Source organism: Pseudomonas sp. P116, assembly GCF_020149425.1.
Lineage (GTDB): Bacteria > Pseudomonadota > Gammaproteobacteria > Pseudomonadales > Pseudomonadaceae > Aquipseudomonas > Aquipseudomonas anatoliensis.
On the sequence record NZ_JACVHB010000002.1, the window covers coordinates 115,344 to 346,029 of the forward strand.

A 230,686-nucleotide genomic window follows, 5' to 3' on the forward strand; every position below is an offset into this window, starting at 1 on the left:
ACCGACGCGCTGATGAACACTGGCGAAGCGCTGGACTGGGCGATTTGCGGTGTCGGCCTGCGCGCCGAAGACCGCCGTGCCCGCGATGATCTCAAAGAGCAGGATTACTTGTTCACCCTCTTCGAACTCGGTGACAGTGATGACACCGAAGTACGCGTCATCGGCGCGATTCGCGACATGCTGCTGGCCGAAGACGGCGCGCAGGCGTTGATCGACAAACTCGCCGATCCGCAGATCCGCATCGTCTCGCTGACCATCACCGAGGGCGGCTATTGCATCGATGACAGCAACGGTGAATTCATGGCGCATCTGCCGCAGATCCAGCACGACCTGGCACACCCGGGCGCACCGATAACCGTGTTCGGCTTCCTCTGTGCGGCCCTGGAGAAACGCCGTGGCGCAGGCACGCCGGCGTTCACGATCATGTCCTGCGATAACCTGCCGCACAACGGCGCGGTGACCCGCAAGGCACTGCTGGCCTTCGCCACCCTGCGCAACACGGGGCTGCGCGACTGGATCGAGCAGAACGTCAGTTTCCCCAACGCGATGGTCGACCGCATCACACCAATGACCAGCACCGCGCACCGTCTGCAACTGGCCGACAAACACGCGGTGGACGACGCCTGGCCGGTGGTCTGCGAACCGTTTGTGCAGTGGGTGCTGGAAGACAAATTCGTCAACGGTCGTCCCGCGTGGGAGAAGGTTGGTGTGCAGTTCACCGACGACGTGTCGCCGTACGAAGAGATGAAGATCAAATTGCTCAACGGCAGCCATCTGGCGCTGACTTATCTGGGTTTTTTGAAGGGCTATCGCTTCGTCCACGAAACCATGAACGACCCGCTGTTCGTGCGTTACATGCGCGCCTATATGGACCTGGATGTGACGCCGCAACTGGCACCGGTACCGGGTATCAACCTGGACGAATACAAAGACACGCTGGTGGCGCGGTTCTCTAACCAAGCGATTGCCGATCAGCTTGAGCGTGTGTGTTCGGATGGTTCGTCGAAGTTTCCCAAATTCACCATTCCGACGATCAACCGGTTGATTGCCGATGGGCGCGAGACCCGTCGCGCGGCGTTGGTGGTGGCGGCTTGGGCGTTGTATTTGAAAGGCGTGGATGAGAATGGCGACACCTATTCCATTCCTGATCCGCGGGCTGTTTTTTGTCAGGCGCTGGTGGCGGATGATGCGTTGATGACGGAGCGTTTGTTGGCGGTCGAGGAGATTTTCGGCACGGCGATACCGCGCTCGGCGGAGTTTGTCGCAGCGTTTGAATGGTGTTGCGATAGTTTGCGGGAGGTGGGTGTTACGCGGACTTTGGAGCGTGTGCTGGCCTGAGTTATGCGGTGAAGCTACCGACGTCATCGCTGGCAAGCCAGCTCCCACATTTTCTCGATGGCACTCAATACTTGTGAACGACTGAGAACCCTGTGGGAGCTGGCTTGCCAGCGATTGGCCACACCCGGATTGACCTGACTCCTTGAGGATATTCTTGTGACAACCCGACAACTCTTCCTCGGCATAGACTGCGGCACCCAAGGCACCAAAGCGATCATCCTCGATGCCGCCAGCGGTCAGGTGCTCGGCCAGGGCGCCGCAGCGCACACGATGATCAGCGGCGCCAATGGCCGTCGCGAGCAAGACACTCAGCAATGGCTTGAAGCTTTCGCCCTCGCCACCCGCCAGGCGCTGCTGGCGGCGGATGTCGATGGCCAATCAATCCTCGGCATCGGCGTTTCCGGGCAGCAGCACGGTCTGGTGCTACTCGATGATGAAGGCGAAGTACTGCGCCCGGCCAAACTCTGGTGCGACACCGAAACCAGCGCTGAAAACGACCGACTGCTCACCCACCTCGGCGGCGAAAACGGCTCTCTGGAACGCCTCGGCGTGGTCATCGCGCCGGGTTACACCGTGTCAAAACTGCTCTGGACCAAAGAACAACATCCAGACGTATTCGCGCGTATCTCCCGCATTCTGCTGCCCCACGATTACCTCAACTTCTGGCTAACCGGCCGAGCCTGCAGCGAGTACGGCGACGCTTCCGGCACCGGTTATTTCAACGTCCGCAGCCGCCAGTGGGATTTGCAGCTGTTGCGCGACATCGACCCCAGCGGACGCCTGCAAGCGGCGTTGCCGGAGCTGATCGATGCGCACGAAGCCGTAGGCACGATCCTGCCCGCGATTGCCGAACACCTCGGCATCAACCGCAACGCATTGGTGTCCAGCGGTGGCGGTGACAACATGATGGGCGCCATCGGCACCGGCAACATCCAGCCCGGCGCGATCACCATGAGCCTCGGGTCGTCCGGCACTGTGTACGCCTACGCCGATGCACCAACGGTCAGTGCGGATGCTTCGGTCGCGACTTTTTGCTCCTCCAGCGGCGGATGGCTGCCGCTGATCTGCACCATGAACCTGACCAACGCCACCGGCGCGATTCGCGAACTGTTCGAACTCGATCTCGATCAGTTCAACACCCTCGTCGCCCAAGCCCCTATCGGTGCTGAAGGCGTGTGTATGCTGCCATTCCTCAACGGCGAGCGCGTCCCCGCCCTGCCTCACGCCACCGGCAGCCTGCACGGCTTGACGCTGGACAACCTGACGCAGGCCAATCTTTGCCGCGCCGCCATCGAAGGCACGACCTTCGGCTTGCGTTATGGACTGGATTTACTCCGGCACAATGGTTTACAAAGCCGCAGTATTTGCCTGATCGGCGGCGGTTCGAAGAGCGCCGTGTGGCGCCAAATCGTCGCCGACATCATGGACACCCCCGTCATCTGCACCGAACAAAGCGAAGCGGCCGCCCTTGGCGCGGCGATTCAGGCCGCGTGGTGCAAGTCATGGTCCAATGGCCACGAAGACTCCCTGGCCGATCTGTGCCAGCGCTGCGTGAAGCTTGACCTGAGCAGTGAAACCCTGCCGAACGCCGCCAATGTCGCGGCATTCCAGCGGGCTTATGAACGCTATCAACAGCATGTCGCAACCCTATAAAGAGCAAACAATTATGTATTTGGTGTGTGGCGAAGCGCTGTTTGATTTCTTCAGCGAAGACGATGCCAGTGGTCTGGCCTCGAAAGTGAATTTCAAGGCGATTGCTGGCGGCTCGCCGTTCAACGTCGCGGTGGGTTTGCGCCGTCTGGGTGTGGACTCGGCCTTGTTCGGTGGGCTGTCCACCGACTACCTCGGCCGCCGCTTGCAACAGGTGCTGCAGGACGAAGGTGTGCGCCCGGATTATCTGGTGGACTTCGCTGCACCGACCACGCTGGCGATGGTCGCCGTCGGTGCCAATGGCTCGCCGCATTACAGCTTTCGCGGTGAAGGCTGCGCTGATCGGCAACTGAGCCTGGCGCATCTGCCTACGCTAGGCCCTGAGGTGCGCGGCTTGCACGTCGGCTCGTTTTCGCTGGTGGTGCAGCCGATTGCCGACACACTGCTGGCGCTGGTGCAGCGTGAAAGCGGCAAACGCCTGATCAGCCTCGACCCCAACGTGCGCCTCAATCCCGAGCCGAATATCGACCTGTGGCGCGAACGAATCGCCACGCTGGTGCAACTGGCCGATCTGATCAAAGTCAGCGATGAAGACTTGAGCCTGCTGTATCCCGAGCAGGATCCGCAGCGGGTCATCGAAGGCTGGCTGGAGCATCGCTGCCACATGGTATTCCTCACCCGCGGCGGCGAAGGCGCAAGCGTGTTCAGTCGCGCCCACGGCTCCTGGTCAGTGCCAGCCTGTTCCGTAAAGATCGCCGATACCGTTGGCGCCGGAGACACCCTCCAGGCTGCATTGATTACCTGGCTGACCGAGCAGGGTCTGGACTCGGTCGAAGGCGTGCAGCAATTGGCCCGCGAGCAGATCGACGCGATGCTTAATTTCGCCGTGCAAGCGGCAGCGCTGACCTGCAGCAAGACCGGTCCGGATCTGCCCTATCGTCATCAATTGACCTGAACGCGTAAACTGTCGCCCTTTTACGCGCATCACAGGATGACGGCTTTTGAATTCTCGGCAGACGATTGGACTATTGATACTCGCGGCACTGTTGACGGGCTGCGGCACCTCGCCGCCCCGCTCGCCTGAAAACATCTGCGAGATCTTCCGGGAAAAAAGCGATTGGTACGACGCCGCGCAAGTCACGCAAAAGCGCTGGGGCGTACCGATCCAAGTGCCGTTCGCAATCATGTATCAGGAGTCCGGCTACCGCTACGACGCCAAGACTCCACGCAAATACCTGCTCTGGGTCATTCCGTGGGGCCGCGTCTCGACCGCATCGGGTTATGCGCAGGCCAAGGATGAAGTCTGGTCCGACTACCAGAAAAGCACCGGCAGAAACTGGGCCGACCGCGAAGATTTCGACGACGCCATCGACTTTGTCGGCTGGTACATGGACAAGACCACCTCGATCAACGGCGTCTACAAATACGACGCCTATGGCCAGTACCTCAACTATCACGAAGGCTGGGGCGGTTATCGCAACAAGACTTATGCCGCCAAGGCTTGGCTGATGCCAACTGCGCGCAAGGTGCAGAATCGTTCCGACATGTATGCCCAGCAATATGCTGGCTGCAAGGAAGACTTGAATCGCGGGTTCTGGAGCCGGTTCTGGCATTGGCTATAAACCCGCTCCCCCTGTAGGAGCTGCCGCAGGCTGCGATCTTTTGATCTTGTTTTTGAAAATCAAAAGATCGCAGCCTGCGGCAGCTCCTACAGGGGATTTGGGTGCGGCGCAGGTCCAGTGTGGGAGCTAGCCGGCTAGCAATGGCAACCGTTCAAGCGTTACAAATCCAGGGTTTACAACACCGAAAAGTTGTAACTCACAATCAACCGCGTCTCATCCACATCCCGCGCAAACTGCTCGTAATTCGTGCGGTAAGTCGCATTCCGCAAGCGCAAACTCACATCCTTGAACGTCCCCGTCTGAATCACGTACTTCAACTCGCTGTCACGCTCCCACTCTTTGCCTTCCTGATCACTGCCCACAACCTTGATGTGATCACCGTTCACATAACGCGTCAGGAAACTCAGACCGTTGATGCCGATCGCCTTGAAGTCATAGTCATAACGCAGTTGCCAGGAGCGTTCCTGCGCGGCGGCGAAGTCGTTGACCTGCACATAGTTGACCAGATACGGGTTGCTGCCATCGAGGTACGGCATTGAGTTGTCACCGTTCATGCGCTGCCAGCCACCACTGAAAGTGTGGCCGCTGATGGCATAAGACAGTATGCCGCTCAGTGCACGGTTATCGATTGAGCCGGCCTTCGCATCGCCGCTGTCGGCACTTTTCAGCAAGCGCAGATCAGCTTTCAATACACCGTTGCCCAGCGGCTGATTACCCAACAGCCCCACGAAGTGCTGACGATAGATGTCTTCAAGTTCGGCGTAGTGATACTGCGCAGTCAGACGATCGTTGATCTTGTAGTCGAAGCCGTACATGTCGAAATGGTCGGCGGTGGTGTTACACGCGTAGCGCTTGTTCTTGCAGTGCACGCGGATGTCTTGCGAATCGGTGGAATCACGCGCGGTGTACTTGTCCAGACGCGCCGCCATGAAGGTCAGATCCTTCACTTCTTTTGAAGTCAGCATTGCGCCATTGAACATCGTCGGCAGCAGACGACCATCGTTGTACTTGAGCAGCGGCAGATCCGGCAGCAGCGCGCCGTATTTCAGCACCGTGTCCGAAACCTTCACTTTCGCGGTCAGGCCGATTTTCGCGTATTGATCTTTCGAACCGCGCGGGTCCTGCCCGCTGGACGGCAGCAAACCGCTGTTACTGCTGTCGGCGCTGGAATCGAGTTTGAAGCCAAGCATGCCCAGCGCATCGATACCGAAGCCAACCGTGCCCTCGGTGTAACCCGACTGCAGATTGAGAATGAAACCCTGCGCCGACTCTTCACGCTTGGACGCGCCCTGATCATTGGACGTGTGCCCATCACGGAAATCGCGGTTGAAGTACACCGTGCGCGACTCGATTTTCGCCGTTGTGTCTTCAAGAAATCCGCTGGCCTGTACTTGCGCGGTGAAACCGGCGCACAGCACAAAGGCTCCGAAGCCAAACGACTGCTGGCGCGGGGTGATGAGGGGAAATGGGGGACGCATGAAAAACTCCAACAATGAAGCGTTTGCGCAAAGGCGCAATAAGCCAGAAAAATAGCTCCCGTCCCGGATCAATGAAGCGCCGAGAGGAAGTGGACACGCAGGGGTGAGTCGCAATGATGGCAGATGGCTTTGACGTGCTACAGGCGACTTTAGTCTGAAACTGACTGGCTATTCTTCGGCGCTTTGCCGTTCGAACCCTCCAGATTGGTAAGCCATGCTTTTGGGGAAATGCCCGATTTTATTGGGCCGAACGTTCGTCCTAAGGGTTTTCCCTATAACCCGCACAGGCTGGGCGTACGGCATTTGCGCCTTGAACCAGACGGTCTAATCCTGCAACATCCACCTCCTGCTTATTCAACGGACGGAATTCAAGGCATGCTGGACGCCAACGCAACCCACATCACCCTCACCCTCGAAGGCGTTTCCGCTGACCTGCAAGTCCTGAGCTTCACCGGTCGCGAAGCCCTCAACGAACCGTTCCGTTTTGACCTCGAACTGGTCAGCGCTCGCCCCGACCTCAAACTCGAAGAGCTGCTGCACAAGCGCGGCGTGCTGACGTTTGGTGCCACCGGCGAAGGCACGATCCACGGTTTGGTGTACCGCATCGAGCAAGGCGATTCCGGCAAAACCCTGACGCGTTACAGCATCAGCCTGGTGCCGCAACTCGCCTATCTGCGGCACAACCACGATCAGCAAATTTTCCAGCAACTGACCGTGCCGAAGATCATCGCTCAGGTGCTGGAAGATCGCGGCATTCTTGCCGACGCCTACAGTTTCCAGCTCAGTGCCGAGTACCCGGAACGCGACTACTGCGTGCAGTACGACGAGTCCGACCTGCATTTCATCCAGCGTTTGTGCGAAGAGGAAGGCATTCACTTCCACTTCCAGCACAGCAGCAGTGGGCACAAACTGGTGTTCGGCGACGACCAGACCGTTTTCCGCAAACTCAAGGCCGTGAGCTACCAGCAAGACTCCGGCATGAGCGCCGACAAACCGGTGATCAAGCGCTTCAACCTGCGCCTGGAAACCCGCACCACCCGCGTCAGCCGCCGCGACTACGACTTCGAAAAACCGAAGATCCTGCCCGAAGGCGCGGTCAAGTCCGAGTTCGCTCCGGACCTTGAGGACTACGACTACCCCGGCCGCTTCACCACCCGCGAGCGCGGCAAGTTCCTCTCGACCCGAGCGCTGGAACGCCATCGCAGCGACTACAAACTCGCCGAAGGCAAAGGTGACGAACCAACCCTCACCAGCGGCCATTTCCTCACGCTCGCCGAACACCCGCGCGCCGAATGGAACGACCTGTGGCTGCTGCTGGAAGTCCTCCACGAAGGCAAACAACCGCAAGTGCTCGGCGAAAACGTCACCAGCGACGTCACCGACAACAAATCCGATTTCCACCAGGGCTACCGCAACAGCTTCATCGCCACCCCGTGGGACGCGCACTACCGCCCTGCCCTCGAACACCCGAAACCCAAAGTCCTCGGCAGCCAGACTGCCGTCGTCACCGGCCCGGGCGGCGAAGAAATCCACTGCGACCAATACGGCCGCATCAAAGTCCAGTTCCACTGGGACCGCGACGGCCAGTCCAACGACAAAACCACCTGCTGGATGCGCGTCGCCAGCGGCTGGGCCGGCGCAGCCTACGGCGGCATCGCCATCCCGCGCATCGGCATGGAAGTCCTCGTCACCTTCCTCGAAGGCGACCCCGACCAGCCCCTCGTCACCGGCTGCCTGTACCACAAGGAAAACGTCGTCCCCTACGACCTGCCCGCAAACAAAACCCGCAGCACCTTCAAAACCCTGAGCTCACCGGGTGGCAAGGGCTACAACGAATTTCGGATCGAAGACAAGAAAGGCGTCGAGCAAATCTACATCCACGCCCAGCGCGATTGGGACGAAAACATCGAGCACGACCAGAAAATTCGTGTGGGCAACGAACGGCACGACACCGTTGAAGCCAATACGCTGAGCGAGTTCAAGGTTGAAGAACACCGGATTACGCATCTGGATCGCAAAAGCGAAATGCGTGCGGATGATCATTTGACCGTGGGCGTGACGCAGCATGTGAAAGTCGGCACTGCTCAATTCGTCGAAGCCGGCACCGAAATCCACTACCACGCCGGCGACAAGGTTGTGGTTGAGGGGGGCATGGAACTCACGGCCAAGGCTGGCGGGAGTTTTGTGAAGGTTGATGCGGGTGGTGTGACGATTAGTGGCGCTGAGGTGAAGGTGAATACCGGGGGTGCGCCTGGTGTGGGGACCGGGATCGGGATTTTGATTCCGTTGATTCCGGGGTTGGCGGATAAGGATAAATTCGGGAAGTTACTCGAAAGTGCGCCACGTAGTCATAAGGCAAGGTTCCAACTCCTCGATGAAAAAACGGGCGAACCGGCCAAAGGAAGCCCGTATACCTTAACGCTTGCAGATGGAACGAAAGTCGCAGGCTTCACAGATCACGAGGGAAAAACTTTTTTAGCTCGTAGTGCAGAACCAGCAGAAGTCGAACTTTTTCTGCCTGAGCGTAAACCAGAGCCTAAACAACCTCTAATTAGAGCGGGTGAAAGTGCTCCTACCGAAATGACGCTTGACTACAAAGCTGCCACGGAGGGTAATTAAATGCCGGTCATCCAACCACCCGAAGCACCAAAAGGGTGCGCCACTACCAGCGTGAAAGGCGAAGTGACGATTGGCACGGTCGCTCCTCACAATCAAGGTTATTTGATGGAGAAAGCGAGATACGCTGCTCGTTTTCCTAGGTTAACAGTCAAGCCACTTAAGGGGGGCGGAGTCACTGATGTCGAGCTAAAACAGCTTGTCATGAGCGGACTAATCAAAGCTGATGAGTATCGTCACGACTTTCGCTGGGACTATAAGGCAGAAGTTAGTTTCGACATGTCTCCCAAACGACCAAGCCCTCCTATTCCGTTTCTGAGTACATCTTTGTTCAGAGACCAAAAGCCTGATCCTGATCGGCGCCACACTATGACTTTTTTCCCAAGTGGAAGAACGTCAGGACTACTTCGACGCCCCGACGTGATCATTGTGCAAAACCCTAAAAAACGCTGGCCAGGAACAGAAGGCCGCGACCATGATGGTGCGAAGCACGAGGACAACCTTGAACGAGTTGTAGAGGTAAAATTCCCAAATGACTTCTTATCTCAGGATCAGCGCCAAGATTACGAGCGAATAGCGGGAAAAAAAAGCCGATTTGCAGTACTTGAAGTGAGTGACTGCCGGGACGATGAGGATCGTAAACGAGATAAGGAATACAATAGGGAACATAGGCCAACTCGAGCGACTGACCCTGCAAAATGGCTACCTTTGTTACCACCAAAGAATCCTGGAAGACCACCCCGGCCGGCCCCTGTCCCCGTCCCTGCCTATGGGCCAGAACCTGCTGCCCGCGCAGCGCACATTGAAAGCTGGACTCAACAAGTACAAAGCGCTGTGGACAGTTTGTTAGAGCAAGGTGCGCAAGGTATTCGTCAACTGTCGGAGGAGATGCAAAAGCATTTGCACGAAGCCGTCACATGGCTTGACTCTAAAGGTGAGTGGGTCAGGAACGAGGCCCAGAAAACCTGGCAGTGGTTAAGTGAAAAAGGTGGGAAAGTTTTAAGCTGGACAGATGATCAGTTGAGAGCAATCTGGATGGAAGTACAACGCTACACTGATCTCACCCTTGAGATGCTAAAGGAAATCAACTGGGCTCAAGTGCTTGTTGATTTAGGCATCGCTGTCGCAACGGTTGTCGTTGTGGTTGCGATCGGTGCGGGCCTGGTCAGTTTGGGAATTCCTGCAGCGTTGGTTTCAGGCTTCTTGCTATTAATCCGCTTGGCTATCGCGGCTTGGGGAGCATTGGCTGGAGTTTTGAGTGCTGGCGCGGCAGCAGCCGGCACAGCAGTAGCCGGAGCAACTGCAAGCGTAACTGGAGCCGTAGCTGGCACGGCTGCGGCCCTCACAGGATTAGTCGTCGTTCCGGCTACGGCAGCAGCACATTGAGAATTAGAGCATGAATGAATTAGAGAAACTATCAGCAAATGCGCCAGATTTGACGTTCGAACTGGAGGACGGAACTTCTGTAGTGAGACTCGGAGTAATTGCTACCGTTTACTTTAAAGAAGGTTACACAGCCACAAAGAAGTCAAAAATCATTGAGTGTTTTGAAAAATACCATGATGAGTTCGGAGCACATCTTAAAGGGTTGCTTCAGGACAGCTACAAAAAATTGACTTCGGCCTCAATGGAAAAAGCCATTACCAAAATACGCTCATCATCCGGCAATGATCGGTGCGAGTTACACCTGACCAGCGCGTCGAGCACAAAGGAAGCTGCCAGTTATGGAATATCCACACTTAACTCTCGGGAAATCCACGAAAATAGCGAGCGGTCATATATAAAAATAGTTTTCCCCTGGGATGTTATTTCCACAGACGAGGGACGTGCGACTTATAGAGCATGGGTAAAATACCTGTGCAACCAAGTCGAAGCAGAGCATGGTTATGGTGGGTTATCGACGGTACTACCATTCGATTATGATAGCTATATGCCCATGGAGTACGAGCTCGCTCAAAAATATAGCGGTCTAGATGTTGACTCAATGCCTCATAGTTTGTCATCAGAACTCGTCAACAATATAAAAGGCGTCAATTGGCAAACTATCATTGGAAACTCTTTTGTTGAGAGCATTGGCGGAGAAACCGTTCTGCGACAGAGGCTAAGCGGGCGCGGCGACATCAACTTTTTCAATTATGACTATGGCATCATTATTCAAGCGGGGGAATATCCCCAATTGGGCACTACAGGTGAAAATGAACTCGGTGCTTATGTTGCGGTAAACCGAATCGTAAAATCAGTGCGAATTCCAGAACCGGATCAAATCCATCATTACTCTCCTTATGGAAACTGCTTCGACGAGGAAAGTACAAAGCGATGGTATGCACGGTTTGACCGGGACGAAAGTAGCGCTACCCCTACCCGTATTGAGTCGAATCAACCATGCACGAAAGATGGCTACTGGTTCACTCCTGCCAAAGCAAATTCGAGAAGATACTTCAAACAAGGCGAATTAATGCCTAGTTTTAATGACTCAGACTGGGGCGATACGCTTTGGTATTGGTCAGGCGAAGAATAAGCAGCCCTGTCATTCGCTCAGCTCTGACTTTCAGACGCTGAGCGAAGCTCATTTGAAGTTAAGAATGGGCTATTGCTCTGCACCAGTAAAAGTAATAAACACGGAATTCAAGGCATGCTGGACGCCAACGCAACCCACATCACCCTCACCCTCGAAGGCGTTTCCGCTGACCTGCAAGTGCTGAGCTTCACCGGTCGCGAAGCCCTCAACGAACCGTTCCGTTTTGACCTCGAACTGGTCAGCGCTCGCCCCGACCTCAAGCTCGAAGAGCTGCTGCACAAGCGCGGCGTGCTGACGTTTGGTGCCACTGGCGAAGGCACGATCCACGGTTTGGTGTACCGCATCGAGCAAGGCGATTCCGGCAAGACCCTGACGCGCTACAGCATCAGCTTGGTGCCGCAACTCGCTTATCTGCGGCACAACCACTATCAGCAAATTTTCCAGCAACTGACCGTGCCGAAGATCATCGCTCAGGTGCTGGAAGATCGCGGCATTCTTGCTGATGCCTACAGTTTCCAGCTCAGTGCCGAGTACCCGGAACGCGATTACTGCGTGCAGTACGACGAATCCGACCTGCATTTCATCCAGCGTTTGTGCGAAGAGGAAGGCATTCACTTCCACTTCCAGCACAGCAGCAGTGGCCACAAACTGGTGTTCGGCGACGACCAGACTGTTTTCCGCAAACTCAAAGCCGTGAGCTACCAGCAAGACTCCGGCATGAGCGCCGACAAACCAGTCATCAAGCGTTTCAACCTGCGCCTGGAAACCCGCACCACCCGCGTCAGCCGCCGCGACTACGACTTCGAAAAACCGAAGATCCTGCCCGAAGGCGCGGTCAAGTCCGAGTTCGCTCCGGACCTTGAGGACTACGACTACCCCGGCCGCTTCACCACCCGCGAGCGCGGCAAGTTCCTCACCACTCGCGCACTTGAACGCCATCGCAGCGACTACAAACTCGCCGAAGGTAAAGGTGACGAACCGACCCTCACCAGCGGCCATTTCCTCACCCTCGCCGAACACCCGCACGCCGAGTGGAACGACCTATGGTTGCTGCTGGAAGTCTTCCACGAAGGCAAACAACCGCAAGTGCTCGGCGAAAACGTCACCAGCGACGTCACCGACAACAAAAGCGATTTCCACCAGGGCTACCGCAACAGCTTCATCGCGACCCCGTGGGACGCGCACTACCGCCCTGCCCTCGAACACCCGAAACCGAAAGTCCTCGGCAGCCAGACCGCCGTCGTCACGGGCCCGGCCGGCGAAGAAATCCACTGCGATCAATATGGCCGCATCAAAGTCCAGTTCCACTGGGACCGCGACGGCCAGTCCAACGACAAAACCACCTGCTGGATGCGCGTCGCCAGCGGCTGGGCCGGCGCAGCCTACGGCGGCATCGCCATCCCGCGCATCGGCATGGAAGTCCTCGTCACCTTCCTCGAAGGCGACCCCGACCAGCCACTCGTCACCGGCTGCCTGTACCACAAGGAAAACGTCGTCCCCTACGACCTGCCGGCAAACAAAACCCGCAGCACCTTCAAAACCCTCAGTTCACCGGGTGGCAAGGGCTACAACGAGTTTCGGATCGAAGACAAGAAAGGCGTCGAGCAAATCTACATCCACGCCCAACGCGATTGGGACGAGAACATCGAGCACGATCAGAAAATTCGTGTGGGCAACGAACGACATGACACCGTTGAAGCCAATACGCTGAGCGAGTTCAAGGTTGAAGAACACCGGATCACGCATCTTGATCGTAAAAGCGAAATGCGCGCGGATGATCATTTGACTGTCGGTGTGACTCAGCATGTGAAGGTGGGTACGGCGCAGTTTGTTGAGGCGGGGACGGAGATTCACTATCACGCTGGTGACAAGGTTGTGGTTGAGGGCGGTATGGAGCTGACCGCCAAGGCTGGCGGGAGTTTTGTGAAGGTTGATGCGGGTGGCGTGACGATTAGTGGCGCTGAGGTGAAGGTTAATACCGGGGGTGCGCCTGGCGTGGGGACCGGGATCGGGATTTTGATTCCGTTGATTCCGGGGTTGGCCGCAGCGGACATTGCCGGAAGGCTGATGGAAAAAGCCAAGGCCAATCCGACATGGCTTGAGTTGAATTTGCACTACGACAATCTGGAACCGGTGCCGGGCGCGTCTTATCGCGTGGATTTTGCCGATGGCTCGACCCGCGAAGGCGTGCTGGACGATGACGGCTTCGCCCGTTTGGAAGACGTGCCGAAAGGTCCGGCCAAAGTCTATTACGGCGAGGATCCGCGGCCTTTTGATCGCGAACCAGTGAAAATCGTCCAAAGTAGCGATGCAAAGGTCAATGAGGACATCCGAAAACTTGGACTCGATCCAGACAACGTTGATTTACAAGCACTAGTGGAGAAAGCCGCAGGGAGGCTGACATGAGTGAAGAAGCGCAAACTGAAGACCGTACAGCAGCTTATAAAGAGGCAGCAGTCGAACTTGCGAAGGGTATTGCCTTAGGAGCCGTACCCTTTCTAGGTCAAGCGATCGACGCGTACGACACAGTAGAGTCCTCTATCGTCCTCTACAATGCGGAAACTGCAGACGGTAAAGATGAAGCAAAATTTGATTTACTCCTTGCAGTTATCGGCTGGATTCCTGGACCAGGTGATGGTCTGAAAAAAAGCATGCGCATAGTCAATAAAGATCCTCAGCGTTATGCCCCGGTTCTATTTGATTTGTTGCGTTTTGTATTGCAAGAGTGTGGTATCAAGACAAGTCCGGAGGAGTTGCTAAAAGAAGTATTCAACGCGTCGAAGCTCCGAGGTGAACTTGACGACATCATTAGCGCGGTAAAAGGTTCTTCAGCTTTCCAAAGCCTGCCCAACTGGGCTCAATCCGCAGTTGTCACCGTACTCGCGACCGCTCGCGACAACATGCCAGAAATGATCGGCATTGTGGAAAGGCGCTTAACAAAATGGAAAGGGATGCAACGTAATAGTTCCGCATTATCTTCAGGATCTACCCACCCCAAGAGGGTAGAAAAACCTGCTGGCAAGGACGCGACCGTAGCAAAAAATGGCAAAGACGGTCCAAGTTCCGCTCACTCCAACCAGCCTGCTAACACGAAGCTAGCCGTTGCCACCGCAGACATCCTCAACGAGGGCTTAGGTGTGTGCGGAGAGCATATCGCAGACTATATATGCGCAGAGAAATTTGGCTGGGGAAAAAAGTGGGACGGTCATGATAAAGGTTCAGAAGGCAAATGGCTGGACGGGAAACCGAACGGCGATACGCTTGGAAAGTTGTCAAAAGGTGGCAACCCCAAGGCTAGACATGTTCTATACAAACTTACAGATGGGGCAAATGGAACCGGAATCGACTCCATCTGGCGAGCGAACCCAAGTACAAACAATAATAAAAAATTCGCTATAGTTGAAGCGAAAGCTAGCAAGCGGGAAGACGCGCCTAAGTTTCTGCAAAAAATTGAAGGTTCAAAACCAAAGATTGCTTCCAAGCTAGGACTTTCCGGGGTTCTGGATCCTTCTGAACTTCTCGAACCGATTACGGATGACGCAGATCAGAATAAACCCGCCAAACAAAAGGCAGGTGGAAAAGCTGGCGGAAAATACGGTGGTAAATCAGGCGGAAAAACCTCAAGTGACAATGCAAAAGCTACTAACGACAAGAACATTCCGAGTGGCAAAAACAATAAAAAAACAGATGAAAAGTCAAAGAAACACATAGTTCAGATGAGTCGCGTTTGGATAACATCAAAGCTACCATTGGCGATAAAAAATATTGAACTACGAGAAAGCATCATGAAGTCCTATACTCGCCACTTATTTTTCACTCCTCTTTATCATAAGAGCCTCAGCCCCAAAGCGCATGCTGACGCTCAGCTGGCAAGTTCACATGAAGAAACTCACCGCGATCACGACGGGTTTCATTATGGCGAGGAGGAAGTAAGAGAGGCCGTTAATAAACGATTAGCCTCATTACGAAAAAAATATGGGAATTTGGACGTATTAAAAGAAGAGGCTAGAATACCAGCATGAACAGACGCCAAAAATTCATTTTCGACTCTTACTATCAAAAATCCATAAAACTTTATGACGAAACAGAATCCCGCTGGGAAAATGAAACCATGCAGGCAGATAACCCTGCACAGGAAAAGGCTCTTCGCACAGGCTACTTTAAAGATTCTGCATTCAATGCACTACTGATAAGCTATACCGCAGGGGAACCAATAGAAACGCTACTCCCAAGGCTAGAAAAGCTTATAACTTGCTATGAAATCTATCAGAATGCTCTAGCTTTGGAAGACGGCGAACCTGACATTTCACCATTAGCAATAGATGATTGGCCTGAGCAATATGAAGAGTGTGTCCAAGTTATCAGCCTATGCATATTACTGCATCAAAAAGATTTACTTATCCGCTTTGTCAACTTGATTGATCGCGCAGGATATGCACACGAAGATACTTTATACGAAGATCTTCTGCGCAAAATTCTTCCTGGACGGTCAGATCTTGATGAATGGTATCACGAACTTTATTCGCCGCTAGTGAAAGCAATTTACTCTGATGACGAAAAAGAAGCGAGCGACCTGCTACTTGAATACTGCAAAGAATGGTACCCCGCGTTCGGAAAACTACAAACCAACTGGCATGATAGCCACTTAGACATAGAAGATGATGATGGAAACTATGTTGGGTATTGGGCTTTCGAAGCCGCTGCTGTCGCTTTTCTGTACGGAATAGATGATCGTAAGATCAGTCATATGGTCTACCCTAAAGATTTAGTCGAATATGCTAGAAACTATCAATCATCAAGCTCCTCGCAAACATCTCGAGTGGACGCGGGAAAACCGTGCATAAAGTCAGGCTTTTGGTTCACTCCCGCTCAAAACGATTCTCGCCGTTACTTCAACCTAGGAGAAATCATGCCAAAGTTTGATAATTCTGCTTGGGGCGACACGATCTGGTATTGGTCTGGCGAAGAATAAGCTGCTCTACCGTTCGCTCGGCGCTAATTTTCCGGCGCTGAGCGAAGAATGCAAGAGAGCGAAAAACACACTTGGATATAGTGTCAGAACCATTCTGCACATTACTAAAATAAAAACCAAGTCAAAGCAAGTTGAAAGCATTTCACTGAAAAATATCGGCAATACTAATTTTTACCCTTGAGTGAAAACTCTACTATGAACGGAAGACAAGAATTTTTAACCGAGGCCAGATATTTCGATTTTCGCGATTACAGCGACGAAACCAAAGAGTTCTGGGCGAACAACACATTCGAGTCAGACACTCCAGAGCAAGAAGCCTCATTAAGAGCTACGCACTTCAAAAACGTAGCCTTAAAGAAACTGTTCATCTCGTACACCGCCGGATTAGAAATAACCTCGTTAACACCGCTTCTCGAAGAACTCATTACACACTATGAGAACCGCCAGAAAAAACTATCTCTATCTGAAAATATAGTAGATATATCGCCTCTTGCCATTGACGACTGGCTAGATGAGTACGAAGAGTGTGTTCAAGTAATTAGTTTATGCATTCTGCTGCGCCGCACAGATCTACTAAAGCGATTCGTCGAACTCTTTGATAAAGCAGGCTACAACGGTCAAGATGCTTTGTATGAGGATCTTCTCTGTAAAGTACTCCCCGACAGAGAAGACATTGACGACTGGTACCACGAAGTTTATACGCCTCTTCTTCAGGCCATCTACGCAGATGAAAAAGACGAAGCATCTGATCTGTTGACAGAATATTGCAAAGAATGGTACCCGGCATTTAAACAAGCTCCTTGGCACGACTCTCATCTGCAGGGTGACGAAGGAAGCTATGTTGGATACTGGGCGTTCGAGGCAGGTGCTGTAGCGTTTCTATACGGCATAGATGATCGCAAGATTAACCATATGGTTTATCCAAAGGATCTTGTTGAATACGCACGAGGCCATACTACTTCAGATAAAAATAACACCATCAACCGCATTGAAGCGGGCCAACCTTGTAGCAAAACAGGTTTTTGGTTTACGCCAGCCCAGGAAAACTCTCGCAGACACTTTCAACAGGGTGAAATCTTTCCTGACTTCACCGACTCCCGCTGGGGCGATACACTCTGGTATTGGTCAGGAGAAGAATAAATCGTTCGCTCAGCGCTTATTTTTCGGTGCTGAGCAAAACATACAGAAAACACATTTATATTAGAGATATGGGCTGTTGCTCTACAGTGACTTGCCGTTGCAGCCAAGTTTAGGCATTAATATATGCAGAAAAGACAAAAACTCTTCAGTGATGCCCACTACGAGAATTTCTTGAGAGAGCACGGCGAAGCTAATGAAATCTTAAAAACAACCAAATTCAAGTCCGACACATCCGAAGGTGAAGCAACACTTCGCTCAAGGTTTTCTCAACGTTTAGCACTTCGAAAGCTAATGGCGATGTATACAGCAGGCGAAGAAATATCCTCGTTGATTCCTCAGCTTGAATATCTAGTTGAAAAATATGAAATCCGGCAGGCGGCACTAGCCTTATCTGAGCAATCTCCTGAAGTTTCACCACTTGCAATAGACGATTGGCCACACGAGTACGAGGAGTGCGTTCAAATTATAGGCCTTTGCATTCTATTACATCGCACAGACCTGCTTAAGCGCTTTGTTAAGTTGATAGATAATGCTGGACATGCAGGAGACGATACACTGTACGAAGATTTACTCTGTAAAATATTACCTGACAGAGCTGATGTAGACCAATGGTTCCACGATGTTTATTCTCCGTTAGTGCAAGCTATATATGAAAAAACAAAAGAAGAAGCCACAAACTTTCTAAAAAATATTGCAGCCAATGGTATCCGGCCTTTAAACAAGCTCCTTGGCATGATACTCACCTGCAGGGAGAAGAAGGAAATTATGTCGGACACTGGGCGTTCGAGGCAGGAGCTATCGCATTTTTATATGGGATAGATGACAGAAAAATCGATCACATGGTTTATCCAAAGGACTTGGTCGAATATGCCAGAAGTGTGGCCATTCGATTGGAATAGAATATTCATGAACATACGACAGACACTCTTCAGCGCCGCACGTTATGAAAATTTCATCAGAGAATATGATGAGCTTCTAAATTTGTTCTCAACGAACAAATTCAAATCAGACTCTGCATTAGAGGAAGCATCTCAGCGCGTCAGATATTTCCAGACGCTCGCTTTGGAAAAGCTATTCGCCACCTATACAGCGGGTGAGCGTATAGAAAAACTTATTCCTATGCTTGAAGAACTGATAGAGAAGTATGAAATTCGCCAAAAGACTTTGGCCGAGTATCTAGGCGTGCCGAACATTTCTCCTCTGGCGATCGACGACTGGCCCCATCAGTACGAAGAAGCCGTTCAAGTCATCAGTCTTTGCATACTTTTACACCGGACTGACCTGCTCCTACGCTTTGTGAAACTCATTGACGACGCAGGGTACGGAGGTGAAGACACCCTTTATGAGGCCTTACTAAATAAAGTTGTGCCACATCGGCACGACATAGATGAGTGGTATCACGACGTCTACACACTACTCATCCAAGCGATCTACAGCGACAACAAAGGCGAGCCGCCTAAACTTCTTAAAAAATACTGCCAGCAATGGTATCGAGCCTTCAAGCAAGCCCCTTGGCACGATTCCCATCTTCAAGGAGAGGAAGGAACCTACGTAGGGTATTGGGCATTTGAAGCAGGCGCTGTTGCCTTTCTGTATGGCATTGACGACAGCAAAATCGATCACATGGTCTACCCCAAGGATCTGGTCGAATACGCTCGCAACCTGCAACCCCAATGAGCTTTTCGAATGCCGCGCCACCCACCACTCAGCCTGCCCTCTTTCGACGACAGGCTTTTTTCAGAGAAAAATCAAACCGGCGCCTTCCAGTTCAACATCTGCTGCTGCGCCACCTGAAGCAAATCATTGCCGTCCTGAATCAGCAGGTACAACGCATGTGTAATGTGCGGAATGTCCTGAACATCGGCGTGTTTGAAGCAGAGGCAATGCAGGGTTTCGAGCAGGTCGGCCGAGGCGCGGACGCGCTGGACGGCGGCTTCGAGGATGTCTTTGGGGTTGGCTTCGGTGTCGATGAGCAGCGTTGGGCTTTCGGTAACGTTGCTGTTGAGGGCGAGATAGCGGTTTTGCAGCGGTTTAATTATTGGCATATGTGGTTACTCAGACTGGGGCGATAGTAACCGCCAGCACTGTGACCAAACAGTGGGAGGCGGACTGTATGCAGGCTTGGTCAACCGAGAACAACCCCAAACTCAGCTCGCCCGAAGGCGTCCTGCACACAGCCGCCACAGCAATGCACCGCGAGGACATAGATGTCCGCAGCGCAAATGATGGCACATCTGCAATGGGGGAGGTTATCAGGTGACCAAACCCGAATCGCTGATTTTGCAGCGACACCGAACCATAACCGCCCCACTCCAGCCGCCGAAAGCAGACAAGGCATCTGGCCTTGTAGGAATCCGCACTCCCTCCCGCAGAAATCGTCCCGCTCCCTGACAGCCGGCGTTCAGCTGGGTTAACCATCACTTAACGCCGTGGTCAAAAACTCTACTGAACCGCACGCCCTCAGCCTCTCGCTGACGCCCAGTGCGGCAGGTTCGGCTGCATTGCGCCGAACTCTCATCCGTCGTACGGGAGTCGCACCATGAACATTCGCACGCTACTGCTCACCACCGCCCTCGCCTCCACCGCATTCGCCGGGCTGGCCCAGGCCAATGACGCGTCCACTTCGTCCAGCGCCGTTCCTTATCAGTACGGCATGCCGCTGCATGTGGCGAAAGTGGTGTCGTTGACCGAGCCGCCAACGCAGGATTGCAAGGTGATTACTGCCGACATGAAGTACATCGACAACAACGGTAAGCCTGAGGAAATCAGTTATCGGAAATTGTCTGACGCGTGCAGTTACCAGAACTGACAGAAAAGTCTGATTTATGGCGTTGCGGTAGGTTTGGCGGGCTCGCGGGGTTATGCTCGGGGCCCGCCTCACTGCCGCAAGGATTAGCCATGCAGTTGCCGTTTCGCACGTTGTCGAGCTTCACGTCTTTGTTGTGTTTTCTACTGGCCATCGTCTGGGGATTTTTGCCGGATGTGTTGTTGGCGATCTGGAGCATCGAGTATTCCGAGGTCGCGGGTTTTGTTGCGCGGCGCAGTGCGGTGCTGTTCGCGGCGTTGGGGGTGATGTTTTATCTGGTGCGCAAGGTACCGCCGTCGCTTGGGCGTAATGCGCTGAGCAACGGGTTTATCGTTGGGTGTTTTGGTTTGGCAGTGCTGGGTTTTGCTGAATGGCTGAACGGCCATGCCGGCCCCGGGATTCTGCTCGCGGTGCTGGTCGAGTTCGCGCTGGGCCTTGGATTTTTGCAGGCCCGGCGCGTGACGGTCGAACTGGGTGAAACGGTGCGTTAAACGGCTCTGGATCGTGGGCTGTAATGATGCGGCGACGTTTTTCGCGCAAGATCCGAACGCAGCCCGGCGATCAGCTCATTGATTTCACGACAGCCATTGAGGTGGCTGGCATCGATGTCACTAACCAGCAGTTCGACCTGGTCGGTCTTGTGATCGCCGAAAACCTTGACGGTCATCGACAGGTCCGGCGACAACGTGCATTGACAACGTTTAGGCAGAAAGCTGCTTTCAATGATGTTGCGTAGTTCCAAGGCAGAAAGAAACATGATGAACCTCTCCTTATTGATGAGACTGCCAATCAACTCTTCACGTTGACCGTTTTTGCTGCCCCTGCACGGGTGTGTCCCCGCTTATTCCTTGGGTGTAGCAAACGGTGGTACGGCGAAATGCCTCTTGGAGTGTAGGCGCCCGAAGCCGGTGCGCTGCACCAGACAGACGCATAAAGCATGCCTCTCATCGGATCGTTTTGACCCTCGTGAAATCAAGCACTTGCCGACAGGGCCAGCATTAAGCCAGTTGCAAATTGCATGAATCGACCATCGAGGCACTGCAAATTGCATGTCGGCGGCGGTTTGCATTCAGCGCCGGTGACGGTAAGAATGGCGCTCAACCACACTACACCTGCAAGGAGGCTTTTATGGGTTCTTTCCCAGCTTACGCGACCGTCGGCCTGATGATCGCCAGCCTGTCCACCCTCGCCCACGCGGCCAAACTGGAAGACGTAGCGCCGTATCCCAAGGCGGAGACCGGTTTCACCCGTCAGGTCATTCATTTGCCCAAGCAGGACAAGGAAGAGAATTTCCAGGTCGAGATTCTCGCGGGCAAAACCCTTGAAGTGGACTGCAATCTTCAACGCCTCGGCGGGATGCTGGACGAGAAAAACCTCGAAGGCTGGGGTTACCCGTTCTACCGTCTGGAAACAGTCATCGGCCCGATGAGCACGATGATGGCCTGCCCACCCGGCTCGCAGAAGAAACGCGCGTTCGTGCCTGTCGTCGGCGACGGCTTCATGCTGCGCTACAACAGCAAGCTGCCAGTGGTGGTCTACGCGCCGACGGGCGTCGAAGTGCGTTATCGCATCTGGTCCGCCTCGGACAAAGTCGGCACTGCCCTTCAGGAATGACCTGAGCAAGGAGCGTCATTGGTGATTACCTGCCACGTCAGATACGTGATCGACCCTTACCAATTGACCGAGTTCGAGGCCTACGCCAAGGCCTGGCTCGGCATTGTCGAGCGACTGGGCGGCACCCATCACGGCTATTTCTTGCCGTCCGAGGGTGCGAGCAATATCGCCTACTGCCTGTTCAGTTTTCCGTCGCTGGCGGATTACGAAAGCTACCGCCATATCGCGATGACCGACCCGCAGAGCACCGCGCTGGTGGAATCACTGGTCGAGAAGAAATTCATCCTCAGCTACGAGCGCAGCTTCCTGCGCCCATTGCTGCCCTGATCGCCATCACGCCGGGGCGCCGCATGCAGCGGCGCGCTCGGCGACGTGGCGCAGGCTGTCGAAGTTGATGTTGGCGCCCGAGTCGATTGCCACGAAGGTCTGCTCGCGCACACCACTTCTCGCCACGTATTGCTTGATTCCGGCCACCGCCAACGCGCCGGAAGGTTCGGTGATCGAGCGGGTATCGTCGTAGATATTCTTGATCGCCGCGCAGAGTTCGTCGTTGCTAACGGTGATGACTTCATCTACGCAAAAACGACACACTTCAAAACCGTACTCGCCGATCTGCGCCACAGCCACGCCGTCGGCGAAGGTACCGACGCTGGGCAAAACCACTCGTTGCCCCGCGTTCAGCGCAGCTTGCAGGCACGCCGAGTGCTCTGACTCGACACCAATGATGCGCACTTCCGGGCGAAGGTATTTGACGTAAGCCGCGATGCCGGCGATCAAACCGCCACCGCCTACCGGGATGAAGATTGCGTCCAGTGCACCTTGATGCTGACGAAGGATTTCCATCGCAACGGTGCCTTGTCCGGCGATAACGTCCGGGTCATCGAAGGGTGAAACGAAGGTGCGCCCTGACTGCTCGGACATTTGCAGTGCGTGGGCCAGGGCGAACGGGAAGCTCTCGCCGCGCAGCAGCGCTTCGGCACCGCGTCTTCGTACGCCCAGCACTTTGAGTTCGGGCGTAGTCGATGGCATGACGATGGTCGCCGCGATGCCCAGTTCACGCGCGGCCAGTGCCACGCCTTGCGCGTGATTGCCGGCCGACGCGGTGATCACGCCACGCGCCTTCTGCTCGTCACTCAGTTGCACCAATTTGTTGTAGGCACCGCGGATCTTGAAGGAGAACGTCGGTTGCAGGTCTTCGCGCTTGAGCAGGATGCGATTGCCGAGCGCTTCGGACAATGCCGGTGCGGCCTGCAATGGCGTGCGCACAGCAATGTCATACACCGGCGCTGCAAGGATCTTTTTTACGTAGTGCTCAAGCAGGGCTTGCTGGTCGTTCATCATCGTCTCCTGACTCACGGTCCTTGTAGGAGCTGCGGCACGCTGCGATCTCTTGATCTTGCAGTTGATTGCAAAAACCAAAGTCAAAAGATCGCAGCCTTCGGCAGCTCCTACAGGGGTCGGTGTTTTTCGTTAAAACCCGGGAGACAGAAAGTGAAAACCCGCCTCTAGGGCGGGTTGGGTGCTGCAGTCGTGAGCTAGCCCGCCAAATGAGGAATGGCGGTAATAATGCTTGGCTGGCAGCGCAATACGGTGAAAGTCATGGGCTGAAAATTAGCTTGAGCGTCACCCGCAAGTCAATGGCCAATTTCACATGGCGCTAGTAGGCTGGCGGTTCTGCTCATCACTTCAAGGAATGAACGCATGATGTCTATCGCCCTGCCCCTCACGGCTTTGCTCGCCTTTACCGGCTATACCGTTTCGGTGATGCTCCAGGCCGAGCAGTCGTTGATCGATTTCGGCATCAGCCTGATGTCGCGGCCGGATACCGCGCAAGTGGTGATTGATCTGTATTTGCTGGCGACGCTGGCCGGGGTCTGGATGGTCAGGGATGCCCGCTCACGTGGGCAGACGGTTTGGTCGGTGGTGCCTTATTTGTTGCTGACGGCGATTTTTGTGTCGATCGGGCCATTGTTGTATCTGGTGGTTCGTGGGGTGAGGGATCGGAAGAAAATGATCGATACGCGTCAACCGAGCTGATCCGGATTATTTGTTGGTGCTCGATCAGCCTTCGCGAGCAAGCTCGCTCCCACCGTGGATCTTGCCAGACGCGATATTCCTTGAATTTACTTCCGCCCTGAACAGTCACTGTCTATGTAATGAATAAAATTTCGCTCTGTGCTTTTCAAACACAGACATGTCCCTTCGTGGAGCCTTGCCCATGACTATCCGATCCGTTATGTTCGCCGCCCCGTGGCTACTGGCCGCCGCCCTGTCTAGCCCAATGGTCATGGCCAGTGGCGATGAAAAGAACTCCGTGCAGAAACCCGAGTGTCCAAAAGGCCAGGTCTGGGACAGCAAGACCCAGAAATGCGCGCTGCTCACCAGCGGTGCCCACGCACTGACATCGATTCATCAAGCACCTGAAAACCCATAAACGGAGTCCATCATCAGCGATCAGGCATTCAGAGCAGAACTTGCGCAGCACCTCGCACGACTGTGGCGCTACGGTTTGCTGCTGTCGCGCAATCGGCATGTGGCCGAGGACCTCGTGCAGACAACGTGTGTGCGTGCGCTGGAGCGTTCTGCGCAATACGTCGCGGGTACGCGCATGGATCTCTGGCTGCTGAGCATTCTGCATTCGATCTGGCTCAATGAAGTACGCGCCCGCCGCGTACGTCAGGATGGTGGGCAGGCGGATGGGCAACTGACGCTCGACGGCGAATACGCGGCGCAAACACACGTCATGGCGGCGCAGGTGATCCGCCGCGTCGATGCATTGCCTGAAACCCAGCGCGAGACGGTGTATCTGACCTATGTCGAGAGCCTTTCGTATCGCGAAGTCGCCGAGATCCTGCAAGTACCGATCGCTACCGTAATGAGTCGTCTGGCCACCGCCCGCCTGAAGCTCGCCGAATACCCGCCACTGCAAGCGGTCCCGAAAACCACCGAAGGCGATCGCTGATGAACACACCTTCGGATGAGCAACTGGTGGCGTATCTGGACGGCGAAATCGCCGAGGATTATCGCCGCCAACTCGACGCCGCCATTGCCAACGATCCGCTGCTGAACCTGCGCGTGCAGTGGCTGAACCGCAGCAGCCTGCCATACCGGAACGCTTACGATGAATTGGCGCAACAGGCACCGCTCGATCGCCTGCAAGCACGGCTGGATGCCATACCTTCGCCAGAAACCCCGGGACTGAGTCGGCGCTGGTTTATCGGCGCTGCCGCCGCAACATTGGTGGCCGGCGGCGTACTCGCCGACCGCTTGTTTCTCGGCTGGCAGGCGCAGCAAACGCATGAGTGGCGAGGCTTGGTCGGCGACTATATGGCGCTGTACGGGCCGCAGACGCTCGACCACCTTCCTGCCGACGAAGCCACACAACGCGCGCAGTTGCGCACGGTCGATGCGCGAATGGGCCTGAGTCTTTCGCCCACCGTATTGAAACTGCCGGGCGCCGAATTCAAACGCGCACAGATGCTTGAATATGACGGTGTGCCGATTGCGCAGATCGTTTATCTGGATGCCAGGCACGGGCCATTGGCGCTGTGCGTCACCCGCTCGAACAGCGGCAGCCGGCCGCTGGAACATGAACGTCGGCACGCAATGAATGTGGTGTATTGGACCGAGCGCGAGCATGCCTGGATGCTGATCGGCCACGACGCCCCGACGGCACTGGAAGACAAGGCAAAATTGTTGAAAAGCCGCATAAGTGCATGACCCAGACTGCTCTATGCTGAGCGAGTGATTTTCCGAGGATGATTCACCGATGCCCATTTCTTCTCGTACTGCTTTACTGGTGATCGATGTTCAGAACGACTTCATTCCCGGCGGCCAATTGCCGGTGCCTGAAGGCGATAAAATTGTGCCGCTGATCAACCGCCTAGCCCGCCAGTTCAAACAGGTCGTTATTGCCCAGGACTGGCACCCAACCGGTCATGCTTCGTTCGCTTCCAGTCACCCCGGCCACCAACCCTACGATGTCATCCAGTTGCCTTACGGCGAGCAAACCCTGTGGCCCGAGCATTGTGTGCAAGCCACACCCGGCGCCGAGTTTCACCCGGAACTCGACCTGCCCCACGCCCAATTGATCATTCGCAAGGGCTGCAATCCTGACATCGACAGTTATTCGGCGTTTCTGGAGGCAGACCGTCGCACGACCACAGGGCTGTCCGGTTATCTGAAAGAGCGCGGTATAGACACGGTTTACATGGTCGGCCTGGCGCTGGATTTCTGCGTTATGTACTCGGCGCTGGACGCTCGGGCCGCGGGGTTCAATGCGTTTGTCGTGCTGGATGCTTGCCGGGCGATCGACATGAATGGATCGCTGGCGGCCGCGATCGACCGGATGCAGGGCGCTGGCGTTGGACTCATTCAATCGACCAAGCTGACCTGAACAACGCTACCCCCCTGCAGGAGCTGCGGCACGCTGCGATCTTTTGATCTTGATCCTTAAAAAACAAGATCAAAAGATCGCAGCCTCGTTTTACTCGACAGCTCCTACAGAAGACTTGAGTTTCAGGCGGCGGTCGGCAACCACAAACGGAATCGCGCCCCACCCAAAGGCGAAGACTCGACTGTCAAAGTCCCGCCTTGAGCTTCGAGGGCCCTGCGGCTGATCGCCAATCCCAGCCCAAACCCGCCCGTGGCACGATCGCGGCTGCGATCCAGTCGATAGAACGGCTCGAAAATCCGTTCGCGCTCATCGTCGGGAATACCGATGCCGTCGTCATCCACCCAGATCTCGCAACCCTCAGCGTTAACCTGCACGCCGATCTGTATGCGTTTCTCGCAGTAGCGCATGGCGTTGCGCACCAGGTTCTGAATCGCTCGGGCGGTCAACCGCGGGTCGAGCGAGAAACGTTCGAGCTGACCGTGCAACAGCACGTCGATGACGATTTCTGGCGACTCCAACTCTTCATCGACGCTGCCCAGGATGCTATCGATGAACTCATCGAGCGAGACTTCGACCTGTTCCGGTGAATGCGCCGGATTTTGCAAACGACTGTAAGACAGCAATTCCAGCACCAACTCATCCAGCTCACGAATGTGCGCGACCAGTCCCTGCAAACGTTCGCGGCTTGCGGGCGGCAGGTCGTCGGACAGCGCCAGCGCGAGGCCGAAGTCCAGGCGCGTCAACGGCGTACGCAGTTCGTGGGACACCGCATTGAGCAGATCGCGTTGCTGATTGAGCAGGTTCTCGATGTCGCCGGCCATGGTGTCAAACACCACCGCCAGGCTACCGATGTTGGAGCTTGAAGCGATTTTCGTACGTTCGCTCAAATGGCCTTTACCGAAGCGTTCGGCGGTGCCTTTGAGGCGTTCCAGATCACGCCAGTGCGGGCGCAACCACATCAACAGGCAGGCGAGCAGTGTCGCGCCGATCAATACGTTGATGCTCCAGTACAACAGATCGACGTCCATCGGATCCGGCGGCACGATCATTTGCACTGCCATGCTGTCGTCCAGCGGCGCTACCGCGAGCGTGCGCCAGCCCCAGTCGCCAATGCGCACCACGTTCTCGCCGCGCCGCAGCCGTTCACGCTCAATGTCGGTAAATTCAGCGTCATCGATACGCGCCAGCACGATGTGCAACGGCTGGAAGTCCTTGTCCATCGACGCCGCCAGCGCTGGCCATTGATCTTGCGGCACGGCTCGAAACTGCTTGGCGATCAGCGATTGCAGACCACGGGAATAATCCAGGTTGTAGGTGACGAAGCGATCCCGGAAGGCCATGACCACCAGGTCTGGCACCAGATAGATGGCGGCGCTGTACGACACAATCGTAACCAGATACAGACGAAACAGGATGCGAAACATCAGCTCAGCATTCCCATTCGGAACGGCTGAACAGATAACCCTTGCCCCACACGGTCTTGATCTTGCGCGCCTCACCGGCGTGGTCATCGAACTTGCGCCGCAACTTGGAAATCGCCACATCCACCGAGCGGTCGGTGCCGTTGAACTCTATGCCGCGCAGGCGTTGCAGAATCTGATCGCGGCTGAGCACTTCGCCAGCGTGTCGAGCCAGTACCACCAGCAAGTTGTATTCACCGCTGGACAGTTCGACCGGCTGATCGCGCCAGGTGACGGTGCGTTCGGACAAGTCGATACACAGATTGCCCATGATGATGCGGTCGTTGGCCGTCAACGGCTCTCCGAGACTGCTGCGCCGTAACAGGGTCCGCACCCGCGCCAGCAACACACGCGGCTCGCAGGGTTTGGTGACGTAGTCGTCGGCGCCCATTTCCAAGCCCAGCACTTGATCGTGGCTGTCATCACGGGCGGTGAGCATCAGGATCGGCAGCGTCGCCGAATCGGCGCGCAGCAGACGGCAGACTTGCAGCCCGTCGAGCCCCGGCAGCATCAGGTCAAGGATAACCAGATCCGGCGGATTGACCCGTGCCCGTTCACGCACATGGTCGCCCCGACCAATGACGCTGACGGAATAACCGTTGCGTTCCAGGTAGCTGGAAATCAGTTCGGCGAGGGCGGTGTCGTCTTCGACCAGGAGGATGTTGGGCATGGGTGATCCAGAAAGTGCTGTGGCGACGGGTCGGGCCTCATCGCGAGCAGGCTCACTCCCACATTGGAACTGTGTCAGCCACAAATTCTGTGACCAACACAAACACTGTAGGAGTGAGCCTGCTCGCGATAGCTATTTAACTGTCGCAATAAATTTCAATGGCTTAAGGATATACGCCCTCAACCGTCCCTGAGTAAAACCCTTACACAATTTCACACAGCGCCTACAAAGCTTCACCGCTACTCTCGGCAACTGCCCGTAGGATGCGGGCATCAATATTGGGGGTGGTAAATGTCGAACAAACTGCTGGCCGGGCTCGGCCTGATCGCCGTGGCGCTGACGCTGAGCGCCTGTGACTCTTCTTCGAAGGCCGAAGAGCAGGCACCGCCAGCAACCGTGCGCATCGAAACCATCGAAGCGCGCCCACTGTCGATCAGCAGCGAACTCAGCGGCCGAATCGCTGCTCCGCGGATTGCCGAAGTCCGCGCCCGTGTGCCCGGCGTTGTGCTGCAACGTAACTTTCGCGAAGGCAGCGACGTGAAAAAGGGCGACGTGCTGTTCCGCATCGACCCGGCGCCGTTCAAGGCTGACCTGGACAGCGCCGAAGCAGCGTTGCGCAAAGCCGAGGCCAATGCGTTTCAGGCGAAGCTGCAGGAGCAACGCTACGCCCAGTTGATCGACGACAAAGCCATCAGCGCTCAGGATTATGACAACGCCCGCGCCAATACCCGGCAAACGGCCGCTGATGTCGCCGGCAACAAGGCTGCGGTGGAACGGGCCAGATTGAACCTGGGTTACGCCACCGTCACCGCGCCAATTTCCGGCCGTATCGGCCGCGCGCTGGTCACCGAAGGCGCGCTGGTCGGGCAGAACGAAACCACGCCACTGGCGCTGATTCAGCAACTCAATCCGATCTATGCCGACCTCACCCAATCGACCCGCGAGCTCAACGAACTGCGCCGGGCATTCCGCTCCGGACAATTGCAGGAAGTCGGTCAGGATCAGGTCAAAGCGACCCTGATTCAGGATGACGGCAGCCTGTATCCGTTGCCGGGCAAACTACTGTTCAGCGACATCACCGTCGACCCGGGCACCGGCCAGATTATTCTGCGCAGCGAGTTCCCCAATCCCGATCTCGACCTGCTGCCCGGTAGTTTCATTCGCGTGCGCCTGCAACAGGCAACTATCCAGAACGGCATCACCGTGCCGCAACGCGCCGTGCAGCGTGACAGCGCCGGTATTGCGCAAGTGTTGACCGTCGATGAGCAAATGCGTGTAGCCGAACAAACGGTGCAACTGGGCGCCGTGCAAAACAATCGCTGGATCGTCACCGGTGGCCTCAAGCCCGGCGACCGCATCGTTATTGAAGGCCTGCAACACGCCCGCCCCGGTGACAAGGTGCAGATTGACGACACCCCTCTTCCACTTGCCCAGACCTCTGGTCAGTAAGCAGGACGCTTTTATATGCCGCAGTTCTTTATCGATCGCCCCGTATTTGCCTGGGTGGTCGCCTTGTTCATCCTGTTGGCCGGTGCGCTGGCCATCCCGCAATTGCCGGTGGCGCAATACCCCGACGTCGCGCCGCCACAGATCGAAATCTACGCCGTGTACCCTGGCGCATCGGCGCAAACCGTCGATGAGAGCGTGGTCAGCCTGATCGAGGAAGAGCTTAACGGCGCGGATCACCTGCTTTATTTCGAATCGCAGAGCAGTCTGAGCAGCGCCACGATCAAAGCGACTTTCCAGCCGGGCACCAACCCGGAACTGGCACAGGTCGACGTGCAAAACCGTCTGAAAGTGGTCGAGTCGCGCTTGCCGCAAGCCGTGAACCAGCAGGGTTTGCAGGTGGAGAAAGTCTCCTCGGGTTTCCTCTTGCTGATCAGCCTGACGTCCAGTGACGGCAAGCTCGATGACGTTGCGCTCAGTGACTATCTGGCGCGCAACGTGATGAACGAAATCAAGCGTCTGGACGGCGTCGGCAAGGCTCAGCTGTACGGAGCCGAGCGGGCCATGCGTATCTGGATCGACCCGCAGAAACTCATCGGTTTCAACCTGACCCCGGCTGACGTCAACGCCGCCATTGTCGCGCAGAACGCCCAGGTGTCAGCGGGCAGCATCGGTGACTTGCCCGGCCCGTCGACTCAGGAAATCACTGCAACAATTTTGGTCAAAGGCCAGTTGTCGACGCCGCAGGAGTTCGCCGACATCGTGCTCAAGGCCAACCCGGACGGTTCCACCGTGCGTATTGGTGATGTGGCGCGGGTCGAGATCGGCAGTCAGGACTATCAGTTCGGCACACGCCTCAACGGCAAGCCGTCCACCGCTGTCGGCGTGCAATTGTCGCCGGGCGCCAACGCGCTGAGCACCGCGACGCTGGTGCGGGCGAAGATGGATGAGCTGGCGCGCTACTTCCCGGCCGGCGTGGAATACAAGATCCCGTATGACACTTCACCCTTCGTTAAAGTCTCGATCACCAAAGTGATCTACACCCTCGGCGAGGCGATGCTGCTGGTGTTTGCGGTGATGTTCCTGTTTCTGCAAAACGTGCGCTACACGCTGATCCCGACACTGGTGGTGCCAGTTGCGTTGATGGGCACGTTCGCGACCATGTTGGCGCTGGGTTTCTCGATCAACGTGCTGACCATGTTCGGCATGGTGCTGGCCATCGGCATTCTGGTGGACGACGCGATTGTCGTGGTGGAAAACGTCGAACGGATCATGGCCACCGAGGGCCTGTCGCCCAAGGAGGCCACGCGCAAGGCGATGACGCAGATCACCGGCGCCATCATCGGCATCACCCTGGTGCTGGTGGCGGTATTCATCCCGATGGCGTTCATGCAGGGTTCGGTCGGGGTGATCTATCAGCAGTTTTCGCTGTCGATGGCGACGTCCATTCTGTTCTCCGCATTCCTCGCCCTGACGCTGACGCCAGCGCTGTGCGCGACACTGCTCAAGCCAATCGCCAAGGGCGAGCACCACGAGAAGTCGGGATTCTTCGGTTGGTTCAACCGCCGCTTCGAACAACTGACCGAGCGCTATCAAGGCTGGGTCGGTTATGCGCTGAAACGCACCGGGCGATATCTGCTGATCTATGGCGTGTTGTTGGTGGGCCTGGGGATTTGCTTCATGCGTCTGCCCTCCTCGTTCCTGCCGGTCGAGGATCAGGGTTACACCATCACCGATATCCAACTGCCGCCCGGCGCGACCAAGAACCGCACGGTGCAAGTGGCCGAACAGCTTGAGGCACATAACGCCGGTGAGCCCGGTATCAGTGACAGCGTGGTGATTCTCGGTTTCAGCTTCTCCGGTAGTGGGCAGAACGCGGCATTGGCGTTCTCTACCCTGAAGGACTGGTCGCAACGCGACAGCGAAGATTCGGCCAGCTCGATTGCCGACCGCGCCAACGTCGCCCTGAGCCAGATCAAGGACGCGATGGCGTTCTCGGTCCTGCCGCCGCCCGTGGATGGCCTCGGTACTTCCAGCGGTTTCGAGTTCCGTTTGCAGGATCGCGGTGGCCTCGGTCATGCAACGTTAATGCAAGCGCGCACGGAACTTCTGGCAGCCGCCGAGAAAAGTCCGGTGCTGATGAATGTGCGTGAAAGCGCACTGGCCGAAGCGCCGCAAGTGCAACTCGAAGTGGATCGCAAGCAAGCCAATGCCTTGGGGGTGTCGTTCGCCGACATCGGCAACGTGCTGTCCACTGCCGTGGGCTCGGCCTATATCAATGATTTCCCCAATCAGGGACGTATGCAGCGCGTGGTGGTGCAGGCTGAAGGCGATCAACGCAGTCAGGTCGATGATCTGCTGAAAATGCACGTGCGCAACAGTGCCGGAAAAATGGTACCGCTGTCGGCATTCGTCCAGGCCAACTGGATTCAAGGGCCGGCGCAACTGACCCGATACAACGGTTATCCGGCGATTGCGATCTCCGGCGAACCGTCACCCGGCCACAGCACCGGCGAAGCCATGGCCGAGATTGAACGCCTTGTCGCGCAGGGACCGAAGGGTCTGGGACAAGAATGGACCGGCCTGTCGTTGCAGGAGCGTTTGTCCGGCAGTCAGGCGCCGATTCTGCTCGGCCTGTCGCTGCTGATCGTGTTCCTGTGTCTGGCGGCGCTGTATGAGAGCTGGTCGATTCCGACCTCGGTGTTGCTGGTGGTGCCGTTGGGTGTACTCGGTGCGGTGCTGGCAGTGACGCTGCGCGGGATGCCCAACGACGTATTCTTCAAGGTCGGGTTGATCACCATCATCGGCCTGTCCGCGAAGAACGCGATCCTGATCATCGAGTTCGCCAAGAGCCTGTATGACGAAGGTCACGACCTGATCGACGCCACGTTGCAAGCCGCCCGCCTGCGCCTGCGTCCGATCGTGATGACGTCGCTGGCATTTATCCTCGGCGTGGTGCCCTTGGCGATTGCCACCGGCGCCAGTTCGGCGAGCCAGCAAGCGATCGGTACAGGGGTGATCGGCGGGATGATCACCGCGACGTTGGCGGTGATCTTCGTTCCGGTGTTCTTCGTCGTGGTCATGAAGCTGGTAAAAAGATTCAGCAAACCCCACCTGTAAAAATGTAGGAGCTGCCGAAGGCTGTGATCTTTTGATCCTGGGTTTAAAAAACAAAGTCAAAAGATCGCAGCCTTCGGCAGCTCCTACAAAAGCCACATGGCGTGCGCTATGGTGCAGGAATCGACCACCAAAGTGAGTCCCCATGCGCTTCCTCGCCCGTACCCACCCTCGCCTTTCCGCAGCCGCCCTGCTCGGCCTCGCCGTGGGTCTGCTTTCGCCCGTCGACTCCATCGTCAGCAAAATCCTTTACGGCTGGAACGCTGGCGTGTGGACCTACCTGATACTGATGTTCTGGCTGACCGCGCGCTCCAAAGCCCCGGACGTCAAACGCATCGCCGAAGTCGAAGATGAAAATGCCGGCCTGGTGTTGTTCGTAGTGTGCATCGCCGCGCTGGCAAGTCTCGCCACCATCACCTTCGAACTGGCCGGCAGCAAGGATCTGGACACCACCCACAAACTGATGCACTACGGCTTCACCGCCCTGACGGTGATTGGTTCGTGGCTACTGATCGGGGTGATTTTCTGTGTGCACTATGCACGCCTGTTTTACACCTGGGACGGCAAGGAACCCGCACTTCGTTTCGCCGAAGGTCTGACCACACCCAACTACTGGGACTTCTTGTACTTCTCTTTCACCATCGGCGTGGCTGTGCAAACTGCCGACGTCGGCGTGGCGACACGAGACATTCGTAAAATCGTCCTCGCACAGTCGTTGATCGGTTTCGTGTTCAACACGGCGATTCTCGGATTCTCCATCAATATCGCGGCAGGCTTATTCGGCTGACGGGTGCAAGGGCGGCCTGATTTCCAGCGCCGCCCGTCAGGACCTGACAAATATCAGACGATCCTTCACTTGACGGACGATTGGGTTCTGGTGTTTCCTGAAACCGGTTTCAGCGCTACACCAGCGACTGAACCTGATAAATCCAATAATAAGGTTTCAGACCGTGAACGACTTCTCCGCCGCCCAGCGCAGCCGCGTCACCATGCTTGATGTCGCCGAGCGCGCGGGCGTTTCCAAGGCCAGCGTCTCGCGTTTCATCGGCGACGACCGCGCCCTGCTTTCCGATGCAATCGCCTTGCGCATCGAGCAGGCTATCGATGAACTCGGCTATCGCCCAAACCAGATGGCCCGAGGCCTCAAGCGCGGGCGCACTCGCCTGATCGGCATGCTGGTGGCCGATATCCGCAACCCATATTCAATTGCCGTGATGCACGGGGTGGAAACCGCCTGCCGTGCGCACGGCTACAGCCTGGTGGTATGCAACACCGACCGCGATGACGAGCAGGAACGCCAGCATCTGGCGCTATTGCGCTCGTACAACATCGAAGGGCTGATCGTGAACACCCTCGGCCATCACCGTGACGAGTTGCACGAGCTGCGCCGCGAGATGCCGCTGGTGCTGGTCGATCGCAAGGTCGATGGGCTCGACAGCGACATGATCGGGCTGAACAACCCGCAGGCAGTGGAAATGGCCCTGGCCCACCTGGAACAACGTGGTTATCGCGACGTGTTGTTGGTAACCGAGCCCTATGACGGCACCAGTTCGCGGATCGAACGAGTCAGCAGTTTTCAGGCGCAGATACAGCAGCGCTCGGGATTGATCGGGGCAGTGGTGGAAACCGGCGACGATCTTGCGACGCATCTTCAAACCTTTTTACACAAACCCGATGTCGGCCCGAAAGCGCTGTTTTGCGCCAATGGCGTGGCAGCGTTGGCCGCCACTCATGCGTTGCGCAAGATCGGTTCGCGGCTGTTCGAGGATATCGGGCTGATTGCCCTGGATGATCTGGATTGGTATCCGCTGGTGGGCAGCGGGATTACTGCGCTTGCCCAGCCAACGCAAGAGATTGGCGCGCGGGCGTTCGAGTGTTTGCTCAAGCGTTTGCGCGGGGATGATGAGCCGGCGCGGGTGGTGGATTTTGCGCCGGTGCTGGTTGAGCGTGGGTCGAGCCTGAGGGTTTTGCAGTGATTGATCGGGCTCCATCGCTGGCAAGCCAGCTCCCACAATGTCCGTGTCGCTCACTAAACCTGTGGGAGCTGGCTTGCCAGCGATGAGGCCCTCGAAAGCAATACAGCACTGACTGATATTTTTTTGAACAAAAATGAAACCGGTTTCAGAGGTAAACAACAATGAATAAACCTGCCGTTTCCATCAGCCTGTCCAGCTACGGTGCCGAACTTGTGCGCCAACGCGGGCAAGACTTTTTTATCGACGTGCTGGCCGCTGCCGGGGCTGATCGTATCGAGTGGCGCGAAGAGTTACTGACTCGCGAGAACCCCGCACAGTTGAGCGCAGCCACCCAGGCACTGGGCCTGCAAAGCATCTATTCCTCGCCCACCGAACTGTGGCTGGCCGGTCAGTCACGTCCAAATCCCGAGTTGATCACCGCCCTGCAACACGCCGAGGCGTTCGGTTCGAAATGGCTGAAAGTCTCCCTCGGCTACTTCACCGACAATTGCGATCTGACGGTTTTGCAGCAACTGCTCGGCAACAGCCCGGTGCACCTGCTGGTGGAAAACGACCAGACGCTGCATGGCGGGCGGATCGAGCCGTTTCAACGCTTCTTCACGGCTGTTGAACAGCACAACTTGCCGATCAAAATGACCTTCGATATCGGCAACTGGCAGTGGCAGGACCAATCCGCTGCCAACGCCGCACGCCTGCTCGGTCGGCACGTCGGCTATGTGCATTGCAAAGCCGTGGCCCGGCGCGCCGACGGCAAATTGGTAGCAGTGCCGCCCGCCGTCAGCGACCTGCATCTGTGGGAACAACTGCTGCGACACATGGACCAAGGCGTTATGCGCGCCGCCGAATATCCATTGCAGGGCGATGATCTGGTGGAGTTGACCACCGAACACGTCGCCACCCTCGCCCGCCTCGGCCAATCCCGTCTGGAGCCCGCTCATGTCTGAGATCGATATTCTGTCGTTCGGCGAGACCATGGCGATGCTGGTGGCCGAGCAAAGCGGTGATCTGGCCGCCGTCGAACACTTTCATAAACGCATTGCCGGCGCCGACAGCAACGTGGCGATCGGCCTGTCGCGATTGGGTTTCAACGTCGCGTGGCTGAGTCGGGTGGGCAATGATTCGCTCGGCCGTTTTGTCGTCGACACCTTGGTGCGCGAGGGTCTGGATTGCCGCCAGGTTGAAGTCTGCAAAACGCATCCGACCGGCTTCCAGTTCAAGTCCCGTTGCGACGATGGCAGCGACCCGCAGGTCGAGTATTTCCGTCGTGGCTCGGCGGCCAGTCATCTGTCGCCGCAATCGATCACGCCCGAACTGCTGAACGCTCGGCATCTGCATGCCACCGGCATTCCGCCAGCGCTGTCGGCGACGGCGCGGGAAATGTCGTTCGAACTGATGACGCGCATGCGCACCGCCGGGCGCAGTGTGTCGTTCGACCCCAATCTGCGCCCGAGCCTGTGGGCCAGCGAGCGCGAGATGATCCGCGAGATCAACCGCCTCGCCGCCCTCGCCCACTGGGTGCTGCCGGGCTTGAGCGAAGGGCGTTTGCTCACGGGTTTCGAAGACCCGGCAGATATCGCTGCGTTTTATCTCGATCAAGGCGCCGAAGCGGTGGCGATCAAGCTTGGGCCGCAGGGTGCCTATTACCGCACGCAGCTGGATCAGGGCTTTGTTGCCGGGGTGCCGGTGACCCATGTCGTCGATACGGTTGGCGCGGGGGACGGGTTTGCGGTGGGCATGATCAGCGCCCTGCTGGAGCACCAGAGTTTTGCCGAGGCCGTGCGGCGCGCGAACTGGATTGGCAGTCGCGCGGTGCAGAGTCGCGGGGATATGGAGGGGTTGCCGACCCGGGCTGAACTCGTCGCTGAATTCAAGGGCCCCAATCGCGAGCAGGCTCACTCCTACAGTGGATCTCTGCCGGCCATGAGTGCCATGGCAAACACATTACCCCTGTAGGAGTGAGCCTGCTCGCGATGAGGCCCGCCCGGACAACTGATTTTTTGAACCTGCTGCGACAAAAACAACAAGCTCAGGAGCAACACCCATGAAAACTGCAACCCTCGCCGCCCGCCGCTGGTGGTACATCATGCCCATCGTGTTCATCACTTACAGCCTGGCGTATCTCGATCGCGCCAACTACGGTTTCGCGGCCGCGTCCGGCATGGCCGAAGACTTGATGATCACGCCAGGTCTGTCCTCATTGCTCGGTGCCCTGTTTTTCCTCGGCTACTTTTTCTTCCAGGTACCCGGCGCGATCTACGCGCAAAAACACAGTGTGAAGAAGCTGATTTTCGTCAGCCTGATCCTTTGGGGCGGGCTCGCGACGTTGACCGGTGTGGTCAGCAATGCCTATTGGCTGATCGTCATCCGCTTCATGCTCGGCGTGGTCGAAGCGGCGGTGATGCCGGCGATGCTGGTTTACCTGTGCCACTGGTTCACCCGCGCCGAACGCTCACGGGCCAACACCTTTCTGATCCTCGGCAACCCGGTGACCATGCTGTGGATGTCGGTGGTGTCGGGTTATCTGGTGCAGCATTTCAGCTGGCGCTGGATGTTCATCATTGAAGGTCTGCCGGCGGTGCTCTGGGCGTTTATCTGGTGGAAACTCGCCGATGATCGTCCGGCCCAGGCCAAGTGGCTCAGCGACCAGGAAAAACACGATCTGGAAAGCGCCTTGGCCGCCGAACAGGTCGGCATCAAAGCGGTGAAGAACTACGCCGAGGCGTTCCGTTCACCGAAGGTGATCATTCTGGCCTTGCAGTTTTTCTGCTGGAGCATCGGCGTCTACGGCTTTGTATTGTGGCTGCCGTCGATCCTCAAGGCTGGCGCGCAAATGGACATGATCGAGGCCGGCTGGCTGTCGTCGCTGCCGTATCTGGCGGCCGTGATCGGCATGCTGGTGGTGTCGTGGGGCTCGGACAAACTGCAAAAACGCAAACGCTTCGTCTGGCCGCCGCTGTTGATTGCATCCATTGCGTTCTACGGTTCCTACGCACTCGGTGCGGAACATTTCTGGTGGTCGTACACGCTGCTGGTGATCGCTGGCGCCTGCATGTACGCGCCTTACGGGCCGTTCTTCGCGATCGTGCCGGAGATTCTTCCGGCCAACGTTGCCGGTGGCGCGATGGCGCTGATCAACAGCATGGGTGCGCTCGGTTCGTTCGGCGGCTCGTACCTGGTGGGTTACCTGAACAGCTCGACCGGTTCGCCCGGTTCTTCGTATCTGCTGATGAGCGGCGCGCTGCTGCTGTCGGTGGTGCTGACGATTTTCCTCAAGCCCGGCGCCAGTGATCGCGTCGTGGCCAAAGCCGTCGCCACGCCTGCCGTGCCGGCTCACTCCTGAAGAGATCCTTGCCATGAAAAAACAGGTCGTTCTGTACAAGAAACTATCGCCCGCGCTGATGGCGCGCCTGCAAGATCAGTTTGATGTGACGCTGATCGAAAGCCTCGATGCCGACGGCCTCATGCAACTGCGTGATGCCCTGCCCCGCGCCCACGGCTTGCTCGGCGCCAGCCTGAAACTCGACGCCGCATTGCTCGATCTGGCGCCACAACTGGAGGCTATTGCCAGTGTTTCGGTGGGCGTCGACAACTACGACATCGATTACCTGACCCGCCGCAAGATTCTGCTGACCAACACCCCGGACGTGCTGACCGAAACCACCGCCGACACCGGTTTCGCGCTGATCCTTGCCGCCGCGCGGCGCGTGGTCGAACTGGCGAACATGGTGCGCAGCGGTCAGTGGCAGCGCAACCTCGGCCCGGCGCATTTCGGCACCGATGTGCATGGCAAGACGCTGGGCATCATCGGCATGGGCCGCATTGGCGAGGCGCTGGCCCAGCGTGGTCATTTCGGATTTGGCATGCCGGTGATTTATCACAGCCAGTCACGTAAACCGGCGGTCGAGGCGCGTTTCGATGCGCAGTATCGCAGCCTCGAAGATTTGCTCAAGCAGGCCGATTTCATCTGCCTGACATTGCCGTTGACGGCGCAGACCGAGGGGTTGATCGGCGCCGAGCAATTCGCGTTGATGCGCCCGGAAAGCATCTTCATCAACATCTCGCGCGGCAAGGTTGTGGACGAGGCGGCGATGATCGATGCACTGCGCCATCAACGGATTCGTGCGGCAGGTCTGGATGTGTTCGAGCGTGAGCCGTTGAATCAGGATTCGCCGTTGCTGCAACTGGATAACGTGGTGGCAACCCCGCATATGGGCTCGGCGACGCACGAGACACGCGAGGCGATGGCGCGGTGTGCGGTGGAGAATCTGTTGCTGGCGTTGGGTGGGGAAAAGCCTTTGAATCTGGTGAACTCAGCGGCTTGGCAGGCTTAAGAACTTCAGTGCCTGAATGGGCCCCATCGCTGGCAAGCCAGCTCCCACAGGTTATGCAGTGTTCATCAAATTTGTGAACGACACTAACCACTGTGGGAGCTGGCTTGCCAGCGATGAGACCAGTGCATCCCATACAAAACTGTCAGGCACTACGCGCCTGTAACAGCTGCGCCGCACACAGTGAAATCCGCGCGCAGGCATCCGCCAGTTTCACTCGATCCACCACCAGCCCGATGCGAATATGCCCCGCCGCACTGGGCCCGAACGCCTCCCCGGCCAGCACCGAAACGCCATACCCTTCCAGCAATCGTTCGGCAAATGCCTGCGCGCCGAGTCCGGTCTGACGCACATCGACCATCACGAACATGCCGCCATCAGGACGCACCGGATGCAGCCCCGGGCAACCTTGCAAGCGCTCGCAAACCAGGTCGCGGCGCAGGCGATACTCATCACGCATCTGCGTCACTTGCGGCAGGTCCGTTTCCAGCGCGACTTCGGCGGCTTTCTGCACGAAATCCGGCAGGCCAAAGAGCATGCTCAACGACAGATTGACCAAGTGCCCCGCCAACGATTTCGGCCCGATCGACCAGCCGATACGCCAGCCGGTCATGGCATGGGATTTCGACAGACTGTTGATTGTCGCCGTGCGCTCGGCCATGCCCGGCAGGCTCGCCGGACTGATGTGCTGGCCTTCGTAGAGAAGTTCGCTATAGACCTCGTCGCTGATCAGCCACAAGTCATGACGCACGCACAGCGCGGCCAATTCCTGCCAGATCAGCAACGACAGGCTCGCGCCGGACGGGTTGTTCGGGCTGTTGAGCAACATGGCACGGGTTTTCGCCGTGATGCGCGCAGCGACATCGGCGGGGTCGACGCGAAAGCCGTTTTCCGGACGAACCGGGACCGGCACTACCGTCGCCCCGCACGCACCGAAAACGGCTTCATAGGTGACGTACATCGGTTCGGCAATGATCACCTCGTCACCCGGATCAAGCAGACATTGCGCCACCGAATACACGGCGCATTGCGCCCCGGGCATCACGATTACATGGTCGGCATCGACCACTTGGCCACTGCTGCGCCGATGACGTTCGGCAATCAGCTTGCGCAAGGCCAGGCGGCCACGGATTTCGGAATAATGGGTGTCGCCCGCCAGCAGACTGTCGATCGCGCCGTGGATGATCGGCAGCGGCGTATCGAAATCCGGATCCCCCACACTCAGCAATAAAATGTCGACCCCCTGGGCGCGCAACTCCAACGCCCGGTCGTGAATCTGCCATGCCGCTGCGCCTTCGCCGGCGATTCGTTGGGTCAAGGCTGAATAGCGCATGCACGTCTCCTGATTGCGCAGTGTCCAGCCTTCACCCTATCTCAAATCACAAAACGCGCCACCATGGCGTTCAAATCCACTGCCAGGCGCGACAGTTCGTGGGTCGCTGCGCTGGTCTGGTTGGCGCCGGCGGCCGATTGAGTGGCCAAGTCGCGGATGTTGACCAGGTTGCGGTCGACTTCGCGCGACACCTGCGCCTGTTCTTCCGACGCGCTGGCGATGACCAGGTTGCGTTCGTTGATCTGGTGGATCGACTGGGTGATCTGCTCCAGCGCAACGCCGGCGGCGCGGGCCATTTCCAGGGTGGATTGGGTGCGCTGGTTGCTTTGTTGCATCGACGAAACCGCCTCGCCAGTGCCGTTCTGGATGCCGGCGACCATTTTTTCGATCTCTTGCGTCGACTGCGCGGTGCGATGAGCCAGCGCCCGCACTTCGTCCGCGACCACGGCAAAACCGCGTCCGGCTTCACCAGCACGCGCTGCTTCGATGGCGGCGTTGAGCGCCAGCAGGTTGGTCTGTTCGGCGATGGCGCGGATCACGTCGAGCACCTTGCCGATGTCGCGACCCTGTGCGGCGAGGCCTTCGATCATTTGCGAGGTGTTTTGCACGTCGTGGGTCATGGTCTGGATCGCGTCGACGGTTTTCACCACTTGATCGCGACCTTCGCGGGCGGCGTGAGTCGACTGGTTTGACGCTTCGGAGGTCGACACGGCGTTGCGCGCGACTTCCTCGACAGCGGCAGTCATTTCGTTGACGGCGGTGGCCGCTTGTTCGATTTCATTGTTCTGCTGTTGCAGGCCACGTGAGGCTTCTTCGGTCACGGCGCTGAGTTCTTCGGCAGCGGCACCCAGTTGCGTGGCGGACCCGGCGATCTGTTCGATGGTTTGGCGCAGGTTGGTTTGCATCGCTGCGAGGGCTTCGAGCAGGCGAGCCGGTTCGTCCTTGCCATCGACTTCGATGAGTTTGCTGAGGTTGCCGCCAGCAATGGTTCGCGCTGCTTCAACGGCGCGGTTCAGTGGGGTGACGATGCTGCGGGTCAGCAGCCAGGCCAGCAGCACGGTCGCCAGGGCAGCAACGACGGCGACAATGATGATGCCGGTGATGGCGCTGTCGTAATACTTGCCGGCCTGAATCGACGCGGCTTTTGCATCGGCAGCGTTCATTGCGATCAGCTTGTTGAGCTGCTCGCCCATCTGGTCGGTGCCGTCCTTGATGCGCGTGTTGATCAAGGTGCGCATTTCGTCGAGCTTGTCCTGACGCGACAGCTCCATCATCTGGTTCTGCGCCTGCAGGTAGTTGTCCAGCGTCGTGACGAATGTCTGGTAAAGCGCCCGTTCTTCCGGGCCTGCGGGCAGCGCGGCATAGCTGGCTTGAGCATTGCGCACTTTGTCCACCAACACATTGATGCGGGCCTGCGCCTCCTGCAAACCAGTGGGCTCGCGATTGACCAGTACACGGAACGACAGAATTCGCAGGCGCAGCACGTTTTCCGTCACCACGCTGAGTTGCGTCACGCTGGGCAGTTGCGTTAAGTCCATGTCGATTGACGCCTGGCGAATGATCGACATGCGGTTGACGGCGAACATGCCGAGCACGATCACCAGCAAGGCGATGAAGGCAAAACCGAGGAACGCACGGGGCGCGATATTCAGGTTACGCAAGGACATAGTTGGACTCTCGGAGGATAGAAACTACGAGCATCCATGCCGTGATCATCAGCCCGTGGGGCGGGCTTCAGTGCGGCGTCACTGTTTTTGAGATTTGTTGTGCGCGCCTATTGGCTGTATCGGCCAGGCTTGAGGAAGGATGTGGGTAAAGATGAAATATTTTTCAGGGTGTTGCGGCAATGAAACACCTGGCCGCCGATGTCGACAGCGCTTTATGTAGGAGCTTCCGAAGGCTGCGATCTTTTGATCCTGTTTTTCAAACATCAAGATCAAAAGATCGCAGCCTTCGGCAGCTCCTACAGTGCGGATGTCTCAGGGTTTTGCGGCGAGTTGCCACACGCGGGCGATATCGGTAGCGCGTTCGCGCAGCAGTCGTGGTGCTTCGGCGCAAGCTTGTTCGAGCGTCATCGGGCCGCTGGTCACGGCGAAAGCGGCATCGATGCCGTGGCCATAGAGTTCTTGATAACCGTCACCCAGGGTACCGGCGATAACGATCACCGGCACTGCATAGTGCTTGGCAATCCGCGCCACGCCGAACGGGGTTTTGCCACGAAGCGTCTGGGCATCGAAGCGCCCTTCGCCGGTAATCACCAGATCCGCGCCCTTGACGGCTTCGGCCAGCCCGACCAGTTCGGCAACCACCTCGACCCCGGCCTGAAACTGCGCGCCGAGAAATGCCTTGGCAGCAAAACCCAATCCCCCCGCCGCGCCACTGCCCGGTTCATCGCGCACGTCCTTGCCCAGCACTTCCGCGCACAATTGCGCGAAATGGCCGAGGGCCTGATCGAGTTGTTGCACCTGCGCGGGCGATGCCCCTTTCTGCGGGCCGAAAATCGCCGAGGCACCGTGCGGGCCGCACAGTGGATTGTTCACGTCCGCCGCGATATCAAACCGCACCTGCGCCAGACGCGGATCAAGCCCAGTCAAATCGACACGCGCCAACTGCGCCAATGCCAAACCGCCCGGCACCAGCGTTTGGCCTTGTGCGTCGAGCAATTTCACACCCAACGCCTGCATCGCCCCAGAGCCGCCATCGTTGGTGGCGCTGCCGCCAATCGCCAGGATCACCCGTTGCGCACCGGCATCCAGCGCGGCGCGAATCAGTTCGCCGGTGCCGAACGTGCTGCTGATGCACGCATCGCGTTGCCCCGGCGGCACCAGTTGCAAACCGCTCGCCTCGGCCATCTCAATGATTGCCGTGTGGTTGTGCGGCAACCAGCCCCACGCGGCATCAACTGCCGTGCCTAACGGGCCACGCACGCTAGTGCGGCGCAGCTCGCCCTCGCACGCCGCCAGAATCGATTCGACCGTGCCTTCGCCGCCGTCAGCCATCGGGCATTTGACCAGCGTCGCGTGCGGCCAGACTTGCGCCAGCCCCAGAGCAATGGCTTCGGCAACGCCTTGGGCACTCAGGCTGTCCTTGAACGAATCGGGGGCGATGACGATTTTCATGTGAATTCTCCAGTTCCAATGCCCTTCATGCTGCCAGTCGGCATGCGCATTGACGCCTGTCTGCTGCACAAGTGGCGCAGGCGTTTATTGTTCATTTCTACAAAAGGCCCGGGATTGCTGCTGAATGTTCCGACCCCATCGCTGGCAAGCCAGCTCCCACAGGGGGCCATTGCAAACACAGACCTGTAGGAGCTGCCGCAGGCTGCGATCTTTTGATCTTGGAAAAACAACATCAAAAGATCGCAGCCTGCGGCAACTCCTACAAGAGAGCCGGGTCTGTTTGGGGTAGGAGTTGCACACCCAGATACAACGCCAACATCCCCTCCAGCCTTAGCGGATCCACCCCGCTGATCCCGGCAATCCGCTCCATTCGGTAGCGCAAGCTGTTGCGATGAATGCCCAACGCATCGGCGCAGGCCTGACTCTGGCCATCGTGATCACACCAACTACGCAATGTCGCCAGCAATTGTCCGTTGCCGTCCTTGGCGATCACCTTGCGCAGGGGTTTGAGCAATTCATCGAGCGCATCGTCGTTGCGATGGCGCCAGAGCATGACCGGTAGACGATAGCGATTGAGGGTCAACAGGCGCGAATGTGGCAACACCTCGCGGCCATAGGCGAGCAGATCACCGACCCGGCGATAACAACGGCGCAACCCAGTGAGGCCATCCGCCTGCCCGCCGACGGCGATGCGCAGGATCTTCCAGCCGAGGCCGTCGAGCTTTTCAAGAAGGCGATCATGCTCGACGTGCTGACTGGCCGGCCGACACCACAGCAGCGACGACTTGGCCGAACTCACGCACCAACTGTCCGGGTATCGCGAGGTCAGCCAGGCACTCAGCGCTTCGACCGTTTGCCCCGGCCCGTGCTCAAGACCCAACTCGAACAGATACGGCACACGCGTCAATTGCGGCTTGAGCCCGAGTTGCTGCGCCTCGTCGACCAGACGCGGTGAATCCCCCGCTTCGCTCAGCAGCAAGGCGAGCAGATCATCGCAACGCTGGCGCCGCCATTGCTGTTCGGCCTGCTGATTGCGTTGGCCCACCAGCATTTCGGCGGTCATGCGCACCAGTTCGGCGTAAGTGCGCAGATGCTCTGGCTCGCCGGTAATGCCCAGCACACCGATCAAGCGCTGATCGAGCCACAGCGGCAGGTTGATCCCCGGCTGCACACCCTTCAAATGCATGGCTGTCGGCGCGTCGATCTCGACCACACGACCGTTGGCCAGCACCAACTGCGCACCTTCGTGTCGGGTGTTGATGCGCTCCGGCTCGCCGCTGCCGAGGATCAAGCCCTGGCTGTCCATGACGTTGACGTTGTACGGCAAAATGGCCATGGCCCGGTCGACGATGTCCTGAGCGAGGTCGTGATCGAGTTCGAACATAACGGCTGAAATCCTATTAAACAGGCGCGGACAGTTGGTCACCCGCACAGGGTCTGGTGGCAAACCCTGTGCTCAGGCACAAAGACAATCCGGCCAAAGGTGGCCGAGACTCTCAGGGCGATCAACGTTACCCTTTGCATCGCAAAAAATCATAATAAAGAGAGAGCCGCTATGTCGCAGAGCGCCGCAGCTACCCAGACCATCGACGACGATAAGAACGCCGTTTATAAACGCATTACCCTCCGCTTGATCCCCTTCATTTTCATCTGCTACCTGTTCAACTACCTCGACCGGGTAAACGTTGGATTCGCCAAACTGCAGATGCTCGACGCGTTGAAATTCAGCGAAACCGTGTACGGCCTCGGTGCCGGGATCTTCTTCATCGGCTACGTGCTGTGCGGCGTACCGAGCAATCTGGCCCTGACCAAATTCGGTCCTCGGCGCTGGATTGCGCTGATGATGATCACCTGGGGCACGCTGTCTACCTGCCTGTTGTTCGTCACCACGCCGACCGAGTTCTATACCCTGCGCCTGTTTACCGGTGCGGCCGAAGCCGGGTTCTTCCCGGGCGTTGTGCTGTATCTCTCGCAGTGGTTCCCGACCTTCCGCCGGGGCCGGATCATGGCGCTGTTCATGTCGGCGATACCGGTGTCCGGTCTGCTCGGCAGCCCGTTTTCGGGCTGGATTCTCAATCACTTCGCGGCGGGCCAGGGCGGTTTGGCCGGCTGGCAGTGGATGTTTTTGCTGCAAGGCATTCCGACCGTGGTGCTGGGCCTGCTCGCTTACTTCCTGCTGAGCGACAGTTTTGCCAACGCTAAATGGCTGACCGCGCACGAGCGTGCAGTACTGGAAGCGGATCAAGCCGAGGACCTGGCGAACAAACCGAAAACCACCACCGATTCGCTGTTGGCAGTGTTCAAGAACCCGGCGATCTGGGCGTTCGGCCTGATTTACTTCTGCATCCAGAGCGGCGTTTACGCGATCAACTTCTGGCTGCCGTCGATCATCAAGAACCTCGGTTTCAGCGATAACCTGGTGATCGGCTGGTTGAGTGCTATTCCGTATCTGCTGGCGGCCGTGTTCATGCTGGTGGTCGGCCGTTCTGCGGACCTGCGCAAAGAGCGGCGTTGGCATCTGGTGGTACCGATGCTGATGGGTGCGATCGGCCTGGTCATTGCGGTGAATTTCGCCGGCAACCCGGCTATCGCCATCCTGGGTCTGACCATCGCGACCATGGGCGCGCTGACCGGCCTGCCGATGTTCTGGCCGGTACCGACGGCCATGTTGAGTGCGGGCGCTGCTGCCGGAGGGTTGGCGTTGATCAACTCGATGGGGCAGATGGCCGGATTCCTCAGCCCGTACCTGGTGGGTTGGGTCAAAGACAGCACCGGATCGACGGATGCGGCGTTGTATCTGTTGGCGGGCGTGATTGTTGGCGGGAGTTTGTTGGCGTTGCGCATGACGCGGACGTTGCGCGCTTAAGCTTCAATGAGTGCAAAAACGGCCCTTTGTTGGGCCGTTTTCATTTTAGATCCGGCTCGGAACGGATCAAAGTCTCGCGAGAGTTTCTGCAGCCCCGCTGCTTCGCGGAGAGCCATTATTCGGACGACTACGCCAGTCGTTTCGTTGCAAGGCCGGAACCGATCGCAGGCGATTGAAAAAATCTCTGTAACATTTCTGATACCCTGCGCATCCCGCTTTTTTCCTATGAATTGAGCGCAATCAAAAAAACAAATCAGATCGTTCGAGACTGTTTCAGGATAAGTAAATGCTCAATCGCCCTTTTGAGTTTGCATGGAAGCCTTTGCGCGCGATATGGCATAAAGCACTCGGCGCCAATGATAAAACCGCAGAGGCCCCCTCGGCACAGGCCTCTGCGACCCAGCATCGCAAACCTGCCATTGAATACCGCGCAGACATAGACGGGCTGCGGGCGATTGCCGTTCTGCTGGTGTTGATTTTTCACGGCGGTTTAACGTTGTTTCCGTCGGGCTATATAGGCGTGGATATCTTCTTCGTGATTTCTGGGTATCTGACGACCTCGATCATCATGAAGTCGCTGGACAATGGGACGTTCAGCTTCTCGGGGTTCTACGCCCGTCGTATCTGGCGATTACAGCCGGCCATCATTGCGTTGCTGATAGTCACACTGATCATCACCACGTTGCTTTACTTGCCCGACGACTATGTCGATTTCCTGAAAAGCGCCAAGTACACCTCGTTACTCCTCTCTAACCAGTATTTTTCCAACGCGACAACCGGCTATGCCACACCCGATGCGGCGACCCTGCCTCTGCTGCACACCTGGTCGCTGGCCATCGAGTGGCAGTGGTATCTGGTCTTGCCTTTGGGCATCTGGCTGCTCAACCGCTATGTGGCGAAAAAAGCCTTCAAGGCGACCGTTCTCGGTTTAACCGTGGCGGCAATGGCGCTGGCCTTGTACTGGTCTCACACACTGGCGGATAAAAACTACTACCTCTTTACCGCTCGAATTTTCGAATTGATGATCGGCTCCTGTGCGGTGATTTTCAGCACGGACAAATTCAGGCTCAATCGGTTGAGTGCATCGCTGGTCTGTGCGCTTGCGCTGGCGACGATTCTCTACTGCGCGACGCGAGAAGATATCCTCGCGGGGTTTCCGGGTTACCACGCCATAGCGGTTTGTATCGCGACCGCAGCATTGCTTTTTCGGGGCATTGGCGATGCCAGCATTACTTCCAGAATACTGGCCTTCAAACCGCTGGTATTTATCGGCACCCTCTCCTACTCGTTGTACTTGTGGCACTGGCCAATCCTGGCGTTCGTGACCTATATCGGCATCACACTTACGCCGATGGTCACAGTCATCTACTTCGCCGCCACGTTTGTGATTGCCTGGCTTTCGTTCGTGCTTATCGAAAACAGATTCCGCAAGCCAAGGGCTGGCATTACCAAAACCCTGATATTGCTGATGCTGGTGCCCGCGATCGGACTTTCGTTACTGCACACTTCCGGCAAGAAGCACGATGGATGGCCCGAGCGTTTTGGCGAAGATTCGATCCAGGTCTTCAGTGGTCTGAAGGCTTATGTGCCCGCCCAACGGGAAAAATGCCTGGGTGTCAGTGATGGAACCGACCTTGGTTGCATCATGGGTGCCGCCCAGGCGGACCCGCAGGTATTTCTACTGGGTGATTCGTTTTCGAACCATTACTGGGGATTTGTTGAAACGCTGGCTAAAGACGCCAACCTGTCGGCACTCGCACAGGGTTACCCGGCGTGCCTGGCACTGCCCAAGGTTTACCTCTACGACGCGAAAAAATACAAGGGCGGGCTGTATCAAAAGTGCCATGCCGCCGCTCGGCAATATTACGACCTGATCAGCAAAAGCCATTTCGAGTACGTGATCGTTGGCCAATTCTGGGAGGCCTACCTGAACGCTGACATCGTCACGAAACAGGATGACCCTCGCAGCCTCGAACTGTCCCGACAACGCCTCGGCGTGGCGATCCGCGAAGCCCTGGATATCATCATCAAGTCGGGCGCCACGCCCATCTTCCTGATGAACACGATGCCAATGCCCGCGGGTATCAACGAATGCCTGTTGAAACGAGTCAAGTTGCGGGGCTGGATGGGAAGCACCGAGCAGAGCAGCCTGTGCGCCACCTCACCATGGTCGGGTGGCGAAGATCCGGTATTGGCGAAACTGTTCAGCGAACTGCAGGATGAGTACCCGGGTTTGATTGTTGTTGATCCGAAAGGTGTTCAATGCCAGGACGGCAATTGCGCGACGGTCATCGACGGTTTTCCGGTCTATCGTGACATTGGCCACGTGACCGACTATGCCTCTTACAAGCTCGGCCAAATGTACCTCAAGCGCTTCAGTAATCCGTTGAAGGGTACTCGGTAAGCTTTCTGCAGGAGGGGCCACGGGCTGCGATCTTTGATTCTGTTTTGGTAAAGCATGATCAAAAGATCGCAGCCTGCGGCAGCTCCTACAATGAATTCGACCCACCGTCGTATCGGATGTGTGGAATATTGAGCACTCGAGCAATATTCAGCACAAAAACCACGTATCCTTCGCGCCCCGTTTGATCACCCACCCGCGAGGACAGTTTGTCTAAAGGTATCGCTTTATCGGTTACAGCCTCGGTGCTGTTTGCCGTCATGTACTACTTCACTTCGTTGCTCACCCCGTTGAGCGGCGTGGAGATTTTCGGCTGGCGGATGCTCCTGACAGTGCCATGCATGACGGTGTTCATGCTGGTCTCCAGCGAATGGCGGCGGGTGCTGGAGTTGATTCGCCTGATGGCGGGCAAGCCAAAACTTATTGGCGGGTTGATCGTCTCGGCTGCGTTGCTCGGCGTGCAGTTGTGGCTGTTCATGTGGGCACCGCTCAACGGTTACAGCCTCGACGTGTCGCTGGGCTATTTCCTGCTGCCGCTGGCCATGGTGCTGACCGGGCGGATTGCCTATGGCGAGAGCCTGTCGTACCTGCAAAAGGTCGCGGTGTTCTTCGCAAGCCTGGGCGTGTTGAACGAGTTGTATCAGGTCGGCGGATTTTCCTGGGCGACGCTGGTGGTCGTGGTCGGCTATCCGCTGTACTTCGTGCTGCGCAAATACCTGAAAACCGATCACCTCGGCGGGCTGTGGGTCGACATGACCCTGATGCTGCCGGTCGCGTACTGGTTTGTGCAGAGTGGTGAGCAAGGCCTGGACGTGTTCAATCAATATCCGGGGTTGATGTGGCTGATTCCGCTGCTCGGGTTGATCAGTGCTTCGGCGCTGGTGGTGTACATCATTGCCAGCAGGTTGTTGCCGTTCAGTCTGTTTGGGTTGTTGAGTTATGTTGAACCGGTGTTACTGCTGGGTGTGGCGCTGATCCTGGGTGAAAGCATCAAGTCCACTGAGTGGCTGACCTACATTCCGATCTGGCTGGCGGTTGTGGTGCTGGTGTTTGAAGGGTTCAAGCATCTGATGCGCCAGCGCAGACCGTAAAAAGCAAAAGATCGCAGCCTTCGGCAGCTCCTACATCAGGAAGGTAAATCCCCTGTAGGAGCTGCCGAAGGCTGCGATCTTTTGATCTGAAAAAGCCTGGCCGATGCCAGGCTTTTTTATCGCTTACTCGGTCGCGAGTACACCACGGCGAACCTGGTCACGCTCGATCGATTCGAACAGTGCCTTGAAGTTGCCCTCACCGAAACCATCATCGCCTTTACGCTGGATGAATTCGAAGAACACCGGGCCCATCAGGGTTTCCGAGAAGATCTGCAGCAACAGTCGCTTGTCGCCCTGCTCCGATGAGCCATCGAGCAGAATGCCGCGCGATTGCAGTTGATCAACCGGCTCGCCGTGGTTCGGCAGACGGCCTTCGAGCATTTCGTAATAGGTTTCCGGTGGCGCGGTCATGAAGCGCATGCCGATCTTCTTCAGGTGATCCCAGGTCTTGATCAGGTCATCGGAGAGGAACGCGACGTGCTGGATGCCCTCACCGTTGAACTGCATCAGGAACTCTTCGATCTGCCCGGCGCCCTTGGACGACTCTTCGTTGAGCGGGATGCGGATCATGCCGTCCGGTGCGGTCATCGCTTTGGAGGTCAGGCCGGTGTATTCGCCCTTGATGTCGAAGTAGCGGATTTCGCGGAAGTTGAACAGCTTCTCGTAGAAGTTCGCCCAATAAGCCATGCGACCGCGATACACGTTGTGCGTCAGGTGGTCGATGATTTTCAGGCCGGCACCGACCGGATTGCGATCAACACCTTCGATAAACACGAAGTCGATGTCGTAGATCGAGCTGCCTTCGCCGAAACGGTCGATCAGGTACAGCGGCGCGCCGCCAATGCCTTTGATCGCCGGCAGGTTCAGCTCCATCGGCCCGGTTTCAATGTGGATCGGCTGGGCGCCGATTTCCAGTGCGCGCTTGTAGGCCTGCTGCGAATCCTTGACGCGGAACGCCATGCCGCACACCGACGGGCCGTGTTCGGCCGCGAAGTAGGAAGCCACGCTGTTCGGTTCGTTGTTGAGGATCAGGTTGATTGCGCCCTGACGATACAGGTGCACATTCTTGGAGCGGTGGGTGGCGACTTTGGTGAAGCCCATGATCTCGAAGATCGGCTCCAGAGTGCCAGGGACCGGCGATGCGAGCTCGATGAACTCAAAGCCCATCAGGCCCATTGGGTTTTCGTATAAATCGGTCATGGTGACGCCTCATCATTTCTTATCAATTAACCAGGGTTATTTGTCAGTAATGAGGTGGATGGGCGGCGCACAGGAGATGCCACGCACACTGCGGGCGAGGAAGTCACCGTAGATCAGTTGAAACCCGAATATCTTCATTGTCGACCCAAGGCTCTTGCGGGCGAGGCTTCTGCTGCCAGAAGACGAATTATTATTGTATGCGTAACCCGATTCTACACAGCGTAAACAGGGTTTGTCTGCCCTCTCTATAAAATCCGCTTTTCTGGCGACGGTGCAAGGGGTTTGTTGCACAGGTAAATGCCCGCCAGGATCAGTACGCCGCCCAGGCCCATGGCCAGCGTCAGTTGTTCGCCAAGCAACAAGGCGCCGAGAATCACCGCAGTCAATGGATTCAGGGCAATGAACACGCCAGAGCGGGTTGCACCGATTTTGCGGATGCCATCGTAGTAACCGATATAGGCCAGTGCCGAGCCGAAGACACCGAGGTAGAAGAGGCTCAGCCACTGCGGTGCGCCGAGCTCAATCAGCACCACCCAACTCAATTCGCCACGCACTGCTGCCAGCGTCCAGAGCATTGCCGTGCCGATCAGGATCGAGTACGTCACCGTCTGCACCGGGCCCAGCGTCTGGTTAAGGCGACGGGAAAACAGCGAATAAACACCCCAGCCGACCACGCACCCCAGAATCAGCAAATCGCCGACCCATGCGTCCGGCGTGGCAGCCAGCAATTGCGGATTACGACTGACGATCACCAGCCCGGCACCGACGATGCAGATTGCGATGCCAGCGACTTTCCCGCGCCCAAGGTGCTCCTTGAACAGCAGCCAGGAAGCGAGACCTATCACCGCGGGATTCAACGCGACAATCAACGAGGCTCGCGAAGCATTGATGTACTGCAAACCATAAAAGAAGCACAGGTTGTAAAAGAAGATGCCGAAGAACCCCAACACTGCCAACTGCAGCCACTCCCGCACAGAAGGTCGGGCCAACGGAATCCGCGCCAGCCATAGAAACCCCAGTAACGCGACACTGGCCAGCAAAAATCGCAGGCTGGCGGCGAAAATCGGATTAAGGCTGCCAGCCAGAAAGCGCGCGGCGACAAATGTTCCACCCCATATCATGGTGACTGCTGCCAATGTCAGATAAACCGGCGTTTCGGTTGGAGTTGGGTGGGTTCGCTCAACGTTTCGCATGACACTCCAAAAGGAAAAAGGACAAGATGGCGTATCATTCGCTTCATTCCTGATCATCGTAAAATGAGCATTCACTCATGACCCTCACTCAATTGGAGATATTCTCTCAGGTGGCCGAACTGCGCGGTTTCACGCTCGCCGCCCATCATTTGGGGATCTCACAGTCGGCGGTGTCTCACGCAATGAAGTTGCTGGAGCAGGAACTTGGCGTCGAACTGCTGCGCCGGCATCAGTCGCAAGTGGAACTCAGCGATATCGGCGAGCAATTGCTGCTGCGCGCCCGCGCCATGCTCGGTCTGGCCAATACGATGCGCCAGGAAGCCGCTGATGCCCGCGGCATGAAACGCGGCACGCTGCGCATCGGTTCGTTCGGCCCGACTTCATCAATCAAGTTGTTGCCGAATATTCTGCGGCACTATCGCCAAGCCCATCCGGGCATCGAAGTGCATATAGATGAGGGACCGGATCGGCAAGTCATCCAGTGGCTGGAAGAGCGGCGGATCGACATTGGTTTCGTGGTGCTGCCCGAAGAACGTTTCGACACTTTTGCCTTGATCGAAGATCAGATGGTCGCCCTGCTCCCCGCTGCGCATCCCCTCGCAACACGATCCGAGCTGAGCCTGAAAGCGCTTTGCGCTGATCCGTTCATTTTGACCGAGGCAGGGTCGTCGGAACTGGTGTCGCGATTGTTCAACGCCGCACGCCTGCAACCGAATATTCGTTATCGTTGTTCGCAATTGCTCAGTACGCTCGAGACGGTCAGCCGGGGCGATGCGATCACCGTGATTGCCGAGGCTTCGTTGCCAGACTCGCCAAATGCCGGTTACGTAAAAATACCGCTGTCGCCGGCGGTTAAACGCCAAGTCGGTCTCGCCGTCCTCGACCAGCGCCAGGCATCACCGGCAGCGCTCGCCTTTATTGCGTTGGCAAAACGCTTGAATCCGCAATGAGCGGCGCAAGTGTCATCTGCCATCTATCCTGCGCACTGGCTGAAGTGTTTTTCAGCGGTGCGCCGGTGCCCGGACCAAATTCGGGAGCCTCACTTTTTCGCGACAGGATGCGCCCATGCCGTTGACCGTCAGACCTCGCCGCAAACGTAGCGTGCGCATCGCCATCACCCTGCTCAGCGCCCTGCTGCCAGTTTTGTTGGGCAGCGTAATTCTGTACATGCAGGCCGAGCGCACCCTTGCGCAGAGTTCACAGAAGACTGCCGAAGAAGCGCTGCGCCAGTTCGAGTTGATGCTCGACAGCACAGCCCAGGCGGCCCGGGATCTGCTGCCGCTGGCCGGACAACCGTGTGAAACCGTCAAACTGGCCCTGCGCGAGCAAGTGACCCGCCGCCCTTTCGTGCGATCGACCAATCTTGTGTGGGACAACAATCTCTATTGCAGTTCGTTGTTCGGCGAGTTCAAGGAAGCTGTCAGAGCGGGCGACTATGTTCAGGGCAAGTTGTGGTTGATGAATGGTAATCCGGTCACACCGAACACCGCGCTACTGGTGTATCGACTCAGCGAAGGTCGCGGCGGTGCTCTGACGACACTGGATGGTTATCACCTGAGCAACATGCTGCGACTGATCGGCCGGCAAACACTGCTGTTATTGCAGGTGGGTGATAACTGGATGTCAGCCAATGGCCAGGTCCGCGAAGGCGTCCTGCCCGCGCTGCCAGTGGCGCACACAATGCTGGACTCTTCGCGTCATGCGTTCAGCGTGTCGGCGGGTTTTCCAAAGGGCGAAACCTGGCGCTACATGGCCGAACAGTACCCGCCATTGTTCAGCCTGTTGATGTTCTTCGGTGTGGTGTCGGGCGCTATCGGCCATGTCGTGCAGAAGCGCTCGACTTCACCGAGCCACGAAATGCTACGTGCTTTGGAGGCCGGCGAGTTCATTCCGTACTTCCAGCCTGTGGTGCACGGCGACAGCAAGAAATGGTCGGGCGCCGAAGTGTTGATGCGCTGGAATCACCCCAAGGAAGGCCTGGTGCGCCCGGACCTGTTTATCCCGTTCGCCGAGCACTCCGGGCTGATCGTACCGATGACCCGCGCCTTGATGCGGCAAACAGCGGCGCTGCTCGGGCCCCAGTCATCGACCTTTGCCGCACCGTTTCACATCGGTATCAACATTACCGCGAGCCATTGCCGGGATCTGCTACTGGTCGCGGATTGCCGTGAGTTTCTCGCAGCTTTTGCGCCCGACAGCGTTAGCCTCGTGCTGGAGTTGACCGAGCGCGAGCTGATCGAACCCACCGACATCACGCGCCAGCTGTTTGAGCAACTGCATGCACTGGGCGTGATGATCGCCATCGACGACTTTGGCACCGGGCACTCAAGCCTCGGTTACTTGCGTAAATTCAATGTGGATTTCCTCAAGATCGACCAGAGTTTTGTGGCCATGATCGGCGTTGACGCGCTTTCGCGGCACATTCTGGACACCATCATCGAACTCTCGGCCAAGCTTGATCTGGGCATTGTTGCCGAAGGTGTCGAAACACAGGCACAAGCCGATTATCTGACCGCGCATAACGTTAACTTCCTGCAAGGCTATCTGTACGGCAAACCCATGCCGGCAGCAGACTTCATTAGTGCATTAAGTCACCATTAACTAAATGGGCTTAAGCGAGATGCGCCGACAAGGCGCACAAAATTGATACAAAAGACCACTACGGTTACATGAGGACAACATCAGGATTTACTCCTGACGCATTAACAACTACAATTTTTCTTGCCTGTGCAAAGATTGGCAGGCGAGCCACTTATCACCGAGTCGCTACAAGGCTCCAGTTTTAAGCTTTGTTTGCGGTTGGTATCAGCCAAATACACTATTGGAGTAAAGATATTGTCCAGACTCGCTGAATTTCGTGCAGCTGAAAAGGCCCTTCAGGAACAGCTCAAGCAGTTGGAATCGCTGAAGAACGATGCCGGGCTCAAGAAAGAAATCGAATTCGAAGAAAAGCTCCAGGGGCTGATGAAAAACTACGGCAAGGGCCTTAAAGACATCATCGCCATTCTCGATCCGAATCCGGCCAAATCCTCGCTGCAAAGCTCTGCAGCACCAAAAACCCGCCGCGCTCGCGTGGTCAAGGTCTATCAGAATCCGCACACCGGCGAACTGATCGAGACCAAGGGCGGCAACCACCGCGGCCTGAAAGCCTGGAAGGAACAGTACGGTGCAGGCACCGTTGATTCCTGGTTGCGCGGTTAATCCGGCACCCATCAAAGCCCTGCATGACGCAGGGCTTTTTTATTGACAATATCTAACAAATGAAATGAATTTCATCGAGCAAGTTCCCACTCTTGTGTAACGTTACTGAGTCAAAAACCTAAACAATCTGCGGCATCATGTTGCGAGCGGCGCCAACGTTAAACTTTGTGCTTAATCCCTTTGGGCATCTAACACGACGCGAAGAGTACAGAGCCTAAAGTTTCAGGCTGTTTCTCACCGCGACTATCTCTTCTGCGCTCGCCTTATAAGCCTCGGCCTGACCAGCATAGGAAAGTACATAGGCCTTATCCGTCGCGACCGCCGCCACCAGTGTTTGCGATAACACATGCCGACCGTTTTCGGTCACCGTGCAAGTCGTCTCCAGCGCAGACAAAGAACCGAGCGTCGCCGGATGCACCTTGTTGCAGACACTCTGATAGCCACCCCGGAAAAAGTCTTTTTGTATCGACTTGCGCATTTCCAGCAAAACACCCTGCAAATTGACTTGATGACCCGTTTCAACCTGAGTCATGGTCAACTCCATTACCATCACCTGATTGCCATCGGCATCGTTCTTGACCGCCCGCTGGCGAGAAACCTGCGGTGCCGTATCGGCTAGTGCCTCCACCTCCCAGCCTGCGGGCCAGGTGATGCTCGGCTCTTCGGCAAACACGGTAGCGGCGGCCAGAAACAAGCCTAAGAAAACTAACGGAGTTTTAAACAGTCGGATCATTGCCGGGCGCACTCGAAGATAGAGCCGCAAAGTCTGAGCCCCGGCCGCGCGCACGGCAAGCCTGCCCTTTCATTTGGCGATGCCGGCAGGCATGCGTATCATTGCGCCCATCACTCGCCCATAGTTATTGGAGGGCCCATGAGCCTGCACGAACTGAACACTTTCCCCGGCGTCACTGCCACGCCAGACAGCGCAACCCGCAACTTCGTTTTCAACCACACCATGCTGCGCGTAAAGGACATCACCAAGTCGCTGGATTTCTACACCCGCGTGCTGGGTTTCTCGCTGGTTGAAAAGCGCGACTTCCCGGAAGCGGAATTCAGCCTGTATTTCCTGGCACTGGTCGACAAGGCGCAGATCCCGGCCGATGCCGCTGCTCGCACCGAATGGATGAAGTCGATCCCGGGCATTCTTGAGCTGACCCACAACCACGGCACCGAAAACGATGCTGATTTTGCCTATCACAATGGCAACACTGATCCGCGTGGTTTCGGCCACATCTGCATCTCGGTGCCGGATATCGTCGCAGCGTGTGAGCGTTTTGAAACGCTGGGCTGTGATTTCCAGAAGCGCCTCACCGATGGCCGCATGAAAAGCTTGGCGTTCATCAAGGATCCGGATGGTTACTGGGTCGAGATCATTCAGCCTGCGCCGATGTGAAAGGCGAAAAGCCCCTCACCCTAACCCTCTCCCAGAGGGAGAGGGAACTGACCGAGTTGTTTTTCAGAGCTACGCCGACCTGAGATATCGCGTCGAACTCAGATTTTGAAGAGCATACAAATCGGCTCCCTCTCCCTCGGGAGAGGGCTGGGGTGAGGGGCTGCATTTTCATGCACAATAAAAAACCCCATGATCGCTCATGGGGTTTTGTCTTTTCAGATCTGGCTTTTACGCCGGAGCCGAAGTTCGGATCAAGTGATCGAAAGCGCTCAGCGAAGCCTTCGCGCCCTCGCCCACTGCAATCACGATCTGCTTGTACGGCACAGTGGTCACGTCACCTGCAGCGAAGATGCCCGGGATCGACGTCTCGCCACGGTTATCGACGATGATTTCGCCACGCGGCGACAGCTCGATGGTGCCTTTGAGCCAGTCAGTGTTCGGCAGCAGACCGATCTGCACAAAAATCCCTTCCAGCTCGACAGTGCGCAACTCATCAGTGTTGCGATCCTTGTAGCGCAGGCCGTTGACCTTCTGGCCGTCGCCGGTGACTTCAGTGGTTTGCGCACTGGTGATCACGGTAACGTTCGGTAGGCTGTGCAGCTTGCGCTGCAACACGGCGTCGGCTCGCAATTGCACATCGAATTCCAGCAGCGTCACGTGAGCCACGATACCCGCCAGGTCGATGGCCGCTTCAACGCCAGAGTTACCGCCGCCGATCACCGCGACACGCTTGCCTTTGAACAGCGGGCCATCGCAGTGCGGGCAGTACGCCACGCCTTTGTTGCGATAGTCCTGCTCACCCGGCACGTTCATTTCACGCCACCGCGCACCGGTCGCCAGAATCACGCTCTTGGCTTTGAGGGTCGCACCGCTGGCGAAACGGATTTCATGCAGCTCGCCATTTTTACCCGGGATCAGCTTGTCGGCGCGTTGCAGGTTCATGATGTCGACGTCGTACTGCTTGACGTGTTCTTCCAGCGCCGTGGCCAGTTTCGGCCCTTCGGTTTCCTGCACGGAAATGAAGTTCTCGATAGCCATGGTGTCCAGCACTTGACCACCGAAACGCTCAGCCGCAACACCGGTGCGGATGCCTTTGCGTGCAGCATAAATTGCCGCCGACGCACCGGCCGGGCCACCGCCGACCACCAGCACGTCAAAGGCTTCCTTGGCGCTGATTTTCTCGGCCTGACGCTCGATGGCGCCGGTGTCGAGTTTGGCGAGGATCTCTTCCAGACCCATGCGGCCCTGGCCGAAGTTTTCGCCATTCAAGTAAATGCTCGGCACGGCCATGATCTTGCGGTCGTTGACTTCGTCCTGGAATAAGGCGCCGTCGATGGCGACGTGGCGGATGTTCGGATTAAGCACGGCCATCAGGTTCAGCGCCTGAACGACGTCCGGGCAGTTCTGGCAGGACAGCGAGAAATAAGTCTCAAAACTGAACTCGCCTTTGAGCGAACGAATCTGCTCGATTACTTCAACACTGGCTTTCGATGGGTGGCCACCGACTTGCAGCAGGGCAAGTACCAGCGAAGTGAATTCGTGGCCCATCGGGATACCGGCGAAACGCAGACTGATGTCGGCGCCCGGACGGTTGATCGAGAACGATGGCTTGCGAGCATCGTCACCGCTGTCGATCAAAGTAATTTGACTCGAAAGACTGGCAACGTCTTTCAGCAGGTCAAGCATTTCACGGGATTTCGCACCGTCGTCGAGGGAAGCAACGATCTCGATCGGCTGGGTGACCCGTTCCAGGTACGATTTCAACTGGGCTTTAAGATTGGCGTCCAACATACGGGCGATTTCCTTTGATTTGTTTCAGACATAAAAAAACGCCCGAGCGAATCTCGCCCGGGCGTTTTATTGGGCGGTGCAGCTAACTTAAGTAGGTGCGGAGTTCCGCCCTGAGTTGCGTGTCACGGACTTAGATCTTGCCGACCAGGTCCAGGGACGGAGCCAGAGTGGCCTCGCCTTCTTTCCACTTGGCTGGGCAAACTTCGCCTGGGTGAGCAGCAACGTACTGAGCAGCCTTGATCTTGCGCAGCAGCTCGGAAGCGTCACGGCCAACGCCGCCATCGTTCAGTTCAACGATTTTGATCTGGCCTTCAGGGTTGATCACGAAGGTGCCACGGTCAGCCAGGCCAGCTTCTTCAATCAGCACGTCGAAGTTGCGGGAGATCACCTGAGTCGGGTCGCCGATCATGGTGTACTGGATTTTGCCGATGGCTGGCGAAGTGTTGTGCCAGGCAGCGTGAGCAAAGTGGGTGTCGGTGGAAACGCTGTAGATCTCTACGCCCAGCTTCTGGAAAGCAGCGTAGTTGTCAGCCAGGTCTTCCAGCTCGGTTGGGCAAACGAAGGTGAAGTCGGCTGGGTAGAAAAACACGACCGACCACTTGCCTTTCAGGTCAGCGTCCGAGACTTGAACGAAGTCGCCGTTTTTGAACGCGGTAGCTTTGAACGGTTTTACTTGGCTGTTGATGATAGGCATTGATGACTCTCCGTCAGGGGTTATGAAGTTGATGGGGTGAATCCTACCCACTCACTCGACGGATGGCTCATTGGCAAACCTGATGCTGCTGATTTGTTTTCGCTATTAGCTGACTGTATTAATAGAAGAAAACGATCTCTAGGGCGTAACCGGTTTATCCGTAATCCGAGCCATCCCCTGGAATGGGCTGGCTTCAACATAACGCATGGCTGACTTCATATCCTTCCAGCCGACGTAACTCATCAACGATTTAAGGTCCCAGCCACTTTGATGGGCCCAGGTTGCAAAGCCGCGGCGCAATGAGTGACTGGTGTAGCGTTCGGCGGCAATCCCGGCGCGTTCCAGCGCCTGACGCAATAACGGGATGATGCTGTTGGCGTGCAGGCCCTCCTCGTTCAAATTGCCCCAACGGTCGATGCTGCGAAATACCGGGCCGCGCACGAGCGCAGCCTCGTTGATCCAGTCGATATAAGCCTGCACAGGACAGAGTTTGAGCAGTGCCGGAGTTTGATACGTCTGGCCGAGGTTTTCCCGATCGCCCTTGCTGCGCGGCAGATACAAAGTGATGCCGCTGCCGGCGTGCGCCTGCACATGCTCGATCTGCAAGCGGCACAACTCATCGCTACGAAAGCCACGCCAGAAGCCCAGCAGAATCAGCGCGCGATCCCGATAAGCCTTGAGCAATGACGGACGATCCTGCTGCGCCTTCGCGTCCTGAGCTTCCTGCTCCAGCCATTCGATGACTCTCTGCAAATCCTGCAGTTGCAAAGGTTCGGCCTGTTTTTCCTGCGCCGGATGCAGCGCCCGAATGCCTTTGAACACTTTGCGCACCACAGGGGCTTTCGTCGGGTCGGCAAAACCCTGGCTGTTGTGCCACTGCGCCAGCGCCGACAGACGCAGCTTCAACGTATTGATCGCCAGCACACCCGCATGCTCGACCAGATACCGCGCAACGCTGTCGGCTGTGGCCGGCAGAAATCCACCCCACGTAATTTCGAAATGCTCAATGGCGGCACGATAGCTGCGGCGGGTGTTGTCACGGGTGGCGGCTTGCAGATAGCGATCCAGATCGCTCATGGGCTGTTTTCTCGCTGGCGTACTGATTCAAGGGTATCGAAACGCATTTTGCCGTCTGACACTGGGTAATACCAGTATATCCCGCCTCTTAAATATCAAAGATTTAACTTTATTTTCAGCATGGTACACTGCGTACTTGAGTGGCATGTACCACAGTACGTAAACGTAGGAGTTCACATGGCCCGTGGCGGCATTACCAAAGCACTGGTTCAGATCGCGCGCACAGCGATCCTGGCCCGCGGCGAACACCCGAGCATCGATGCAGTACGCATTGAAATGGGCAATACCGGCTCCAAAACCACGATCCATCGTTATCTGAAAGAGCTGGATGACGGCGCCCAGCCAATCGAAGCGTCGGCAGAGCCTATTGATGACGAACTGACCGCACTGGTTTCGCGCCTTGCTCAGCGCCTTAAAGAACAGGCACAAGAACCCATCGAACAGGCTCGCGAGCAGTTTGAGGAGCAACGCGAGGCACTCGAATCCGAACTGAAACAGGTTCGCCACGCTCTCGAGCAACTGGAGCATCAGCACGAGATTCAAGGCGCGGCACTGGAGCGCGAATCGGAAGCGCTGGGCAGCACCCGCTCGATGCTGCAAACCGAGCAAACCCGCAATGCCGGGCTGAATCAGGCATTGGCCGACTTTGAATTGCGCTTGCAGGACAAGGACGAGCAGATCCGCTCGCTGGAAGAAAAGCACCTACACGCCCGCGATGCGCTGGAGCACTACCGCAACGCCACCAAGGAACAGCGCGAGCAGGAACAGAGCCGCCACGAAGGCCAGGTGCAGCAGATTCAGGCGGAGCTGCGTCAGGCGCAGCAAAGCGCGCTGGTGCGCCAGGATGAAATTACCCAACTGCATCGCGACAACGAACGCTTGCTCACCGAGAACCGTGGCACTCAACGCGAACTCAGCCTGATGCAAGACCAGCTCAAGCACAGCAACCAGCGACAAGATCAACTGCTCGAACAAGCCACTCGCGTTGACAGCGAGCGCACCCTCCTCCAGGAACGTCTGCGTGTGGCAACACTGGAAAGCCAGACACTCAAGCAGAGCGTCGAAGAGCAGACGCTGCTGAATCAGTCACTGGAAAAGGAATTGACCAAGGCTCAAGCGAGTCTGGAAGACAGCCTGCGTCTGGCGGCTACCGTTGCGGCAGCGCCAGACTCGGCCAAACCGAAAGACGCTTAAGCGCCGACCGGTGTACGCATGGTGACAAACTCTTCGGCGGCCGTCGGGTGCACCCCGATCGTGTCGTCGAAGTCGCGCTTGGTCGCGCCAGCCTTCAGCGCAATCGCCAGGCCCTGGACGATTTCGCCCGCATCCGGGCCGACCATGTGGCAGCCAAGAACCTTGTCAGTCTTGCCGTCGACCACCAGCTTCATCAGCGTTTTCTCCTGACACTCAGTCAGGGTCAGCTTCATCGGCCGGAAACGGCTCTCGAAGATCACCACGTCGTGACCCGCGTCGCGCGCCTCTTCTTCGGTCAAACCGACCGTGCCGATGTTCGGCAGGCTGAACACTGCCGTCGCGATCATCTTGTAATCCACCGGACGGTATTGCTCCGGCTTGAACAGACGCCGCGCCACCGCCATGCCCTCGGCCAATGCCACAGGCGTCAGTTGCACACGACCAATTACATCGCCCAACGCCAGAATCGAAGGTTCCGTGGTCTGGTATTGCTCATCGACCTTGATGAAACCTTTGTCGGTGAGTTGAACATCGGTGTTTTCCAGCCCCAGGTTGTCCAGCATCGGACGGCGACCGGTCGCGTAGAAAATGCAATCAGCCTCCAGCACTCGACCATCCTTGAGCGTGGCTTTCAAACTGCCGTCAGCCTGCTTGTCGATGCGCGCAATGTCGGCGTTGAATTGCAGATCCATGCCGCGCTTGGTCAGCTCTTCTTGCAAGTGCTTGCGCACCGAACCATCAAAGCCGCGCAGGAACAGATCGCCGCGATACAGCAATGTGGTGTTGGCGCCGAGACCGTGGAAGATTCCGGCAAACTCGACCGCGATATAACCACCACCCACTACCAAAACACGCTTGGGCAGTTCTTTGAGGAAAAACGCCTCATTGGAACCGATCGCATGTTCATGCCCCGGAACCTCTGGAATCTGCGGCCAGCCACCGGTAGCGATCAGAATATTTTTCGCGGTGAAACGCTCACCGTTGACCTCGACTTCATGCGGACCAACGATCTTCGCGTGCGCTTCGTGCAGGGTCACGCCGCTGTTCACCAGCAGATTGCGATAAATGCCATTGAGGCGATTGATCTCGCGATCCTTATTGGCGATCAGCGTCGCCCAATCGAAATTCGCCTCACCCAGACTCCAGCCGAAACCGGACGCCTGCTCGAAGTCTTCGGCGAAATGCGCGCCGCAAACCAGCAGCTTCTTCGGCACGCAACCCACGTTGACGCACGTCCCGCCCAGATAACGGCTTTCAGCCACCGCTACTTTCGCGCCGAAACCGGCAGCAAACCGCGCAGCCCGCACACCGCCGGAACCTGCACCAATCACATAAAGGTCAAAATCGTAGGCCATCTCTATCTCCTCGGCAGGCGATCAGCATACCTGCAGACACCCATTGGGCAAGCACTGCCATCCATATGAGGGCTGAAAATGAAAAAGCCACCCGAAGGTGGCTTTCTCGTACAGACGGATCAAGCGCTCTTAGTAAGCCTTGCCAGTCTTGTAGAAGTTCTCGAAGCAGAAGTTGGTCGCGTCAATGTAGCCTTCAGCGCCACCGCAGTCGAAACGCTTGCCTTTGAACTTGTAGGCCATTACGCAGCCGTTCTGGGCTTGTTTCATCAGGGCGTCAGTGATCTGGATTTCGCCGCCCTTGCCTGGCTCGGTCTGCTCAAGCAGGTCAAAAATGTCCGGAGTCAGGATGTAGCGACCGATGATTGCCAGGTTCGATGGCGCATCTTCCGGCTTTGGCTTCTCGACCATGCTGTGAACGCGGTAGATGTCGTCGCGAATCATCTCACCGGCAATTACGCCGTACTTGTGAGTTTCTTGCGGATCGACTTCCTGAATGGCCACGATCGAGCAGCGGAACTGCTTGTACAGCTTGACCATCTGGGTCAGTACGCCGTCGCCTTCGAGGTTGACGCACAGGTCATCCGCCAGTACCACGGCGAACGGTTCGTCACCGATCAGCGGGCGGCCGGTCAGGATGGCGTGGCCCAGGCCTTTCATTTCGGTCTGACGGGTGTAGGAGAACGAGCACTCGTCCAGCAGCTTGCGGATGCCGACCAGGTATTTTTCCTTGTCGGTGCCTTTGATCTGGTTTTCCAGCTCGTAGCTGATGTCGAAGTGGTCTTCCAGGGCGCGTTTGCCACGACCGGTAACGATCGAGATTTCAGTCAGGCCAGCGTCCAGAGCTTCTTCAACGCCGTACTGGATCAGTGGCTTGTTTACCACCGGCAGCATTTCTTTAGGCATGGCTTTAGTCGCTGGCAGGAAGCGAGTACCGTAACCGGCTGCTGGGAACAAGCATTTCTTGATCATATAAGTCCTTGAAAAGGCTGTGTGTACGAGTTTCGGCGCAGTCTAATCAGGCGGCGTGCACCTTACAATGCCCCGCACTGGCTAACCGATGCCAACATAGAGAAATATTCTCGCCGATAGTTCCATCGGCATCTGCAGACCATCGCTCAGCTTAGCTCAAAGTGACCGACGAGCTGGATTACCATACGCTCATCGCCCCCATTGTGAACATTTTGCCGGTATCATGGCGACTTTGAATCAGCGAACGAGACAGATTAGATGGCCGCCGTAAAAATCATCAACGGGTATGTGATCGACAAGAAAGACGGAAAGTGGACGCTCACCACGACCAATGGCGAACACATTGCCGGGCCTTTCGACAGCGAGCAGATGGCGACTGATGTAGCGTCGGTATTTACTGACACCCCTGCGTCGGCAAAGCGCCGCGGCAAAGATCAGGACTGATCTGCTGCGAAGCGCCGCAAGCCCTGCCGTGAGCAGGGCTTTTTTGTGCCTGACACACGACCGTCGAAAACAAGTGGCCAATCGCTATAACCTTTTCATACCGGCGCTGTCAGAGCGTCTAGTCCCCCACCGCTGAAGACGACACAACTATGAACATGAACAGATTTTTGCCACTGATCGCGGTACTGGTATTGAGCGGCTGCGCCACATCCCAACCGACCACCCTGAACAACGGCGAACAGGGGCTGACCATCGACTGCTCCGGTGAAGCCAATTCCTGGGCCACCTGCTATGAAAAGGCTGACGCCTCCTGCGCAGGCACGGGCTACCGCATCGTCGGCACTGACGGCACACCGGCGCCGAAGGAAAGCGAAAAAACTTTGGGCGTCGATGTCGGCAACTACAAAAACCGCAGCGTGGTAGTGGTCTGCAAATAGACTCTACATGTGAATTTCCGCGAACTTGATCCCGAGTCCGCGTACGACTTCGATCAGATCGTCGAGCCGATTGAAAGACTCGACTTCGTCGTTATCGTCCACCAGGAAATAACTGCGCCCGGCGCTTTTCTTGAAAAATACGATCCATTCCCCGGAATTTGCCGGGTTCTGAATGACATGTGTGGCAGAGATCAGGCCCTCTGCATGGCGTTCCCGCACTTGCTCTCGCTTCATCGCGACTCCAGAAATGAAAATGCCGTCACAGCATGACTGTGACGGCATTGATGCTGATGACCAATAGTCTATCAGCCGGAAATACAGGCGTTGGCCGCGTTACGCACATCACGTGGGCGCACCGGCACATTCGACATGCGCTCATGCAGCTTGATACTGCTACCGCCGGAGCGATCTTCGATATCAAACACGGCGGCCGGGCCAGAGGACAGTTTGCCCGGAACAATCACGCGAACCCCCTCCTTTTGCGGCTGTATCTGCAGCGCGCCGCGGCTGTCCGCCAGTTTTTCGGTCAGGCACTGCGCATACTCATGGGGCTTCTTGCCGGAAATTACGCTCACGGTCGGTAGCGTTTCATTGATTTCGGAAACGTTCGCACAGCCACCCATAGCCAAAACCAACGGCAGACACACCACACCCCACTTCATAAAAAACCTCCGTTAAAGACCGTCCGACAGCACAAATGCCGTTTTTCTCCGGGGCCTTCTGCATTTAACCCGCATCCAATCGCGAATATCTGTTCAAAATTGTCAAACCAACGCCCGACGGCCAGATAATAACCCGTGCAGGCTGATAAACTGCGCCCAATTACAAGCTATCGTTTTGATTTTGTAGAAAAAGCCCTTCTGGAGGCGCCCATGAAATTCATTCACCAGCGCGAACACCTCAACGAAGACGACATCGTCGTCATCCAATGCTCGCAAACCTGCAACATCCGTTTGATGAGCGACGCCAACTTCCGCAGCTTCAAAAATGGCGGTCGTCACTCCTACCACGGCGGCGCTTTCGACACGTTCCCGGCCCGCATCACCGCGCCGAGCACCGGTTTCTGGAACATCACCATCGACACCGTCACCACCCGGGCAATCAGCGTTACACGCAAACCGACGCTGACGCATTCGATCAAGATCATCCGCCGCTCCAGCTCCAAACTCAGCTGAGCCGCCCCGCCCACACAGACAGGTATTCATGACCGTGGCCCAAACGACCAAATACGTCATCAAGTACAAGCTCAACGGCGAGCGCCGTTTCGAGTTCGCGCAACTGGAAAACGGCACCGAGGAAGAAGCCAAGGCTGCTCTCGACGCAATCCACGGGCAGACTGAAGATGTGATCAGCGATATCGCCGTCAGCAAGGCGCTGTAACGCACCGACAGAATGACTGCCGCAAGGTTTTGGTGATCGCCATGCAACCGCACACTTTCGATCTGTTCGCTGACCACGAACCCGCGCCGCAACCCCACGCCGAACAGATCGGTGAGCAATCGTGGGTACTGCGCGGATTCGCCTTGCGGCTGACCGATCAATTGCTACCGGCGCTGGACGCCGTCCTGCTCGCTGCCCCACTGCGCCACATGGTCACGCCCGGCGGCTTCAGCATGTCGGTGGGCACCAGCAGTTGCGGGCAACTGGGCTGGATCACTGACCGCAGCGGCTACCGTTACTCGTCGGTCGATCCACTCAGCGGTTTGCACTGGCCGGAGCTGCCGCCGGTATTTGCCGATCTGGCAGAGGCCGCGGCGCAGGAGGCCGGTTTTTCTGACTTCAGGGCAGATTCCTGCTTGATCAACCGCTATATCCCCGGCGCCAAGATGTCATTGCATCAGGACAAAGACGAAAACGCCTACGCTGCACCGATCGTTTCGCTGTCGCTGGGCTTGCCGGCAATGTTTCTGTTTGGCGGTTTCGCTCGTGGTGACAAGAGCCAGCGGATTCCCCTGCTGCATGGCGACATGGTGGTTTGGGGCGGTGTCGATCGCTTGCGGTTCCACGGTGTTTTACCGATCAAGCAAGGGCAGCATCCGCAGCTTGGTGAACAACGCATCAATCTGACTTTTCGTATTGCCGGATGACCCTTGAAAGTTTGACCGCAAGGCCCGGAGTGTTGCGTTCACCAACGCTGGTTAACCTGAATCAAACAGGTCAACGGATTAGCCATCATGAAAACGTTTTCGACCACGCTCGACATTGAAGACGATCCACGCTGGGCCGCTGTTGTTGCGCGGGATGCGCGGGCGGACGGGACGTTTGTCTATGCGGTGAAAACCACCGGCATCTACTGCCGCCCAAGCAGTCTTGCGCGCTTGCCGAAACCGCAGAATGTGGAGTTTTTCGATACGGCGCTTGAGGCTGAAGCCGCCGGCTACCGCCCGAGCAAAAGGGCCAGCAAGGATCAGAGCGATGTGCTCGCGCAACACGCCGCGGTTGTGGCGGTAGCATGCCGGCAGATCGAGTCCGCCGACACTTTGCCCGCGCTCAATGAACTTGCTGCAACGGCCGGTCTGAGCCCGTTTCATTTTCACCGCGTGTTTAAAGCCGCGACAGGATTGACCCCCAAGGGTTACGCCAGCGCCCACCGCTCGCGCCGCGTGCGTGAACGCCTGGCAGACGGCGGCTCAGTGACCGACGCGTTGTATGACGCAGGTTTCAATTCCAACAGTCGTTTCTATGAAAGCGCCGATCACCTGCTGGGAATGAAACCCGGTGACTACCGCGCCGCCGGGCAAAACAACGACATTCGTTTTGCCGTCGGACAATGCTCGCTCGGGGCGATTCTGGTGGCGCAAAGCGAGCGCGGAGTTTGCGCGATTTTGTTGGGCGACGATCCTCACCAACTGGTGTGTGATCTGCAGGACCAGTTCCGCAAAGCCAATCTGATTGGCGCCGATGCGGAGTTTGAGCAATTGATCGCCAAAGTCGTCGGCTTTATCGAAGCCCCGGCCATTGGCCTCGAGCTACCGCTGGACGTGCGGGGCACGGCATTTCAGGAGCGCGTTTGGCAGGCGCTACGGGAAATCCCGGTTGGCAGCACCGCCAGCTACGCCGACATTGCCCAACGCATCGGCGCACCGACATCCATGCGCGCCGTGGCTCAGGCATGCGGTGCCAATCGGTTGGCCGTCGCGATTCCTTGCCATCGCGTGGTGCGCAGCGATGGCAATCTTTCCGGTTATCGCTGGGGTGTGGAGCGTAAACGGCAACTGCTGGAGCGTGAAACGCAGCCCTGAAGCTGCATGATTCTTCAGCGATTGACGTCCACCACAACGCGTCCGCGAAGCTGCCCTGCGAGCAGTTTCGGCGCGGCATCGATAACGTCGCCTAGGGCGATTTCATGGCTGATCAATGGCAGTAAGGCGAAGTCCAGATCCTGCGCCAGTCGAGCCCATGCCTCCACGCGGCGCGCCTTTGGCTGAGTCACGCTGTTGATGCCGGCCAAGGTGACGCCGCGCAAAATAAACGGCGCCACCGAGGCAGGGAAATCCATCCCCTGGGCCAGACCGCACGCGGCGACGGTGCCTTCAGCACGCGTACTGGCGCAGGCATTCGCCAGCGTGTGACTGCCGACCGAATCGATTACCGCTGCCCAACGTTCCTTGGCCAGCGGCTTGCCCGGTTCGAACAGAGTCGCGCGGTCGATGATTTCAGTCGCGCCCAATTGCTTGAGATATTCATGCTCGGACACCCTGCCCGTGGACGCCACAACCCGATAGCCAAGCTTGCTCAGCAGCGCGATGGCAAAACTGCCCACGCCGCCATTGGCCCCCGTCACAAGCACCTCGCCCTGCGCAGGCGTCACGCCATTACGCTCAAGCGCCAAAATGCACAACATTGCGGTGTAACCCGCCGTGCCGATCGCCATTGCCTGAGCAGCGGTAAACGCTTTTGGCAAAGGAATCAGCCAGTCGCCGTTGAGCCGGGCCTTTTGCGCCAGGCCACCCCAATGGCTCTCGCCCACGCCCCAGCCATTGAGCAGCACCTGATCGCCCACTTTATAGTCGGGATGTGAGCTGACCTCGACAGTGCCTGCCAGATCGATCCCCGGCACCAAGGGAAATTTGCGCACCACCGGGCTGCTGCCCGTAATCGCCAAGCCGTCCTTGAAATTCAACGTGCTGTACGCGACGGCCACGGTCACGTCGCCCTCGGGCAACTGGTCTTCGTTGATCGGTTGAAGGTTGGCGCGATAACCGCTGTCGTCTTTATTGATCAAAATACCGTTGAACATGATGGCCTCTCATGGATGGGTTTCAGGGGGTCATGGCTTTCAAATATCACATCGCAATACGTTGCCACACTCGACTTTCAGCCAATCCGCGAATCGGCCGGGTATTTCCATGGTGGCCGACTATGCTTTTTCGACGGTGGTGCGTTCGCTGTTATTCCTCGGAAAACGGCCAGTCGAAGGAGCGATCCATGTCTTACCCGCGTTCTTTTTCAGTGATGCTGATGCTGTGTCTGCTGGCCTTCAATAATGCGTGGGCGGCGCCGGCCACCAAGCCCGGCGAGCCGGCACCCAGTGAGCCATCATGGCCGCAAGTCATCACCAGCGAGAAGGCCAAACTGACCGTATATCAGCCGCAACTCGACAGTTGGGACGGCTACACCCTCAATGCCCGCGCTGCCGTTGAAGCCACCGGCGCCGATGGAAAAACCACTTACGGCATCGTTCAGTTCAGTGCCCATACGCTGGTCGACAAGGCCACGCGCTGGGTTGCACTCGATCAATACAAAATCATCAAAGCCGACTTCCCCGCTGATGCCGCTAAGGCTGACAAATGGCTGGCGGTGCTGAAAAAAGACGCCGAGAGCCGGAAAAAAACCATTTCACTGGATCAACTCGAGGCCGCCGTCGGTGTGCTATCGGCAGAGCAGAAAGCTGACAACGCGCCTCTGGAAAACACTCCGCCCGCGATCATCAGCTCCGACGTCCCGGCGATGCTTGTCTACATCGACGGCGATGCAGCCTATCGTCCGGTTGAAAGCACAGCGCTGCAACGGGTGATCAACACCCGACCTCTGCTGCTGAAAGATACGCAGGGCAAACATTACCTGCATGTCTTCGATGGCTGGATGGTTGCTGACCAGCTCAACGGCGATTACACCCGTCTGGCCACGCCGCCCGCCGAACTGGAAAAAGCCAAACAGGCCGCCATCGCCAGTCGCCAGGTGGATCTGTTGACCGGGCAGAGTGACCCGAAAGACAAGGTTCCCAGCCTGGCCAAGCCGCCGCAGCCAAAAATCTTTGTCGCCACTACGCCCACCGAGCTGCTTGTCACCGATGGAGCGCCACAGTGGCTGCCGATTCAGGGCACTCGGCTTTTATACGTGACCAATACCACCGGGCACATCTTCAAGGAGATCGGTGATCAGAACAGTTACGTGCTGATTTCCGGTCGCTGGTTCCGCGCCGGTGACATGAACGGCCCATGGACGTTTACATCAGCGGACCAGCTGCCGGCAGACTTCGCCAACATCCCCGACGACAGCCCGAAAGAAAACGTCAAAGCGTCGGTTGCCGGTACGCAACAAGCCAAGGAAGCCGCGATTGCTGCGACCATCCCGCAGACCTCGGCAATCAAGAAAAGCGCGGTGAAAATGACCTCGCCGCAGTTCGATGGCGAACCACAACTCAAAGCCATCAACAGCACGCCGCTGCAGTATGTGGTCAACAGTGCAACGCCGATCATCCGGGTCGACAACAACAGTTGGTATGCGGTGGAAAACGGTATCTGGTTTACCGCCACCACAGTGAATGGCCCGTGGATCGTGGCCAGTTCTGTGCCGGCGGTGATCTACTCAATCCCACCCAGCTCGCCCATGCACTATCTGACTTACGTCAAAGTCTATGAGGCCAGCGGCGATACCGTGGTGGTCGGCTATACACCGGGTTATCAGGGTTCCAATCTAGATCCCGCCACCGGCGTGGTGGTTTACGGCACCGGTTACCCATACACGCCGTGGGTTGGCAGCGTCTGGTACGGGCCGCCAGTAACTTATGGGTTCGGCGTCGCCATCCGTTACACGCCCTGGACTGGCTGGACCTTCGGTTTCGGTTTCGGCTGGAGTTGGGGCAGCAGTACCGTCGCCATGGGTTGGGGCTGGGGTGCATATCCGTGGTGGGGCAATTATGGTTGGGGTTACGCCTGGGGCCCGCGCTTGTATCCGGCACCGCTGGCGTGGGGTGGCGCAGCTTACGGATATCGCGGCGGCGCCGTGGCCTGGGGACCGGGAGGATGGGCCGGCACCACGGGCAATATCTATCATCAATGGGGTGACCGGGCGACGGTCAGCCGCGCTGGTGCCGGTTACAACGCCTGGACCGGCAATCGCTGGGCGGGTCAGGTTGGCTCTTCGTATAACTCGCGCACAGGCGTTGCGGCAGCAGGCCAACGCGGTGCCGTGCACAATGTCTATACCGGTAACTATGCGGCCGGACGCAGTGGTGTGGCGACGGGACCGAACGGTGGCGCGATCGCCGGCCAGAAGGTCACTGCCGGCAATGCCCGCAACGGCACCCAAGTCACAGCCAGTCGCGGCGCGGCGTACAACCCCAATACCGGTAATACCACTCAATACGGCAGTGTTCGCGGCAAAAACGCCGGCGCCGCACGCGTAGGCGACAACGTGTATGCCGGCCGCGACGGCAATGTCTACAAAAAAACCGATGATGGCTGGCAATCCGTGGTCAAGGGCGGGGCAAACCGCCCAACTCCGATCAATAACAACGCCCAATTGCAAAACCTCAACCGTGAATCCGCCGCGCGCAACCTGGGCAATCAGCGCACCCATAATTTTCAAAACTCCTCACGAAACATGAACCGCTCCTATGGAGGAGGCGGTGGTGGCGGCGGATTTCATCGACGCTGAGAACCTGCGTCAGGCGATGTTCACAATTTCAAAGTGGCCCGGGGCCTGGTTTTGCTGGTAAAAAACCGGCTTCGCCGTCCCTGCCCCGTTTCATCGTTCGGAGTCCGCTTCCATGAGCCAATGGCCAGATACACGTATTCTCGACCTGCTCGGCATTCAATCGCCGATCATTCAGGGCCCGATGGCCGGTGCGACAAACTCATCCATGGTGATCGCCGTGTGCAACGCTGGCGGCCTGGGTTCGATGCCGGCGGCGATGCTGAGCATCGAGCAGTTACGCGAAGAGCTGAAGACGATTCGCGAACACACCGACAAGCCCTTCAATGTGAATTTTTTCTGCCACCAGCCACCCACCGCTGATGAGCAACGCGCACGCGAGTGGAAGAACCTGCTGGAACCTTACTACCGAGAACTGGGTGTCGACTTCGATGCGCCTACACCTATATCCAACCGGGCGCCGTTCGATACGGCGGCGTGCGAAGTGCTGGAAGAATTCCGGCCGGAGGTGGTGAGTTTTCACTTCGGTTTGCCTGAGAAATCCCTGCTCGATCGAGTGAAGGCCACTGGCGCAAAAATCCTCTCCTCGGCAACCACCGTCGATGAAGCGATCTGGCTCGAACACAATGGCTGTGACGCGATCATCGCCATGGGCTACGAGGCCGGCGGTCATCGCGGGATGTTTCTCAGCGAGGACTTGAGCAGTCAAGTCGGCACGTTCGCACTGGTGCCGCAGATCGTCGATGCGGTGACAGTGCCGGTGATTGCCGCCGGTGCAATCGCCGATGCGCGAGGCGTCGCGGCCGCCTTCATGCTGGGGGCGTCAGCGGTACAGGTCGGAACCGCATACCTGTTCACCCCGGAAGCGAAAGTCAGCGCCTCTCATCACAAGGCTCTGCGCACTGCCAAAGAGAGTGAAACCGCGATCACCAACATTTTCACTGGACGCCCGGCGCGGGGCATTCTCAACCGTGTGATGCGCGAACTGGGGCCAATTTCGGCCAAAGCACCGGCATTCCCGTTGGCCGGTGACGCCCTGATGCCGCTGCGTGCAAAAGATGATGCGCAGTTTGCCAACCTCTGGGCAGGTCAGGCATTCACGCTGGGCCAAGACCTCGGCAGTGCTGAACTGACTCGCCAATTGGCCGAGGGTGCATTGGCGAAGCTGATTGTGCGTTGATGCCGCGCGGGGGATGCGTTTCAGGTCAGGCGGTCCGTCAGGATAAATCCTCTCGCCACACAGTGGGGATCGCTATATATTTCGCTACATAGCGATTTCCCCCTTTGCAATGGCGCAGTCCACCTCGAGTAAAACTGCCCTGTGCACCGCCCACAACGGAGCTGCTAAATGACCATTCGTGCCTCACGTTTTGCCCCTGTCTGTCTCACCTCATTGCTTGCAGTATTCGCCATCAGTGCTGCTCAGGCTGATGAAGTGCAGGTTGCTGTTGCCGCGAATTTCACGGCACCGATTCAGGCCATCGCTGCCGATTTCGAAAAAGACACCGGTCACAAACTGGTCGCAGCCTATGGCGCCACTGGCCAGTTTTACGCTCAGATCAAGAACGGCGCGCCGTTCGACGTGTTCCTCTCGGCGGACGACACCACGCCGGAAAAACTCGAAAAAGAAGGCGATACCGTCAAGGGCTCGCGCTTCACTTACGCCGTTGGCACTCTGGCGCTGTGGTCGGCGAAGGACGGTTACATCGATGCCAAAGGTGAGGTCCTGAAGAAAAACGAATACCAGCACCTGTCCATCGCCAATCCGAAAACCGCGCCATACGGCTTGGCAGCCACGCAAGTGCTGGAAAAACTGAAACTGACCGACGCGACCAAAGCCAAGATCGTCGAAGGCCAAAACATCACTCAGGCCTACCAGTTCGTTTCGACTGGCAACGCCGAACTCGGCTTCGTCGCGCTGTCGCAGATCTATCAGGAAGGCAAAGTCACCAGCGGTTCGGCGTGGATCGTACCGGCCAGCCTGCATGACCCGATCAAACAGGACGCGGTGATCCTCAGCAAAGGCAAGGACAACGCCGCGGCCAAAGCACTGGTTGAATACCTCAAGGGCCCGAAAGCCGCTGCGGTGATCAAGTCTTACGGCTACCAACTCTAAATGTCGCTGACGAGTGCCGATTTCGCGGCGATCTGGCTGACCCTGAAACTGGCGTCCCTGACCACCGCGATCCTTTTGGTTATCGGCACGCCGATCGCGCTGTGGTTGTCGCGTACCCGCTCATGGTTGCGCGGCCCGGTCGGGGCGTTCGTCGCCCTGCCCCTCGTGCTGCCGCCGACCGTCATCGGTTTTTATCTGTTGCTGATGATGGGACCACACGGTTTTCTTGGCCAGTTCACCCAATGGCTGGGGCTCGGCACTCTGACGTTCAGTTTCACCGGGCTGGTGATTGGTTCTGTGATCTATTCCATGCCGTTCGTGGTGCAACCGTTGCAAAACGCGTTTTCGGCAATCGGCACCCGCCCGCTGGAAGTTGCCGCAACATTGCGCGCCAATCCGTGGGACACCTTTTTCAGCGTGATCCTGCCGCTGGCCCGCCCCGGTTTCATCACAGCGGCCATCCTCGGGTTCGCACATACCGTCGGTGAGTTCGGCGTCGTGCTGATGATTGGCGGCAATATCCCCGACAAGACCCGCGTGGTCTCGGTGCAAATCTACGATCACGTTGAAGCGATGGAATACGCACAGGCCCACTGGCTGGCTGGCGCGATGCTGGTGTTTTCGTTTGTGGTGTTGCTTGCGCTGTACTCCAGCCGCAAGAACCGCGCGGGCTGGAGCTGATCGATGATTGATGCACGTTTGAAAATGACCTATTCAGGCTTCAGCCTGGACGTCGATCTGCACTTGCCGGGCCGCGGCGTCAGCGCGCTGTTCGGCCATTCCGGGTCGGGCAAAACCACGTGCCTGCGCTGCATCGCCGGGCTCGAACGCGCGGAGCAAGGCTTTATCCGGGTCAACGACGAGGTGTGGCAGGACAGCGACAACGGTATTTTCGTCCCGCCGCACAAACGCGCACTGGGTTATGTATTCCAAGAGGCCAGCCTGTTTCCACATTTGTCAGTGTTGGCCAATCTGCAATTCGGCCTCAAACGTATTGCCAAGTCCCAGCGCCGGGTCGACATGACGCACGCCACTGAATTGCTCGGCATCGGTCATTTGCTTGAGCGTCATCCCCAGCATCTCTCGGGTGGCGAGCGTCAGCGTGTCGGCATCGCCCGTGCGCTGCTGACCAGCCCGAAACTGCTGTTGATGGACGAGCCGCTGGCAGCACTCGACAGTCAGCGCAAAAACGAAATCCTGCCCTATCTGCAACGCTTGCATGATGAGCTCGATATTCCGCTGCTGTACGTCAGCCATGCGCAGGACGAGGTCGCGCGCCTGGCCGATCATCTGGTGCTGCTCAGCGACGGCAAGGCCCTGGCCAGCGGGCCGATTGGTGAAACCCTGGCCCGTCTGGACTTGCCGATGGCCATGGGCGATGACGCGGGCGTGATCATCGAAGGTCAGGTCTGCGCCTACGACGCGGATTATCAGCTGCTGAGCCTGCAATTGCCGGCCACCGAAATGAGCATCCGCGTAACGCATGCGCCAATGGCGGTGGGCCAGACCTTGCGTTGCAAGGTACATGCGCGCGACATCAGCCTGACCCTGCAAAACAGCGAATCCAGCAGCATCCTCAATCGCCTGCCGGTCACCGTCATCAGTGAGCAGGCGGCGGACAATGCCGCGCATGTGTTGATTCGTCTCGACGCGGGCGGCACGCCGTTGCTGGCGCGCATTACCAGGTTCTCCCGTGACCAATTGGGCGTGCGTCCTGGCCTTCACTTGTGGGCGCAAATAAAGGCAGTCGCGGTGCTCGCGTAAATCATTCGGCACGACGGCTTCGGCGTGCGGTCAATGGTTTTAACGACCACCGCGCTACCGAAGGAAGCCGCCATGCCCGACACCGAGCTGACCGATGCACTGCCATCCGACCTGCATTACGTCGATGACACACAGCCCGGCATCACCCGCAAAAAACTGCGCGGCAAGTTCAGTTATTTCGAACCGTCGGGCCAACGCATTACCGATGCGGATGAAATCAAACGCATCAACGCCCTCGCCGTGCCGCCAGCCTACACCGACGTGTGGATCTGCCCCGACCCGAGCGGTCATCTTCAAGCCACCGGCCGCGATGCCCGTGGTCGCAAGCAATACCGTTATCACGCGCGCTGGCGTGAAGTGCGTGATGCCGACAAGTATTCGCGGCTACGCGAGTTCGGCCAGGCATTACCGAAGTTACGTAAACAACTGGAAGCACTGTTGGCTGCACCGGGCTTCAGTCGCGACAAGGTCATGGCCACGGTGATCACCTTGCTCGATGCGACTTTGATTCGAGTCGGCAATACGCAATACGCGCGGGATAATCGCTCCTACGGTCTGACCACCCTGCGCAGTCGGCATGTCGAGGTCAACGGCAGCGCGATTCTGTTCCAGTTTCGCGGCAAGAGCGGTATCGAACATCAGATCACCGTGAAGGACCGGCGCCTGGCGCGGGTCATCAAACGCTGCCTGGAACTTCCCGGGCAGAACCTGTTTCAGTATCTGGATGAACATGGCGAACGGCACACTGTCAGCTCTTCCGACGTCAACACCTACCTGAAAACCCTGACCGGCGCCGACTTCACCGCCAAGGACTACCGCACCTGGGCCGGCAGTGCCTTGGCCCTCGCCGTGTTGCGCGAGCTAAAACATGAGTCAGAAACCGAAGCTAAACGGCATGTGGTGGACATGGTCAAAGGCGTTGCCAAACAGTTGGGCAACACGCCTGCAGTGTGCCGCAAGTGCTACATCCACCCTGCCGTGGTGGAAAATTTCATGCTCGGCGCGCTTGCCGAATTGCCGCGCCCACGCGTACGCAAGGGGCTGCGCACCGAAGAAGTGGCGCTCGCGATGTTTCTCGAACGCATGAGCGAGATGGCAGTCGCCCCTTGATCGGCTGTGCGTCGTCCTCTAGGCTAGCCACCTTCCCTCCTCAGGATGATCGCAAACGTGAACAACCCGGCCTTCTAAAAATGTAATCGCGACTTGCCGCTTATTAGCGCTTGTCAGTTTTCACGACATTTTCTGGAGGTGCCGATGACTCACGTCTCGCGTACGCCTGCACTCGTCTCCCTGAATCAAATGGGCTTTCAATTCGCCAATGGCGAGACGATTTTCAACGACCTCAATCTCAAATTCGATCATCTGCCGACGGCTATCGTGGGTCGCAATGGCGTCGGCAAAAGCGTGCTCGCGCGGCTGATAGCCGGACAATTGCAGCCTGGCACCGGCAGTTTGGTGCGTTCGGTTTCGGTGAATTACGTTGCGCAAAACTTCGTCGCCTCCTGCGGGCAAACAGTAGCCGACGCAACAGGCACGGCGCCGGGACTCGCGGCGCTCGAGCGGCTGGAGATGGGTTGCGCCAGTAGCGAGGATTTCGACCTCATCGGCGAACGCTGGGATTTACCGGAGCGCTTGCGTCAGCGACTGGATGAAGCCGGACTGCCCGACATCGTTACCACCGACCTGACGCAAACGCTCAGCGGTGGCCAGCAGGCCCGAATCGCCCTGATCGGTGCGCTGCTGAACCCCGCGCAATTACTGGTGCTGGATGAGCCGACCAACCACCTCGACAGCGCGGGTCGGCAATGGCTGTTGAAAACACTGGAAGCATGGCGCGGTGGCCTGATTGTCGTCAGTCACGACCGCCAGTTACTGGAACAGATGCGTCGAATTGTCGAACTCACGCCATTGGGGGCGACTGTCTTCAGAGGGCGTTATTCAGAATTCACTGAACAGCGGCAGATCCATCAAGCTGCGGCGCAGGCAAAGCTCGATCAGGCCCGAGTCGAACGCCAGCGCCAGCGTGCACGACTGCAACGCGAGCACGACACAATCCAGCGGCACGCCGCCAGCAGTCGACGCGACGCACAGACCGCCAACATGGCCGGCTTCGAACGGGCGGCGATGAAAGCGGCTGCGCGGGAAATCATGGGCCACGTGCGCCTTGGCCAGCAGTCACATAAAACCGATCTCGATACCCGGGTGCGAGACGCCTTCGCGAAGGTCCTACCTGACGGCGGCGTCTTGATCAATCTGCCGGGAAGCATCGTGCCGAGCACGCGCCAGGTCTGCACGCTGATCGACGCCCGTTTGCCGTGGCTACCGGTTGACGCGCCATCGACACGGCTGAACCTCGCCATCCACGGGCCGATGCGCATTGCGGTCAGTGGACCGAACGGCTGTGGCAAATCGACCTTGTTGAACCTGCTAAGCGGTGAACTGAAGCCAACTTCCGGCGCCTGCATCACCCATGTGCCGTTGGCTTTCCTCGATCAGCACCTGACGTTGCTGGATGATCGTATGTCTATCGTTGAACAGCTGAAGGAGCAACAAACACCGCTGAGCGAAGGCACGTTGCGCAGTTACCTGGCACATCTGCAACTCAACGCGCAACGCGTCACCCTGCCCTGCGGTTCACTCAGTGGCGGTGAACGCCTGAAAGCCGCGCTTGCTCTGGCGTTATGGCGCCAGACACCCGCGCAATTACTGTTGCTCGATGAGCCGACCAATCACCTTGATCTGACTTCGGTGGAAGCTTTCGAGCAAGCCTTGCAGACATTTCCCGGGGCGATTGTGGCGGTTTCCCACGATCAGGCGTTTCTACGGGCGTTAAACCCAACCCATGAACTGCAGTGGCACGCCGAAGGATGGCGCCTGCAACCGACGAATTGACCTGGCTGTTTTTTGCACAATTGCTTAAGGCTTCTATAGTAGATGTGACACGAATCAACTGCGGTGACGCCATGGAAGACATTTTCGTCGTGAAGCGTTGCAACAAGATCATCATTCACGGGCGACGCGCCACTGATAGCCAGCATGATCCCGCAGAAGCCAAAAGCTGGTTTCGCATCTGCGATACTCGCACTGGCGGTTTCATTGGCGATGGCTACGACGTGGAAGAGGACGCCCGAGACGAATGCAAGCGTCTCAACGCAGCCAGTTCAACCACACCGGCCCGACAGTTATCAAGCTGATGCCGATCAGCAGCGGGTCTATACTGAAACCAGCTGAAGGAGCAGCGCCCCATCGGCAGAAAGCTCGCAACTCGCGGGCTTTTTGCTGCCGCTCAGCGGTTTCAAAGTACGGAGGTGTTTCATGTCCGAAAAAGAGTCCATCACCACCCTCCTCAACCTGCTCGACGCCCGGCAGGCGCGCCTCGCGGCCGCTTGCAAAGAGATAGCCGACTGGGTCGATCATCAAGGCGGGCACCCGACAGCCCTGCGCATCCGCGATCGCCTGAATGACATCGAAAAAGATACTCCGCTGATCCGCAACTCACTGTCGGCGCTCAAGCCTATTGATCGGCCACTGCCTCGCTTCAGATGACAACGGGTTTTCAGCGGTAATCACCCGAGGTGGCACGAGTGTCACTGAAATCCTGCTTGGGCGCGTTTTATCTGGATTGTGAACTGGCGTGGTTCTTTTCACATAACCATCACATCTGCTGGCCTACAGTAGCGTCACTCCTTTAGAAACACCCCTCTCACCCGCCCGCATGCGGGTGTTTTTTTGCCTGCAGAAAACCGCCCCGAACGTCGTTGTATTGAAATGGTCAAAATCTATACACGTCACGAAGGAGACAGTGCATGGTCATCCACTTCAACGTCGACGGGCATCTGGCCTGTGGTCACAAAGGCGAACAACTGAGCGCGAGCAAAGAACTCAATCGCGTGAAGTGCCGCAGTTGCCGCAATACCGATGCCTTCAAACAAGCAAGAAAAGACCAGCGCAATGCGGCCCGCCGCAACGCGCGACACGCAAAAACCTCACACGGCCCAGCAAACTGGCGCGCCGAATGGATTGAACGGCTGACGACGATGGTCGGACTTCAGCGGCTGCCCCGCGGCTTTAGCGGACAAGCCTTTGTTTAGGACAGCATAAAAAGGGCCGATTCTCTCGGCCCTTTTTTCGTGTCTCTGCGTAGATCCATCGCCTCTCATTCGACGGGTCGAAGAATCAAAGAGATGCATCATTCACGCGTTCGTCAAACGCATTGCTATCGCCTGCTTCACCCTTCTGAGCATTAACAATGAACTCGGGTTCGCCGCCGATACCGCGATGGTTGGCGGCACTGCCATGTAAGTGTTTCCCATCCCAGGTTGTAAGTGCACGTCGTGAGCATTGGCTTCCGAGAAGCTATCCGAGCAACCTCATACATCTGCGATGTGAAGTTTTCGCATCTGCACAAAAAGATTGCCGATTCATTGTCAGATGATTTTTTTCAGCCTATCTTGAATAAAACCTATACAGCGCACTTAGCGGCGTACAACTTTTTAGCTATGGATTGGCCCTCACCCATACCAACGCCACGAGACACTTCAATGAACCCACTACTAGCCAGCCATTACCGTGAAATTCTCGTCGGCGTCGGTGAGAACCCCGAGCGCGAGGGGCTGTTAGACACGCCCAAGCGTGCCGCCAAAGCGATGCAGTATCTGTGCAATGGCTACACGTTGAGCCTGGAAGACGTCACCAACGGTGCCTTGTTCGAGTCGCAGAGCGATGAAATGGTGATCGTCAGCGACATCGAGCTTTATTCCTTGTGTGAGCACCACATGCTGCCCTTTATCGGTAAGGCGCATGTGGCCTACATCCCCACCGGCAGGGTGCTGGGGCTATCAAAGGTCGCGCGAGTGGTTGATATGTTCGCGCGTCGCCTGCAGATCCAGGAAAACCTCACCCGGCAGATTGCTGAAGCCATCCAGCAGATCACTGATGCCGCCGGTGTGGCGGTGGTCATTGAAGCCAGGCACATGTGCATGATGATGCGCGGCGTAGAGAAGCAGAATTCGGTCATGACTTCCTCCGTAATGCTGGGCGCCTTCCGTGATAGTTCGACGACGCGGCAGGAGTTTCTGCAGCTGATCGGACGGCGATAAACCTATACATGGCCTGCCCATTGTACAAGCCCATAGTTCGAAACTTCACACTCGTCACCTTTGTACTTCAGGGAGTAAGGCAATGACCCGATTTCTACTGATACTGGCAATGGCCCTCAGCGTCGGGAGTTGCAGCAGTGTGGATGTCGCCCGTTATGCGGATCAGCAACCGGCATTGAATCTGGAGCATTTTTTCAGCCAGCCCGTCAAAGCCTGGGGGATGTTTCAGAAGCGCAGCGGTGAGGTTGTCAAGCGCTTCGAGGTCAACATCGTCAGCCACCGCGAGGGCAACAACCTGATTCTCGACGAGCGCTTCAAATACAGCGACGGCACACGCCAGCGCCGCGTCTGGACCCTCACGCCCGAGGGCCAGGGGCGCTGGAGCGGTCGCGCGGATGATGTGGTGGGTGTCGCCAAGGGCCAAATCGCTGGAAACACGCTGCACTGGCGTTATCGCCTGAACCTCCCGGTCGACGACTCGACCTACGAAATGAGCATGGACGACTGGATGTACCTGATGGACGAGGACACGTTGATCAACCGCACAGCTATGTCCAAGTTCGGGGTAGAGGTCGGCCTGGTGACGCTATTCTTCCGTCGCCAGGGCGCCGGAGCGAGCCAATGAATCGCGTATTGACCATGGCCTCGCTAGGCGACGGTTATCGCGCGCTGGTGATCGGCGCCAGTGGAACCCTCGGCACGGCTTTTTGCGAACAGCTCGAACAGGATCCGCTCTGTGCCGGCGTTCGCGCGCTGGGGCGCCATACCGTTCCGGAGCTGGACCTTGAACGACCCGAAACGATTGCCAGCGCCGCCACCGAGCTGGCATCCGAAGCACCGTATCAACTGATCGTACACGCGGCCGGCCTGCTCCATCGCGACGGAATCAAGCCGGAAAAAAGCCTCAGTGCAATTGAGCCGGAGGCGCTTCAGACCGTGTTTCAAGTGAACGCGCTGGGGCCGGCATTGGTGCTGCGCCACTTTCTGCCGCTGCTCGATCCTATGGGAGCGATGGCGATGCTTTCGGCAAAGGTCGGGAGCATTGGCGACAACCGTTTGGGCGGCTGGTACGCCTATCGCGCCTCCAAGGCTGCACTGAACATGCTGATCAAGACCGCCGCCATTGAACTGGCACGCACTCGCCCGCAGAGCCGCTTGCTCAGTCTGCACCCAGGCACGGTTGTCTCGGGATTGTCGCAACCTTTCCGCGGAGCCTCCAGTGCCCGGCCGGCAGACATTGCCGCGGCCCAATTACTGACCTTGATAGACCAGTTGACGCCGGCCGACAGCGGCCATTTCTTTGCTTACGATGGAGAACGCCTGCCCTGGTAGGCAAGGAGTGAAGCATGAACCTGAAGACCCTCAGCGAACACGCGGCCAACAGCGAAATACGCGAGCTGGAACTGCTGTCACTCGAAGGTGGTTTTTATCTGGCACGGATTCGCCTGGACCACGGCAAGTTCACCTTGCTTGATGATGCGACCAAGCCGATGCACCTGCGTTCGATCACCCACCTGCGTGACTTGCTGCAAACCGTCCCTGCATTTCCTTGCGTGCTGGTGCAGCAATGCGTGCACGACGAAATGTGCGGCAGGGATACAGGGCCTGTCGAAGAACTGCGCCTTCCGTTTTCGCTCACCACGCCATTATGAATCGGACAACGCCGAGTTCCACTGAATGAATGTTACGTGCCGGTTGCGCCTGAATTCCGCAAGCAAAATTTCAAATTCGGGATACGAGCAAAAGCGAAAGCGGGCGAAGAGGAGCCAACAGAGAGCATCCACGCAGCTCGAGGCCAGTTAGGGCATGCATCTGTCGGGCTGAAAGAACAGGATATCCGGACGCGTAAGGGCATGAAGGTAACCCCCTACGAAGTGACAGAAGGGCAGGAATTGCATAAAAGATTTTTTGATTGCGGAAAAAAGAACTAAGGGCTTGCATGAGGTATGTCATGCAAGCTCTTGATATAGATGGTGCCCGAAGCCGGAATCGAACCGGCACGCCCTTACGAGCGGGGGATTTTAAGTCCCATGCGTCTACCAGTTTCGCCATTCGGGCGGTAGCGCTGTGTTGCTGTTTCCAGCGGCTTGCTCGCAATCCTGACAGGATGCAGGCTCCAGCAGCCGAGCGGGAAATATATACATCACTTCCCGGTGAAGCAAGTTCGCAATGACCGTTTTTCAAGACTAAATCTTGCAACGCACTGCAAATAAAAAAGCTCCGTAAATCATGGATCTACGGAGCTTGTTTATAGTGGAGGCCGAGGTCGGAATCGAACCGGCGTAGGTGGATTTGCAATCCACTGCATAACCATTTTGCTACTCGGCCTCAAAGCATCTGCTGTCAGTAGCACAACAACAAACACGTACAAATTGGAGCGGGAAACGAGACTCGAACTCGCGACCCCGACCTTGGCAAGGTCGTGCTCTACCAACTGAGCTATTCCCGCTTGGTGATGCGCATTCTATAGAATTAAGAAGCTCCGTCAACCCCTTGATTCAAAAAAGTTTTATTTCTTTTCTACATCAGTCTTCAGATGCGGCCAGGCGGCGCGCAGGTATTGAACCATCGACCACAAAGTCAGGCCTGCCGACACCAGGAGCAAGGCGTAACCCAAGATAACCCAGAAGTTGAAGTCCTTCGGATGAGCTAACAGAATCACCAACGCGAGCATTTGCGCTGCGGTTTTCCATTTGCCGAGATTCGATACAGCCACGTGGGCGCGCGCACCGAGTTCGGCCATCCATTCACGCAGTGCCGAAACGACGATCTCGCGACCGATAATTACCGCCGCTGGCAGCGTGAGCCAGAGGTTGCCGTGCTCTTGAACCAGCAGCACCAGCGCAACGGCGACCATGAGTTTGTCAGCGACCGGATCAAGAAACGCTCCGAACGGAGTGCTTTGCTCCAGGCGCCGCGCCAGATAACCATCCAGCCAGTCCGTTGCTGCCGCAAAGGCAAACACCGAGGCGGAGGCCATGTAGCTCCACTGATATGGCAGGTAGAACAGCAAAATGAAGATCGGGATGAGCAGGACGCGTAGAACGGTAATCAAATTAGGGATATTCATCGGCACAACTGGCTACGAGGTGAAGGGGCATTCTACTCGCTATGCAGGTTCGCATAAATCGACTCTGCGAGCTTTTTACTGATCCCCGGGGCTTTCGCTATCTCTTCGATGCTTGCACGAGTCAGCTCCTGCAATCCACCAAAATGTTTCAACAAGTCGCGACGTCGGGTCGGCCCTACTCCAGCAACGCCTTCCAGCGTTGACGTACGGCGGGTTTTGCCACGACGTGCCCGGTGTCCCGTAATTGCAAAACGGTGCGCTTCGTCGCGTATCTGCTGAATCAGGTGCAGCGCCGGCGAGTCACCGCGCAAGGTGAACTCGTGCGCCGCATCATTCAGATACAACGTTTCGAAACCCGCCTTGCGCGTTGCACCCTTCGCGACACCGAGCAGGATCAAATCCGGTACGGCCAATTTATTAAGCACGTCGCGAGCCATCGATAGCTGACCCTTGCCACCGTCTACCAGCAGAATGTCCGGCAACTTACCCTCGCCGTCCTTGAGTTTGCTGAAACGGCGCGTCAGGGCCTGGTGCATGGCGGCGTAATCGTCGCCCGCCGTGACACCTTCGATGTTGTAGCGACGGTAATCCGATTTGATCGCGCCTTCCGGACCAAAGACCACGCAGGAAGCGACCGTCGCCTCACCACTGGAGTGACTGATGTCATAACACTCAAGCCGTTGCGGTGGCTCATCCAGGTTCAGCACTTCAGCCAAGGCCTCAAACCGCGCCGCTGTGTGCTGACGATTGGCCAGACGCGCACCCAAAGCCTGCTCGGCGTTGGTAACAGCCAATTGCTGCCAACGCGCGCGCGTGCCACGTACCCGATGACTGATGGCCAGTTCGCGACCACGCAATTCATGGATCGCCTCGATCACCGTCGGAAAGTCTTCGTGCATCACGTTGACGATCAGCTCGCTGGGCAGGTCGCGCTCCGGGCTGCTGATGAAGTAATGACCGAGAAACGCCGCCATGACTTCAGAAACGTCTTCATCAATCCCGACCTGCGGGAAGAAGTTCTTGCTACCCAGCACGCGCCCGCCACGGACGCTGATCAAATGCACGCAGGCGCCGCCCGGGTTGACGAAGGCCGCGATGACATCGATATCGCCCGTGCCCCCCTCCATGCTTTGTTGATCCTGCACACGGCGCAGCAGAGCAATCTGATCACGCAGCTCGGCGGCGCGCTCGAATTCGAGGTTGATCGCCGCCTCTTCCATCGCACTGGACAGCTCGTTGGTCAGCGCATGACTGCGCCCTTCGAGGAACATCACCGAATGACGCACGTCGTCAGCATAAACATCAGGCTCGACCAGCCCGACGCAAGGCGCCTTGCAACGCTTGATCTGATATTGCAGGCACGGGCGGGTACGGTTCTTGTAGTAACTGTCTTCACACTGGCGAACGAAGAACGTCTTCTGCAGCAGGCTCAGACTTTCACGGATGGCGCCAGCGCTTGGATAAGGTCCGAAATATTTGCCCTTGGCCTTTTTTGCCCCACGATGAATGCTCAGACGCGGGAACTGGCCATCGGACAAAAATACATACGGATACGATTTGTCGTCGCGCAACAGAATGTTGTACGGCGGCCGCCATTCCTTGATCAGCGTCTGCTCTAATAGCAGCGCCTCGGTTTCATTGGCGGTGATGGTCGTTTCGACCTGAGCAATGCGTCCGACCAGTGCAGCCGTCTTCGGCGCCAGGCCGGTTTTGCGAAAGTAGCTGGCCAGTCGCTTCTTGAGGTTCTTGGCCTTGCCGACATACAACAGGCGCGCATCGCTGTCGAACATGCGGTACACGCCGGGGCGCCCGCTGACGGTCGACAGAAAGGCACTGGAATCGAATGTTTCAGTCATGTCAGAGGCTGGCATCAACCATGCCGTGACGAACCGCCAAAAGTGTCAACTCGACGTCGCTGCTGATCGAAAGCTTCTCGAAAATACGGTAGCGATAGGTGTTCACGGTTTTCGGTGAAAGACACAACTTGTCGGAAATGATCTGTACCTTCTGGCAGCCGACAATCATCAATGCGATCTGGATTTCGCGCTCGGACAAGGCATCGAAGGGTGAGTCATTGGACGGCTGAAAGGACTTGATCGCCAATTGCTGGGCAATCTGCGGGCTGATATAGCGCTGCCCGGCAAATACCAGGCGAATGGCCTGGACCATTTCCGGCAACCCGGCGCCCTTGGTCAGATAACCCGCTGCGCCAGCCTGCAGCAACCGTGTAGGAAAAGGATCCTCTTCACACACTGTAACCGCGACCACCTTGATGTCTGGATGACTGCGCAGCAGTTTGCGCGTGGCCTCCAGTCCGCCGATGCCAGGCATCTTGACGTCCATCAGGACCACATCGGGTTTCAACTCTCGGGCCTTGATCAGGGATTCTTCCCCGGACTCGGCCTGGCCAACCACCTGCAAGCCATCAATATCGGCCAGCATCCGTGTAATGCCCGTACGAACCAGATCATGGTCATCGACCACTAGCACCCTAATCAAGCAGACACCTCGCGATATGGTCTTATTCGGATGCCGGACACCTTAGCAAAAAGTGCCCGACAGACCTAGCGGCAAGCTTCATTTAAAAAGTTTCAAACGTTCATCAAGGCTTGCCGGCCGTGGGTTTCAGAGCACAGGTGTACTGATATCGAGCTGCATTCGCAGGAAACACTCATCCTCGCCTTGCACGTGTAGTCCTTTTCGCTCATACAATTTCTTTGCCGGATTATTTTCGAATACCGTCAGACGTAACGCCGGACGCCTTTCCTGTCGGGCCATGCCTATAACCTGATCGATCACCCAGGATCCTGCGCCCTGCCCCCGAAAGGCTTCAGCCATTTGCAATTCACGAATATACAGCGCCCGCACATCCCGACTCAGACTGAAAAAACCTGCCGGTACATCATCAAGCACTATCAGCCAGTTTTCACGACCCGACCATGCCACGTCGAATGCCTCGTCCTGCCACAACAGCTCATGATGAATGTAGTAATGCAGCATGTTCTGACAGGTGAGCGCGCGGGCAAAAACCAAGTCTTCAGGTGTCGCGCGACACATACGAAATCTCATCTTGCCTCCATCACGGACTTGCCCGCTCCTGCCATCTGCGGGTAACAGCGGAGTGTGTCACAACACATGCCGGACTCAAGCAATAGGTGTTTCATTGGCGGCTCGATAGCATTTTCTGATTGCTGAGGCGTATTGGCCTCTAGTAAGCTCGGCGCATTCATCGGAGACAAACCATGTTCAACGCCCTCTCACAGCTTCATACCGCCAGCGCCCTGCGCTCGGTTGCGGCTGCCCGGGCGAACGACGTTTGCGCTCCGGTCAGCTTTTATTTTGGGTATTGGTTTAGCCACTGGCGCGCCTGATACCCACACGGCGCCCAAGTAAACGGGTCGCCTACCAGAGATTTCTCAACCCCCGGTCGGCCTCCCGACCGGGGGTTTTGTTTTTTCAGGCCACAAACTTTTCAGCCACACACCAGACACTTTGAGGATTCATCAAATGAACTACGCCACTTATTACCGTTACGACAGCTTTAGCGCCTGGCGATTTACCAGCCTCCGCTCGGGACAGCCTGCCGCCTCCGATCGGTCACCTACAGGTGGCAAACCCGAACACGTAGCCAATACGGCCAATTGTCGAACACCCCAGTAGGGCCGAGCGAGCGGGAAGCACCCGCCGCCTGCCCAGGAAGACCGAATATGAACTCGTCCGTTTCTGCACTGCCATTGTCCACCCACACTTGCGCCAACGAAGCCCTGACCCTGCGTCTGCCGAGCTCGTTGCAACTCAAGCAGCAATTGCCATTGAGCCATGCCTTGAGCCGCCAGGTCGCCGCCCACCGCCAAGCGGTTCGCGCGATCCTCAACGGCGAAGACCAGCGCCTGCTGATCATTGTCGGCCCTTGCTCAATCCACGACCCTCAGTCCGCCCTTGAATACGCCGGCAAACTCGCCCGGCTGGCTGAACAAGTCAGCGACGAAGTGCTGCTGGTCATGCGCGCCTACGTCGAAAAACCGCGCACCACTGTCGGCTGGAAAGGCCTGGCCTACGACCCGCATCTGGATGGCAGTGATGACATGGCCGGTGGCCTGGCACTGTCCCGCGAGCTGATGCTGGAAATGATCCGACTGGGTTTGCCGGTGGCGACCGAACTGCTGCAACCGATGGCCGCCGGTTACTTCGACGATCTGCTGAGCTGGGTTGCGATCGGCGCACGCACCACTGAATCGCAAATCCATCGCGAAATGGCCAGTGGCTTGAGCATGCCGGTGGGCTTCAAGAACGGCACCGACGGTGGTGCGACCGTTGCCGTTGACGCCATGCGTTCGGCAGCCCACCCTCATCGGCATTTCGGCGTCGACAGCCAGGGACACCCGGCCATCATTCAGACATCCGGCAACCCTGACACCCATCTAGTGTTGCGAGGCGGCCATCAAGGGCCGAATCATGATCGCGAGAGCGTGGCACGGATTCACGCCGAACTGATCCGCCTGAAGATCCCCAGCCGGATCATGGTCGACTGCAGTCACGCCAACAGTGGCAAGGATCCATTGCGCCAGCCAGGCGTGTTCAACGAAGTGCTTGAACAGCGCTTGCAGGGCGATCGTTCGTTGATTGGCATGATGCTGGAGTCGCATCTGTTCGAAGGTTGTCAGCCACTGAGTGCACCGCTGCAATACGGTGTTTCGATCACTGATGGCTGCCTGGGTTTCAGCGCAACCGAGCAACTGCTGCTCGATGCGGCTCAACGCCTTGGCGCGCAAACCAGAGGCTGATAGCAAGACCTGCCCTCCGGTTGGTTAAAAACCGGAGGGAGAATCGTGTCGCAGCTACGCCTCGACCCGCACCAGTGTTACCGCAGAGGCCTGACTGACATCGTCCAGACGCTCGACCGTGTAGGCGACAGAGACGGTCGACCCATGATGCTCACGCCAGAAGCGCTGTGGAACGATGAAAATCAGCGGTTTGCCTGCGGTTTCCCGGGTGATTTCACGGTCATCCCGATGATTGAAATATGCACCGTCGCACTTGAGGTAAACCAACTCACCCTCTTGCGTTTGGGCATTGCCGATCACCACAGTGACGCCATCAATCGAATCCTCCGTCAGTAGCACACCATCCTCAGCTTCCAGTACATCAGGCGCATCCAGCTCGCCTAGCAGCAACGGCGTGATCAGTATTCGCGCTGGCTCGGATTCGCGCACCACTCCACCCTCCTGCTCGATTTGGTAGCGTACCGAAACCTCGGCACCAAGATGTGCCGCGATGAATTCAGGCTCGACCCAAAATGACAGGACATCGGAGACTGCGAAGGTTTCGACTTTCAATCGATCGCTGAACGACAGGGGTGATGCGTCGCCAGACCACATTAGCGAAACCTGATCGCCTGCAGCCATGCGGGCGTATGGCTGCAGCGTGATGAGTACGCCTTCAGCGACACGCGCCGGATCCAGCGTCGAGCCACTTGCACCTTCGACGTGCGGCGCCAGCAACTGCGCCCGCGTATCCCCCACAGACAATTGCAGAGGTGCAGACACTGCGGGCTCGGGCAATGTTGCGCTGACGAGTGTCCAGCGGACCTCCAGTGAGCCGCCATCCAAAGCCGCGACGTGTATGCCCTTGATAACAAAAATGACGTCTTTGCCAACCTGAGCTTCGCTTACGAAGCGCACCATTTCATGCTGATAGGCATAGCCCTCGATATCCAGCCCGTCCCAGCTCAACAGCAGCTGATCACCGCTGGCCATGCCTGGATACGCGGCGATACGGACGACGACCTTGCTTTGCGAGGGGTCCAGGACAGTGCCCTGCAACGCATCGAGCGTTGCTGCTGGCAACAATTCACCTGTCTTGCTGGCGCTGGCTGTGTGGCGCATCCGGTAGCAAAACTCGATCTCATGCGTGTTCATTCGCAATTCCATTCCTTGGGCAAAACGCTGTCTTCATTGACGGCGTCGACAGCCAACATTGAACGCGTTTGCGAGCGGTCTCGCTATCAGCTCAATTCGCCGCATCCATGGCGCAAAAGCAATGGGGCCGGTAGGCAACTTACTCAAGATCGAGCGGGTTCCTGCGGGAGACGGCCAGAACTTCCGATTTGGATTTCGACTGTTTCCGAAACTTCTCACGACCACTAGTCCAGATTCAACGGCCAATTGAAGCCTCTTCGTACCTCTTCAACGAGTTGTGTGTTTTAGAGTGGCCCACAGATTCCCCAATGAACTTCTGCGAAAAAAGGTAAGAACATGCAACGGAATGCTGTAACTCGTTATCCCATCCTTCTGGTACACGGCCTGTTCGGATTCGAGCGTATTGGCCATTTCGAGCTGTTTCACGACGTCAAGGTGGCGCTGAAAAACGCTCAAAACCGAGTGTTTGTTCCTCACCTCTCCGCCACCCACAATAACGAAATGAGGGGCGAGCAATTGCTGGCGCAGATTGATCGCGTCCTGCGAGGCACAGGTGTCAGCAAAGTCAACCTCATAGGCCACAGCCAGGGCGCACTGACTGCTCGATACGCGGCGGCGCTTGCTCCGCACGCCGTTGCTTCGGTGACTTCAGTCAGTGGTCCAAACCACGGCTCCGAACTGGCCGACTTCCTGCGCAAGGCTCTGGTTCCGGGTCAGTTGCCGGAAGTGGTCGCGCAAAACGTTGCAACGCTGTTTGCCGACTTCCTTTCACTGCTCAGCGGTAGTGTCAACCTGCCGCAGAACGCGTTGGCGGCGCTCAATGCACTGACCACCGTGGGGGTTGGCGCCTTCAACGACAAATACCCACAGGGGTTGCCCAGCACTTGGGGCGGCGATGGCCCCGGGCAAGTCAATGGCGTGCACTATTACTCCTGGAGCGGAGTGCTACCGGCAAACGGCCTGCCCACTCTCGATCCGATTCAAGGCGTTTACCGGGCGCTATCGCAATATTTCATAACGGAGGGGCAACAGAATGACGGTTTTGTAGGACGCTTCAGCTCCCACCTGGGGCAAGTGATCCGGTCTGACTATCCGCTGAATCACCTGAGCACACTGCGCCGCCCTGCCGATGGCTGCCCCGGCCAACTCGACCCGATTGGTCTTTACGTTGAGCATGCCGCGCGCCTGAAAGCAGCGAATCTGTGATCAGATAGTCGACAATCGCACGGAACTTTGCCGAGAATTCGGCCACTGATTCCGGTAGGCTCCACACTTTACTGAAATAGATTGGAGAGTTTCCCCATGGCTAAAGCCACTGCCCGCCACATCCTTGTTGCCAGCGAAGAAAAGTGCAACGAACTCAAGACCCAGATCGAAGGCGGCGCTGATTTCGCCGAAGTCGCCAAAGCCAATTCCACCTGCCCGTCCAGCCGTCAGGGCGGTGATCTGGGCTCGTTCGGTCCTGGCCAGATGGTCAAGGAATTCGACACCGTGGTCTTCAGCGCGCCGATCAACGTCGTGCAAGGCCCGGTGAAGACCCAGTTCGGTTATCACCTGCTGGAAGTCACCAGCCGTCAGGACTGATCCTTCGTCTGATTGCTATACAACGGCCCGCCTTTTGGTGGGCCGTTGTGTTTCAGTTACACATACGGCTGGCGACTGACGCGCCTCTCGCGTACAACTTGCGCCTATCGATTACCCGGTTCCAAGGCTGACAATGCGACTGGTTTTCCCTACATTGATGCTCACCGCCCTCGCCCTGCTGTCGGGCGCCGCTGGTGTGAACGCTGCACCGCAACATGCGTTGACCGTGTATGGCGAACCCGCCAGATACCCCGCAGACTTCAGTCACTTCGACTACACCAACCCGCTGGCCCCCAAGGGCGGAACGATGCGCCGCTCGGCGCTCGAAATCGGCCACTTCGACCACATCCTTCCTTATATAGACAAAGGCATAGGCGTCAGCCAGATCGACGGCATGCTGTACTCACCGCTGGCACAGCGTTCGATGGACGAGCCGTACACCGTCTACGGTCTGGTCGCGCAAAAAATGGAGCGCTCGGTCGACGGCCTGTCGCTACGGTTCTTTATCAACCCCAAGGCCCGCTTTGCCGACGGTAAGCCGATCACCGCCGAAGACGTGCGTTACACCTTCGATTTGTTGATGACCCAAGGCAGCTTGCGCTATCGCACACAGTTCGCCGACGTCAAAGGCCTCGAAGTGGAAGCACCGCTGACCGTGCGCTTCGATTTCAAAAGCAATGAAAACCGTACCTTGCCACTGGATATCGCGACCCTGCCGGTGTTTCCCGAGCACTGGTGGAAGCGTCGCGATTTTGCCGGCGGCGGTGGTTATGAACCGCCACTGGGCAGCGGACCTTATCGGGTTGGCAAGGTTGACTCGGGACGGAGTATCACGTTCGAGCGCAATGCCGATTGGTGGGGCAAGGATCTGCCGGTCAGCCGCGGTTTGTATAACTTTGATCATTTCAGCATCGAATACTTCGGCGACACCGACGTCGCACGCCAGGTGCTGCGCGGTGGCGCCTATGACTACAACCGCGAGTTTTCCGCCACCGGCTACTCGATCGGTTATGACAGCCCCGCCCTGAGCGACGGGCGGCTGCAAAAAGCCCATCTGGCCACCGAGGCGCCGCAATCTGCCCAGGGATTTGTGTTCAACCTGCAAAAACCGACTTTCCAGGATCGACGCGTGCGTCAGGCATTGGCGATGCTGTGGGATTTCGAGTGGAGCAACCGGCAGATGATGCGCAATCTGTACATCCGCCAGCAAAGCTACTTTTCCAATTCAGATCTGGCGGCGCGGGAGTTGCCCGATGCACAAGAGCTGAAAATCCTTGAACCGTTGCGTGGACAGGTTCCCGACGAGGTCTTCACGAAAGTCTTCGAGGCGCCTAAAACCGATGGCAGCGGCGTGATCCGCGACAAGCAATTGCAAGCCCTCGCATTGCTCGAGCAGGCCGGCTGGAAACCCGACGGCGATCAACTGGTGAATGCCAAAGGCGAGCCGCTGAGTTTTACCTTTCTGGTCAGTCAGAACGGCATCGATCGTCTGTTACTGCCCTACAAGCGCACGCTGAAACAGATCGGCATCGACCTCAACATCCGCCGCATCGACGCCTCGCAGTACGTCAACCGGTTGATGAACCGCGACTACGACATGATCGTCACCGGTTACCCTGTCACTACGTCGCCGGGGGGCGAACTGCTCAACTATTTCGGCTCTGCATCTGCCAACGACCCTGGCGCCAATAACTACATGGTGTTGAAAAACCCTGCAGTGGACACCTTGATCAACGGGCTGATCCGCGCCACGACCAAACCCGACATGCTGCACTACGCCCATGCGCTGGATCGGGTGCTGCAATGGAATTACTACTGGATTCCCAACTACTATCCGCCGGGCAGTTCGACGGTCTGGTGGAACCGTTTCGGCATTCCGTCGGTTCAGGCCAGCAATGACGAAGCCATCGAGAGCTGGTGGGAAATCAGCCGCACGCCGCTGACCAATCAACAGATGACCGCCGAGAAAATCACCCGTGGCAGACCCGGAGGGCCGCGCTGATGTGGGGCTACATACTGCGGCGTTTGCTGCTGATCATTCCGACGCTGGTGATCATTCTGCTGGTCAATTTCGTCATCATTCAAGCTGCGCCCGGTGGCCCGGTCGAGCAGGCGATCGCGCACTTGCAGGGCATTGGCGGGACGAATGTCGGCGGCGGTTCGGGCGAGACCATGAGCGGTACATCACGCGCCAGCCGCGGTCTCGACCCGCAACTGATCAAGGACATCGAAAAACAGTACGGTTTCGACAAACCGGCCCATGAACGCCTGTGGCTGATGTTGAAGAACTACGCGCAACTGGACTTCGGCAAGAGCTTCTTTCGTGGCGCGACGGTCACCGATCTGATTCTGGAAAAAATGCCGGTGACCATCTCGCTCGGGCTGTGGGCGACGCTGATCACTTATCTGGTGTCGATCCCGCTGGGGATCCGCAAAGCCGTGCATCACGGCAGCCATTTCGATATCTGGAGCAGCACGGCGATCATCATTGGCTACGCGATGCCAGCGTTTCTGTTTGCGATGTTCCTGATCGTGGTGTTTGCCGGCGGCACCTCGCTGAACTGGTTTCCGGTGCGAGGTCTGGTCTCGGACAACTTCGAATCGTTGTCGACCCTTGGCAAGATCGCCGACTACTTCTGGCATCTGGTGTTGCCGGTCACCGCGCTGGTGATCGGTGGTTTCGCGACATTGACGATTCTGACCAAGAACTCGTTCCTCAACGAAATCACCCGCCAATACGTGGTCACGGCTCGGGCCAAAGGCTTGAGCGAGCGCCGTGTGCTGTATGGCCACGTGTTCCGCAACGCGATGTTGCTGGTGGTGTCGGGCATTCCTCAAGCCTTTATCAGTGTGTTCTTCGCCGGTTCCCTGCTGATCGAAGTGATCTTCTCTCTCGACGGTCTCGGCCGCATGAGTTACGAAGCGGCCGTTTCCCGGGACTATCCGGTGGTGTTCGGCTCGCTGTTCATCTTCACCCTGTTCGGTTTGCTGATAAAACTGATCGGCGACCTGTGCTACACCCTCGTCGATCCGCGCATCGACTTCGCCGCGAGGAACGCCTGATGTTAAAGCTCTCGCCCCTGGGTCGCCGCCGCTTCGAGCGCTTCAAGAAAAACCGCCGGGGTTGGTGGTCGTTATGGTTGTTTATCGGGCTGTTCGTGGTGACGTTGGGCGGCGAACTGATCGCCAACGACAAACCGCTGATGGTCAGCTATCAGGGCGAGTGGTATTTCCCGGTATTCAAACGCCACACCGAACAGGAGTTCGGCGGGCAACTGCCCTTCCAGGCCGATTACCGCAGCGACTACGTGCAGAACCTGATCCGCAAGGACGGTGGCTGGCTGCTGTTTCCACCGATTCCGTTCAGTGACGACACACCCAATTACGACCTCAACAAACCGGCACCCAGCCCACCCACGGCGGTCAACTGGCTCGGCACCGACGACCAGTCGCGGGATGTGTTGGCGCGGGTGATCTTCGGCGCAAGGGTGTCGATTCTGTTTGCACTGATGCTGACGTTTGTCAGCGCCGTGATCGGCATCGCGGCCGGCGCCTTACAGGGCTATTACGGCGGCTGGGTCGATCTGCTCGGGCAACGTTTGCTGGAGGTGTGGTCCGGGTTGCCGGTGTTGTACCTGCTGATCATCCTCTCCGGTTTCGTCGAACCGAATTTCTGGTGGCTGCTGGGGATCATGGCGCTGTTTTCATGGCTGGCATTGGTGGACGTGGTGCGTGCCGAGTTCCTGCGCGGACGCAATCTGGAATACGTCAAAGCCGCGCGCGCCTTGGGTTTGACTGACCGCAAAGTGATTGTCCGGCACATCCTGCCCAACGCCATGAATGCGACGTTGAGCTATCTGCCGTTCATTCTGACCGGAGCGATTTCCACCCTCACCGCGCTGGACTTCCTTGGATTCGGCATGCCTGCTGGCAGTGCCTCGCTGGGCGAATTGATCGGCCAGGGCAAGCAGAACTTGCAGGCACCGTGGCTCGGACTGACGGCGTTTTTCACGCTGGCGCTGATCCTTTCTTTATTAGTGTTCATCGGCGAAGCGTTACGTGACGCGTTCGACCCTCGATCCTGAAGCGTGACCATGACTGACAACCTGATTGAAATCCGTAATCTGAACGTCGCCTTCCATGGTCAGACCGTGGTGCGCGACCTGTGCCTGGATATCCGCCCCGGTGAATGCCTGGCACTGGTCGGTGAGTCCGGCTCGGGCAAGTCGGTAACGGCGCATTCGATCCTGCAATTGCTCCCCGAAAGCGACGCGCAAACCAGCGGCAGCATTCGCTATCGCGGGCAGGAACTGGTCGGCGCCGATCCGAAGGTCCTGCGTGAATTGCGTGGCAACCGCATCGCGATGATCTTTCAGGAGCCGATGACCTCGCTCAACCCGCTGCACACCATCGAAAAGCAGATCGGCGAGACGCTGTTGCTGCACCGCGGCCTCGGCGGCAAAGAGGCGCAAAAACGCATCCTCGAGCTGCTCGGACTGGTGGGCATCCAGAAACCCAAAGAGCGGCTCAAGGCCTATCCGCATCAGTTATCTGGCGGCCAACGTCAACGGGTGATGATTGCCATGGCGCTGGCCTGCGAACCAGAATTGCTGATCGCCGATGAGCCAACCACCGCGCTCGATGTCACCGTGCAGCGCAAGATCCTGCTGCTGCTCAAATCCCTGCAACAGCGGTTGGGCATGTCACTGCTGTTGATCAGCCACGACCTCAATCTGGTGCGCAGCATTGCCCAGCGTGTCTGTGTGATGAAGGCCGGCGAGATTGTCGAGCAGGCGCCCTGCGAAACACTCTTCACCGAGCCGAAGCATCCTTACAGCTGCGTGCTGCTCAACGCCGAGCCTGATGGCGAAGCGCTGCCCCGTGATGAGCGTGAGAACGTGCTGGAAGTCGATGATCTGCGGGTCGAATTTCTCCTCGGTGGCGGGCTGTTTCAGCGCAAACAGTATTTGCGCGCAGTGGACGGCATCAGCCTGAACATTCAGCGCGGCAAGACCTTGGGCATTGTTGGCGAATCCGGTTCGGGCAAGTCGACGCTCGGTCAGGCGATCCTGCGTTTGCTCGACTCCGAAGGCATTATCCGCTTCCAGGGTGAAGCGCTCGACAGTCTCAACCAGAAGCAACTGCGACCATGGCGTCGGCAGATGCAGGTGGTGTTTCAGGATCCATTCGGCAGCCTTAGCCCGCGGATGTCGGTGGCGCAGATCATCAGCGAAGGTCTGGAAGTGCATTGCGAGTCCACCGCCGATGAATGCGACGAACAGGTGATCCGCGTGCTCAAGGAAGTCGGTCTCGACCCGGACAGCCGTCATCGCTATCCCCACGAGTTTTCCGGTGGTCAGCGCCAACGCATCGCCATTGCCCGGGCGCTGGTACTGAAACCGGCGCTGATTTTGCTCGATGAACCGACCTCGGCACTGGATCGCACGGTGCAGAAACAAGTGGTCGCCCTGCTCCGTGATCTGCAGGAAAAACATGGCCTGACTTATCTGTTCATCAGCCATGACCTGGCGGTGGTACGCGCTCTGGCCCACGACATGATTGTGATCAAGGACGGCAAAGTGGTCGAGCGTGGCGCGAGTCATGAGGTGTTTGATTCGCCGCAGCATCCGTATACCAAAGAGCTGTTGGCAGCGGCGCATCCGGGGTAGGCATAATTGGCGCCCGGCTTGAAATCCAGTCGCTGCTATCGCTGGCAAGCCAGCTCCCACAGGGTTTTCGGTCGCTCACAAATGTTGTGTACACCAATGAAACTGTGGGAGCTGGCTTGCCAGCGATGAGGCCAACACTGGCAACACACATTCAGGATCAGCCTTCATGAACAGCACCGAAAGCCTCAAGGACTACCAACGGGTTCGCACCCTGGCGATCCGCTCGCTGTTCGAGATCATCGAGCAATCGAGTGAAGGCACGGTGATTGTCGATCGCGACGCCAACATCGTCTGGATGAACGAACGCTACGCCCGACGTTTCGGCCTCGAATCTGCTGCAGGTGCGATTGGCAAACCCTGTGAAAGCGTGATCCCCGGCAGTCTGTTGCGTGAAGTGGTGCGCAGCGGGCGGCCGATTCTGCTGGACATGCAGGACACACCGAAAGAGCCGTTGGTGGTGATGCGCCTGCCGATTCACGACGATGCCGGCACGGTGATCGGCGCCATCGGCTTCGCCCTGTTTGATGAGTTGCGCACGCTGTCACCAATGCTCAAGCGCTACCTGAGCATGCAGGAAGAACTGGCCTCGACCCGCTCATTGCTGCGCGCGCGGCAGACCAAGTACAACTTTGCGCACTTCATCGGCACCAGTGCCGCCAGCCTCGAAGTCAAACGTCGCGCTCGCCGTAGCGCCAGTGCCGACTCGCCGGTTTTGTTGCTCGGCGAAACGGGCACCGGCAAGGAACTGTTGGCCCAGGCAATCCACAGTGCTTCGCCACGGGCACACAAGGCTTTTGTCAGCATCAACAGTGCGGCGATCCCCGAGGCGCTGCTCGAAGCGGAATTTTTCGGTACGGCACCGGGCGCCTTCACCGGCGCTGACCGCAAGGGTCGCACCGGCAAACTGCAGATTGCTCAGGGTGGCACGTTGTTCCTCGATGAAATTGGCGACATGCCGTTGCCGCTGCAAAGCAAATTGCTGCGCGTGCTGCAAGAGAAAGAGTTCGAGCCGGTGGGCTCCAATGACGTGATCCAGAGCGACGTGCGGGTGATCGCCGCGACATCGACGGACTTGCAAGCGGCGATCAAACGCGGTGAGTTCCGCGCTGACTTGTATTACCGACTCAACGTATTGCCCATCAATGTGCCGCCGTTACGGGACAGGCTCGACGACCTGCCAGCGCTCAGCGAAGCCATTCTCGAAGAGCTGCGCAGCCAGCACGAACTGCACCGCGAAGCCTTGGCGTTGCTCGGGCAGCATGCCTGGCCGGGCAACATTCGCGAGCTGCGCAACGTACTGGAACGGGCGGCGCTGCTCAGTGATGATTTGATGCTTTCAGAGAGCGACATTCGTGCGGCAATCGGCACGTTTACACCGGTGGAGCGAACCGGCACCCCGGTTGTTGAACCGTTGGCCGAGGAAACTTTCGCCCAGGCTCGAGAGCGGTTTGACCGACAGTTGATCCAGTCTGCGCTTGTGCAATGTGGGGGCAAGGTGCCGGAAGCGGCGGCTCGGCTGGGGCTTGGGCGGTCGACGTTGTATAAGAAGATGGTGGCGTTGGGGATTGCCGAGTCTCAATAGCGAGATACATATCTCCGATGTGAGACGGTTGAATCAAGATCAAAAAATCGCAGCCTTCGGCAGCTCCTACAAGGGTAATTCGCGTCGCCCCTGTAGGAGCTGCCGAAGGCTGCGATCTTTTGATCTCATAAACGTCTCTCTATAGAGACAATGAGCGTGAATTCCCGCAACAAAATCAACCATTCCCCTTACATTTCAATACGTTACGAACTTGGCACGCATCTCGCTACTACTCCTTCCTACATCCGTTTCACCACAAAAATAACAATCGAAGGAGCACACCATGAGTGTGATCATTGCCTTGGCCGCCCTCGCGCTGCTGATGCTCGCGGCCTACCGTGGCTACAGCGTTATCCTTTTTGCCCCGATTGCCGCCCTCGGCGCTGTCCTGTTGACCGACCCTTCCGCCGTCGCCCCTGCCTTCACCGGGGTGTTCATGGAAAAAATGGTCGGTTTCATCAAACTGTATTTTCCCGTGTTCCTGCTCGGCGCCGTGTTCGGCAAGTTGATCGAGGTGTCCGGATTCTCGCGTTCTATCGTCGCTGCGGCGATTCGTCTGCTTGGCACCAGGCAGGCCATGCTGGTGATTGTGCTGGTTTGCGCCGTGCTCACCTACGGTGGCGTTTCGCTGTTCGTCGTGGTGTTTGCGGTCTACCCGTTCGCCGCGGAGATGTTTCGCCAGAGCAATATCCCCAAGCGCCTGATCCCGGCGACCATCGCCCTCGGCGCGTTTTCGTTCACCATGGATGCCTTGCCCGGCACCCCGCAAATCCAGAACATCATTCCCAGCACCTTCTTCAATACCACCGCGTGGGCCGCGCCGTGGCTAGGTGTGATCGGTACGATTTTCGTGTTCTGTGCCGGCATGCTGTTCCTCCAGCGCCAGCGCAACAAGGCCCAGCGTGCCGGTGAGGGTTATGGCACCGAGCTGCGCAATGAGCCGGAAACGGCCGAAGACCTGAAGCTGCCTAACCCGTGGCTTGCGCTGTCGCCGCTGCTGGCGGTGGGCATCATGAACCTGCTGTTTACCCAGTGGATTCCGCAGTGGTACGGCAAGACCCACAGCCTCGCGCTGCCGGGCATGGCCACGCCGGTCACCACGGAAATCGCCAAACTGACGGCGATCTGGGCGGTACAAGCGGCGTTGCTGATCGGCATCCTCATGGTGCTGGTGTTCGGCTTTAAAGCGATTCGCAGCAAATTGGCCGAGGGCAGTAAGAGCGCGGTCAGCGGTGCGTTGCTGGCCGCCATGAACACGGCGTCGGAATACGGTTTTGGCGCGGTGATCGCCTCGCTGCCGGGGTTTCTGGTGCTGGCCGACTGGCTCAAGCAAATCCCCAATCCGCTGGTCAACGAAGCGATCACCGTGACCTTGCTCGCCGGTATCACCGGTTCTGCGTCGGGCGGTATGAGCATTGCCCTGGCGGCGATGTCGGAGCAGTTCATCAGCGCGGCGAACGCGGCGAATATTCCGCTGGAAGTGCTGCACCGGGTGGCCGCGATGGCCAGCGGCGGCATGGACACCCTGCCGCACAACGGCGCGGTGATCACGCTGCTGGCGGTCACCGGTCTGACCCACCGCGAAGCCTACAAAGACATTTTCTGTATTACGCTGATCAAGACCCTGGCGGTTTTCGTGGTGATCGGCACTTTCTACGCCACTGGCATTGTGTGAGGTATTGATGACGACTCTTTCGGGCAAAACCGCACTGGTTACCGGATCCACCAGCGGCATCGGCCTGGGCATTGCCCTCGCGCTGGCCAAGGCCGGGGCCAACGTGATTCTCAACGGCTTCGGCGATGCCGCCAAAGTCATTGCTGAAGTAGCGCAGTCCGGCGGCAAGGTCGGCCATCATCCGGCCGACGTCAGCGACCCGGCGCAGATCGCCGAGATGATTGCGTACGCCGACCGCGAGTTCGGCGGCGTGGACATTCTGGTCAATAACGCTGGCATCCAGCACGTCGCGGCCGTGGAAGAATTTCCGGTCGAGCGCTGGGATTCGATCATCGCCATCAATCTTTCTTCGGTGTTCCACAGCACCCGTCTGAGCCTGCCAGGCATGCGTGCCAAGGGTTGGGGGCGAATCATCAACATTGCCTCCGTCCATGGCCAGGTAGGCTCAACCGGCAAAGCGGCTTATGTCGCGGCCAAACATGGCGTGATCGGGCTGACCAAAGTGGTCGGCCTGGAAACTGCGACCAGTAACGTCACCTGCAACGCTATCTGTCCTGGCTGGGTGTTGACGCCGCTGGTGCAGAAGCAGATCGATGATCGCGCAGCCAAGGGCATCGACCCGCAGCAGGCGCAACATGATTTGCTGGCAGAGAAACAGCCGTCACTGGAATTCGTAACCCCGCAGCATCTGGGCGAACTGGTGCTGTTTCTGTGCAGCGAGGCCGGCAGCCAGGTGCGTGGTGCGGCGTGGAATATTGATGGTGGGTGGTTGGCGCAGTAAGCCGCGCACCCTGTAGGAGTGAGCCTGCTCGCGATAGCGTTGGGTCAGTCAAAGCTGTATCAACTGACACACCGCTATCGCGAGCAGGCTCACTCATACAAGGGATCGATGTGCTACCTGAGCCACGTGTATGAATCAGATAAAAAGAGGCAACCAATGTCCGACATCCTCTGGCAACCCGACACCGACCGCATCGCCAAATCGCGCATGGACACGTTCCGGCGCTGGGTCAATCAGCGCCATTCGCTGAACCTTGGCGACTACTCTGCCCTGCACCAGTGGAGCATCGATCAGCGCGAGGCATTTTGGCAGGCAATCGTTGATTTCTTCGACATCCAATTTCACGCCCAGCCTGACGACGTATTGCGCGAAGGCGCGAAAATGCCCAGCGCCGAATGGTTTCCCGGAGCGACGCTGAATTTCGCCGAACACCTGCTGCGCCGACGTGATGATGCCGTGGCCATAGTGAGCGTGGCGGAAAATGGTCAGCGCGAGCAATTGACCTGGGCCGAACTGGCCCGCGAGGTCGCGGGGTTTCAGTCCAGCCTGCAAGCGGCTGGTGTTGGCCTCGGTGACCGGGTGACGGCGTGCATGCCCAACACCTGGCAGACCCTGGTGGCGATGCTCGCGACCACCAGCCTTGGGGCAATCTGGTCGTGCTCATCACCGGACTTCGGCACCCATGGCGTGATCGACCGCTTCGGCCAGATCGAACCGAACGTACTGATCACCTGCGCCGGCTATCGCTACGCCGGCAAAGAGATCGACCAGACGATCAAGCTCAATGAAATCCTCGAGCAACTGCCGTCGCTGCAACAGCTGATCATCGTGCCTTACGCGCGCTCGCAGGCCCGCGTGGAAGATTATCGAACGCACGCCGATGTCACGCTCTGGGATGATTTCTACAAGCCGGGTGGCGAGCCGTTTTTCGTCCCGGTGCCGTTCGCTCATCCGCTGTACGTGCTGTATTCCAGTGGCACCACCGGCGTGCCGAAATGCATCGTGCACAGCACCGGCGGCGTGCTGCTGCAACACGTCAAGGAACATGGATTGCATGTCGACCTTGGTCCCGAAGACCGCTTGTTCTACTACACAACGTGTGGCTGGATGATGTGGAACTGGCTGGTGTCGGCCCTCGCGGTCGGCAGCGCTGTGGTGCTGTATGACGGTTCGCCCTTTCACCCAGGTCCCGAGCGTTTGCTGGACCTGCTGGAAGATGAGTGCGTCAGCGTATTCGGCACCAGCCCGAAATTCCTCGCAACCCTGGAAAACAGCGACCTCAAGCCCCGCGAAAGCCATGATCTGAGCGCCCTGAAAACCCTGCTCTGCACCGGCTCAGCCTTGTCGCCGCAGAGCTACGACTTCGTCTACCGCGATTTCAAACCGGACGTCTGCCTGGCCTCGATGTCCGGTGGTACCGATATCGTTTCCTGCTTCGTTAACGGCAATCCGCTGTCCCCTGTGCGGCGCGGCGAGATCATGGGCAAGAGCCTGGGCATGGCGGTTGAAGTCTGGAACGACGCGGGTCAGCCGGTGATCGGTGAGAAAGGCGAGTTGGTGTGCACCCGGCATTTTCCGGCGATGCCGATCGGTTTGTGGAATGACCCGGATGACGAGAAGCTGCGCAAATCCTATTTCAGCCTGTTCCCCGGCGTTTGGGCGCAGGGCGATTACGCCGAACAACTGCAACATGGCGCGATGATGATTCACGGCCGCTCCGACGCCGTGCTCAATCCGGGCGGCGTGCGCATCGGTACGGCGGAGATTTATCGGCAGGTTGAAAAAGTCCCGCAAGTGCTCGACAGCGTAGCTATCGGGCAGCAATGGCAGGACGATGTGCGGGTGGTGTTGTTTGTGCGGCTTCAGGACGGTGTTGAACTGAACGAGGCACTGCAAGCGCAGATCCGCCAGGTCATCCGCGCCAACACCACACCCCGCCATGTGCCAGCGAAAATCGTCGAGGTCACGGACATTCCGCGCACGATCAGCGGCAAGGTTGTGGAGCTGGCCGTGAAAAACGTGGTGCACGGATTGCCTGTGAAAAATACCGATGCGTTGGCCAATCCGGAAGCGTTGGAGCAGTTTCGGGATCGATCAGAGCTCAATGATTGAAAGCCTGGGACAGCATATTCGCAGTCCCCCAGTCAAAACGCAGTATTACCCGGAGTCAGACGGAATTCAGCCTGATCAATACCTCGCTTTTTATGGTTTGCCCCCGGCTGGCGATGACAGCGTCGGTCATGATTTCGAAGTTTTTCTCGAATTGAGCGGGGGCCTGATCCAACTGAGCCAGCAGAGACGCCAAGACAGCAATGGAATCTGCGTTTGATACGGCATCATCACTGTTGTAAAAAGCCCCGGCTCCATCAGATTTTGGCAACCGACCCGCCGCGAGATTCAGTAATGGTGCCACGTTGAGGGCTGGGGCATCGTTTAGACGAGCAGCCTTGGCGGAAACCAGTTCAGTCTTGCGAGGGCCCGCACAAACCATCTCGTGAATCAGGTCGTCTGCCACTTCACCGTAGCTAAAGCTCGCTGCATTAAACCGGTCATTAAGATGTTGAGTGCTCACTTGCAAGTATTGAAAATTATCTCGCTCCTGTAACCCGGCCTTTTTCCAATCACTATATTTGCTCTGATCGACTTGAATAATCTGGTTATCGACCTTCGCTACATCTAGAAAAAAGTTACTGATTGATGTGCCATCGAAGTCTAAACGAACAACCTCCATAACAGCCGAAAGCTTGTCGCGCGCCTTGTTCGTGCTACCTAAAAACAGACCGATGGCAAGATCAGTTTTAAGGGCAAACTGCCTCCGCGCCAAGACACTAATGGCGCTTTTCACCTTCATACCTGCTATCGACATACCATTTCGAATTACATGAATCGTGTAATCAATGGGCCGAATGCTTGGAATTAAAACCAAGCTCTTCAAGTCGAAACCATCCAGTGCCTTGCCCCAAGGATTACCGCGACTATTAAGGGCGTACCATCGTTTATTTCTGCTAACGGCGAGCACGCTTGAGATATCAACAGTGGCACCAAGTGCGCGCCATTTGCCTTTTCCGACCCGGGAAAGACTGGCAGCCTTCAGCATATCGATGTATTTATGTCGCCCGGTCAATCTAAATATCTGGGCATTAGCCTTGCCCAACAACCGGGCTGCCTGATGACCAAGTTTAATTCCATTTTTTAATTGCTTTAATCCAAACCCGATGAGAAGGGGTAACGCGGCATCGATCGGATTCAAAATCGATACTGTTAGCGTCAAGCAATATTTTGCGGTTTTAAGGAGCTTGGCGGCCAACGAAATGGACTTGGCGGCAATGCCCAAAATTTTTGCTGGAACGCCCAACACCGCAAAGACAATACCGATAGCGTCCATAGTGCAACCGTAAATACCATCGACAAGTAAATTTCTATCCCCTGACCGCAAGTCCTCAACGCACTTTTTAAAAGGTATGGTCAAGTTGACAAGCCACGTCTCAAACCTTTCATATTTTTTGTCCGCCATCTCTTTATCAGTTAAAACGGTAAGACTCTCAACAAGCTCACTGACACTTCCGACAGGTCTATGCATTACAACGAAATTTGCAATATCCTCGAAATGAGGGCTGACAAAATATTGATATATGCTGTTTTTATTTTCGACGGGCCTTGTCGGCGCCGGAATGGCTCCCAGTTTTTCTATGAATACATTCATGAACCCAGTAGGACGTGAGCCATCCCCAACGTATTTTTTTACGTGCAAAGGAGCACGATAAAATTCAGGCAGCGGACCCTTACCCTCACTCCCATACACTAACCTGGCGGGTGCTTCCATTACTCCAGACGACAGCACAAAGTCTCCTAAAGCGTCGTTTCTTCGACACTCCCCGGTCATACTGAACAGCTCATAGCAGCGCATTTTATTATTATCATACGAAGCGATCATGATCACTCCATAGCGGCCCCGCGCCTTATCATTTATGTTGCAAACCTGCACCGTCCTGGAGTTAGCACTTCCTGCACCAAGAACGCCAGAACCGCTGCCTTGCGGGAACTCCTGTTTCGTATCCGGTTCGCGGACTGTAAAGAAGGCAATTGCACTCCTCCCTAGTATTTCGCGATCTTCGCGCGGCATTCCCGCCAAGCCCAACTTTAAATTAGTTTTAATAGCCCTATGAATATTGCCATGGAATTTCCGAACTTCGGTTTCGAAAACGTGTTGATTTTGCGGCAACCCTGCCAGCCCAGGGTTTGCATGCATAATATGCGGCTCCTGGCTCCAGTTCCAGCCATGCCCGTCTAGCGTACCTTCAATGTACAAATCCAGAATCGAAGCCCTGAAGTCGGAGAAATGATGTGGCCGGAGTATTCGCTGCTCAAAAAAGTCGGTCTCGGCATCGGGTAGTGCCTGCCTCAGCGTTGCCAACGCCAATTGCTTTCGATCCGGTACGGGGGCAAACGCTGTCGCCGTGTTGACCATGGCTTCCAAAAAGGTTTCATAAGCGGCAACCGCACGATCAGAGGCAGCATTGACTGATCCCTCAAGATCACTTCTGGATATCACTTCATTGATCAACGCCCAATCAATAATTGCTTCAATGGCAAGCACACCCTGAAGCTGACCCAATGCATGACTTAGCGAATCTATATCGGCGAACTGCATGACTTCTTTGTAATCAAGGAACCGCACTCCGCCTTTGGAAATAAGTTCGTAAATGCTCACGGCTTGACAGAACGTTACCCAACCGACCGATCCCGCCTTGAGCCAGGACGGAATATTCTTTACCAGCAACCCAGGTGCTGCAGACGACAGCACAAGATGCGAAGCCAAGGGTGCCAACTTGCGCGAAACCTTTTTATTACTGACTAGATGCTCTTCAAAATCCTGGCGAATTTTTTCCAATGTTTCATCAGCTGAGCGACTGGATTCATAAATATCATGACCAGCAATTACGTTCCGCTGCTGACTGCCACCTACCTGGGAATCAAGATCAAGTATGAGCGCCGTATACAGCATTTGTGCCAGGTCTTTATTATCAAGACTCTCGCCAGAGGCGGCACCCCACCAGCCTAATGCCGCAATGTATTTTCTTGCGAGACCATAAGAAAAGGAGTTATAGATGAGCTTATGAATTACATCATCAGCATTTTCCCAGGAAATACCATCATGCAGTACAGGCCTGACCCTTTCGTATAAAGTATCAAGCAAACTTTTTCCACCTTGAACATACTGGGCGGTCATTGCACGGACCTCCTCGTATTGCGAGGCGGTCAACTTAACGCTATCAGCTTCGTGCCCCTCTAACTGTTCCCAGTAACTTTCGATTGCCTCGGGCGCGCGGTACTCCCATTTTAGAAATGCCGCTAATTTTCGGATTTGTTCTCGATCATTAACAGCTGGCACCTTCATGCCGTGAAAGCATAGCCATTGAGCATAACTAGCTTCACCAATAACCGAGGACATGAACCCACCGACTTGATCAGCAACACTCATGAAATAAGTGATATAGGGCTGGGCGTATGGATCGTAGATGACTCTATTTCGAAAGCGGATCTGATCCCAGTCATCGAACTCAGCCACCGCAGGCTCAAAAGATCGATTTGTAACAAGCACTACCCCATCGGGATGATATCGCTTGATAAAATCATTTAGTTCCTTCTTCAAGGGCTTTACCATACAGCCAAGAGAGGAGTGCTCCCGCAACGAAAACCTTTCAGCTTCTAAAGAAATCAGCTCTCCTTCTTTACTGGATACGAGCACTTCAAGCGCATCGGCAATCTCTTTACGCTCCGCCGCATCGGCAAGCAAGCATCGCTCATTATCACGCGTAGTTGAACCATCACTTTCGCTCAAAACACTTCTTGTTTTCACGTCATTTCTCCGCCCAATGTCTTTATTGTTGAAATCAACAGTACAAACATTAACCAGAGAACTGCATTTCTCAATCCGAGATTTATTAACTCAAGTTTCGCTGCCGCGGCAGATCGAGATCCACACCTTCAAAATATCAACCATTCTCACTCTGCCAACTCCCACTCTCCGAACGACTTGTCACCTCCTGCCTTAGATAAATCCAACTTGATTCGTAATCGCAAGTCATTCACAGAGTCTGCGTACTTCAATGCCTCCTCGACACTCACCACTCCTTCTCCAACCAATTTATAAAGGGAAAAATCAAACGTCCGCATCCCCTCCACCACTGACTTCTCCATGATGACTTTAAGTTCACCCAGTTTATTATTTCTAAGTAGATCGCCGATGGTTGGCGTGCCCAGCATTACCTCCACCGCAGCCCTTCGCAGTCCGTCTATCGTCCGAACAAGTCGCTGCGATACACAGGCTTTAAGATTGCTCGCCAATGCCTGCAACAACTGCACCCGACGCTCTTCAGGAAACATATTGATGATTCTTTCCAATGCCTGATTTGCGTTATTGGCGTGCAGGGTCGACAGCACCAGGTGACCGGTTTCGGCAAACGCCAGCGCATGTTCCATGGTTTCTCGGTCACGGATTTCACCGATCAGCACGACGTCGGGAGCTTGGCGCAGGGTATTTTTCAGCGCGGCTTGAAAGCTGCGCGTGTCGACACCGACTTCACGCTGGTTGATGATCGAAAGCCTGTGCCGGTGGATGTACTCGATCGGGTCTTCGATGGTGACGATATGCCCGCTGCTATGGCGGTTGCGGTGATCGATGAGCGCTGCCAGCGACGTTGATTTTCCCGAATCGGTGGCGCCAACAAACAGTATCAGCCCCTGCTTGAGCATCACGGTTTCGAGCAATACTGGCGGCAGCTTGAGATCTTCGAAACGCGGAATATCGAGTTTGACGTTGCGGATCACAATGGATACATCGTTACGCTGTTTAAAGATGTTGACCCGGAAACGGCCGATGCCGGGGCGCGAGATTGCCAGGTTCATTTCCAGATCCCGGTCGAACTCCCGGCGCTGCTCGGCGTCCATCAGGGAGGTGGCAACCGTTGCCACCTCGCCCGGTTTGAAAGGTTGTTCGCTGAGCGGCGTCAGTACGCCTTCAAAACGTGCACTGGGCGGTGCGCCCGTGGAGAGGAACAGATCCGAACCATGACGACTCGCCAGTTGTTTGAGCAGTGCATCGATTTCCATGGCTAAAAGCACCTGCGAAGCTTGCAATGAACAGAGAGGACCCGCGCCGTGACGCCGCGAGCCAATGCGCGTCTATCAGACTAGGATAGTAGACGCCGCCCTACCGACTGACGCTCAGGATGCAACGATGAACGCTGTACCAACCAGCAACGACGCCCAGGCACTGATTGCCCGTACCGATTGGAGCCGCAGCCCTCTGGGCGCTGCTGGCACCTGGCCGCAGAGCCTGCGCACCGCCGTGGACATCGTGATTCACTCGCCGATGCCGATGTTGCTGATGTGGGGTCCGGAGTTGACGCAGATCTACAACAATGGCTTTGCCCTGCTCGCCGGGAGCAAACACCCACACGCTTTCGGACAGCCGGCGCACCAGATATGGCCAGAACTTCGAGACTTTACCGACCCGATTTACAGCGCCGTCCTACAAGGTCAGGTACGCACCTACAGCGAACAGCGCTTCACCCTGCAACGCGATGGCAAGGATTCAGACTTCTGGCTTGACCTGACGTACAGTCCGATCCGCGATGAACGTGCACAGGTGGCCGGGATCCTGGTCACCGCGATTGAAACCAACGAACGGCGGCGCATCGCTCTGGAGTTGCAGCAGCGTTCGGACGAGAGCCTCAGGGTTCAGCGCGACACCGAAGAGCGACTGCAACTGGCGCTCGCCGCCACCGATGCGGTTGGCACCTGGGACTGGGACATCGGTGAAGATCGTTTTATTGCCGACGCGCACTTTGCCCAGTTGCACGGCATTGATCCGGCACGCGCCGGGCAATTGCCCATCAGCGATTACCTGAACGGCGTTCACCCCGAAGACCGTGCGCTGGTCGCCCGCAGCATCAAACATTGCATCACCCACGGCACGGAATACGCCGAGGAATACCGCTTGCTGATGCCCGGCGGCGAGCAGCGCTGGGTATTCGCCCGCGGCCGTTGCTACAAGGATCACCATGGCCGGCCGGTGCGTTTTCTAGGCGCAGCGCTGGACCTGACAGAGCGCAAACAAACTGAACAGGCGTTGCGCCAGAGTCAGACCGAATTACAGCTGATCATCAACGCCATGCCGATCCTGATCAGCTATGTCGACCACGAAGAACGCTTTCGACTGAACAACGCGGCGTATCTCGACTGGTACGGTCTGACGCCGCAAGAGCTGTATGGCCGCACTATTCGCGAGGTGATCGGCGAAGAAGCCTATTTCCTGCGTTCGCCGTACATCGGCGAGGCGCTGGCCGGACGGCCCTGCTCGTTCAGCCTGTACACGCCGCATCGCGACGGCAGCACCCGGCATGCGCTGATGAACTACTTGCCCCGCCACGGCGCGGACGGCGCGGTCAACGGCTTCTACATCTTTGTGATCGACGAGTCCGAGCGCAAGAAAACCGAAGAGGCGCTGCGCAATCTCAACGAGACCCTTGAAGAACGCGTCAGCGCCCGCACCGAACAATTGGCCCAGGCCAATGAGCGCTTGCAGAACGAGATGTTCGAACGCGAGCGCGCCGAAGATGCGTTGCGCCATGCGCAGAAAATGGAAGCAGTCGGTCAGCTCACCGGAGGCATCGCCCATGACTTCAACAACATGCTCACCGGGATCATCGGCAGCCTCGACCTGATGCAACGCTACATCGCCAATGGTCGGGCCGACGAGATCGGGCGTTTTACCGAAGCCGCTGTGTCGTCCGCCAACCGTGCCGCTGCGCTGACCCACCGCTTGCTGGCGTTTTCACGGCGCCAGTCACTGGATCGCAAAACCCTCGACGTCAACGCGCTGATCCATTCGCTGGAAGATCTGATCCGTCGCACCAAGGGCGATCCGATCGCGCTCACGTTGCGCCTCGCCGAAAACCTCTGGCCGGTCAGCACCGACGTCAGCCAATTGGAAAACGCCCTGCTCAACCTGGTGATCAACGCCCGCGACGCCATGCCCGATGGCGGTGAATTGCTGATCGAAACGGCCAACGTTTATCTCGACGGCAATGACATCACCACGCTGGAGCCGGTCAAGGCCGGCGATTACCTGATGCTGGCGGTCAGCGATAACGGCAGCGGCATGACCCCTTCGGTGCGCTCCAAGGCATTCGATCCGTTTTTCACCACCAAACCTATTGGCCAGGGAACCGGTCTGGGATTGTCGATGATTTATGGTTTCGCCCAGCAATCGGGCGGCCATGTCAGCCTCGACAGCCTGCCGGACCAGGGTACTTGCGTGCGTCTGTACTTGCCGCGCTTGCATGGCAGCGAGCCGCAAAGCCCGGAGGCTGACCGCGTTGAGCAACCTGCGCCCATCGCCGCCGGTGAAACCGTGATGGTGGTCGAAGACGACCCGGCGGTGCGCATGCTGGTGCTCGATTTGCTCAGGGAGTTGGGCTACACCGCCTACGAGGCCGAAGACGCCAACACGGCTCTGCCGGTGCTGGAATCGAATGTACGCGTCGATCTGCTGGTCACCGACGTCGGACTGCCGGGCATGAACGGTCGGCAACTGGCGGAAATCGCTCGCCAGCATCATCCGGGGCTCAAGGTGCTGTTCATGACCGGGTATGCGCAGAAAGCCGCCGAGCGTCAGGGCTTTCTCGAGGATGGCATGGACATGGTGGCCAAACCGTTTTCGAATGAGCTGCTGGCCAGCAAGATCCGCACGATGATCAGCCAGACGCCTTGAGTTGAGGCATAATCCGCGCCCCGCCGTCACCCCGTTATCAGGTACCGCACGATGAAAGCCCAAGCCCGCCACATTCTGGTGAAAACCGCCGAAGAGGCCGAACAGCTCAAACAACGCATCGCCAAGGGTGAAGCGTTTGATGTATTGGCGAAAAAATTCTCGACATGCCCGTCCGGCAAACGCGGCGGCGATCTGGGTGAAGTCCGGCCGGGGCAGATGGTCGGTGCGATTGATGCGGTGATCTTCAAGAAGCCACTGCGCACGGTGCATGGGCCGATCAAGAGCAAGTTCGGGTATCACCTGGTGCAGGTGTTTTACCGCGATTGAGCTTCACACGTTCCCTGCTTGAACACCCTCCCTGTAGGAGCTGCCGAAGGCTGCGATCTTTTGATTTTGTTTTTTTCAGGATCAACATCAAAAGATCGCAGCCTTCGGCAGCTCCTACAGGGGTTGTGGTTCAGGTTCTGGGGATGAGTGCTCCGGGGATCTGAATCACCTGGCTGGCCAATCGATGCCCGGCCTCGGCCGCATCGACAGGACTTGCCCCCATCAACCGACTCGCCAGATAAGCCGCACTGAACGAATCCCCCGCCGCCGTGGTGTCCACCACCTTCTCGACTTTCTGTGCCGGCACTGCAAACGCCTCACCATCACAACGAATCAAACACGCCTCGGCGCCGCGCTTGAGCACCACTTCTGGTGTGCCAATCTGCGCGTAAGCCTCGAACACCGCGTCGCAGTCACTGAAGCCAAACAGCGCCTGCTCGTCATCCACGGTCAGCAACGCCAGATCGATGTGCGGCAACACGCTGCGATAAGCGGCTCTTGCCTCCGCCACTGAAGCCCACAGACGTGGCCGGTAGTTGTTGTCGAAGACGATCCGCGCATCACGCTGACGAGCGTCGATCAGGGTCTGGATCAGTCTTTCCCTGCCCTGCGCGCCGAGCACGGCCAGGGTGATGCCGCTGAAATACAGCACGTCGTAATCCGGCAGCGCTGCCAAAATCGGCTCGGCTGCCGGGGTGGTGAAGCAATCGCGGACGGCCGCTTCGTTGCGCCAGTAGAGAAAGCGTCGCTCGCCGTTGGCGTCGGTCTGGATGCAATACAGACCCGGCAAGCGTCCGGGCAGACGCTGCACGAGATCGAGGCCGATGCCTTCGCTCGACCAACTCTGGCACATGGCGTCGCTGAAGCTGTCATCGCCAAGCGCAGTGACGTAGTCGACTTGCGCTTTGTCGCCCAAGGCGCGCGACAGGTAGACGGCGGTGTTGAGGGTATCGCCGCCGAAGCTTTGCTGCAGGCTGCCGCCGGCGCGCTGCTGCAGTTCGATCATGCATTCGCCGATCAGGGCGATGCGTGGGGTGTTGGGGCCCAGGGGGCTGAGGGTGGTCATTTTTTTATGGTGTCTCTGGTTGATCGATGGTGTCTGATCTGGCCCCATCGCTGGCAAGCCAGCTCCCACAGTTTTTGGGTCGTACACAAAATGTGCATCCACACTTCACCCTGTGGGAGCTGGCTTGCCAGCGATGGCGGCGCCTCGGTCTAAAGCCCTAGAAACACGTCTCCATGGTTTCAATCACCGCCAACTGCTCATCCACCAGCAAACCCACGCGCCACTTATCGAACGTCAGGCATGGGTGCGATGTACCAAAGGAAATGATGTCACCAACGCGCAGCTCAACGCCCGGTGCCACCGTCATGAACGCATGCTGATCCATCACTGCCGTGACCTTGCACGCGCCAACGTCCTCGCCCACCGCCGGCACCACGCCGGCCCGATAACGCAGCAGCGGCACCGGCAGCCCGGCGTCGTACGCCACGTCACGCTTGCCCAGTGCAATCACCGCAAAACCCGGCTCCGGCAGCGATTGCACGTGCGCCCACACTTCCAGCGCCGGACGCAGGCCTTCGTGCAGATCACTGCGACGATCGAGCACGCAACATTGCGCCTCTTTGTAGATGCCATGGTCGTGCGCCACGTAACTGCCTGGACGCAACACGCTGAGGAATCGACCAGCAGCGTTCTGTGCTTCGAACGATTCGGCAATCAGGTCGTACCACGCCGAGCCCGAGGCCGTAATGATCGGTTTGGCGATGGCAAACGCGCCGCTGTTCTGCAACTGCACGGCCAGACGTACCAACGACGCGGCGAATTCGCGGATACCGCTGACCGCATGATCGCCGTGGATCACGCCCTCATATCCTTCGATACCGGTCAGTGCCAGCGCCGGTTGCGCGCTGATTGCCTTGGCCAACTCGATGACTTCCTGTTCGCTGCGGCAACCGCAACGACCACCGACCACGCCGTACTCGATCATCACGTTGAGCTTCACACCGCGCGAAGCGAAGTAGGCGCCGAGGTCGGCGACGTTGTCCGGGTGATCAACCATGCAATAGAAGTCGAACGACGGATCCGCCAGCAGATCGGCGATCAGCTCCATGTTCGGCGTGCCGACCAATTGGTTGGCCATCAACACGCGACGCACACCTTGGGCGTAAGCCGCGCGGGTTTGAGTTGCACTGGCCAGGGTGATGCCCCACGCACCGGCTTCGAGCTGACGCTTGAACAGCGCCGGGGTCATGCTGGTCTTTCCGTGGGGCGCGAGTTCGGCGCCGCTGTCGCTGACGAATGTCTGCATCCAGCGAATGTTGTGCTCCAGCGCTTCGCGGTGCAGCACCAGCGCCGGCAGGCTGACGTCTCGCGCCAGGTGCGCGCCGATGGCGGCGTCGCCCTTTTCCACAGCAGTATTGATGGCAGTCGTCATGGTCAAACTCCTCGCATTCATTCGCGGCCGCAGGCAGCCGCGGTTATTCGTTGATGCGCCGGGCGAGGCTGTTGGCGCTCTCGATCAATACCCGGCGATAGTCGTCGTAATTGTTCCTGGCATCGGCCCGTGGGGCGACGATGCACAATGTGCAAATGGCTACGCCGGAAGGGTCTTTGACCGGTGCGGCGAAGCAGTGGGTGAAGGTGTCGGCGACGCTGTCGAAGGAGAAGAATCCATCGATGCCGGCCTGACGGATTTCCGCCAGAAATCGCTCCAGCGGCAAGCGCTCGCCGTCGGGCAGGATGTAGTCGTCTTCGTCGATCAGGTCGATGATCTGTTGATCGCTCAGATGCGCAAGCAACAGTCGTCCGGAAGCCGTCCACGGGATCGGCGCGTTTTCGCCGATATCGGAAGAGATACGGAAATGCCGCTCGCCCTCCTTCATCAACGCCACCGTGTATTTGCGCCCGTTGAGCAGGCACATTTGCGCGGTTTCGCGGGTCTGGCTAACGATCTCCTGCAAGGCATGATCGGCCTCGCGACTGAGGTCAAAATGGCGCAAATGCGCCTGCCCGAGAAAGTACAACTGCCGGCCCAGATAGACATGACCGTCCTTGCCCACCGGCTCCAGAATCCGTCGTTCCAGCAGGGACGCGACGAGTTCGTAGACCGTGGATTTCGGGCTGCCAATGCCGTTGGCGATGTCGTTCGGACGCAGCGGCTGGCCGATCTCCTTGAGGAAATCGAGAATATCGAACGCTCGATCCAGACCTCGTGCCCGGCGCTTGATGGTGTCTTCGGTCATGTCAGCACTCACTCAAAAATCTCCATGTAGGAGCTGCCGCAGGCTGCGATCTTTTGATCTTGCCTTGTGACATATCCAAAAATGCCAAAAGATCGCAGCCTTCGGCAGCTCCTACAAGAGCCACCGTCGATCAGGCCTTTTTCTTGTATGCAATGCAGTCGATCTCAACCTTGCAATCAACCATCATGCTCGCCTGTACACAGGCCCGCGCTGGCGCGTGCTCCGGTTTGAAGTACTCGCCAAAGACCTTGTTGAAACTGCTGAAATCCCGTGGATCATCCAGCCACACCCCGGCGCGCACCACGTCTTCCAGGCCATAACCGGCCTCTTCGAGAATCGCGATCAGGTTCTTCATGGTCTGGTGGGTCTGCTCGACGATGCCGCCAACAATGATCTCGCCATCCACCGCCGGCACCTGGCCGGAAACGTGCAGCCAGCCATCAGCTTCAACCGCGCGCGCGAATGGACGAGGCTGGCCGCCTGCGGCGGTGCTGCCGGTGCCGTAACGAGTAATGCTCATGGGTGTTTCTCCTGATAAAAATTAAAACCGCGTGTTTTTGAGGAACTCAGCCAGACGCGGCGATTGCGGGCGTTCGAACAGTTCCTTGGGAGGCCCCTGCTCTTCGATCCGCCCCTGATTCATGAATACGATTTTGTCCGAGACCTCGAAAGCGAAGCGCATCTCGTGGGTCACCAGCAGCATGGTCATGCCGTCTTCGGCCAGGCCCTTGATCACGTTAAGCACTTCGCCAACCAGTTCCGGGTCGAGGGCTGAAGTGACTTCGTCGAACAGCATCAGGCTCGGGTTCATCGCAATCGCCCGGGCAATCGCCACGCGCTGTTGCTGACCGCCAGACAACTGGCCGGGAAAGTGATTGCGCCGCTCCAGAAGGCCGACCCGCTCCAGCCATTTCTCGGCCAGCACCACGGCTTCGTCCTTGTGCATTTTCTTCACCTTGAGCAGGCCCAGGGTGACGTTCTGCAACGCGGTCAAATGCGGGAACAGGTTGAATTGTTGAAACGCCATGCCGGTCATCGCGCGATGACGAGCGATGACTTTTTCGCCATGCCGCACGCGCTTGCCATTGATCTCGTCGTAACCGATGGACTCGCCGTCGAGCAGGATCTGCCCGCCCTGAAACTCTTCGAGCATGTTCACGCAGCGCAGCAACGTGGTTTTACCTGAGCCGCTGGAACCGATCAGCGTCACGACGTTGCCGCGTTGCATGCTCAGGTCGACACCCTTGAGCACTTCGACCGCGCCGTATTGTTTGTGCAGACCGCGAATATCCAGCAGCGGCTGGCCGTTTGCAGCGTTGGAAAGTTGAGCTTCAGTCATGGCAAGGCCACCCGCTTTTCAATGTGCCGGCCGAGTAATTCGATGCCGTAGTTGATGACGAAGAACAGAAAACCGGCGAACAGATAGAACTCCAGTGTCATGAAGGTCCGGGCGATGATCTGTTGGGTGCTGAGGAGCAATTCGGCCACGCCGATCACCGAGAGCAAGGTCGAGGCCTTGACGATTTCGGTGGACGAGTTGACCCACGTCGGCAGGATCTGCCGCAGCGCTTGGGGCAGCAGCACGTAACCGAGCGACTGGTAAAACGTCAGGCCAATCGCCTTGCCCGCTTCCATCTGCCCGCGCGGCAACGCTTGCAATGCACCGCGCACGATTTCCGCAACGTGTGAGCCGCAGAACAGCGTCAGCCCTAACGCACCGGCCTGAAACGCGCTGATCTGCCAGCCGGCCGCTGGTGCCATATAGAAGCAGGCCAGCACCAGCACAAACACCGGCGTACCGCGAATGATGTCGACATAAAACCGAAACGGCGCACGCATCCAGAATCTGCCGTAAGTCAGTACCAGGCCGGCGACAACACCGAGCAACGTGCCGAACAATATTGCCAGCGCCGACACCTGCACGCTGGTCAGAAAGCCCTGCCACAAGGTTTCGCGGGCAATCCACAATTCATTCAACCAACTGGGGGATTCGTACATCACAGCCTCCTATCGGCGGATCGCCAGACGCTGCTCGAGGTAACGCAGCAGCATGGCGATGAGGTAACAGGCCGCGACATACAACGCCGTAGTCACCAGCCAGGTTTCGATCACCCGGTAGCTTTCGACGTTGATCTTGCGCGCGTAATAGGTCAGCTCCGGCACCGCAATCGCGGCGGCCAGCGAGGTGTCCTTGAACAGCGAAATGAAGTTGTTCGACAGCGCCGGCAACACGTTGCGCAGCATCACCGGTACGGTGACGTAGGCCTTGACCTGCCATTCGCCGAGGCCGATCGCCAGCCCGGCTTCTCGCTGCCCTTTGGGGATGCTCAGCAAACCGCCGCGGAACACTTCGGTCAGATAGGCGCCGGCATACAACGACAACGTGATGATGAACGAGGGGATCTTGTCGAGCCGAATCCCGAGACTTGGTAACGCAAAGTAGATCAACAGAATCAACACCAGAATCGGCGTGTTACGGACCACCGTGACGTACACCGATGCCAACACCCGCAAGGCGCGATGCTTCGACAGCAAGGCAAACGCCATCAGCAGGCCGATCACGCAGCCGATGGCGATCGACACCAGTGCCAGCTGCAAGCCCAGACCGAGCCCCGCCAGCAAGGTGTCGAAATCGCGCCACACGGCGGCAAAGTTCAACTGATAGTTCATGGTCAGCAGTACCTTGAACGGGGCGATTTGAATCGCCCCGCTCTCACGGGATCATTTGAATTCGACTGGGAAACCGATCGCTGGCGATGGCAGGTCAACGCCGAACCATTGCTTGAATGAAGCGGCGTAAGTCGGGAACTCAACGCCGGTCATGGCCTCATGCAACGCGGTGTTGACGAAGTTCAGCCAGTCCTGATCGCCACGCTTGACCGCGCACGCGTAGGTCTGTGGGCTCCACGCATAGGTCGGGCTGCGATAACGGCCAGGGTTCTGCACCATCAGGTATTTGACCGAAGACTGGTCGGTGGCGGCGGCATCGGCGCGACCGGAGTTGACTGCCTGATACATCAGATCGACGCTGTCGTACTGATCGACCTTGGCTTTGGGCAGCGCCTGATGCACCAACTCTTCGGCGTAGACGTTTTGCAGGACGGCAACGGTGACGCCATCCCCGCCGGCTTGCAGGTCTTCGATTTCCTTGTACTTGCTGTTGTTCGGCAGCAGCAGGCCGACGCCTTCGCGGTAATACGGCAGGGTGAACGCCACTTGCTGAGCACGGCTGGCGGTGACAGTGATGAACTGACAGCTCATGTCGACCTTGTCGGTCAGCAAGTTGGGAATCCGCGCATCGGACGACTGCACCACAAACTCGACCTTGCTCGGATCGTTGAACAAACCCTTGGCCACAATCCGGGCGATGTCGATATCGAAGCCCTGCAACTTTCCGTCCGCCCCCTGGAAGTGCCACGGCGCATTGGTGCTGCCGGTGCCGACAATCAATTTCCCACGGGCCAGAACACTGTCGAGCTTGCCATCGGCTGCCTGGGCCATACCCATGGCAGCGGACGAAGCCGCGAGAACAAAAACACACGCTTTGAACAAGGAAGGTCGGCGATGCATGGCAAGCACTCCAGGATGATGTTTATTCCGCTATACCGGAAGACGGTTTGTTACTACGGAATAGACAGCAGAAAGTGTGCCACAGGACTCGCAAGGAATCCGCAATGGATTTAAATGTTTTTGGAATCAGGGACATGCACAAATTGCAGAAAAGAGAGTTACGCAGGATTTGGTGCCGGGGCGCTACCATTGGCTACAAGGTGCGGGTAGCGGCTTCCCATTTGGTGCTCGGTGGTCCAATAACGTGCATTGCTGAAGGGTATGGAGTCGTTTGAAAGGGAGGTCAGCGTTGGGCCGCGTTTTCGTAAACATCACCCCGCTCTCTTTTGCCATTTTGTAGGCCGCCCCCGATCCTCTGAGGCGATCTGCGGGAACATGCGGATTAATCAGTCGATCCTTCAGCTTTTTTTGGCGACATGACGTTGCGTGGTTGCGTCAGTCCTTGCGACAGCTTTGCACCATTCCCCGTGGGCGGTCACTTCGAAGCTGCGCGGTACCCATGTAGGAGCTGCGGCACGCTGCGATCTTTTGATCTGTTTTTTTAAACCAACGTCAAAAGATCGCAGCGTGCCGCAGCTCCTACAGGGTTTTGCGTCGTTCAGGGGACCTGTGGGAGCCAGCCTGCTGGCGATAGGGTCAGCGCAGACAGTCAGATTTACGCAGTTTCACGCACCAACAACACCCGCGTCACCCGCCTCTCCTCGACCGCTTTGACTGTCATCTGCCAGCCGGCATATTCCATTCGATCGCCCTTCATCGGCAACCGGTCCAGCAAGCTCATCACCAGCCCGGCCATGGTCTGATAATCCTCGGTGGGCTCGGCGCCGAAACCGGTGCGCTGGCGCACACGCGTCAGGTTCAATGCACCGCTGACGATGAATCCGCCCTGCTCCTCGACCACGTCCGGGCCTTCGATTTCGCTGGCATCGGGCAGCTCACCGGCAATCGATTCGAGGATGTCAGTCATGGTCAGCACGCCGACAAAGTCACCGAACTCATTGACCACAAATGCAATGTGGGTCGACGCCGCTCGCATCTGTTCCAGCGCGTTGAGGATCGAATAGCTGTCGAGCAGATTGATCGTCTTGCGCGCCAGGTGCTCCAGGTTCGGCTCGGTACCCGCCAGGTATTCCTTGAGCAATTCCTTCTTGTGCACGAAGCCCAGCGGTTCATCCACTGCGCCATCACGGATAAGCGGCAGGCGCGAGTAGGACGAGTGCATCAACTTGGTACGAATCGCCTCGGCATCGTCAGCCAGGTCAATACTATCGACGTCGGCCCGCACGGTCATCAGTTGGCGGATCGGCCGCTCGGCCAGTTGCAGCACACCGCTGATCATCACTCGCTCACGACGGTCGAACAGCTCGGCGCTCGGCGCATCACCGTTATCCAGCAAATCGGAAATCTCCTCGCCGACTTCCTCCGCCGCCAGTGTGCGACCTCCCAGCAGACGCATGACCGCGTGAGCGGTGCGCTCACGAATCGGGCGCAGGCCCTGCATCGAGCGCTTGCGTCGAGCGCGAGCAATCTGGTTGAACACCTCGATCAGGATCGAGAAACCGATGGCCGCGTACAGGTAGCCTTTCGGGATGTGGAAGCCCAGACCTTCAGCGGTCAGGGCGAAACCGATCATCATCAAGAAACCCAGACACAGCATGATTACCGTCGGGTGCGCGTTGACGAAGCGCGTCAGCGGCTTGCTCGCAACGATCATCAGGCCAATGGAGATGATCACTGCGATCATCATCACCGCCAGCTCATCGACCATGCCCACAGCGGTAATCACCGCGTCGAGGGAGAACACGGCATCCAGCACAACGATCTGCGCAACGATCGGCCAGAACAGCGCATACGCGGTATTGCTGGTCCGTTCGCCGACATGGCCTTCGAGCCGTTCGTGCAGCTCCATGGTGGCCTTGAACAACAGGAACACACCGCCAAACAGCATGATCAGGTCACGGCCGGAGAAGCTCTTGTCGAACACCTCGAACAACGGCTGCGTGAGGGTGACCAGCCAGGAAATACTCGCCAACAGGCCCAGGCGCATGATCAGTGCCAGCGACAGACCGATGATCCGCGCACGGTCACGCTGATGCGGCGGCAGTTTGTCCGCAAGAATTGCAATGAACACCAGGTTGTCGATACCCAGCACCAGTTCCAGCACGATCAAAGTCAACAAGCCTAACCAGGCCGTGGGATCCGCTAACCATTCCATAAAACGTCTCGATCTCTATTCAGTTAATTCAGACTGCCGGACACGGCAAAGCGCAACGCGAAGGCTTTGGGGCCGCGTTATCAACGATAGTCGTGTGTCGGAAAACCGGATGCTGCGAGTGCGTCAAGACCGCGCCATGGCGCGAGGGGAACGTGCTTCGTATCTGAAGACTGGGAGGCTCCGAGAGGGTGTTCATGTAGATCCTGAATGAAAAAAGGCCTTGCAGCGTACAGCCTGAAGTGACTTTTCCTACAGCCCGAAATCATTTCAAAATCTGTAACAGCTCCAAAATCCCCCTGTAGGAGCTGCCGCAGGCTGCGATCTTTTGATCTTGTTTTTAAAATCAAAGTCAAAAGATCGCAGCCTTCGGCAGCTCCTACAGGTTTGAATCCGTTAATTCGGGGTGACCTGCTGACGCACAGAGGACTTCAGGCCGGGACAAGGTCATCAATATGCCGGTAATCCGCATGCAGCGCCCCGGCCAGATCCTTAGCGCGCCCCAACCGAATCGGCCCTCGCTCGATGTCGATCAACAGCCCCGGGCATTCCAGAACCGGCAAACCTGTCCACGCTTTCAAACGTCCATCCGTGACCAGCAGCAAGCGCTGTTGCTCGGCGGGAAAGCGCTTGCGCCGCACTGTCAGCCATTGCTGCGCCTGCGACAATGCCGCGACTAACGGCGTGCCGCCGCCCGCACCCAAGCCATCGAGCCAGGTGCGCAAATCGCGGGATGCTTTCAAACCCTGCACCTGCCACTTCGGTGTTGCACCACTGGCGGTCAGCAATGCCAACCTCGCACGCTTTCGATAGGCGTCATCGAACAGCTGCGCGAGCAGGCCTTTGGCATCGCTCAATGCCTGATGACGGCGCGTCGACGCCGAGGCATCGACGATCACCAGCCACAACTCATGGGGCGTGCGCGTGCGCAGTTGCAACAGCAGGTCTTCACGACGTTGCGGACGCCCCTTGAGCAACGTTCCCGGCCAGTTCACTGAACCGCTGATGGCCGCGTGACGTTTGCCCTGGCGTCCGTTGTCGAGCCGACCGGCACGGGGTCTGGCATTCGCCCCCGCGTCGGATCGGGGGCGAATGCCTAGGGCTTTTTTGGCCAGCTCGGGATTTCGCGACGGCTGCCAGTGGCGAGCGTCGGGGCCGGCATGTCGCCCCACTGGCCCTGCCCTTCGCTCGGGTTGGCTGCAGCGTTTTCCGGGGATTGCGCAGGTTGTTGAGGGCTTGAAGATGGCTGTTCACGACGACGATGACGCAAGGCAAATTCGGCCACGGCATCGATGTCCTCTTCGCCAATCGCCTCAGCTGCGCGCCATGCCGCGTGCGCACGCGCCGCACGCAGCCACACCAGATCGGCGCGCAGCCCATCGACGCCAGCGGCAAAACAGCGCTCGGTGATTTGCGCCAGTGCAGCATCGTCCAGAGGAATGCCGGGCAAGGCGCTGCGGGCGTTTTCACAGCGCTCGCGCAAGGCTTGTTGCGCGGCTTCCCACTGCATGCAGAACGCTTGCGGGTCGCTGTCGAAGTCGAGACGTCGACGAATGATCTGCCCGCGCTCGGCCGGCACGGTGTGGCCGCTGAGCGCGACGTTCAGACCAAAGCGATCAAGCAACTGTGGGCGCAGCTCGCCCTCCTCCGGGTTCATCGTGCCGATCAGGACGAACTTCGCCGAATGCCGATGGGAAATACCATCGCGTTCGATCAGGTTGGTGCCGCTGGCCGCGACGTCGAGCAGCAGATCCACCAGGTGATCGGGCAGCAGATTGACTTCATCGACGTAGAGCACGCCGCCGTCAGCCTTGGCCAGCACGCCGGGGGAAAACTGCGCGCGACCCTCGCTGAGGGCGGCGTCAAGATCGAGGGTGCCGACCAGTCGTTCTTCGGTGGCACCCAGCGGCAACGTAACGAACTGACCGCTGGCGAGCAGGTCCGCCAAACCCCGGGCCAGGGTCGACTTGGCCATGCCGCGCGGGCCTTCGATCAGCACGCCACCGATTTTCGGGTCGATGGCGGTGAGGCACAGGGCGAGCTTGAGATCATCGGCGCCGACCACGGCGGACAGCGGGAAATGGGGGGTGTCGGTCATCTTCAGTACTCGGTCATGGTCGGTGATCTGGCGAGGTTCTTTGGGGCTACCCTGATCCAATGTGGGAGCGAGCTTGCTCGCGAAGGCGTCCCGTCAGGCAGTATTTCTGCGGATGACACTCAGCATTCGCGAGCAAGCTCGCTCCCACAGGGAATTGCGTGCATCAAGTGTCTTCTTCTATATCCAGCAGCAGATTTTCGAGCGCTTCTTTATACGCCCCCGGTTCCTGCCACATCCCGCGCTGTTGCGCCTCCAGCATGCGTTCAGTCATGTCACGCAGTGCATGAGGATTATGCTCACGAACAAAATCGCGCGTTACCGGATCAAGCAGATAAGCGTCAGCCAGCAACGCGTACTGATGATCGTCGATCAACTGTGTGGTGGCATCGAATGCGAACAGGTTGTCGACCGTTGCCGCCAGTTCAAACGCACCTTTGTAGCCGTGACGCTTGACCCCGTCGATCCATTTCGGATTGGCCGCGCGTGAGCGGATTACCCGATTCAGCTCTTCTTTCAAAGTGCGGATCTTCGGCAAATCCGGCTGGCTGTGATCGCCGTGATAACTGGCCGCCGCTTCACCGCGCAGGGTTTCCACGGCCGCGAGCATGCCGCCCTGGAACTGGTAATAGTCGTTGGAATCAAGCAAGTCGTGCTCGCGGTTGTCCTGATTCTGCAGCACCGCTTGCACCTGACTCAGGCGCTGGACGAACTGTTCGCGGGCGGCGGTGCCCTCGTCCGCACCGCCATACGCGTAAGCGCCCCAGTTCAGGTAAACCTCGGCCAGATCCTCACGACTCTGCCACAGACGACCGTCGATGGCGCCTTGCACACCGGCGCCATAAGCACCGGGTTTGGCACCAAAGATTCGCCAACCGGCCTGGCGCCGCGCGGCCTCTTCATCCAGGCCCGATTGCAGCAAGGCCTCGCGTTCGGCGCGCACTTTGGCGGCCAGTGGGTTCAGATCGTCGGGCTCGTCCAGCGCCGCCACCGCTTGCACGGCGGCGTCGAACAAACGGATCAGATTGGCAAACGCATCGCGGAAGAATCCGGAGACCCGCAGCGTCACATCGACCCGCGGTCGGTCCAGAAGGCTCAGCGGCAGGATCTCGAAATCGTCGACTCGCTGGCTGCCGGTGGCCCATACCGGGCGCACGCCCATCAGCGCCATCGCCTGGGCGATGTCATCACCGCCAGTGCGCATCGTCGCCGTGCCCCATACCGACAGGCCGAGTTGGCGCAGATGATCGCCGTGGTCTTGCAGGTGTCGTTCAAGAATCAGCGTGGCCGACTGGAACCCGATGCGCCACGCGGTAGTGGTCGGCAGGTTGCGCACGTCCACCGAGTAGAAGTTGCGCCCGGTGGGCAGTACGTCGAGACGTCCACGGCTGGGCGCACCACTCGGGCCGGCCGGGACGAAACGGCCGCCGAGGGCATCGAGCAGGCCGCGCATTTCTGCCGGGCCACAGGCGTCCAGACGCGGGGCGACGACTTCGCGCAGGTTGTCGATGATGACGCGGACTTCGGCCCAACCCGCTTCCTGTAGGAGTGAGCCTGCTCGCGATGGCGGTGTGTCTGTGAAAAAGTCGTCGGCTGACACATCGCCATCGCGAGCAGGCTCACTCCTACAGGGGTTGTGCAAGGTTTGAGAGATCAGTTCGGCGGCGAACAATTCGAGGCGTTCACGGGTGTCGCCAGCGGTGCGCCAGACTTCATCGGCCACGGTTTGCAGTTCGACGGGACGCGGGCCGACCCACGGCTCAGCCAGCGCACAATCCAGCGGATCAAAACCCAGTTCAAACGCCTTGGCCAGCGCCCGCAACAGACTCGACTGCGCACCTTTGCCATCGCCGCGCGGAATGCGCAGCAACGCCAACAAGGTATCGATACGCAAACGCCCGGAGGGTGATTCGCCAAAAATGTGCAAGCCATCGCGGATCTGCGATTCCTTCAGATCACATAAATACGTGTCCAGACGCGGCAGCCAGATCGCTGCATCGGCATCGCTGTCCAGCGCGGCATCCAGTTGCAGTTCGCGGTCGATCTGCGTATCGCGTACCAGTTGCAAAATATCGCGCTGCAACTCGCGAGCACGGCGCGGATCGAGCAGCTGCGCTTCGTAATATTCGTCAGCCAACAGCTCCAGATTACGCAGCGGTCCATAGGTTTCGGCGCGGGTCAGCGGCGGCATCAGGTGATCGATGATCACCGCTTGCGTGCGCCGTTTGGCCTGGGCGCCCTCGCCCGGATCGTTGACGATAAACGGATAGATATTCGGCAACGGCCCAAGCAACGCGTCGGGCCAGCAGTTCTCCGAGAGCCCGACACCTTTGCCCGGCAGCCATTCAAGGTTGCCGTGTTTGCCGACGTGGATCACGCCGTGGGCGCCGTAGGTGTTGCGCAGCCAGAAATAGAACGCCAGATAACCGTGCGGCGGTACCAGATCCGGGTCGTGGTAGACCGCGCTCGGATCGACCTGATAACCGCGCGCCGGTTGGATGCCGACAAAGGTCAGGCCAAAGCGCAACCCGGCGATCATCATGCGCCCGTCGCGGCACATCGGATCGTATTGTGGCGGGCCCCAGCGTTCGATCACTGCCGCGCGATTGGCCTCGGGCAGTGCGTTGAACATCATCAGGTAATCGTCCATCGCCAGACTTTGCTTGCACGGGCGCAAATCAAGGGTGTCGAGATCATTGCTGACGCCACCGAGCAATTGCTGGATCAGCGAGGTACCGCTGTCCGGCAACTCGGCCGTTACCGGATAACCCTCGGCCTGTAACGCCCGCAAGATGTTCAGCGCTGCCGCCGGCGTGTCGAGGCCGACACCGTTGCCGATGCGCCCGTCGCGAGTCGGGTAATTGGCGAGAATCAGCGCAATGCGTTTTTCGGCATTCGGCACTCGCGCCAGATCGATCCAGCGTCGCGCCAGCTCGGCGACGAAATCCATGCGTTCGGGTTGCGCTCGATAGCAGACCACATCTGACTGACTGCGCTCGCTGCGCCAGGCCAGATCCTTGAAGCTGATCGGGCGGCTGATGATGCGTCCGTCGAGTTCCGGCAAGGCGATGTGCATTGCCAGATCGCGCGGGCCGAGGCCCTGCTCGCTGTCGCGCCAACCGGGCTCGTTGTCCTGAGCGCAGATCGCCTGAATCACCGGAATGTTGCGGCGAAACGGCCGCAAGTGCGGCGCTTCGGGACTCGACTGGGCAAAACCGGTGGTGTTGAGAATCACCCCCGCCTCGACTTCATCCAGCCAATCCTCGACCACCGACAGGCAGCCGGGTTCTTTCAGACTCGCCACCGCTATCGGCAAAGGGTTCAGCCCCGCCGCTTGCAAGCGCTGGCAGAAAACATCGATGAACGCGGTGTTCGCCGCTTGCAAATGCGAGCGGTAAAACAGCACCGCCGCGACCGGTTGATCGGGCTGCCAATCGGCCTGCCAGTCACTCAGTGCGGCGCTGGTTTTGTGCGGATGGTAAATCGCCGTGCGCGGCAGGGTTTGCGGTTCGCCCCACGGGTAATCGCGGGCGAGCCAACGGCTGGCCAGGCAATGAAAGAAATCCACGGCGTTGCCCATGCCGCCCTGACGCAGGAACTGCCAGAGCCGGTCACGATCTTCGGCGTTGACGGTGCTCAGGTCACTGAGTTCCGGATCGGGGCGATCATCACCCGGCACCAGAATCACCTGCACGCCACGCTCGGACAACTCAATCAAACGCTCGATGCCGTAGCGCCAATAAGCGATGCCGCCGTGCAGCGAGATCAGAATGACTTTGGCGTGGCGCAGCACTTCATCGACGTAGAGATCGACCGAAGCGTGATTCTGCACTTGCATGGGATTGGCCAGGCGCAGGCTCGGATAATCCTCGGGCAGTTGCTGCGCAGCTTCGGCGAGCAGCGCCAGGCTGGAATCGCCGCTGCACAGGATTACCAGTTCGGCCGGGGTTTGCCCCAGGTCCGCGATGTTGTCATCCGAGACGAAACCGCCGGGCTGGGTCCTGAGCAGGTGCATGGGTTAAACGCTGAGCGCAGCGCGCAGTTGCGCTTCGAGTTGCGCGGCGTCGAGCTCCTGACCGATCAACACCAGACGCGTGACGCGCGCTTCATCGGCGCCCCACTGACGGTCGAAATGCTTGTCGAAACGCGTGCCCACGCCTTGAATCAGCAAACGCATCGGCTTGTTCGGGATCGCCGCAAAGCCCTTCACACGCAGGATGCCGTGCTTGACCACCAGTTGCGTCAGCCCGTCGAGCAGCAGGCTTTCGTCGGCTTGCGGCAGTTCGATGGAGATCGAATCGAAGGCGTCGTGATCGTGGTCATCGTGATCGTCATCACCGTCGTGGTGATGGTCGTGATGGCTGTGACGGCTGTCGATGTGTTCTTCGGAACCGGCGCCAAGGCCGATCAGCACGTCCAGCGGCACACGACCACTGCTGGCTTCGATGATCTTCACCGCTGGCGGCAGTTCTTCGGCGACTTCCAGGCGTACGCGCGCCAGGTCTTCAGGGCTGATCAGGTCAGATTTATTAAGGATGACGAGGTCGGCGCTGGCCAGTTGGTCGGCGAAGAGCTCGTGCAGCGGCGATTCGTGATCCAGGTTCGGGTCGAGTTTGCGCTGGGCATCGACCTGATCCGGGAACGCGGCGAAGGTGCCAGCGGCCACGGCCGGGCTGTCGACCACGGTGATCACCGCGTCAACCGTGCAAGCGCTGCGGATTTCCGGCCACTGGAAGGCTTGTACCAGCGGTTTTGGCAAGGCCAGGCCAGAGGTTTCAATGAGAATGTGGTCGAGGTCACCGCGACGGGCAACCAGTTCGCGCATTACCGGGAAAAACTCTTCCTGCACCGTGCAGCACAGGCAGCCGTTGGCCAGCTCATAAACGCGGCCCACGGCTTCTTCTTCGGAGCAGCCGATGGTGCATTGCTTGAGGATTTCACCGTCGATGCCCAACTCGCCAAACTCGTTGACGATCACCGCAATACGGCGGCCCTGAGCGTTGTCGAGCATGTGCCGCAGCAATGTGGTTTTGCCCGAGCCGAGGAAGCCGGTGACGATGGTGACAGGGAGTTTGGCCAGTGTTTTCATCGGTATGCCCTTTGGCAAAGTGGCGGGCATACGGGACGAGAACCGGCACCGCGCGTGCGTGCCTGGAGAGTTCGCCACCGGATCACCCCGCCCGGTTGAAATTGAGAATCTGTGACGAGGCAGGTCTCCTGGCTGACGGTGTTCAGGCGCTGGGCCTGGATTCACTGCGCCTTCCCGCGGGCTCTGTGGATTGAGCTTGCAGTGGCGTGGCAGCGAACATCACCGTTCACAGTTGCGGGGGCAGCCGCGGCATTGACCGCGTTCCCTTCTTAGCTTCGGCAATGCCGAAGAACCTCGAAGGCGCAAGGCTACGCATGGTGCAGTGGTGGGTCAATGTTTGGATACGGGGCATATCCGTTGCTGCGGGTGCTGCCGCTGGCGGTTTCGCTCTTACAGCGAGTCCCTTTTTCAAACGCCAAAAAGGAACCAAAAGGCTTTGCCCCCGGCGTACGGCACTTCGCTGAGGCTCAGTGTTCCCTAGCTACGGTGTCCATCCGGGGGCATCGCCTACGGTTTGCTGCGCTGCACCTCCTCTCGATGAATGCGGCTTCGCCGCACGGCGCTACGCGCCTACCCCCCGGATGAACACCTTCGCTCGGCCTGCCGAAGGGGGCTAAGAGCAAGAGCAACATCAAAAGCCAGATCAAAAGCCAGATCAAAAGCCCCTCACCCTACCCGTCTTCCAGAGGGAGAGGGGACTGATCGAGGTGTTTGGGAGAAGTACACCGACGTGAAACACCGAGTCGAACACCGATTCCGAAAAGCCCAAAAATCGGCCCCCCTCTCCCTCGGTAGTGGACTGGGACGAGGGCAAACCCAACACAAAACCAAAGCCAACCGCACGCTCCTCCCCCACTCAACACAATGAGCGTTAGCTCGAGTGCAGCTTTTGATCTTGATCCGCGGGCGACGTCGGGAGGCTGAGTGGAGGGATTCATCCGGGGAGGACATCGAAAGGAGGTGCAGCGAAGCAAACCGGAATCGATGCCCCGGATGGATTCCGGAGCGAAGGAACCCCGAGCTTTAGCGAGCGGGCCGGACGTAGGAGCAAGCCTTTTTGGTTACTTTTTCGGCGTCTGGAAAAAGTGACCCGCCGTAAGGGCGGAACCATAAGAAGCCACACCCGCAGCAACGGATAAGCCCCCAAAGCAAATTGACTAAAAACCCCACACCATGCTCTCCTACACCACTTGTTACGGGTGCCCTTCACAGGGTGAAACGGGAAACCGGTGAATCATGTGCTTTACTCAGAGCCATGTCAGTCCGGTGCTGCCCCCGCAACGGTAAGCGAGCGAAGCGTCAGATCCACTGTGCCATTGCGGCATGGGAAGGTGACGCTTGCAGGTCGGCCAGACGCCAACCCCTCGTGAGCCCGGAGACCGGCCCGCAACACACAGCGCGCAATTGGCGTGCTGAACATAACAAACCCGCGGTGGGCGGGCGCTGTTTGAACCTCTGCGTGCCCGCGCCGCAGGGGTTTTCATGCGCTCTTGTCCACCCCTGACATTCCAGAGGGACGCGCCATGTCGATCATCACCAGCACCGGCAGCAACACGGACAAAATCTCCAGCACCACCACCCTGAGCCAACGCCTGACCGCCGCTGTTTTCGCGTCGATCCTGGGTGCAAGCCTCGTCTATTTCGCCGGTTTCTCGCACATCGAAGCCGTGCACAACGCGGCTCACGATACCCGCCACAGCGCCGCGTTCCCGTGCCACTGAGACCTGCCGACATGATCAAGCGAATTGCGCAAACCGCAGGTTTCACCGGTCTGCTGGCCGCCCTGCTGCTCACGCTGCTGCAAAGTTTCTGGGTGTCGCCGCTGATTCTTCAAGCCGAAACCTATGAAAAATCCGAGCCTGTTGCCGCGGTTCACGAACACGCCGCCGGCACCGCTGCGCACACCCATGATGCCGAAGCCTGGGAGCCGGAAGACGGCTGGCAGCGCGTGCTTTCGACCACGGGTGGCAATCTGGTGGTGGCCGTTGGTTTTGCCTTGATGCTGGCCGGTCTCTACACCCTGCGCGCGCCGACCAAAACCTCGCAAGGTCTACTGTGGGGCCTAGCCGGTTACGCGACGTTCGTCCTCGCACCGACCTTGGGCCTGCCGCCTGAACTGCCGGGCACTGCCGCGGCGGATCTGGCTTCGCGGCAGTTGTGGTGGATCAGCACTGCCGCTTCAACCGCTGCCGGTCTGGCGTTGATTGCGTTCAGCCGTCATTGGTTGGTGAAAATCCTCGGTGTGGCCATCCTCGCCGTACCGCACGTGATCGGCGCACCGCAACCGGAAGTGCATTCGATGCTCGCGCCAGAAGCACTGGAAGCGCAGTTCAAAATCGCTTCGCAATTGACCAACGTAGCGTTCTGGCTGGCCTTGGGCCTGATCAGCGCCTGGTTGTTCCGCCGCAAGATCGATGGTCAATACCACGCATGACGACTGACAGCGCAGCGCCGACTTTCGTGGTCGGTCTGGGCTGCCAGCGCGGCTGCCCTGCGAGCACGCTGCGCGCGTTACTCGATCAAGCCTTGCAAGCCAATCGCATTGAACTGCATGCAGTGAAGGCTTTGGCCAGTATCGACTTGAAACGCGATGAACCCGGCTTGCAGGAACTCGCGAATCAACTGGCCCTGCCGCTGCTGTACTTCAGCAGTGAGGAATTGGCCAGCTATGCACAGCGACTCAGCCACCATTCGCAGATTGCCTTCGAGCGCACCGGTTGTTATGGCGTAGCGGAAAGCGCCGCACTGGCACTCGCCGAACAGCTGATTCAGGCGCCGGCAAAGCTACTGATTTCCCGACAAAAATACGCTCAGGCAACGCTGGCATTGGCCGGCGCCGCGTAAATTCCCGATAATCCCCGCCATTCATCATGAGCAATCTTCATCTGAAGCGTTGCCGCGCCTATTTCCCAAGGATTCTACGATGACCGTTTACTTCATCGGCGCCGGCCCCGGCGACCCGGAATTGATCACCGTCAAAGGCCAGCGACTGATACGCAGTTGCCCGGTGATCATCTACGCAGGTTCGCTGGTACCCGCGGCGGTGCTCGAAGGTCATCAGGCAGAAACACTGGTCAACAGCGCTGAATTGCATCTGGAACAGATCATCGAGCTGATCAAAACCGCGCACGCCAAGGGCCAGGATGTGGCGCGGGTGCATTCGGGGGATCCGAGTCTCTATGGCGCGATTGGCGAGCAGATCCGCTATCTGCGTGAACTGAATATCCCGTTTGAAATCATCCCCGGAGTGACGGCGACCGCGGCATGTGCGGCGTTGTTGGGCGCAGAACTCACGCTGCCTGACGTATCGCAAAGCGTGATCCTGACCCGTTACGCCGACAAGACGGCAATGCCCGCCGGCGAAGAGCTGGGCAGTCTGGCGCAGCATGGCGCGACGATGGCGATTCATCTGGGGGTCAATCATCTGGAAAAGATCCTGACTGAACTGCTGCCGCATTACGGCGCGGATTGCCCGATCGCGGTGATTCACCGAGCGACCTGGCCGGATCAGGACTGGGTGGTGGGGACGCTGGCGGATATCGCCGAGAAGGTTGCCGCCAAAGGCTTTCGCCGCACAGCGTTGATTCTGGTTGGGCGGGTATTGGGGAGTGAGGTGTTCAGCGAGTCATCGCTGTATCGCGCCGGGCATGCGCATCTTTACAGACCCTGAAAATCAAAAGATCGCAGCCTTCGGCAGCTCCTACATTGGAATACATTTCCCTGTAGGAGCTGCCGAAGGCTGCGATCTTTTGATCTTGTACTCCAGACAACGCATTCATCACGGGAAAAATGCGTCGTCGCAATCGCAGTGAACACCGTACTCAGTAGTAGGCGTTTTCTTTCTGCGTATGGTCGGTCACGTCGCGAACACCTTTGAGCTCGGGAATACGTTCAAGCAAGGTGCGCTCGATGCCTTCCTTCAGGGTCACGTCTGCCTGGCCGCAGCCTTGGCAACCACCACCGAACTGCAAAACAGCGATGCCGTCTTCGACCACATCGATCAGGCTGACCTGACCGCCGTGGCTGGCCAGCCCCGGGTTGATTTCGGTTTGCAGGTAATAGTTGATGCGCTCGTTGACCGGGCTTTCGGCGTTGACCATCGGTACTTTGGCGTTTGGTGCCTTGATGGTCAGTTGGCCGCCCATGCGGTCGGTGGCGTAATCGACAACGGCGTCATCGAGAAACGCTTCGCTGAACGAATCGATGTAAGCGGTGAAGCTTTTCAGCCCCAGCGCGGTGTCTTCAGGTTTTTCTTCGCCCGGCTTGCAGTAGGCAATGCAGGTTTCGGCGTACTGGGTGCCAGGCTGGGTGATGAAGACGCGGATGCCGATGCCCGGGGTGTTCTGCTTGGAGAGCAGATCGGCCAGGTAATCGTGGGCGGCGTCAGTAATGGTAATAGCGGTCATGGAAACTCCTCGCAGGCTTGTGGCGGAGTTTACGCCAATCGTTGCGCCGGACAAAGTCCTAGTATTTTTGTCAGGAATGATTCTCGACAGGTTCATCGTCTATTTGGGTCTTGACGCATATGGGGACTGCACTGAAATCGTAAGTACAACACTTCACCCTGTGGGAGCGGGCTTGCCCGCGATGACGGAGTGTCAGGCAACATCAATGCTGAATGTGCCGACCTCATCGCTGGCAAGCCAGCTCCCACAGGGATCTGTGGTCTAGTCAGAAAGGGTGACCGCAGGCATCGATTAAAGATTCTCGTAGCGGTTCATGTCCAGCACGCCCTCTTCCACCGGCTCGGTTTCATGGATGTACTGACTCAGATCGTGGAAATAGAACCAGAATTGCGGATGACTGCGACGTATGCCCCAGCGTTCGACGATTTTTTCGAAACGGTTGGCATCCTTGGCATTTTCCATCGCATCGACAAACGCTGGCACCTGATCAGCGGGAATGTTGAAGATGAAATTCGGATAACTGCTGAGCACACCCGGATAAATGGTCAGCGTATCCAGCCCCGGCTGATAGCGCAGAGACTCACCCAGCAGAAACGCCACGTTGCTGTGCGCGCGGTTGCGCATCAGGCTGTAGACCTCGCGTTTACCGCTGGCCGTTTCGATACGCAGCAGGGTCGCTTCCGGCAAGTTATCAATGACCTTCAAACCGGCCGCCGGGCGTGATGTCAGATGGCTCAGCGCCTGCTCGGCATTTTGCAACGCCGGATCGATATTCGGCCGCGAGCAATAAGCGCCGTCGCAACGGTTGATCGGGTCTGGCCGCGCATTGAGGTCGCCGTAGCGCGCGAGCAGCTGCATGGCGAAGTCGTGTTTCGGGTCCTTCTCATCGAGTTTCAGCGCGGTCGGCTTGTCGTCGTCGATGGCTTCGTAATCGAGCCACATCTTGAATTGGCCACCGTCCTGGTACCAGTCGTTGAGGTAGTCCTCACGGGAGTCGGCCGGCATCAGGCGCAGGAAGTTCTGCTCGGCACCGTTGCGGATCAGGTCGAAGTACAGGCGGGTTTGCGCCTGATGCGAGACATTGCCGAACACATCGAAGTTGACCGCCAACTGGTAATAGGTGCGTTCCAGCAGCGGGTAGTCGAACAGCCACATCGTTTGCGGCACTTCACCAATCAGGCCTTTGGTCACCGAGGCACTGTCGAAGTGGCGGAAGATGCTCAGCAATGCGTTGTCGTTGCCCGCCCACAGGGTCGACCAGCTCGGCGCCGGCAAGTCGGCGTAACTGTCGCGACGCAGGGCTTCGTATTCATTACGTTTGTCACGGTAGTTGCGCCACAGGCTCAGCACGCTGCCGACATCGTCGTTCTGCCCGGGCATGGCCAGCAACGGCGTGGCCTGGCCGCGATAGTTGGGGTCGGTGATGTACAGGTCATGTTCCGGTGCCTGGAACAGTGCCCAGAAGTTGTCACGAATCACGTCGGTAGCGATCTGCCCCCGACACACCGGGCCGCGAATAAACGTGCGGACGAAATATTCAGCGTTATCGAGCATGAACTGATAGCGCGCCTGCGCCGGAATCGCCTCGAACGTGACGAACGGATTGGCCCGGCTCTGCGGACCGTAACCCGGCAGTGCGTTGACCTGCCAGTTGCCGCTATAGAACAGGCTTTTAACCCGCGCCATCTTCGCCGCGCTCAGCGGATACGTAATGTGGGTCTTGTGTACGATCACGCCCTGCACCGGCCACAAGCGGTAATACACCCGCGTGCCGGGATCGTCGTTGGGACGGCGAGTGGCGATCAGGTCGATCGGCTGACCGGGCGGCGTGCGCGAACGCACCCACTGAAAAAAGTGTCCGGGCTCGCCGCCCTTGAAGTAGATGTGGGCCAGATACAAGTGCTCGAACAACCAGCGGCCGACCAGACTTTCCCGTGCACCGGGCAGGTTGAGCAGATTTTCCCATTGCACAATCTGCATCGCTTCCTGGGCACTCGGCGCCAGGCCTTGTTCGTCGATTGGCGCACCGGAGGCCAGCCAGCGCTGCAAGGTCTGGTATTGCTGATCGGTCAAGCCAGTGACCGCCAGCGGCATGCCTTCTTTCGGGTGAGCCCCTGCGTAGCCGTCAAATTCGGCAGGCATCGCGCACATGTTCTGGCGGTTGAGACCGAGGACTATGTTTTCCGGCAGTCTGGCGTTAGGCGTTAACGGTGTCTTGTGCCCCAGCTCCAGCATGCGCGCCATCAGCGCAGCCTGACTGCCCTGGGCGTCGAGCACCGAATAAAAGCCTTTCTGCTGCCAGGCGCGTTGGCCGAAAGCGTCGTAGAACAATCGTGTGGTCGGCGCTGCCTGACTGCGCTCGCCGTCGTAGACCGGCATCTTGCTCGCGCCACGCCCCGCGCCTTCGCCACTGCCCAGATTGAGCTGGCAGGCAGAGTCGTAGCACGCATGGCAGGCCACGCACTTCTCGGTGAAAATCGGCTGGATGTCGCGACTATATGAGATGGAAGACGAAGCGGGATCCTGCGCATTGGCGCCCCAGCTGAATAACATCAAAAAGATGCTGATGACGCGGTACGACATGCCCTTGATCCCGATCCTGAAAAAAACGTCGCGATACTACAGTATGACGCCCGTACCAACATGAACGATATTCATGCAAAACCGCCACATGCTCCAAAAGCGCACAGGTTTGTTATGATCCCGCTCCTTCGTAATGGTCTTTCCGAGTAGTCCAAATGTCCGATCGCAGCGTCCGCCTTCAAGCTCTCAAGCAAGCTCTCAAAGAGCGCATCCTGATACTCGACGGCGGCATGGGCACGATGATCCAGAGCTACAAGCTCGAAGAACAGGATTATCGCGGCAAACGCTTCGCGGACTGGCCGAGTGACGTCAAGGGCAACAACGACCTGTTGGTGCTCACCCGCCCTGACGTGATCGGCGGAATCGAAAAAGCCTACCTGGATGCCGGCGCCGACATTCTGGAAACCAACACCTTCAACGCCACGCGCATTTCCATGGCCGACTACGGCATGGAAGAGCTGGCCTACGAATTAAACGTAGAAGGCGCGCGCCTGGCCCGCAAGGTCGCCGACGCCAAGACTGCCGAGAACCCTGAGAAGCCACGCTTCGTCGCCGGCGTGCTCGGCCCTACCAGTCGCACCTGCTCACTGTCGCCGGACGTGAACAATCCGGGCTACCGCAACGTCACCTTCGATGAGCTGGTGGAGAACTACACCGAGGCCACCAAAGGTCTGATCGAGGGCGGCGCCGACCTGATCCTGATCGAAACCATCTTCGACACCCTCAACGCCAAAGCGGCGATCTTCGCCGTGCAAGGCGTATTCGAAGAGCTGCACCTCGAACTGCCGATCATGATCTCCGGGACCATCACCGATGCGTCCGGCCGCACTTTGTCGGGTCAGACCACCGAAGCGTTCTGGAACTCCGTGGCCCATGCCAAACCGATTTCGGTCGGCCTGAACTGCGCACTTGGCGCCAGTGAACTACGTCCCTATCTGGAAGAGCTGTCAAACAAGGCCAGCACCCACGTTTCCGCGCACCCGAACGCCGGCCTGCCGAACGAGTTCGGCGAGTACGACGAACTGCCAATCGAAACCGCCAAAGTCATCGAAGAATTCGCCCAGAGCGGTTTCCTCAACATCGTCGGCGGCTGCTGCGGCACCACGCCCGGCCACATTGAAGCCATCGCCAAAGCCGTGGCCGGTTACGCACCACGGCAGATTCCGGACATTCCCAAGGCTTGCCGCCTGTCGGGCCTGGAGCCGTTCACCATTGATCGCAGCTCGCTGTTCGTCAACGTTGGCGAGCGCACCAACATCACTGGCTCGGCCAAGTTCGCCCGCTTGATTCGTGAAGATAACTACACCGAAGCACTCGAAGTCGCCCTGCAACAGGTCGAAGCCGGCGCCCAGGTGATCGACATCAACATGGACGAAGGGATGCTCGATTCGAAGAAGGCGATGGTCACCTTCCTCAATCTGATCGCCGGTGAACCGGACATCTCCCGCGTACCGATCATGATCGACTCCTCGAAATGGGAAGTGATCGAAGCCGGCCTGAAATGCATTCAGGGCAAGGGCATCGTCAACTCGATCAGCATGAAAGAAGGCGTCGAGCAGTTCATCCACCACGCCAAACTGTGCAAGCGCTACGGCGCTGCGGTAGTGGTGATGGCGTTTGATGAAGCCGGCCAGGCCGACACCGAAGCGCGCAAAAAAGAAATCTGCAAACGCTCCTACGACATTCTGGTCAACGAAGTCGGCTTCCCGCCGGAAGACATCATCTTCGACCCGAACATCTTCGCCGTGGCCACCGGCATCGAAGAACACAACAACTACGCGGTCGACTTCATCAATGCCTGCGCCTACATTCGCGACGAACTGCCGTATGCGCTGACCTCCGGCGGCGTGTCCAACGTGTCGTTCTCGTTCCGTGGCAACAATCCGGTGCGAGAGGCGATTCACTCGGTGTTCCTGCTGTACGCAATCCGCAACGGCCTGACCATGGGTATCGTCAACGCCGGTCAGCTGGAAATTTACGACCAGATCCCTGTCGAGCTGCGTGACGCTGTCGAAGACGTGGTGCTCAACCGCACGCCGAACGGCACCGACGCCCTCCTCGCCATTGCCGACAAGTACAAAGGCGACGGCAGCGTCAAGGAAGCCGAGACCGAAGAATGGCGCGGCTGGCCGGTCAACAAGCGCCTGGAACACGCGCTGGTCAAAGGCATCACCACGCATATTGTTGAAGACACTGAAGAGTCGCGCCTGTCGTTCGCCCGCCCGATCGAGGTGATCGAAGGCCCGCTGATGTCCGGCATGAACATCGTTGGCGACCTGTTCGGTGCCGGCAAAATGTTCCTGCCGCAGGTGGTGAAATCCGCCCGCGTGATGAAACAAGCCGTGGCCCACTTGATCCCGTTCATCGAACTGGAAAAAGGCGACAAGCCGGAAGCCAAGGGCAAGATCCTCATGGCCACGGTCAAAGGCGACGTGCACGACATCGGCAAGAACATCGTCGGCGTGGTGCTCGGTTGCAACGGTTATGACATCGTCGACCTCGGCGTGATGGTGCCGGCGGAAAAAATCCTCCAGGTTGCCAAAGAACAGAAGTGCGACATCATCGGCCTGTCCGGTCTGATCACGCCGTCGTTGGATGAGATGGTCCACGTGGCGCGTGAGATGCAGCGCCAGGATTTCCACCTGCCGCTGATGATCGGCGGCGCGACCACTTCCAAAGCGCACACGGCGGTGAAGATCGAACCCAAATACAGCAACGACGCGGTGGTCTACGTGACCGACGCCTCCCGCGCCGTGGGCGTGGCAACGCAGTTGCTGTCGAAAGAACTGAAGGCCGGTTTCGTTGAAAGAACCCGTGCCGAATACGTTGAAGTGCGTGAGCGCACGGCTAACCGCAGCGCCCGCACCGAGCGTTTGAGCTATGCCGCCGCCATCGCCAAGAAGCCGCAATTTGACTGGGCCAGCTACGAGCCGGTCAAACCAACCTTTACCGGTGCCCGTGTTCTGGACAACATTGACCTCAAGGTCTTGGCCGAATACATCGACTGGACGCCTTTCTTCATCTCCTGGGACCTGGCCGGCAAGTTCCCGCGCATCCTCGAAGACGAAGTGGTCGGTGAAGCCGCCACTGCGCTTTACAAAGACGCGCAGGAGATGCTCGCCAAACTGATCGACGAGAAACTGATCAGCGCCCGCGCGGTATTTGGTTTCTGGCCGGCCAATCAGGTGCATGACGACGATATCGAGCTGTACGGCGATGACGGTAAGCCATTGGCCAAACTGCATCACCTGCGTCAGCAGATCATCAAGACCGACGGCAAGCCGAACTTCTCGCTGGCCGACTTTGTTGCGCCGAAGGACAGCGAAGTAACCGATTACGTGGGTGGCTTCATCACCACCGCCGGCATCGGTGCCGAGGAAGTGGCCAAGGCTTATCAGGATGCTGGCGACGATTACAACTCGATCATGGTCAAGGCCCTCGCCGACCGTTTGGCCGAAGCGTGCGCCGAATGGCTGCACCAGCAAGTGCGCAAAGAACATTGGGGCTATGCCAAGGACGAAGTGCTCGACAACGACGCACTGATCAAAGAGCAGTACTCCGGCATCCGCCCTGCCCCGGGCTATCCGGCCTGCCCGGATCACACCGAGAAAGCGGCGCTGTTTGCCCTGCTCGATCCTGAAGCAGAAGAAATGCGCGCCGGTCGCAGCGGCGTGTTCCTTACCGAACACTACGCGATGTTCCCGGCTGCGGCGGTCAGCGGCTGGTACTTCGCTCACCCGCAGGCGCAGTACTTTGCTGTCGGCAAGATCGACAAGGATCAGGTGCAAAGCTACACCTCGCGTAAAGCTCAGGAGCTCAGCGTGACCGAACGCTGGCTGGCGCCGAATCTGGGTTACGACAACTGACCAAAGGTGGCGCACGGGAACGAAGCAACTCGCTCCCGTGCGCCACTGACTGTCAAGCGCTGTTACTTCAGGGCAGCCTGGAAGGGCCAGGTTGCGGAGACCGCGGTGCGGGGATCTCCGGATCGCCCGCGGTCGGCTGGAGAACCTCGATTTCCCTGCGCGTCAACTCTGCGAGTTGCTGGTTGCGCTTGTCCTCAATCGTATCCATCGCTTCCCTCATTTCTACCGGGTAATCTGCTTCGTTGAATTCACCACGCTCGTTGCGCGCTTCAAGTGCGTTGAAGACTTCCAGGCGTTCGTCGTCCAGCGCAGTGTTGATCGCGCTGAACTCTTGCGGATAGCGCTCTGCCAGGTGAGCCCTCCAGAAATCCTGCGTCGCCATGAACAGCGACAGTGCGTCGGAACGCTCTGCTTCGAGAATGGAAGCTCGGACCTTGGCAGCTCGCGCTTCGGAGATGGGAGTGCCGTAGAGCATGTGCGTAGGCTGTCCGGGCAAATCCAGACCGTCGTCCCAGCCGTTTGTCAGACCTATTCGATATTCCAGGCGCACTTCCGCTATGTCGCTGTGCCTCTGAATGGCTCTGTGCTCGGCCAAGGTGTCGACCCTGTAGAGCCGGAACAACCGCCGTAGCAGCGGTAAAAGCGCCCTGCCTTTGAGCACCGCATTTCCCGGTGGAATATTGCGCAAAGCGTGATAAGTAAAGACGCGGGTCTCAAGCTGACTAAATGTCAAAATGCGGCCGTCGGCGCACGTTCCATGAGTCTCGGCCTCGAGGAACAGCAGTTCTCGTAATTCGGTATTTTCGCAAGCCGCGCTTATCACCTCCCAGAGCCGGCGGGTCAAATCGGCGCGAGCAAATCTGAATTCGGACGAGTCAGGCAACAACGCAATCAGATTAAAAAAGCGCTCATGCTGTTCTTCTCCTGCCAGTCGCCGCCACAGCTCGCGCCTGGCCAACGCCTGTTCCGGAGTGGAGTCAGCAAGCCAATCGTCCACCGCGCCCGCATCAATCTCGCTCTGCTGCGGGTCCAGCTCTTCAACAGCCTCGACAGCAGGGCCGGCAGCTTCACCGCCGCGATCGTTATCGTCGTTACTTCCATCATCACTATCATGATCGGAACCCGAGCCTTCTGAATGGGAATCGCCCCTGAATTGGTCTCTCTCGACCAGCTCTGATCGGGAAATGCCAGCCACTGCAGCTCTTTCGTGGGTGTCGCTGTAGCCTATAAGCAAGTCGAGCGAATATCTGGACAGATCCAGGTTATCCGAGAGGTTCGTGCCGGCCAGCAAGGTGTCATGACTGCCATCGAGCAGCTCCTCCGGAAGCGCCCTGAGCCCATTGCCACTTAGATTCAGCCTTCGCAACAGCGCAAGATCCAGCGTTCCTCCAGGCCAGTCAGTAATGGAGTTGTAGGCAAGATCCAACGCCTCCAGACTTGCAAAGGGTGAACTGTCGAACGAAGCCAGCCGGTTGCTGCTGAGATCGATCCGTTTCAGCAAACTTCCTTGCATCGGCAGCTCGAAATTCGATTCAAGGTCGGAGAAATGGTTGGCTGCCAGATCCAGCTCGCTCAACTGACTCATGTCTCTGACGGCTTCAGGCAACGCTGCCAGCTCATTGCCGTTCAGACACAACCTGCGTACGCCCGGGAATGCTCTCAGAAAGTCGTTGGAGCCCTGCGCTGTCAGCCTGACGCCGGTCAGATCAAGCGCAGTCACCCCCGGCAACTGAATCCCCAGCGCCGGCAAGTCGCCTGTCTGTATGCCACTGAGGTTCAGGTTCAGCTCCATGCCACCTGGGTGGTCAACGACTGCTTGCCACCACAGCCCGCGGATGCGCGACGCCGCCTGCGATCGTGTTTGCAACGACACAATAGACCTTGACGTCCTGACCTCGGCAATGCAGAGCCAATCATTCAACTTGCGCGTTAACGCTTCGCTGTCTTGACGCCATTGGCTAATTTGCTCGCCGATTTGCGGGTCGCTCATCGCGCTGCTGCGCATCCGCTGGATCTTCTCAAGAGCTTGGGCCTCGGTGATTTCCGGGCGAATTTGCTGCAGGCTATAAACAAAACTGTCGCCTTCAACCATTGCCTGTGGAAGCCGCGGCACGCGGCTGAGGACTGTCCACGACGTTTCCGCAGGCGGGAAAACGTTAAAAGGCATTTGTTCGCAGAGTCGCGCTAATGCGCCGGCGGACAAGCCTCTGGCCTGTTCAATCCGCTGTCGCGCCGTAGTCAGAACCTGCTGCCCCTGGTCGTTCAAAGGATTATTGCCAAGCTCGGTTTTCAGCAGGATATCGTCATGTATAAACACATCCTGCGGCAACGATGAGAGCTGGTTATTGCGCAAGTCGAGCCACGACAGCTTCGGCAGGAATTCCGCGCCGGCTGGCCATGAGCGCAATTGTGTCGCGTTCAAATCCAGCGCTTCAAGCGCAGTCAGTGCCGTAACGTTGATGCTGCCGAGCGGATTGCCGCGCAGATTCAGCCGGGCAAGTTTGGCAAAGCCATTGAACTGCGCCTGCACAGCGGGCGTAAGGACAATATTATTGCCGTGCAGGTCCAGCTGCGTCAGGTCAGGGAGGCTTTCAGGCGCCGCAGGCAGCTCGGTCAAACGGCCGCCGCTGATTTCAAGTATCTGCGCCTTGCTGAAGGCTTTCAGAAAATCTTTTATCTGCGCCACGGGGGCATCCAGCCCGTCGAGGCGCAGCGTTCTCACGTGGGAAAAGCTGCCCGCTGGCAGCGGTGGCAGCTCGGGCAATGTAAAGAGGCGCAATGAGCCCGACAGGTTGTTTCGCAGGTCGATCTCCAGGAGTGACGCGTCAATGCGTGCACCGTACCGTTGGCGAACGAGTCCCCTCCAGTTCCTCTGCAGGGCGTTATATATCGTTGAGCGCGTGCCGCTTAACCAATTCGGTAAAGGTTGCGCCCCCCTTAATGCAGTACCGGTGGCCGACGGGTAGAAAGGTCGGAATATGCCCGCGTGTTCGGCAGTCAGGGCACGAATCCCGGCCAGCTGGTTCTCGGGTGAATCCCAGGTGTGCAGGACACTTTCCCCGACAAGTCCCCCCCCTCGATCGTCGCCAAGGAGATAGTTCAGCTCTCCACGACAATACTCATGCACCATCAGCGTTTCATCCAGACCACTGAGTGGCCCGTTTTTTCGCAGGTATTCATACGCAGGCAAGAATTCGTCATAAGAGAACTTCGACCAATCCAGCGACAGTCCTCTCCATAACTGCTCATGGCCGGTATACATGCTTTCAGGGATTGCACTAATGGCTGTCGCCCTCAGGTCGAGAAACTCCAGTTGGGGCAAGTTCTCGACATTGGCTGGCCATTGACGCATGTGCCTGGCGATAATCCTGAGCCGCTTCAAACCCGCCAACCCGCCCAGCCCTCCAGCACTGAACTCTGGCGAAATGCTCCCACGCATCACCAGATTGAGTTTTTCCAGAGAGGTCAACGCGTTCAGCCGGGTTGAAAATTCTGCCGTTAATGATGCGGAGGCTGATCCGTGACAAGTGAGCGTCCTGAGTGCCGGCATCTCAAGAACGGCCGAGGGCAGCGTTAAAGGCAGAATGGCGGAACCGGTGCCAGGCACGAGTTCGATATTGGATAACCAAAGCTCGCGGATATGGGAAAACGTCGAGAGAAATGCATTCAGATTGTCATCCATCACTCTGCCCCATGTCACTTGCAGTGTCTGTACATGGGAAAAGTCTGCTTCCAGCACCGGCCACGGCGCCTCGCAGTCGAGCCGCAACATGACGCTGCCGGGTGTTTGCGCCGTTAGCGGTGCGGTACGCCAACTGTCTTTGAGTGCCTGCGCAACACGGACTTTTGCCCGGTATTCCGGTAGTTCAGACTGTGGCCCCGTCCATTGATCAAGTGTTGTCTCAAGCGTCTCCCATTCCCGTGTCTTCGCCTGCAGAACATGATGGATCTGCTGTGGTGTCTTGCCCTCCTGCGCACGCAGAAACGCCTGCGCCTGTTCGGGCGCCGGATAAAGCGCCTCCGCCCGCGCCGTTAGCTGGTCGTCGACCCCACGTCCACGGCCGCTGGCGTAATAACCTGTGCGTGTGCCGTTGATCCTCACGGGCGGTTTGTAGGATTTGGCGCGCGGATTCAGAGCGCTGGCGACTTCACCGCGATGCTCAACGGCGTATTCGATGATGTTGCGCTGCAGCTCGCCGCTTTGCCCGACATGAGGAAGGTCGATGGCGGCACGGGTATCGTCCGGCAGTGCATGCATGATCGAGGCATAAAAATTGTCCCCCTGACTGGGAATACTGTTGAGCGTTTCTCCTCGCTCATTGAATGCCTGGTAGTGGGGGCCGTCTTTCACCAGATACTTTATTTGGGTTGCGGTCTCATTGCCGATGCTGTCGAGCAGCAGGCCGGAAGGGCTTCCGTCACGAACTTCAAGACGCACTGTTGCCGGCCAGCCCGGCAAGTTTTCCAAGGCATGCAAGGCCAGTCGACGGCTGTCTGCCGAAGCGATGTTTTCACTGTGCAAGCCGGCAAAAGCCTTGGTTTGTCGTGCTTGCCGCGCATACCAGCGGGCCTCTTCAAGCATTCTCAAAGGCGCACGTCGCGTACTGTCGAGCCGTAAAATTTCTTCGCCACTGGCGTGAGCCAGCACTTCTTGCGCGGCGTTCAGGCCAAGGCCTGGGCACTCGCGCTGCAACGTCCTGACTCGGGCATCGGCGGACTCGACGCCCTTGTAAAGGCTGTCGAAAATCGCCGGTTGCCGGGTTTGCGCATAATCGGCAAAACGTCGGTCCAGCACCTGGGGAATTGTTTCTGTAACCCTTGTGCCTTCCTGTCCAAGCAGGTCGATGATTTCCGGCTCGTCCAGCGCCTGCACGATCCGTGCGGTCAACTGGCCGTTGAGCACATCTGCGCGACTGACCTTGATGGGTGGCCGGGAGGTGCCATCGGGCAACCTGCGTTCAGCACCATAGCGAATAGAACTGCCAGACAGGTCGGCACGCTCGAACACCTCCAGTATCCGCCCCTGCGGCCAGCGCGGCATCTTCGTCAGCAAAGGCAAAGCATGCATGATCCGATCATCTGCCGGTTTCAAATGCTGCAATTGTTCGAGTACTTCACTTGCATCCCTGTCCGCCTTGAGCAGGTCCATGGCGTCTCTCAGCTCGGGAGGCGGTGCGGCATTATCCATGTGCATCTTGCGTAGCGCGTTATCCGTCACGCCACTGACATCGGCGGCCGTCAAAAGCAGCTCGTCCGGGAAGACTTCAGTCGCATGACCCATACGCCGCAGCAGCGTCAGGCGATCCCATTGCATGGGACGCTCTAACGTGTGACGCCATGCCCCGCGGCCGTTGCTCTCCAGAACAGGCTGGTACGCCTCGGCATCGGGGTGTTTGATCCGCCACTTGTTGATGTCCGGGTCGAAAGTTTGCTCAACCACTGTATCGTCCAGGCGTATGTAGGTTTTGCCGTCCACGACGTATTGACCCATGGCATTCGGGCCAGCCTCCGTATCCAGCACGACATCACGCTTGTAAGCACCGAGATCGGGTTGCCACAGGCGGGTCTTGCCATTGGGCAGCGTGACCGGTTCTAGCCCTTCGATGACCGGCGTAGCCCTGGCCGCTACCTGTTTGCCCGCCCCTGCCCCGACACCGGCCATAACGGCAACCATTGCCAGGTTTTCAGCGACATCGATCAGGTGGGCTTTGGCCGCTCTCTTATCGCCTTCACCCCATTCAATGGCGCCTTCCAGTGTTTCGTACAACAACTGCCCGGCCATCGCGACCATCATCACTTCGCCCAGCACCGGTACAAACATCGACACAAAGTTGAGCCCCATCAACCCGATTTGCAGAAGATGGGCCAGTTTCTCCGCCCGCGCCTTGGCATCAACATCATCGGAGGGAACGGCATGACTGCGCGCATCAGCCAATACCTTCGCGCAGCTCTGCTTATAGAGGTAATCCCACAGGTCCTGGTTTGGAGACCAGGCAGGGCCGCCCCTCTGGTTAAAAGCAACTGCGCCAATAAAAGGGTCTTCAGCCGGCTCCATTTTGATGTTGCGTCGGGGAGGCAACTCCTTGATGCCCAAAACGTATCCTAATTCACCGAACTCGGTGAAAGTCCGCCAGGGCGATCGCAAGAAGTCAGTGGGTGAGTCGGCAGCCTCCTGCACAAACTGACTAAAGTAATAAGGGCGTTGATCGTAGGACAGGAACTGGCTGAGGAATCGCTGATAGGCAGTGGGTGCAGCCTGATCAGGTTCGGCGGGATCCCTGGCCGTCAACAGGCGCTTGAACTCCTGCTTGAATTGAGCCCAGGTATAACGCTTGAAGGGATGTTCCGGGTCATGGGGTATGTAGACAATCAGCTCTTCGGCATATCGATATTTTTCACAAATCACAAAGACAGCACAGCCCGTCATTCGCTTCTTCATCAGGCCCATGTCGCGAAACCACACTTGCTGCTTGCCCATCCATGGATTCACTTCGCCATTGATGACCGACTGGATCATGGCGTGATCGGCGGGCAAAATATCCTTCGTCAACAATGACTGATCCGCGGCGGCTTTCATCGTTGCTTTCTGCGCGGCGATAAAGTGCTCGCGAAGCGTCTTTTCAACGTCGGCCTCTGGCGGATGGAAGAAAGACCGCAGATAGGCCTGGTATTTCGCGCCGATATCAAGGCTGCGGCACAGGCTCAGAAACTCGCTGACCGAAAGCTTGAGAGGGACAGATTTATATGTGTCTGCGGGCGTCTCTTGCTCTCCAAAGCACGAAGACTTGTGATAAGCCCCCGCTTTGCACTCCCAGGCTTCAAAATTATGCAGAGCCGCTTGCAGCAGTGTGAGCGTCATGAACTCAAACGAGGCGACTTCAACCTCGAGAATGCTGATTTCGAGGGGGCGTCGCAGAGTCAAAAGCGTTTTGGTGACATCGACCTCCACGCCGTACCGATCCTTCAACTCCTTGGTCAGCAAGGGTTCAGCGAATGCGTCGACGTCCTTGAAAGACGCCATGGTTTTATCCAGTTGCGCCTGTGCAGTCATGCTCGCACTGAAACTGGCATCCAGGGTTTTACGCTGCTCAGCTGACGCGTCTTGATACCACTGAGGCATGACGGTAGAGGTGTTCTTCAACGCTGCCCGTCGCGGCGATGAGGTGTCAATCAGCCACTGAGGAGTGGCTGCTTCAAGAAAGTCGCCATGAATGCTCTCGGTGATTGCGGGCTTGCTGGCATTGCGTATCGAGGGGTTCGAGGACATAAGTCGCTCCTTGTGAATGGAGCGCTAGCACACCATCCGGAACGACCTCGCCTGCGGTACATATATATTGCTTCAATGCGTATGTTTATCAGGATTTGTCGACACCCTCCGGCCGCCGGGAAGCCCGAAGTTGTCTATGCTGTGTGCAAGCAAGACCACTGAAGGAAGGGATTTATGGACGATCCAAAGGACAACAAGCCACCAACGTTATGGCAGATGCTGCACAGCGTGATGGCGGCAGCTTTCGGGGTGCAAAGCGGAAAGAACCGGGCGCGTGATTTCACTCACGGCAAGCCGAGTCATTTTGTGGTGTTGGGGGTTTTGTTTACAGGCGTGTTCGCACTGACGCTGTTCGGCATCGTCAAACTGGTGTTGCATCTGGCCGGGATCTGAGTCCGGCGGCGGCCCTACGGACGTCGCCCGGACTGTGTCGATTATTGATGACTGACCCAGAACACCGCCGTCCCTACTACCAGAATAATCAGGAACAAAATGGCCCATGCGTCAACGCTGCTGTCGCTTTTCCTTGCCTTGGTCGGGTTGCTCATTGCATCGCCTCTTATCGGTTTTATCGGTGATTGCAGAAAGACTCGACCACAGTTAAGACGATGATTGTCCGCACGACAAATGTGGAATAGGTAATAACTGTTCTCGTTAGGCGATTTGGTTCTTTACATATACTCAAACATCACTTTTGCGCATAACTGCAAACGGGTATATTGCCCCGGCTCCGTTATGGAGCGCGCGGCCGTGCGCGCAGAATTGCAGAGGCACCATCGGACTCCAGCAAGCGAAAACGCAGCGTTTTCCGAGTAGCCCAAAGCCTGAGAACAGGACTTATATGTACGTATACGACGAGTACGATCAGCGGATCATCGAGGACCGCGTCAAGCAGTTCCGTGATCAGACCCGACGCTATCTGGCAGGTGAGCTGAGCGAAGAAGAATTCCGCCCCCTTCGCCTGCAAAATGGCCTGTACATCCAGCGTTTCGCGCCGATGTTGCGTGTGGCGGTGCCTTACGGCCAGCTGACTTCGCGTCAGACCCGCATGATGGCGAAGATTGCCCGTGACTACGACAAGGGCTACGCCCACATCAGTACCCGGCAGAACGTGCAGTTCAACTGGCCGGCGGTGGAAGACATCCCGGACATCCTTGCCGAACTGGCCACCGTGCAGATGCACGCGATCCAGACCAGCGGCAACTGCCTGCGCAACGTCACCACCGACCAGTTCGCCGGTGTCGCTGCCGACGAATTGATCGATCCGCGCCCATGGTGCGAAATCGTCCGTCAGTGGACGACCTTCCACCCGGAATTCGCCTACCTGCCGCGTAAATTCAAGATCGCCGTCAACGGTTCGACCGCTGACCGTGCGGCCATCGAAGTCCACGACATCGGTCTTGAGCCGGTGCACAACGCCGCTGGCGAACTCGGTTTCCGCGTGCTGGTCGGTGGTGGCCTCGGTCGTACCCCGGTGGTGGGCGCGTTCATCAACGAGTTCCTGCCATGGCAAGACTTGTTGAGCTACCTCGACGCCATCCTGCGGGTCTACAACCGCTACGGTCGTCGTGACAACAAATACAAGGCGCGGATCAAGATCCTCGTCAAGGCACTGACCCCAGAAGTGTTCGCGCAGAAAGTCGATGCGGAAATGGAACACCTGCGCGGTGGCCAGACCACTCTGACCGAAGCCGAATTGCAACGTGTCGCCAAGCACTTCGTCGATCCGGATTACAAGTCGCTGGACAACCAGACTGCCCAGTTGGCCGATCTCGACAAAGAACACCCGGGCTTCGCCCGCTGGCGTACCCGCAACACCCTGGCGCACAAGAAGCCGGGTTATGTCGCCGTAACCCTGTCGCTGAAGCCGACCGGCGTTGCCCCGGGCGACATTACCGACAAACAGCTCGACGATGTCGCCGATCTGGCCGAGCGCTACAGCTTCGGTCAACTGCGCACCTCCCACGAGCAGAACATCATTCTTGCCGATGTCGAGCAGGAAAAGCTGTTCACCCTGTGGGGCGAACTGCGTGAAGGCGGTTTCGCCACGCCGAATATCGGCCTGCTGACCGACATCATCTGCTGCCCGGGCGGTGATTTCTGCTCGCTGGCCAACGCCAAGTCGATCCCGATCGCCGAATCGATCCAGCGCCGTTTCGACGACCTCGACTATCTGTTCGACATCGGCGAACTGGACCTGAACATCTCCGGTTGCATGAACGCCTGCGGTCACCACCATGTCGGCCACATCGGCATCCTCGGGGTGGACAAGAAAGGTGAGGAGTTCTACCAGGTGTCCCTCGGCGGCAGCGCAAGCCGTGACGCAAGCCTGGGCAAGATCCTCGGCCCGTCCTTCGCTCAGGACGCCATGCCTGACGTGATCTCGAAGCTGATCGACGTGTACGTGGAACAGCGTACCGAAGACGAGCGCTTCATCGACACCTATCAGCGTATTGGCATCGACCTCTTCAAGGAACGCGTCTATGCAGCGAATAATTAAGAACAACGAAGTCGTCGACGAAACCTGGCACTTGCTGCCCAAGGATTTCAACATCGACGAGATCAGCAACTGCGACGATCTGATTGTGCCGCTGCAACTGTGGCGTGAACACAGCCGCATGCTCCAGGCCCGCGACGGCGGCCTGGGTGTGTGGCTGGACGCCGACGAAGAAGCAGAAGAAATCGGTGACGACGTCGCCGAGTTCCAGGTCATTGCGCTGAATTTTCCGGCGTTCACCGACGGCCGCAACTACTCCAACGCGCGTCTGCTGCGTGACCGTTACGGCTTCAAAGGCGAATTGCGGGCGATCGGCGATGTCCTGCGCGACCAGTTGTTCTACATGCACCGCTGTGGCTTCGATGCCTTTGCCGTGCGTGCGGACAAAGACCCGTACGAAGCCCTGGAAGGTCTCAAGGACTTCTCGGTGACCTATCAGGCGGCCACTGACGAACCGCTGCCGCTGTTCCGTCGCCGTTAACGAACAAACCTTGAACCCCGCCCGGGGTTCAAGGCGCCTGCCCCGCCACGTCGGAACTCAGAATCAAGCAACTTCCTCGGCAGGCAGCGTCACGGCTGGATGTCTCGCCAAGGCTGCAGATGTAAGGCGCTGGACCAGTCGCGCATTCTCGTTTTTGAAATTTTCGACGATCGCCTTCAGACGTTGAGAAGCTTCAGCGCGCTGCAGATTCTCCTGCACTTCAAACTCCCTGAAGGCTTGAGCGCTACGCTGGGTAATAGCGTCAAAATCTGCCGGATAAGTCGCAACCAGGTATTCGTACCAGAAGATCCGGTTATTGAATGAGGTCAGCAACGCGTCGTCTGCCTCGGCTTTGACGACCTCTTCGTAAGCGTGCTGAAGCTGTGCGGGGGTAACGTCAACATTCTGGATGAAATTCATTTCCCTGGGCTGAGCAGGCAGATCCAGACGCCGCGCCAGCCTCACGCGGTAGATCAGACTGAGTTCCTGTGCCTGGGCGTGGGTCATTGGCCCGACAAGCGTGCGACGACCGATCTCGATCATGGCCTGACGCTCTACCTCCTGCAATCGAAACAAGCCCCTCATCAGATGAACCAGCTCTCCTTCCAGTGTGCGATTTCCGGTGCGCGCCGCATGCACGGCTCGAAAACACAGGACCCTCACCTCGATATCGCTGAATTGCCCCGACACATTCTCCGCCCCCACTCGCCCGATGCGAGCCATTCGAAACAACGTGCGGCGCAGCATGTCATCTTCGCCCGCAGCCTCCAGCACGTTCCATACACGCCGACTCAAGTCGATTTGAAGCAGATTGAACTCCGCTGTGTCGTGCATCTGTGCGAGCAGATGAAAGAAATCCCTGGACCATGGATAAGCCGACAGTGAGTCCCAGAGTGCCTGTCTGGAGGCCAATGCATCACCGGTCAGGCCGCGCATCCAGATCGAGCCGCGTCTGGCCGAATCCGGCTGGACTGCCGCAACCTGATGGTACTCGGCGGCCAGAATTCCCAGACTGATGCCGCTGGATCGTTGGTACTCGGCTATTTCACGCAGACTCGAGGTAGAAAACGGATTGCCATCAACATTGGTCCCGCGGTTCAACGCAGGTTCAGCAGAAAAAACCGCCTGAGGGATTTGTGCGATCAGGTTGTCACGCAGGTCAAGTGTGCGCAGCGTCGACAGTGCGTGAGCGCCGACTGGCCATTCGACTATCTTCGTACCGCGTAATGCAAGGCGTTGCAATTGTCGCAGCGCGCTGACGTCCGGAGTGCGGCCCAGGGCAGGATTGAAGCTCAGGTCAAGGGCGTGCAACTGATCCCTGTTCCCCAGCCACTGGACCGCTTCCGGCGTCAGTTGAATCTGGTTGTCGCTTAAATCCAGGCTTCTCAATCTGGACATGGCAGCGATCGCTTGAGGGACTCGGGTCAACTGATTGCGGGTCAGACTCAAGGTGCGCAGATTGGCGAAGTTGTGCAAAAACCTGATAAATCCGGCGCTGGTTCCCACGCTGTCCATTTCCAGCGTACCGACATGACTGAAATCGCCGACGATCATCGGCAGTTCGCCCAGAGGTTGCGGATCGAGTCTCAGAATGTAGAGCGTCTCCGGCATGTCGGGTGTAAGGCCGGTCTCCTTGCGCCAGGCGCGCAATATAGAGTGTGCTGCCCGCTCTTTGCTGTGCCTGGGGACCTTGAGCCTGGGTCCGTCACCCTCCTGATAATGCGTCGGGCGATTGATCCAGCGCTCCAGTGCAAAACGGATGGTCTGGAGTTCCTGGCGCATTGCCTCGAGCTTGCGAGTGACCAGCACGTCATCGCTGCCCAGCGTCGTCAGAAAGTGCTCGATCAGGGCGGGCGAGTGAGACGGATAGAGCTCCTGAGCACGCTGCACCAATGCTGCCGAATGTTTTGATGCAGGAGGCAGTCCCAGCAACGTAGCGTCCACAATCAACCGGTCGGCCAGCCCCATGGGTGATCGATATCCCGTGCGCTGCGACTTGATACCAATGGCCAGGGCAATGGCATCACGCCGCTTCAATGCCAGCTCGGTGATTTTCTTCCTCAAGCCGACGCCTGCATCGTTGGCCTCGACGCCTAGTGCTTTGCGGGCACTGACCGGCAAGCCTTCCCAGAGCGTTTGAAAAAAATGCGCCCGCGTGCGCTGCAGGTGTGTGGCCAACACCTTGTTATGGCCATCGGTCGCTTTGAACTTGTTCGGGTAAGCCTCGATAAAGAGTTTATTGTCAGCGTCAGTCGTTCCAATGCTGGCCTTTTTCTCTGAATGCAAGGCCCACTCCGTGATCTCCACAAACACGTCATTCGTCCAGCCCGGCAAGTGTTTGACGGTGTTGAGCACCAATCGGTCCGAGTCCAGTCCGCCAGCCGCGTCAAGGTACAGCCCTTCGTAGGCCCGATTCAGGCGCACCACCTGCGCGTAGCGCCGCGCTTCCTCCACCAGTCGCAAAGGCACAATTGCATTGTCGAGCTCTTGCCACTCGCTGAAGTCGGCGTTGTGCACCAACTCATCAGCAACACTGAAGGGCAGGTCCGCAAACTTTTCCCGAATCACCGCGGCTCTCGGCTCCGTGCTGACATCCAGACGCTGGTAAACCCGGGCAAAAAGGGGCAGTTTCTTGCTTTCCGACTGCTCGGCTAACACTTTGCTCAAGGCTTGAGCCTGGCTCGCCGCATCCGTCGTCGTGAGGCCAAGCAAGCGCGTGCGCTCCTCACCTCTAAGGGCACTCAGCAGCGCGGGATAGAACTGCCCCTTTTCCAATAGATCGTTTGCGAGCGTTATCTGTCGGGGAGCAGAGACGGACCCATAGTGACTGACCTCGCTGCCGCCTGTATTGCGGATGCTGATGCTCACGTCCTTAGGCCAACGGCCCATTTCGGTCAACAGGTACAATTGCAGGTCGGGATCGGCTTGGGGCGCAGATAACGGCGTGCGCATGCTTTCAACAAAATGGCTGACGTCTTTGTCTGCGCGAAAGCGCCGAACCGTGTCGACCAAGGTCGCCATGGGCCTGGCGCGGTCCAGGAAGAGCTGACGCAGTTGTTGTTCGTCGATGGCGCTGGTGGCGAGAATCTGTGCGCTTTCGCTGTCCGAAAACTCTTCCTCGCGATAGCCGAGGCGCCGGAACAACGTCAGCAGGTTCCATTTCTGCGGCAGTTCGGAATCGTGGCGCCACGCACCGACGCCGTTCGTTTCCATCACGGGTGAATAGCGCTCTGGCGAGGTGGGATGCTCGACCTTCCACAGATCTGTGCCCTTGATGGGACGTATCGCAAAAAGATCCGTGCCGGCTCGCATGTATTGCCGTTCACGCCACGTGACAAGTCCTTTCGCATCTGCCGCGAGGCTGCCTGGCACCGATGAGGTCTGCTGATACGCCTTCAGGTCCGGTTTCCACAACTTTGTGGGAGCAGTGCCCACCGGAACTGACCGCAAGCGCCCGATCAAGCTCGAGGACTTCATCGTCTTGAAGCCTTTACCTGCCGCCTTACCCGCGCCAGCCATCGCCGCCATCAGCATCAGGTTTTCAATGACGTCAAACATGTAGTCCGTAGCTTGTTCCTGCTCACCCTGGGTCCAGCTCTCGATACCTTCGTAAACCTCTGCGAGCAACTGAATCCCGGCAATAGCAAACATGACCTCCCCGACAACCGGAACGAACGATGAGAGAAACAGCAGCGTATTGAGACCAATGGTTTTATAGGTCTCCAGCCTGTCCAGGCGTGTTTTCTCATCCTCGTCATCCGTGGGCACCACCAGCAATCGCGCGTCAGCCAAGACATGGGCCGAGCGCTGTTGATACATCAGTGAAAACACCTCTTCTTTGATATCGAATCCATCGAGCGATATGTATCGAGCGGATACAGGAAGCGGCAAGCCACCACTGTTTGGATTCAACAGCCGACTAGTTAGAAACGCAAGGAAACCGGGCTGCTCACTCAACAAGATAAAACGCATGAAGAACTTGCGAAAGTCGGCAGTTCTCAAACGTCTACTCAGTTCGGTTTCAAATTTGGTAAACGATGAATATTCCTTTATCGGGTGCAGCGGGTCCCCGGGAAGGTAAACCACGCATCGATAATCTTCATCGGCAGGTTCAGTGACAGGGCCCACAAACATTGCTCCGTGCAGTGTAAGACCGCGCATTTCCAGTCGCTGATAACCGGGCGTATTGTTACCCAGTTTAAGTGGCACGTCACCGCGCCTGACGGCCTTGAGCAGTGTATATACATCGGCACTGATATGCTTTTTCATGAATGCAATGTGCACATCAACTTCGAACTGGTCTTTTGCAAATGCAACATATTTATCGTGCAGATTATCCTCTTTAAATATCGTATTGATGTGATCTTGATACTGCTTGCCCAGATCCAGTGAGCGACACAGTTTCGCAAACTCTTCAGGTTTTATCTGCAGGATCTTGTTGGTGCGGCCGGTGATACGCTCCGGAATATAGATCAGTGAATTGCCGTCATAGTTATCCGAGCGAGCCTCACTGGCCTCGAAGTTTTCGCACGCTGCCAATAGCAAGTCCCGGCCAATCGGCGTGACGAGTTTCTTGCGCAATTTGAGAAGGCTTGATATCGAGCGTATGTGCTGAAAGACCACGCCTGTTGTTTCGCACGGCATGTGCAACTTTTCCGAAAACGCAGTTTCCAGTAAGGGTCTGCAATATTTTTCAGGTGATTGAAGTTTGCGCAGCGTCGCGGACGCTGCGGCTCGGGACACAAAGCTTGCCATCAGGCTCTTGCGCAACGCGGCACGAACTTCTGATGAAGCCCCAAGCACCCAACCGGGCATTTGCTGTTTAACAACGGAAAAGAACGCACCCTGCTGTTCCGGCGTCATGGTGGGCAGGACGGTAGTGGAATTTTTCGCAGACATATTGATCAACCTCAGACTGATAAGAAAAACCAGACTAACGCTGAATAACTTATTAAAAAACGCTGATTAACTGATCAATAACTGCTTAAACAAGTTTGATTATAAAACTATAAAATACTTATTTACCGCACTCACAACACTTGAATGTGAAGGGCGTTGTCACCGACGCAATGACAACACCCTTCTCACCAGCTTTTTACCAGAAGCGTTGCTGGGTCAACCGACTCCACCAGCTCAACAGCACGCGGTCCACCGAACTGCTTGCCGCCATGCCGATACGTTCTTGCAGGCTTTTGCGCTCGGCATAATGCAGGTGATAGACCTCGGCCTGTTTGGCCTTCTGCGCAAGGTACTCGTCGCTGGTCTTGAGTTCATCGACCAGTTGTTTGTCCAGTGCCGCGATACCCAGCCAGACTTCCCCGGTCGCCACGTCGTCGATGGCAAGTTGCGGGCGGTAGCGAGCAACGAAGTTCTTGAACAGTTGATGGGTGATGTCGAGGTCTTCCTGGAACTTCTCGCGGCCCTTTTCGGTGTTTTCGCCAAACACGGTCAGGGTGCGTTTGTACTCACCAGCGGTCAGCACCTCGAAATCGATATCGTGCTTCTTCAGCAAGCGGTTGACGTTGGGCAACTGCGCAACCACGCCGATCGAGCCGAGAATGGCAAACGGCGCACTGATGATCTTCTCGCCAATGCACGCCATCATGTAGCCGCCGCTGGCCGCGACCTTGTCGATGCACACGGTCAGAGGCACGCCGGCTTCGCGGATACGCGCCAGCTGCGAGGACGCCAGACCGTAGCTGTGGACCATGCCGCCGCCGCTTTCCAGACGCAGGACAACTTCGTCCTTCGGCGTAGCGAGGGTCAGCAACGCAGTGATTTCATGACGCAGGCTCTCGGTGGCCGAGGCCTTGATGTCGCCGTCGAAATCCAGCACGAACACCCGTGGTTTGGCCTCGGGTTTTTTCTTCTGCTTCTTCTCGCTCTTTTCGGACTTGGCCTCGCCCTTGCGCAAGGCCTTGAGCTGATCCTTGTCGAGCAGGGTCTGCTCCAGACGCTCACGCAGGCCTTTATAGAAATCATTGAGCTTGCTGACCTGCAACTGCCCCGCCGACTTGCGCCGCCCCTTGCTGCGCAACGCGGCAAAACTGGCGAGCACCACCAGAATGGCGATCACCAGGGTGACGGTCTTGGCCAGGAAACTGGCGTATTCGGTGAAAAACTCCACAGAGACTCCTCAAAACGATGCGTGGATGTGCGGCACACGCGGAATGGCTCCAGCATACCCATGCGCCGGCTCGTCGACCAGCCGTGAAACCTCTGGCAACACCCCTGTAACGGGCATTTCAAACAAGCGTATGTTTTTTCATTGACAGCTCCCCGGCATCCTCATAACCTCGCCAAACCTTCAACGTACCGGGACGACGCGGACGTGGGCAGCATCTATCTGATTCGACATGGCCAGGCCTCCTTTGGTGCAGACGACTATGACGTCCTGTCGCCGACCGGTGTGCGTCAGGCAGAAATCCTCGGTCAGCACCTTGCTGAACTGGGGATTCGCTTCGATCGCTGCCTGGCAGGTGATCTGCGCCGCCAGCAACACACGGCCACCAGTGCGCTGGAGCAATTCACCGCCAAAGGCCTGTCGGTGCCGACGCTGGAAACCGATTCCGCGTTCAACGAATTCGATGCCGACGCGGTAATCCGCGCCCTGCTCCCGGCGATGTTGCCCGACGAGCCGGAAGCCCTCGATATCTTGCGCAACGCCGCGCAAAACCGCGGCGAGTTCCAGCGCATTTTTGCCCTGATCATCGAGCGCTGGCTGGCCGGCACCTATGACACACCGGGGCTTGAAAGCTGGCTGGGCTTCGTTGAACGGGTTCAGGCCGGATTGCATCGAATTCTTGAACAGGCCGAAAAAAACCAGAAGATCGCGGTGTTCACCTCGGGTGGCACAATCACCGCCCTGCTCCACCTGATTACCCAAATGCCTGCGAAACAGGCTTTTGAATTGAATTGGCAAATCGTCAACACCTCGCTCAACCAGCTGAAGTTTCGTGGTCGCGAGGTGGCTCTGGCTTCCTTCAACAGTCATGCCCATCTGCAACTGCTGAAGGCCCCGGAACTCATCACTTTCCGCTGAGTCCGGATTACTGTGACCCTTGCTGTAATCACCCAGCTCCTATTACCCAAGAAAGGATCGAACCATGACCTCCGTAGCTGATGCCGTACAAGCAATGAAAGCCAAGTTCAACCCAGCCGCTGCTGCCGGCCTGGATCTGGTCTTCGGTTTCCGCATCGACGACACCAAGAACTTCTCGCTGATCGTCAAAGACAGCACCTGCGAGCTGCAAGAAGGCGAGAACCCGGACGCCCAGGTCACGCTGGTAATGGACGGCGAAACTCTGCAAGGCATCGTTGACGGTTCGACCGACGGCATGCAAGCGTTCATGGGCGGCAAACTGCGCGCTGAAGGCGACATGATGCTGGCGATGAAACTGTCCGAGCTGTTCCCTTCGTAATACCGCTGTTCAGTGACAAACAAATCCCGCCCATGTGGCGGGATTTTTGCGTTTGGCGCCAACGTTTTAGCAGGGCGATATCCCTGTAGGAGCTGCGGCACGCTGCGATCTTTTGATCTTGAAACAAAAAACAAGATCAAAAGATCGCAGCGTGCCGCAGTTCCTACAGTTTTTTTGTTGAACATCAGTGTGGGGGCAATTCGTCACTTCGTCCGGCCGCACAACATTTGGCGACACAACGTTGACCAAGATCACTGACGCACACCTTGCCACTGATTACTCTTCCCGCTCCATCGAAGGCCAAGGAAGGCTCACCGGGAGCCTGCGGCTGATCCCATTCAAGGAAGAATCTTCATGCGACCACTCAACATTATTCTGCTGTCATCGGCGTTCAACGGCCTGACCCAACGCGCCTGGCTGGAACTGCGCCAAGCCGGGCACTCACCCAGCGTTGTGGTGTTTACCGACGAGGCGACGGTGTGCGAACAGATAGAACACAGTGGCGCCGACCTGGTGATCTGTCCGTTTCTCAAGGACCGCGTTCCGCAAGCGCTGTGGAGCAATACCGCACGGCCAGTGGTGGTCATTCACCCCGGCATCGTCGGCGATCGCGGTGCGAGTGCGCTGGACTGGGCGATTACCAACGAGCTGTCGCGCTGGGGCGTGACAGCGTTGCAAGCGGTCGAGGAAATGGACGCCGGACCGGTATGGGCCACTTGCGAGTTCAACCTGCCGGCAGGCCTGCGCAAATCCGAGCTGTACAACGGGCGGGTCAGTGATGCGGCGATCCGCTGCATTCGTGAAGTGGTCGAGAAGTTCAGTGACGGATTCGTCCCAGTGGCGCTGGATTACGCCGATCCCAAGGTGCGCGGCCGCTTGCAGCCGAACATGAAACAAGTTGACCGCAGCTTCAGTTGGCATGACTGCGCACACTTCATCAAACGCTGCATCGACGCGGCGGACGGCCAGCCCGGCGTGCTGGCGAGCCTGGCCGGCGGGCAGTACTACGTGTACGACGCACACCTTGATTCACGCAGCGGCATCCCCGGTGAAATTCTCGCTGTACACGACGATGCGGTGTTGGTCGCGGCCGGCGATCAGAGCGTGTGGATCGGCTCGCTGCGACGTAAACCGCAGCCCGGCGAAGAGACGTTCAAGCAACCGGCGCGGCATATTCTCGCCGGGCAATTGGCCGCTGTGCCGACGCTGGACTGGTCGATTGCCAGTCAGCCGTTCTGCGACGAGGCCTATCAGCCGATTCGTTACCGCGAATCCGGGCATGTCGGTGAGCTGACCTTCGAGTTCTACAACGGCGCCATGAGCACCGAACAGTGCAAGCGCATGGTCGAGTCGTTGCGTTGGGCCAAGTCCCGCGACACTCAAGTGTTGTTGATCAAGGGCGGGCGCGGGAGTTTTTCCAACGGCGTGCATTTGAATGTGATTCAGGCGGCAAAGGATCCGGGCGCTGAAGCCTGGGCGAATATTCAGGCAATCGACGATGTCTGTGAGGAATTGCTGACAGCGCGGCAACTGGTGGTCAGTGGCGTGACCGGCAGTGCTGGCGCTGGCGGCGTGATGCTCGCGTTGGCCGCAGACATTGTGTTCGCCCGCGCCGACATCGTGCTCAATCCGCATTACAAAAGCATGGGTTTGTACGGCTCGGAATACTGGACCTACAGCCTGCCCCGCGCAGTCGGTCCGGCAATGGCCGAGCAACTGACTCAAGCCTGTTTGCCGGTGAGCGCGACTCAGGCATTGCAAATGGGCATGGTTCAGGAGATCGGCCCGCGCTGCCCGGATGAGTTTTCGCTGTGGTTGCTGCAACGGGCCAACGGCGTTCTGACCGATCCGACCTACGCCGCCGTGCGTGAACGCAAGTTGCGGATTGATCAAGAACTGATCCGGCAATGTCGCGAAAGCGAGTTGCAAGAGATGCAGGAAGACATGCTCTACAACCGCAATGGGTTTGCCGAGAAGTGTCGGAATTTTGTCTACAAGCGCAAGGTGTGTGGTACGCCGGCGCGGCTGATTGAGGATTGGGCTCGTCCATCACCGACACTGCAACCCTGCGCGATCTCGGTGTAGGAGCTGCGGCACGCTGCGATCTTTTGACCTGTTTTTCAAAGACAAGATCAAAAGATCGCAGCCTCGTTCTACTCGACAGCTCCTACAGGGTTTTGTGTCGAGCACAGATCTTGCGTACGGCCGCGATGAACGATGACGTGGTATCGGCCCTGCACTTACAATGCCCCCACCTCAAACACCGGCCCGCCCATGGACATCGACCTCGCTCGCACCTTTCTGGAAATCGTCCGTCACGGCAGTCTTGCGGCGGCGGCGCAGAAGCTGTTCGTCACCCAAACGGCGATCACCGCCCGGGTGCAGAAACTCGAAAGCCAGTTGGGCAGTACGCTGTTCGTGCGCAATCGCGCCGGGGCGAAATTGACGCCCAATGGAGAGGCCTTCGTGGTCTACGCCAATCAGCTGGTGCAGACCTGGGAAGCGGCGCGACGCGACCTGCCGCTGCCTGAGGGCTATCACAACGTGCTGCACATCGGCGGCGAAGTCAGCCTGTGCAACCCGCTGATGCTCAGTTGGGCGGCCGAGCTGCGCGAGAAGATTCCCGGGCATGCCCTGCGCATGGAAATCCGCGACGGTGAAAACCTGCTGCGCCAGCTAGAACTCGGCGTGCTCGACGCGGCGCTGGTCTATCAACCGGAATACTGGCCGGGGTTGCAGGTCGAGCAGGTGCTGGAGGAAAAACTGATTCTGGTGCGCGCGCCTGATCGCCCGGATCCCTACGTTTATATCGACTGGGGCCCGGACTTCCGCCGCCAGCACGACGCTGCCCTGCCGGAAAAAGCCAAAGCCGCGCTGAGTTTCAACCTCGGCCCACTCGCCCTGCAATACATCCTCGAAAACGGCGGCAGCGGCTACTTCCGCACTCGCGTTGTGCGCACCTATCTGGAAAGCGGCGCACTGGAAACGGTGACCAAAGCCCCGGAATTCGGCTATCCAACTTATCTGGTGTACTCGCGTGATCGCGACTCGGCGACATTGCAGCAAGCCTTCAATCTGCTGCGTGAAGTGATTCGCACCGATGACGACTGGTCGCAACGCTGGAACCCGCTGAGCTGACGCAAGTACGCGGGCGAGCGCTTTACACCGGATCATGGCGCATGTGGCCTCAAGGTCCGGGCTGCACAAATGGCCGGATCGGCTAATCTGCCGGGTACAACAAAATACCCGCAGGTGAACGCAGTGAGGCAGACCACCGAGGCATTCCGCAGCCGCTATCGCGCGGCGATTCATCCGCTCTACAACCCGTGGCTGCACGGCGCCTTCGTGCTGTTGTTCGGGGTGCTGGCCATTGGCGCGTTCTGGAGCAGCGTGCATCAGGTGAGCTGGCTGGAATGGCTGAGCGTGCCGCTGACCCTGCTGTTTTTCAACTTTGGCGTGTACATGGTCCATCGCCATCTCGGCCATCACAAAAAAACCTTCGCCAAAATGTTCTACGCCCGGCATGCGGGCGACCATCACAGCTTCTTCACGCCCGGCCATATGACTTACGACAGCGCTCGCGACTGGCGGGTGATTCTGTTTCCGGCGTGGCTGATCGTTATTCATACGCTGGTGATTACGCTGCCGCTGTGGTGGCTGTTCGCGCAGTTCAACGCCAACGTCGCCGGGCTGTTCGCTGGCAGCATGGTGCTGGGTTATCTGACCTATGAGGTGTTTCATGCCGCCGAGCACCTGCCACCGCACAACCCGCTGACGCGGCTGCCGTGGATCCGTCAGATGCGCCGTTTGCACGAGCTGCATCACCGCCGCGAGCGCATGCAAGAGCGCAATTTCAATATTGTTCTGCCGCTGATGGACTACCTGTTCGGCACCCTTTACTGGGAGCCGCAAGCCACCCCTTTGAGCTATTCGAGAATGCCCATGACCCGCATGCAGCACCAGATCGATATCGCTGGCGAACCGATTGCCGTACTCGCCTACGCAGCCAGCGTCGGCCGCTGGCCCGAGTGGCATCCGTCATCGCTGAAGATCGACGGCCCATCCGGTCCACTGCATGCAGGTGCGCGTTTTGAAGAAGACATTCATGCCGGCGGCCGCGCAGGTCATCTGAGCTGGGCGGTCACCGAATACCTGCCCGGGCGACGCTGGTGCGCGCGGGCCCTGGGTGATCACGGGTTGTCGCTGGAGTTGACTTACGAATGCTGCGCCGAAGGTGACGGCACGCGGTTTGTGCGCACGCTGGATTATCGTTTCGGCGGTTTGGGCATGCGTATCGCCAATCGATTGCTGCTCAAGCGGCGCATTGACCGTGAGTCCGCCGCATCCATGCTCGCGCTGCGTGACATGGCTGCGCAGTATCTGGCTTCAGCGAGGGCCAGCGCATGAGGTGGCGGCAGGTTTTGTTGCTGCTGATTGTCGTCGTCATCGCGTTTCTGCTGCTGATGCCTACCAAGGTCGAGCCGGTCGCTTGGACACCGCAGGCGGCGCCCTCGTTGAGCGAGGGGATTTACGCCGATAACCAGCGCCTCAGAGGTGCGGTGCAGGTCGGCCCCAGTGACATCGAAGGGCCGGAAGCGCTGCTGCTAGAAGGGGAATTCCTGATCACCGGTCTGCATGACGGCCGGCTGATCCGCAGCAGTCTGGATGGCAAGGAACGCAAAGTACTCGCCGACACCGGTGGCCGGCCGCTGGGGCTTGCGCGGCATCCCAACGGGCTGCTGGTGATCGCCGACGGGATCAAGGGTTTGTTGTCTCTCGATGCACAGGGCCAGGTGACGGCCTTGACCAAAGAGGCCAATGGTGTGGCCTTCGGTTTCACTGATGACGTGGCGATCGACAAATCCGGGCATTACGCCTACTTCAGCGACGCCTCCAGCCGTTGGGGCTACGGCCATGATGGCGAGGCGATCATTGAGCACGGCGGTGACGGACGTTTGCTGCGCTATGACTTCCAGACCGGCAAGACCAGCATCCTGCTCGATAAATTGCAGTTCGCCAACGGCGTGACCCTCGGCCCGGATGACGCTTATGTGCTGGTCAATGAAACCGGCGCCTACCGCATCAGCCGCTTCTGGCTGAAGGGCCCCCAGGCGGGCACCCATGACCTGTTTATCGACAACTTGCCGGGGTTGCCGGACAACCTGTCATTCAATGGCCGCGACCGGTTCTGGGTTGCGCTGTATGCCCCGCGCAATGCCTTGCTCGATGGCACGGCCGGGCATCCATTCGTGCGCAAGATGATTGTGCGGGCGTTGAGCGTGTTGCCCAAACCCGTGGAGAAGCGCGGGTTTGTGTTGGGTCTGGATTTGCAGGGCAAGGTGATTGCCAATCTGCAGGATGCGAGCGAGGGCAATTATTCGCCGATCACCACGGTGCGTGAGTATGGGGACTGGTTGTATTTCGGGTCTTTGAAGGCCATGCATATGGCGCGGTTGCCGTTGGCTGATGCGCTGAAGTGAGTCTGTCGGTTTTGTGTTGAATTGACAGACGCCATCGCTGGCAAGCCAGCTCCCACAAGTATTGGGTCGTGCACATAATCTGTGAACTACATGAACCCCTGTGGAAGCTGGCTTGCCAGCGATAGCGGTCTGTCAGTTGGAAGACTTGTCGAACTTGTCGGGGTCTTCGTCTTCAGGAAGATCCTCAACAGGCTCATCCGGATTGGCCGTGGTATGCGCCGGGCTGTTCGGCTCGGGATGCGTCGGCACCGGGTCGAATGCGCCCTGCTCTTCACTCGGGAATTTTGGATCGCTCATGGGGCACCTCGCATGGAGTCGATGAATTCGGACTCTGAACATTCGAGGTGCCGGTAGGGGCTGTCGTTCCCGTCAATCCGCAACCGTAGGTCGGCGGACAATTAGAGGATCAGGACGGTGCCTGCAAATGGCTGACGATCTCGTCCTTGACCTTCAGACGCTTCTCTTTGAGTTTTTTCAATGCGTCGTCGCTGGGAGCGTCCGAAGTGGCCGTTTCGGCCTTGACCACGTCGGCATCAGCCTGGGAATACTTGTTGATCAGTGAATCCAGTCGCGGATCCTGGGTGCGTTTTTGCTGGATCTCTTCCTTCGTGCAGCTCAAGTCCTGAAACAGGTCATGGGGAACCGGCATGGAACACCTCCGTGAGTTGATCGGTGACCAACGCGACCGATTGCGCTGGCCAGTCATCAGAATGGCCTCGGTCGGGGCGTTCTGTCGACTCCCTGTCAGACCAGCGGTGGCCGTTCGTCGCCCTGTCGCAAATGCGATAAAACCTTTCGTCGGTGCACTCGCTCCATTGAATAACGCTCACAAAAACCTGCGTGGAGATACATCAAATGGACGGATTCAACCTGCGTCACATTGCTCTGGCCGTTGCCCTGAGTGCCAGCATGGGCAGCGCTTTCGCTGCTACCGACAATGACTTCGTCGACAATGCCGCTGCCGGTGGCATCGCCGAAATCGAAACCAGTCGCCTGGCGCTGGAAAAAAGCCAATCGGCCGATATCAAGAAATTCGCCGAAATGATGATCACCGATCACAGCAAGGCCAATGACGAACTGGCGACGATTGCCAAGGCTCACGATATCGAGGTGCCGGACACCACCACGCTGGTCAAACAGGCCAAAGAGAAAATCCTTGAAGTACGTGACGAATCTTTCGATGCCGCCTACGCCAACAACCAGGTGAAGGCTCACGAAGACACCATTGAGCTGTTCAAGAAACAAGCCAATACCGTGACGGATGACAAGGTCAAGGGTGCAACTGAACTGAAAGCCTTTGCCCAGAAAATGCTGCCAGGACTGGAAAAACACCTGGCCGCGGCGAAAGAGCTGCAGGCCAAACACCCAAGCAAGTAAGTATCGGGCAGTCAAAAAGAGGCCGCATCCAATGGATGCGGCCTCGTCGTTTTCAACCTCGATCAACCCCCATCAGTATCAATATCCGCATCCGTCTCCTCACCCGGCTTCGCCCGGTCCGGCTCAGGTTCGAAACCGGGGCTGAACTCGTTGTCGTTATCGGTGTTCTGGTTCTTCTGATCCACTGCCGGGTCAGCACTTTGCGTCTGGCCTGTATCGCCCTGCTGCTGCGCAGGCTGCGTCGGCGCCGATTGCCCCGGTACTTGCGGGTCGATCGCCGGGTCATTGCGATTGATCGCTTCCCCGGATTGATTGTGCTGCTGTGTCGATTGCTCGTTCATAAGCACCTCATTAGTCATCGCCAGCGCGACTGAAACCAGTCGAGCCTTGCAGATTCGAAGCCGCCATCGCGCCAACGTTCAAAACATCGCGCCTTGCAACCATGGCGACTAGAGTTACTCGGGCCTTTCTTGAGGCAAATCAAAAATATCCTCGCCAGACTGCACAACTATTTGAAACGGCAACGGTCACTGACTTCGCGCCGATCAATTTGATGAAATCGGCCCCTCATTCGTTACGGAGCAACAGGCACATGGCAGCACTGCAGAACAGCACACTCGACGCGATGAAAAACAAACAGGCGCAACTGCTGGGCGAATGGATCAAAGGACTGGAAGCGAGCGGCGCCACGCGCAATCTGAAGGACCACGACCTGCAGCAGCAAACCAGCGAATTCCTGCAACTGGTGGTCAAGGGCCTTGAGAACGACAACGGCACCAACGTCAATGCGCAGGGTTGGGAAGCCACCCGCCAGTTCCTCGAAAAACTGTCCCACAGTCGCGCCTTGCTCGGCCAGGACTCGCAACAAACCGCGAGTTTCATCTTCGCCCTGAAAGGCCCGTTATTCACGCTGCTGCAGGCGCACTACAAAGACCAGCCGGCGCTGCTCGCCGAGCAGCTCTGGGAAATTTCCGAACTGTTCGACGCCTTCGGCCTGCACACCATTCGCACCTTCCAGAAATCCCGCGAAGCGGTGATCAAGCGTCAGCAGGAAGAACTGCTGGAACTCTCCACACCCGTGGTCAAGTTGTGGGACGGCGTGCTGGCGCTGCCAATGATCGGCACCCTCGATTCGCAGCGCACACAGGTGGTGATGGAATCGTTGCTGCAACGCATCGTCGATACCGGTTCGGAAATTGCAATTATCGACATTACTGGCGTGCCAACCGTCGATACCCTGGTCGCTCAGCACCTGCTGAAAACCGTTACCGCGATCCGCTTGATGGGCGCTGATTGCATTATCAGTGGCGTGCGTCCACAGATCGCGCAGACCATCGTGCACCTGGGGCTCGACCTGCAAGGCGTGGTCACCAAGGCCAATCTGGCCGATGCGTTGAAACTGGCCCTGACGCGCTTGGGCATCAGCCTCAGCAAAACGGTCTGAACTCATGGAAAGAATTCCGATTCTTCAAATGGGCGAGTTCCTGCTGGTGACCATTCAGGTCGACATGCATGACCAACTCGCCCTGACCCTGCAGGACGACCTCTCCGAACGTATCAGCAAAACGTCGGCGCGCGGGGTGTTGATCGACATCTCGGCGCTGGACATGGTCGATTCGTTCATTGGCCGAATGATCAGTACGATCTCCGGTCTGTCGAGAATCATGGACGCCGAAACCATGCTCGTCGGCATGCAGCCAGCGGTCGCGATTACGCTGGTTGAACTCGGCCTGACCCTGCCCGGCGTCAGCACGGCGCTCAACGTTGAGCGCGGGATGAAGCTGCTGCGGGAACGAGTACATCAGCAATGACGGTACGAAGCAGCGGTACTCAACCGATCAACATCGAGCAGGATGTGGTGCTCGCCCGCCAGACCGCACGCAAACTGGCCACAGAGTGCGGCATGCGTCTGATCGACCTGACCAAAATGGTCACGGCCGTCAGCGAACTGGCGCGCAACACCATGGTTTACGGCGGTGGCGGAGACATGGACTGGCAGATTCTCGATGAGGATCACAAGGTCGGTCTGCGTCTGACCTTTCGTGACGAAGGGCCGGGCATTGCCGACATCAAACTGGCGATGACCGACGGCTGGACCTCTGGCAGCGGCATGGGCCTGGGTTTGACCGGCGCCAAGCGGCTGGTCGAAGAGTTCGAACTGGACACCGAGCCCGGCAAGGGCACCCGCATAACGATTACGCGATGGACATGAACATCAACGGGTCACTGACCCAAGTCTTACTGATCGAAGACAGCAGCCAGATCGGCTATGCAAGGCGCACCGCGCAACGCCTCGCCGAACAACATGGTTTTGGCGAAAGCGATGCCGGGCGCGTGGCACTGGTGGTCACGGAGTTGTCGAGCAATCTGCTCAAGCATGCCGGCCGTGGCGAGCTGCACTTGCGCGTGCTGCCACGTCAGGGCGATGCGGGGATCGAACTGCTGGCGGTGGATCGGGCCAAGGGTTTTGATCTGGAGGCGTGCATGGCCGACGGGTTTTCCACCGGCGGCACCCAAGGCATCGGCCTTGGCGCGGTGTCACGCCAGGCCGATGTGTTTGACGTGTATGCCGACCATCGCGGCGCCGTGTTACTCGCGCGGTTGTACCCGCGCAACACCCGCAAGCCGGACCTGCCTTACGGCGTCAGTCAGCACTCGCTGCATGACGACCCGGCCTGCGGCGATGTCTGGCATCTGGCGTATCGCGGTGCAGACATCAGCGCGCTGATCGTTGACGGCCTCGGCCACGGCGAAGACGCCGAAATTGCCGGCCGGGCCGGCGAGCAAGCGTTCGCCCGGGCGCCATTCAGTGCGCCAACGATGCTGATGGAAGACCTGCACCGCGACATGATCGGCACCCGCGGCGGCGCGGTGGCGTTCGCACAGTTTGACGCCGATCGCGCCAGTCTCAGTTTCACCGGGGTGGGTAATATCGGCGCCAGTCTGCTTACCGCCGACAAATCCCGCGGACTGGCTTCGCACCCTGGCATCGTTGGCGTCCAGTACCGGAAAGCCCAGCCCTTTGACTATGCTCACGTGAACGGACATCTTTTGATCATGTACAGCGACGGTTTGCAGTCCCGTTGGAATCTTCAAGACTACCCCGGCCTGGTGCACCGCCATCCCGCCGTGATAGCCGCCATTTTGCATCGCGATTTCTGCCGCGGTCGGGATGACGTAACGGTACTGGTCGTTGCCCTGGAGGCCGCCCATGGCTGAGTCGCCAATCCCGAGCGATGCCGATCAGGCCGCGCTCATCGCGCAATTGCAGAGCGAAACGGCGGCGCTGCGCGCAGAACTCGATGAAACCAATCAGGGCGTACTGGCGCTGTACGCCGAGCTCGACATTCAAGCTGAAGAACTGCGTCAGGCTTCAGACCTCAAAAGCCGTTTCCTGTCGTACATGAGCCATGAGTTCCGCACCCCGCTGGGTTCGATCCTGAGCATCAACAGCCTGCTCGCCGACGAGCTGGACGGGCCGCTGAGCCCCGAGCAGCACAAACAGGTCGCCTTCGTCAGCACTGCCGCCCGCGAACTCAGCGACATGGTCGACGACTTGCTCGATCTGGCGAAAATCGAGGCCGGTCGAATCTCTATTTCCCCGGCGTGGTTCGACATGTTCGATCTGTTTTCCGCCCTACGCGGGATGTTTCGGCCGATCGTCGACGCAACAGCGGTCGATCTGATCTTTGAAGAACCCAGCGGCCTGCCGCGCCTGTACACCGATGACAAGAAGCTTGGGCAGATCCTGCGCAACTTCATTTCCAACTCGCTGAAGTTCACCACCCGCGGCGAAGTTCGAGTTTCGGCACGGCTCGAAGGCACGGATAAAGTGCGTTTTGCCGTCAGTGACACGGGTATTGGTATCGCAGCGGAGCTGCATGGTGCATTGTTCGAGGACTTTTCCCAGGTCGACTCGCCGTTGCAGAAACGCTTGCGCGGCACCGGACTGGGGCTTTCCTTGTGTAAACGCTTCGCGGCCCTGTTGGGTGGAGAGGTCGGAATGGACAGCGCACCGGGCGTCGGTTCGACCTTTTACGTGATTATTCCGTTGGCGATCGCTTTGGAGAACGTCGATGAACCGTGATATCCGCCTGTTGATCGTCGATGACAACGTCGCCACCCGCTATGCCTTGCGCAAACGCCTGGAGCGCCACGGCTATGACGTGCTGGAGGCTGGCACCGGCACCGATGGCCTGGCGCTGATCGAGAGCGAAGCCATCGATGCGCTGATTCTCGACGTCAACCTGCCGGACATGAGCGGCTTCGATATCGTGCGCATCCTGCGCGCCGATACCCGCACCGCCCTGCTGCCGGTGATCCACGTCTCGGCGGCATCGATCCAGACCGGCGACATTATCACTGGTCTCAATGCCGGTGCCGATGCTTACCTGATTCACCCGGTAGACCCGGACGTGCTGCTTGCAACTTTGCGCACGCTACTGCGGGTGCGTGAAACGGAAAATGCTCTGCGCGAGAGCGAGGCGCGGTTTCGCGAGATTTTCGTCAATGTGTCCGCGCCCATTGCGGTGCTGGATGCAAACCTCAAAGTGCATGAGTGCAACCACGCGTTCAATCAGTTGATTCTGGATAACCGCGATCCGCAGGCCCTGAGCGAATGCTTCGCTGACGACCAAGACGCGATTCTCGATGAACTGCGCCTGCGCCTGGTCGATGGCGAGCGCTGGAAAGGCACGCTGAACATGCGCGTGCAGGGCGAGATTCGCGAAACCGAATGGCAGATTTCGCCGTACCGCACGCCCGAGCTGAGCCTGGTATTTGTCGAAGACGTCACCGAACACCGCCACCGCGAACGCACGCATCTGGCGCGCCTGGATGACACGACAACGCAACTGGCACGCGCCGAATCGCAGTTGCTGCAAGTGCAGAAAATGGATGCGCTGGGCAAGCTCACCGGCGGCATTGCCCACGACTTCAACAACCTGCTGACCGGCATCATCACCAGCCTTGAGCTGATCCAGAAGCGCATCGCTGACAATCGTCCGGAAAAGGTCAAGTTGTATGCCGAAGCGGCGCTGAACTCCGCGATGAGCGCCGCCTCGCTCACCCATCGTTTGCTGGCGTTCGCCCGTCAGCAACCGCTCGATACCCGGCCCGTAGATATCAACGAGCACGTGCGGTCGCTGGAAGAATTGCTGGTGCGCACCATCGGTGAACGGATTGCCCTGAAGCTGGAGCTGACCAACAAACCGGCAATTGCACTGGTCGATCCGAGCCAGCTGGAAAGCGCGATGCTCAATCTGGTGATCAACGCCCGCGATGCGCTGCCCAAGGGTGGCAACATCTGGGTCAACACCTACGCGGCCTATTCCCACGGCGACCCGAATCTGGCCGATGGCGCTTACGTAGCGTTGTCGGTGCGCGATGACGGCACCGGGATCGAGCACCACGTGATCGACAAGGTCTTCGACCCGTTTTTCACCACCAAACCCTTGGGCCAGGGCACCGGACTGGGCCTGTCGACGATTTATGGTTTTGCCCGGCAATCGGGCGGTGATGCGCACATTCGCAGTGTCGCCCGACGGGGCACAGAAGTGACCATCATGTTACCGGCCACCAGCAACCCGGTCGGCGTTGAGGTTTCACCAGAGGTGGTAGATGCACAGGGCACTGGCGAGCATGTGTTGATTGTCGAGGACATGGCCTCGGTGCGGATGTTCGTCACAGAGGTGCTGGAAGATGCCGGTTATCGCTGCACTCAGGCCGCCGATATCGAGACGGCGCTGGAGCGCTTACAGAACGACCCATCGATCAACCTGTTGCTGAGCGATGTCGGCTTGCCGCGCATGAGCGGGCGTGAACTGGCAGATGTTGCGCGAGGCTGGCGGGAAGGATTGCCGATCCTGTTCATGACCGGCTACGCCGAAACCGCGATCAACCGTCAGGTGTTTCTCGGCGAAGGGATGGACATGCTGGTCAAACCGTTTCAGATCAGCGAATTGCTGGACAAGGTTCGCCGCACCCTCGACGGCGCCTGAACCACCGCTATCGCTGGCAAGCCAGCTCCCACAGGGTTTGGGGGGAACTCGAAACCCGAGTACAACCACAAAACCTGTGGGAGCTGGCTTGCCAGCGATTATGCCTGCCGGAGCGCCGTGGTTATCGGCTCAGGGCGCGGGCCAGAAACGGTGCGGTCCGGCTCTTTTTACTGGCCGCAACTTTCTGCGGCGTGCCCGCCACGACAATCTTGCCGCCCTCATCCCCTGCCCCCGGGCCGATGTCGATCACCCAGTCGCTCTGCGCGACCACGCGCATTTCATGCTCGACCACGATGACCGTGTGCCCTGCTGTCACTAGCGTATCCAGTTGCTCCAACAGCCGGTCGACATCCCGCGGGTGCAGGCCGGTGGTCGGTTCATCCAGCACATACAACGTCGCGCCGCGCTGATTGCGCTGCAACTCGGTAGCCAGTTTGATCCGCTGCGCCTCACCGCCCGACAGCTCCGTCGCCGGTTGACCCAGTCGCAAATAACCAAGGCCGATATCGCGCAGAACCTCCAGCGAACGCCGAATCCCCGGCTGCCCGACAAAAACTTCAACCGCCTCATCGACCGTCAACTGCAGCACCTGCGCGATGCTCAAGCCCTCCCACAAAACCGCCAGCGTCTGTGGGTTGTAGCGCGCGCCATGACAGGTCGGGCACGGCGCATACACGCTGGGCATAAACAGCAACTCAACGCTGACAAACCCCTCGCCTTCGCACGTCGCGCAACGGCCCTTGGCAACGTTGAAGGAAAACTGCCCGGCGTCATAGCCCGCCGTTCGCGCCTGGGGAGTGGCGGCAAACAGCTTGCGCACGTTGTCGAACAGCCCGGTATAAGTCGCCAGATTGGAGCGTGGCGTACGGCCGATGGGTTTCTGATCGACCTGCACCAGGCGCTTGATCGACTCCAGCCCGGCCGTGATCTGGCCGCTGCTGACTTGCGGCGCGTCGTCCTCAAGGCTCAGCTCTTCAGCCTCAGCCTCAGCGCTTGGCCGTCCCAGTTGTGCACCGACCAGTTCCAGCAACGCCTGACTGACCAGACTCGACTTGCCGGAACCGGAGACACCGGTCACCGACGTGAAACAGCCCAAAGGAAACTCGGCGCTGAGGTTGTTGAGGTTATTGCGGGTGATGCCCTCCAGCTTTAGCCACGCCGTCGGCTTGCGCGCGGCACGCGTCTGGCGTGGCGCTTCGGCGAACAGATAAGCCCGGGTCTGCGATTGTTCGATGTCAGCCAGCCCCGCAGGTGGGCCGCTGTACAACACCTGACCGCCCTTCTCACCCGCCGCCGGCCCGACGTCGATCAACCAGTCGGCACGGCGCATGGTTTCCAGATCATGCTCAACCACAAACAGCGTGTTGCCATCGGCCTTCAAGCGCTGCAAGGCTTCGAACAACGCCTCACCATCGGCCGGATGCAAACCGGCGGAGGGCTCATCAAGCACGTAGATCACGCCAAACAACTGCGAGCCCAATTGCGTCGCCAGTCGCAGGCGCTGCAACTCTCCGGACGACAAGGTCGGCGTGCTGCGTTCCAGAGCCAGATAGCCCAGCCCCAGTTCGGTCAACGTGGTGACCCGTTCCAGCAGATCCTCGGCAATGCGCTGCGCCGCCAGGCGTTTTTCCAGTGACAGGTTCGGTGTATGGCGCACATCTGGCGCGCTGGCGTGACCACTGGCCCCCTTTGCGACGCGTTGTTGACGGGCCTCGCGGGTTTGCGCGTGACTGAGGGTTTCGCCGGTTTCCTCGGCGTGTTCGAGGTAACTGGCGGCCGCCACCGGTTTTAGAACTTCGGCGACTTGCAGCAGCGGCATCTGTGACAACTCGCCGATGTCGTACCCGGCAAACGTCACCGCCAACGCCTCGCGCTTCAGCCGTTTGCCATCGCACAACGGGCAAGGACTGCCGAGCATGAACCGCGCCACGCGCTTTTTCATCAGCGCACTTTGCGAGTGGGTGAAGGTGTGCAGGATGTAGCGGCGGGCGCCGGTGAAGGTGCCTTGATAACTCGGTTCCATCTTGCGTTTGAGGGCGACACGGGTCTCTTCCGGGGTCAGCCCGGCGTACACCGGCACGGTCGGGGTTTCTTCGGTGAAGAGAATCCAGTCGCGCTGCTTTTTCGGCAATTTGCGCCACGGGATGTCGACGTCGATGCCCATCGTCACGAGGATGTCGCGCAGGTTCTGCCCCTGCCATGCCAGCGGCCAGGACGCCACGGCACGCTGGCGGATGGTCAGGCTTGGGTCAGGCACCATCAATTGTTCGGTGACTTCATAGACCCGCCCCAGGCCATGACAATCAGGGCAGGCGCCCTGCGGCGTGTTCGGCGAAAAGTCTTCGGCGTACAGCATCGCCTGCCCCGGCGGGTAACTGCCGGCGCGGGAATAGAGCATGCGGATCAGGCTCGACAACGTAGTGACACTGCCCACCGAGGAACGCGTGCTCGGCGTACCCCGCTGCTGTTGCAGGGCCACGGCGGGCGGCAGGCCTTCGATGGAATCGACATCCGGCACCCCGACCTGATCAATCAGCCGCCGCGCGTAGGGCGCGACCGATTCGAAGTAGCGGCGCTGGGCCTCGGCATACAAGGTGGAAAAAGCCAGGGACGACTTGCCCGACCCGGACACGCCGGTGAACACCACCAATGCATCGCGGGGGATGTCGATGTCGACGTTCTTCAGGTTGTGCTCACGGGCGCCACGCACGCGGACCATGCCGGCGGGTGCTTTGGAGGTGCGTTTGGAAGTCATTGGCGGGCCTTGTTCAGGAGTCTGGATTATCTGTCGATAGTTATGCAGACCCTGTGGTGAGGGGATTTATCCCCGTTCGGCGGCGCAGCCGTCGTAAAAACTGAGTGTGCGATGTGGCTGGAGAAATGCTGGGGAGTGCTTCGCACTCCAACGGGGATAAATCCCCTCGCCACAGATAAATCCCCTCAACCACAGATAAATCACCTCACCACAGGTGGTCTTCCTCGCCATAAAGAGAGAGGTGAAGTGGGGTCAAGCGCCGAGCACCGAACGAATCATCTGCAACATCGACTCCGGGCTATAGGGTTTACCGAGCAAATGTGTGTCGGGGCTCAACTGGTGGTTGCGCGAGATGATGTCGCGGGTATGGCCGGAGGTGAACAGCACCGCCACCGGTGGCGTCTGCACCTTGGCCCAGGCGAACAGGTCGGAGCTTTTTATAAGCCCGGGCATGACCACGTCGGTGAAGATCAGGTCGACTTCAACGCCGTCCAGCAGCATTTGCATTGCCGCATCGCCATTGCCGGCAGTCAGCACGCGATAACCCTCTTCGCGCAGCAGTTCCACAGCCGAGGCGCGCACCGCGTCGTTGTCCTCGACCACCAGAACGGTCTCGTGACCGCCGCCCAGCGGTTCATCGGTCGCCGGTGATTCTTCGCGAATCGGCCGCAGACTGCGCGGGAAGTACAGCTGCACGCGCGTACCCTCGCCCAGCGTGCTGTCGATCTCGACATGCCCGCCGCTCTGTTTGACGAAACCGAACACCATGCTCAAGCCGAGCCCGGTGCCCTGGCCATCGGCCTTGGTGGTGAAGAAAGGTTCGAATACCTGCTCCAGTATCTGCGCGGGAATCCCGACGCCGGAATCGCAGACCGTCACCCGCACGAATTCGCCGGGGACGATGCCTTTGCCGGCGCAAAACGTGCTGTCCAGAAACGTATTGAAAGCGCTCAGCACAATCGTGCCCTCGCCTTTCATGGCATCGCGAGCGTTGATCGCCAGGTTGAGGATGGCGTTTTCCAGTTGATTGCGGTCGACGTTGATGTGCCACGGTTCTTGCGGCAATTGCACATCGATGTGAATGGTTTCGCCCAGCGCCCGTTGCAGCAACTCGCCGACGCCTTCGAAGATCTGCTGCGGATTGCACACGGCCGGCGACAGCGGTTGACGCCGGGCAAACGCGAGCAGTTGCGAAGACAGCTTGGCCCCGCGCTCGACCGCCGCCAGCGAAGCGCTGACGCGCCGCTGCACGTTGGCGTTATCCGGCTCATGCCGCGCCAGCAGGTGCAGGTTGCCGGCAATTACCTGCAACAGGTTATTGAAGTCATGGGCCACGCCACCGGTAAGCCCGCCAATGGACTCGAGCTTTTGCGATTGGCGCAATTGTTCTTCGGCAGTGAGCCGCGCTTCGACTTCATCGGCCACGCGCTGTTCGAGGTTACGGGTGAACTTGAGCAGAGACTCTTCGGCGCTCTTGCGCTCATGGATGTCGATCAACACCCCGGGGAAACGCAGTGCTTCGCCGCGTTCGTCGAATTCGCAACCGCCGCTGGCCAGCACCCAAAGGTAACTGCCATCGCTGCGCAGTACGCGGTATTCGACGTTGTACGCCGCGCCGGTCTTTACACAATGGTCGATATTTTCCTGAACCCAGGCACGGTCATCGGGGTGAATTCGCGATTGCACAAAGTGTTGTGCCAGGTTGCTCAGATCATGTTCCGGCGGGTAAGAAAACGTGCGCGCAAAACGCTCATCCGCCGACAACACATTGTTCTTCACATCCCAGACAAACGAGCCGAGCAAAGCCCCGGCGTTGAGCGCCAGGCGCACGCGCTCGTTGTCGGCCCGGAAGGCTTCCTCGGCGGCTTGACGCAATTGCTCGGAACGCACGAGTTCGGTGGTTTCCACCACCATTGCCATCACCCCGGACGGACGCCCTTCGTCATTGGCCACGGGGCTGTAATACAGATCCATCCAGACGTTTTCAGGAACCCCGTCGCGCAACAACACCAGCTCTTTGTTGCGAAACGACAAAGTGCCACCCGCCAGGCAAGTGTCGACCACATGCCGATTGAACTCGGCGACCTCCGGCCAACCCAATTCCACCGGCGCACCGAGCAAGTAGGGATGGCGGCCACCGGCAAATTCCGAATAAGCATCGTTGTAGATCATGTAACCGGCGCGGCCCCAGAGCATGACCATCGGCAACGGCGAGGCGAGCATCAACTGCACGGCACAGCACAGACTGGCGGGCCAGGTATCGAGCGGACCCAGTTCGGTATGGCTCCAGTCGAACGCGCAGATGCGTCCGGCCATTTCGCCTTTCCAGCCTTCACAACCGTGGCTATCGGATAAAAACTGCATCGAGTGACTCGGTGTCCTGTGTGTTTGCCCGAATGATCGCGAAGCCAAATCGCTGCGATCGCCCGTCTGTTTCGAGCATCGTCTGACTCATTGGTTTCATTAGAGGTATAGCCGATTTCAAGGCCGGCTCAGGATTAAACGCCGATCAGGTGTTTGAGCGGATGGTAGCCAGTTTTCATCTTCGCGGCGACGTCGAGAATCGCCTTCTCGATGCCGTTGAGGTGTGTGCAGGTCAACTCGATGGCAGCGCTCTGATCGCCGGCCTCGATGTATTCGATCAGGCGCAGGTGCTCGTTGTCGCGGCAGGCCTCATGGCTGTCGTCGTCCAGCGCGGCAATGTACAGCGAGGCGCGGGAAATCAGCTTCTGGAACCAGTCGAGCAGCACCGGGTTGTTGAGGCTGCGCGCGAGTTTGATGTGGAACTCGCCGAGCAAGTGAATCAGCCGCGGATGGTCCCCGGCCGCGTGGGCCTCTTCCTCCAGCAGCAGGTGTTCACGCAGCTCTTGCATCGCTGCGGTGTCCTTGCGGCGGCACAGTTCAGTGACGATGCCGATCTCGATCAAGCGCCGGGTTTCAAACAGCGAACGGATTTCTTCATTGCTCGGCAACGACACCGACGCACCTTTATTGGGCTCGGTCGTCACCAGTCCGTCGGCCTCCAATTGCTTGAGCGCGGCGCGAACCGACGTGCGGCTGACATTAAATAACTCCGCCAGCGAGGCTTCGCCCAGTTTCATCCCCGGACGCAGCGAGCGCTTGCTGATCGCCTCGTAAACCCCTTGGTAGACGCGGTCGACCGTGGTTTCCGGTTTTTTCTCGGTCATTCGAAAGCTCCTTCAGTGCTGGCAACGCAGCAGTGGCGCATGAACTGTCGCGCAGAATATCGCCTTCGGCCTGAAGATGCAGGGTCTTGATTACGAGTCGATGAGATGCCGAGCGCTTTGGGCTCCTGAAAGCAAAAGATCGCAGCCTTCGGCAGCTCCAGGGAAATAAATTCCAAATGTAGGCGCTGCCGAAGGCTGCGATCTTTTGATCTGCGTTTTTAGTCCGTGCCGTACTTCGGCGAACGCGGACCGTACAACAGACCTGCCGGATGCCCGGCCGACAGCAGGCGATTACTGGCCACGCCGGCAATCGGGAAACCGGCATCGGTGGAACTGTTGATGATCTGCTTCACCGCCGCCGTGATCAGCATGCCGATCAGGCCGCCGCCACCGTTGTTGCCGCCCTCTTCGCTCGATGCACGGGCCGAGCCGGTCCACAGCGTGGTGCCGCTTTTCAGATCAACCAGTTTCGCCGTTGCAGTAACTGCGGTTTCGCTGCTGATCACCATGTAACGCGTCCCGTATTCGGTCACGGTGATGTACAACGCCGCGTCGGCGCCGAAGATTTCCTGCAGTTTGTTGGCCGGTGCCTGGTGGATATCATCCGGCGTGGTCAAACCGTTCTGGCGAAAAGTCTCGTCAACCAGAGTGATCGGCAATACGTAGTAACCGGCCTCGGCCAGTGGAAACGTTACCTGCGACAGCAGACTGTAGGAGGCTTTGACGTCAGGTGAAGTGTTCAGCGGCGGCAATACCAGAATGGTCTTGGGCCGTGCCTGCTTGTACGCCGAATAGTCCACGGTCTTGGGCTTGACGCAGCCACCGAGCACGCTCAGTGCCAGCACGCCGACCAGCAGTTTCACTGCACGCGGGATCATTTGGCGTCTCCGGTCTTGGCGTTTTTAAGCAGAAAATCCATGTACGTGCCGGACTCGGGAAACAGAGTCTTTTCTGTACGGAACTGCTGCACCATCTGATCATCCTTGCCCATGCTCAGATAGAGCAGCCCCAGGTGCGCGTGGTAACCCGGTGGTACGGCTTTACCCGAGGAGCGGATTTTTTGCAGGTCGGCTTCCAGCGCTTCGGCCTGGGCTTCTTTCGGTGTTTCGCTTTTGAAGTATTCGTAGACCTGCGGTTCGTAGCCTTCCCACTGGTACAGGGTTTTCGGGCCAGCACAACCGACCAGCAAGGTGCTGGCGGCCAGGGTCAAGGCCAGCAGCGACCGCGACAGAGTCAAATTCATGTGTTGTTGCTCCTTGCAATGGGCGTCGATCAGTTGCCCGGTTTCCAGGCACCGGCGTTCATGCCATCCACCAGACGATTGATCGCCTCGCGCATGGCCAGATCCAGGACTTTGCCGTTGAGGGTGGAATCGTAGGCAGCGGTGCCGCCGAAGCCGATGATTTCGCGGTTGGACAAGGCGTACTCGCCTGCGCCCTGGGTCGAATACACCACTTCCGACGTGCTGATGTTGACGATATTCAGGTTGACCTTGGCGTAAGCGACCTGGGTCTTGCCACGGCCGAGAATGCCGAACAACTGGTGATCGCCAGTCTCTTTGCGGCCGAACTCGGTGACGTCACCGGTGACCACGTAATCGGCGCCTTTCAGACGCTGGGCCTGGCCCTTGATCGCCGCTTCCTGCTGGATTTCGCCCATGTTGTCGCGATCCAGCACGGAGAAACGGTTGGTCTGCTGCAAGTGCGTGATCAGGATGGTCTTGGCCTGACCGCCGAGACGGTCAACGCCATCGGAAAAGATCCCGCGCATGTAGCTGGAACGGTTGTCGAACTTACCCACCGCCATCGGCACACGAACGCCGGTCCAGACTTGAGAAGCGCTTTCAACCTTGGCCACCGGCAGCGCACGGGAGCTTTCGGTGGCGCAACCGGCGAGGGTGCTGGCCAGCGTGCCGAGCACGGCGATTGCAACGCCTGAGACCAACATCCGGGAGATCATTCTCACTGAGTATTCCTTCTTGAAAAACGGTGTGTCCCGGCACGGCAACGCGGCGGGGAGCTGAAAAGGGGCGGCATTATGACAAAGTGCCATCATTCACGACAGGTTTTTTTGACGCCAATTAATCGGCTGGCGGGCATCACACAAAACCCTGTAGGAGTGAGCCTGCTCGCGATGGCGTCTTATCAGATGAATATTCTTTAACTGATAGATCGCTATCGCGAGCAGGCTCACTCCTACAGAGGGTTCATGGCAGGCTGGGATAAAGCTGATCAGTGAAAATCGCGGCTCTGTACGCGGATGCCGTTGAGCAGCGGGCTCAGGTCACTCAGGCGTCCGGCGATCAGGTGGCGCACTTCGCCCTGGCGTTCCCAGCGGCCATCGACCCTGAGCAGTTGCGAGCCGACCAGCACCTGGCGTTGACGTTCGGCGAGGTCGCGCCAGACCACCACGTTGACGTTGCCGAACTCGTCTTCGAGCGTGACAAATGTCACGCCGCTGGCGGTGCCCGGACGTTGCCGGCCCGTGACCAATCCGGCAATGCTGACCGGTCGTCCGTGCTCGACATCGAGCAACTCTTGCGAACTGCGGCAGCGCCGCGCCTTCAACTCATTGCGCAGCAGTGCCAGCGGATGTGGTCCCAACGTGGTGCCGACCGTTGTGTAATCCGCGTGCAAGTCCTCGCCGACACTGGGCTTGGGCAGCACCACGTCAGGCTCTTCCTGACTCGACAACCCGGCAAACAACCCAAGCTGTTTCTGCACCCCGGCCACTTCCCAGCGCGCCCGATGCCGATGCCCGGCCAAACCGCGTAACGCCCCGGAATCTGCCAGCAACGCCTGCGCCCGACTGTCGAGCCCGGCGCGCTCACCCAGATCGGCGACATCGGCAAAAGCCCCTCGCGCCCGCGCCGCTTCGATACGCCGGGCGTCGTCCTCACGAAAACCCTTGATCATGCGCAGGCCCATGCGAATCGCCGGTTGCGCGCCGCTGATCGGCTCCAGGCTGCAATCCCAGTCACTGGCGCGCACATCCACCGCACGGATCTGCAACTGATGCCGACGCGCGTCCTGCAAAATCTGGTCGGGACTGTAGAACCCCATCGGCCAACTGTTGATCAGCGCACAGGCGAACGCCGCCGGCTCATGGCACTTGAGCCAGCAACTGGCGTAGGTCAGCAAGGCGAAACTGGCGGCGTGGGATTCAGGAAAACCGTAACTGCCGAAGCCTTTGATCTGCTCGAAAATCTGCGCGGCGAACTCCGGTGTGTAGCCGTTTTTCTTCATGCCGGCAGCGAGTCGTTCCTTGTGTGGTTCCAGCCCGCCGTGGCGTTTCCAGGCGGCCATGGAGCGGCGCAACTGATCGGCCTCGCCGGGGCTGTAGTCGGCGGCGACGATGGCGATCTGCATCACCTGTTCCTGAAACAGCGGCACGCCGAGGGTGCGTTTGAGCACCACTTCCAGTTCCGGCGAAGGATAGGTTTCCGCCTCTTCCTTGTTTCTGCGGCGTAGATACGGATGGACCATACCACCCTGAATCGGCCCCGGCCGGACGATGGCCACTTCGATCACCAGATCGTAAAACTTCGCCGGTTTCAGGCGTGGCAGCATCGACATCTGCGCGCGGGACTCGATCTGGAACACGCCGATGGTGTCGGCACGGCTGATCATCTCGTAGGTCGGTTTGTCTTCTGGGGGGATCGTCGCCAATGTCAGGTCTTGATGGCGATGACGGCGCAGCAGGTCGAAACAGCGGCGAATCGCGCTGAGCATGCCGAGGGCAAGAATATCGACCTTGAGCAACCCGACCGCGTCGAGGTCGTCCTTGTCCCACTGGATGATCGTGCGGTCAGCCATCGCCGCATTTTCCACCGGCACCAGACTGTCGAGCGGCTGTTCGGAAATCACGAAACCGCCGGGATGTTGCGACAGGTGCCGGGGAAAACCGATCAGTTGCCCGGTCAGGCTCAGCACCCGGCGCAGCACCGGACTGTCAGGGTCGAACCCGCCTTCGAGCAAACGCGCAAGAGGCGGCGTTTCATCGCTCCAATGGCCGCAGCAATCGGCCAGCGCGTTGATCTGATCCGGCGGCAGGCCCAGGGCCTTGGCCACATCGCGCACCGCGCCGGCGGCGTGATACGTGCTGACCACCGCCGTCAACGCCGCACGTTTGCGACCATAACGACGAAACACGTATTGCAGGACTTCTTCGCGACGTTCGTGTTCGAAATCGACGTCGATGTCCGGCGGCTCGTTGCGCTCTTTCGACATGAAGCGTTCGAACAACAGCGTGGTGCGATCCGGATCAATTTCGGTGATGCCCAAGGCAAAACACACCGCCGAGTTGGCCGCCGAACCGCGGCCCTGACAGAGGATGTGCTGTTCGCGGGCGAAGTTCACTACGTCATGCACAGTGAGGAAGTAACTTTCGTAGCCGAGCTCGGCGATCAGCGTCAACTCATCGTCGATCTGCTTGAGCACTTTGGCTTGCGGACCTTTCGGCCAGCGCCAGGCGATGCCTTCGTCAGTCAGATGGCGCAACCAGGAACTGGCGCTATGCCCTTCAGGCACCAGCTCTTTGGGATATTGATAACGCAACTGACTCAGATCGAAGGTGCAACGCCGAGCCAGCGCCACTGACTCATCCAGCAACGCCGGCGGATACAGTTCCCGTTGCACCTCGACGCTGCGCAGATGCCGCTCGCCGTTGGGGTGCAGGCGCAATCCGGCTTCGGCCACCGGCACGTGGTGCCGAATCGCCGTCATGGTGTCCTGCAAGGCACGCCGGCCACGGGCGTGCATGTGCACATCGCCACTGGCCACCGCGGCAATCCCCAACTCAGCGGCCAGGCTCAACAACGCCGCCAATCGCCGCTGATCGTCCTGCCCGCGATGCAGTTGCACCGCCAGCCACAGCCGTTCGCCGAAGGTTTGCCGCAGCAAGCGCCCCTCCTCAACGTCATCGACGCTGTCCGGCACCCAAAGCGTCAGCAACCCCGGCAATGGCTCGCTGAAGTCCTCGCGCAGCACCTGATACTGGCCTTTTTGCGTACGCCGCCGGGCGCGGGTGATCAAGCCGCACAGCGCCTGATAACCGGCAAGGTTCTCCACCAGCAGCACCAGTTTCGGGCCGTTTTCGATGCGGATTTCGCTGCCGATAATCAACGGCAGCTCAACGGATTTCGCCGCTTGCCAGGCACGCACGATCCCGGCCAAGGTGCATTCATCGGTGATCGCCAGCGCCTGATAGCCGTGCTTTTTCGCCCGCTGGAACAGCTCCAGCGCACTGGAAGCACCGCGTTGGAAACTGAAGTTCGACAGGCAGTGCAGTTCGGCGTAACCATCGTTCATGCGAACCAGCCCTGCAGCCATAACGGACCGCCCTCGCCCACTGCCCGATAGGCCCAGCCCTGCTGCCCGGCGCGGTTCTGGATCAGGTAGTAATCGCGGCGCACATCGTCACCGTCCCACCAGCCGGATTCGATACGCTCAGGGCCCATGAGGATCCGTGCCGAACCCTGCGCTACGCTCTGCGGCTCGCCCAGCAACCAGCCCGGTCGCTGGACACTCGGCAAACCGGCGCAGCGTTGTTTGTCGACGGCGTTTTGCCACGCGCACTCCGGACGATGGTCGGCCTGAAAACGCAGGCCTTGCACCGCGTCGTCGCCCAGCCGTGCGCGCAGGCGTTCGCGCAACTGCTCCCAAGGCAAGGTCTGCTGCGGACGGTCGTCGAACAACTCCTGAAACTGCGGCACGAAACTCGGCAGATCTTCGGCGCGCAGCCGGAAGCCGCGCACCGGGGCCTCGACCTGCACTTGTTCCAGTCGGCCACGGGCCAGTTCGAAGAGCATCGCCGGATCGCGCTCGGCGCTGAGCAGGCCGACCTTGATCAGCGTATCCGGCAACCCGGCATGTTCCAGATGCAGATCGAAACGCTGCACGCCGCTGTCGCGCCCACACAGGAACGCCGATAGATCGCCGGTCAAACGTCGCAAAGGAAATAAAAGCGCCTGATGGGATTGCACGTCGAAATTGAGTTCGATGCGCACATCGAAACGATCCGGCGGCAGATAAAACGCCAGCGCCAGCGGACGTGCGCCAAACAGGGTGTCGAGATGCTTGAGCATCTGCGCTTCGAAGCGTCGCGCCAAGGCCTGACGCGGCAGGCTCTGCACCTGACTGAGATTGCGCAGGCCCATGCGCGACAATGCCGTGGCCACACCCGGCTCCAGACCGACGCGGTCGATGGGCAATTGCCCCAGGTGATGCTGCAAGGCTTCACCGTCCGGCACCACCAAACCGTCATAAGCATTGGCCAGCACTCGCGCCGCCACCGGGTTGGGCGCGGCGACGATGCGATGACGGAAACCCAGCTCGGTCAGCTCTTTGCGCAGCCGCACTTCAAACTGCGCCCAGGAACCGAACAGGCCCAGGCTCGATTCGATCTCGAACACCACGGTACGCGGGTAATGCACGCTGACCTGTGAGCTGAAACGATAGGCCCATGCGGCGAGAAACTGCTGCCAGTGCTCGACCTCGGCGACATCGTAATCGGCGGTGGCAAAGCCTTTGCTCAAGGCTTGCGCGGCGGTCATGGACTGGCCGGGACGCAAGCCAAGTTTGCGCGCCGCGCCATTTACGGCTTGCAGCACCCGGCGCTGGGCCGGGCCGCTGAGCAGCACCAACGGCTCATCGGGTTCGGGACGCTGACGCAGTACGGCATCGAGGGCCAATTGCGGGAACAGAATACACACCCAGCGCATGACGACCTCAGTGACCCACGGTAAAGGCAATCGGCGTCGCGCGTGCCAGCCCGCCACGGCACTTGAGCACGCGCAACTGGGCAGGTTTGGCATCAATGGCAATGCGCAGCGCCGCCGGCGACGGGTTGACCGCCTCGCTCAACGAGCGCCAGGCAAAGGCCAGGGTCTGGCCGGTTTCCGCCGCCACCTGCAAACGCCGTAACGCGCGGTCATCAGCCTTGTGCGGCCAGCACAGCACCGCGCCACAACTGCCCGAACGCAGGCATTGTTCCGCCGCCCACAAGGCATCGCGCTCACTGGCCTGAATCACCGACAACTGTCGCAGATCGACCCCGGCGTTTTCCCACGCTTGCGGGTATGGCACGAACGGCGGCGCCACCAGCACGATGCGCTCGCCCGCCGCCGACAGCCGCGCCAGTGTCGGCCAGACCAGTTGCAGTTCGCCGACCCCGGGGCCGGCCAGGAGGATTTCGCTCAGCGCCGCTTCCGGCCAGCCACCACTGGGCAACGCTGCATCCAGTGCGGCATGCCCGGTCGGTTGCGGGCTCGCGGCCGGTGGCGCAGGCCGGCCTTTCCAGACCTGGCCGCCATTGAACAACGTATCCAACGCAACGACGGCGCCCATCAGCCTTGCCTCACCAAGCCGCAGAACACTCCCTCAATAGCCAGATCCTGATCATCACGCACGACAATCGGCTGGTAGGCCGGGTTGCGCGGCAGCAGGCGAACCTCATCGCCCGTGCGCTCAAAGCGTTTGATGGTGACTTCACCGTCGAGCCGCGCCACGACGATCTGGCCGTTGAGCGCCTCGGGATTGCGCCGCACGCCGACCAGATCGCCGTCGAGAATGCCGTCCTCGATCATCGAGTCGCCCTGCACCCGCAGCATGTAGTCGGGCGTACGGGAGAACAGCGCCGGGTCGAGCAGCAAACGGCTATGGAGATCGGCATCGGCGCCAATCGGCGTACCGGCGGCCACCCGGCCGAGCACGGGAATGTCGAGCAACTCCGGTCGCGCCGGTTGCCCGAGCAAGCGAATGCCCCGCGCCTGATGCGGGTTGACCTCGATAAACCCGGCTTCGGTGAGCGCCAGCACATGCTTGCGCGCCACGCTGCGCGAGGCAAAACCAAAAGCCTCGCTGATTTCAGCGAGGCTTGGGGGCTGACCGTGTTCGGCGATGCGTTCGCGGATAAAAGTCAGAATGGCGGTACGGCGGGGAGTCAGGTTTGTCATGGAGTACATTTGTACTCCTGTAGGATTTTCCTGACAAGCACCGCCAGTCGGCGGCGGGTGCGGTGGCGCTGATTGCACAAACCCCTGTAGGAGCTGCCGAAGGCTGCGATCTTTTGATTTTAATTTTTAAGAGCAAGATCAAAAGATCGCAGCCTTCGGCAGCTCCTACAGGAGACGTGTTCAGCCAACAAAAAGAGGGCATTCAGTCAAAGCCGCGTTCAACCATCAAATGAGTGCAGTCAGCTCAAGCCGCGCTCGGCGAGGAAAGCGGCGATGTAGTCGATGAACGCCACCACTTTGGCCGTGGCGCGGCGATGGCTCGGGTACACCGCGAGAATGTGCGGGCCAAAGCTGTCGGGGTCTATTTCATAGTCGTCCATGACCCGCACCAGTCGTCCGCCTGCAATGTAGGGCGCGGCGCTCCACAGTGGCGTGTGCAGCAAACCGCGCCCGGCCAGGGCACTGGCCAGCAGCAAGTCGTAATTGTCACTGCGCAATCGAGGGTTTGCGGGTTGTGCCAGGCTCAGGCGCTGGCCGTCGCGCTCGGCCCACCAGAATTCGCGGCTGAGCAACGGATGCTTATAGAGCAGCCATTCATGCTGATCGAGGGTTTGCGGGTTGACCGGCAAGCCCTTGCGCGCCAGGTATTCAGGGCTGCCGCACAGGGCCAAGCGATTGCTGCCGACCACGCGGGCGATCAACCCCGGCAAGTCGTCATGGCCCTCGCGCAGTGCCAGGTCATAACCGCTTTCGAGCAGGTTGACGAACTCGTCGCACAAATCCACTTGCAAGCTGATCTGCGGGTATTGCTGCAAAAAGCCGTCACACACCTGATCGAGAAACGCCCGCCCGTACGCCAGTGGTGCGGTGATTTTCAGGCTGCCGCGCAAGCCGTGCTGCAACTGCTCGATTTCCTCGCTGGCCTCGTCCAGTCGCTGCAACACCAGCCGCGCAGTTTCCAGATACACCCGGCCGATCTCGGTTAGCAAAATTCGCCGGGTGCTGCGTTCGAACAGCCGCGCGCCGAGTTCGGCCTCCAGATGATTGACCGCTTTGGTCAGCGCCGACGGGGTTTTGCCCAACTGTTCGGCGGCGCGACTGAAGCTGCCGAGTTGCGCAGTGACCACGAACATTTTCAATGCACCCAACTTGTCCATGCTTTTTCCATTCAGGCAAAAACGTTTTTCGTGAGGGAGGCGTTCTGTCGGCCGGCCTCAGCCACTAATCTGGCCATCAGACGCAATAACAAGGAAATCTTCAATGAAAAGATTCATCCCGAAGCTGTTAGCGGTTGCCGTAAGTTTTGCCTCGATGGAAGCCATGGCCGCTGCCGATCTAGTGCTGGTCAATGGCAAGATTTTCACCGCTGATCGCGCTCAACCCAAGGTGCAGGCGCTGGCCGTGGAGAACGGCAAAGTATTGAAGGTCGGCAGCGACGCCCAGATCAAGACGTTGATCGAACCCGGCACCCAAGTCATCGATCTGCAAGGCAAAGCGTTGATGCCCGGCCTCATCGATAGCCATTCCCACGCGATATTCGGTGGCCTCGAAATGGTCTCGGCGAACATGGAAGACGAAGTCGTCGCCCTCGCTGAGCTGGAAAAAAACCTGCGCGCATGGCGTGACGACGGCAAGGCCCGGCACGGCGATGTGCTGAGTATTGCCGGCATGAGTTCGGTGTATTGGGCGCAGGCCGAAGCCCTGGGCAAAACCTTCAATCAGGGCGAATGGGCCAGCGTGCCGGTGGTGTTCATCGGTAGCGATCACCACACCGCATGGGCGAACAACGTCATGCTCAAACGCGCGGGCATCGACGCCGCGCTGCTGAAAACCTTGCCGGACGCGGAAAAAGACACGATTGGCAAACTGGCCAATGGCGAGCCGAACGGCTTTGTCGTTGACGCCGGTTGGGATCGGGTGGCCTCGAAAATGCCGGTGCCGAGCCCCGCCGCCATGCTCAACGCGGCGAAATCCGCGGTGCGCTACAACAACAGCCTTGGCATCACGGCGTGGATGGACCCCGCCGCCAACGCCGCGCCGGGCGAGCCGGTCTTCGCCCTCAAACCCACCGAGAAAACCGTCGGTGTGCTGCCGGCCTACAAGGCGCTGTCAGAGAGCGGCGAGATGAGCGTCCACGTCGCCGCGCTGCTGGTGGCCAACTCGAAAAGCGTGCCCGCCGATCTCGACACCCTCGACAAGGTGCGCCAGCAATTTCAGGGCATCCCCAACCTCACCCTGCCCGGCGTGAAGATTTTCGCTGACGGTGTGATCGAATTCCCGGCGCAAAGTGCGGCGATGATCGACCCCTACAGCAACTCGCACAAACAGGGTGAATTGCTGATCGATCCGCAGCATTTTGGTGAACTGGTCAGTGCCATCGACCAGCGCGGCTGGCTGGTGCATATCCACGCCATCGGTGACCGCGCTGTGCGCGAATCGCTGAATGGCATCGCCCAGGCGCGCAAGGACCGGCAGAGCGGCGTGACGCACTCGATCACTCACCTGCAGATGGTCAATCCGCAAGAGTTTGCCCGTTTCAAACCGCTCAACGTGATCGCCTCGATGCAACTGTTGTGGGCCAGTGCCGACGACTACACCACCGAGATGATCAAGCCCTACGTCAGCGCCCTCGCTTTCCGCTATCAGTACCCGGCGCATTCGCTGCTCAAGCAGGGTGCGACGATTGCCGGCGCCAGCGACTGGCCGGTGTCATCGCCAAGCCCGTTCAATGCCATGGCCCAGGCCATCACCCGCACCGGTCCGCTGGGTGTGCTCAACGCCGATGAGCGTCTGGACCGCGAAACCATGTTCTACGCCTACACCGCCAACGCGGCGCGCACCCTCGGTCTGGACAAGCAGATCGGCTCGCTGACGCCGGGCAAACAGGCCGACTTCATCGTGTTGGATCGCGATGTGTTCAGCGTCGACGACAAGGCCCTGCACGACACCCAAGTGCTGCAAACCTGGTTCGGCGGACGTCAGGTCTATACCGCCACCCCATAACAAACCGATCCCCCCTGTAGGAGCTGCCGCAGGCTGCGATCTTTTGATGTTGATTGTAAAAAACAAGATCAAAAGATCGCAGCCTTCGGCAGCTCCTAAAGATTTACCTCCTGCCCCCAAAATAATCACAACATCGGGACTTCACATGAAAGCCTTGCCTTTGTTCGCCCTCGTTTCCTTGAGTTCGCTGCCCTTGAGCAGCCACGCGATCCCCTTGAACGACGATTTTGCCGTGCTGGTCGATCTGACCCTGGCCACTGATTACCGCACGCGCGGCATCTCGCAAACCCAGAACGACCCGGCGCTACAAGCCGGGCTGACCCTCGCCCACAGCAGCGGCCTGTACCTCGGCGCCTGGAGTTCCAACGTCGATTACGGTGGTGGCCTGAAAACCCGTCAGGAAGTAGATTACTACGGCGGCTGGCTGTGGCAGGCGACCGATGCGGTCAGCCTGGATCTGGGCTACATCAAGTACGCCTATCCCAAGGAAAGTCAGTTCAACCAGAGTGAGGTTTACGGGATTATTGGCGCTTACGGGGTGAAGCTCGCGGCGTATTACTCAAGCGATGCGCCGGGGATCGATAGCAAGCAGAGTTCGCTTTACAGCTATGTCAGTTATGAAGCCGAGTTGCCGTTCGATTCAGGGCTGAAGTTGCGTTACGGCAATATGGATTTCAAGGATCCGCATCTGTACTCGGCCTCCGGTGATGGCGAAGAGTCGTACCGGGAATGGGAGGTCAAACTCACCCATAATCTGGCCGGGGTGGTGCTGGGGTTGAGCTATATCGACACTGATCTGTCGCAAACCCAGTGCCTGAGCAATTGGGGCTTCAAGGATGTGTGCACGGCGACGGTGGTTGCCAGCGTGAGCAAGTCTTTCTGACCCAACGCCCCTCCTGTAGGAGCTGCCGAAGGCTGCGATCTTTTGATCTTGCTCTTAAAAATCAAAATCAAAAGATCGCAGCCTTCGGCAGCTCCTACAGGGGTGAGTTTTTGCCAGGTAAGCCCATGCAGTATTTGGTTCAAGGGGGTGAGTTTTTTACCAGGCAAGCCCGTGCAGTATTTAGTTCAAGGGTGAGTTGTGCCAGGTAGGTCCACGGGTAGATGCCGCGTTGATGACCATCGCTGAATACCAGTTGCACGCCGTAACCCTGCGGGTTGAGTTCGATGATACGTACTCGCTCGTCCACCAGAGGCGCCGAGCCGCGCAGGCGAAACGCGCGGCACTGCGAGCAGGGGCACTGGCGGCGCAGTTCGGCGTGAGCGATCAGCGATTCGCGACCGTTCGGCCAACTCAGGCGCAGGGTTTGCTCGCTCTGCGAGTTACAGATCGCCAGCGGATTCATTGCAACTGACTCAAGGCAATCCGCACTGCTTTGCGCACTTCCGGATCGCCGTCATCCTGCGCCGCCTGCAACGCAGCCACTGCGCCACGATCATTCAACTCACCCAAAGCCAATGCGGCTTCCTTGCGCAGGTTGCTGATGCGATGCCCGAGAGTATCGATCAAGGCGTCCAGCGCTGGGCCAAAACGCAAGCGGCCGAGGCTGCGGGTGGCGCGCAAACGCACTTGCCAATAGTCGTCGCTCAAGGCTTCGATCAATGCCGGGCCGGCGTCGCTGTGGCCGACTTTGCCCAAGGTGGTTGCGGCTTCTTCGCGCACTTGCCAGGCGTTGTCCTGCAAGGCCTGACGCAGCGCTGGCAGGACCTCAGCGCTGGACGCCAGGCCGAGCGCACCGGTGGCAGCGCGGCGCACTTCGGTGTCCGGGTCAGCGCTGGCCAATCGGGCCAATGCCGGTAGCGCGTCGAGTTGCTTGAGCCAGCCGAGCACGCCCACGGCCTCGCGGCGCACGCTGGCATCGGCATCATTCAGCGCCGCGACGGCAGCGGGCGCAGCATCGGCAAAGCGCAGTTCGCGCAGAGCTCGAAACGCGGCATTGCGTACGCTGACTTCAGCATGATCGGTCCACGGCAGAATCACCCGCCCGGCCGCTTCGGTCTTGAGCAAACTCAGACTTTGCGCAGCGGCAGATTGCACGGCGGGCGATGGATCGGTCAGCGCTTGGCACAAGGCTGCAACCACCGGTTCGTCCTCCCAGGCTTCCAGCAGACGCGCCGCTTCAGCACGCACCTCTTCAGCGGGATCCTCGGACAGCCGCTCGACCAGCCAGAGCAAACCATCGGGTTCTTCCAGATCCGCCAGCTCAATCAGCGCAATGCGCCGCACACCGGCGTCTGCAGCGGTCAGGCGTGGTTGCAGGGCCAGAATTTCAGGGTTATCGGTCACAGCAAAAATAGAGGTCACAGGGCAAATCTCGGCAAGGGGTTTTCGGGCGGCAGGCCGAGCGGATTGAGGCGCGGCAGCGGTCGGTCGTCGTCATGGCGCAGCAGGTCCAGGCAGTAGCGCTTCAGTCGGGAAAACTCGGGGCTGGTGACCAGTTCGCTGGTGCGTGGTCGGGCGAAGTCGAGGCGCAGATCTTCGATGATTCGCCCCGGCCGCGCGCTCATCACCAGCAGGCGATCGGCGAGGAATAGCGCCTCATCGATGTCATGGGTGACAAACACCACGGTGGTGCGAATCCGTGTCCAGATGTCCAGCAGCAGCTCTTGCATATTCAATCGGGTCAGCGCATCAAGCGCGCCAAACGGCTCGTCCATCAGCAACAGCCGCGGGCGATTGACCAGCACCCGGGCGATTTCCACCCGTTGCTGCATGCCGCCAGAGAGTTGATCGGGCCAGCGCTCGGCGAAGCCGTCGAGGCCGACCAGTTGAAGAATTTCATCAGCGGCGCGATGACGTTCGGCCTTGCCGATGCCACGCATTTTCAGGCCGAAAGCGACGTTGTCGCGCACCGTTCGCCACGGGAACAGTGTGTGATGCTGGAACACCATGCCACGCTGTGGCGAAGGGCCGGACACCGCGCCGCCATCGACTTTCAGGCTGCCGGCATGCGCCTTCAAGTGCCCGGCCAAGGCGCCGAGCAGGGTCGACTTACCGCAACCGGACGGGCCGAGAATGCACACGAACTGGCCGGGTTCGATCTGGCAATCGAGGCCCTGCACCGCTTCGAATGCTTCGCGGCCTTCGCCGAGGACGATCGACAACTGGCGAATGTCGATCCGCCCTTCGGGGGTTTGCATCACGCTCATCAGGCTTTTCCTCGCGGTCGATGCCAAGGCGTGAACAAGCCGCCCAGACGTTTGATCAACAGACTGCTGCCCATGCCCAACACACCGATCAGCAACATGCCGACGACGATGTCGGCGTAGTTCTGGATGGTGTAGGACTCCCAGGTGTAGTAACCGATGCCGAACTGGCCGGAGATCATTTCCGCCGTCACCAGGCAGAACCATGAAGTGCCCATGCCGATCGCGAGGCCGGTGATGATGCTCGGTGCAGCGCCCGGCAGAATGACTTCGAGCAGGATCGCCCGGCGCCCTGCCCCAAGGCTTTTCGCTGAGGCGATCAAGCGTGGATCGACGCCTTCAACGCCGTGCACGGTGTTGAGCAGGATCGGGAACAGTGCGCCGGTGAAGGTGATGAAAACCATCGACAACTCGGACGACGGGAACATCAGGATCGCCAACGGAATCCACGCCACGGCCGGGATCGGGCGCAGCACTTCCAGTGGTGGCAACAGCAAGTCTTCGGCCCATTTCGAGCGGCCGATGGCCAGGCCCAGGGCAATGCCGACCACCAGCGCGGCGAGGTAGCCGGCAAACACGCGGCCGAGGCTGGCAGTCAGGTGTTGCAGCAGCTTGCCGGAGTCGCCCAGGCCCAGCGCGGCTTCAATCACGGCCAATGGCGTGGGGACGTTGGCGAAGGTAACCAGGCCGAGGTTCCAGTGATGGCTCGCGGCGAGTTGCCAGAATATGAGGCAGAGCAGCAGTGAGGCGGATCTTGAAACCCAGCGAGAAAATGATCGGTACACAGTTATTCCTCCCCACCGAGATCCCTTGTAGGAGCTGCCGAAGGCTGCGATCTTTTGACCTTTTTTTCGAATCAAGATCAAAAGATCGTCCGATCGCGGCCCGAGCCTTCGGCAGCTCCTACAGGGAAGCGGTGTTGTGCTGTTAACGGGCCGCTACGGCCTGGGTCGTGGCGTCGGTGAAATCGAAAACCTTGCCGCCCTGCGCCGCTGCAAATTGCTGCGCCTGCCCCTTGAGCAGAAACGCGCTCAAACGGCCCTTGGCATCGCTGGCAAACCACGCCTGATCGGCCAGCAACTTGATCCCGCTGTCACTCGCCTGCGCATACACCGCACGAATGGTTTTGCCGTCCTGCTTCAATCCGGCCAACGCGGTGAAGGCAGATTCGGCGGAGGCGTACTGGCGCACCTTGTTTTCGCCACGCACCCAGATTTCGGCGACATGGCTGAAGTCAGTGATGGCCTTGCCGCTGACCGCATCCACATTCTTCAGCGGCGTCTGCGCGTAGTTGGCCAACTGCGCGGTGTAATCAAGATGGGAGGCCTTGAACGCCGCACGGATGTATTGATCGTCGATGAAGGTGTTCAAATCGAGACCACGATCGGCCTTCTTCAGGAGCTTCAAGGTATCAATGGCCGTACCCACCGCCTGGCGATATTCCGGCTTCCAGCTCAGGTCGCGGGTCTGCACGCCGAGCGGGCCGTGGAACAGGTAATTGACCTCGGCATCGACGCCGGTGACTTTGGCGATCAGTTCGCTGTACTTCTCCGGTTCGGCGGCCAGCAGTTGATTGGCCTCGATGCTCGCGCGCAGGTAAGCGACGACGATCTCCGGGTGTTTTTTCGCGTAGGCCTGATCCACCAGCGCACCGTGGAAGGTCGGCGCATTGGCCTGGGCGCCGTCGTAGATCTTGCGAGCGAAACCACGGCTGGGGAACAACTCGGCAAACGGCACGAAATCGGCGTGGGCGTCGATCTTGCCGGCCTGCAACGCGGAGCCGGCGACTTCCGGCGGCTGGGCGATGATGTTCACATCCTTGAGCGGATCCCAGCCCTGTTCCGCCACCGCACGCAATAACATGCCGTGGGCCGTCGAAGCGAACGGAACCGAAATGGTCTTGCCCTTGAGTTCGCTCAGCGACTGCACGCCGGACGCGCTCGGCACAACGATACCGTTGCCGCTACCCTTGATGCTGCCCGACAGCACGCTGATGAACAGGCTGTGTTTGCCGGCCGTCTCAAACGCCACACCGTTGAACGCGCCGGGGAAATCGGCCATGGCGCCGAAGTCGAGTTTGCCCGCGACCATCTCGTTGGTCAGCGGCGCGCCGCTGGTGAAGTTTTTCCATTGCACGTCGTATTTGGCGTCCTTGTAGACGCCGTCGTGGGGCAGGTATTTTTCGAGCAAACCGAGCTCGCGAATCAACAACCCACCAGCGGCACAGTTGATGGTGGTGTCTTGGGTGCCGATGGCGATGCGGATGGTTTCGGCCGAGGCCGACAGGGTGAACGAAGCCAGTACCAGACCGGCGAGTGCTGCACGCAACATGAGTGTTTCCCCTCGAATCATTTATAGGATGTTCGTCTCCGCCGCGATCAGGGCGCGGTGGGAAACGAGGGGTGTTTTGCAATTCAGCGTCCGGGGTTCACCGGATGGCTTTGGCTTGTCACAAATCCAATGTAGGAGTGAGCCTGCTCGCGATAGCGGTGGGTCAGTCATTGATGTGTTGTCTGACACACCGCTATCGCGAGCAGGCTCACTCCTACAGGGGAAAGCGTTTCAACGCAGGAGATAGGGGATATCGACTTTCACCGCACCCGTCGGGCAATCCTTTTCACACGGCATGCAATACCAGCATTCATCGAACGCCATGTAAGCCTTTTGCGTGGCCGGGTTGATCGCCAGCAAGTCCATCGGACAGACATCGACACACACGGTGCAGCCCTTGTCGGCGATGCATTTGTCCTCGTCCACGGTGACGGGGGCATTGGAGCGGAAGAAGATTTCCTGAGCTTGATAGGCCATGGTTCGGGCTCTCTTTTAATGATGCATCACGCGGCAAAGGCGCCAACCCGCAAGCGGTCGTAAGCCTGCATTTCCTCGGCATCGAGCGGGATGATGTAGGGCTCGACGGCTTTCTTGAAACTGGTCATCTGACCGTCATCGCCCTTCTTCAGGTGGCAATGGCAGAACCAGTCAGCGTCATTGCGCTGCGGGTGATCGACCCGATAGTGGTACAAACCCCAGCGACTCTCGGCGCGGAACAACGAGGCGCGGGCAGCCATTTCGGCGCAGTCGCGGATCACGCTGGTTTCCATCGCGCGCATCAGTTCATGGGCGTTGTTGGCCTTCATCTGATCGAGATCACGCTCGATGTCGCTGAAGCGCTGCAAGCCGATCTGCATTTTTTTGGTCACTTTCGGCGGTTGCAGGTAGTCGTTGACGAAGCGCCGCAGCTTGTATTCGACCTGAGCCGGCGGCAGACCGTGTTCGCGATCCAGCGGAGCGTAGACCCGTGCTTTCTCTTTCTCGATCTGCCCGGTATCCAGCGCAGAGAACTCGCGCCCGGCAACAAAATCGGCCGCGTTGTGCCCGGCAAACCAGCCGTAGGTGAACGCGCCAAGCATGTAGTTGTGCGGCACCGCTGCCATGTCCCCGGCGGAATACAAGCCTTTCACAGAGGTTTCGGCACGCTCGTTGACCCACACGCCGGACGCCGAATGGCCGCTGCAAAAACCGATCTCGGAGATGTGCATCTCGACCATTTGCGTGCGGTAGTCGGTGCCACGGTTGGCGTGGAACTGACCGCGACTAGGGCGTTCGTTGCTGTGCAAAATCTCTTCGATGTTCTGGATGGTTTCCTCGGCCAGGTGATCGAGTTTGAGGAACACCGGGCCGTTGCCGCTTTCCAGTTCCTGGTGGAACTCCCACATCATCTGCCCGCTCCAGTAGTCGCATTCGATGAAGCGTTCGCCCTTGTTGTTCGCGGTGTAGCCGCCCAACGGGCCGGTCACGTAGGCGCAAGCCGGACCGTTGTAATCCTTGATCAGCGGGTTGATCTGGAAGCATTCCAGATTCGCCAGTTCGGCCCCGGCGTGATAGGCCATCGCGTAACCGTCGCCAGCGTTGGTCGGGTTTTCGTAGGTGCCCATCAAGTAACCGGAGGACGGCAGACCCAGGCGACCAGCAGCGCCACACGCGAGGATTACAGCCTTGGCCTTGATCACATGGAAGTCGGCGGTGCGGCAATCGAAGCCCATCAAGCCGTTGACCGCACCTTCCTCGTCGGTCAGCAACCGCGTGCAGACCAGCCGATTGGTGATGCTCACTCGCGCGCGCTTCAACTGGCGATACAGAACCTTTTTGATGTCGTGCCCTTCCGGCATCGGCAACACATAGGCACCCATGTGGTGGACTTTTTTCACCGCGTAATCGCCGGTTTCGTCCTTCTCGAATTTCACGCCCCAGCGGTCAAGCTGTTCGATGGTTTCGAAGCTGTGCGTCGCGTAGGCGTACACCGCTGCCTGATTGACGATGCCGTCATTGGCGATGGTGATTTCCTTGGTGTATTGCTCAGGCGTCGAGTGGCCGGGGATGATCGCGTTGTTCAGGCCGTCCATACCCATGCTGATAGCGCCGCTGCGTTTGACGTTGGCCTTGTCGACCAGCAACACGCGCAGATCGCGGTTCTTCTCTTTGGCCTTGATTGCCGCCATCGGGCCGGCCGTGCCGCCGCCAATCACGACGATGTCGTATTCCTGCTCAAGCGTGCTGCGTGTCATGCCTGCTCCCCTTTTTGCCGGTCGATCCGCAGGCGGTACTGGAACGCATCGCCACGGTAGTAAAGGTGTTCGAAGTCCAGCGGCTGGCCCTGCGCGTCGTGAGTCAGGCGCTCGATGCGCATGATCGGCGAGCCGGCTTCGACGTTGAGTGCCTGTGTCAGGTCGCTGTCGGCAAGCACCGCGTCGATGGCCAGGTCGGCGTGGCCGAGGGCGATTCCGCAGTCGTTTTCGAGAATCAGAAAGATGTCGCGTGTGACCAGATCAGCCTTCTCCAGCCGTTCGCCGATGGCTTTGGGCAGGTAGGTGATTTCCAGCGAGATCGGCTCGCGATTGATCAGCCGTACACGTTTGATCTGCGCCACGGTTTCGCCCTCGGCGACCTGCAAACGCTCGGCGACACGCTTGTCCGCCGGGATGAATTTGAAGCTGCGCAGGCGGTTGATCACCTCGTAGCCACGCCCGGTCATGGATTCGGCGAGGCCTTGCAGGCTGCTGACGTTCTGAAAGGTTTTCGGCTTGGCGACGAAAGTGCCTTTGCCGTGGATCTTGAAGATCAGCCCTTCCTTTTGCAGATCGCCCAGTGCCTGGCGCACGGTGATGCGGCTGACTTTGAACAGCGCACCGAGCTCGCTTTCGGAGGGCATCTGGCTGTCTTGCGGGTATTCGCCGTCGAGGATGCGGGCGCGCAGGACGTCGCGCAGTTGGGTGTGCAGCGGGACACTTGATAGAGAGAGAACGTTATCGGTCATCACGGGATCACTTGTTATAACGAGTTATGACGTGATCTTAGAGACGTTATGACAAGGTTGAGAAATACCGAATGGGCATAACCTTAGATGCAGGTTTCAGGATCAAAAGATCGCAGCCTTCGGCAGCTCCTACAGTTTGAAATGCATTCCCATGTAGGAGCTGCCGAAGGCTGCGATCTTTTGATCTTAGCGCTTGAGGATCTGGTCCATGACCCAGTCGGTCTTGAGGGCCTGCTCGGCGACGGCAGGATGCTCTGATTCACCACGAATATGCGCATTCATGCCCAGCACGTGATGCCACTGAATGTGTTCGTGATGGGCAATGTCCAGGCTGATCTGCTCATCGGCATGCAGCTCGACCGGATGCTCATCAAACACTGAAAAGCTGATCCGACCGAGGCTGCCGATGATCTCGACCCGATCCTCGCGCCGGTCGGCAACAAAACTCCAACAGCCCATGCCCAGCGCCCCGCAAGCAAAGCGCCAACTGGCGCTGACCGCATCTTCCGCCGCATACAACCCGGCCTGCTGCGCGGTGAAACCGGCGACCTCGACAATGTCGCCGAGCAGATACTGGAACAGGTCAAAACCGTGGCTGGCCAAATCTGCGAAGTAACCGCCACCCGCCACCGCCGGGTGGGTGCGCCAGTTGTCACGGCCATCCAGATCGGCCGGCGACGGTGCCTTGGTCAGCGTCCAGCTCAAATGCCGCACTTCGCCGATCCGCCCCTGTTCGAGCCATTGCCGCACCTGCGCAAAGCGCGGCAACGAACGGCGATAGTAGGAAACGAACAGATGCAAACCGGCGTCGGCAAACGCCTGCTGCATCTCGCGGCTTTGCCCGGCGTTGAGTGCCATGGGCTTTTCCACGCAGCAATGTTTGCCGGCGGCGGCGACTTTCAGGCTGTAGGCGTGGTGGCTGTCGGGCGGCGTGGCGATGTACACCGCGTCCACCTCGGGATCGTTGATGAGTGCATCGACGTCGGTGTAAACCCGAGCGATACCGTGGCGCGCTGCGTAATCACTGACGGCTTCAAGGCGTCGACCCATCACCGCCACCAGCGCGGAACCGGGCGCCTTGTAGAAGGCCGGCCCGCTTTTGCGTACCGCGACACTGCCGCAACCGATCATGCCCCAGCGCACCACGTTCATCTTTAGTCCTTTTGCAGAATCAGCCGATGCGCAAGGCGCGCAGATCAAGATGACCGTCCTTGAGCGGCGGGCACCAGTAATAGCCGCCGGTGATCGGCCGGCTGATGCGGTACAAGCCATCGGCGATGCCATCTTCCAGACCGCTCATGCGCCGCAATTGCGCTTCGAAGGCATCCAGCGAGAAACCGAACGCGAGGAACATCAGCCCAGCGCGATCACCTTCGATCCACGGCATCGAGCGACGCACTACGAACGCTTCAGGCGCAAAGCTTTCCTGCGCGGTGCGTTTGACGTGAGCGGACACCGGCGCGTCGTCGATCTCTTCGTTATCGCTCAAGCGACGACCCATGATGTTGTCTTTGTCGTCGGCAGACAGTTTGTGGAAACCCTTGAGGTCGTGCTGCCACTGCTGGATCGCGGCGAAACTGCCACCGACCAGACCGTCAGCGCCTTCGCTCTGCAACGCGGCAGCAACAGCGGCTTCGTCATGAGGGTTTTCGGTGCCGTCTTCGTAGCCGGTCAGGTCGTGACCTTCCTTGTGGCGGAAGGCTTCCTGCATTTCTACCAGACGCAAGGCCGGGGCCAGCGCCGCTTCGACGGCGTTGCAGCGATTGAGCAGATCACCACGGTCAACGCCGTGCAGCCAGACCCACAGCGCATGCTGGGTGGACGGGTTGTTCACGCCCACGCCGCTCATGGCCGGGAAGCTGCGCAGACCGGCGATTTCCACGTTGAGGGCCTTGGTCAGGGACTCACCAAAACCGACCACCGCCGACTTGCCATCCACCAGGCTAAGCAGGTTATCGATCGCCTGCGGCAAGGCTTCAACCGACGCCAGAGCGAAAAACAGATGACGTGCTTGCAACGGAACAGGGGTGGCGAGAATGCCCGGCTGGTAGTGACTCATGTGAACTCCTTGAAAAAGTGCGCGGAGTTTACCTGTAGCCAGACAGTTTGTGTGGTTGAAGCAAGATCTAAAGATCGCAGCCTTCGGCAGCTCCTACAGGGATTCGTGTAGGAGCTGCCGAAGGCTCGGGCCGCGATCGGACGATCTTTTGATCTTCTAAAGCGTCATGGTGGTCTCGACGCGCCACGCACTCGGGCTCAGCCCCGTCCAGCGCTTGAACGCCCGGCGAAAGCTGCGCACATCGCTGTAGCCGACCTCTTCGGTGATCCGCTCGATCGGCATGTCCGGATTGGCCAGCAGACTCATCGTCCGCGCCTGCCGCACTTGTTCCAGCAACGCTTCAAAGGTCAGTGCATGCTCGGTCAGGCGCCGGCGCAATGTGCGGCTGCTCATGTTCAGGTCGCCGGCAATCTTTTCGATATGACTGCCCCGGCTCAGGTCGCGGGCTATCGCACGCTCCACGGCTTGAATCAGGTCGATTTTCTGGTGCACCTGCGCCGCTTCCAGCTCCAGCAACGCGACAGCCTGACGCAACGCCAGTGAATGATGATTGGGCAGGCTGACGTCCAGCCATTGCACATCAATCAGCATGCGATTGTGCAGGCATCCAAAGCGCACTTGCGGCCCAAGCAGACGCTTATATTCACTGAGGTAATCCGGCGCCGCATGCACGAATTCCACAGCGATCGGTTTGAAATCGGCGCCGGCCAGTGCGCGGCCGTACACCAGCAAACTGGCGAAAAACTCCTCGACTGCGAACACCTGCACATCGGCAAACGGCAGGCGACATTCGGCATCGAGATGCACCTGATCACCGACCACATCGACGCTGGAAACCACAATCCCGCCCGAGGTGTGTTGATGGCGAATCCCCACGGCAAACGCATCGCGCAAGGTTTTGCACAGTGAAAGCACGTGCCCGAGCAACCCCAGTGTGCCAAGTACGTTCTGGGCGCCGACCCACAAGCCCAACCCTTGGTTCGGCAGGACTTTGAGCGCGCGTTGAATCATCGCCACGGCCTGACGATAGGAAATCCGCTGCGTCGGGTCCTGCAGATCTTCAAGCGTAAAACCCAGGCCACGGCACAGGCTCTCGGGCTCGACGCCTTTGTTCTGCGCGACTTCAGCGAGGGTTTGCAGGAGAAATGGCGACACCAGCGCCAGTTCAAAGGTCGGGTCTTGGACTTTTACGTTCATGTGGGCTGACATTCCGGATCATGCTTGATTGTTATTTTTGTTACCGGTTATGTCGAAGGAAGTTAGCACAGGGTTTGTCGACTGTCCGCAGAAGTCCCCCTAACTGTCCGCCAATACCCTGCCCCGTCTGGCGCAGAGCGCTTATTTCTATCGTGCCGGGCGACCTGCGTGCCCGCGTTGCGCTCCAACACAATAATAATGAGGACGGATATGCACCCGAACCGCGCGACATTGCCCCTGCGTCTGGCCCTGATTTTGCTGGGCTGCACCGCGACTCTTCCAGCCCTGGCCACCGAGGCCGGCGTCGACAATATCGGAACCGGCACCGACGGCTTCTTCATGCTGCCGATGGAGGTCGACAGCCTTCCGGAAAACATGGTCGCGTTCAACCTCTACTACAACCATTACAAGGCCAGAAAGCTCAATATCAGCTCGTTGGGCGGCAAGGTGCCGGATGTCGAAATCGAGTCGACGGCGGTGATTCCGCGCCTCGATTACTTGAGTCCGGTGCGGATCTTTGGCGGACGCCTGGCCGGTTACATCGCCCAACCGTGGCTGAAGCAGGAAGTGTCAGTGTTCGGCTTGAGCGACACCCGCGAAGGCATGGGCGATACCACCGTCGCGCCGATCATCCTGTGGGACATGGGCAAGGACCTGACCCTTGGCGCCGCGCTGGAAATCACCGTACCGACCGGCGAATACAGCGTCGACCGGCTGGCCAACACCAGCAACAATTTCTACACCTACAAGCCGCTGTTCTCATTCACCTGGTTGCCGACTGAGCGCACCGAAGTCTCGATGAAGACCACCTACAGCTTCAACGAGAAAAACAAGGACACCGACTACAAGTCCGGGCAGATTTTCCACTTCGACTACTCGGCCAGCTACAAGCTCACCGACGACCTGATGCTCGGCCTCAACGGCTACTACCTCAAGCAGACCACCGACGACAAACAGTTTGGCCACACCGTGCAGTTCGCCGGGCAAGACGTGGACGACGGGGTGCGCGGCGAGGTGTTCGCAATTGGCCCGGCGCTGCACTTCACCTTCCTCAAATACGCCAGCGCGGAGATTCGCTGGGCCAAGGAATTCGATGTCGAGAACCGCCCCGAGGGGGAAATGCTCTGGGCCAAAATCAGCATTCCCTACGCGTTCTGAGCCCCGCGCAATCCCTTGTAGGAGTGAGCCTGCTCGCGATAGCGGTGTGTCAGACAACACATCAGCAACTGACACGCCACTATCGCGAGCAGGCTCACTCCTACAAGGGGTTGTGGTCCGTTCAGAAAGTATTTTTCACACAAAAAAAGGGCGGCCAAACGTACTGCACGAGAGTCTGTTACAGCGCCAGTTGCCCACGCTCCTCCTCGGTCAGCTGCTGTTTCGCCTGTTCATCCAGCGCCCCGTCGCCCAGCACTTGCACCGGACTGTTCGGGTTGTAGCCCGGGGCCGCAGCACGACTGGCGCCATCGCGGGATGGCGCGAGGACTTTCAACGAACAGCCGTCGATTCAGGTCACTACGGCTGAACAGTGGGCTCGGGACAACCTGGCAGTCGACTGACGCAAAGAAAGCACCCCGCCACTCCCGGGTACAGAAACGCGTACATCGTTTCGGTATTTATCGCGGCTGAAGAGCCAGCGCACTCCCACCTTGCAACGCGCTCAAAGGTGGGAGCGAGCCTGCTCGCGAACGCGTCAGAACAGACACCCAATCAATCACCAGGTGATTCCGATACGCGCATCACCCCGACAACTGCAAATTATCCAAAGCCCGATTCACCGCCAACTCCCCGAGCATGATCAACTGCGCAATCCCCAACAACGCCCGACGCTGCGACGCCGGCAACAGACTGGCGACGTTCTGCGCGATGGTTTGCGCCGAAGCGAGTGTTTCACTGGCATCGATCAGCAGTTCTTCGTTTTTGTTGTCGGCGGTGACGGCATACATTCCACGGGTTTTACGTGGAGGCGGCGTGGAACCGGGTGGGCAGAGGTAATGGTCGAGGGCGCGGTCAGCGGCTTCGTGGAGTTTTTTTGAGTCGAGGGATTGGTAGGGGGAAACCGAATCGGTTTCGGGCGGGTTGGGTGTTGGTTTGATCATGGTGAAGCTCCTATTAGGGTGGAGCCGCCAATGACTGTCGCTAAACAGAAAGGTGGCGGCTGTACGCAGGTTAGCGAACCGGTTATAGGCACCCGGCAGACCCAAGGGTCTCCCGCATACAGCCACCATAGCGGAGTCGCAGACATTGAATCTGCGACAAAGCATGGAACGCTGATGCACCTATTTATAAGTCGAGTCGCTAAACCCGATCGCTGAGTCATCAGCGACCGCACCACAATAGAACCCGCCCCCAAGGCGCACAAGCCGGCGGATTCTGGCGTAGCTGTAGGCAAAGGCGCAAGGATATGTAGCCTGAGAGAGTGTGTGGAGATGTCTTTTTAAACACTGGCGTTTATCGGAATCCTCAATGCGTCTCGGATCCCACAACAGATCCGTCCCCTTGCCCCAACAGACGTAAGCGTCCGGCGCACACATCCCCCTGAAGCTGATATGGAGCCATCGCCTCCATTGAACCGAGGCAGTAGCGGTTATGCGGATTCTGTTCTCTATAATGACTGCCCGGCCATGTTTAGGGTGCTTGTTATGCCAGCCTCCACTGATCAAAACTCCGCTGTCGTTTTATGCGCAGCTTCCAATAACGACCTGGAAGATCTGGTATCCATCAGGATTGAGGCTATGCGCGAGAGCCTTGAACGGCTTGGACGATTTAACCCGGATCGTGCGCGCGAACGATTTCTTGGTGGGTTCGACGCTAACAGCACACGCCGCATAGAAGTATCAGGTGAGCTGGTCGGTTTTGTCGTAATCAAAGACCATCAGAGCGAGCTTCTGCTTGACCACTTGTATGTGATACCCAGTGCTCAAGGAGCAGGAATCGGCTCTGAAGTTCTTACTCGGATTTTCACAGAGGCTGATGAGATCGGGCGCCCCATCAAGGTGGGTGCTCTCAAGGAAAGCGCTTCAAATCGTTTTTACACTCGCCATGGCTTCGTGTTCGTCGAAAGCGGTGAATACGATAATTATTATGTCCGGACTAACGGTAATGCCGTTAATTTGGGCGACTAGGCAGATATTGATACCTTGCCCCGTCAGAGGTTGCACAGTTAGATGGGCATCCACCTGTGCGGCAGTAGGTCGGTAATCTCATTCGCACCTTTGCCTCCTGTAGGAGCTGCCGAAGGCTGCGATCTTTTGATCTTGTTTTTCAGGTTCAAAAGATCGCAGCCTTCGGCAGCTCCCATAAAAATATCTCAGGCAGCAGAAACAGCGCATATGCCATCACCATCACTGCCAGCCCAGCTCCCAAAGATTTCACAGCCGGACACAACATCCCTGACCAACCCAAAACCCTGTGGGAGCGGGCTTGCCCGCGAAGGCGCCAGAACGGACACCCAATCAATCACTAGGTGATCCCGACACCCGCATCACCCCGGCAACTGCAAATTATCCAAAGCCCGATTCACCGCCAACTCCCCGAGCATGATCAACTGCGCAATCCCCAACAACGCCCGACGCTGCGACGCCGGCAACAGACTGGCGACGTTCTGCGCGATGGTTTGCGCCGAAGCGAGTGTTTCACTGGCATCGATCAGCAGTTCTTCGTTTTTGTTGTCCGCAGTCACGGCATACATCCCACGGGTTTTACGTGGCGGCGGCGTGGAGCCGGGCGGACAAAGGTAATGGTCGAGCGCGCGGTCGGCGGCTTCGTTGAGTTTTTTTGAATCGAGGGATTCGTAGGGGGAAACCGGATCGGTTTCGGGCGGGTTGGGTGTTGGTTTGATCATGAGTGAATCTCCAAATCGTAGAAAAGGAGCCATCATCTTTTCGCTACCAAACGAAGGGGTGGTGGCCATACGAAGGTTGGTAGACCGGTGACTTGGAAAACCGGCGCGCCCGAAGACGCCCTGCGCATGACCACCATAAATACACAGCCCCAAAAGGACATGTATCGGGCGACGCTATGCGCCAAGTCTAAGCCGGGCTACCAAACCCGATCGCTGATTCGTCAGCGACCGGACCACAATAAAACCCGCCCCCAAAGCGCACAAGCCGGCGGATTCTGGCGTAGCTGTAGGCAAAGGCGCAAGGATGCGTAGCCTGAGAGAGTGACTGGAGATGTCTTTTTAAACGTTGGTGTTTATGGAATGCCAATTGCTGACTGGGGTACAGGGGTTCAAAAACATGTCTGCAAGTGCAAATCGCTCACGACGTCTTGGCCGGTGGATAGGGCTATTTCTCATTGGTTCTGTGGCGTGCTGGTACATAGCTATACCGCGAGTTGTCGTTTACTACTCAAAAGACGGTACCAAGAAAATTAGTTACGTTTTGAACACACGGCACACCATCGTTCGCGGTGAACTGCTGCCCGGCAAGACGACAGGTGATGTAGGGCATATCTTTCCTGACGATGAGTTCTTCATGCGTCTCGACTGGTGGAATGCGAAGGGCCTGAACCGTTGCATCAGCATTACGCCCCAATGGCCGACAACGGAAATTCATATCGATCGTAACGGCGAGCTTAACTCCAGTGAAGGCAGTGGCACTGATGGAACGCGATTGAAGGTTTGCAAGTAGGATTTAGCCAAGCTATAGGTGGCTGCTTTCGGTCAGAGCCGAATGGTGAAGTCCCAAAATTTTTTTCAAACGGAGTCTCCCTACATGGAAGTCATCAATAATTTGCAGCCCGAAGCGTGTGCAGGCATGGAGGAAATCCGGCGCGAGATCGATGCCCTTGATCAGGCTGTCATTCGGCTGTTGGGCAAACGCTTTCACTACGTACTCGCGGCCTCGAAGTTCAAGACCTCGGCGACTTCAGTTCGTGCGCCAGAGCGGTTCAAGGCCATGCTATTAACTCGACGCGAGTGGGCAGAGGCGGAGGGCCTAAATCCGGATGCAATCGAGAAAATGTACAGCGACCTGGTGAATCACTTCATTGCAGAAGAGATGAAGCACTGGGCTGCTCATCAAGCTGATACTTGATACCAGTGGCCCAGGATGTCTGCCGTGAGGAGTCGATTTGGTCAGTCATGACAGTCAGCAATCGGCCAAAAGCGGACTTTTTAGATAATTTGCTCAGGTATCACTGCCCTTCAGAAGCGGTGAATTTTAATCTGGATTCCCTCATCTGCATCCGGAGCACGAAAGTAGCTCGTGATCAAATCGAACTCAGCGTCGCTTGCTGCAAACTCATGCTCTGCGCGGCCATTGCGCTGATGTAGCCGGCCCCGACAGGTCTCATCATCCACTTCGATGTAGTGGAAACAGTGGGGAATTTCGGCTGCGTCAGCCAGACCGCATAACCATTGCCGATCCTCTGGAGTGTTGGCCGGGAAATCCAAAATCACAGTCACGCCAGCCTTCAGCACATCGGTGACAAGCGGGCCCACCAGTGCCCGAATCTGACGTGCAAGCCGCACGTAATCGGCCACTGAATGGATTTGGTCAGGATAAAGCCTTGAGAGCCAATAATCCTCACTCATTAGAATAGCCGACCGTTCAGATGCCAAGGACTTGGCCAGCGTCGATTTGCCGGATGCAATCTTGCCTGACATCAAATGAAGCATTAGTTCAGTCATGGGGGACGTCTCCTTGTCGAGTACTGATGTTGCTCATTGACAAGCGTCGAAGCAACCGCAGATCGTCCACTGTCACCTTTGGGGCGGAAGCGGTCGTCATGAACGTCCGGTATTGGCCGAATGTGGACGGTCAGGAGCGACAGCTATCGGCCAAAAGCGGTCAGTGACAATATTCGCAAAGGCTACCGCTCAGCTTCCCGAAGACCGATCTCGACTATTCGTTAGGTACAGCACCATCGCTGCACGAGCCGCATCTTTGATTACCTTCAGCCTCAACCAAGGTGATATTCGCGCCTTTATCAGCCAGGTGATACGCCAGCGAAGCGGCCACGATGCCGGCACTAATGACAACGACTCGTTTGCCCAGAGCATTTCCCATATCAACCTTCATTCTGTCGACCTGAAGGCGGTTCATTGTCTGCCTCTGGTCGATTTCTGCTTGTCGTAACGGGCTGCAGTTGTCGTCCAGAAAGCAGATGTAGATTTGTCTGAAGTGGCGAAATAGCTGACAAATTCATCGTGTTAAAACGCCGCCTGAAATGGTAGCAAGATAAGCGCGTAAGTGTTGTTGGCACTGGAGGGTACCGAAAATTCGTTCAGCTACTACGGCAAGCGTCATCAACGACTATAGTCATTGGTGAGCCAGAGCGAATCTGACCATTCCCCTGCCAACCTGGCCTAATCCAATTCCGCGATTACACGGCGGATCTTCTTGTGTTCCTTGATGCGGAACGTGAATGTTTCGCTGCCGAAATCACTCAGGCTCAGGCTGAGATCGAGGCAGCGTTGTCTTTTTTTGAACCCCTTGATGGTGGATGGAGTTATCCCGCCGGGCACGTCGCATCCCACTGAGCACGTCCCAACCACCCATCTATCAAGGTTCAAGCAATGAATACTTTAGAGTTCGATGATGCACAAAAAACCAATGGCGACCTGGTTCAGGGTCCGCTGCCGGCCGGCACTGTCGCGCCCGACTTCACTCTTCACGCAACCCCTGATCAACAGTTGTCGCTGCGTGAGCTAAAGGGAAATCCCGTGATATTGGCGTTTTATCCCGCTGACTGGACTTCGGTGTGTGGTGACCAACTGACCTTGTACAACCAGTTGCTACCCACATTCAGAGAATACGGTGCGGCGCTACTGGGTATCTCGGTTGACAGCGCCTGGTGTCATCAGGCCTTTGCCAAAGATCGGAATTTTCACTTCAGCCTGCTGGCCGATTTCGAGCCCAAAGGGGCTGTGGCACGACGGTATGGAGCGTACGAGTCCCAGCTCGGGGTTTGTAAGCGTGCGCTGTTCGTGATTGACAAGGACGGGGTGGTTGCCTGGAGCTACGTCTCCCCGATGGCAATCAACCCTGGTGCGGACGGTATTCTGGATGCGCTGGATGCTTTGGCGAATTCGCCACAAAGCACGCCAACCAAAAATTAACAGGTGATTAGATGGCCACTCTCAAAGTCCCGGTAAGTGCCAACGACCATCGCCAGGGAAGTGCGCATGCCAAGGTCACCTTGGTCGAATTTGGCGACTATGAATGTCCCTATTGCGGTGAAGCTTATTGGATGGTCAAGAATCTGCAACAGCATTTTCGCGATGACTTGCTGTTTGTGTTCCGTAACTTCCCTCTGACCACCGCTCACCCCCATGCATTGGGTGCAGCGGTCACCGCTGAGTATGCCGGGAGTCGAGGATTCTTCTGGGAGGCCCACGACGAATTGTACGAAAATCAGGATCGATTGGGCCTGCCGCTGTATCGCGCCATCGTTCTCAAACACGGCCTTTCCAGGGAGGAATTCGATCTTGCAATGCAAGAGGATACTTACATTCCCAAAATACAAGCCGATTTCAATGGAGGTGTACGCAGCGGCGTGAATGGCACCCCAGCGTTTTACATTGACGGGCTTCGCTATGACGGAGTTCCAGAGTTCATCGGGATGAGTCAGATGATTGAGCTTTTGTTAGTGCGTGGACGAAATCGCTAGAGAGCCAAATCGGCTTGGCATCACCCACATCGGAGCCGAGGAAAAACCAACGTTAGCTTCCTTTTACATACAGAGGTGGACACGGAGCCGGCAACTAATGAAATCTTTGAAGTATTATGAAGAAAATCGACACGCCACATGGTTGGAGTTGTTTTTTGACCTGACTTTCGTTGTTACGATAGGCCAGGTTACGCACACTCTCGGACATGTTCATGACGGGCACTTTGAACATAAGCAATTATGGACATTCTTACTGCTTTTTGTACCGTTGTGGTGGATCTGGTCCAGTCACACGATTTACTCCAACAGGTTCGATACAGACAGCAATCTTCACCGTTTGGCAACATTATTCATAATGCTCCTGCTCATTGTGCTATCGGCACGGATCGGGGAAGACCTGGAAGTGAACTACCCGCTTATTATTGCCTGCTATTTTGGTATACGTGCGATCATCAGTGTTATGTATATTTCATCCATTAGTAAACTCGATTCTCGCGGCGAACTTTCCTCAAGGCTTGGTTTCGCCCTATTAGTTAGCGCAATTATTAGCCTTTCATCCGTTATTTTTGACCCGCCCTTGCGTTACCTTGTTGCTTATATTGGGATTGTTCTTGATATTCTGTTTCCTGTATTTTTCTGGACTAAACTAAAACCGTTGCCAGCACACACGGAACACTTGGTTGAGCGCATAGGCCTACTCACCCTAATCTTATTGGGGGAGTCAATTATTAGCCTTTCCGGAGGCTTATCTAACATTCAATGGGGTTATTATAATGTGATGGCGGCCATCACCGGATTTATCATGATTTGCAGTATCTGGTGGATCTATTTTGATAGTTTTTACTTATTAAACAAACATCAAAGCAGTATGAGTGGGCACGCCTTAATCTACTCACACCTTTTTCTTTTTATGGGGCTGGCACTTCTGGCAAATTTGATAAGGCATGCGATCCTGAACGACATTGCGATACGCGATTTTCAGATTATGTCGATCACCGGCATGGCCTTGTTTTTCCTAGGTAAGCAATATGGCTATTTCATAGCCGTGAGTAGAATAAGGAAATACATACTGCAAAACACGTTGATAGTGTTTTCTTTGGGCGGATTAGTCGTATTTTTACCCCGCGTCGAGTACATATTGGTCGGCCTGACAGCAACCATGATCTCTTATGTTTTTCTAAATTTCAGATATCGTTGAATCATTATTATCAGACCAGAGGGTGGGACCAAGTGAGCAAGTGGCTGACTTGCGGTTACATGTTGCTCACTACGTCGTTCTCACTGCCCGTGCGCTACTCGCCGCTACCCTTGGTCTATTTGGGTTTGTAATCCTGGTATCGTCGACCATAGTTAAGAGTCTCGGATGCCCCTCTTAGCTATCGCGATCTGATAGCGCCAGCCGCATCGTAACAACAGGAGCCACATCATGGTCAAAGTAGCGTTGTTCGTTCGCCTGGAAGCAAAACCCGGGAAAGAAAAGGATGTAGAGAGCTTTCTTTTGAGCGGCCTTCCGTTAGTGGAGGAGGAGCCAGCCACTACAGCCTGGTTTGGAATCCGCTTGGGGCCGTCCACCTTTGGCATCTTTGACGCATTCCCGGATGAAGCGGGCCGGCAGGCTCATCTTTCGGGCAAGGTCGCGGCGGCGCTTATGGCAAACGCTGCCGAGCTATTTGCCGAACCGCCATCAATCGAGAAGGTTGACGTCCTTGCGGCCAAGCTACCCGGCTAAGCAAACCCAATAGGAAGCTCCAGTCAGTACTGGGAGGCCCACGATGTATTATGTGAAAATCAGGATAGCCTGGTCCTGCTGCTATTCCGGGCGGTGATCAATCAAAACACCTGTATTGAAGATAAATGTCATGGCTAAAGTGCCGTGTCCAGGATTTATGCCATGCTCGCGCGCTCGGTATAAGTGAAAGGATACGCGCGCAAATCGTGTCCATGGACGGCGTGGAGCCGCACAGAATCTGCAAGGCAACGTGCTCATCACGGGTTTAGGCTGGGTAGGGTAGATTGTTTGCCGAGCACCGGTCGCTCATGGCGCGAAGATCTCCATCATTGATATAGAACCGGAGGTCATCCGCGCCGTGACACCTTATGGTTTCGTCAAGTGAGCATTCGTCGGCGTAGCAGTGACCGATGTTCAATGAGCTGCCTGACGCGGCTGCACTCCGAACTGCGCAACGATGTGCGTACCCAATTCCTCAATAACTTCCACCGCAGGGCGCTTGCCGTATTTGAGATTGAGAATGACGTGGTCCACGCCGATTTCCTCAAGCGACTCCAGCAAAAATCGTAGATGGTAACGTCCAAGTCTGAACCCCAAATGGATACGTGTGGGTGGCGTTGACGGATTCTCATCGAGATCGATGTACAGCGACTGAGTAAAGGGCTTATACACAGAGCCACATTGTTTCGTGACCTCCAGTCGCCAATCTTCCACGACCAGCCGCTGCATGTTCGGAATGCGTGGATAGTTGATCCATCCGCTGCTCTCACGCGCGATCCAATCCAGTGACTGGCGACTGTTGCCGGTCACGAGCATTGGAATGAATTGGGTGGTAGGTTTCGGAATCAGGTCTGCGCCTTGCATTTCACCAGTGCTCCAGTGGATGGGCTCAAAACTGGTGCTGTGGGCGCGGCGAATCACTTCGTAGTGTTCTCGAAAGATCTCTCCACGCCTTTCGGGATCGACGCCAAACGCCGAAAACTCCACTGGCCGATCTCCCGTAGCAACCCCCAGAATCAAGCGACCAGTGCTCAACTGATCGACGCTGGCTGACGCCTTGGCCGTGTGCAGGGGATGGTGCAGCGGGATGGCGATGGAGGCGGTGCCAAGTGCAATCTCCGAGGTATGGGCGGCCATATAACCCAGGTAAACCCAGGGGTCGAAGACTTGGCCGACATCGCCGAAGCCAGGGTCGCGAAGCGGCACGTCGCGAAACCAGAGCGCGCAGAAGCCCAGCGCCTCGGCTTGTTTAGCCAGTGTGACCTGGTTGAGCATGCTCGGAGTGTCCCCGTCGAACGCCTCCATGGGAAAGAATAATCCAAGGCTCAAATGCCCCTGAGTGAAGGTTCGGCTGAACCCTCGATGCTGCTGGTAAGGAATCGTGCTCGGCCGATACATACGGATTGACCTCATGGCAGAACGTGAACAGCGCCCCCGTTTCCAGAGGTGCTGCGGCATCGGTCGCTTTTGAACGGCAGGTGGGGGGACTGGGTCTGGCTTTTACCCGTTGCGCCGTACTGCTGGTCGTGTGGACCGGACTCAGGGGGCAGTTGCTGGCGATAGGCGCGGGTTGGTCCGGGTGGGTGTTAAGCGGACGGTCAAAGGAAGTCAGATCTCTCGGCTCTATACCACCAGATGGGCAAGGCGTTCGAGGAATTATTCTATAAGCGTAGGCGGTTTTGCAGCTCTCCGCCATATTCTTACAATCGAGCCGCTGGCGGGCGAAAGTCGCGTATCGAAGGCAGTTATCGGTCGTTTCCTGCCATTCCAGAACGGCCGCTATTGGCCGAAAGAGGACATTCACGGCTGGCCTCCTCTGGCCCAGCAACCAAGCACTCCCGGCAATGCAAAATGCAACGTCACAACTAAAACAGCAGCATCTGCCTTACCCCCCACCCCACGAAAAATCATGGCCTCGTTAACCTAGGCAACACCACCCCCTCCGCCAACCTCTCCACCCCCAACCGCACCCGCTCCCCACCCTGCTCAATTACCACCCCATCCCGCTGCACCGCCACCAACTTCACCCCGGGCCCAACCCTCTCCCCCTGCAAAAAACTACGCGGCGGCCCGCCATTCAAACTCAGTATCGCCACCGCCCCCCGACTCCCCGCCATCACCCCGCTCACCTTGATGTCCACCGGCGCCGTTTGATTGGAAAACCACTGCAACGCCGGGCTATCACTGCGCGCCGCCAGCAACTGCGGGGCCGCTGCCGGGGTGTGTGATTCGGCGGAGGTCAGCAGCAGCGACGACCATGTCGCCACGCCAACCAGCACTGCGAGCAGCGCGAGTACCTGGATCATTTGGGGTGGGGAAAAGCGTGCGGTGAAGGTCATGGGGTGAATCTTCTTTTTATCCCTGCTGCCAGCCTACGCGGCAATTCTCTCCGTTTTATTTCACGCGCCTTACATGTTGGCCGTGCACGATGACTTCCGACGCAAAGGAGCGCGCAATCGATGAACGGGGTCAAGCAACAGGGTTTTACGCTGATCGAGTTGATGGTGGTGCTGGTGATCATCGGTATCGCCAGTGCGGCGATCAGCCTGAGTATCAAGCCCGATCCGTTGCAGTTGCTGCGCAAGGATGCCGAGCGTGTGGCGCAGTTGCTGCAAGTGGCGAAGGCCGAGGCCCGCGCCGATGGGCGGCCGATTGTGTGGGTGAGTGATGCCAAGGGGTTTCGGTTTAGTCGGCGCAGTGACAGTGGCAAGGGGTTTGATCATTTCGCGCAGGACCCGCAATTGCGGCCTCGTGCCTGGCAGAGTCCGAAGATGGAGGTGCGCGTGGAGCCCAGACAGAAAGTTGTGCTCAATGCCGAGTGGATCAATCCGCCGCTGCAACTGACCTTGTCCGACGGTTTCAATCGCCTCAGCGTGCTGCGCGACGGCGCCGGCCGGATCAGTGTGCAATGAAAAACCAACAAGGTTTTACCCTGATTGAGGTGATGGTCGCGATTCTGCTGATGGCGGTGGTGAGTTTGATTGCCTGGCGGGGGTTGGACAGTGTGACGCGGGCGGACAGTCATTTGCAGGTTTCGGCTCGACATCATTTGTACAGCGGCTGATCAGCCGGGGGCTTTGCAGCGGGTTCGCTGGTGGGTTAAGGGCGGCACGTTGTATCGGGCGGTGGCTGAGGCGCGGAGTCGGTATCCGTTGCCGGTGCCTGGGAATGGGGTGGCGGTGTTGAACGACGTTAGCGATGCGCAGGTGCGGGTTTGGGAGGTGGATAAGGGGTGGCGGCAGCTCAGCGGTAATCGGCGGGAAGATCCGGCGGGGTTGGAGATTCGATTGACGCGGGAGACGCCGCAAGTGGTGGAGAAATATCGCCAGGTGATTGGGCCGTTGGATTGAACACGGTCCGTGTAGGAGCTGCCGAAGGCTGCGATCTTTTTTGACTTTGATTTTCAAGATCAGGATCAAAAGATCGCAGCCTTCGGCAGCTCCTACATTGGGATCGGGTGCATTCGGAAGAGATTGGTCGGCTGTCGGGCCGTCATCGTTGGCAAGCCAACTCCCACAGGGATTGGTTGCATCTGCTGGAAGGTTGTTGGCTGTAAGGGCGTCATTGCCAGCAGCCTGGCTCCCACAGTTTAAATTTGCGTACACCCCAAGCGGCAAAGCCACCCCACTCAACAGGATGAGCGTTAGCTCGGCTGCCGCTGTTGATCTTGATCCACGGGCGACGTCGGGAGGCTGAGTGGAGGGATTCATCCGGGGAGGACATCGAAAGGAGGTGCAGCGAAGCAAACCGGAATCGATGCCCCGGATGGATTCCGGAGCGAAGGAACCCCGAGCCTCAGCGAGCGGGCCGGACGTTGGAGCAAGCCTTTTTGGTTACTTTTTTCTGGGCCGGCATTCCGGGCGTCTGGAAAAAGTGACCCGCCGTAAGGGCGGAACCCTAGGCCGCCGTTACCGCAGCAACGGATATGTACCCAATCAAACCTTCGGTGGGCTGTTGCTGAGCGTGTTCGCCAGTGCCCACGCCGAGCAGCCGCTGGGTTGCGTGGAGGTGACGGTCGGCGGCTACAAGGCACCGAATTCCGATTGCCTGAGTCAGCAGATGGGCAACACGTTTGGAACGTCGGTGAAACCGCAGCGCCCACCGAACTAGGGAAGGCTGCGATCTTTTGATCTTCAGTCACTTGGGGTTTGGCGAAAGCTCACTGCCAGCCGATTCCAGCTGTTGATGGTGGTGACGGCCATAGTCAGGTCGACCAGTTCGCCTTCGTTGAATTGCTCGCGTGCCTGCTGGTAAACGTCATCCGGCACATGGCTTTCGGCAAGCAGCGTCACTGCCTCGGCCCACGCCAGCGCCGCGCGTTCACGGGGATTGAAGAAGTCGCTATCGCGCCAAACTGCAATCGCATACAACCGCCGATCACTCTCCCCGGCTCGCCGTGCGTCTACCGAATGCATGTCGGTGCAGAACGCACAGCCGTTGAGCTGCGAAGCGCGGATCCGGATCAGTTGCAGCAGCGGCTGCTCGATACTGAGGTTGGCGGTCAGCGCCTCCATTGCAATCATCGCTTTCATCGCCTTGGGCGAAGCGTTGTAGTAATCCAGGCGCGGGGACATGGCTGTTCTCGGTAGACGGAATAGTGACTTCACCGTAAACGCCGACAGCGATGCATTACAGCCCCAATTCCACGGAAAACCGCTACACCACTTGAACACAATCCCCTGTAGGAGCTGCCGCAGGCTGCGATCTTTTGATGTTGATCTTAAAAAAACCAGATCAAAAGATCGCAGCCTGCGGCAGCTCCTACAGGGATTTAGGCCAATTTCGGGTTTTTGTGGTGCGCAACTATTGCCAATCAAACAACAGCGGTAATCTGGCGGGCACACCCAATAGCCCCCCGGAGCCTCGTCGGTATGGAACTTCACGTCGTGATCAACGGCCGCAAGGATCTTGCCGGTCAGTTGTATCAGCAACTGCGCGAGGCCATCGAATCCGGGCGTCTGGCCGCCGGCACGCAGTTACCGCCCAGCCGTCTACTGGCCGAGCAACTGGGTATTTCGCGCAAGACCATTTCCGACACCTACGCGCAGCTGACGTACGAAAACTTCCTCACCGGCGTGATCGGCAAAGGCACCTACGTCAATGCGCGCCCGGCGCAAGTCCAGCGCAAGCAAAGCCACACCGAGCTGGCCGGTGCAGAGGTGATCGAAAGTTGGCGCAACTTGCCGGTGTTCCTGCGTCATCCGACGCTGCATGGTGCGCTGCGCTACGACTTCATCGGTGGCGCCACCAGCAAGGGCCAGTTCCCCCATGACGACTGGCGCCGCTGCGTCTCCCACGCCATGCGCCAGATGGCCGCGTCCAAAGGTTTCTACAGTGTGCCCGAAGGCCTGCCGGCGCTGCGCAATGCGATTGCCCGGCACATCGCGTTTTCTCGCGGGGTCAACTGTCAGGACGAAGACATCGTGGTGTGCAACGGCGCGCAACAGGCGCTGGACCTGATCACTCGCGTGTTGATCAGCCCCGGCAGCCTGGTGGCGATGGAAGATCCCGGTTATCCGCCGGCACGTCTGTTGTTCGGCACCCATGGCGCCGAGGTGGTCGGTATTCCCGTGGATGCCGAGGGGATACAGGTCGAACACATCCCTGATGGCACGCGGCTGATTTATGTCACGCCGTCGCATCAGTTTCCGCTAAGCATGCCGATGAGTCCGGCGCGCCGCGAAGCCTTGCTGGCTCGGGCTTATGAACTGGGGGCGATCATCATCGAGGACGACTATGACAGCGAATTTCGCTATGAAGGGCGTCCGACCGATTCGCTGCACAGCCTCGACCAGCGCGGCATCGTCGCCTACGTCGGCACCTTCTCCAAGACCCTGCTGCCGGAGCTGCGCCTGGGTTACGCGATCCTGCCGCCGGCGATCCTCGAAGCGGTGATCCGCGCCAAGCAGCTCACCGATCTGCATGCCTCGACGCTGCCGCAATGGGCGCTGGCCAAGTTCATCGCCGAGGGCTGCCTGCTCAAACACATCCGCCGCTGCCATACGATTTACGCCCAGCGGCGCGAACGGATTCTGGCGCGCATGGCCAGCGATCTGTCGCCGTGGTTCGAGGCCGTGCCGCCCAGTGCCGGGTTCCACATGGCCGCGTTGTGCAAGGTGCCAATCGACCTGCCGCTGCTGATCGAACTGGCGAAAAAAGTCGAGGTCGGGCTGTATTCCATCGACGGTTTCTATTACCAGCAGCCGGTGCGCAGCGGTTTGTATTTCGGCTTCGGCGCCATCGAGACCCTCGACATCGATATCGCCCTGGATCGCCTGCGCGACATTCTGCAACAAGTTGCCTGAATGATTGGTCTCGGCGATTAACCGCCGATTGGTTATTGGTGATCGACAAGGGCAGGCCTATCCTGCACAGGCGTTATCCCTCAATGAGCAGGATTCGTCCGGCCTGATTCAGGAGTGTGAGTAATGTCCAACGAAGTGATCAACACCGTCCAGGTGCAGGCTGCCGCCGGCCGCTCGGATGAGCTGGGCAGGCAACTGCAGAAGATCGTCGACACCCTGCGCGAAACGCCGGGCTGCGATTCCTATCTGGTCGACCGCTGCCCCGAAGACAACCACCGCTGGACGGTCAGCGCGCGATGGCAGTCGGCGGCGGCGATGCAGGCGCATTTCAACCGGCCAGAGGCGCAGGGGTTTATTGACTTGATCGACAGTCGATTGGCCAATAGCGTGGATTTCAACAGCTTCCCGATTGTTTAACGGCAAGATCAAAAGATCGCAGCCTTCGGCAGCTCCTACAGGGAACGCATTCCAATGTAGGAGCTGCCGAAGGCTGCGATCTTTTGCTTTTGGCATCAGGCCAAATGGTCACCCGATCTTCCCGAATATTGGCCGTTTGCATGCCCCGCCCCGGGGACTAGTGTGATCACCGACATCCCCACTTCAACAGGTGATCCGCCATGAAAGTCCTGTACGTCTTCGCCGCTACCCTCGCCCTCGGCATTTCGGCCACGGCACTGGCCCACGACCCTTCCGAAAAAATCACCGTCCTGCAAGAACAATTACTGAAAAACGCTCCCGGCAAAAAAGCCATGATGATCGAAGTCGATTACCAACCCGGCCAATCGTCCATCGCCCACAAACACGACGGCACCGCGATGGCTTACGTGCTCGAAGGCGAAATCACTTCTCAGGTCAAAGGCGAACAGGCAATCACCTACAAGAAAGGTCAGTTCTGGTATGAACCCGCCGGCTCCGAACATCTGGTGTCGAAAAATGCCAGCCAGTCCAAGCCTGCCAAGTTGCTGGTGTTCATGGTCTTGGCCCCGGATGAACAGGTGCTGATCCCGCTGAAAGACTGATGAATGTTTAGCCAGCATGTTCGCAAGAGAGAGGGGGGGATATTAATCAGGAACATAAGTTGTATTGAATGAATGGACGTCATCGCGAGCAGGCTCACTCCTACAAGGGAACTCATTCCAATTGTAGGAGTGAGCCTGCTCGCGATAAGTCGGGACAGGCGACACAAAACCTTCAGGCACAAAAAAGCCCCGGCATCTCACGATACCGGGGCTTTTTCATTCAGCGCCTACTTAAGCCAGCTCAGGCTCGGCATTGGCCGTGGCAGGTGCCACCACCGCTTGCCCACTCAACGCCAGATCCAGCAGTTCACGGTTGGCAACCGCATACATGGCGTAGTCAGTGCCGCTCGCGGCACGGATTTCCACCAGCATGGCGCGCCAGCGCGAGATCATGCCTTCGTGCTGTTCCATCCACAGCGCCAGACGTGCTTCCACATCCAGAGTGCCGTCGCCCTGTTGCAGGACAGAGATGGTGATCGCACGTTGCTGCCAGTCGACATCATCACGGAACGCTTCACGGGCCAGCGCCTGCCAGTTGTTTTCAACCGGCAGAGCGCTGATCTGTTGCAGGTACCAGGTGATGTCCAGCGCACTGCCCACGGCGAAGTAGGCCTTGGCCACTTCGGCAGGGTTCTGGCCAGTCACGTCGGACGCTTCGATGATCGGCAGCAGGGTGTACAGGTGCGAGGTGCCCGCAACCATACGCGCCAGCAACTCCGGCACACCGGCTTCTACGTAAGCCTGATAACGCGCCTGCCAGTTTTCACGGATTTCGCCGCTCAGCAGTTCGTCGAGCTTCAGACCCAGCTCTTTCAAGTGCGGACCGAAATGCGCGACGTCACGGGCAGCGTTCTGCTCGTTACGGCGGGCACGCAGGAACCAGCGCGTAGCGCGGCGGCCCAGACGCATCAGCTCGTCCATCAGCTCCAGCTGTACGTCAGCGCTCACTTGGTAGTCCAGCGCTTCGATCTGACGGAACCAGTGCGGGAGGTGGAAGATGTCGCGCACGATCACATAAGCGCCGGCCACGTTCGCCGGGCTCATGCCGGTCGACTCTTTGAGTCGTTGAACGAAGGTGATGCCCATGTGGTTGACCAGATCGTTGGCGATCTGGGTGCTGACGATCTCGCGCTTCAGACGGTGACGACGCATGGCTTCGGAGAACTTGCTGACCAGGCTCGGCGGGAACGCCGTTTCCATGTCGCGAGTCAGGTAGTCATCGTCCGGCACCATGGAGCCCAGCAACTGCTCCTTGAGGTCGATCTTGCTGTACGAGATCAGCACCGACAGCTCAGGACGCGTCAGGCCGTGGCCTTCGGCGATACGCTCAGCCAGTTGCTCTTCGGTCGGCAGGAATTCGATGGCACGGTCGAGCTTGCCACGGCCTTCCAGATCGCCCATCAGACGCTTGTACTCAGCGATACGCTCGTAAGCACGGCGCGCCGCCAGAGACAGGGCCTGAGTCTGCTTGTAGTTGTTGCCCAGCACCAGATTGCCGACTTCGTCGGTCATGCTCGCCAGCAACTGGTTGCGTTGCTTGTCGGTCATGTCTCCGGCCTGAACCACTTCGTTCAGCAGGATCTTGATGTTCACTTCGTGGTCGGAGCAGTCCACACCACCAGCGTTGTCGATGAAGTCGGTGTTGGAGCCGCCGCCATTGAGGCCGAATTCCACACGACCCAGTTGGGTCATGCCGAGGTTACCGCCCTCGCCCACGACTTTGCAGCGCAGTTCGTTGCCGTTCACGCGCAGCGCATCGTTGGCCTTGTCGCCGACATCGGCGTGGCTTTCGGTGCTGGCCTTGACGTAAGTACCGATGCCGCCGTTCCACAGCAGATCCACCGGCGCCTTGAGCAAGGCGTTCAGCAATTCGGTCGGGGTCAGCTTGTCAGCCTTGATGTCGAAGCGTTCCTGCATCTGCGGGGAAATAGCGATGCTCTTCGCGCTGCGCGAGAAGATACCGCCACCTTCGGACATGATGCTGGTGTCGTAATCGGTCCAGGCCGAACGCGGCAGATCGAACATGCGCTGACGCTCGACGAAGCTGGTCGCCGGATTCGGGTTTGGATCGATGAAGATGTGCAGGTGGTTGAACGCAGCAACCAGTTGCAGCTTGTCCGACATCAGCAAGCCGTTACCGAACACGTCACCGGCCATGTCGCCGACGCCGACTACAGTGATGCTGTCTTCCTGAACATTGATGCCGCGCTCGCGGAAGTGGCGCTGTACGCCAACCCACGCGCCTTTGGCGGTGATGCCCATTTTCTTGTGGTCGTAACCCGCAGAACCACCGGAAGCAAACGCGTCACCCAGCCAGAAGCCGTAGTCGATGGCGATGCCGTTGGCGATGTCGGAGAAGGTTGCAGTGCCCTTGTCCGCGGCTACTACCAGGTACGGGTCGTCATCGTCGTGGCGAACCACGTTCAATGGCGGAACCAGCGCGCCGTCTTTCAGGTTGTCGGTGATGTCCAACAGACCGGAAATGAAGATGCGGTAGCAGGCGATGCCTTCGGCCGCGATCTCGTCACGGCTGCCGCCCAGTGGCAGACGACGCGGCAGGAAGCCGCCCTTCGCACCCACCGGCACGATGACCGAGTTCTTCACTTGTTGAGCTTTAACCAGACCGAGGACTTCGGTACGGAAGTCTTCTTCACGGTCGGACCAGCGCAGACCACCGCGAGCAACGTTGCCGAAGCGCAGGTGCACGCCTTCAACGCGTGGCGAGTAGACGAAGATTTCGAACTTCGGTACTGGCTTCGGCAGTTCTGGAATTGCGTGCGGGTTGAACTTGAAGCTGAAGTACGACTTGTTCTGGCCGTTGGCATCAGTCTGATAGAAGTTGGTACGCAGGGTCGCTTTGATCAGGTCGAGGTAACGACGCAGGATGCGGTCTTCGTTCAGCACCTGAACGTCGTCCAGTGCGGTCAGAATCGCTTGTTCCAGACGCTGCTGTTTGTCTTCCAGATCGTCGCTGCCGAGCTTGCGCGCCAGATAGAAGCGGGTCTTGAACAACCGGGTCAGTTCGCGAGCGATGTCGGTGTGGTTGTTCAGGGTGCTGGCGATGTAACCCAGATCGAAGCCCAGACGAATCTGCTTCAGGTAACGGGCGTAGGCACGCAGCAGCGCAACGTCGCGCCACGGCAGGCCGGCAGTCAGTACCAGACGGTTGAACGCATCGTTCTCGGCGTCGCCGCGCACGATGTGGACGAAGGCGTCCTGCAGGGTGTCGTTGAGTTGCTGGATGTCGAGGTCCAGGCCTTCAGCGGCGGTGAACGCGAAATCGTGAATCCAGAACTCGCGGCCATTGGTGTGGCGCAGGCGGTACGGGAATTCACCCAGTACGCGCAGGCCAAGGTTTTCCAGAATCGGCAGGACGTCGGAGAGTGCCAGCGGCGTATCGGCGTGATACAGCTTGCAATGCAGCTCGCGCTGGCCGGAAACCTGACCCAGTGGCTGATAGAAGCTCATTACCAGCGGATTTTTTTCGTTCAGGCTCAGCAAGTGCTGCATGTCGACCACGGCCGAATGCGCCGCGAAGCGCTCGCGGTAGCCGGCCGGGAAGCCTTTCGGGAAGTCGGCCAGCACGTTGGTGCCGTGGGCCTCGCCGAAGCTTTCGACGGTCAGTGCGGCGTAGTCGTCCTGCCAGCTGCGGCAGGCCTGAACCACTTCTTTTTCCAGCAGCAGCGGGTCGATGTCGAGACGGTTCTTCGGATCGACACGCAGGATCAACTGCACGCGCGCCAGTACGGACTCGGAGAAGAACGTCCAGAACTCGCAGTCGGAGGCCTTCAGACGCTCCATCAATACTTGCTGGATCTTCTGGCGCACTTCAGTGGAGTAGATGTCGCGCGGCACGTAGGCCAGGCAGTAGCAGAAACGACCGTACGGGTCTTTGCGCAGGAACACGCGGATCTTGTTGCGTTCCTGGATCTGCACAATCGACATCACGGTGGTGAACAGTTCGTCGACCGGAGTCTGGAACAGATCATCACGCGGCAACACTTCGAGCACCTGCGCCAGTTCCTTGCCCAGGTGAGCCTTGGACTGGAAGCCGGAGCGGTGTTCGATTTCTTCGACCTTGCGGCGGATGAACGGGATGACCCGCACGCTCTCGCCATACACCGAAGAGGTGTACAGGCCCATGAAACGGTGTTCCTTGATGACTTTGCCGTCGGCGTCGATTTCTCGGATCGACACGTAGTCCGGGTACGCCGGACGGTGTACACGGCTCGGGTGCGCGGCTTTGGCGAACGACAGCAGGGTCGGTTCGCGCAGGTAGCTTACGGCGTAGTCTTCGATGCGCAGGTCATCGTAGGTCAGGCCGGTGCGCAGCAGTTTGGTCAGGCCGAGGAAGGAGTTCTGGTCGTACTCGATGTGGCCGCCATCGGCCTGATTGGTAACCACAAACTCTTCGTAGCCGAGGAAGGTGAAGTGGTTGCCCACCAGCCATTCCAGGAAACTTTTGACTTCGTTCTTCTCGTCGGCATCGACGGCGAAGGCGCTGTTGTCGAGCTTGGTGAGGATTTCCTGCACCTTGGCTTTCATCGGCTCGAAATCGGCGACCGCGACGCGGACTTCGCCGAGAACCTGTTCCAGCTCTTTGCTCAGCACATTCAGTTCGGCCGCGTTGGCGCAGCGGTCGATTTCCAGGTACATCAGCGACTCTTGCAGAATGTCGTCGCCCTGGGTGCCCTTCGGCAGAATTTCCAGCAACTCGCCCTTGCTGCCACGACGTACGCTGAGCACGGTGGTTTGCAGGGTGTGGATGCTGTAGCCGCGACGGTTCAGCTCGGTACGGACCGAGTCGACCAGAAACGGCAGGTCATGGTGCAGGACTTCGACCGCGGTGTGGGTCGACTGCCAGCCATGACGCTCGTAATCGGGGTTGTAGACGCGCACTTGCGGTTGCGCGTGATCGAAGCGCTCAAGCAGGCGCCACGCAGAAAGAGTACAGCCAGCGAGGTCGGAGAGGCGACGCTGGGTCAGCTCGTCCAGGGAAATGATGCCGAAGAATTGTTCAGCGAACAGCGCCACTTGTGGCAGTGCCTGTTCACTGATGTGCTGCGCCAGTGCCGCTTGCAGTTGGTGCTGGAAGTCGGCTTTGCTGGCTGCGGTGAAGAACGCCATCTGTGGTACTCCGCTTAAGCTTGTTATTAATGGAAAGCGTCGCGTGCAACACCCCTTTCGGGGCTTGTGTCGCCCTGTTCCTGATTCTCGGGCAGAGGACACAGGGGGACAGGTGGGTGAAGCTGGACGGGACACTCAGGTCACATTCACCTTCCATGAATGAGCATCTGCAAAAGCGACTGTCCGGGGCTGCCGGCAATGCCTTTACGGGTGCTCATCCGTTGCGCAGCTTAATGGGTGCGACAATGTGTCTGCTTGCGGTGCTGCGACATATTCGGTCATTGGCACGTAAACCAAGGCTCTGGCTGCGTTAAACACTAGCATTCGTGGCGCAGAACGTCGGTCTGAATGCCCGGTTTTACGGTACATCCGTGCCAGAAATGACCATTGACCTGTGTCGCGTTCACGACACATCCTCTGACACTCTCACATGCAGAAATTCCCGAGGGCTGGCAGAATCGCGCCCAATTGCGACCAACACGCCCCTTGAGGCAGGAATTCCCCCATGCAAATGACCACCGCCCTACTGATCGTCAACCCGTGCGACGACGAAGAAGACAACATGGCCATGCTCTGCTGCCACAGCGACAAGGGCGACATGTTCCTGATGAGCCGCTATCCGGACGAGGATGAGCTGGAGATCACCCTGGATGGCGAGCCTTCGACGCTCGATGGCGTCAAAGTGACCCTGACGTCGACGCTGCTGAAGATTGAAATTGCGGCGGCGGATGCTGATGTGTTGAACGGTGATGATGTGCTGGAGATCAGCTTCAACCCGGATATGGTGGATATGGATGAGGTTGTGGAGACCTTGACGAATATCCTCGACGGGACTGGCACGTTCATTAACGAAGTTTGATGGTGTCCGGACGGGCCCCATCGCTGGCAAGCCAGCTCCCACAGGTATCAGCTGTGTGCATGCGATTTATGCAACACAGCGATCCCTGTGGGAGCTGGCTTGCCAGCGATGAGGCCAGAACTGCTAGCTCGATAGTCCCCTGCTACAAAAATCCAATAATCCCCCGAAGTATTTCCCGCGCTTTGCGCGAAACATTATTAAACATTGCAACTCATTGAAGTGAAAAGTTAAAAACCCCCACCTCTTACAACAGAAAAAACCGAAAGCAACCCCCTACTCAGCAGCAAGAACAATCCCACAGAAGCTTGGGAAATATCGCTGCCGGTCTCAATTGAAAATCAGATAGCCCACTGTTATTAATAAATCACTTGCATCCCTATCATTGCAAGTGCGCCAACTACCGGTTAGCACCACATCAATAACAAGGAGTTAATATCATGGGTAAAAAACGTACCGAGATCGGCCCTTGGGATAGTCTTCAAGAGATGCTGTATACATCAGATAGTTTTCTGGCTTCTGAAGTGAGCTTCTTTGCCTCACTAACTAACTGACCGACACTGCAGGAAAGTGCCGGAGAAACACTCCGGCATTTATACTATAGGAGACTGTTATGTCTGAGCGTGAGTTTTGCCCTTTTGTAGCGCAATCAAAAATTGAGAAAATAATACGCTCCTTAGATCTAGAGGCGATTACACGCTATACCGACAACCACAAACTGGTAGCAGTTGCCGAGCTTTTTGACAAGTCCAACACCGCAGTTGAAGCTGGAGCGGGCAAAGGGCCAAATTCGCTTGTTGGAGCACTGGCTGAAAGCGTCGAACATTACTGCGCACTTCAATTGAGCTCTGCCGAATCGAGCATCCAGCAATGTGACTTTATCTCGAATCAGCACGCTGCCAGCCACGATGGATTCCTGACGAGCTTGCGATTCAAAAATGAAGCAATCGAGTGTTTCAAACTAACAACACTGGATAGAACGGAGGACCTCTTCATTCCAAGCCTCCTGCTTCGCCCAAAGCTCCATGATCAACCACGCAGCGAAGCCCATCTCTTTTTGAGCCGCTACTCCTCCAACTCAGGTTCTGGTTTCGGCTGTACTAAAGCTGAGGCACTACTACACCGCGCAAACGAACTCATCGAGAGACATGTTTTATCAAAATTATAAGGAATGGAAGTCTGGTAGCACCGCAGGCCATCTTGCGCCAATTACCCGCGAGATAATGTTAGCGCTACACCACTGAAGACATTCAATGCAAACACTCATCAGAACCGCTTGCAAAAATCACGCATGGTTATTGATCTCAACCATCACCACTGTCATAGCGCTGAAAATCCTTGCACTAGCACCGCCACTGCTACTAGGCAAAATCGTCGACGCACTAAACAGCCAAACCCCAACAGCGCTCAATCTACTGCTATTTTTGACAGCAGGAATTACCCTGGCCGGGTGCATTCAAGCAGCAATCAATCCGCTGCAAATCTATTTCCTTTCCAAGTTGGTACAACAGGTAGTGATGGACGCGTCAATTGGCTGGATAGCACAGCTGATGCGCAAAGAGTTCCAGCAATTCAACACGTGGCGTATTGGCCATTTCATTAAGTCAGTAGAGCGTGGGATTACCGCTCATGAGCAATTGCTGACGTTTTTCATCACCACCGGTTTGCCGCTGTGTCTGGAGTTCATCATCGTCGGGCTGGCTTTTTACTACATGGGTGGGGCAGGTATTTTTCTGGCAATGACTGGCATGGCGATCCTTTACTTGTTTGCCGCCCACCGAATCATCAAATGGCGCAGAAAGCACATTGATGCAGTTAATGAGCAGGAGGACGAACTAAGCGCGCTGCTTTTCAGCACCCTGAATACCGGCAAATCGATAAAGCTGGAAAGCGCCGAGCACACGGCAACTCAACCCTTGAACCATGCCTTCCGGCAGTACGCCAAAGCGGCAGTGACGGTGGCCAGTTCCGGAGGGTTCTTGAGTGGAGCGAAAATCCTCTTTGTCAGCCTGTCTACTGGAGGGTTGCTGGGTTGGGGAGTCATTGACCAGTTGTCAGGCGAGCCAAGTATCAGCGTTGGCCAACTGGTTGCCGTATTCGCCATTGCCGGAAGCTTTTTGCTCAACATCTCGGCGCTGACTGAAGGTTATCGAGTACTCGATCAGTTTCTGGCTGATCAGCGAAGACTACGCTACCTGCTGTCACTGCCAGACTTTGATGATAACAGTCGACAAGTCGATATCACGTCGCAGAACGAGTCGACGCTCGCACTCGATCCTTGCACAGTCAGCGACAATAACGCTGTGCAGTTGACCATCAGCAAAACCATGACGTTTTACCAAGGCCAGTCGGTTGCAATTACCGGCCCCAGTGGTGCCGGCAAATCCACCCTGCTTGAAGCACTGGCCGGGCTGAACGCTTCAGCGAGAGCCCACCTGAGTATCGATGAGGTGCAAATCGGCAAACTGAACGCCCAGACTCACTTGGAGGTGTTGAGGTATTGCCCTCAATTGCCGCAGTTTCTGGAGGGTAGTTTTTCCAAGTCGGTGTTATTTGGTATGGAACTATCACCAGACCTGCAATTGGCGATTGAACGTTTAAATCTTGAGGACATTGTTTCGCAACGCAAACTCACCGAGAACGCCTCCAATATTTCCGGTGGGGAGGCGAAACGCCTGTCTTTGCTTCGCCTGATAAACAGGCCGGGGCGGTTCAATCTGTTCGACGAACCCAGCGCCTCCATTGAACCGAAGTTGGCCGCACCGGTTTGGGATCTTTTGTTCGATACGTTTGCGACTCGCGGATTGATCTGTGTCACCCATGATCTCGCCCACCTGTACCGCTTTGATCGGGTCATCGTCATGCAGAACGGCGCGATTATTGAAGATGGCCCCTGGCAGGAATTGGTCGACACAGCCGCAGTCAAACTTCTGTTAACTGATCTTCAGATGGTTGATGAGTAAAAAACTTCAAAAGATGACCGCCTTCGGCAGCTCCTACACGGGATCGCATTCCAATGCAGGAGCTGCCGCAGGCTGCGATCTTTTGCTCTTTTCTACAAAATGCCGTTAGTCGCCACCCCCCGCGATGGATTAAAGTAACGCCCCCAGCCCCGGCGTTACCCGAACGCCTGTGGCCACCCCTTTCCAGGAACATTCACCGATGGAACATCGTGAAGCGCTGCTGGCGCTGCGAACCTTTCTTTCAACGCAGATTCTCGGCCAGGAAAAACTCATCGAGCGTTTGCTCATCGCCCTGCTCGCCGACGGCCACATGCTGGTCGAGGGCGCTCCGGGTCTGGCCAAGACCAAAGCGATCAAAGAACTCGCCGAGGGCATCGAAGCCCAGTTCCATCGCATCCAGTTCACCCCCGACCTGTTGCCTGCCGACATCACCGGCACCGAGATCTATCGCCCGGAAACCGGCAGTTTCGTGTTCCAGCAAGGGCCGATTTTCCACAACCTGGTGCTGGCGGACGAAATCAACCGTGCCCCGGCCAAGGTGCAATCGGCGTTGCTCGAAGCGATGGCCGAGCGTCAGGTCAGCGTCGGGCGCAGCACTTATGAGCTGTCGCCGCTGTTTCTGGTGATGGCCACGCAGAACCCGATCGAGCAGGAAGGCACCTACCCGTTGCCGGAAGCGCAACTCGACCGCTTCCTGATGCACGTCAAGATCGGTTTCCCCGACGCTGCCGTGGAACGCCGCATCCTTCAGCAGGCCCGTGGCGAAGCGCTGAACGGCGAGACCAAGCCCGAGCGCCGGGTCAGTCAGCAGGCGATCTTCGCCGCCCGCAAGGAAATCCTCGGTCTGTACATGGCTGACGCCGTTGAGGAATACCTCGTGCAACTGGTCATGGCCACGCGCACTCCGGCCAAGTTCGACCCGGAAATGGCCGAATGGATCGCCTATGGCGCCAGCCCGCGCGGCTCTATCGCCCTCGACCGCTGCGCCCGGGCCCACGCCTGGCTGGCCGGGCGCGACTTTGTCAGCCCCGAAGACATTCAGGCTGTGCTGTTCGATGTGCTGCGTCACCGCATCATTCTGTCGTTTGAAGCCGAGGCCGCCGGCATCGACCAGGATCGCGTGGTGCAGCGGATTCTCGACGTCGTAGCCGTCGCTTGACCCCCATGAACGCCCCTCTGCCGTCCGAACCGGGCATCCGCGTCAGCCTCGCCGAGCTGATCGAGATGCGCCACCGTGTGCGCGAAGTGCAGCTGTTTTCCACGCCGAGCCAGCGCAGCCCGTTGATCGGCTTGCATCACTCGAAATTCCGCGGTCGTGGCGTCGACTTCGATCAAGTGCGGGTTTATCAGGCCGGCGACGACGTGCGCACCATCGACTGGCGCGTTACCGCTCGCACCCAGGAGCCGCACACCAAACTGTTCCATGAGGAACGCGAACGGCCGATCTTCATCATGGTCGAGCAAAGCACGCGGTTGTTTTTCGGCTCGGGGCTGATGTTCAAATCGGTGCTGGCGGCGCAAGTGGCGGCGTTGATCGGCTGGGCCGCGCTGGGTCACAACGACCGGGTCGGCGGGCTGGTGTTCGGCGACAACGAGCACTACGAAATCAAGCCACGCCGCAGCAAACAGAGCCTGCTGCAACTGCTCAACCGTTTAGTGAAAGTCAACCAGTCGTTGCACACCGAGCGCGAACCGGATCGCGATACGCTCGGTGTGGCCCTGCGCCGCGCCCGTGAGGTATTGCGCCCGGGCAGTCTGGTGATCGTGATTTGCGATGAGCGCGCATTGTCTGATAGCGCCGAGCAGCAACTGAGTCTGCTTTCTCGGCATTGCGACTTGCTGATGCTGCCGCTGTCCGATCCGCTCGATCACGCCCTGCCCGCCGCCGGTCTTTTGCGCTTCGCCGAACGAGGCGCGCAACTGGAACTCGACACGCTCAATTTCGACCTGCGCCAGACCTATCGCGCCCAGGCCGAAGCACGTATCGCCCGTTGGGAATTGCTCGCGCAAAAGCTTCGGGTGTTGCTGATGCCGCTGAGCACACAAAGCGAGATGGTCGAGCAGATGCGCGAGTTCCTCAATCCGCAGCGACCGGGGAAAGGTCGATGAACGGCCTCGAACAACTGCAACCGCTGATCTCCCCGCCACCGATTGCTTTCTGGCCGCCGGCGCCGGGCTGGTGGCTGCTGCTTCTGTTGCTGCCGCTGCTCGGTTTTGCCGTGTGGCGTTTGCGCCGTTTCATCCCGATAAAAAAACGTCCGGTGGTGCGCGCCGAACAGCCGCTCGACCCGGTGCGCATCGCCGCCCTCGCCGAACTGGCACAAATGCCCAAACCCTACGACGGCGCCCCGGCCGGAGCCTGGCTGCAACAACTCAACGGTCTGCTCAAACGCCTGTGCCGCAACCATTACCCCTACAGCCAGAGCCACACGCTCAATGGCCGCAAGTGGCTGGCGTTTCTCGACAACCGTTGTCCGGCCGCCGGGCTGACGCGCTGGATGGTGCTGGTCGAAGGCGCCTACAAACCGGAATGCAAACTCGACGACAAAGCCATCGCCGGCCTGACCCAAGCGGTCGACACCTGGATTCGCAAGCATGTTTGAATTCGCCTGGCCGTGGATCTTTGTGCTGTTGCCGCTGCCGTGGCTGATGCGCCTTGTGCTGCCGGTGGCCGACAGCGGCGAGCCGGCGTTGAAAGTCAGTTTCCTCTCGGACCTTGAAGGCCTTGCGCGTCGTCGTGCTCGGGCCAATCTGCCGGCGTGGCGCCAACAGGCCCCGTTCATTTTGCTGTGGCTGCTGCTATTGAGCGCCGCTGCGCGTCCGCAATGGCTTGGCGAACCGCTACCGATTGCTGCCAGCGGGCGTGATCTGCTGGTCGCGGTGGACGTGTCCGGATCAATGGACTTCCCTGATATGCAGTGGCAGGACGAGGACGTCAGCCGCCTGACTCTGGTGCAGCACTTGCTCGGCGACTTCCTCGAAAGCCGCGACGGCGATCGCGTTGGCCTGATCCTCTTCGGCAGCCAGGCTTATCTGCAAGCACCGCTGACCTTCGACCGCCACACCGTGCGCGTCTGGCTCGACGAAGCGCGGATCGGTATCGCTGGCAAGAACACCGCTATCGGCGACGCCATCGGTCTGGCCCTGAAACGCCTGCGCCTGCGTCCGGCGCAAAGTCGCGTGCTGATTCTGGTCACGGACGGCGCCAACAATGGCGGCGAAATCGACCCGCTGACCGCAGCGAAACTGGCGGCCAGCGAAGGCGTGAAGATCTACCCGATCGGCATCGGCGCCAATCCGGAAGACAGCGGTTCCACCGCGTTGCTCGGGGTCAATCCGAGCCTGGACCTTGACGAACCGGCGCTCAAAGCCATCGCTGAAGTGACCGGCGGCCAGTACTTCCGCGCCCATGACGGCAAAGAGCTGCAAGCGATCAAGGACACCCTCGACCAACTCGAACCGGTGACCCAGCAACCGACTCAAGCGCGTCCGGCGCAGGCGTTGTATCACTGGCCTCTGGCGTTGACCCTATGGCTGAGCCTGCTGTTGGTCGCGCGCGAATTGTGGCCGGACAACCCGTTGCAACGCCTTTTCAACAAGGAGCTGTACCTGCAAAGCCCGCTGCCTGACTGGCGTGAGCGCCTCAAACGCTTGCGTCTGCGGAGGCGCCGATGATCGCCCTCTGGCCACACTGGTTCCGTCCGTGGTGGTTGCTGCTATTGCCGTTGCTCGGCTGGCTGATCTGGCAACTCTGGCATCGGCAAAAACGCGCTGGCCGCTGGCAGATGATTTTGCCGCCGGCATTCCACGCCACTCTGCTCAGCGGCGGTAACGGTCGCGACAGCAAATTGCCGTGGGTCGCCCTCGGTGTCGCGTGGCTGCTGACGATTCTGGCGTTGCTTGGGCCGAGTTGGGAGCGCGTCGAACAGACCAGTCAGAAACCTGCCGATCCGTTGGTGGTGGTACTGGAACTGACTCCGGAAATGCTCGCCACCGACTCACCACCGACGCGACTTGAGCAAGCACGGCGCAAGTTGTTTGACCTGTTGCAGGCACGCAGCGATGCGCAGACCGCCATTGTCGTCTACGCCGGTAGCGCCCACACGCTGGTGCCGCTGTCGGATGACCTGGCGACCAGTCGCAATCTGCTCGACGCCCTAAAGCCTTCGCTGATGCCGCAAAGCGGTCATCGCGCTGACCTTGCGGTGAGCAAAGCGCAGGCATTGCTCAAACAAGGCGCGCTCGGCCAAGGACGGATTCTGTTGATCGGCTCATCCCTGAATGAAGACGAGCGCCAAGGCATTCGCCGCGCCCTGAGCGGTGAGTCAGCGCAACTGTTGATGCTCGGCGTCGGCACCGCTGAAGGCGCACCGATTGCCCAGGAGGACGGCAGTTTCCTCAAGAACGAACAAGGCGCGATCCGCGTCCCGCAACTCGACAGTCCGGGCCTCGGCGCCTTCCTCAACAGCGTCGGCGGTGACTATCACGTCGCACGGCTGGACGAAGGCGATCTGGGCGCCCTCGGCCTGCTCAACGGCCCGCGCAGCCTGCGCGATGACGGCCAGACCGTGCGCCTCGACACCTGGGCTGATCAGGGTTACTGGCTGCTGTTGCCGCTGTTACTACTGGCGGCGTGTGCCGGGCGTCGCGGCTGGTTGTTCTGTTTGCCGCTGCTGTTTTGCCTGCCGCAACCCAGCTACGCTTTTGACTTTGAAGACCTGTGGCTGCGCCCCGATCAGCGCGGGCTGCACTTGCTCAAACAGAAACGCCCCGCCGAAGCGGCGCAACATTTTGCCGATCATCAGTGGCAAGGGGTGGCGTTGTACGAGGCCGGCGACTACAGTGGCGCCGCCCAGCGTTTCGCCGAAGGCAGCGATGCCCGCGCCCACTACAATCGAGGCAACGCGCTGGCGAAAAGCGGTGAACTGGACGCCGCAATCGACGCCTACGAACAGGCCCTGGAGTTGCAACCGGACTTGCGCCCGGCGCAGACCAACAAGGCGCTGGTGGAAAATCTGCTGAAGCTGAAAAAAACACCACCGCCCGCTGAACCGGAGCGCAATCCGACGGAGCAAAACCTGCCCGGCGATGAACCGCCGCCAGCGACCGCGCCGCCACCTGCGGTACAAAGTGAAACCCAAAGCGAGGCTCAGCCCGCCGAGTCGGCCAGCGAACCACCACCGACCGCCCCGCCGCTGCCAGGCCCCGACGAATTGCCAGGCAGTGAGGAGGAAGAGGAAACGAACACCGTGCCGACGCTGCGCCCCAGCGAGGACAACCTCGAAGGCGAGCAACGTCAGGCACTGGAACAATGGCTGGGCAAGATCCCGGATGACCCCGGCGAACTGCTGCGACGCAAATTCTGGTACGAACAGCAACAACATCAGGATCAGGAAAACACTCGATGACCCGCTTCACCGTTCTCTTGCTACCCCTGCTGATCTGCACGGCCACCGCGCACGCGGCCGAGTTGACTGCCAGCGTGGATCGCAGTCGCCTGAACTCCGGCGAGACGGTCGAACTCACCCTCGAAACCAGCGACGTCACCCAGTTCGGCAAACCCGACCTGACACCGCTCGAGCCGCTGTTCGAAGTGCGCGGCACGCGGCAGGTCAACCAGTTGAACACCCTCAGCGGCGACAACCGCGCCACCACGCGCTGGATCATCACCCTGTTGCCGAAGGAAAACGGCAGCGTGCTGATTCCGCCGCTGCAATTGGGCGATGTACAGAGCCAGCCGATCACCGTGCAAGTGGTCGAAAGCGATAGCCGCGAGGACAACAACAAACTCGATCCGGTGTTCATCGAGGCCAGCCTCGATCAGTCCAGCGTCTACGTGCAGGCCCAGGCGATCCTGACCCTGCGCATCTACCATTCGGTGTCGCTGTACGACGACAGCAGCCTGACCCCGCTGCAAATCGCCGACGCGCGCATCGAGCAACTGGGCGACACGCGCACCTACGAGAAAGACATCAACGGCGTGCGCCATGGCGTGATCGAAATGCGCTATGCGATCTACCCGCAGCACAGCGGCTTGTTGACCATTGCACCGCAGACGTTCAGCGCAACGCTGGTCGAGACTCAGCCCGCCCAGGACTCGACCACTCAAGGGCCGAAACCCGGCAAACTGATGCGCGTCAGCTCCGCGCAAATCCCCCTCACGGTCAAACCCAAGCCGCTGACCTACCCGATCGATGCACCATGGCTGCCGGCCCGCAGCTTGAGCCTGAGCGAAAGCTGGAACCCTGAGCCCGAACACACTCAGGTCGGCGACTCGCTGACACGCAGCCTGACCCTGAAGGTCGAAGGTCTGGCCAGCTCTCAATTGCCCGCCATGCCCGCCACCGAAGTCAACGGCCTGCGGCGCTACCCGGATCAGCCGGTGCTGAGCAACCAGAGCAGCGACCGTGGCCTGATCGGCAGCCGTGAAGAACGCGAAGCACTGGTGCCGAGTCGCAGCGGATCAATCGATCTGCCAACGGTGGACGTGGTGTGGTGGAACACTTTCGAGGATCACCTGGAACACACGAGCTTGCCGGCGCGCACCCTGCAAGTGGCGAATAACCCGAGCCTGCAAGTCGACACCCCGACCGGCAGCCTGCAACCGAGCGCGGTCGACAATGATGTGTTGTGGTGGTGGAAACTCAGCACGCTGATCCTGGCCTGCACCACCCTCCTCGGCTTCGGCCTTTGGTGGCGTGCGCGCTGGCAACCAGCGATCCTGCGTGCTGCACAAACCGGCCCGAGCCCTCGCACCTTGATGGATGACATCAAGCGTGCGAGCCAGGCCAACGATCCGCACGCAACCCGCCAGGCACTGGATGCCTGGGCCCGTCAGCAACCAGAAACCCTGGCTGACATGGCTGCGCGGTTTGTGCCGCTGTCGGATGCCTTGGACGGGCTCAACGGTGCGCTGTACAGCGAGACCGGCCAGCACTGGCAAGGCGAGGATTTGTGGCGGGCGATCCGAACCATTCCGGCGGCGGAACGGGTGCAGGATCCGGTGGGTGATAGCGGGTTGCCGCCGCTTTATCCGAAGTAAAAAGCAAAAGATCGCAGCCTTCGGCAGCTCCTACAGTACATCTGTGTTTACCCCTCCATTTCGGCGTGAACGGATCCCCTGTAGGAGTTGCCGAAGGCTGCGATCTTTTGATCCATCAAGCCTTTGGGCAAGCCTGCGCATTTGCCAGTAAACTCTCCCCTCTTTCGCCGCCCCTCATTTCCCCGCGGCCATCACCTCTTTAATTGTTGCGGAGTCCACCTTGCGTCTGTTTCACACCTCCGACTGGCACCTTGGGCAAAACCTGCACGGCCAGGAGCGCGATTTCGAGCATGCGTGCTTCCTCGAATGGCTGCTGCGCCAGCTGCAACTGGCGCAGCCGGACGTGCTGTTGATTGCCGGTGACATCTTTGACACGGTCAATCCACCGGTCAAAGCCCAGGAACGCCTCTACGATTTCATCGTCAGCGCCCACGAGCAGCAGCCGTTGCTGACCATCGTGATGATCGCCGGCAACCACGATTCCGGCTCACGAATCGAGTTGCCCGCGCCGTTGATGCGCCGTTTGCGCACCCACGCACTGGGTCGCGTGCTGTGGCTGGACGATGGCCAACTCGATGCCGAACGTCTGTTGCTGCCGCTGCCGAATGCCCAAGGCGAAATCGCCGCGTGGTGCCTGGCGTTGCCGTTCCTGCGCCCGGCGGAAGTGACTGGCGC

At 58.2% G+C, this 230,686-nt stretch carries 195 protein-coding genes, 3 tRNA genes, 7 pseudogenes and 2 riboswitches (2 of these 207 only partly in view); of the genes and pseudogenes, 122 read left to right on the forward strand and 83 right to left on the reverse strand.

From position 1 onward, the window contains the following. The 4 genes from ICA15_RS06875 to ICA15_RS06890 all read left to right on the forward strand — a co-directional run. Positions 1 to 1,338 carry the 3' portion of a mannitol dehydrogenase family protein gene (locus ICA15_RS06875; protein WP_210552798.1) on the forward strand. The gene continues 135 nt to the left of window position 1, outside the view, so the window shows 1,338 of its 1,473 coding nt (coding positions 136-1,473); its start codon lies off the left edge, out of view; it ends in the stop codon at positions 1,336 to 1,338. A 156-nt stretch (positions 1,339 to 1,494) separates the two neighbouring features. After that, entirely contained in the window at positions 1,495 to 2,991 is a 1,497-nt protein-coding gene (gene xylB, locus ICA15_RS06880) for a xylulokinase (RefSeq protein WP_210552799.1), read from the forward strand. Between the two features lie 13 nt (positions 2,992 to 3,004). Next, positions 3,005 to 3,943, forward strand: a complete 939-nt coding sequence (locus ICA15_RS06885; protein ID WP_210552800.1) for a carbohydrate kinase family protein — start codon at positions 3,005 to 3,007, stop codon at positions 3,941 to 3,943. 46 nt (positions 3,944 to 3,989) lie between these two features. After that, positions 3,990 to 4,610, forward strand: a complete 621-nt coding sequence (locus ICA15_RS06890) for a hypothetical protein (protein ID WP_210552801.1) — start codon at positions 3,990 to 3,992, stop codon at positions 4,608 to 4,610. Between the two features lie 173 nt (positions 4,611 to 4,783). Here ICA15_RS06890 and ICA15_RS06895 read toward each other — a convergent pair whose 3' ends face one another. Continuing rightward, the gene (locus ICA15_RS06895; protein WP_210552802.1) at positions 4,784 to 6,088 is read right to left on the reverse strand and encodes an OprD family porin; all 1,305 of its coding nucleotides are present in this window, start codon (positions 6,086 to 6,088) and stop codon (positions 4,784 to 4,786) included. Between the two features lie 375 nt (positions 6,089 to 6,463). Here ICA15_RS06895 and tssI (ICA15_RS06900) point away from each other — a divergent pair, with 375 nt between their 5' ends. From tssI (ICA15_RS06900) to ICA15_RS06940, 10 genes and pseudogenes are all read left to right on the forward strand, one after another. Further along, positions 6,464 to 8,707, forward strand: coding sequence for a type VI secretion system tip protein VgrG (gene tssI / locus ICA15_RS06900; protein WP_224450861.1), 2,244 nt, complete (start codon positions 6,464 to 6,466; stop codon positions 8,705 to 8,707). Further along, on the forward strand, positions 8,708 to 10,090 hold the full coding sequence (locus ICA15_RS06905; RefSeq protein WP_210552803.1) for a VRR-NUC domain-containing protein: 1,383 nt from the start codon (positions 8,708 to 8,710) through the stop codon (positions 10,088 to 10,090). It begins immediately after the preceding gene. A gap of 10 nt (positions 10,091 to 10,100) precedes the next feature. Continuing rightward, on the forward strand, positions 10,101 to 11,222 hold the full coding sequence (locus ICA15_RS06910; RefSeq protein ID WP_210552804.1) for a type VI immunity family protein: 1,122 nt from the start codon (positions 10,101 to 10,103) through the stop codon (positions 11,220 to 11,222). Positions 11,223 to 11,336: 114 nt separating this feature from the next. Continuing rightward, positions 11,337 to 13,628, forward strand: coding sequence for a type VI secretion system tip protein VgrG (gene tssI / locus ICA15_RS06915; RefSeq protein ID WP_210552805.1), 2,292 nt, complete (start codon positions 11,337 to 11,339; stop codon positions 13,626 to 13,628). Next, positions 13,625 to 15,244 (forward strand): hypothetical protein, encoded by a 1,620-nt coding sequence (locus ICA15_RS06920; protein WP_047301369.1) that lies wholly within the window; start codon positions 13,625 to 13,627, stop codon positions 15,242 to 15,244. Before tssI (ICA15_RS06915) ends, ICA15_RS06920 begins: the two co-directional genes overlap by 4 nt. Then, on the forward strand, positions 15,241 to 16,194 hold the full coding sequence (locus ICA15_RS06925) for a PoNe immunity protein domain-containing protein (protein ID WP_210552806.1): 954 nt from the start codon (positions 15,241 to 15,243) through the stop codon (positions 16,192 to 16,194). Before ICA15_RS06920 ends, ICA15_RS06925 begins: the two co-directional genes overlap by 4 nt. 195 nt (positions 16,195 to 16,389) lie before the next feature. Next, positions 16,390 to 17,334, forward strand: a complete 945-nt coding sequence (locus ICA15_RS06930; RefSeq protein ID WP_210552807.1) for a PoNe immunity protein domain-containing protein — start codon at positions 16,390 to 16,392, stop codon at positions 17,332 to 17,334. A gap of 123 nt (positions 17,335 to 17,457) precedes the next feature. Continuing rightward, positions 17,458 to 17,763 (forward strand): annotated as a pseudogene (locus ICA15_RS28525) (hypothetical protein); the annotation flags it as partial. A gap of 290 nt (positions 17,764 to 18,053) precedes the next feature. Further along, a pseudogene (locus tag ICA15_RS28530) lies at positions 18,054 to 18,233 on the forward strand (PoNe immunity protein domain-containing protein); the annotation flags it as partial. Positions 18,234 to 18,240: 7 nt separating this feature from the next. Further along, positions 18,241 to 19,011: a PoNe immunity protein domain-containing protein gene (locus tag ICA15_RS06940; protein ID WP_210552808.1), complete on the forward strand. Its 771-nt coding sequence runs from the start codon at positions 18,241 to 18,243 to the stop codon at positions 19,009 to 19,011. 71 nt (positions 19,012 to 19,082) lie between these two features. On the opposite strand, the gene ICA15_RS06945 is transcribed toward ICA15_RS06940, so the two are convergent. After that, entirely contained in the window at positions 19,083 to 19,379 is a 297-nt protein-coding gene (locus ICA15_RS06945; RefSeq protein WP_150591958.1) for a hypothetical protein, read from the reverse strand. Between the two features lie 494 nt (positions 19,380 to 19,873). On the opposite strand from ICA15_RS06945, the gene ICA15_RS06950 reads away from it, so the two are divergent. Together ICA15_RS06950 and ICA15_RS06955 are read left to right on the forward strand one after the other, a co-directional pair. Then, complete coding sequence (locus ICA15_RS06950; RefSeq protein ID WP_210552809.1) at positions 19,874 to 20,143, forward strand: DUF2790 domain-containing protein; 270 nt, start codon at positions 19,874 to 19,876, stop codon at positions 20,141 to 20,143. An 89-nt stretch (positions 20,144 to 20,232) separates the two neighbouring features. Further along, positions 20,233 to 20,631, forward strand: a complete 399-nt coding sequence (locus ICA15_RS06955; protein WP_210552810.1) for a hypothetical protein — start codon at positions 20,233 to 20,235, stop codon at positions 20,629 to 20,631. On the opposite strand, the gene ICA15_RS06960 is transcribed toward ICA15_RS06955, so the two are convergent. After that, positions 20,628 to 20,897 (reverse strand): DUF1652 domain-containing protein, encoded by a 270-nt coding sequence (locus ICA15_RS06960; protein ID WP_150603826.1) that lies wholly within the window; start codon positions 20,895 to 20,897, stop codon positions 20,628 to 20,630. The two genes, ICA15_RS06955 and ICA15_RS06960, sit on opposite strands and share 4 nt — an antisense overlap. 371 nt (positions 20,898 to 21,268) lie before the next feature. Here ICA15_RS06960 and eco point away from each other — a divergent pair, with 371 nt between their 5' ends. Both eco and ICA15_RS06970 read left to right on the forward strand, forming a co-directional pair. Beyond that, positions 21,269 to 21,754, forward strand: coding sequence for a serine protease inhibitor ecotin (gene eco, locus ICA15_RS06965; RefSeq protein WP_210552811.1), 486 nt, complete (start codon positions 21,269 to 21,271; stop codon positions 21,752 to 21,754). 21 nt (positions 21,755 to 21,775) lie between these two features. Further along, positions 21,776 to 22,081 (forward strand): NIPSNAP family protein, encoded by a 306-nt coding sequence (locus ICA15_RS06970; RefSeq protein ID WP_210552812.1) that lies wholly within the window; start codon positions 21,776 to 21,778, stop codon positions 22,079 to 22,081. Positions 22,082 to 22,111: 30 nt separating this feature from the next. Here the strand turns inward: ICA15_RS06970 and ilvA are convergent. Further along, positions 22,112 to 23,095, reverse strand: a pseudogene (ilvA, locus tag ICA15_RS06975) (threonine ammonia-lyase, biosynthetic); the annotation flags it as partial. Between the two features lie 360 nt (positions 23,096 to 23,455). On the opposite strand from ilvA, the gene ICA15_RS06980 reads away from it, so the two are divergent. From ICA15_RS06980 to pncA, 5 genes are all read left to right on the forward strand, one after another. Further along, a complete protein-coding gene (locus tag ICA15_RS06980; RefSeq protein WP_210552814.1) occupies positions 23,456 to 23,791 on the forward strand; it encodes a DUF2834 domain-containing protein in 336 nt (111 codons plus the stop codon). A gap of 181 nt (positions 23,792 to 23,972) precedes the next feature. Further along, entirely contained in the window at positions 23,973 to 24,188 is a 216-nt protein-coding gene (locus ICA15_RS06985; protein ID WP_224450863.1) for a hypothetical protein, read from the forward strand. A gap of 12 nt (positions 24,189 to 24,200) precedes the next feature. Beyond that, positions 24,201 to 24,716: an RNA polymerase sigma factor gene (locus ICA15_RS06990; protein WP_210553189.1), complete on the forward strand. Its 516-nt coding sequence runs from the start codon at positions 24,201 to 24,203 to the stop codon at positions 24,714 to 24,716. Beyond that, positions 24,716 to 25,474, forward strand: a complete 759-nt coding sequence (locus tag ICA15_RS06995) for an anti-sigma factor family protein (protein ID WP_210552815.1) — start codon at positions 24,716 to 24,718, stop codon at positions 25,472 to 25,474. Before ICA15_RS06990 ends, ICA15_RS06995 begins: the two co-directional genes overlap by 1 nt. A 49-nt stretch (positions 25,475 to 25,523) precedes the next feature. Next, a complete protein-coding gene (gene pncA, locus ICA15_RS07000; protein WP_210552816.1) occupies positions 25,524 to 26,150 on the forward strand; it encodes a bifunctional nicotinamidase/pyrazinamidase in 627 nt (208 codons plus the stop codon). A gap of 122 nt (positions 26,151 to 26,272) precedes the next feature. On the opposite strand, the gene ICA15_RS07005 is transcribed toward pncA, so the two are convergent. Together ICA15_RS07005 and ICA15_RS07010 are read right to left on the reverse strand one after the other, a co-directional pair. Continuing rightward, positions 26,273 to 27,574 carry an ATP-binding protein gene (locus tag ICA15_RS07005; RefSeq protein WP_150603819.1) on the reverse strand — a complete coding sequence of 434 codons (1,302 nt, stop codon included), beginning with the start codon at positions 27,572 to 27,574 and terminating at the stop codon, positions 26,273 to 26,275. A 4-nt stretch (positions 27,575 to 27,578) separates the two neighbouring features. Then, positions 27,579 to 28,280 carry a response regulator transcription factor gene (locus ICA15_RS07010; RefSeq protein ID WP_042559319.1) on the reverse strand — a complete coding sequence of 234 codons (702 nt, stop codon included), beginning with the start codon at positions 28,278 to 28,280 and terminating at the stop codon, positions 27,579 to 27,581. Positions 28,281 to 28,571: 291 nt separating this feature from the next. Here ICA15_RS07010 and ICA15_RS07015 point away from each other — a divergent pair, with 291 nt between their 5' ends. The 8 genes from ICA15_RS07015 (at position 28,572) to ICA15_RS07050 (ending at position 39,150) form a co-directional block, all read left to right on the forward strand. After that, positions 28,572 to 29,729, forward strand: coding sequence for an efflux RND transporter periplasmic adaptor subunit (locus tag ICA15_RS07015; RefSeq protein WP_150603818.1), 1,158 nt, complete (start codon positions 28,572 to 28,574; stop codon positions 29,727 to 29,729). Between the two features lie 15 nt (positions 29,730 to 29,744). After that, positions 29,745 to 32,846, forward strand: coding sequence for an efflux RND transporter permease subunit (locus ICA15_RS07020; RefSeq protein WP_210552817.1), 3,102 nt, complete (start codon positions 29,745 to 29,747; stop codon positions 32,844 to 32,846). A 142-nt stretch (positions 32,847 to 32,988) separates the two neighbouring features. Continuing rightward, positions 32,989 to 33,630, forward strand: coding sequence for a DUF1345 domain-containing protein (locus ICA15_RS07025; protein ID WP_210552818.1), 642 nt, complete (start codon positions 32,989 to 32,991; stop codon positions 33,628 to 33,630). A gap of 163 nt (positions 33,631 to 33,793) precedes the next feature. After that, positions 33,794 to 34,819, forward strand: a complete 1,026-nt coding sequence (locus ICA15_RS07030) for a LacI family DNA-binding transcriptional regulator (RefSeq protein WP_318010471.1) — start codon at positions 33,794 to 33,796, stop codon at positions 34,817 to 34,819. A gap of 161 nt (positions 34,820 to 34,980) precedes the next feature. Then, positions 34,981 to 35,763 carry a sugar phosphate isomerase/epimerase family protein gene (locus tag ICA15_RS07035; RefSeq protein WP_150603810.1) on the forward strand — a complete coding sequence of 261 codons (783 nt, stop codon included), beginning with the start codon at positions 34,981 to 34,983 and terminating at the stop codon, positions 35,761 to 35,763. Continuing rightward, entirely contained in the window at positions 35,756 to 36,772 is a 1,017-nt protein-coding gene (locus tag ICA15_RS07040; RefSeq protein WP_210552819.1) for a sugar kinase, read from the forward strand. Before ICA15_RS07035 ends, ICA15_RS07040 begins: the two co-directional genes overlap by 8 nt. Positions 36,773 to 36,860: 88 nt before the next feature. Then, entirely contained in the window at positions 36,861 to 38,159 is a 1,299-nt protein-coding gene (locus ICA15_RS07045; RefSeq protein ID WP_042559329.1) for an MFS transporter, read from the forward strand. 13 nt (positions 38,160 to 38,172) lie between these two features. After that, complete coding sequence (locus ICA15_RS07050) at positions 38,173 to 39,150, forward strand: 2-hydroxyacid dehydrogenase (RefSeq protein ID WP_210552820.1); 978 nt, start codon at positions 38,173 to 38,175, stop codon at positions 39,148 to 39,150. 142 nt (positions 39,151 to 39,292) lie between these two features. Here the strand turns inward: ICA15_RS07050 and ICA15_RS07055 are convergent, their stop codons facing one another. The 4 genes from ICA15_RS07055 to ICA15_RS07070 all read right to left on the reverse strand — a co-directional run bounded on the left by ICA15_RS07055 (position 39,293) and on the right by ICA15_RS07070 (position 44,983). Next, entirely contained in the window at positions 39,293 to 40,480 is a 1,188-nt protein-coding gene (locus tag ICA15_RS07055) for a pyridoxal phosphate-dependent aminotransferase (protein ID WP_210552821.1), read from the reverse strand. Positions 40,481 to 40,521: 41 nt separating this feature from the next. Next, positions 40,522 to 42,147: a methyl-accepting chemotaxis protein gene (locus tag ICA15_RS07060; RefSeq protein ID WP_210552822.1), complete on the reverse strand. Its 1,626-nt coding sequence runs from the start codon at positions 42,145 to 42,147 to the stop codon at positions 40,522 to 40,524. A 312-nt stretch (positions 42,148 to 42,459) separates the two neighbouring features. Then, positions 42,460 to 43,599: a glycerate kinase gene (locus ICA15_RS07065; protein ID WP_210552823.1), complete on the reverse strand. Its 1,140-nt coding sequence runs from the start codon at positions 43,597 to 43,599 to the stop codon at positions 42,460 to 42,462. A 259-nt stretch (positions 43,600 to 43,858) separates the two neighbouring features. Then, positions 43,859 to 44,983, reverse strand: coding sequence for a sugar diacid recognition domain-containing protein (locus tag ICA15_RS07070; protein WP_210552824.1), 1,125 nt, complete (start codon positions 44,981 to 44,983; stop codon positions 43,859 to 43,861). A 171-nt stretch (positions 44,984 to 45,154) separates the two neighbouring features. On the opposite strand from ICA15_RS07070, the gene ICA15_RS07075 reads away from it, so the two are divergent. From ICA15_RS07075 to rarD, 3 genes are all read left to right on the forward strand, one after another. Beyond that, positions 45,155 to 46,465: an MFS transporter gene (locus ICA15_RS07075; protein ID WP_210552825.1), complete on the forward strand. Its 1,311-nt coding sequence runs from the start codon at positions 45,155 to 45,157 to the stop codon at positions 46,463 to 46,465. A 286-nt stretch (positions 46,466 to 46,751) separates the two neighbouring features. Next, the gene (locus ICA15_RS07080; protein ID WP_210552826.1) at positions 46,752 to 48,869 is read left to right on the forward strand and encodes an acyltransferase family protein; all 2,118 of its coding nucleotides are present in this window, start codon (positions 46,752 to 46,754) and stop codon (positions 48,867 to 48,869) included. Positions 48,870 to 49,075: 206 nt separating this feature from the next. Next, entirely contained in the window at positions 49,076 to 49,957 is an 882-nt protein-coding gene (gene rarD / locus ICA15_RS07085; protein WP_210552827.1) for an EamA family transporter RarD, read from the forward strand. A gap of 123 nt (positions 49,958 to 50,080) precedes the next feature. Here rarD and hppD read toward each other — a convergent pair whose 3' ends face one another. Both hppD and ICA15_RS07095 read right to left on the reverse strand, forming a co-directional pair. Further along, positions 50,081 to 51,157, reverse strand: coding sequence for a 4-hydroxyphenylpyruvate dioxygenase (gene hppD / locus ICA15_RS07090; RefSeq protein ID WP_150615500.1), 1,077 nt, complete (start codon positions 51,155 to 51,157; stop codon positions 50,081 to 50,083). A gap of 245 nt (positions 51,158 to 51,402) precedes the next feature. After that, positions 51,403 to 52,350: a DMT family transporter gene (locus tag ICA15_RS07095; protein WP_210552828.1), complete on the reverse strand. Its 948-nt coding sequence runs from the start codon at positions 52,348 to 52,350 to the stop codon at positions 51,403 to 51,405. A 77-nt stretch (positions 52,351 to 52,427) separates the two neighbouring features. On the opposite strand from ICA15_RS07095, the gene ICA15_RS07100 reads away from it, so the two are divergent. From ICA15_RS07100 to ICA15_RS07110, 3 genes are all read left to right on the forward strand, one after another. Then, complete coding sequence (locus ICA15_RS07100) at positions 52,428 to 53,300, forward strand: LysR family transcriptional regulator (protein ID WP_210552829.1); 873 nt, start codon at positions 52,428 to 52,430, stop codon at positions 53,298 to 53,300. A gap of 115 nt (positions 53,301 to 53,415) precedes the next feature. Next, positions 53,416 to 54,951 (forward strand): cyclic diguanylate phosphodiesterase, encoded by a 1,536-nt coding sequence (locus ICA15_RS07105; protein WP_210552830.1) that lies wholly within the window; start codon positions 53,416 to 53,418, stop codon positions 54,949 to 54,951. A gap of 234 nt (positions 54,952 to 55,185) precedes the next feature. Continuing rightward, positions 55,186 to 55,551: a histone-like nucleoid-structuring protein, MvaT/MvaU family gene (locus ICA15_RS07110; protein ID WP_150603796.1), complete on the forward strand. Its 366-nt coding sequence runs from the start codon at positions 55,186 to 55,188 to the stop codon at positions 55,549 to 55,551. A gap of 214 nt (positions 55,552 to 55,765) precedes the next feature. Here ICA15_RS07110 and ICA15_RS07115 read toward each other — a convergent pair whose 3' ends face one another. Continuing rightward, positions 55,766 to 56,284, reverse strand: a complete 519-nt coding sequence (locus ICA15_RS07115; RefSeq protein WP_150615495.1) for a DUF4946 domain-containing protein — start codon at positions 56,282 to 56,284, stop codon at positions 55,766 to 55,768. A gap of 138 nt (positions 56,285 to 56,422) precedes the next feature. Between ICA15_RS07115 and gloA the strand changes: the two genes are divergently transcribed. Continuing rightward, complete coding sequence (gene gloA, locus ICA15_RS07120) at positions 56,423 to 56,944, forward strand: lactoylglutathione lyase (RefSeq protein WP_210552831.1); 522 nt, start codon at positions 56,423 to 56,425, stop codon at positions 56,942 to 56,944. A 228-nt stretch (positions 56,945 to 57,172) separates the two neighbouring features. Here gloA and ahpF read toward each other — a convergent pair whose 3' ends face one another. The 3 genes from ahpF to ICA15_RS07135 form a co-directional block, all read right to left on the reverse strand. Next, the gene (ahpF, locus tag ICA15_RS07125) at positions 57,173 to 58,735 is read right to left on the reverse strand and encodes an alkyl hydroperoxide reductase subunit F (protein ID WP_210552832.1); all 1,563 of its coding nucleotides are present in this window, start codon (positions 58,733 to 58,735) and stop codon (positions 57,173 to 57,175) included. 130 nt (positions 58,736 to 58,865) lie between these two features. Further along, a complete protein-coding gene (gene ahpC / locus ICA15_RS07130; protein WP_007958941.1) occupies positions 58,866 to 59,429 on the reverse strand; it encodes an alkyl hydroperoxide reductase subunit C in 564 nt (187 codons plus the stop codon). Between the two features lie 138 nt (positions 59,430 to 59,567). Further along, positions 59,568 to 60,506, reverse strand: coding sequence for a site-specific integrase (locus tag ICA15_RS07135; protein ID WP_150615492.1), 939 nt, complete (start codon positions 60,504 to 60,506; stop codon positions 59,568 to 59,570). Positions 60,507 to 60,683: 177 nt separating this feature from the next. Here ICA15_RS07135 and ICA15_RS07140 point away from each other — a divergent pair, with 177 nt between their 5' ends. After that, positions 60,684 to 61,700, forward strand: coding sequence for a DNA-binding protein (locus ICA15_RS07140; protein WP_210552833.1), 1,017 nt, complete (start codon positions 60,684 to 60,686; stop codon positions 61,698 to 61,700). On the opposite strand, the gene gorA is transcribed toward ICA15_RS07140, so the two are convergent. Further along, the gene (gene gorA, locus ICA15_RS07145; RefSeq protein ID WP_210552834.1) at positions 61,697 to 63,055 is read right to left on the reverse strand and encodes a glutathione-disulfide reductase; all 1,359 of its coding nucleotides are present in this window, start codon (positions 63,053 to 63,055) and stop codon (positions 61,697 to 61,699) included. The genes ICA15_RS07140 and gorA overlap by 4 nt on opposite strands. A 129-nt stretch (positions 63,056 to 63,184) precedes the next feature. Beyond that, positions 63,185 to 64,024: a UTP--glucose-1-phosphate uridylyltransferase GalU gene (gene galU / locus ICA15_RS07150; RefSeq protein WP_150591994.1), complete on the reverse strand. Its 840-nt coding sequence runs from the start codon at positions 64,022 to 64,024 to the stop codon at positions 63,185 to 63,187. A 258-nt stretch (positions 64,025 to 64,282) separates the two neighbouring features. Between galU and ICA15_RS07155 the strand changes: the two genes are divergently transcribed. Both ICA15_RS07155 and ICA15_RS07160 read left to right on the forward strand, forming a co-directional pair. Further along, positions 64,283 to 64,468, forward strand: coding sequence for a hypothetical protein (locus tag ICA15_RS07155; protein WP_007912238.1), 186 nt, complete (start codon positions 64,283 to 64,285; stop codon positions 64,466 to 64,468). A gap of 149 nt (positions 64,469 to 64,617) precedes the next feature. Next, positions 64,618 to 64,905 carry a hypothetical protein gene (locus tag ICA15_RS07160; protein WP_080896026.1) on the forward strand — a complete coding sequence of 96 codons (288 nt, stop codon included), beginning with the start codon at positions 64,618 to 64,620 and terminating at the stop codon, positions 64,903 to 64,905. A 3-nt stretch (positions 64,906 to 64,908) separates the two neighbouring features. Here the strand turns inward: ICA15_RS07160 and ICA15_RS07165 are convergent, their stop codons facing one another. Continuing rightward, positions 64,909 to 65,139, reverse strand: coding sequence for a hypothetical protein (locus ICA15_RS07165; RefSeq protein ID WP_150602362.1), 231 nt, complete (start codon positions 65,137 to 65,139; stop codon positions 64,909 to 64,911). A 71-nt stretch (positions 65,140 to 65,210) separates the two neighbouring features. After that, on the reverse strand, positions 65,211 to 65,567 hold the full coding sequence (locus ICA15_RS07170; RefSeq protein ID WP_150602363.1) for a hypothetical protein: 357 nt from the start codon (positions 65,565 to 65,567) through the stop codon (positions 65,211 to 65,213). A 210-nt stretch (positions 65,568 to 65,777) separates the two neighbouring features. On the opposite strand from ICA15_RS07170, the gene ICA15_RS07175 reads away from it, so the two are divergent. The 4 genes from ICA15_RS07175 (at position 65,778) to ada (ending at position 68,147) form a co-directional block, all read left to right on the forward strand. Then, complete coding sequence (locus tag ICA15_RS07175; protein WP_042559354.1) at positions 65,778 to 66,080, forward strand: DUF1883 domain-containing protein; 303 nt, start codon at positions 65,778 to 65,780, stop codon at positions 66,078 to 66,080. Between the two features lie 28 nt (positions 66,081 to 66,108). Beyond that, positions 66,109 to 66,285: a hypothetical protein gene (locus ICA15_RS07180; RefSeq protein ID WP_191626414.1), complete on the forward strand. Its 177-nt coding sequence runs from the start codon at positions 66,109 to 66,111 to the stop codon at positions 66,283 to 66,285. A gap of 41 nt (positions 66,286 to 66,326) precedes the next feature. Beyond that, positions 66,327 to 66,992, forward strand: a complete 666-nt coding sequence (gene alkB, locus ICA15_RS07185) for a DNA oxidative demethylase AlkB (RefSeq protein WP_210552835.1) — start codon at positions 66,327 to 66,329, stop codon at positions 66,990 to 66,992. 87 nt (positions 66,993 to 67,079) lie between these two features. Further along, positions 67,080 to 68,147: a bifunctional DNA-binding transcriptional regulator/O6-methylguanine-DNA methyltransferase Ada gene (gene ada, locus ICA15_RS07190; RefSeq protein WP_210552836.1), complete on the forward strand. Its 1,068-nt coding sequence runs from the start codon at positions 67,080 to 67,082 to the stop codon at positions 68,145 to 68,147. Positions 68,148 to 68,161: 14 nt separating this feature from the next. Here the strand turns inward: ada and ICA15_RS07195 are convergent, their stop codons facing one another. Further along, complete coding sequence (locus ICA15_RS07195; protein WP_210552837.1) at positions 68,162 to 69,145, reverse strand: MDR family oxidoreductase; 984 nt, start codon at positions 69,143 to 69,145, stop codon at positions 68,162 to 68,164. A 188-nt stretch (positions 69,146 to 69,333) separates the two neighbouring features. On the opposite strand from ICA15_RS07195, the gene ICA15_RS07200 reads away from it, so the two are divergent. From ICA15_RS07200 to ICA15_RS07270, 15 genes are all read left to right on the forward strand, one after another. Then, a complete protein-coding gene (locus ICA15_RS07200) occupies positions 69,334 to 71,787 on the forward strand; it encodes an autotransporter (protein ID WP_210552838.1) in 2,454 nt (817 codons plus the stop codon). Positions 71,788 to 71,899: 112 nt separating this feature from the next. After that, the gene (locus ICA15_RS07205; protein ID WP_210552839.1) at positions 71,900 to 72,964 is read left to right on the forward strand and encodes an NAD(P)H-dependent flavin oxidoreductase; all 1,065 of its coding nucleotides are present in this window, start codon (positions 71,900 to 71,902) and stop codon (positions 72,962 to 72,964) included. 168 nt (positions 72,965 to 73,132) lie between these two features. Then, a complete protein-coding gene (modA, locus tag ICA15_RS07210) occupies positions 73,133 to 73,900 on the forward strand; it encodes a molybdate ABC transporter substrate-binding protein (RefSeq protein WP_224450864.1) in 768 nt (255 codons plus the stop codon). Then, positions 73,901 to 74,581, forward strand: a complete 681-nt coding sequence (gene modB, locus ICA15_RS07215) for a molybdate ABC transporter permease subunit (protein WP_210552840.1) — start codon at positions 73,901 to 73,903, stop codon at positions 74,579 to 74,581. Between the two features lie 3 nt (positions 74,582 to 74,584). Next, the gene (gene modC / locus ICA15_RS07220) at positions 74,585 to 75,664 is read left to right on the forward strand and encodes a molybdenum ABC transporter ATP-binding protein (RefSeq protein ID WP_210552841.1); all 1,080 of its coding nucleotides are present in this window, start codon (positions 74,585 to 74,587) and stop codon (positions 75,662 to 75,664) included. Positions 75,665 to 75,736: 72 nt separating this feature from the next. After that, the gene (locus ICA15_RS07225; RefSeq protein ID WP_210552842.1) at positions 75,737 to 76,774 is read left to right on the forward strand and encodes a DNA topoisomerase IB; all 1,038 of its coding nucleotides are present in this window, start codon (positions 75,737 to 75,739) and stop codon (positions 76,772 to 76,774) included. Between the two features lie 144 nt (positions 76,775 to 76,918). Next, positions 76,919 to 78,556 (forward strand): ABC-F family ATP-binding cassette domain-containing protein, encoded by a 1,638-nt coding sequence (locus tag ICA15_RS07230; RefSeq protein ID WP_210552843.1) that lies wholly within the window; start codon positions 76,919 to 76,921, stop codon positions 78,554 to 78,556. 71 nt (positions 78,557 to 78,627) lie between these two features. Continuing rightward, a complete protein-coding gene (locus ICA15_RS07235) occupies positions 78,628 to 78,858 on the forward strand; it encodes a hypothetical protein (RefSeq protein ID WP_150615478.1) in 231 nt (76 codons plus the stop codon). A 121-nt stretch (positions 78,859 to 78,979) separates the two neighbouring features. Beyond that, a complete protein-coding gene (locus tag ICA15_RS07240) occupies positions 78,980 to 79,210 on the forward strand; it encodes a hypothetical protein (protein ID WP_210552844.1) in 231 nt (76 codons plus the stop codon). Positions 79,211 to 79,470: 260 nt separating this feature from the next. Then, positions 79,471 to 79,755, forward strand: a complete 285-nt coding sequence (locus tag ICA15_RS07245; protein ID WP_210552845.1) for a hypothetical protein — start codon at positions 79,471 to 79,473, stop codon at positions 79,753 to 79,755. 450 nt (positions 79,756 to 80,205) lie between these two features. Beyond that, positions 80,206 to 80,763 (forward strand): GTP cyclohydrolase I FolE, encoded by a 558-nt coding sequence (gene folE, locus ICA15_RS07250; protein ID WP_047301436.1) that lies wholly within the window; start codon positions 80,206 to 80,208, stop codon positions 80,761 to 80,763. Positions 80,764 to 80,845: 82 nt separating this feature from the next. Beyond that, entirely contained in the window at positions 80,846 to 81,388 is a 543-nt protein-coding gene (locus ICA15_RS07255; RefSeq protein WP_210552846.1) for a DUF3833 domain-containing protein, read from the forward strand. Next, positions 81,385 to 82,095: an SDR family oxidoreductase gene (locus ICA15_RS07260; RefSeq protein ID WP_210552847.1), complete on the forward strand. Its 711-nt coding sequence runs from the start codon at positions 81,385 to 81,387 to the stop codon at positions 82,093 to 82,095. The genes ICA15_RS07255 and ICA15_RS07260 overlap by 4 nt, the downstream gene beginning before the upstream one ends. Before the next feature lie 14 nt (positions 82,096 to 82,109). Then, on the forward strand, positions 82,110 to 82,415 hold the full coding sequence (locus ICA15_RS07265; protein WP_210552848.1) for a DUF6482 family protein: 306 nt from the start codon (positions 82,110 to 82,112) through the stop codon (positions 82,413 to 82,415). A 36-nt stretch (positions 82,416 to 82,451) separates the two neighbouring features. After that, positions 82,452 to 82,694: a hypothetical protein gene (locus ICA15_RS07270; protein WP_224450865.1), complete on the forward strand. Its 243-nt coding sequence runs from the start codon at positions 82,452 to 82,454 to the stop codon at positions 82,692 to 82,694. A 40-nt stretch (positions 82,695 to 82,734) separates the two neighbouring features. Here ICA15_RS07270 and ICA15_RS07275 read toward each other — a convergent pair. The 7 genes from ICA15_RS07275 to ICA15_RS07305 form a co-directional block, all read right to left on the reverse strand. Beyond that, positions 82,735 to 82,821 (reverse strand) — tRNA-Leu (locus ICA15_RS07275). A gap of 196 nt (positions 82,822 to 83,017) precedes the next feature. After that, positions 83,018 to 83,091 (reverse strand) — tRNA-Cys (locus tag ICA15_RS07280). A gap of 45 nt (positions 83,092 to 83,136) precedes the next feature. Next, positions 83,137 to 83,212, reverse strand: a tRNA-Gly gene (locus tag ICA15_RS07285). A 60-nt stretch (positions 83,213 to 83,272) separates the two neighbouring features. Beyond that, entirely contained in the window at positions 83,273 to 83,833 is a 561-nt protein-coding gene (gene pgsA, locus ICA15_RS07290; RefSeq protein ID WP_150592577.1) for a CDP-diacylglycerol--glycerol-3-phosphate 3-phosphatidyltransferase, read from the reverse strand. Positions 83,834 to 83,865: 32 nt separating this feature from the next. Next, on the reverse strand, positions 83,866 to 85,689 hold the full coding sequence (gene uvrC, locus ICA15_RS07295) for an excinuclease ABC subunit UvrC (RefSeq protein WP_210552849.1): 1,824 nt from the start codon (positions 85,687 to 85,689) through the stop codon (positions 83,866 to 83,868). Between the two features lies 1 nt (position 85,690). After that, a complete protein-coding gene (gene uvrY / locus ICA15_RS07300) occupies positions 85,691 to 86,332 on the reverse strand; it encodes a UvrY/SirA/GacA family response regulator transcription factor (RefSeq protein ID WP_016984198.1) in 642 nt (213 codons plus the stop codon). Positions 86,333 to 86,458: 126 nt separating this feature from the next. Then, the gene (locus ICA15_RS07305; protein WP_210552850.1) at positions 86,459 to 86,902 is read right to left on the reverse strand and encodes a GNAT family N-acetyltransferase; all 444 of its coding nucleotides are present in this window, start codon (positions 86,900 to 86,902) and stop codon (positions 86,459 to 86,461) included. Positions 86,903 to 87,540: 638 nt separating this feature from the next. Between ICA15_RS07305 and ICA15_RS07310 the strand changes: the two genes are divergently transcribed. Further along, positions 87,541 to 88,617 (forward strand): 3-deoxy-7-phosphoheptulonate synthase, encoded by a 1,077-nt coding sequence (locus ICA15_RS07310; protein WP_210552851.1) that lies wholly within the window; start codon positions 87,541 to 87,543, stop codon positions 88,615 to 88,617. Positions 88,618 to 88,671: 54 nt separating this feature from the next. Here the strand turns inward: ICA15_RS07310 and ICA15_RS07315 are convergent, their stop codons facing one another. Beyond that, positions 88,672 to 89,751: a hypothetical protein gene (locus ICA15_RS07315; RefSeq protein ID WP_210552852.1), complete on the reverse strand. Its 1,080-nt coding sequence runs from the start codon at positions 89,749 to 89,751 to the stop codon at positions 88,672 to 88,674. A 336-nt stretch (positions 89,752 to 90,087) separates the two neighbouring features. Between ICA15_RS07315 and ICA15_RS07320 the strand changes: the two genes are divergently transcribed. From ICA15_RS07320 to ICA15_RS07365, 10 genes are all read left to right on the forward strand, one after another. Further along, positions 90,088 to 90,957, forward strand: coding sequence for an esterase/lipase family protein (locus ICA15_RS07320; RefSeq protein WP_150615471.1), 870 nt, complete (start codon positions 90,088 to 90,090; stop codon positions 90,955 to 90,957). A 96-nt stretch (positions 90,958 to 91,053) separates the two neighbouring features. Continuing rightward, positions 91,054 to 91,335 carry a peptidylprolyl isomerase gene (locus tag ICA15_RS07325; protein ID WP_150615470.1) on the forward strand — a complete coding sequence of 94 codons (282 nt, stop codon included), beginning with the start codon at positions 91,054 to 91,056 and terminating at the stop codon, positions 91,333 to 91,335. A 133-nt stretch (positions 91,336 to 91,468) separates the two neighbouring features. Then, positions 91,469 to 93,337 carry an extracellular solute-binding protein gene (locus ICA15_RS07330; RefSeq protein WP_210552853.1) on the forward strand — a complete coding sequence of 623 codons (1,869 nt, stop codon included), beginning with the start codon at positions 91,469 to 91,471 and terminating at the stop codon, positions 93,335 to 93,337. Then, positions 93,337 to 94,398, forward strand: a complete 1,062-nt coding sequence (locus ICA15_RS07335; protein WP_150602444.1) for a microcin C ABC transporter permease YejB — start codon at positions 93,337 to 93,339, stop codon at positions 94,396 to 94,398. Before ICA15_RS07330 ends, ICA15_RS07335 begins: the two co-directional genes overlap by 1 nt. Beyond that, entirely contained in the window at positions 94,398 to 95,420 is a 1,023-nt protein-coding gene (locus ICA15_RS07340; RefSeq protein ID WP_150615468.1) for an ABC transporter permease, read from the forward strand. Before ICA15_RS07335 ends, ICA15_RS07340 begins: the two co-directional genes overlap by 1 nt. Before the next feature lie 9 nt (positions 95,421 to 95,429). Beyond that, positions 95,430 to 97,004, forward strand: a complete 1,575-nt coding sequence (locus ICA15_RS07345; protein ID WP_210552854.1) for an ABC transporter ATP-binding protein — start codon at positions 95,430 to 95,432, stop codon at positions 97,002 to 97,004. Positions 97,005 to 97,170: 166 nt separating this feature from the next. After that, positions 97,171 to 98,586 (forward strand): sigma-54 interaction domain-containing protein, encoded by a 1,416-nt coding sequence (locus ICA15_RS07350; RefSeq protein WP_210552855.1) that lies wholly within the window; start codon positions 97,171 to 97,173, stop codon positions 98,584 to 98,586. Positions 98,587 to 98,869: 283 nt separating this feature from the next. Then, the gene (locus tag ICA15_RS07355) at positions 98,870 to 100,261 is read left to right on the forward strand and encodes a GntP family permease (protein ID WP_210552856.1); all 1,392 of its coding nucleotides are present in this window, start codon (positions 98,870 to 98,872) and stop codon (positions 100,259 to 100,261) included. A 7-nt stretch (positions 100,262 to 100,268) separates the two neighbouring features. Next, positions 100,269 to 101,042 (forward strand): 3-hydroxybutyrate dehydrogenase, encoded by a 774-nt coding sequence (hbdH, locus tag ICA15_RS07360; protein ID WP_210552857.1) that lies wholly within the window; start codon positions 100,269 to 100,271, stop codon positions 101,040 to 101,042. Between the two features lie 156 nt (positions 101,043 to 101,198). Continuing rightward, a complete protein-coding gene (locus ICA15_RS07365; RefSeq protein WP_210552858.1) occupies positions 101,199 to 103,154 on the forward strand; it encodes an acetoacetate--CoA ligase in 1,956 nt (651 codons plus the stop codon). Positions 103,155 to 103,209: 55 nt separating this feature from the next. On the opposite strand, the gene ICA15_RS07370 is transcribed toward ICA15_RS07365, so the two are convergent. Continuing rightward, positions 103,210 to 106,902 (reverse strand): hypothetical protein, encoded by a 3,693-nt coding sequence (locus tag ICA15_RS07370; RefSeq protein WP_210552859.1) that lies wholly within the window; start codon positions 106,900 to 106,902, stop codon positions 103,210 to 103,212. Positions 106,903 to 107,048: 146 nt separating this feature from the next. Beyond that, positions 107,049 to 108,155 carry a PilT/PilU family type 4a pilus ATPase gene (locus ICA15_RS07375; RefSeq protein WP_210552860.1) on the reverse strand — a complete coding sequence of 369 codons (1,107 nt, stop codon included), beginning with the start codon at positions 108,153 to 108,155 and terminating at the stop codon, positions 107,049 to 107,051. Between the two features lie 127 nt (positions 108,156 to 108,282). Between ICA15_RS07375 and ICA15_RS07380 the strand changes: the two genes are divergently transcribed. Together ICA15_RS07380 and ICA15_RS07385 are read left to right on the forward strand one after the other, a co-directional pair. Beyond that, positions 108,283 to 110,820 (forward strand): PAS domain-containing protein, encoded by a 2,538-nt coding sequence (locus ICA15_RS07380; protein ID WP_210552861.1) that lies wholly within the window; start codon positions 108,283 to 108,285, stop codon positions 110,818 to 110,820. Positions 110,821 to 110,871: 51 nt separating this feature from the next. Beyond that, positions 110,872 to 111,147: a peptidylprolyl isomerase gene (locus tag ICA15_RS07385; RefSeq protein WP_007912322.1), complete on the forward strand. Its 276-nt coding sequence runs from the start codon at positions 110,872 to 110,874 to the stop codon at positions 111,145 to 111,147. 130 nt (positions 111,148 to 111,277) lie between these two features. Here ICA15_RS07385 and ICA15_RS07390 read toward each other — a convergent pair whose 3' ends face one another. The 13 genes from ICA15_RS07390 to cobW all read right to left on the reverse strand — a co-directional run bounded on the left by ICA15_RS07390 (position 111,278) and on the right by cobW (position 127,359). After that, positions 111,278 to 112,213, reverse strand: a complete 936-nt coding sequence (locus tag ICA15_RS07390) for a sugar kinase (protein WP_210552862.1) — start codon at positions 112,211 to 112,213, stop codon at positions 111,278 to 111,280. A gap of 157 nt (positions 112,214 to 112,370) precedes the next feature. Beyond that, positions 112,371 to 113,585 carry an amino acid deaminase gene (locus ICA15_RS07395; RefSeq protein ID WP_210552863.1) on the reverse strand — a complete coding sequence of 405 codons (1,215 nt, stop codon included), beginning with the start codon at positions 113,583 to 113,585 and terminating at the stop codon, positions 112,371 to 112,373. A gap of 43 nt (positions 113,586 to 113,628) precedes the next feature. Continuing rightward, positions 113,629 to 114,393, reverse strand: a complete 765-nt coding sequence (locus ICA15_RS07400) for an IclR family transcriptional regulator (RefSeq protein WP_150602502.1) — start codon at positions 114,391 to 114,393, stop codon at positions 113,629 to 113,631. Positions 114,394 to 114,523: 130 nt separating this feature from the next. Then, complete coding sequence (locus ICA15_RS07405) at positions 114,524 to 114,913, reverse strand: RidA family protein (RefSeq protein WP_007912330.1); 390 nt, start codon at positions 114,911 to 114,913, stop codon at positions 114,524 to 114,526. Between the two features lie 21 nt (positions 114,914 to 114,934). Further along, positions 114,935 to 115,732, reverse strand: a complete 798-nt coding sequence (locus ICA15_RS07410; protein WP_210552864.1) for an amino acid ABC transporter ATP-binding protein — start codon at positions 115,730 to 115,732, stop codon at positions 114,935 to 114,937. Then, positions 115,729 to 116,391, reverse strand: coding sequence for an amino acid ABC transporter permease (locus ICA15_RS07415; RefSeq protein ID WP_150615455.1), 663 nt, complete (start codon positions 116,389 to 116,391; stop codon positions 115,729 to 115,731). Before ICA15_RS07415 ends, ICA15_RS07410 begins: the two co-directional genes overlap by 4 nt. Positions 116,392 to 116,400: 9 nt before the next feature. After that, positions 116,401 to 117,063 (reverse strand): amino acid ABC transporter permease, encoded by a 663-nt coding sequence (locus ICA15_RS07420; protein WP_024012746.1) that lies wholly within the window; start codon positions 117,061 to 117,063, stop codon positions 116,401 to 116,403. 51 nt (positions 117,064 to 117,114) lie between these two features. Next, positions 117,115 to 117,963 (reverse strand): transporter substrate-binding domain-containing protein, encoded by an 849-nt coding sequence (locus ICA15_RS07425; RefSeq protein WP_150592056.1) that lies wholly within the window; start codon positions 117,961 to 117,963, stop codon positions 117,115 to 117,117. A 655-nt stretch (positions 117,964 to 118,618) separates the two neighbouring features. Beyond that, entirely contained in the window at positions 118,619 to 120,178 is a 1,560-nt protein-coding gene (locus tag ICA15_RS07430) for a TerC family protein (RefSeq protein ID WP_150615453.1), read from the reverse strand. 428 nt (positions 120,179 to 120,606) lie between these two features. Continuing rightward, on the reverse strand, positions 120,607 to 121,347 hold the full coding sequence (locus ICA15_RS07435) for a vWA domain-containing protein (protein ID WP_210552865.1): 741 nt from the start codon (positions 121,345 to 121,347) through the stop codon (positions 120,607 to 120,609). Continuing rightward, positions 121,272 to 122,273 carry an ATP-binding protein gene (locus tag ICA15_RS07440; protein ID WP_210552866.1) on the reverse strand — a complete coding sequence of 334 codons (1,002 nt, stop codon included), beginning with the start codon at positions 122,271 to 122,273 and terminating at the stop codon, positions 121,272 to 121,274. The genes ICA15_RS07435 and ICA15_RS07440 overlap by 76 nt, the downstream gene beginning before the upstream one ends. Before the next feature lie 163 nt (positions 122,274 to 122,436). Then, positions 122,437 to 126,285 carry a cobaltochelatase subunit CobN gene (gene cobN / locus ICA15_RS07445; RefSeq protein ID WP_210552867.1) on the reverse strand — a complete coding sequence of 1,283 codons (3,849 nt, stop codon included), beginning with the start codon at positions 126,283 to 126,285 and terminating at the stop codon, positions 122,437 to 122,439. Between the two features lie 3 nt (positions 126,286 to 126,288). Next, positions 126,289 to 127,359 carry a cobalamin biosynthesis protein CobW gene (gene cobW / locus ICA15_RS07450; protein ID WP_210552868.1) on the reverse strand — a complete coding sequence of 357 codons (1,071 nt, stop codon included), beginning with the start codon at positions 127,357 to 127,359 and terminating at the stop codon, positions 126,289 to 126,291. Between the two features lie 100 nt (positions 127,360 to 127,459). Continuing rightward, a riboswitch (cobalamin riboswitch) is annotated at positions 127,460 to 127,671 on the reverse strand. An 868-nt stretch (positions 127,672 to 128,539) separates the two neighbouring features. After that, a riboswitch (cobalamin riboswitch) is annotated at positions 128,540 to 128,762 on the forward strand. A gap of 120 nt (positions 128,763 to 128,882) precedes the next feature. On the opposite strand from cobW, the gene ICA15_RS07455 reads away from it, so the two are divergent. The 4 genes from ICA15_RS07455 to cobM all read left to right on the forward strand — a co-directional run bounded on the left by ICA15_RS07455 (position 128,883) and on the right by cobM (position 131,029). Beyond that, positions 128,883 to 129,080 (forward strand): CbtB domain-containing protein, encoded by a 198-nt coding sequence (locus ICA15_RS07455; protein WP_150602464.1) that lies wholly within the window; start codon positions 128,883 to 128,885, stop codon positions 129,078 to 129,080. 11 nt (positions 129,081 to 129,091) lie between these two features. After that, a complete protein-coding gene (locus ICA15_RS07460; RefSeq protein ID WP_210552869.1) occupies positions 129,092 to 129,793 on the forward strand; it encodes a CbtA family protein in 702 nt (233 codons plus the stop codon). Next, positions 129,790 to 130,203 carry a cobalamin biosynthesis protein gene (locus ICA15_RS07465; RefSeq protein ID WP_150602466.1) on the forward strand — a complete coding sequence of 138 codons (414 nt, stop codon included), beginning with the start codon at positions 129,790 to 129,792 and terminating at the stop codon, positions 130,201 to 130,203. Before ICA15_RS07460 ends, ICA15_RS07465 begins: the two co-directional genes overlap by 4 nt. A gap of 79 nt (positions 130,204 to 130,282) precedes the next feature. Further along, positions 130,283 to 131,029, forward strand: a complete 747-nt coding sequence (gene cobM / locus ICA15_RS07470; protein WP_150615447.1) for a precorrin-4 C(11)-methyltransferase — start codon at positions 130,283 to 130,285, stop codon at positions 131,027 to 131,029. 151 nt (positions 131,030 to 131,180) lie between these two features. On the opposite strand, the gene nfuA is transcribed toward cobM, so the two are convergent. Continuing rightward, positions 131,181 to 131,765, reverse strand: coding sequence for a Fe-S biogenesis protein NfuA (nfuA, locus tag ICA15_RS07475; RefSeq protein ID WP_042559410.1), 585 nt, complete (start codon positions 131,763 to 131,765; stop codon positions 131,181 to 131,183). A gap of 291 nt (positions 131,766 to 132,056) precedes the next feature. Beyond that, positions 132,057 to 134,348 carry a fatty acid cis/trans isomerase gene (locus ICA15_RS07480; RefSeq protein ID WP_210552870.1) on the reverse strand — a complete coding sequence of 764 codons (2,292 nt, stop codon included), beginning with the start codon at positions 134,346 to 134,348 and terminating at the stop codon, positions 132,057 to 132,059. Between the two features lie 155 nt (positions 134,349 to 134,503). On the opposite strand from ICA15_RS07480, the gene metH reads away from it, so the two are divergent. Beyond that, on the forward strand, positions 134,504 to 138,214 hold the full coding sequence (gene metH / locus ICA15_RS07485; protein ID WP_210552871.1) for a methionine synthase: 3,711 nt from the start codon (positions 134,504 to 134,506) through the stop codon (positions 138,212 to 138,214). Positions 138,215 to 138,281: 67 nt separating this feature from the next. Here the strand turns inward: metH and ICA15_RS07490 are convergent, their stop codons facing one another. Next, positions 138,282 to 145,481: an NEL-type E3 ubiquitin ligase domain-containing protein gene (locus ICA15_RS07490; protein ID WP_210552872.1), complete on the reverse strand. Its 7,200-nt coding sequence runs from the start codon at positions 145,479 to 145,481 to the stop codon at positions 138,282 to 138,284. A 174-nt stretch (positions 145,482 to 145,655) separates the two neighbouring features. Between ICA15_RS07490 and ICA15_RS07495 the strand changes: the two genes are divergently transcribed. The 3 genes from ICA15_RS07495 to ICA15_RS07505 all read left to right on the forward strand — a co-directional run bounded on the left by ICA15_RS07495 (position 145,656) and on the right by ICA15_RS07505 (position 148,459). Continuing rightward, entirely contained in the window at positions 145,656 to 145,874 is a 219-nt protein-coding gene (locus ICA15_RS07495; RefSeq protein ID WP_210552873.1) for a DUF2970 domain-containing protein, read from the forward strand. Between the two features lie 448 nt (positions 145,875 to 146,322). Next, positions 146,323 to 147,981: a nitrite/sulfite reductase gene (locus tag ICA15_RS07500; RefSeq protein ID WP_210552874.1), complete on the forward strand. Its 1,659-nt coding sequence runs from the start codon at positions 146,323 to 146,325 to the stop codon at positions 147,979 to 147,981. Next, positions 147,965 to 148,459 (forward strand): DUF934 domain-containing protein, encoded by a 495-nt coding sequence (locus tag ICA15_RS07505; RefSeq protein WP_150602473.1) that lies wholly within the window; start codon positions 147,965 to 147,967, stop codon positions 148,457 to 148,459. Before ICA15_RS07500 ends, ICA15_RS07505 begins: the two co-directional genes overlap by 17 nt. Positions 148,460 to 148,522: 63 nt before the next feature. Here the strand turns inward: ICA15_RS07505 and ICA15_RS07510 are convergent, their stop codons facing one another. Together ICA15_RS07510 and sohB are read right to left on the reverse strand one after the other, a co-directional pair. Then, positions 148,523 to 153,358 (reverse strand): NEL-type E3 ubiquitin ligase domain-containing protein, encoded by a 4,836-nt coding sequence (locus tag ICA15_RS07510; protein WP_224450867.1) that lies wholly within the window; start codon positions 153,356 to 153,358, stop codon positions 148,523 to 148,525. Between the two features lie 196 nt (positions 153,359 to 153,554). Further along, a complete protein-coding gene (gene sohB, locus ICA15_RS07515; RefSeq protein ID WP_150602474.1) occupies positions 153,555 to 154,586 on the reverse strand; it encodes a protease SohB in 1,032 nt (343 codons plus the stop codon). A gap of 204 nt (positions 154,587 to 154,790) precedes the next feature. Between sohB and ICA15_RS07520 the strand changes: the two genes are divergently transcribed. The 6 genes from ICA15_RS07520 to ICA15_RS07545 all read left to right on the forward strand — a co-directional run bounded on the left by ICA15_RS07520 (position 154,791) and on the right by ICA15_RS07545 (position 161,360). Next, complete coding sequence (locus tag ICA15_RS07520; protein ID WP_150602475.1) at positions 154,791 to 155,501, forward strand: histidine phosphatase family protein; 711 nt, start codon at positions 154,791 to 154,793, stop codon at positions 155,499 to 155,501. 64 nt (positions 155,502 to 155,565) lie between these two features. Beyond that, complete coding sequence (locus ICA15_RS07525; protein WP_007946492.1) at positions 155,566 to 155,880, forward strand: SCP2 sterol-binding domain-containing protein; 315 nt, start codon at positions 155,566 to 155,568, stop codon at positions 155,878 to 155,880. A gap of 354 nt (positions 155,881 to 156,234) precedes the next feature. Next, positions 156,235 to 157,965 carry a hydrogenase maturation protein gene (locus ICA15_RS07530; RefSeq protein WP_210552875.1) on the forward strand — a complete coding sequence of 577 codons (1,731 nt, stop codon included), beginning with the start codon at positions 156,235 to 156,237 and terminating at the stop codon, positions 157,963 to 157,965. Between the two features lie 189 nt (positions 157,966 to 158,154). Next, positions 158,155 to 159,018, forward strand: a complete 864-nt coding sequence (locus tag ICA15_RS07535) for a LysR family transcriptional regulator (RefSeq protein ID WP_042559420.1) — start codon at positions 158,155 to 158,157, stop codon at positions 159,016 to 159,018. A 123-nt stretch (positions 159,019 to 159,141) separates the two neighbouring features. Further along, entirely contained in the window at positions 159,142 to 160,287 is a 1,146-nt protein-coding gene (locus ICA15_RS07540; protein ID WP_210552876.1) for a sterol desaturase/SRPBCC family protein, read from the forward strand. Further along, entirely contained in the window at positions 160,284 to 161,360 is a 1,077-nt protein-coding gene (locus ICA15_RS07545) for an SMP-30/gluconolactonase/LRE family protein (RefSeq protein ID WP_150615440.1), read from the forward strand. Before ICA15_RS07540 ends, ICA15_RS07545 begins: the two co-directional genes overlap by 4 nt. A gap of 132 nt (positions 161,361 to 161,492) precedes the next feature. Here ICA15_RS07545 and ICA15_RS07550 read toward each other — a convergent pair whose 3' ends face one another. Together ICA15_RS07550 and ICA15_RS07555 are read right to left on the reverse strand one after the other, a co-directional pair. After that, positions 161,493 to 161,657, reverse strand: a complete 165-nt coding sequence (locus tag ICA15_RS07550) for a hypothetical protein (RefSeq protein ID WP_181818482.1) — start codon at positions 161,655 to 161,657, stop codon at positions 161,493 to 161,495. A 109-nt stretch (positions 161,658 to 161,766) separates the two neighbouring features. Then, the gene (locus ICA15_RS07555) at positions 161,767 to 162,009 is read right to left on the reverse strand and encodes a DUF465 domain-containing protein (protein ID WP_042559423.1); all 243 of its coding nucleotides are present in this window, start codon (positions 162,007 to 162,009) and stop codon (positions 161,767 to 161,769) included. A 206-nt stretch (positions 162,010 to 162,215) separates the two neighbouring features. On the opposite strand from ICA15_RS07555, the gene ICA15_RS07560 reads away from it, so the two are divergent. After that, positions 162,216 to 162,737: a DUF4142 domain-containing protein gene (locus tag ICA15_RS07560; protein ID WP_150602479.1), complete on the forward strand. Its 522-nt coding sequence runs from the start codon at positions 162,216 to 162,218 to the stop codon at positions 162,735 to 162,737. 62 nt (positions 162,738 to 162,799) lie between these two features. Here the strand turns inward: ICA15_RS07560 and ICA15_RS07565 are convergent, their stop codons facing one another. Beyond that, the gene (locus ICA15_RS07565) at positions 162,800 to 163,078 is read right to left on the reverse strand and encodes a hypothetical protein (protein WP_150602480.1); all 279 of its coding nucleotides are present in this window, start codon (positions 163,076 to 163,078) and stop codon (positions 162,800 to 162,802) included. Between the two features lie 251 nt (positions 163,079 to 163,329). On the opposite strand from ICA15_RS07565, the gene ICA15_RS07570 reads away from it, so the two are divergent. Genes ICA15_RS07570 through ICA15_RS07595 form a run of 6 tightly spaced genes read left to right on the forward strand, consistent with a single transcriptional unit; the run spans position 163,330 to position 168,736 of the window. Next, the gene (locus ICA15_RS07570) at positions 163,330 to 164,181 is read left to right on the forward strand and encodes an STAS domain-containing protein (protein WP_150602481.1); all 852 of its coding nucleotides are present in this window, start codon (positions 163,330 to 163,332) and stop codon (positions 164,179 to 164,181) included. 4 nt (positions 164,182 to 164,185) lie between these two features. After that, the gene (locus tag ICA15_RS07575) at positions 164,186 to 164,548 is read left to right on the forward strand and encodes an STAS domain-containing protein (RefSeq protein ID WP_150602482.1); all 363 of its coding nucleotides are present in this window, start codon (positions 164,186 to 164,188) and stop codon (positions 164,546 to 164,548) included. After that, positions 164,545 to 164,949 (forward strand): anti-sigma regulatory factor, encoded by a 405-nt coding sequence (locus ICA15_RS07580; RefSeq protein ID WP_064587766.1) that lies wholly within the window; start codon positions 164,545 to 164,547, stop codon positions 164,947 to 164,949. The genes ICA15_RS07575 and ICA15_RS07580 overlap by 4 nt, the downstream gene beginning before the upstream one ends. Next, complete coding sequence (locus tag ICA15_RS07585) at positions 164,946 to 165,956, forward strand: ATP-binding protein (RefSeq protein ID WP_210553194.1); 1,011 nt, start codon at positions 164,946 to 164,948, stop codon at positions 165,954 to 165,956. Before ICA15_RS07580 ends, ICA15_RS07585 begins: the two co-directional genes overlap by 4 nt. Continuing rightward, positions 165,949 to 166,824 carry a sensor histidine kinase gene (locus ICA15_RS07590; protein ID WP_210552877.1) on the forward strand — a complete coding sequence of 292 codons (876 nt, stop codon included), beginning with the start codon at positions 165,949 to 165,951 and terminating at the stop codon, positions 166,822 to 166,824. The genes ICA15_RS07585 and ICA15_RS07590 overlap by 8 nt, the downstream gene beginning before the upstream one ends. Beyond that, positions 166,814 to 168,736: a response regulator gene (locus tag ICA15_RS07595; protein WP_150615436.1), complete on the forward strand. Its 1,923-nt coding sequence runs from the start codon at positions 166,814 to 166,816 to the stop codon at positions 168,734 to 168,736. Before ICA15_RS07590 ends, ICA15_RS07595 begins: the two co-directional genes overlap by 11 nt. A 121-nt stretch (positions 168,737 to 168,857) precedes the next feature. Here ICA15_RS07595 and ICA15_RS07600 read toward each other — a convergent pair whose 3' ends face one another. The 10 genes from ICA15_RS07600 to lexA form a co-directional block, all read right to left on the reverse strand. Then, on the reverse strand, positions 168,858 to 171,491 hold the full coding sequence (locus ICA15_RS07600; RefSeq protein ID WP_210552878.1) for an excinuclease ABC subunit UvrA: 2,634 nt from the start codon (positions 171,489 to 171,491) through the stop codon (positions 168,858 to 168,860). Positions 171,492 to 171,743: 252 nt separating this feature from the next. Next, positions 171,744 to 173,855: a PAS domain-containing sensor histidine kinase gene (locus ICA15_RS07605; protein ID WP_210552879.1), complete on the reverse strand. Its 2,112-nt coding sequence runs from the start codon at positions 173,853 to 173,855 to the stop codon at positions 171,744 to 171,746. 134 nt (positions 173,856 to 173,989) lie between these two features. Further along, the gene (locus tag ICA15_RS07610; protein WP_042559433.1) at positions 173,990 to 174,679 is read right to left on the reverse strand and encodes a GntR family transcriptional regulator; all 690 of its coding nucleotides are present in this window, start codon (positions 174,677 to 174,679) and stop codon (positions 173,990 to 173,992) included. A gap of 218 nt (positions 174,680 to 174,897) precedes the next feature. Then, positions 174,898 to 175,557 (reverse strand): DUF799 domain-containing protein, encoded by a 660-nt coding sequence (locus ICA15_RS07615; protein WP_042559434.1) that lies wholly within the window; start codon positions 175,555 to 175,557, stop codon positions 174,898 to 174,900. Next, entirely contained in the window at positions 175,554 to 175,922 is a 369-nt protein-coding gene (locus tag ICA15_RS07620) for a DUF4810 domain-containing protein (RefSeq protein WP_150602489.1), read from the reverse strand. The genes ICA15_RS07615 and ICA15_RS07620 overlap by 4 nt, the downstream gene beginning before the upstream one ends. A 29-nt stretch (positions 175,923 to 175,951) precedes the next feature. Next, a complete protein-coding gene (locus ICA15_RS07625; RefSeq protein WP_191626419.1) occupies positions 175,952 to 176,638 on the reverse strand; it encodes a CsgG/HfaB family protein in 687 nt (228 codons plus the stop codon). A gap of 272 nt (positions 176,639 to 176,910) precedes the next feature. Further along, positions 176,911 to 180,009, reverse strand: coding sequence for an error-prone DNA polymerase (locus tag ICA15_RS07630; protein ID WP_210552880.1), 3,099 nt, complete (start codon positions 180,007 to 180,009; stop codon positions 176,911 to 176,913). Continuing rightward, a complete protein-coding gene (locus tag ICA15_RS07635) occupies positions 179,985 to 181,400 on the reverse strand; it encodes a Y-family DNA polymerase (RefSeq protein ID WP_150602492.1) in 1,416 nt (471 codons plus the stop codon). The genes ICA15_RS07630 and ICA15_RS07635 overlap by 25 nt, the downstream gene beginning before the upstream one ends. 7 nt (positions 181,401 to 181,407) lie before the next feature. Further along, positions 181,408 to 182,025 (reverse strand): translesion DNA synthesis-associated protein ImuA, encoded by a 618-nt coding sequence (gene imuA / locus ICA15_RS07640; RefSeq protein WP_150602493.1) that lies wholly within the window; start codon positions 182,023 to 182,025, stop codon positions 181,408 to 181,410. Next, positions 182,025 to 182,642, reverse strand: coding sequence for a transcriptional repressor LexA (lexA, locus tag ICA15_RS07645; RefSeq protein ID WP_210552881.1), 618 nt, complete (start codon positions 182,640 to 182,642; stop codon positions 182,025 to 182,027). Before lexA ends, imuA begins: the two co-directional genes overlap by 1 nt. Positions 182,643 to 182,695: 53 nt before the next feature. Between lexA and ICA15_RS07650 the strand changes: the two genes are divergently transcribed. Further along, the gene (locus ICA15_RS07650) at positions 182,696 to 182,866 is read left to right on the forward strand and encodes a hypothetical protein (RefSeq protein WP_210552882.1); all 171 of its coding nucleotides are present in this window, start codon (positions 182,696 to 182,698) and stop codon (positions 182,864 to 182,866) included. 6 nt (positions 182,867 to 182,872) lie between these two features. Here the strand turns inward: ICA15_RS07650 and ICA15_RS07655 are convergent, their stop codons facing one another. Beyond that, on the reverse strand, positions 182,873 to 183,790 hold the full coding sequence (locus ICA15_RS07655) for a LysR family transcriptional regulator (protein ID WP_210552883.1): 918 nt from the start codon (positions 183,788 to 183,790) through the stop codon (positions 182,873 to 182,875). Between the two features lie 103 nt (positions 183,791 to 183,893). On the opposite strand from ICA15_RS07655, the gene ICA15_RS07660 reads away from it, so the two are divergent. Both ICA15_RS07660 and ICA15_RS07665 read left to right on the forward strand, forming a co-directional pair. Further along, complete coding sequence (locus ICA15_RS07660) at positions 183,894 to 185,636, forward strand: amidohydrolase (protein WP_210552884.1); 1,743 nt, start codon at positions 183,894 to 183,896, stop codon at positions 185,634 to 185,636. Between the two features lie 145 nt (positions 185,637 to 185,781). Next, the gene (locus ICA15_RS07665) at positions 185,782 to 186,519 is read left to right on the forward strand and encodes a TorF family putative porin (protein WP_210552885.1); all 738 of its coding nucleotides are present in this window, start codon (positions 185,782 to 185,784) and stop codon (positions 186,517 to 186,519) included. 139 nt (positions 186,520 to 186,658) lie between these two features. On the opposite strand, the gene ICA15_RS07670 is transcribed toward ICA15_RS07665, so the two are convergent. The 11 genes from ICA15_RS07670 to ICA15_RS07720 all read right to left on the reverse strand — a co-directional run bounded on the left by ICA15_RS07670 (position 186,659) and on the right by ICA15_RS07720 (position 197,353). Beyond that, positions 186,659 to 186,982 (reverse strand): DUF971 domain-containing protein, encoded by a 324-nt coding sequence (locus ICA15_RS07670; RefSeq protein WP_210552886.1) that lies wholly within the window; start codon positions 186,980 to 186,982, stop codon positions 186,659 to 186,661. Further along, a complete protein-coding gene (locus tag ICA15_RS07675; RefSeq protein ID WP_210552887.1) occupies positions 186,979 to 187,941 on the reverse strand; it encodes a HEAT repeat domain-containing protein in 963 nt (320 codons plus the stop codon). The genes ICA15_RS07670 and ICA15_RS07675 overlap by 4 nt, the downstream gene beginning before the upstream one ends. After that, positions 187,938 to 188,786: an ABC transporter ATP-binding protein gene (locus ICA15_RS07680; protein WP_210552888.1), complete on the reverse strand. Its 849-nt coding sequence runs from the start codon at positions 188,784 to 188,786 to the stop codon at positions 187,938 to 187,940. Before ICA15_RS07680 ends, ICA15_RS07675 begins: the two co-directional genes overlap by 4 nt. Continuing rightward, complete coding sequence (locus tag ICA15_RS07685; protein WP_411959649.1) at positions 188,786 to 189,568, reverse strand: ABC transporter permease; 783 nt, start codon at positions 189,566 to 189,568, stop codon at positions 188,786 to 188,788. The genes ICA15_RS07680 and ICA15_RS07685 overlap by 1 nt, the downstream gene beginning before the upstream one ends. Before the next feature lie 142 nt (positions 189,569 to 189,710). Beyond that, positions 189,711 to 191,135 (reverse strand): ABC transporter substrate-binding protein, encoded by a 1,425-nt coding sequence (locus ICA15_RS07690; protein WP_210552889.1) that lies wholly within the window; start codon positions 191,133 to 191,135, stop codon positions 189,711 to 189,713. 210 nt (positions 191,136 to 191,345) lie between these two features. Next, positions 191,346 to 191,591 (reverse strand): ferredoxin family protein, encoded by a 246-nt coding sequence (locus ICA15_RS07695; protein ID WP_042559450.1) that lies wholly within the window; start codon positions 191,589 to 191,591, stop codon positions 191,346 to 191,348. A 26-nt stretch (positions 191,592 to 191,617) separates the two neighbouring features. After that, entirely contained in the window at positions 191,618 to 193,348 is a 1,731-nt protein-coding gene (locus tag ICA15_RS07700) for a fumarate reductase/succinate dehydrogenase flavoprotein subunit (RefSeq protein ID WP_210552890.1), read from the reverse strand. After that, positions 193,345 to 194,097: a GntR family transcriptional regulator gene (locus ICA15_RS07705; RefSeq protein ID WP_042559452.1), complete on the reverse strand. Its 753-nt coding sequence runs from the start codon at positions 194,095 to 194,097 to the stop codon at positions 193,345 to 193,347. Before ICA15_RS07705 ends, ICA15_RS07700 begins: the two co-directional genes overlap by 4 nt. Positions 194,098 to 194,283: 186 nt before the next feature. Next, positions 194,284 to 195,249: a Gfo/Idh/MocA family protein gene (locus ICA15_RS07710; protein ID WP_210552891.1), complete on the reverse strand. Its 966-nt coding sequence runs from the start codon at positions 195,247 to 195,249 to the stop codon at positions 194,284 to 194,286. Positions 195,250 to 195,268: 19 nt separating this feature from the next. Further along, positions 195,269 to 196,156 (reverse strand): Dyp-type peroxidase, encoded by an 888-nt coding sequence (locus tag ICA15_RS07715; RefSeq protein WP_210552892.1) that lies wholly within the window; start codon positions 196,154 to 196,156, stop codon positions 195,269 to 195,271. A gap of 156 nt (positions 196,157 to 196,312) precedes the next feature. After that, positions 196,313 to 197,353: an AraC family transcriptional regulator gene (locus ICA15_RS07720; RefSeq protein ID WP_210552893.1), complete on the reverse strand. Its 1,041-nt coding sequence runs from the start codon at positions 197,351 to 197,353 to the stop codon at positions 196,313 to 196,315. 210 nt (positions 197,354 to 197,563) lie between these two features. On the opposite strand from ICA15_RS07720, the gene ICA15_RS07725 reads away from it, so the two are divergent. Next, complete coding sequence (locus ICA15_RS07725) at positions 197,564 to 198,511, forward strand: transporter (protein ID WP_210552894.1); 948 nt, start codon at positions 197,564 to 197,566, stop codon at positions 198,509 to 198,511. Positions 198,512 to 198,689: 178 nt separating this feature from the next. Here ICA15_RS07725 and ICA15_RS07730 read toward each other — a convergent pair. Then, positions 198,690 to 198,836, reverse strand: a pseudogene (locus tag ICA15_RS07730) (hypothetical protein); the annotation flags it as partial. A gap of 256 nt (positions 198,837 to 199,092) precedes the next feature. Continuing rightward, complete coding sequence (locus tag ICA15_RS07735; RefSeq protein ID WP_210552896.1) at positions 199,093 to 199,452, reverse strand: DUF6124 family protein; 360 nt, start codon at positions 199,450 to 199,452, stop codon at positions 199,093 to 199,095. Between the two features lie 543 nt (positions 199,453 to 199,995). On the opposite strand from ICA15_RS07735, the gene ICA15_RS07740 reads away from it, so the two are divergent. Beyond that, the gene (locus ICA15_RS07740) at positions 199,996 to 200,478 is read left to right on the forward strand and encodes a GNAT family N-acetyltransferase (RefSeq protein WP_210552897.1); all 483 of its coding nucleotides are present in this window, start codon (positions 199,996 to 199,998) and stop codon (positions 200,476 to 200,478) included. 359 nt (positions 200,479 to 200,837) lie between these two features. On the opposite strand, the gene ICA15_RS07745 is transcribed toward ICA15_RS07740, so the two are convergent. Continuing rightward, positions 200,838 to 201,197, reverse strand: a complete 360-nt coding sequence (locus ICA15_RS07745) for a DUF6124 family protein (RefSeq protein ID WP_210552898.1) — start codon at positions 201,195 to 201,197, stop codon at positions 200,838 to 200,840. 397 nt (positions 201,198 to 201,594) lie between these two features. Here ICA15_RS07745 and ICA15_RS07750 point away from each other — a divergent pair, with 397 nt between their 5' ends. Together ICA15_RS07750 and ICA15_RS07755 are read left to right on the forward strand one after the other, a co-directional pair. After that, complete coding sequence (locus ICA15_RS07750) at positions 201,595 to 201,987, forward strand: hypothetical protein (protein ID WP_210552899.1); 393 nt, start codon at positions 201,595 to 201,597, stop codon at positions 201,985 to 201,987. A gap of 84 nt (positions 201,988 to 202,071) precedes the next feature. Continuing rightward, on the forward strand, positions 202,072 to 202,392 hold the full coding sequence (locus tag ICA15_RS07755) for an isochorismate lyase (RefSeq protein WP_210552900.1): 321 nt from the start codon (positions 202,072 to 202,074) through the stop codon (positions 202,390 to 202,392). 110 nt (positions 202,393 to 202,502) lie between these two features. Here ICA15_RS07755 and ICA15_RS07760 read toward each other — a convergent pair whose 3' ends face one another. Further along, entirely contained in the window at positions 202,503 to 202,988 is a 486-nt protein-coding gene (locus ICA15_RS07760; RefSeq protein WP_210552901.1) for an AAA family ATPase, read from the reverse strand. A 265-nt stretch (positions 202,989 to 203,253) separates the two neighbouring features. Beyond that, positions 203,254 to 203,367, reverse strand: a pseudogene (locus tag ICA15_RS07765) (FAD-dependent oxidoreductase); the annotation flags it as partial. A 509-nt stretch (positions 203,368 to 203,876) separates the two neighbouring features. On the opposite strand from ICA15_RS07765, the gene ICA15_RS07770 reads away from it, so the two are divergent. From ICA15_RS07770 to ICA15_RS07790, 5 genes and pseudogenes are all read left to right on the forward strand, one after another. Next, a complete protein-coding gene (locus tag ICA15_RS07770) occupies positions 203,877 to 204,419 on the forward strand; it encodes a redoxin domain-containing protein (protein WP_052392237.1) in 543 nt (180 codons plus the stop codon). Positions 204,420 to 204,430: 11 nt separating this feature from the next. After that, entirely contained in the window at positions 204,431 to 204,970 is a 540-nt protein-coding gene (locus ICA15_RS07775) for a DsbA family protein (RefSeq protein WP_070086726.1), read from the forward strand. 97 nt (positions 204,971 to 205,067) lie between these two features. Continuing rightward, entirely contained in the window at positions 205,068 to 206,168 is a 1,101-nt protein-coding gene (locus tag ICA15_RS07780; protein WP_210552902.1) for a low temperature requirement protein A, read from the forward strand. 228 nt (positions 206,169 to 206,396) lie between these two features. Continuing rightward, positions 206,397 to 206,699 (forward strand): putative quinol monooxygenase, encoded by a 303-nt coding sequence (locus ICA15_RS07785; RefSeq protein ID WP_210552903.1) that lies wholly within the window; start codon positions 206,397 to 206,399, stop codon positions 206,697 to 206,699. 194 nt (positions 206,700 to 206,893) lie between these two features. Continuing rightward, a pseudogene (locus tag ICA15_RS07790) lies at positions 206,894 to 207,075 on the forward strand (potassium transporter); the annotation flags it as partial. 38 nt (positions 207,076 to 207,113) lie between these two features. Here the strand turns inward: ICA15_RS07790 and ICA15_RS07795 are convergent. Together ICA15_RS07795 and ICA15_RS07800 are read right to left on the reverse strand one after the other, a co-directional pair. Then, on the reverse strand, positions 207,114 to 208,097 hold the full coding sequence (locus ICA15_RS07795) for an LLM class oxidoreductase (RefSeq protein WP_041481072.1): 984 nt from the start codon (positions 208,095 to 208,097) through the stop codon (positions 207,114 to 207,116). A gap of 509 nt (positions 208,098 to 208,606) precedes the next feature. After that, on the reverse strand, positions 208,607 to 209,038 hold the full coding sequence (locus ICA15_RS07800) for a type II secretion system protein N (protein WP_210552904.1): 432 nt from the start codon (positions 209,036 to 209,038) through the stop codon (positions 208,607 to 208,609). Positions 209,039 to 209,158: 120 nt separating this feature from the next. Between ICA15_RS07800 and gspH the strand changes: the two genes are divergently transcribed. The 3 genes and pseudogenes from gspH to ICA15_RS07815 all read left to right on the forward strand — a co-directional run bounded on the left by gspH (position 209,159) and on the right by ICA15_RS07815 (position 210,809). Beyond that, positions 209,159 to 209,611 carry a type II secretion system minor pseudopilin GspH gene (gspH, locus tag ICA15_RS07805; protein ID WP_210552905.1) on the forward strand — a complete coding sequence of 151 codons (453 nt, stop codon included), beginning with the start codon at positions 209,159 to 209,161 and terminating at the stop codon, positions 209,609 to 209,611. After that, positions 209,608 to 210,049, forward strand: a pseudogene (locus ICA15_RS07810) (prepilin-type N-terminal cleavage/methylation domain-containing protein). The gene gspH and the pseudogene ICA15_RS07810 overlap by 4 nt, the downstream one beginning before the upstream one ends. A 523-nt stretch (positions 210,050 to 210,572) precedes the next feature. Next, complete coding sequence (locus ICA15_RS07815) at positions 210,573 to 210,809, forward strand: hypothetical protein (protein ID WP_210553207.1); 237 nt, start codon at positions 210,573 to 210,575, stop codon at positions 210,807 to 210,809. 23 nt (positions 210,810 to 210,832) lie between these two features. Here the strand turns inward: ICA15_RS07815 and ICA15_RS07820 are convergent, their stop codons facing one another. Beyond that, positions 210,833 to 211,273 carry a carboxymuconolactone decarboxylase family protein gene (locus tag ICA15_RS07820; RefSeq protein WP_210552906.1) on the reverse strand — a complete coding sequence of 147 codons (441 nt, stop codon included), beginning with the start codon at positions 211,271 to 211,273 and terminating at the stop codon, positions 210,833 to 210,835. Positions 211,274 to 211,570: 297 nt separating this feature from the next. On the opposite strand from ICA15_RS07820, the gene ICA15_RS07825 reads away from it, so the two are divergent. The 3 genes from ICA15_RS07825 to ICA15_RS07835 all read left to right on the forward strand — a co-directional run bounded on the left by ICA15_RS07825 (position 211,571) and on the right by ICA15_RS07835 (position 214,023). Then, positions 211,571 to 213,004 (forward strand): PLP-dependent aminotransferase family protein, encoded by a 1,434-nt coding sequence (locus tag ICA15_RS07825; RefSeq protein WP_210552907.1) that lies wholly within the window; start codon positions 211,571 to 211,573, stop codon positions 213,002 to 213,004. A gap of 123 nt (positions 213,005 to 213,127) precedes the next feature. Then, entirely contained in the window at positions 213,128 to 213,421 is a 294-nt protein-coding gene (locus ICA15_RS07830; protein WP_210552908.1) for a putative quinol monooxygenase, read from the forward strand. Between the two features lie 200 nt (positions 213,422 to 213,621). Then, entirely contained in the window at positions 213,622 to 214,023 is a 402-nt protein-coding gene (locus ICA15_RS07835) for a cupin domain-containing protein (RefSeq protein WP_210552909.1), read from the forward strand. A gap of 231 nt (positions 214,024 to 214,254) precedes the next feature. Here ICA15_RS07835 and ICA15_RS07840 read toward each other — a convergent pair whose 3' ends face one another. Then, the gene (locus tag ICA15_RS07840; protein WP_150602738.1) at positions 214,255 to 219,150 is read right to left on the reverse strand and encodes an NAD-glutamate dehydrogenase; all 4,896 of its coding nucleotides are present in this window, start codon (positions 219,148 to 219,150) and stop codon (positions 214,255 to 214,257) included. A gap of 505 nt (positions 219,151 to 219,655) precedes the next feature. Here ICA15_RS07840 and ICA15_RS07845 point away from each other — a divergent pair. The 10 genes from ICA15_RS07845 to ICA15_RS07890 all read left to right on the forward strand — a co-directional run. After that, positions 219,656 to 220,009, forward strand: a complete 354-nt coding sequence (locus ICA15_RS07845) for a hypothetical protein (protein ID WP_150615401.1) — start codon at positions 219,656 to 219,658, stop codon at positions 220,007 to 220,009. A 610-nt stretch (positions 220,010 to 220,619) separates the two neighbouring features. After that, a complete protein-coding gene (locus ICA15_RS07850) occupies positions 220,620 to 221,174 on the forward strand; it encodes a YcaO-like family protein (RefSeq protein ID WP_210552910.1) in 555 nt (184 codons plus the stop codon). 85 nt (positions 221,175 to 221,259) lie between these two features. Beyond that, positions 221,260 to 222,969: an ATP-binding cassette domain-containing protein gene (locus ICA15_RS07855; protein WP_210552911.1), complete on the forward strand. Its 1,710-nt coding sequence runs from the start codon at positions 221,260 to 221,262 to the stop codon at positions 222,967 to 222,969. A 199-nt stretch (positions 222,970 to 223,168) separates the two neighbouring features. Beyond that, the gene (locus tag ICA15_RS07860; protein WP_003218556.1) at positions 223,169 to 224,128 is read left to right on the forward strand and encodes an AAA family ATPase; all 960 of its coding nucleotides are present in this window, start codon (positions 223,169 to 223,171) and stop codon (positions 224,126 to 224,128) included. A 5-nt stretch (positions 224,129 to 224,133) separates the two neighbouring features. Next, the gene (locus tag ICA15_RS07865; protein ID WP_042559487.1) at positions 224,134 to 225,078 is read left to right on the forward strand and encodes a DUF58 domain-containing protein; all 945 of its coding nucleotides are present in this window, start codon (positions 224,134 to 224,136) and stop codon (positions 225,076 to 225,078) included. Then, complete coding sequence (locus ICA15_RS07870) at positions 225,075 to 225,572, forward strand: DUF4381 domain-containing protein (protein ID WP_115147057.1); 498 nt, start codon at positions 225,075 to 225,077, stop codon at positions 225,570 to 225,572. The genes ICA15_RS07865 and ICA15_RS07870 overlap by 4 nt, the downstream gene beginning before the upstream one ends. Continuing rightward, entirely contained in the window at positions 225,565 to 226,644 is a 1,080-nt protein-coding gene (locus tag ICA15_RS07875) for a vWA domain-containing protein (RefSeq protein WP_042559489.1), read from the forward strand. The genes ICA15_RS07870 and ICA15_RS07875 overlap by 8 nt, the downstream gene beginning before the upstream one ends. Continuing rightward, positions 226,641 to 228,377: a tetratricopeptide repeat protein gene (locus tag ICA15_RS07880; RefSeq protein ID WP_210552912.1), complete on the forward strand. Its 1,737-nt coding sequence runs from the start codon at positions 226,641 to 226,643 to the stop codon at positions 228,375 to 228,377. Before ICA15_RS07875 ends, ICA15_RS07880 begins: the two co-directional genes overlap by 4 nt. Further along, a complete protein-coding gene (locus tag ICA15_RS07885) occupies positions 228,374 to 230,011 on the forward strand; it encodes a BatD family protein (RefSeq protein WP_210552913.1) in 1,638 nt (545 codons plus the stop codon). Before ICA15_RS07880 ends, ICA15_RS07885 begins: the two co-directional genes overlap by 4 nt. A gap of 220 nt (positions 230,012 to 230,231) precedes the next feature. Next, on the forward strand, positions 230,232 to 230,686 hold the 5' portion of the coding sequence (locus ICA15_RS07890; RefSeq protein ID WP_210552914.1) for an exonuclease SbcCD subunit D C-terminal domain-containing protein. It continues 790 nt past the right edge of the window; 455 of the gene's 1,245 nt are visible here — the first part of the coding sequence; it begins with the start codon at positions 230,232 to 230,234; its stop codon lies beyond the right edge, outside the window.

What these genes read in the sequence shown, in the direction of transcription:
- ICA15_RS06885 (WP_210552800.1), top strand. Translation starts at nt 3,005, where the DNA reads ATGTATTTGGTGTGTGGCGAAGCGCTGTTTGATTTCTTCAGCGAAGAC.
- ICA15_RS06895 (WP_210552802.1), bottom strand. Translation starts at nt 6,088, where the DNA reads ATGCGTCCCCCATTTCCCCTCATCACCCCGCGCCAGCAGTCGTTTGGC.
- tssI (WP_224450861.1), top strand. Translation starts at nt 6,464, where the DNA reads ATGCTGGACGCCAACGCAACCCACATCACCCTCACCCTCGAAGGCGTT.
- ICA15_RS06905 (WP_210552803.1), top strand. Translation starts at nt 8,708, where the DNA reads ATGCCGGTCATCCAACCACCCGAAGCACCAAAAGGGTGCGCCACTACC.
- ICA15_RS06910 (WP_210552804.1), top strand. Translation starts at nt 10,101, where the DNA reads ATGAATGAATTAGAGAAACTATCAGCAAATGCGCCAGATTTGACGTTC.
- tssI (WP_210552805.1), top strand. Translation starts at nt 11,337, where the DNA reads ATGCTGGACGCCAACGCAACCCACATCACCCTCACCCTCGAAGGCGTT.
- ICA15_RS06920 (WP_047301369.1), top strand. Translation starts at nt 13,625, where the DNA reads ATGAGTGAAGAAGCGCAAACTGAAGACCGTACAGCAGCTTATAAAGAG.
- ICA15_RS06925 (WP_210552806.1), top strand. Translation starts at nt 15,241, where the DNA reads ATGAACAGACGCCAAAAATTCATTTTCGACTCTTACTATCAAAAATCC.
- ICA15_RS06930 (WP_210552807.1), top strand. Translation starts at nt 16,390, where the DNA reads ATGAACGGAAGACAAGAATTTTTAACCGAGGCCAGATATTTCGATTTT.
- ICA15_RS06940 (WP_210552808.1), top strand. Translation starts at nt 18,241, where the DNA reads ATGAACATACGACAGACACTCTTCAGCGCCGCACGTTATGAAAATTTC.
- ICA15_RS06945 (WP_150591958.1), bottom strand. Translation starts at nt 19,379, where the DNA reads ATGCCAATAATTAAACCGCTGCAAAACCGCTATCTCGCCCTCAACAGC.
- ICA15_RS06950 (WP_210552809.1), top strand. Translation starts at nt 19,874, where the DNA reads ATGAACATTCGCACGCTACTGCTCACCACCGCCCTCGCCTCCACCGCA.
- ICA15_RS06955 (WP_210552810.1), top strand. Translation starts at nt 20,233, where the DNA reads ATGCAGTTGCCGTTTCGCACGTTGTCGAGCTTCACGTCTTTGTTGTGT.
- ICA15_RS06960 (WP_150603826.1), bottom strand. Translation starts at nt 20,897, where the DNA reads ATGTTTCTTTCTGCCTTGGAACTACGCAACATCATTGAAAGCAGCTTT.
- eco (WP_210552811.1), top strand. Translation starts at nt 21,269, where the DNA reads ATGGGTTCTTTCCCAGCTTACGCGACCGTCGGCCTGATGATCGCCAGC.
- ICA15_RS06980 (WP_210552814.1), top strand. Translation starts at nt 23,456, where the DNA reads ATGATGTCTATCGCCCTGCCCCTCACGGCTTTGCTCGCCTTTACCGGC.
- ICA15_RS06985 (WP_224450863.1), top strand. Translation starts at nt 23,973, where the DNA reads ATGACTATCCGATCCGTTATGTTCGCCGCCCCGTGGCTACTGGCCGCC.
- ICA15_RS06995 (WP_210552815.1), top strand. Translation starts at nt 24,716, where the DNA reads ATGAACACACCTTCGGATGAGCAACTGGTGGCGTATCTGGACGGCGAA.
- pncA (WP_210552816.1), top strand. Translation starts at nt 25,524, where the DNA reads ATGCCCATTTCTTCTCGTACTGCTTTACTGGTGATCGATGTTCAGAAC.
- ICA15_RS07005 (WP_150603819.1), bottom strand. Translation starts at nt 27,574, where the DNA reads ATGTTTCGCATCCTGTTTCGTCTGTATCTGGTTACGATTGTGTCGTAC.
- ICA15_RS07010 (WP_042559319.1), bottom strand. Translation starts at nt 28,280, where the DNA reads ATGCCCAACATCCTCCTGGTCGAAGACGACACCGCCCTCGCCGAACTG.
- ICA15_RS07015 (WP_150603818.1), top strand. Translation starts at nt 28,572, where the DNA reads ATGTCGAACAAACTGCTGGCCGGGCTCGGCCTGATCGCCGTGGCGCTG.
- ICA15_RS07020 (WP_210552817.1), top strand. Translation starts at nt 29,745, where the DNA reads ATGCCGCAGTTCTTTATCGATCGCCCCGTATTTGCCTGGGTGGTCGCC.
- ICA15_RS07025 (WP_210552818.1), top strand. Translation starts at nt 32,989, where the DNA reads ATGCGCTTCCTCGCCCGTACCCACCCTCGCCTTTCCGCAGCCGCCCTG.
- ICA15_RS07035 (WP_150603810.1), top strand. Translation starts at nt 34,981, where the DNA reads ATGAATAAACCTGCCGTTTCCATCAGCCTGTCCAGCTACGGTGCCGAA.
- ICA15_RS07040 (WP_210552819.1), top strand. Translation starts at nt 35,756, where the DNA reads ATGTCTGAGATCGATATTCTGTCGTTCGGCGAGACCATGGCGATGCTG.
- ICA15_RS07045 (WP_042559329.1), top strand. Translation starts at nt 36,861, where the DNA reads ATGAAAACTGCAACCCTCGCCGCCCGCCGCTGGTGGTACATCATGCCC.
- ICA15_RS07050 (WP_210552820.1), top strand. Translation starts at nt 38,173, where the DNA reads ATGAAAAAACAGGTCGTTCTGTACAAGAAACTATCGCCCGCGCTGATG.
- ICA15_RS07055 (WP_210552821.1), bottom strand. Translation starts at nt 40,480, where the DNA reads ATGCGCTATTCAGCCTTGACCCAACGAATCGCCGGCGAAGGCGCAGCG.
- ICA15_RS07060 (WP_210552822.1), bottom strand. Translation starts at nt 42,147, where the DNA reads ATGTCCTTGCGTAACCTGAATATCGCGCCCCGTGCGTTCCTCGGTTTT.
- ICA15_RS07065 (WP_210552823.1), bottom strand. Translation starts at nt 43,599, where the DNA reads ATGAAAATCGTCATCGCCCCCGATTCGTTCAAGGACAGCCTGAGTGCC.
- ICA15_RS07070 (WP_210552824.1), bottom strand. Translation starts at nt 44,983, where the DNA reads ATGTTCGAACTCGATCACGACCTCGCTCAGGACATCGTCGACCGGGCC.
- ICA15_RS07075 (WP_210552825.1), top strand. Translation starts at nt 45,155, where the DNA reads ATGTCGCAGAGCGCCGCAGCTACCCAGACCATCGACGACGATAAGAAC.
- ICA15_RS07080 (WP_210552826.1), top strand. Translation starts at nt 46,752, where the DNA reads ATGCTCAATCGCCCTTTTGAGTTTGCATGGAAGCCTTTGCGCGCGATA.
- hppD (WP_150615500.1), bottom strand. Translation starts at nt 51,157, where the DNA reads ATGACCGATTTATACGAAAACCCAATGGGCCTGATGGGCTTTGAGTTC.
- ICA15_RS07095 (WP_210552828.1), bottom strand. Translation starts at nt 52,350, where the DNA reads ATGCGAAACGTTGAGCGAACCCACCCAACTCCAACCGAAACGCCGGTT.
- ICA15_RS07100 (WP_210552829.1), top strand. Translation starts at nt 52,428, where the DNA reads ATGACCCTCACTCAATTGGAGATATTCTCTCAGGTGGCCGAACTGCGC.
- ICA15_RS07105 (WP_210552830.1), top strand. Translation starts at nt 53,416, where the DNA reads ATGCCGTTGACCGTCAGACCTCGCCGCAAACGTAGCGTGCGCATCGCC.
- ICA15_RS07115 (WP_150615495.1), bottom strand. Translation starts at nt 56,284, where the DNA reads ATGATCCGACTGTTTAAAACTCCGTTAGTTTTCTTAGGCTTGTTTCTG.
- gloA (WP_210552831.1), top strand. Translation starts at nt 56,423, where the DNA reads ATGAGCCTGCACGAACTGAACACTTTCCCCGGCGTCACTGCCACGCCA.
- ahpF (WP_210552832.1), bottom strand. Translation starts at nt 58,735, where the DNA reads ATGTTGGACGCCAATCTTAAAGCCCAGTTGAAATCGTACCTGGAACGG.
- ahpC (WP_007958941.1), bottom strand. Translation starts at nt 59,429, where the DNA reads ATGCCTATCATCAACAGCCAAGTAAAACCGTTCAAAGCTACCGCGTTC.
- ICA15_RS07135 (WP_150615492.1), bottom strand. Translation starts at nt 60,506, where the DNA reads ATGAGCGATCTGGATCGCTATCTGCAAGCCGCCACCCGTGACAACACC.
- ICA15_RS07140 (WP_210552833.1), top strand. Translation starts at nt 60,684, where the DNA reads ATGGCCCGTGGCGGCATTACCAAAGCACTGGTTCAGATCGCGCGCACA.
- gorA (WP_210552834.1), bottom strand. Translation starts at nt 63,055, where the DNA reads ATGGCCTACGATTTTGACCTTTATGTGATTGGTGCAGGTTCCGGCGGT.
- galU (WP_150591994.1), bottom strand. Translation starts at nt 64,024, where the DNA reads ATGATCAAGAAATGCTTGTTCCCAGCAGCCGGTTACGGTACTCGCTTC.
- ICA15_RS07155 (WP_007912238.1), top strand. Translation starts at nt 64,283, where the DNA reads ATGGCCGCCGTAAAAATCATCAACGGGTATGTGATCGACAAGAAAGAC.
- ICA15_RS07160 (WP_080896026.1), top strand. Translation starts at nt 64,618, where the DNA reads ATGAACATGAACAGATTTTTGCCACTGATCGCGGTACTGGTATTGAGC.
- ICA15_RS07165 (WP_150602362.1), bottom strand. Translation starts at nt 65,139, where the DNA reads ATGAAGCGAGAGCAAGTGCGGGAACGCCATGCAGAGGGCCTGATCTCT.
- ICA15_RS07170 (WP_150602363.1), bottom strand. Translation starts at nt 65,567, where the DNA reads ATGAAGTGGGGTGTGGTGTGTCTGCCGTTGGTTTTGGCTATGGGTGGC.
- ICA15_RS07175 (WP_042559354.1), top strand. Translation starts at nt 65,778, where the DNA reads ATGAAATTCATTCACCAGCGCGAACACCTCAACGAAGACGACATCGTC.
- ICA15_RS07180 (WP_191626414.1), top strand. Translation starts at nt 66,109, where the DNA reads ATGACCGTGGCCCAAACGACCAAATACGTCATCAAGTACAAGCTCAAC.
- alkB (WP_210552835.1), top strand. Translation starts at nt 66,327, where the DNA reads ATGCAACCGCACACTTTCGATCTGTTCGCTGACCACGAACCCGCGCCG.
- ada (WP_210552836.1), top strand. Translation starts at nt 67,080, where the DNA reads ATGAAAACGTTTTCGACCACGCTCGACATTGAAGACGATCCACGCTGG.
- ICA15_RS07195 (WP_210552837.1), bottom strand. Translation starts at nt 69,145, where the DNA reads ATGTTCAACGGTATTTTGATCAATAAAGACGACAGCGGTTATCGCGCC.
- ICA15_RS07200 (WP_210552838.1), top strand. Translation starts at nt 69,334, where the DNA reads ATGTCTTACCCGCGTTCTTTTTCAGTGATGCTGATGCTGTGTCTGCTG.
- ICA15_RS07205 (WP_210552839.1), top strand. Translation starts at nt 71,900, where the DNA reads ATGAGCCAATGGCCAGATACACGTATTCTCGACCTGCTCGGCATTCAA.
- modA (WP_224450864.1), top strand. Translation starts at nt 73,133, where the DNA reads ATGACCATTCGTGCCTCACGTTTTGCCCCTGTCTGTCTCACCTCATTG.
- modB (WP_210552840.1), top strand. Translation starts at nt 73,901, where the DNA reads ATGTCGCTGACGAGTGCCGATTTCGCGGCGATCTGGCTGACCCTGAAA.
- modC (WP_210552841.1), top strand. Translation starts at nt 74,585, where the DNA reads ATGATTGATGCACGTTTGAAAATGACCTATTCAGGCTTCAGCCTGGAC.
- ICA15_RS07225 (WP_210552842.1), top strand. Translation starts at nt 75,737, where the DNA reads ATGCCCGACACCGAGCTGACCGATGCACTGCCATCCGACCTGCATTAC.
- ICA15_RS07230 (WP_210552843.1), top strand. Translation starts at nt 76,919, where the DNA reads ATGACTCACGTCTCGCGTACGCCTGCACTCGTCTCCCTGAATCAAATG.
- ICA15_RS07235 (WP_150615478.1), top strand. Translation starts at nt 78,628, where the DNA reads ATGGAAGACATTTTCGTCGTGAAGCGTTGCAACAAGATCATCATTCAC.
- ICA15_RS07240 (WP_210552844.1), top strand. Translation starts at nt 78,980, where the DNA reads ATGTCCGAAAAAGAGTCCATCACCACCCTCCTCAACCTGCTCGACGCC.
- ICA15_RS07245 (WP_210552845.1), top strand. Translation starts at nt 79,471, where the DNA reads ATGGTCATCCACTTCAACGTCGACGGGCATCTGGCCTGTGGTCACAAA.
- folE (WP_047301436.1), top strand. Translation starts at nt 80,206, where the DNA reads ATGAACCCACTACTAGCCAGCCATTACCGTGAAATTCTCGTCGGCGTC.
- ICA15_RS07255 (WP_210552846.1), top strand. Translation starts at nt 80,846, where the DNA reads ATGACCCGATTTCTACTGATACTGGCAATGGCCCTCAGCGTCGGGAGT.
- ICA15_RS07260 (WP_210552847.1), top strand. Translation starts at nt 81,385, where the DNA reads ATGAATCGCGTATTGACCATGGCCTCGCTAGGCGACGGTTATCGCGCG.
- ICA15_RS07265 (WP_210552848.1), top strand. Translation starts at nt 82,110, where the DNA reads ATGAACCTGAAGACCCTCAGCGAACACGCGGCCAACAGCGAAATACGC.
- pgsA (WP_150592577.1), bottom strand. Translation starts at nt 83,833, where the DNA reads ATGAATATCCCTAATTTGATTACCGTTCTACGCGTCCTGCTCATCCCG.
- uvrC (WP_210552849.1), bottom strand. Translation starts at nt 85,689, where the DNA reads ATGACTGAAACATTCGATTCCAGTGCCTTTCTGTCGACCGTCAGCGGG.
- ICA15_RS07305 (WP_210552850.1), bottom strand. Translation starts at nt 86,902, where the DNA reads ATGAGATTTCGTATGTGTCGCGCGACACCTGAAGACTTGGTTTTTGCC.
- ICA15_RS07310 (WP_210552851.1), top strand. Translation starts at nt 87,541, where the DNA reads ATGAACTCGTCCGTTTCTGCACTGCCATTGTCCACCCACACTTGCGCC.
- ICA15_RS07315 (WP_210552852.1), bottom strand. Translation starts at nt 89,751, where the DNA reads ATGAACACGCATGAGATCGAGTTTTGCTACCGGATGCGCCACACAGCC.
- ICA15_RS07320 (WP_150615471.1), top strand. Translation starts at nt 90,088, where the DNA reads ATGCAACGGAATGCTGTAACTCGTTATCCCATCCTTCTGGTACACGGC.
- ICA15_RS07325 (WP_150615470.1), top strand. Translation starts at nt 91,054, where the DNA reads ATGGCTAAAGCCACTGCCCGCCACATCCTTGTTGCCAGCGAAGAAAAG.
- ICA15_RS07330 (WP_210552853.1), top strand. Translation starts at nt 91,469, where the DNA reads ATGCGACTGGTTTTCCCTACATTGATGCTCACCGCCCTCGCCCTGCTG.
- ICA15_RS07335 (WP_150602444.1), top strand. Translation starts at nt 93,337, where the DNA reads ATGTGGGGCTACATACTGCGGCGTTTGCTGCTGATCATTCCGACGCTG.
- ICA15_RS07340 (WP_150615468.1), top strand. Translation starts at nt 94,398, where the DNA reads ATGTTAAAGCTCTCGCCCCTGGGTCGCCGCCGCTTCGAGCGCTTCAAG.
- ICA15_RS07345 (WP_210552854.1), top strand. Translation starts at nt 95,430, where the DNA reads ATGACTGACAACCTGATTGAAATCCGTAATCTGAACGTCGCCTTCCAT.
- ICA15_RS07350 (WP_210552855.1), top strand. Translation starts at nt 97,171, where the DNA reads ATGAACAGCACCGAAAGCCTCAAGGACTACCAACGGGTTCGCACCCTG.
- ICA15_RS07355 (WP_210552856.1), top strand. Translation starts at nt 98,870, where the DNA reads ATGAGTGTGATCATTGCCTTGGCCGCCCTCGCGCTGCTGATGCTCGCG.
- hbdH (WP_210552857.1), top strand. Translation starts at nt 100,269, where the DNA reads ATGACGACTCTTTCGGGCAAAACCGCACTGGTTACCGGATCCACCAGC.
- ICA15_RS07365 (WP_210552858.1), top strand. Translation starts at nt 101,199, where the DNA reads ATGTCCGACATCCTCTGGCAACCCGACACCGACCGCATCGCCAAATCG.
- ICA15_RS07375 (WP_210552860.1), bottom strand. Translation starts at nt 108,155, where the DNA reads ATGGAAATCGATGCACTGCTCAAACAACTGGCGAGTCGTCATGGTTCG.
- ICA15_RS07380 (WP_210552861.1), top strand. Translation starts at nt 108,283, where the DNA reads ATGAACGCTGTACCAACCAGCAACGACGCCCAGGCACTGATTGCCCGT.
- ICA15_RS07385 (WP_007912322.1), top strand. Translation starts at nt 110,872, where the DNA reads ATGAAAGCCCAAGCCCGCCACATTCTGGTGAAAACCGCCGAAGAGGCC.
- ICA15_RS07390 (WP_210552862.1), bottom strand. Translation starts at nt 112,213, where the DNA reads ATGACCACCCTCAGCCCCCTGGGCCCCAACACCCCACGCATCGCCCTG.
- ICA15_RS07395 (WP_210552863.1), bottom strand. Translation starts at nt 113,585, where the DNA reads ATGACGACTGCCATCAATACTGCTGTGGAAAAGGGCGACGCCGCCATC.
- ICA15_RS07400 (WP_150602502.1), bottom strand. Translation starts at nt 114,393, where the DNA reads ATGACCGAAGACACCATCAAGCGCCGGGCACGAGGTCTGGATCGAGCG.
- ICA15_RS07405 (WP_007912330.1), bottom strand. Translation starts at nt 114,913, where the DNA reads ATGAGCATTACTCGTTACGGCACCGGCAGCACCGCCGCAGGCGGCCAG.
- ICA15_RS07410 (WP_210552864.1), bottom strand. Translation starts at nt 115,732, where the DNA reads ATGACTGAAGCTCAACTTTCCAACGCTGCAAACGGCCAGCCGCTGCTG.
- ICA15_RS07415 (WP_150615455.1), bottom strand. Translation starts at nt 116,391, where the DNA reads ATGTACGAATCCCCCAGTTGGTTGAATGAATTGTGGATTGCCCGCGAA.
- ICA15_RS07420 (WP_024012746.1), bottom strand. Translation starts at nt 117,063, where the DNA reads ATGAACTATCAGTTGAACTTTGCCGCCGTGTGGCGCGATTTCGACACC.
- ICA15_RS07425 (WP_150592056.1), bottom strand. Translation starts at nt 117,963, where the DNA reads ATGCATCGCCGACCTTCCTTGTTCAAAGCGTGTGTTTTTGTTCTCGCG.
- ICA15_RS07430 (WP_150615453.1), bottom strand. Translation starts at nt 120,178, where the DNA reads ATGGAATGGTTAGCGGATCCCACGGCCTGGTTAGGCTTGTTGACTTTG.
- ICA15_RS07440 (WP_210552866.1), bottom strand. Translation starts at nt 122,273, where the DNA reads ATGACCGACACCCCCCATTTCCCGCTGTCCGCCGTGGTCGGCGCCGAT.
- cobN (WP_210552867.1), bottom strand. Translation starts at nt 126,285, where the DNA reads ATGCACCTGCTCAGGACCCAGCCCGGCGGTTTCGTCTCGGATGACAAC.
- cobW (WP_210552868.1), bottom strand. Translation starts at nt 127,359, where the DNA reads ATGAAAACACTGGCCAAACTCCCTGTCACCATCGTCACCGGCTTCCTC.
- ICA15_RS07455 (WP_150602464.1), top strand. Translation starts at nt 128,883, where the DNA reads ATGTCGATCATCACCAGCACCGGCAGCAACACGGACAAAATCTCCAGC.
- ICA15_RS07460 (WP_210552869.1), top strand. Translation starts at nt 129,092, where the DNA reads ATGATCAAGCGAATTGCGCAAACCGCAGGTTTCACCGGTCTGCTGGCC.
- ICA15_RS07465 (WP_150602466.1), top strand. Translation starts at nt 129,790, where the DNA reads ATGACGACTGACAGCGCAGCGCCGACTTTCGTGGTCGGTCTGGGCTGC.
- cobM (WP_150615447.1), top strand. Translation starts at nt 130,283, where the DNA reads ATGACCGTTTACTTCATCGGCGCCGGCCCCGGCGACCCGGAATTGATC.
- nfuA (WP_042559410.1), bottom strand. Translation starts at nt 131,765, where the DNA reads ATGACCGCTATTACCATTACTGACGCCGCCCACGATTACCTGGCCGAT.
- ICA15_RS07480 (WP_210552870.1), bottom strand. Translation starts at nt 134,348, where the DNA reads ATGTCGTACCGCGTCATCAGCATCTTTTTGATGTTATTCAGCTGGGGC.
- metH (WP_210552871.1), top strand. Translation starts at nt 134,504, where the DNA reads ATGTCCGATCGCAGCGTCCGCCTTCAAGCTCTCAAGCAAGCTCTCAAA.
- ICA15_RS07490 (WP_210552872.1), bottom strand. Translation starts at nt 145,481, where the DNA reads ATGTCCTCGAACCCCTCGATACGCAATGCCAGCAAGCCCGCAATCACC.
- ICA15_RS07495 (WP_210552873.1), top strand. Translation starts at nt 145,656, where the DNA reads ATGGACGATCCAAAGGACAACAAGCCACCAACGTTATGGCAGATGCTG.
- ICA15_RS07500 (WP_210552874.1), top strand. Translation starts at nt 146,323, where the DNA reads ATGTACGTATACGACGAGTACGATCAGCGGATCATCGAGGACCGCGTC.
- ICA15_RS07505 (WP_150602473.1), top strand. Translation starts at nt 147,965, where the DNA reads ATGCAGCGAATAATTAAGAACAACGAAGTCGTCGACGAAACCTGGCAC.
- ICA15_RS07510 (WP_224450867.1), bottom strand. Translation starts at nt 153,358, where the DNA reads ATGTCTGCGAAAAATTCCACTACCGTCCTGCCCACCATGACGCCGGAA.
- ICA15_RS07525 (WP_007946492.1), top strand. Translation starts at nt 155,566, where the DNA reads ATGACCTCCGTAGCTGATGCCGTACAAGCAATGAAAGCCAAGTTCAAC.
- ICA15_RS07530 (WP_210552875.1), top strand. Translation starts at nt 156,235, where the DNA reads ATGCGACCACTCAACATTATTCTGCTGTCATCGGCGTTCAACGGCCTG.
- ICA15_RS07535 (WP_042559420.1), top strand. Translation starts at nt 158,155, where the DNA reads ATGGACATCGACCTCGCTCGCACCTTTCTGGAAATCGTCCGTCACGGC.
- ICA15_RS07545 (WP_150615440.1), top strand. Translation starts at nt 160,284, where the DNA reads ATGAGGTGGCGGCAGGTTTTGTTGCTGCTGATTGTCGTCGTCATCGCG.
- ICA15_RS07550 (WP_181818482.1), bottom strand. Translation starts at nt 161,657, where the DNA reads ATGAGCGATCCAAAATTCCCGAGTGAAGAGCAGGGCGCATTCGACCCG.
- ICA15_RS07555 (WP_042559423.1), bottom strand. Translation starts at nt 162,009, where the DNA reads ATGCCGGTTCCCCATGACCTGTTTCAGGACTTGAGCTGCACGAAGGAA.
- ICA15_RS07560 (WP_150602479.1), top strand. Translation starts at nt 162,216, where the DNA reads ATGGACGGATTCAACCTGCGTCACATTGCTCTGGCCGTTGCCCTGAGT.
- ICA15_RS07565 (WP_150602480.1), bottom strand. Translation starts at nt 163,078, where the DNA reads ATGAACGAGCAATCGACACAGCAGCACAATCAATCCGGGGAAGCGATC.
- ICA15_RS07570 (WP_150602481.1), top strand. Translation starts at nt 163,330, where the DNA reads ATGGCAGCACTGCAGAACAGCACACTCGACGCGATGAAAAACAAACAG.
- ICA15_RS07575 (WP_150602482.1), top strand. Translation starts at nt 164,186, where the DNA reads ATGGAAAGAATTCCGATTCTTCAAATGGGCGAGTTCCTGCTGGTGACC.
- ICA15_RS07580 (WP_064587766.1), top strand. Translation starts at nt 164,545, where the DNA reads ATGACGGTACGAAGCAGCGGTACTCAACCGATCAACATCGAGCAGGAT.
- ICA15_RS07585 (WP_210553194.1), top strand. Translation starts at nt 164,946, where the DNA reads ATGAACATCAACGGGTCACTGACCCAAGTCTTACTGATCGAAGACAGC.
- ICA15_RS07590 (WP_210552877.1), top strand. Translation starts at nt 165,949, where the DNA reads ATGGCTGAGTCGCCAATCCCGAGCGATGCCGATCAGGCCGCGCTCATC.
- ICA15_RS07595 (WP_150615436.1), top strand. Translation starts at nt 166,814, where the DNA reads ATGAACCGTGATATCCGCCTGTTGATCGTCGATGACAACGTCGCCACC.
- ICA15_RS07600 (WP_210552878.1), bottom strand. Translation starts at nt 171,491, where the DNA reads ATGACTTCCAAACGCACCTCCAAAGCACCCGCCGGCATGGTCCGCGTG.
- ICA15_RS07605 (WP_210552879.1), bottom strand. Translation starts at nt 173,855, where the DNA reads ATGCAGTTTTTATCCGATAGCCACGGTTGTGAAGGCTGGAAAGGCGAA.
- ICA15_RS07610 (WP_042559433.1), bottom strand. Translation starts at nt 174,679, where the DNA reads ATGACCGAGAAAAAACCGGAAACCACGGTCGACCGCGTCTACCAAGGG.
- ICA15_RS07615 (WP_042559434.1), bottom strand. Translation starts at nt 175,557, where the DNA reads ATGATCCCGCGTGCAGTGAAACTGCTGGTCGGCGTGCTGGCACTGAGC.
- ICA15_RS07620 (WP_150602489.1), bottom strand. Translation starts at nt 175,922, where the DNA reads ATGAATTTGACTCTGTCGCGGTCGCTGCTGGCCTTGACCCTGGCCGCC.
- ICA15_RS07625 (WP_191626419.1), bottom strand. Translation starts at nt 176,638, where the DNA reads ATGATCTCCCGGATGTTGGTCTCAGGCGTTGCAATCGCCGTGCTCGGC.
- ICA15_RS07630 (WP_210552880.1), bottom strand. Translation starts at nt 180,009, where the DNA reads ATGGCTGCAGGGCTGGTTCGCATGAACGATGGTTACGCCGAACTGCAC.
- ICA15_RS07635 (WP_150602492.1), bottom strand. Translation starts at nt 181,400, where the DNA reads ATGCGCTGGGTGTGTATTCTGTTCCCGCAATTGGCCCTCGATGCCGTA.
- imuA (WP_150602493.1), bottom strand. Translation starts at nt 182,025, where the DNA reads ATGGGCGCCGTCGTTGCGTTGGATACGTTGTTCAATGGCGGCCAGGTC.
- lexA (WP_210552881.1), bottom strand. Translation starts at nt 182,642, where the DNA reads ATGTACTCCATGACAAACCTGACTCCCCGCCGTACCGCCATTCTGACT.
- ICA15_RS07655 (WP_210552883.1), bottom strand. Translation starts at nt 183,790, where the DNA reads ATGGACAAGTTGGGTGCATTGAAAATGTTCGTGGTCACTGCGCAACTC.
- ICA15_RS07660 (WP_210552884.1), top strand. Translation starts at nt 183,894, where the DNA reads ATGAAAAGATTCATCCCGAAGCTGTTAGCGGTTGCCGTAAGTTTTGCC.
- ICA15_RS07665 (WP_210552885.1), top strand. Translation starts at nt 185,782, where the DNA reads ATGAAAGCCTTGCCTTTGTTCGCCCTCGTTTCCTTGAGTTCGCTGCCC.
- ICA15_RS07670 (WP_210552886.1), bottom strand. Translation starts at nt 186,982, where the DNA reads ATGAATCCGCTGGCGATCTGTAACTCGCAGAGCGAGCAAACCCTGCGC.
- ICA15_RS07680 (WP_210552888.1), bottom strand. Translation starts at nt 188,786, where the DNA reads ATGAGCGTGATGCAAACCCCCGAAGGGCGGATCGACATTCGCCAGTTG.
- ICA15_RS07690 (WP_210552889.1), bottom strand. Translation starts at nt 191,135, where the DNA reads ATGATTCGAGGGGAAACACTCATGTTGCGTGCAGCACTCGCCGGTCTG.
- ICA15_RS07695 (WP_042559450.1), bottom strand. Translation starts at nt 191,591, where the DNA reads ATGGCCTATCAAGCTCAGGAAATCTTCTTCCGCTCCAATGCCCCCGTC.
- ICA15_RS07700 (WP_210552890.1), bottom strand. Translation starts at nt 193,348, where the DNA reads ATGACACGCAGCACGCTTGAGCAGGAATACGACATCGTCGTGATTGGC.
- ICA15_RS07705 (WP_042559452.1), bottom strand. Translation starts at nt 194,097, where the DNA reads ATGACCGATAACGTTCTCTCTCTATCAAGTGTCCCGCTGCACACCCAA.
- ICA15_RS07710 (WP_210552891.1), bottom strand. Translation starts at nt 195,249, where the DNA reads ATGAACGTGGTGCGCTGGGGCATGATCGGTTGCGGCAGTGTCGCGGTA.
- ICA15_RS07715 (WP_210552892.1), bottom strand. Translation starts at nt 196,156, where the DNA reads ATGAGTCACTACCAGCCGGGCATTCTCGCCACCCCTGTTCCGTTGCAA.
- ICA15_RS07720 (WP_210552893.1), bottom strand. Translation starts at nt 197,353, where the DNA reads ATGAACGTAAAAGTCCAAGACCCGACCTTTGAACTGGCGCTGGTGTCG.
- ICA15_RS07725 (WP_210552894.1), top strand. Translation starts at nt 197,564, where the DNA reads ATGCACCCGAACCGCGCGACATTGCCCCTGCGTCTGGCCCTGATTTTG.
- ICA15_RS07735 (WP_210552896.1), bottom strand. Translation starts at nt 199,452, where the DNA reads ATGATCAAACCAACACCCAACCCGCCCGAAACCGATTCGGTTTCCCCC.
- ICA15_RS07740 (WP_210552897.1), top strand. Translation starts at nt 199,996, where the DNA reads ATGCCAGCCTCCACTGATCAAAACTCCGCTGTCGTTTTATGCGCAGCT.
- ICA15_RS07745 (WP_210552898.1), bottom strand. Translation starts at nt 201,197, where the DNA reads ATGATCAAACCAACACCCAACCCGCCCGAAACCGATCCGGTTTCCCCC.
- ICA15_RS07750 (WP_210552899.1), top strand. Translation starts at nt 201,595, where the DNA reads ATGTCTGCAAGTGCAAATCGCTCACGACGTCTTGGCCGGTGGATAGGG.
- ICA15_RS07755 (WP_210552900.1), top strand. Translation starts at nt 202,072, where the DNA reads ATGGAAGTCATCAATAATTTGCAGCCCGAAGCGTGTGCAGGCATGGAG.
- ICA15_RS07760 (WP_210552901.1), bottom strand. Translation starts at nt 202,988, where the DNA reads ATGACTGAACTAATGCTTCATTTGATGTCAGGCAAGATTGCATCCGGC.
- ICA15_RS07770 (WP_052392237.1), top strand. Translation starts at nt 203,877, where the DNA reads ATGAATACTTTAGAGTTCGATGATGCACAAAAAACCAATGGCGACCTG.
- ICA15_RS07775 (WP_070086726.1), top strand. Translation starts at nt 204,431, where the DNA reads ATGGCCACTCTCAAAGTCCCGGTAAGTGCCAACGACCATCGCCAGGGA.
- ICA15_RS07780 (WP_210552902.1), top strand. Translation starts at nt 205,068, where the DNA reads ATGAAATCTTTGAAGTATTATGAAGAAAATCGACACGCCACATGGTTG.
- ICA15_RS07785 (WP_210552903.1), top strand. Translation starts at nt 206,397, where the DNA reads ATGGTCAAAGTAGCGTTGTTCGTTCGCCTGGAAGCAAAACCCGGGAAA.
- ICA15_RS07795 (WP_041481072.1), bottom strand. Translation starts at nt 208,097, where the DNA reads ATGTATCGGCCGAGCACGATTCCTTACCAGCAGCATCGAGGGTTCAGC.
- ICA15_RS07800 (WP_210552904.1), bottom strand. Translation starts at nt 209,038, where the DNA reads ATGACCTTCACCGCACGCTTTTCCCCACCCCAAATGATCCAGGTACTC.
- gspH (WP_210552905.1), top strand. Translation starts at nt 209,159, where the DNA reads ATGAACGGGGTCAAGCAACAGGGTTTTACGCTGATCGAGTTGATGGTG.
- ICA15_RS07820 (WP_210552906.1), bottom strand. Translation starts at nt 211,273, where the DNA reads ATGTCCCCGCGCCTGGATTACTACAACGCTTCGCCCAAGGCGATGAAA.
- ICA15_RS07825 (WP_210552907.1), top strand. Translation starts at nt 211,571, where the DNA reads ATGGAACTTCACGTCGTGATCAACGGCCGCAAGGATCTTGCCGGTCAG.
- ICA15_RS07830 (WP_210552908.1), top strand. Translation starts at nt 213,128, where the DNA reads ATGTCCAACGAAGTGATCAACACCGTCCAGGTGCAGGCTGCCGCCGGC.
- ICA15_RS07835 (WP_210552909.1), top strand. Translation starts at nt 213,622, where the DNA reads ATGAAAGTCCTGTACGTCTTCGCCGCTACCCTCGCCCTCGGCATTTCG.
- ICA15_RS07840 (WP_150602738.1), bottom strand. Translation starts at nt 219,150, where the DNA reads ATGGCGTTCTTCACCGCAGCCAGCAAAGCCGACTTCCAGCACCAACTG.
- ICA15_RS07845 (WP_150615401.1), top strand. Translation starts at nt 219,656, where the DNA reads ATGCAAATGACCACCGCCCTACTGATCGTCAACCCGTGCGACGACGAA.
- ICA15_RS07850 (WP_210552910.1), top strand. Translation starts at nt 220,620, where the DNA reads ATGTCTGAGCGTGAGTTTTGCCCTTTTGTAGCGCAATCAAAAATTGAG.
- ICA15_RS07855 (WP_210552911.1), top strand. Translation starts at nt 221,260, where the DNA reads ATGCAAACACTCATCAGAACCGCTTGCAAAAATCACGCATGGTTATTG.
- ICA15_RS07860 (WP_003218556.1), top strand. Translation starts at nt 223,169, where the DNA reads ATGGAACATCGTGAAGCGCTGCTGGCGCTGCGAACCTTTCTTTCAACG.
- ICA15_RS07865 (WP_042559487.1), top strand. Translation starts at nt 224,134, where the DNA reads ATGAACGCCCCTCTGCCGTCCGAACCGGGCATCCGCGTCAGCCTCGCC.
- ICA15_RS07870 (WP_115147057.1), top strand. Translation starts at nt 225,075, where the DNA reads ATGAACGGCCTCGAACAACTGCAACCGCTGATCTCCCCGCCACCGATT.
- ICA15_RS07875 (WP_042559489.1), top strand. Translation starts at nt 225,565, where the DNA reads ATGTTTGAATTCGCCTGGCCGTGGATCTTTGTGCTGTTGCCGCTGCCG.
- ICA15_RS07880 (WP_210552912.1), top strand. Translation starts at nt 226,641, where the DNA reads ATGATCGCCCTCTGGCCACACTGGTTCCGTCCGTGGTGGTTGCTGCTA.
- ICA15_RS07885 (WP_210552913.1), top strand. Translation starts at nt 228,374, where the DNA reads ATGACCCGCTTCACCGTTCTCTTGCTACCCCTGCTGATCTGCACGGCC.